This window comes from Streptococcus raffinosi (genome assembly GCF_030284685.1).
In the GTDB taxonomy this organism is placed as follows: domain Bacteria; phylum Bacillota; class Bacilli; order Lactobacillales; family Streptococcaceae; genus Streptococcus; species Streptococcus raffinosi.
Window position 1 is genome coordinate 1 of the sequence record NZ_JASUZV010000004.1, and the last position, 170,542, is coordinate 170,542.

The following is a 170,542-nucleotide window of genomic DNA, read 5'->3' on the forward strand; positions in this document are numbered from 1 at the left end:
TCATAAATTCCTTTTATACTCTATCAGAAATAATGTTGAGTCAGAAACCGTATTATACTTGACAAATGGTAGAAAAAGAAGCCTGAAAAAATTTTGGCTTCTCTTTTGTGATAACATTCATTGCTTAAACTCGCCCTCGGGCTAGATTAATCATATCATAGGTCAAGGTATTGCTGGTCTCTTTGAGAGAATAATCCTCCAAAGTATTGACCTCCTTACGAAGCTGTTTGGCGTAGCGGCTAGAGATTAACTCATCTTGTTCATATTCGTTGATTACTTTACGTTCCAAATAGTAGCCTCGCAACATCTCGTCGATATTGTCAGGACTAAGGTGGGTGATAACCCGCTCAACAAAGGCTCCTGACTGGATAATCTCAGCCTCTTGTAAACGGCCACGCTTTAGATAAGACAAGAGGTCGGAGTGATAGACACCTTCCAGATTACTCAGGGCTTCCAATACTTGCTCAGTATTTGTCAAATAAAGCTCCGCCATGTGATCACGATTTTCCTCTGTTAAACGAGGAGCTCGTAACGTCTCCTCCTTGCCAAGATGAAATTTAAAGGTAAAGGCAAGGTGCAGGAGCCTACGTAGGCCTCGCACAAAGACAACGAAGGCATAGGAAAGGCTGGAGACGAAGCCACGGTTAATACGACGCTCCAAGCCCTTGATATAACGCTGATAGAGGTTGTATTCGAGTTCTGAAAGTTGCCCCTTCTTGTAGGCATACTCTAACCCTTCACTCTCAATTTCCATAATCATGACACGGATATTGGCCAGCTCTTCTTTGACATCATTGGACTCTTGTTCCAAGATGAGGTTTTCCAGACGTTGATTATAATTGTCAATAGTGGCGTAAACAGCACCCTGATGCTTAGACTGCTTCAGGTCCTTCCCAAGCTCTCCAACGACATCATTCAAAATAGCAATCTGCATATAGTGGTTGGTTGTATGGGCTGACTCCGTTGCCAATTTTGGTAGGACTAAAATGCCTGTTAAAAAACTTAAGAGGGTGACACCCGCTACTGTAAAGAGTAGAAGGCTATGTTCTAATGTCGTCATATCGGCGAGAGGAAGCAAGAGAATCGTCGCAATGGACACTGTTCCCTTAACCCCAGAGAAGGTCAGAAGAGTAGCACTCTTCCAAATTCTTTTTAGGGGTCTTTTGTTTTTCCAGGCTCTTTGGGCAAATACCGCACTAATCATGACAAATCGAATGGCAAACATAGTCGCTGTCAAAAGCACGATTGCTAGCAGCAACCAGAGATTATCGTAGGTGCTACTTTGCAGAACGGGCATGGCCAAGGTTGGTAATTCCGTCCCCAAAAGGAAGAAGACCATACCATTTAGCATAAAGGTAATGGTTCCCCAAATGGTATGCGAAATACTATCCAATTTGGCATCAAAAACCGTAATTTTTTTGAAACGGCTGGCTAGAGAAATACCAGCCACTACTACGGCAATAATGCCCGAGACATGAATCTCCTCCGCAACAAAGTAAGAGGCAATAGGGAGCACAAGTTCTAGTAGGAGTGCCCCAGTGACATCTGCTGCATCCATATTGTCCAGGATAGTCAAGAAAAGCCGATTAAGGAGGGCGGTGATTAAGCCGACCAGAAAGCCCCCCATAACGGAAAGGAACAAATTCCAACTAGCATCAAGGAGCGAAAAGGCTCCCGTTGTTAAGGCAGTCACCGCTACTTGAAAAGCGACCAGACCTGAAGCATCGTTCAAAAGCCCTTCACCCTGCAAAATATAACCAATCCACTTTGGAAAACTGAAGCGTTTGGCAATAGCTGAATAGGCCACAAAATCAGTCGGTCCAAGGGCCGCCCCGATAGCTAGACAGGCAGATAGAGGCACTGATACAGGCAGGATGGACTTAGCCAGATAACCGATTCCCAATGTCGATACGAAGATGACTGGAAAAATCAGAAATAGAATCAATTTCCAGTTACGTAGTATGCTGGTAATATCACTCTCTTCCCCCTCTCGGAAAAGCAAGGGAGCGATGATAAAAGCTAGAAAGAGTTCTGTTTCAAGCTCAAAAACACGACCTTTGAAAAGTAAACCAATGCCCACTCCAAAAATAATTTGAATCAAGGGCAGAGAAAGTCGTGGAAAGATACGGTTGATAACGTTCGATAAGATCAAGCTAAAAAGAAGAACCAGTAAAGCCGATGATAGATGCATAGCTCCTCCTAATCTTCTTTATGGCAACAGTTTGAAAATAATTCTTTTTGCTTACTGATTTTTTTATCAATAGACGTCACATCTTCCTTGGCCAAAAGTTTATGGCAACGTTCGACCTCAAGACTAGCCAGCTTTTTCTTAATTTTTGCCGTTTTACGGTTTTCGACTTTTTTCAAGGTGTCCTCAGCACCTTGCTTATCGATATATTTGGCCTGCATCTCCGCCAATTTTTCTTTAATGTCTGTAATCATTGTAATTTCTCCAGCATCACCAAAAATGGTGGGGTGTTAATTTGATTGAGGGGTTGGTAAAGCATGGCTGTGAAAACACGTTGGTCCAAACCAATGACATACTCAAGAACAGCATCTTTCTCCATATCACCACCATCATGACCGTAGTAAATCATAATCGCCAAGCGACCACCAACCTCTAAGCGGTCAAGAATTTTCTCGATAGCCTCAAGAGTCGTGTGGGGCTTGGTGATGACAGTCTTGTCTGCAGATGGCAGATAGCCCAGATTGAAAATAGCAGCTCGAATAGGTTCCGTGACATATCGGTCCAGATTTTCATGCCCATCTAAAATGAGTTCTGCATTGTCAATTTTCAAATCTGACAAGCGTTGACTGGTCTTTTCAAGCGCCTGCTCCTGCACGTCAAAGGCATAGACCTTCTTGGCAAGACCAGCTAAAAAGGCTGTGTCATTGCCATTTCCCATAGTCGCATCGACAGCGATACTCCCATCATCCAGCACTTGAGCTAGAAAGTCATGGGACATCTGAATCGGACGTTTCATCATGCTTCTTTCTCCTTTTCCTTAGCTACTTTACAGCCTTGCCATGAGCCACGACGTTCCATCTCCTTGTCAATGGCATTAAGAACTTCCCACTTGTTGAGACTCCACATAGGACCAATCAGCATGTCTCGGGGCGCATCACCAGTGATGCGGTGAATGACGATGTCCTTAGGGATGATTTCCAACTGGTCACAAATGATGGACACATATTCTTCCTGACTCAACAATTTTAGACGCCCCTCGTGGTAGTCTCTTTGCATACGGGTATTGGTCATCAGGTGGAGGAGGTGGAGTTTAATCCCCTGAATGTCATTATCCGTCACACAACGGCGAACATTTTCCACCATCATCTCGTGGGTTTCTCCTGGCAGCCCATTAATCAAATGCGATACAATCTCAGCCTTGGGCGCACGCTCACGCACACGCTTAACCGTCTCTACATAGAGATCATAGCTGTGTGCTCGATTAATGAGCTCTGACGTTTCTTCATAAGTGGTCTGCAGTCCAAGTTCAACGGTCACATGCATACATTCTGTGAGTTCTGCCAGATAATCAATCACATCGTCTGGCAAACAGTCTGGGCGGGTACCGATATTGATTCCAACAACACCAGGCTCATTGATGGCCTGTTCGTAGCGTTCCTTGATAACCTCAAGCGGCGCATGGGTATTGGTAAAGTTTTGAAAATAAACCAGATATTTCTGAACTTCTGGCCACTTGCGGTGCATGAAGTCAATTTCATGGTAAAACTGCTCACGAATCGGTGCCTCAGGAGCTACAATAGCGTCCCCAGACCCCGATACCGTACAAAAGGTACAGCCACCGTGGGCCACTGTGCCATCACGGTTGGGACAATCAAAACCCGCATCTATAGGTAGTTTGAAAATCTTTTCGCCAAAAAGCTCACGATAGTAATCATTAACTGTTCTATAACGTTTTTTCATAAGGACTATTATAACACTTTGACCTAAAAAAGAGGGTAAGACAGAGACAAAAATCAAGGATTTCTGCCTGCCCTACTCTCTCTTCTTATTTGGTCTTTTTCAAATAATCAATGGCTTCTTGAGCTGTTTTTACAGGAACGATTTTCATCTTGGTTCCCAGTTTCTCGGCAGCTTCCTTAGCCTCTTGATAGTTGGTTTTGGCATCCGGATCAGCCTTTTTCATTTCCTTGGTTACTGGGTTGTTTGGCACGAAGAAAATGTCCGCACCACTATCAGCCGCTGATTTCACCTTGAGGTAGGCCCCACCAATATCACCGACAGAACCATCCTTTTCAATGGTTCCCGTTCCAGCAATCTTACGACCATCCTTGAGGTTTTGACCCGAAACTTGGTCGTAAATAGCCAAGGTAAACATAAGACCCGCACTTGGTCCACCGACACCATCAAGTTTAAACTTCACATTCTCAGAACTCTTGACCTCAGTATGGTCCGTCAAGCCGATACCAATACCATTCTTACCATTGGCGATCTTGATAATCTTACCTGTGGCCGACTTTGATTTGTCATCTGTCGTATAAGTGACCTTAACCTTTGAACCCAACTTAAGTCCCTGAACGTATTTAATCAAATCAGCCGAATTATTAAAGGTCTTGTCATTGACAGCCGTCACCGTATCCGCAATATTAAGAACGCCCTTGAAGCTGGAATCATCATTGACCTGAAGCACATAGACACCCATATAGTCCAAGCTCGCCTTTTTACCAGCCAGCGTCAAGCCTTGATAAATGGCTTGGTTTTGGGAAGTCTCCATGTAAAATTGGTTGATACGCATGTAATCTTCATCAGAGTAATTACCCGTTGCCTCTTCAGCCGTTTGAAGCTTAGCGAAATCATTGAGCTGAGCATAGAGCATGAGGGCCAAGGTCGCCTTGGTTTGGGCCACCGCCACAAAATTGTAGGAACCTTTTGAATCATCGGCTTTCTTATCCACAGTCAAGACTTCCTTGGTATCAAAAGCACCACCCGGAAGCTCTACATAGTAATTATTGAGCGGGAAAAAGAGGGCAAAAAGGAGGAAAAGTACTGTAAAAATACCTAAGAGCCACCACTTAATCCGCCACATTTTCCCTAATAGCGATTTAGATTTTGTCTTGTTTGCCACGCTTGGCCTCCACTTCCTTAACAACTGCTTGAGGAACATAAGAACTAATGTCCCCCTCAAAATAAATCAACTCACGCACACGACTTGAGGAGACTGGTGTCACCTCATGACTAGCAATCAAATAAACCGTTTCAAGCTCAGGCGCCAGCCCCTTATTGAAATAGTCCATATTGGCCTCATAGTCAAAATCTGTCGCATTACGAAGGCCTCGAACCAAATAGGTCACGCCAAGGTCTCTGGCAACATCTACAGCTAGACTATCGTGAGCCGTTATGACCTTGACATTGGGAAAATCTGCCACAACCTCATCCAAGATACGCTTGCGAGTCGCAACATCCCAGAAGCCCTGCTTGTTTTTATTATAAAAAAGGCCAATATAAAGCTCGTCAAAGAGCTTGCTGGCTCTGGCAATGATATCCATATGCCCATTGGTAATCGGATCAAAAGACCCCGTAAACATAGCAATCTTGGTCATCGCAATTCCTTTCTACACCCTCTACAGGTACCTAGCGCACGTAAACGGTCACCTTACTGATACCATAGGTTTTCTGCTTCCAAATCCCAAAGTTTGAAATTTCTTCAGGCAGGTCCACAGCCTTATCTGTCTCGCAAACCAACATAACTTCTTCAGCCAAGAGCCCTTGCTCCTCTAACTGAGTAATATTGGCCACAATCTGCTCTTTGGCATAAGGCGGATCTAAAAGTACCAAGTCAAACTGACCTGTCAATTGCGTCAATGCACGCGCCGCATCCATCTTCAAAAGCTGAAACTGTTTCTCACTCTTGGTCATCTTAATATTTTGCTGAATAATAGCTTGTGCCCGACGGTCTTTTTCCACGAGGACAGCAGACGACATGCCACGACTAATAGCCTCAATGGCCAGACTACCACTCCCAGAAAAAAGATCCAAAACACGCCCTCCATCAAAGAAAGGACCAATCATATTGAAAATGGCACCCTTGACCTTGTCCGTTGTTGGACGAGTCGTTTTGCCTTCTAACGTTTTAAGCGGACGCCCGCCAAAATCACCTGCTACAACACGCAAGTTGGTCACCTCATTTTTACTGATTTTTAGTAAGACTTTTCTATTATACCAAAAAAAAACACATAGATGTTGCTCCAAAGGATGCTAGACAAACTAAAGACAAGCTCACAAACACAAAAAACTCGAGAACCTCCCGAGTTTTCATTTATTTTACTTATCACCAAGTGCAGTCACATAGTTGTAGGCTTCGATACCAGCTGTGGCACCATCCCCTACGGCTGTTGTTATTTGGCGAAGGTCTTTCTGACGGACATCCCCAATGGCAAAGATACCAGGAATACTTGTCGCCATCTTATCATCTGTAATAACCCAACCAGCTTGGTCAGTGATACCCAGACCTGTCACGTAATCTGAAACCGGATCAAGTCCGACATAAACAAAGACACCACCGAATTCGTGGTTAGTCACCTCACCCGTTTTGACATTCTTGATATCAACACTGCGAACCTTGATGTCATCACCCTTGATTTCTTCAACGACGGAATCCCAGATAAACTTGACCTTTTCATTGGCGAAGGCACGGTCTTGAAGAACCTTTTGGGCACGCAATTCATCACGACGGTGAACAATGGTCACGCTATTGGCAAAGCGTGTCAAATAAATTCCTTCTTCAACGGCAGAGTCACCACCACCAACGACCAAGAGGTCTTGATTACGGAAGAAGGCCCCATCACATACCGCACAGTAAGAAACACCACGGCTGTTGTACTCTTCTTCACCAGCAACACCAATGTGGCGGTGTTTAGCACCCGTCGCAATGATAACTGTCTTGGTTTGGTACTCCTCGTCACCAGTTTTGACAACTTTATAGTCACCCTTGTCCTCGATAGCAGACACAATACCGTAAAGATTTTCAACGCCCAATTTTTCCAAAGGTTCGAACATCTTCATAGACAATTCTGGACCAGAGATATTTTCAAAGCCAGGGTAATTTTCAATCTCAGACGTGTTATTCATCTGTCCGCCGGGAGCACCTTGCTCCAAAGTTGCCACTTTAAGGTTGGCACGGGCTGCATATAGCGCTGCTGTCATCCCTGCAGGACCAGCTCCAATAATAATCGTATCGTACATGAGTCACTCCTTTTACGCATTTCTTGTAGAGATATCTTACACCTAATAGGCCATCAAAGCTAGTATTATGCATTCAGCACGATGAGGATTGCCATAAAAGCAAAAGCCAAGACAGGAATCGAAACCATCGACATCATAATAGCATCATAGAGGGCACCTTGTCGCTCCTTAACCGTCTTGTCAGCACGACGTAGGGCACGCCATCCAAGCCAAAAGGCACCAATCACCAAGCACATAAAGAAAGCAATCACAAGGCCCAAAAGGTAAAATTTAAAAATATTTAATAACATAAATCATCCTAAAGTGAGAAATAGAAAAGGCTGAGACAACATTCTCCAACCTCTGAATCCGATTAGTAATAACTGCCGAAGGCAGTATCTGATTGGACTTTCGGGGCCGTCTTCAAAAATTCCAAAAGCTCCTAATCATCCTTACAGGATCCGACTACGGACTAAAAATGGAGTCCTGCCGCATCACCTTTTTCTATTGTAACAAAAATCCCATCTTAAAGATATTGTTTTGAATAAGAAGCGAAAAATTCTTTCGTTCTTTCTTCTTTTGGATGGTTGAAAAGTTCTTCAGGTGTTCCTTGTTCAAGGATATGCCCTTTTTCAAGGAAGAGCACCTTGTCAGCCACTTGATAAACAAAGTTCATGTCGTGACTAACCAAAATCATGGTCTGACCTGACTTAGCTGCATCAGCGATTGATTTTTCAACCTCACCAACCAACTCAGGGTCAAGGGCAGATGTCGGTTCGTCAAGCAAGAGCACATCAGGCTTCATGGCAAGGGCACGGGCCAAGGCCACACGTTGCTTTTGACCACCTGACAAGTGACGTGGGTAGTGATTTTCACGATTAGACAGCCCAACCTTAGCGAGCTCTTCTTTCGCAATCTTGGTAGCTTCTTCGTCAGAAAGCTTTTTAACAATCTTAAGCCCTTCCTTAACATTATCCAAGGCTGTGCGACGTTCAAAGAGGTTAAACTGTTGGAATACCATGGCCAACTTACGACGAAGGGTAAGGATTTGCTCCTTGGTAATTGTTTCGAAATCCACCTTAAAGTCATCAATAGCAATGGTGCCAGAATCAGGTTGTTCCAAATAGTTTAAGCTACGAAGGATGGTTGACTTACCTGCACCAGAAGCACCAACAAGCGCTACCACTTCGCCTTTTTCGATATCGAAGTTAATCCCATCAAGAACCTTTTGCCCTGAAAATTCCTTGGTCAAATTTTTGATGCTAATCATTAGCGGTCACCTCCAATTCCAGAAATGTCAGTTACTTCAGGTGCCTTAATGGCCATATGATTTTCAACCGAACGACCAATATTTTCAATCAAGATTGAGATGCCCCAGTAAACGAGAGCTACTGAGATATAACGTTCAAAGTAACGATAGTCAGCACCACCCAAGATTTGAGCCTGCGCATACATTTCGACGATACCTGCACTAAAGGCAAGTGATGTTCCCTTAGTCAAACCAATCAAACTGTTAATCAGACTTGGTGTCGCAATAACCGCCGCATTTGGAATAATGACACGACGGTAGACCTGTGCTGATGTCATCCCAAGAGAGCGGGCAGCTTCGATTTCTCCAGCATCCACAGCTTGAATCGCTGCACGAATGGTTTCACTCATGTAAGCCGCTTCGTTAAAGGCAAAGGCCGTAATAGCGAAGATAGCTGGCGGAATCTCATTAATGTTCCAGTCCAAACCAAACTCACCATTCAAGTAACGAAGGAAGAGTGGAATACCATAGTAAGTCAACATGAGTTGGACAAGAATTGGTGTCCCACGCAAGAAGCTCACAAAAACAGCTTGAATCGGATAAAGGATACGTACTCGGTTAATCTTAACAACCGCAAAAACAAGGGCCAAAATTAAACCGAAGAAGGCACCTGCAATGGTCAAGCCTAATGTTACAGGCAAGCGTTCCACAATCTGAGGAACTGCATCAAAGACAGCCTTCCATGAGAAAAGCTTACCAGCTGGCATCCAAGATGAGATGGCTTTGAAGACAATTGTAACCAATTGCAAAATATAACCCCAAAGGATTTCCACTAACCAAGATACGGGAATAGCCAAAGCAACAACTACTGCCAAACCAATTAAGCCAATGACAACTTGGAGGTACCAAGGTGACCGATTAAATGCTTCAATACTCTTTTTCACAATGTTACCCTTTCTATCTAAAAAAGTAGGTTAGCCAAGCGCTAACCATTTTTGTTTCTTATATAAATTCTATAGTATTCATTTTAGCACGACTCAGAAAGTCTGTGAAATAGTCTTTTCTTATCATAGTGATAAATAAATTGTATCACTGATCATTCTACTTTATTAACGTCAAAAAGCTGAGACAAGAGTCTCAACTTTTAACCGTCTTATTTCAAATCACTGACGTAATCGCCACCAAAATATTCCTTGCTGAGTTTAGCAAGGGTTCCATCCTTCTTAAGCTCTTTGATACGCTTATTGACAAAAGTCTTGAGTTCCTTACCTTGCTTATCTTTTGAGAAAAGAAGATATTCGAGACCATCAGTCTTCATACCGATATCATCTTTAATCTTGTTTACAGCCAACTTATAGCCTTGATCTTTAACAATGTACTCAGACGAAATGGCATCGTAAAGGATAAAATCAATTTTTCCTTCTTGAATGTGTTGGATACGTGTTGAAAGACCAGTTGAGCTAGAAGCGTAGTTGATTGTAATTGGTTTTTTGTCTGCATTGGCATGGTTCCAATTTTCAAGCAACTGAGCATAGTTAGAGCCAGGAAGCACCTCTGTCGTCTTACCAGACAAATCATCTAAGCTGGTATACTTGGTCCCCTCAGCACTGGTAATAGCATAGTTAGAACGTGAAATCGGATCTGAGAAACCATATTTCTGCTCACGCTCTTCATTGTAGTTGAAATCATTAGCCGCAATCTGATAACGTCCAGAATCCACCCCTGTCAAGATGGAATCAAAAGGTGTCGTTACAAACTTGACCTCATACTTATCGGAATCTTTGAAAATAGCCTTGACCAAATCAATATCATACCCCTTGAAGTCATCACCTTTTTTGAAAGTGAAAGGCGCCGTATCAGAATCCGTCGCAACAGTAATCGTCTGCTTTTCACCAGATGCCTTACTGTCACTCTTGTTTCCACAAGCAGCCAAAGTCAAAACTGACAAGCCAAGAATCCCTAAACCTGCAAGCCATTTTTTCATATCTATAACCCTCGATACTTTCTTCAATAGTTTTTGATAGTAGTGTACCACCTTCACCCCTAGTCGTCTAATACTAAAAAACTAAGAGGTGATAGATAAAGATTATAGGAGGAAGGGGATAAATAACAAGATAGAAAAAAGCTGCCACTCATGTGACAACTCTTTTCCCAAAACAACTTCCTACAACAGACTTTACGTAAAATACAAACCAAGTGAAAAAGTATTCTTCATAAACTACTTGTGTCTACTTTGATTGTCAGCTTCAAATATATACTAAAAAGTAATAGTAAATATGTGTGTCCTTTTTCTCAATTTTCTTTATTAATCTTACATAAATTGTACTGCTGCTGTGTTATCTGATGCTGAGAATCGTTCTGCTGAAGTCACTAAATGTGTTGAGATTTCTGTTATCTGACTCTTAAGACTCTGTAACATGGCACGTATGTCGGCTTCTGCACCTGAGTCCCAGACATGCTCAAACTGAATAGGAGCTATCAATGCTTCGATCTCACCTGATGACAAGTGGGGACCAGCCTGCAAACAACGTTGCTTAGCTTCTTCACACTGACGTCTAACTTCTTCCTTGGCCTCCTCTAGTTCAGCTAAGAGTTTCGCTTCAAAACCTGCAAACTGAGCCATTGCTTGACTAGCTAGGGCTACCAACATCTCTGTTTTTAAGAAGATTTGTTGACCACCCCCAGCAGCTCCGAGAAGGGTTGCCAAACCTCCGACCTTAGTCCCAAGAGCGTGGAGTTCCCAGCTATCTAGCAAGGATGAGGTTTGCTTACTTTTTCCACCCTTTTCATTAGCGTAGGGACCATACTCTTTTTCATAATTCTTAACATATGAATCATAATAGGCCTTCTCTTTATCTTTCCTTATTCTCTCACCATCTACCTCAGGATGTTCCTTAATAAAATCATCTGTTTCTTTTTTAGCTTTTAACCTAGCAGCTTTCTTAACCTGATCTTTAGTCATTCCTGAGCAAAGCTGACCATGCTTAACATAATAATCAATGTCAAGATTGTTTCCCTTGATATGAGCATGATCAGTGCCATGATTAGAACCATCAACTTCTCGAACATCACCATAGGGAATCCAACCACCGTCTTTCGCAAACATTGTTACTGCATTACCTTCGTCACTATATATATGGGCATGCTTATCTAAGTATTTCTTATCCTCTTCTGATATATAGCCATTAGTATATGCCATACCACCTCCCCAATCAGAAAAGTTAGTAACTCTATCAACATTATGATTTGCAGCAACTTTTGCGACAGCAGGACCAGCCTGACTATGGCCAGACATATTTGTGATTTCGCCACCACCATGAGCGTTCAAGTTAGCTTCTGTCTGTTGATAAAGTGCCTCAACATCCCTCCCCTGTATGGAATAACCTGTACCGCTTTGAATTATGGCTCTAAATGTAGAGTCTAGCTCATTTCCAAGTCCATTTCCCTTTTCATCATTTGGGGGTTGCGTCCCTGCAACAACAATTGCGGTTTGAGAGTAATCAGGTTCTCCTTTCACGATTGGAGCAACAGATATACCTTGAGTTACACTGTCCGGACCAGTTGATGCTACAACCTCATATTGTTGTCCACCAGCTGTAAAAGTATCGCCCTGCTCTAACTTTGAGGATGCTTCCTTTGTTTTCCCTTGCAAATCCTGAATTTGTTCATCAGTTAACGCCATTCGTTATAACTTCCCTTCTTAATTTCTAAATTATATTTAACTGAAGCTTCTGGGCTTCCTTTATCAGACTTTTTAACATCCTTAAGCTGACCTGATTGTACCAAGTATTCAATTAGGTCATCCAAAATTTGATAACTCTCTAACTTTGCTTTATCTGGTAAATGTTTGTAATTTGATACATCAATGACCTCGTCATTGTCATAATTATCTAATTCAATAATCTCACTTTCATCAGCACCACTAAAATCCAAAGATAATCCTTGTCCTATCCCGAAAGATTCATTCATTTTCCTTTTCATAACTACACGATTACCAGATTTATCATAAATAACTGGAACAATATTCAGCGTATGCATACTATAGCCGTCTCCACCATCTTCATAAATAGGTGAGAACTCAATCTTACTCACACCCTCGTAGTGTTCTTTGATATAGGTAGCCAGTTGCTCTTCCAAAAGTCTAAAACCATGTTTATACAAAGCGTGCTCTTTAGCTATTTGTTTTTGTTGTTCTTGTTTGTGCCCCATATAAATGCTTCCTCCTAAAATAGCGATAACTAGTGTGATAAACAACACCACTACTATATTTCGTTTTGAATTCTTCTTCACAGGCTCAGCCCTCTCTTTCTTGTAAATCCGAGAATTTCATCAATCTCTCTGCTTTCCTATCATTAAGAGAGTCAATATCTAATTAATAATGACAAATCATGTTTTTTAACATCAATCATACTATCCATTCAACAACAGATTTCTAACCGTAATAGTCACAACCACTTATATACACAAACAAGCCTAAACGGTTTGTTTAGACTTATTTCCGGTCTTTTCAAGAGCTTTTCTATATACTTTCGCTTCTTCGTAGCGAAGTTCTTCCAGAGTATTCTGTTTCTCTGTTATAATTTCTTCAAACGCTTCTACTACTTCTGCTAATTGCGCATAGGCGCTAGCTAGATTCTGCTCTGGTGCATCCTTTGCAGCATGTGCTATTAAATCTGAGAGATAATCGGCGTGTTGATTAATAGCTCCCCTAGCAGCGTTCAGTTCACTTTCAAAGTTCTCAAATTGCATTTGAGCTTGGTAATGCTCTTGCTCTATCCGTTCTTGTTCCTTTCGAGTCATTAGGCTACCTCACGAGATTTGGAAGACTTGGCATTTGTATTGAAGCCAATTTGTTTTTTGAAGAATCGGCTGCTTTACCTGCAAAGATTGGTGTGATACTTGCTACCATAGTCTGAGAGGCAAACTGTTTAACCTCATCCATGCTTGAATGCATCTTACTTTGGATTTGCTGTCCAGAGGCCTTCACCTTGGACTGTGTCGAATTAACGATGGAACGGATTGCGATACGTTCCATTTCTTTTTGCATTTCTAACTTGAGTTTTTCTAAAGCTGCTAACTCAAGTGCCAATTTTTGTAGAGACATATACCCTCCTTTATTAATCTTACATAAATTGTACTGCTGCTGTGTTATCTGAAGCTGAGAATCGTTCTGATGAAGTCACTAAATGTGTTGAAATCTCTGTCATCTGACTCTTAAGACTCTGTAACATGGCACGTATGTCGGCTTCTGCACCTGAGTCCCAGACATGCTCAAACTGAATAGGAGCCATCAATGCTTCAATCTCACCTGATGACAGGTGGGGTCCAGCCTGCAAACAACGTTGCTTAGCTTCTTCACACTGACGTCTAACTTCTTCCTTGGCCTCTTCTAGTTCAGCTAAGAGTTTCACTTCAAACCCAGCAAATTGAGCCATTGCTTGACTAGCTAAGGCTACCAACATCTCTGTTTTTAAAAAGATTTGTTGACCACCCCCAGCAGCTCCGAGAAGGGTTGCCAAACCTCCGACCTTAGTCCCAAGAGCATGGAGTTCCCAGCTATCTAGCAAGGATGAGGTTTGTTTACTTTTTCCACCTTTTTTATCAGCATAAGGACCTTAGTCTTTTTCGTAATTCTTTATTTTCTTTTCATAAAATTGCTTTTCTAAAAATTCTCTATTAGCAGATAGACCTTTATTATCTGGTTGACTACGAATAAAATCATCTGCATCTTTTTTCGCTCCTATACTAGCAACCTTTTTGACCTGTTCTTCAGTCATTCCTGAGCAAAGGATACCATTTTTGACATAATAATCAATATCAAGGCTATTTCCCTTTATATGAGCATAACTAGTCTTATGATCGGATCCTTCAACTTCTCGAACATCACCATAGGGAATATCTCCCAAATCACGAGAAAATATTGATACTGAATTTCCTTGATCACTGTAAATATGGGCATGCTTATCTAGATATTTCTTATCTTCTTCTGAAATATATCCACTGGAGTAAGCATTTCCTGCTCCATAGTCAGAAAAATTCGTAACTCTATCAACATTATGATTTGCAGCAACTTTTGCGACAGCAGGACCAGCCTGACTGTGACCAGACATATTGGTGATTTCACCTCCACCATGAGCTTCTAAATTAGCCTCTGTCTTTTCATAAAGCGCCTCAACATCACTACCCTGTCTAGAATAACCAGTCACACCTTGTCTAATAGCTCTTCCAAATGAATTCCACTGATTCCCTTGTCCATTTCCATTTTCATCCAATGGAGTTTGTGTTCCTGCAACAACAATTGCAGTTTGAGAGTAGTCAGCATTCCCATTCTCATCAATAGGGGCGACCGCTATACCTTGTGTTACATTGTCAACTGAAGCAACAACCTCGTATTTATTACGGTTATTAGCACCGGTTATTATATCTCCTTCTTTCTTAGCTGCACTTATCTTAGTAACCCCTTGTATATCCTGCATCTGCTCATCAGTTAATGCCATTTTCTACAATGTTCCTTTCTTTATTTCTAAATTATAGCTAATTTTTGCCTTAGGACTTCCATTATCCGACTTTTTGACACCTTTAAGTTGATTATCTTCTACTAAAGCAAGAATATTTTCGTCTATTGCAGAATTACTCTCTAACTTTGCCTTCTCAGGAAGATGTTCTTCACTTGATAAATCGAGTTCCTTTTGCGTGTCCAAATCTTTTAAAATGATAATCTCGCTATCATCTACACGATCAAAGTCTAAATAAAGCTCACCACCAAGCCCATATGAACCATAAGTAATTCTTCCAATTTGTGTGCCTAACATTGCTTTATGTCCATGATTATCAGAGATAATAGGTACAACTCTTACTGTAAGCATACTATAGCCATCTCCACCATCTTTATAAATAGGTGAAAATTCAATCTTACTCACACCCTCATAGTGTTCTTTGATATAGGTAGCCAGTTGCTCTTCCAAAAGTCTGAAGCCATGTTTGTACAGTGCGTGCTCTTTAGCTAGCTCTTGTTTTTTTTTCAAATTTATTTCCCATATAGATTGTTCCTCCAATAGCTGCGATAATTAAGGCTATAATCAACACCACTGTTACTTTTCGTTTTGAATTCTTCTTCACAGGCTCAGCCCTCACTTTCTTGTAAATCCGAGAGTTTCATCAGTCTCTCTGCTTTTCTATCATGTAGATAGGCAACATCAGGTTCTGGATAAGGCTCTTTCGAGTTAAAGACCTTCGGCAAGATAGCCTGATCCATCATGCGCATACCAAATAGGAAGTATTGGACATTATTGCGCATTGCCTTGGCAACATCTGAGATGCCATTTATCAAGTAACTTGACATACCTCCAAAGAAGAAGTAAATTCCCACTTTAGGTGCCTTGTCAAGCATAAAGTTGAGTTGCTCCCCATTTAACTTGGTCTGGGGCGCAAATTTCTCCATATTTGGAATGATGACAAACCATGTCTTTTCATCTTCTGTCACACTATCCATTCGACGATAGATTTCTGTAATTATTTCCACATAGACAGTTTCCATCTCTGCATCCTGACCATAGTAGTCAGTACAGTATGGTTTGTAATCTATGTAGGCTTCTTCTGTATCAAGCACCATGAGTCTACTTGGGTTAACTAGGTTAACCGAGCGAATCAGGTGTTTGGTCATATTTTGTAGGTTCGCTACTCTGTCCGATGTGTATAGCAAGTGCTTGAACCGACTCAACTCTAGACTGAAAGCTTCTACATCAGCATAGGTGATACCAAGAGTCAAGCGACCTGCTTTCGTAGCATCCTGAACTGTGTCCATGTCCCTAAAGGCATCAAAACTGATCTGTTCAGGCATGATTGGGATGGCTCTTGGTTTAGGACCATCCCAACTATCTTCCATGGCAGTAATCTCCTCCTGAAGTTCATGAAGACGTTGTATGTCGTCCATGCCCTTGTTAGAGAGAAAGACTTGAACCACTTCGATATCATCTCCATAACGCATGACACCTCGCCCTTGAATCTCTTCCATAGCATAGGCTGGTCGTGCCCCTATAAGGTTTCGCACATCACCGTCATCAGTTAACTTGAGCACCATCCGACTCCTAAAGTTAGAGAGGATAGCTCCACGAATAGCGATTGAACGGTTTCCTGTAGCAACGATTGAAATTCCAAAGCTAAAGCCATCTCGACTAAGAGTTAGGAAGAAATTGTCCATATCAGTCCTGAGGTTAGCATTTTGGATTTCCTTATGTCCTTCGTAATTATCAATGATTATGACGATTTGAGGAAGGGATTTCCCAGTCATCTCCTCATACATAGCCTTACTATTGACATCATGCTGAGCAAAGAGCTTCTTACGTTTAGCCATCTCTGCTTTAATTAGGACCATAAACTTGCCAAGCTTCTCCTCTTGGTCTGCTGTTAGGAAATCAGCTACATGTGGTAATTTACGCAGCGGAAAGAGAGCATTGGTCCCAAAATCAAAGAGATAGACATGAAGAGCCTCAGGTGTGTTTTTACGTGCTAAGTCCATCGTTAGAGTTTGAAGTAAGTTAGATTTACCCATACCAGGACCACCAAAGACTGCTAAGTTCCCATCCCTAAGAATATCGTAAGTTCCAACAACCTGTCTTTGTTGACTTGGAATGTCAAGAAGCCCCACTGAAGCAATCAACTGACTAGGATGATTCCAATATTCTTTAAAGCCTATTTCATCATAGTCTTGTGCAAACATGACCTCACTCAACGGTGGCAACCATGGTTGTGGTAAGGCAGGGATGCCTTCTTCTACCACTAGGTCGTGGATATAGCCTACAATGGCATCTAGCTCTGTTGGTACCTGTTTGATGTCTTCAGTCTCTTCAAGTCCTGATAGATCATCATTTAGGATTTCATACTGTCCTAAGTCATTGATAGCATAGATAGTATGGTCCTCGATACCTTGTTTGTCCTTTTCAGGTTGATACTCAGCTCCTGACCACGCACTCTGGAAGAGCTCGTAAACCTCGTTGTTTCCGACCTGCAGATAAGCACGTCCTGACTGGGTGATATCCGCCGCATCTGGTGTACGAAGCATCTCCTGTGAGTCCGCTCGGTCTGCCACCTTAAGGGCTAGCTTGAAGCGAGAGTTAGACCAGATCTGGTCATTAACCACACCAGATGGTTTTTGTGTCGCTAGAATCAAGTGAATCCCAAGTGAACGTCCGATACGTGCTGTAGATACTAACTCCGCCATAAAGTCCGGCTGGTTCTGCTTGAGTTCAGCAAACTCATCCGAAATCAGGAAGAGGTGAGGCATTGGCTCAGGTACTTCGCCTAGTTTGTATTTTTTCTGATACTGGTTGATATGGTTGACATCATACTCTGAAAAAGAGTCGTTGACGACGCTTAAGCTCTGCCTTGATAGATGTCAAAGCACGCATAGACTGAGCACCATCCAAGTTGGTGATGGTCCCTAAGAGGTGAGGCAAGTCCCTAAAGAGGTTTGCCATCCCCCCATCCTTGTAGTCGATGAGGAGAAAGGCCACATCATGCGGATGGAAGTTGATTGCTAGACTTAAGATATAAGACTGGATAATCTCAGATTTCCCTGATCCAGTAGTACCAGCTACCAAGCCATGAGGTCCGTGGGCCTTTTCATGGAGGTTAAGCTGAACGATGTCATCCTGACCACGTAGCCCCAAAGGTACTGCTAGTGACTTATACGGGGCATGAGAAGCCCAGCGACTGACTACATTCAAAAAATAAGTATAGTTAACTTGAAAGCATAAACTCTCTTGAAAATATCTTCATGCTTAGTATTAGTTAAATTCATTATCAATATTGTCCCTATACATCTTTGTCATCGAGAGATGAGAGTTTGCTGTCACAACCTATTCTTTCCAAAATCCTCAACAAAACATTTATCGAAATATTCTGAATACAGACTACAATATCCATTATACCATGGAAAATAAGCTTTCATGATATTATGAGAGGGACAAAATTATTAGGATTTGGCTATTAGAAAACCCCAGCCAGGGGCTGGGGCAGTGATGGATAAAATCATTACTTAGTTGAAAAATAGTCATCACTAGGATTAACTTTCCCATCGGATATATATGACTTATCATTTTGTATTTTCGTACTGATTTTATAATCAGTGTTTTTAAATTCATTTGCTATTTTATTCAGGAATTCACTATACTTACTAACTGTATCCCCTAAATCTTTAGCTGTTGAGTTTATTGTTTGGGTACATGATAGCAACTTATCCCCTGAGTCATCCTTTACAGCTTCTCGAGCATGAGCATCACTAATTTCAATACCTACTAATACTGTCGTTCCATTCAATTGCTCAGGTTTAATTTTTATTCCCATATAATCCTCCTCTACTCCGTAGGTTGCGATGCTTTCCATGTTTGGTAGTCTGCGAAACTCTTTATTTGTGTTTTTTCACCTGTCGTTTTATCTGTGACGTAAAGATCCATTACATCCTGACCCTTTGGTGCAAACCAGTGAATGAGGGTGTTAAACCACTGCTCAGAATCAACTGAATCACATCTCGTGTAGGCATCGCCTCCATTTTCTAGGATTTTTGCAACTTCAGGATATTCTTTTTTTATGTTTAATTTAGATAAATCTGGATTCTTTTTGTCCCTATTGATACCTAAATAAAATGAATGATATTTTTCATTTTCCAAAACTCCATATTTCTTGAACAGGATATTGTCTAGATCTACACTATAGGATGCATCCTCTAAGGAAGAATCTTTTTTCAGTGAATTACCATCCAGTATTGTTTCAGGTGCAGTTGTGATTTTCTTTTGTTTAAGATCTAAAAGGTACATAGTGTAGTCAACTTTAAAAAATAAATAATCTTTACCTTCTATTACCACAGTAGCAATCTGAGACATTCGGCCTTTTAATTTGTATTGTTTTACGGTATCTAAAAGGTCTATCTTCGACTTTTTAAAATCTTTACTATTTAAATCATATAAATATAGATTATAAGAAGCATAATTCTGAATGTTGTTGGCATCATTAGTATCAAAACTATTACTCACTAAATAGTTATTTGTTACCCCTATTACACCAAAGCTCTCAGATGAGTTTTTATAATTTACTAAAACATATTCTTTATTAGCTCCACTTAATTGAAGAGAGAATTCTGGTTCTGGATAGCTATGGGTATATTCCTCACTTGTCGCACCACTCTTACTTCTCAGAAAGAAGAAAAGACCAGCCGTGATTGCTATCATTACTATAGATATGATGATGTTTCTTTTCTTCATGCTTTACTCCTGTTTCTGAGCATTAACCAATGTGTCAAAACTATGGCTGTTATATTTAGCATAATTATCAATTTGAAAGGTATCCCTAATATCTTTATCTAATCCGGAAGTCATATCATCCATAGCTTCTGTAATATTAGATGCTTCAATATCTGTATAATTTTGATCACCATTACCAGTGAGATAGTCCTTCATCTCTTTGCCAGTTACCTTTCCACCTCCATTAAGAGAATATGATTTATCAAAATAGTCAGTATTAATTTCCCTATCAAACTTACTGATAGACTTAACCCCCTTAGCAGTATCTTGGGAAACATCTTTCCATCCTTCTTCAGTTAATTCTTGTGAAGCGACACCTCCATTATTGCGGTAAATATAGGCTCTAAGTCCATTTTCATTCATATCATATTTTGCGAGGGTTGCACTAAGATCGTAATTGGAAGTATATATTGCTCCCTGAGAACCACTACCTTGATCTATCTGAGTTGAGTAACCACCTCCATTAAACATCAAAGCTTCCGCCGTACGTTCGTTATCATTCTGTTGACTAGATACACTTTGCAATGATTCAATTGCTTTTATAAATGATGTCCCTTGAGTCACTCCCTTACCTAGATTAGAATAGCTATCTCCAAATGCAAGAGCCGCACTTTTATCAAACAGCGTTGCTGTAGTCGAAGGCTTATCCTCACCTGACTCACTTGCTTTTGAAAGGGCATTTGCAAAATTAACTACTGCAGAGTATTCAGGTGCAGCAAATGTTGTAACCGTAGATGCTAGTCCAACTGTGAAATCTTTTAGAGCCGTTTCCCTCTTTTTATCTAATTCATCAGCTTTTACTTCAATTTTTGTTTTCTGGACATCATCCTCTGTAAGATGTAAACTTGCAATAACTTTTCGTGTAGTAGTGGTATTTATGGAAGACTCAGAATCAACTTTGTTTGTCCATTCAAAATGTCTTTGCCCCGACCCATCTATACTAAAAGTTAAATCTTGCATTCCTGATTTTATAGTCTCTTCAATATTTGACTTACCTCTTTTTGTAACACCTAATTCTTCTTTATATGCTGAACTAAATAATGATGTCAATGCTCCCGCATTCTCAATTTTATTATTTATTTCATTTAGTTTCCCACTGGTCATTAAATTATTCCAGGCCTGCGAATACGCTTCATACTCCTCAGAAGATGCTCCTTTACTAGGGAATTTGGGTAATAATTCGGTAGCCTTTGCGGACATAACCGCTGCATAACGGTCACCCGATATCGTCATTTTTTCTAAATATACAGATGCTGCCTTGGAATCTTGATTTTCTAAACTTTTAAAGAAATTTAAAATATTGTTTGTATCGAATTCTGAAGGTGATTCTGATTGAACTGCGTTTGCATAAAATCTACCGTAAGCTAAATCCATCATTCCTTGACTAACATGAGTCCCATCTACTTCTCCAAGATTCGTAAAGAATTTTCCCTTATCATCACCCTCATTGAGAAGAACATCAAGCATCTCATCATCACCACTGTCCTGAATGTTGTCAATTAAATCCATATTACCTTCTGTAAGCTTCCCACTAGTGACCCAGCTGAATAGAGTGCTCACATCCATTTGCGAAAGATATAGTGCATTATTAAGGTATATTTTCACTTGATTCAAACCAGCCTGTACAGTATCTAGCTCACTAGAAAATGTTTGTTTTCCACTCATCAATGTATCATGTTTACTCTGATAAACTGATGCTCTATGCGTTAAATTTTCTAATGCCACAGATACAATGGATTTTGTATCAGCACTATAATCGACCGAATTAGGACTTTTTGCCAAAGCAGCAGATGCTTCTTTAAATGCAGCATCTAATTTTTCACCTTTGCTTGAAATACTGTTATAACGCTGTGTACTTAGCCATGTTTTAATATTATCAATATCACCTGAATCCGTATAAACTTTATCTGAAAAACCTGCACCTGTTAGAACGCTACTGTAATTCGAGATAGCTGAGGCAAAGTCACTTAGTAGCCCAGGATAAACCGCAAAAACCTGGGTTGAAAGGTTGTTTATCTTATCTACAAATGCTTCAATAGCTACCCCTTCATTTCCTCCTGTTCTAACTTGAAATGACTGATGAACATTATTTGTTTCATCAATATATTTTTGTGAAGCAGTTTGGCTACTTGTCGCTAAATTATTTAAAAGACCAATCTGAGTCACCGTAACTTGATTCTCTCCGGCCATATATCTCCTCCTTTATTTACCAGACAAGAACTTAGCAGCGGCATCTAATGCATCTTTTATAGCATCTGATTGTCTCGATACTGCTAACTCTGTTTCTTTCACTTGCTTTAGAATTGTTAAACTTGTTATATTGCTTTTCAACTCGCTTAACACATCATCCTTTTTACTTTTTAAAGCCTTACTACTTTCCTTTATAAGCTTTTGATCCTCATCGTACATGTCAATATATTTGTCACCATCTACATGATCACTATCAGCTTCATTATAAGTATGCTTTACCTTAGTTTTACATCCTGATACTTTTTTTTCTGCACTTTTCAAAGATTTGAGCTTCTCTTCAATTTCTTTTATATCTTTTTCTAAATTCTCGGTTCTTTGTGATTTTCCCATAATAATCCTTTCTTATTCCATAATAACTTGAATCTTCGATACTTGACCATTTACCACAAAATAATGTTCTTGTGAAGCTAAAGCTTGTTCTTTAATTGGGCGATTAATTGGGCTAATCACTACTTGATCTTGAATACGCATACCAAGAATAACTTGTTTGAATAGTTTTGCACTACGAGATGGTACATCCTGTTGGCGTGTCAAGGTTTGTGGACGTGCTAGAACAATGTTAGCGAATCCTACTTGATACCCCTTATCAAAGAGCTTCATCACAAGTTCATGTTGTAAAATATTAATCTGTGACATTATTTCTTCATATCGATACCAAATAATGATATGAGTCAACTCACGATGCCTATCTTTTTGGCGACTATCAATTTGTCTACTTAAAGCTTCCAACATTTCTTTGTATGCATCTGCATTATCATAGATTTGAGCACCTTCTAAATTAACAGAGATCATACTATTTTCTGGCATTATAACTGTCAAATGAACATTCAGCTGTTCAGCCTGATGTCTGATAAAGGAAATAAATTGATCACTCATACTATCTGTATCATAAAGATATAGCAAATGACTAAGGGCTGGTTCCCAATGACGACTTGTGACTGTTTCTTTGTCCAGACCTACTGGTATGCAGCCTTCTTTAATAGACATTTGAACACTTGGATAATTGCTTTCAAAATCATCAAGAGACAGACGTTCCGGCAACATTGGAATCCTTGAAGGAACATCTCCTCGCCAATAGGCCGACATGGCGTCTGCCTCTTTACGTAAACACTCAATACTATCAACAGCATTGAGCTCACGATTAGGTAAGGCAAACTGAATAATAGTCGGCTCTTCTAATTTAATCAATCCTCTTCCTTTGATATCATCTAGTTCTGCAAAAGGTGTTCTACCAACGATTGATATAACTTCTGAAACCTCATTCTGTCTTAGAGTCAATTGTGTCTTAAAGTTAGAGTAAAGTGTTGCTCTTATATTATTTTGTCGTGTTGATGTCATAATAATATGAATACCGACATTTAATCCTTCACGAGAGGTTTTCACTAACAAATTATGCAATTCTTCCTCGAAGAATTCACCCTTAATCGCCTCATAAACATCTAAAATCAGTACAATACTAGGTACTAACTCTCCAGTTACCGATTGATATTGAGCCATATTCCCAACACCATGCTTAGCCAGTAAAGCTTTCCGTTCTTCAAGTTCCGTGTTAAACAATCTTACAAATTTTTGTAATTTCTCAGTCTGATCTAGTGTAATGCGATCAGCAACATGAGGTAAACGACTTAATGGTGCCAAACCATTGGTTCCAAAATCCAAAAGGTAGAAATTTAACCTTGCTGGAGAGTGGTGGCGTGCCAAGTCCATAACAGCAGATTGAAGGAAAGTAGTCTTCCCAGTTCCTACACTCCCATAAAGGAGAATATGTCCATCGTTCGTCAGATTAATTTCTACGGTCTCTTGTGCTTGTTGTTCTGGAAAATCACCAATACCCAAGTGAAGAATCATATCTTGACGATCTATAGTATTCCAAGCAGCTTCATACATGACAGGAGCGATATCCTCTAGATAAATTTTTTCCTCTAAAGGTGGCAACCATGGTTGTGGTAAGGCAGGGATGCCTTCTTCTACCACTAGGTCGTGGATATAGCCTACAATGGCATCTAGCTCTGTTGGTACCTGTTTGATGTCTTCAGTCTCTTCAAGTCCTGATAGATCATCATTTAGGATTTCATACTGTCCTAAGTCATTGATAGCATAGATAGTATGGTCCTCGATACCTTGTTTGTCCTTTTCAGGTTGATACTCAGCTCCTGACCACGCACTCTGGAAGAGCTCGTAAACCTCGTTGTTTCCGACCTGCAGATAAGCACGTCCTGACTGGGTGATATCCGCCGCATCTGGTGTACGAAGCATCTCCTGTGAGTCCGCTCGGTCTGCCACCTTAAGGGCTAGCTTGAAGCGAGAGTTAGACCAGATCTGGTCATTAACCACACCAGATGGTTTTTGTGTCGCTAGAATCAAGTGAATCCCAAGTGAACGTCCGATACGTGCTGTAGATACTAACTCCGCCATAAAGTCCGGCTGGTTCTGCTTGAGTTCAGCAAACTCATCCGAAATCAGGAAGAGGTGAGGCATTGGCTCAGGTACTTCGCCTAGTTTGTATTTTTTCTGATACTGGTTGATATGGTTGACATCATACTCTGAAAAAGAGTCGTTGACGACGCTTAAGCTCTGCCTTGATAGATGTCAAAGCACGCATAGACTGAGCACCATCCAAGTTGGTGATGGTCCCTAAGAGGTGAGGCAAGTCCCTAAAGAGGTTTGCCATCCCCCCATCCTTGTAGTCGATGAGGAGAAAGGCCACATCATGCGGATGGAAGTTGATTGCTAGACTTAAGATATAAGACTGGATAATCTCAGATTTCCCTGATCCAGTAGTACCAGCTACCAAGCCATGAGGTCCATGGGCCTTTTCATGGAGGTTGAGTTGAACGATGTCATCCTGACCACGTAGCCCCAAAGGTACTGCTAGGGACTTATACGGTGCATGAGAAGCCCAGCGACTGACTACATTCAAATCATGAACTTCAGCTACTCCGTACATCTCCATAAAGGTCACCGATTCAGGAATAGAGGACTTAAGGTTTTGAAGGTGATTAAGAGGGGCCAATTGTCGAGACAATTCCTCTTTGTCATAGCCTTCAGGGAAGTGGTCCAAGCTAAAGTCAATCTCACGAAGAACTCCTTCTTCCATGACCAACTGACCGGTTTGCCTATCCTTGAGGGTCACAACTGTATGGATATTCTCAGACAGTGAAGACATGACATCTTCTACAAAGACCAAACTACAACCAAGTTCCGTTGGATTCTCGTTGAAGAACTCCATGATGACATGATCCATGATTAGGGTCTTATCCGTAACTAATACCACATAGTGGGGACTAAAGAGTAATTCCTTACGTCCAGGCTCCATAGCCTCAGTCTGACGCTGTTTTAAGATTTGATTGAGACTGTTTAGCACTTGATCACGACTACGCTGATTGTAAACAAAACCACGAACATTCATGCCCTGTAGAGTTGCATGCGGCAACCAACGCATCCAGTGCCAAAGTCCGCGTTCCTCCTCAGGCATGATAGTCACAAACTGGACTTCATGGTAGGAGTGAAAGAGGGCAATCTGTTGCACCATGAGTTGGAGTTGCTCCAAGACCAAGTCTCGGTCTCCCACATACCCAACAGGTCCATGCATGAGGTTAGCCACGATAGGCATATCATCCAAATGTCGGTGACTATCATAAAGTGTGTACCCCTCCACCTCTAGAGGATCCTTAACCCCACTACGTTCTGCTTGTGAGTAGGTCAAGTGATAGCTTGTTGGTACCTTCCCTAGACCTAAACGGTAAAAGAGAAAGTCAAACTGCTGTGGCGTCTTCTCATAGATACGGTGAGAGTAGGTCTTAGCTAGGTTTGCCACTTCCTTAGGACCTGGGAAATGATACAACTGCCCATAGCGTTGCTTAGTCGCAAGTTCCGTCAACTGGATAGACTTGTCTGACAAGTAGGCATGATAAGAGTCAATCCGATTGGCCAGATTTTCCTTGTATTCTCTTTTAGACTTGAAGTAGTTCTGAATAGAAAAAATGGTAGTCATGAGGCTGGAAACCACTGACATGATGATATAGAGTCCACGTGGTTGAAAAATACAGATTACAAGTGTAACACCAACCATAACGATAGGAGGGATAATCATCTTGAGAATCTCATTACGTGGCTTTTGTGGTTCAGCACTTGGAGCATTAACCTGAACTTTTTCTTCACTTGAACGATAAATCAAACGAGGAGAACGATGGTAGTCTGGATAATCTGGATAAAACTGATATTTAGATTTTTCAAGAGTCTTGAGTGTCGTGGCACTTAGCTGTGGCAAGTTGGCCCAGACTTCCTCTGGAAAAAATTTGAGCGAGCTCTCACCAAAAGCAACCTCGGCCCCATAAGGAAGAGAAACCTTACCTTTAGTCAAGTGGTTATTCACAAAGACAGGACCTGTCAAAATATCTAACTGCCAATCCTCTCCTACACGTTCAAAGAGTAACTCTATAGCTGAATTTTCTAATCTAAAGTCACTTCCCGGACGTGGTCCCAAGACTAACCGCTGACGTCCTTTGGTAGGATAGTATGCGTAAGTCCCATCCGTGATATAAAAGCGTAAACCACCAAGTTCAACTCCCGAAGCCAAAACACCAGGTCTGTCTTCATATTGATAGAAAATCTTATCATCTGTTGCTTTGATATAGATATCGCCAGAGAGACATGGATAATCTTTAACTGTTAGGAGACTATCCGAATTCTTTGTGAAACTTAAACGGCTACGGGAAACACCATCATAAACATAAACCTGCATCATGAGTCACCGCCTGACTTTTCTGTCTGACTGCTTGAGCTCGAAGCAGGGGTAGATGTAGACGATGTTGAAGACTCATCCTCTTTGTCTTTTTCCAAATACCCTTTACGTTCTTCTTTCAAGGTTTTGTAAGTTCCTTGAAGCTCAGAAAGTTTACTATCACGATCCTTACCAGAAAGCTTGTCATTGGCCTTGACTTCTTCGATAGCCTGAACAACTGCATATAGTTTAAGATCAACATCATCAAGACGTTTAGCTGTGTCAAGTGCATCCTCAGCCTTTCCACGCCCAATCTGAATCCAATAATCAAGGTAGAGTTCATCTGATTTGAGCGTCACATTATTCATGATTTGATTGCGTTGGTCCTTAGACAATGACTGTCCCTTCACATAGCTATAAGCTAGTTCATACTTTTGCGTATATGGTAGCTTGCTTAACGGTACCGACTCAAGTTTGTTTATCACGGCAGTATAGTCTACTTTTAGGAAGGACTTATCTGCATCTAACATCTTGTCTTTAAAGGGATTACGCATAAAGACAAGGTAGATAAGAGGCACTAGGAGAATCACAGCTGCTGCACTCAACCAAATCGTTGCATAACGGAAAGTCTTAAAGAGGCGTTGAGATACTAAAGTGAGCGTTTCTTCTTCTTTCTTAAATTGTTCCTCATAAGCTTTTACAAGATAGTCTTCTATACTTTCGATGGTCGTAAACTCTGAAAGTTCTTTTAGAAATGGTGTCAGCTTTCTAACTTCTAAACCACCATCATAAAGAGTCTCAAAATCTGTCTCTTCGTCCATCAAAGTAACCACTAAACACTTATATTGTCGAAGGAAGTCTGCTTCATCCATCGTAAGCGGGACCATACTTCCTAAAAGGCTACGATAGGCAAGCTTAGGTTCTAAGTTTGATGTAATGAAGAGATTGTTAGGGTTTAGGACCAATCCGAAATCATATTTCAAAAGCTCCTGAAAACCTAAAGCATTTATGGCAAATCGTAATTTTTCCGACAAACGCCTCTCACGTATCTCTTTAAAATCAACCTCTACTCTCGGTAGAGCGTAGGTTAGGGTGATGGTATCATCAGCCATCTCTATCTTCTGAGACAAGAGATAGGGTGATGCCAAATCTAACAGAGACAATTCTGACAATGAAGCCCCAGAAACATCAGATTTCTGCAAGATTAACTGCCAATTTTGCTCCCCCTTTTCTATTGAGAATGCCTTCCCTTGACACTCAAATGATACTGCTGTCATATTGTTAATACTCCTCAAGTAAAATCCTATCACCTGAAGTTATAGGATAGTCATTTAGGGAATCTCCTGCAAAGAGTAAAAGTCCCTTATTTAATACGCATAATTGGTAGCGTGTTGATTTAAGATTAAAAATGCTAATCAATTCCTGACTTAATTGTTGAACAGTCACCTTTTTAGGGATTCGAATATCAACAGATTTATCAGAAAGTACCAAACTAACATTAAAATGTGTATTCATAAGCTATTCCTTATTCATCCGATAGGTCGCATAGCACGCCCCTCCAAAAACCAACAAACACACCCCTGAATACATCAAGGTTGTGTTTAAAGACTCTAGTTTGTCTGTAGGTGTATGTGGTAGGATATACTCTTTTGCGACAACTTTGTTAGTAAATAAATTTTTAGATTTATTTTTTGATTTAGATTCCATATCAGATACAAATAAACTCTCTTGAAGACTAGTCAGACGTCCGTTAATCGTTCCTTTACGTTCATCTATTTTTTTAGAGTCATCTTCATTAAAAAGATCTGCGACCAAAGGGTTCTGCCCCATTTGATCAGTATTTGTATCTTGCTCCACACGACTAGTATCAATCTGCAAACGGTTATCTTTAATCTCATCAGCAGCTACTAATCTTACCTGCAGACACAAAACTAAGAAAAGTATTCCAAACCACCTTTTCATGATTAGTCCTCAGTTTCTAGCTTACCTTTCTCCCAAGGAAGCACAACGAGTATATTTGCAATAATGAAAGTTATAACAGCGATAAAGACGATAAAGATGACACTTAAGGCCGCTCCTGTATTGTCTAGGTAAGCAGAAAGAAGATTTTCCAGATAGCTCAATATATTCCAATCTTTAACGGTCTTAAGCCATCCTACAAAGCTAGCTGTACCTCCAATAGCACTTGAGAAGTAAACGTAGCTAACAATGGTATAAAGACTCAATCCCATACCGATAGCCTTCATATGCTTGAGCAAGAAGTATTGACCTTGTGTTAGCAAGAAAGCAAACAAGACCACCAAACTTACCCATGAAGGTTGCAAGTCACTAGCTACATGAAGTGCTCGACTCGATGCAATTCCCATAACTAAACCAGAAACAAGAGATAGGGCAGATAAATTAGCTACATTGAAGAGATCTGCATTTTCAAAGAAACGTTTCTTGTACTTATCACGTAATCGTCGTACCAAATCCTGTGTCGCAAAGAGATAGGCCGCAAAGAGAGAAACTGTTTCAAGAAGCAAAATCCAAGTGAAGGGACGATAACTATTAATTGCTGCTCGTACTGATGACGTTTTAGTTGTTAACGGATTTGAAAGGAATTCCAACAAAGTTTCATTTGGAACACCATTCTCATAAGCATTATCTAAAACAGTCACAAACGAACCAACAAAATCATTACTTTGCTTCAATTCAGTAGTAAACTCTGTCATCAAAGCCTGCGCTCCACTAGAAAGTTGCTCACTTTGCTCTTTCGCTCCATCAGCAGCTGACTTAAAGTTACTCAAGATGCTATTAACAGACTCTGCCGCTGCAACATTGGAACTAGATGTTGCCTTGGCCATCTCACTTGTTGCCATTAAAGATGACAAGTCAGAAGAAAGACTTCCCCAATCACCAGCCCCAGAACTGCTACTATCTCCACTTCCTGACGCTGAGTTTGCATCTGGAGTAGTTGTACTAGATCCACCTCCAGTATTTCCACCAGCGTTTGCTGAAGAAAGTTGTGTCTGTAGTTCTGTGACTTTAGTTAAAGTATCTGAGATGCTCGTCTCTAATTCACTGTTTGTCTTAGCAACATCACTATAGTTTGACATCAACTCATCCTTAGAATTTTTAAGGTTTGTCAACTCTTGGTTATAGCTAGCATTTTTATCATATTGCGTTGTTGCATTTGTAACAGCATCTGTCATAATTGAAACCAATAGACTATATGCACTTTGGTTCAAGAACTTATCTGATACACTGCTACTGCCTGCACCATCAGGGAAATACTGAGAAAGAAGACTACCTGCATTATTATAAGCGTCTACTACTGCCTGTGCAGCTGCACTATAATTAGCTACAGCCTTTTGATAGTCTTCCAAACTAAATTTTGAATCAGACGTCGCACCGTTTGATAAAGAAACACTGATATTTCCTTTAGTGCTCGTATTAGTGTTTGTATTAGTAGTTGTATTGGTCATCGGCATTACTGTTGGACTTACAGTTGCTGTTGACGACGGAGTAGATGGACTTGTCTCTGTATCTCCTGCTGATGGAGTGCCTGGTGTTTCAGGTACAGTCGAGTTATTTGGTGTACTTGGTGAACTTTGTGAAGCGCTCGCTGAAGAGCTTGATTCGCTTGACGTTGTCGTAATATTAAAGTGAAAAACATTTGTCTTAGAGGTATCAATCTCAATTCCTGTTGATGGAGAAACTGGTGCTTGTGCTACACCATCAGTCTCAACATACCATGAGTCTATTGAAACACCTGAATACGATAGTTTTGCTGTTTGTTTTCCGCCAGAGCTTGACGCTGTTAGAGTCTTAGTATCAAATCCAGCTAAAGTATTAGCTGCATCCGTAAGACTTCCTGAAAGATTACCCGATGTTCCAATATCAGAACCAAAACCATAAGCTGAAGCAGAGGAATATCCACTGATTCTATCAGCATAATTAGTTCCAGGTAGCGCAGAAAGATTCAAAGAAGCGTAGCTATCTGCTGGAAGTTTAGAAACCGCCGAACGAACCATCCCATCAAGTGAAGCAGTGTAATCCGCAATTGGATAACTTAAACCTGCACCTGAACCAGATAGCATATCTTTAACAGTTATAGAGGAAAGATTGTTAATATCTTTACCATAATAATCTCTTAGAGTCTCATTAACGATATCTGAAATAGATTTCTTATTGCCTTCAGGTGTTGTAAAGGACGATAACTGTTTTTCTAAATCAGCTAACTGAGTATCAAAATTCTTTGATAGAGTCTCGTAATTTGAACTAGATTTATTCGTCGAATTTGATGTATCTCCATTTGTACTTGGCGGAGTCACATTAACCTGGCTATTTAAAGTTTCTTGCTGCTGTTTCAGTGTCCCAATCATAGTTGCAACTTGATCTGCTAAATTTGAAGAGGACATCATTTGACTCATCATATCTGCACGATTGGTCTCCCCACTACTGTATGACGTCATTAACTGTTGAAGATTTGCCTGTGTCGCCGCAGGATTCACATTAGATGACGATACATTTTGAGAGTTACTTTGGAGAAGTTCAATCAAACTTTGATTAGCCTGCAAAGCACCATCAGCTGTCATAACTAGCGATGGAAAACTGTTAGGTAGATTCGTAGCTGAACCATAGATTGAATTCTTATAGGTTGATACATTTTTAGTTTGTGTCTTTTCAACCTTTTGAGCATTTTGTTGTGCTGTATATAGATTTCCAAGAATTGAGGCCATATACATATTTACAAGTTGACCATTCAAGTCTGAAACTGCCTTCATTCCTGTTTCAGTAGCTTCTTTCTCAATTTGAGCATTTCCATCTGAGTTGACCTTGTAAGTAATGGTCGCTTGATCTAGGTCGATATTCTCCGTGTCTAGAATCTTGGATGAAAAATTACTTGGAATATAGATAATTAACTGGTATTTCCCTGAACTTAGCCCAGACTCGGCAGTCCCACGACTAACTACAGACCAATTGTGCTTCTCATCACGTTCAATATTCTTGACGTAGTCTGAACCCAAATTATAATTTTTACCATCCATACTAACTGCCTGGTCTTCATTTACCAAAGCAATATCTAATCGACTCTGTTTTTGATTAGTTTTTAATTGAGATGTTTGACTGGACTTTTCAACGACAGCATTTAGTCCAACCGCTCCTCCAAGTAAAGCAAGAACAGCAACACTGCTAAAGACTAGTCTAGCTGATTTATTTCCCTTAAAATCTGATTTTTTTCTCATGTTATCCTTTTATACTAGGCTATAATTATATTTAATTCATTTTTTATTAACATAGTAAAAAGGCGGGACGAATTATCATTCACCCCAGCCTTCCTATTACGTTACGTGGCAACCCTATAATTAACGTCCTGCCAATTGGTTATCAGTATCTTCCAAGCTTTGGGCAACATTATCCAATTGCTCCTTAATAGCAGCAAGAAGTTCAGAGAATTGCGTGATTTTTGGTGACAATTCGTTGAATTGCTCTTCAAAGCTATCAAATGAATTACCATCCCAGTTTTCTGAGATAATAGCTTGTTCTGCTGTCAATGTTGACAAAACATCTGCGACAGTTTGTGAACCAGTTGAGTACTTGGTTGCTGATGCACGAAGTTCCTCTGGTTGAAGTTTAATTTGTACCATAATAAAATCTCCTCATTTTAGTTATGTTGACAGTATAACAGAACTTTTTTGATTGGCAAGCCCTTACAAATACCCTAAAAGCGAACAAACAAAAGTGTCTAACTTTATCATAATATCAATTATCTTTATTATTAGAATGCTAAAAAGTGCATCAAGTAGCTACTTTTTGTGGATAACCCACCTATACCAATTATGAAAAATCAAATCCTTTTATTGACAAAATAAATTTTTGAGACACCAGTAAATTAGTTTGAAATTTAATTTTTCTTTTCTTTGTTAGTATAACTAACAAGTAGAAATAGGACTAATCTCCTATATTTGACAACACTAAAGATCAAAAAAAGCCCAATTTATAATCTAAATGGACTCTTTCATATTTTTGTAAAATAAGGAGAGAAGCTTATTTTTCTTTACTAGGTTGATAATCTGATAAATTTTTATGAATACGTTCTGCATAGACAGCATTATCGGCAGACTCGTCAGCATCCATTAAACTGCTAACCAACTCAACATATGAATCCGTTGAAATAATCCAATTTCCATCAGTATCCTTGGTTAATTTGAAGCTCTTTTCCAAATTATCTGCACCTGTTAAAGGAGTATAAGACATTTCTTTTGTCATACCTGAAAATTGCTCCAAACTACCACTAAAATTCTCGCCAAAGAGAAAGTAAGTAACAAGTGCCTTATCTCTCTCTTTGTCTTTATCACCTTTACCAGCACTATTCCATTCCGCAAGTTTACTAATATCATTATTATATAATCTAGTTAATAACTCTCGGACAGTTCTAGCCGCATCATAACTATTGATTGATCGTGACATAAAGGTAACCGTCGCCTCATTTCCCTTAACTTTGACGTCCTTCAGTTTATAGTCCTGAATTTTGGCAATCATATTGCGGCGAACCTTAACAAACTTAGAGAGTACTTGGGTTGGTGTTTTGGCATCATAGCCCTCAATATACTTAAAGGTATAGTCAGCTTCAGGAGTATAGCCTTCCTTTTCAATCATGTCTGCAACCTGCTTCTCGAAGACATTCGATTCAGTCCAACTTTCGTAATTCTCTCCGTAGAGTTTTGAGAAACCATTACTTGATTTTCCAAGCATGGTATCAATCAAGACTGTCGCATCAGCCTTGGCACGCTCTGTTGGTGTTGGTGCGGCCTTTTTCTTTTCCGCTGGCTTATTTGACGCACAGGCTACGAGAATCAGACAAGCTGCTAGGACGAGTCCTAAGTATGTAAACAGTTTTTTCATTAAGATTATTCCCTCATTTCTATTGGTTACTATTTAAGATAGCATAGGTCTGATGATTCTTCAAGGTCACTTTTCAGAGTATGAAGCAAAACTCTACCTATTATATTGTTTTCAAATCATGTCTCCAAATCGTCCAAATCTAACTGCCTGCCCTCTTGGTCTTCCAAACCTGTCAGGGTAACACCTAAGAGGCGAACACCACTGCTATTTTCCTCCAGTTGATCGAAAATGGTGTGAGCAATCCTTTCAATGGTATCAAAGTCCTGGGTTGATTTGTCCAAGGTCATACGCTTGGTTAAGGTCGAAAAATCCGAATAGCGAACCTTGATGACAATGATACGTCCGACTTTCTTAGCCTTCTGGGCACTCTCAGCTACCCTTCTGGCATTTTTAGTCAACTCAGCCTTGATGTCATCTTCATTATAAAGAAGCTTGCCGTAGGTTCGCTCACTTCCGATAGATTTACGGACACGATTGGGCCTAACAGGACTATTGGAAATTCCCCTAGCCTTTCGAAAGAGATCAAATCCAAAACGTCCAAAACGATCAATCAGAGCCATCTCAGGAACCTTCAGAAGATCGGCACCGGTGTAGATATCCATGTCATGAAGACGTTCAACTGACTTTTTACCTACCCCATGAAACTTTTCAATAGGGAGCTTTTCCAAAAATTCCTGAGCCTCCTCTGGAAGCACCACCGTCAAACCAGCAGGCTTTTGAAAATCAGAGGCTAGTTTGGCGATAAATTTATTATAGGAGACGCCTGCTGAACAAGTCAGGTGAAGTTCCTGCCAGATATCATACTGGATGAGCTTAGCCACCTTAACGGCCGACTTGATGCCAAGTTTATTGGTCGTCACATCGAGATAGGCTTCGTCAATAGACATAGGTTCAACCAAGTCAGTATAGCGCTTAAAAATCTCACGTATCTGCATCCCTACCTCACGGTAATGGCTATAATTGCCTGAGATAAAGACAGCATTTGGACAACGTTCGTAGGCTTCCTTAGAAGACATAGCTGAGTGGACACCGTATTTTCTAGCCTCATAATTACAAGTAGACACCACCCCACGTCCCCCTGTTTTTCTAGGGTCATGCCCAATAATAACCGGCTTATCCTTAAGGCTGGGATCATCCCTCATCTCGACCTGAGCAAAAAAGGCGTCCATGTCAATATGAATAATCTTTCGGCTCGTGTCGTTAATCAGAGGAAATTCTAACATGGCTTACCGCCTCCTTTCTCAGATGTGTCTCCTTGTAAAGCTCTTCACAGAAAACTTTGGGTCTGCAAAGCATTCTCTTCTTATAATACCAAAATCTATCACAAAACAGAAATTTATAATACAGATTACGTATTTTCAAAACTGTATTATAAAAGAATGTCTCTAAAATCACAGTTTTAAAGTTGTGTAAGCGGTTACTGTGTGATAGAATACTTTTAGAGAATGTAACAGATGATTTGTTACTAGAATTATAGGAGAACCAAATATGGCAACGGTTAAAACTAACACAGATGTTTTTGAAAAAGCATGGGAAGGCTTTAAAGGAACTGACTGGAAAGAAAAAGCTAGTGTTTCACGTTTCGTTCAAGCAAACTACAAACCTTATGATGGTGATGAAAGCTTCCTTGCAGGACCAACTGAACGCTCTCTAAAAATTAAAAAAATCGTAGATGAAACTAAAGCAGGATATGAAGCTGAAGGACGCTTCCCAATGGATACTCGTCCAACTTCAATCGCTGACATCCCTGCAGGATACATTTCAAAAGAAGATGAACTTATCTATGGTATCCAAAATGATGAGCTCTTCAAATTGAACTTTATGCCTAAAGGTGGTATCCGTATGGCGGAAACTGCTTTGAAAGAACACGGTTATGAACCAGATCCAGCTGTACACGAAATTTTCACTAAATACGTAACTACAGTTAATGACGGTATCTTCCGTGCTTACACTTCAAACATCCGTCGTGCACGTCACGCTCACACAGTTACTGGTCTTCCAGATGCTTACTCACGTGGACGTATCATCGGGGTTTACGCTCGTCTTGCCCTTTATGGTGCTGACTACTTGATGCAAGAAAAAGTTAACGACTGGAATGCTATCAAAGAAATCGATGAAGAAACTATCCGTCTTCGTGAAGAAGTTAACCTTCAATATCAAGCACTTCAACAAGTCGTTGCTCTTGGTGACCTTTACGGAGTAGACGTTCGTCGTCCAGCCTTCGATACTAAAGAAGCTATCCAATGGACAAACATCGCCTTCATGGCAGTATGTCGTGTCATCAATGGTGCCGCTACTTCACTTGGACGTGTGCCAATCGTTCTTGACGTATACGCAGAACGTGACCTTGCTCGTGGTACTTACACTGAATCAGAAATCCAAGAATTCATTGACGATTTCGTTATGAAATTGCGTACAGTTAAATTCGCTCGTACTAAAGCTTACGACGAATTGTACTCAGGTGACCCAACCTTCATCACAACTTCAATGGCTGGTATGGGTGCTGATGGGCGCCACCGTGTTACTAAGATGGACTTCCGTTTCTTGAACACTTTGGACAACATCGGTAACTCTCCAGAACCAAACTTGACTGTTCTTTGGACTGATAAATTGCCATACGCTTTCCGTCGTTATTGTATGTCAATGTCTCACAAACACTCTTCTATCCAATACGAAGGTGTGACTACTATGGCTAAAGACGGATACGGTGAAATGAGCTGTATCTCATGTTGTGTATCACCACTTGACCCAGAAAACGAAGAACAACGCCACAACATCCAATACTTCGGTGCTCGTGTTAACGTTCTTAAAGCCCTTCTTACTGGTTTGAACGGTGGTTATGACGATGTTCACAAAGACTACAAAGTATTTGATATCGAACCAATCCGTGACGAAGTTCTTGACTTTGATACTGTTAAAGCTAACTTCGAAAAATCTCTTGACTGGTTGACTGACACTTACGTAGATGCCCTTAACATCATCCACTACATGACTGATAAGTACAACTACGAAGCTGTTCAAATGGCCTTCTTGCCAACTAAACAACGTGCTAACATGGGATTCGGTATCTGTGGTTTCGCAAATACCGTTGATACATTGGCAGCTATCAAGTACGCTACTGTTAAACCAATCCGTGACGAAGATGGCTACATCTACGACTACGAAACAATCGGTGACTATCCACGTTGGGGTGAAGATGACCCTCGTTCTAACGAATTGGCAGAATGGTTGATCGAAGCTTACACCACTCGTCTCCGTAGCCACAAACTCTACAAAGATGCAGAAGCTACAGTTTCACTTCTTACAATCACTTCAAACGTTGCCTACTCTAAACAAACTGGTAACTCTCCAGTTCACAAAGGGGTATACCTCAACGAAGATGGTTCAGTGAACTTGTCTAAATTGGAATTCTTCTCACCAGGTGCTAACCCATCTAACAAAGCTAAAGGTGGATGGTTGCAAAACTTGAACTCACTTGCTAGCCTTGACTTCGGTTATGCTGCTGACGGTATCTCATTGACAACTCAAGTATCACCTCGTGCTCTTGGTAAAACTCGTGACGAACAAGTTGACAACTTGGTAACAATCCTTGATGGTTACTTCGAAAACGGTGGACAACACGTTAACTTGAACGTTATGGACTTGTCAGACGTTTACGAAAAGATTATGAACGGTGAAGATGTTATCGTTCGTATCTCTGGTTACTGTGTAAACACCAAATACCTCACTCCAGAACAAAAAACTGAATTGACTCAACGTGTCTTCCACGAAGTTCTTTCAATGGACGACGCTTTGGGATAATCTAAATAATAAAGAACTCGCACTAGCGAGTTCTTTTATTTTTATAAAAATCACGTCATTTTATCTTTTATCATATTATTATAACTAATTTATAATATATATTGACATTTTATTAGATAAGCTATAGAATATAAGCATTTCCGTTTGGAATTCCCAAACACTTCTTTCTCAGAAGAGCTATCATTACATCAGCCTGAATCACTGTCATAATAAAGAGACCTTACTAATGACAAGTATAGCTCTTTGTGATGGGACTAGGGACGACAAGGAGGAAAGATGATTAAGAAATGTTCAACCTTAACTGGAGTACTATCACTCATGGCTAGTGCCGTTCTACTCGTAGCCTGCCAATCCAAGACTGACACTGAAACCTCTAAATCCAAAGATGTTCCATGGGGGTATACTGGTGCAACTGGTCCTGAACATTGGGGTGACCTCTCCAAAGATTATGAACTCAGCAAAAATGGTAAAGAACAATCTCCAATCAATATCACAGGAGCTGAAGATGTCGATCTTCCAGAACTAAACCTTCATAATCAAGAATCAAAAGGCCAAGTCGAAAACAATGGTCATACGATTGAAGTCAGCTTTAAAAATCCTAAGAATAGCCTAACGATTGGTGATGATGTCTATAAATTGCAACAGTTTCATTTTCATGCACCCAGTGAGAATGAAATTGACGGCAAAACCTATCCTCTTGAAGGACACTTCGTCTACAAGACCGATACTGGTAAAATCACTGTTGTCTCTGTTCTCTATAATTATGGGGATGAAAACCAAGCCTTGAAACAAATCTGGGATAAGATGCCTCAGGCTGCTAATACTGAAACTGAGTTGTCTCAGCCTATCTCACTAGATGATTTCTATCCTGAAGACAAAGGCTACTACAACTTTGAAGGCTCCTTAACAACTCCACCATGTACTGAAGGTGTTAATTGGATTGTCTTCAAAAAACAAGAAACCGTCAGCAAGGAACAAGTGGAAAAATTCACCCAAACCCTTGGATTTGAAAATAATCGTCCTATCCAAGAAACAAACGGTCGAAAAATAAAAGAATAAAGTCTTACAGAAAGCTTGATGTCCCCTCTTCTCATCAAGCTTTTTTCCATTGACGATTAGCTATAAGCTTTGTTACAATGACCCTATGATCATTAAACATACAAGAGATACACTTTCAGAAACTTACCTAGATGCCGTAGCCATTCGAAACACTGTTTTTGTTAAGGGACAAGGAGTCCCACGTTCCATCGAAATTGATGCCAATGAAGCCTACTGCATTCACTTCGTCCTCTATGATGATAAGGGTCAGGCTGCTGCAACCGTGCGCTTGCTGCCCAACAAGGATTTGACTCAGGTCACCCTCCAACGCATGGCTGTGCTTGATGCCTACCAAGGTCAAGGGCTAGGGAGCATCCTCCTAAAAGAGGCTGAAGATTTTGCCCAAGAACAGGGCTTTAAATCTATTTCTCTCCATGCTCAACTCGGGGCACTTAAGTTCTACCTTAATAATGGCTATCAAGAAGTCGGTCAAATCTTTGAAGAAGCTGGAATCCAACATATTACTGTTGAAAAATCCTTAATAAGTAAAAAAGCTTAAGCAGTATAGCAACTGCTTAAGCTTCTTCTTTTGTCGCAAATATCGGATAACCATGCTCGACAGCAAGCACTGTCACATTTTCTCTTTTCTTTAAAGCCTCTACGATCTTTTTCCAGTATTTCTGCCCTGTAAAAAGAAGGACAAACACTCCCATGTAGACCAAAAAGCCAAGAAATTGTTTATATTCAGAAGATGACCGTTTTGATTCTAGTTCTAGGAGCTCGAACACTCCTCTCAATAGAACTGTAAAGGTGATCATTATAAGACTAAGTCCACTAAAGTATCCTAAACATATCAGCAAATACCCTATTTGAAGCTTCTTGGAACGCTTCTTATACAGTAACCTATAGTCTTGACCGTACTTTTCAAATACAGGAAAGGAAATATCAAGCCCTCTTCTCATACGAATGACTTTCAAATCAGGTTGGGCACGATAACCAAGGTAATGAATCAGTCTGTATAGTAGCTCTCTTATCAAAATATAGGAAGAATCGGTTACAGCGGACACTATACTTAAAAATAGAAAAGAAGATAAAGAGAAGGAATCTTTATCAAACACTAATAAGCCTTCTATCACTACAAAAAACATACCACAGACAAAGAGATTACTCCCATTAAGTATGCAAAAGAGCATACTCAGAAACCAAGAGACAAGCTTTCTTTCCTTGGAGTGCCTACTTGACCGCTTCACTGATTAATTCTTCCTTTATTATCTCAATCAAGACATCTCTATCCTTAATCCATTGAGCTCTCTCATCCTTGTAGTAGGTACGATTACTTAGGAAAATCGCCGCACGTTGAGCTGGGATGTTAATCAGAACAAAGGTCCCTGTATAACCAGTATGAAGAATCCAATCTCCTTGAAGGTCCCAAGCGACACTACGTTCCTTCTTGGATTGGCTGATATTTTTCGTCAGATTCTTAGCAAAATCATCCTTCAAATAATGATTAACAAAAATTTCTAAGTCTTTAAGGGTTGAAAAGAGACCTGCTGACCCTGTGTGCTCTTTAAGAACACGAGCTTTGGGATCGTGAACAGTTCCGCTTGGAATGCCCTTAACCGTCGGAACAGCAATCCCAACTGGCCCAAACTGTGTCTCAGACATACCAAAAGGTTGAAAAACTTCGGAGTCAAAGAGCTTATCCAGACTTAGTCCAGACAACTTTTCGAGCATCAGTCCCAAGAGAATAAAGTTAATATCGGTATACAAGAAAGGTTTATCATCCCTAACCTTGATGGCGTTTATAGCAGCAATCAACCCCTCCTGGTCTAATTCATCACGATTAGGAATGAAAGGATCAATCCCACTACTATGAGACAAGAGTTGACGTAATGTTAACGTCTTATTTTCTACTGCGGGGTAGTAGGTTGACAGCTTCTCATCCAAGTCTAATTTATTGGTCTGCAGATAGAAAAGACAGAGGGTTCCAACCCCAACCACCTTGGATACACTGGCTAGGTCATAGGTGAGACCTGGAACTACTGGAACATAGCCATCTTGAGTCCCCTGGTAGTACTCCTGCCAAGCCTTTCCATCATAAAGGGCAAGGCTGGCACCCGGAAAGATGTCAGCCTTGATGTAGTCTGTAATTGTTGCTAATGTTTGTTGAAAATCAGTCATTATTTTGTTAGCCAAACCTCAATATTACTCATATCAGTCAACGCAAGTAGGTGTCCTTTGCTATCCAAGTAACTTGAGAACTGTTCCTCTTCAAGTTTATCATGCAAGGCAACCAAGTCATAGTCTTCTGCCACCTTAAACTCGAGAATTTCCAAATCCCAAGTTTGATCAGGAGTTACTTGAAGGTCAGGGCCTTCTGCCTTTTCAAAGTGGATAGATAAAGGTAGTTCTTCACCAAAAAGATTGTCATAGAAGAAGGCTGCTTTAACCGTATCCACAACATTCAGAGTCAAGGACTGAACGGTAAAGTCTGAAACACCTTTAAAGTCTTCATTTTCTTCAACATCTGCATACTCGATTGTCTTGAGCGTTGACAAGTCATCCTCAGCGTGCATCAAAATAAGACCATTTTCCGGTGAAACTGTTTCAAAGGCATAACCATTTTCCCCTTGGAAAATAGCCTTGGCTTGGTGATCGTCACGCGCCAAAAGGTACTCAATCTCAAGTGGATCTGAAACCTTAATAACCACTTTATTAATTTTCTTGGGGCCTTCAACTGCACGGCAACGGTAAGCTGGAGACTCTTCAATCACAAAGAGTGATTGGTGGTCTGCCCAATCTGTGAAGACGGCAAGAGCATTTTCTTCTGTTAATAGTTTAAATCCTAGTGTATTTTGGTAAAACTCAATATTTTCTTGTCTGTTATTCACACGAAAGATTGGTGTGTGAAACTTAAAATTCCCTGATTGCGTCATGACAACCTCCATTCTTTTCTATTTTATCCAAAAAGAGGCTGTGTGACAAGGATTTTCCAAAGAAAAAATAGGATTGTAATTTTTTCACTTTCTTTCGCATAAATTGTGAAAAACATTATAGTTTATTCACTTTTTGAGTAGCTATTTCCTCATTTTAGGGTATAATTGAGAGTATGAAAATTCTCGTTAATCACATAGTATTTAGGCGGACCTATCAAGGTTTGTTTTTATTGCTGATGATCGTTATCCCTAACTTTTCTTTAAGTCTGATGGCCTCTTATAATAGCCAGATTGGATTGACTTTTACGAGCCTTGAAAGCTGGGGAAACATCGCTATCAATCTCATTATTTTTTATATAACCTATCTCTGGGCAAAGAGAGAAGGATTGATGACTCGCTTTAGACTAGACCTCAAGGATGCTAAAGCAATTATCTGGGGCTTTCTCACTATCTTCTTGACGGGAATCATTGGCAGTAATCTTATGCTACTAACCCATACTACCTATCACGGAGAACTTCTAAGAACCCTTACGACAACGCCAATCCTTCCAGTAGCCATTGGTATGATTACGACAGCCTTCCTCCAAGAAATCCTCTTTCGCAAGTGGGTTTTCACCTGGTTGGCTCCCTATTCGAAAATGGCTGTGCTAGTGAGCACCGGGCTCTTTTGTCTCTTTCATATGCCAACTAATCTTGCCTATCTGACTCTTTATATTGGAATGGGATTAGCCCTCTCTATGGTCTACCAAAAAAGAGAGAACTTATCTGCAAGCATCACGCTTCATGTTTTATGGAATCTTTACACCTTAGGTGCTACCATTCTAGTAATGACTAATCCGATGTGACTGAGAATATTTTCTCAGTTTTTTATTACTTTCAACATTTTAAGTATAAAAAAATCTGAAGCTAAACTTCAGATTTTTTGTATTGATTAAAGGTAGAGTGATTTGAACAACCAGATAGCTAGAATCGCCGCAACAGTTGGAGCTACAACTGGAACCCAAGCATACCACCATTTTGAATCACCTTTGTGTTCACCAAGAACTGATGTTGGCAAGAGGTGGTGAAGAAGACGTGGCATCAAGTCACGGGCTGGGTTAAGAGCTGGACCTGTTGCACCACCAAATGAAATAACCAAGGCTGCAACCAAGAAACCAACACCGATGTGGGCAACTGAGAGTGCTCCGTTAGCCATTTGACCTGCGATAGCTTCTTTATCATAGCCAAGTTGTGTGGCTTGTGCAATCAACTTATGACCAAAGTAGTTGTTTGTCAAGGCAAGCGCACCGAAGAACAAGATAAATGAACCAGCGAACTCGTTGGCAAAACCATTAAGCCAAGCACGTTTGTGATTTTCCTCTGAGTCTGAGTTATCATCAGCAGCAGAGATTGTAGAGAAAGTACCGAGGATGTTGTTAGGATTTTCAGTTTTAAGATAATAAGGTTGGTGTACCCAAACCACGATAGCTTGTCCTAAGAAAGCACCGAGAAGTTGAGCAATCAAGTAACCTGGAACAGCTACCCAAGAGAAGATACCTGCAACCGCAAGACCAATTGTGAAGGCTGGGTTGATGTGGTTACCAGAAACATCGCCAAACATAAGTGCTGGCATCATTACCGCAAAACCATAACCAAAACCAATAACAAGCCATCCAGACTTATTACCCTTAGTCCCTTTAAGCTCAACATTGGCAACCGAACCATTACCAAGTGCAACCATCAAAGCTGTCCCAATAAACTCAGTGATGTACTTTATAATCCAATCATGACTGAGCGCTTCTTTTAGAAAATCATTCATTTGTCTCTTTATTTCCTTTCACATTTTACAATAATTTAGACATCTATCATTTTATCAAGTATAATGTCTGATGTAAAGATATTTCTGAAATGTTTACGTATTCTTTTTTTGAGGTTTTAAAGTATGAAATTTAATCAGTTTAGTTACATCCCAGTAAGTCCTGAAATGGCTTGTCAGGAACTCCGTTCTTTGGGCTTTGAAGTCTCTCTAAATGCCAGTGCCAAGGATAATTTTGAAGCCTTTGTTCGTAAATCCTTCCTTTTCTTTGAAGACACCGACTTAGCTTTGAAAAATTGGATTGCTGATGGGGAGACTGACCTCCTAACCTTCTTCCAGTCAGACCGTCCTTTGACTGCTGATGTCTTTGGTTTGGTAGCTCTTCAACTGCTAGGATTTGTCCCTAACGTGGACTTTACCGACAGTGTTGCTTCCCTTGAGAAAATGGCCTTCCCAATCACTTTTGATGGTAGCCTTAACAACCTCCACCAGTTGTTGGCAACACGCACAAAGTCCGGCAATACCCTAATTGATCAGTTAGTAGCTCAGAATTTAATCCCTGTAAGTAATGACTATGTCTTTTTTAATGGTAAGAGCTTGGCAACATTTGACACTAATCAGCTTCACCGTGAAGTGGTTTATGTCGAAACACCTGTAGATACCGACAAAGATGGGCTGTTAGACTTGGTCAAGGTGACTATCTTACGTCCTAATGTGGACTTCCCAGTTCCAGCCATGATGACCGCAAGCCCTTATCAACAAGGGACCAATGAACCTGCTTCAGATAAGCTCACCCACAAGTTGGAGGGAGACTTGCTCGTCAAATCGACAGGTGTGATTAATCTTAGCCAACCTGAAATCAAGGTCCCAGAGGCAGACCTTACGCCTATCAACCCTGTCACAAAGGTTCAGGAACGTTTTGCTCACACTGATACCTATACACTTAACGATTACATGTTAGCTCGTGGTGTGGCTTCTGTCTATGTATCTGGTGTCGGTACCTTCAACTCAGAAGGCTTCATGACCTCTGGAGACTATCAACAAGTTTTGGCCTATAAAGCTGTCATTGACTGGCTCAATGGTCGTGCACGCGCCTTTACTAGCCGCAACAGACAGCATACAATCACTGCTGATTGGGCTTCTGGTAAAGTGACTACTACTGGACTATCATACTTGGGTACCATGTCCAACGCCCTTGCTACAACTAGCGTTGACGGTTTGGAGATGGTTATTGCTGAAGCGGGTATTTCCTCTTGGTACGACTATTATCGTGAAAATGGCCTTCTCGTCAGCCCTGGAGGCTACCCTGGTGAGGATCTCGATACCTTGACTGAATTCACCTATTCTCGTGCCCTATTAGCTGGAGAATACCTACGCCACCAAAAAGATTATGAGACCTACCTTAAGGAGCTAAGCACGGCTATTGACCGTAAGCATGGGGATTATAGCCAATTCTGGCATGACCGCAACTATGTCCAATTCGCAGACCGTGTCAAAGCTACTGTAGTCTTTACACACGGTAGCCAGGATTGGAACGTCAAACCGATTAACGTCTATCAAATGTTCAATGCTCTTCCAGACTCTCTTGAAAAACACCTCTTCTTCCACAATGGTGCCCACGTTTACATGAATGCTTGGCAGTCTATTGACTTCCGAGAAAGCATGAACGCCTTGATTTGTCAAAAACTCCTTGGCTTAGATAATGGCTATACACTGCCTACTGTTATCTGGCAAAACAACCAGTTTGAACAGACCTGGGAAGTTCTCAATACCTTTGGTCAAGACAATGGTAAACACATTCAGCTTGGTGAGACTGAAGCTAGTATCGCTAACCATTATGAAGAGGAAACCTTTGCCAAATACGGTAAAGCTTACCAAAGCTTCAAGGATGACCTCTTTGCAGACAAAGCCAACGCTATTACCTTGGACTTTGAACTGGACCAAGACATCCAAATCAATGGTCGTGTCCACCTAGAACTCAAGGTCAAATCTAGCACAAACCGTGGTCTTATTTCGGCTCAGGTTCTGGAAATGGGTGACAAGAAGTATTTAGCACCTATTCCCGCACTCAAACGCATGAGTTTAGACAACGGCCGCCTCTTCAAGGAAGAATCCTTACGTGAACTGCCATTCAAGCAGGACAAATACCGTGTCATTACCAAGGGACACCTTAACCTGCAAAATCGTAAAGACCTCCTCACCATTGAGGATGTCACTCCAAATGAATGGATGACTATCGGTTTGGATTTGCAACCAACCATCTACAAACTCAACAAGGGCGACAAACTCCGACTTGTTCTCTATACCACAGACTTTGAGCACACTATTCGTGACAATAGTGACTACGAATTAACTGTGGACCTAAGCCAAAGTCAGATGACATTGCCTTATTAGTCTTTATCGCAAAAATCCCATAGGATGAGAACTCCCATGGGATTTTTCATTGTGTAGAAATAAACAAGATTTAGACTTCAATTTTTACGATTGATTTTAATATTATTTAAACAAATGATGTAGCCAAGACAGTGGAATAATACAAATTCTCAATGGACAACTCAACCTTAAAACCAAGAAATCCTCCCTAATGACATCAATAGCCATAACGAATCGCTAGCAATTTTCGCAACTCTGCCATTCGCTCCTCGATACAGGGAGACAAGGTTAGCTGGTCTTTTCTGACCACTTCGGATATTTCCAGTGACATCCTGCTTAAGATATAGGGAGTGGCTGAACGAGAGTCTGCAAGTTCCGTTCGGTAGGAGTTCAGGACCTGCTTCAAATCAGCATAATCTGGCTTATCTCCAATAGTTTCAATTACTTCATCGATGATAGCTACTGCTTGTTCTCGTCTCTCTTTGCCTCCTGCAAACCATTTAAGTCCTTTCATTAAGAAAACCTCCTTATTTCTTTCAACTAATTTTTCAATCACATCTTAGTATAGCACCCTGATAGTCATTTAAAAGCCAGCGTCCCAAAAAGTGGCTATACGTCCCGAGTAGTAAAAAAAAGACTGAATATCATTTTTGATTCAGTCCATGTCTTATTGAAAAAGCTTTAACTAATTCTTTCTATACTGCCTATAGACTCCAAATAAAAAGAAAAAGAATCCTATTGATGCTAACAAAAGTTGATAGATATTTCCTGATGACAATAGTACTTTGCTATATAAATATATCATCGCAATAGTCGAAAAAATGATTAGGTATTTCTTCATTTGTATCACCTATCTCAAATGAAGATTATTCAGCTGTACCATAACAAAATGCTGTGCTACCGCCTGCAAATCCAGCTCCTGCACCGTCGTTATGAGTTAATTTTGTAAACATTGCTTATACTCCTTATTTTGTCAATTACTTACTTCTCTATATTATGGTTGATATACTTGATGCCCCATAAAAATAGTACGAAACCCAATAATGAAAAAAAACCTACAAATATAGCGATAACTTTTTGATAATAGAAATCTGTTGTCAAAAAACGAAGGCAACTAAGTGTCAGTAACAAGAAACAAGCTAGGGAAGCTTTTAATTGATTTAACACAGTTGGTTCTTCTCTTCTTGTCATTATTTTTCGAATGAGCAATATATCAACCACAACCACTAAGAGGGCTGCTACGATGTAGACCAATTGGAATACGGATGATAAGTTATGAAGTAATTGACTAAAAAAAAGTACCAGTAAGGATATGCTAACTACTTGGGCAATGACAAATAGCACTATATCCCTTTTTGAAACTCTATGTGTCATTGTTGTTCTCCTTCAACACTAGCAAGTGTTTCGAGGTCAAGGGTGTTAAAGTTTTCAATTGTTTGAGTTGCCATGGCAACTACCTCCTAAAATTTTTATCGTGTGATCTCTCAATTACATCTTTAGTATAGCATTCAAGTGTCTCTATCAGAGCTAGCGTCCCAAAAAGTGGCTATATGTCCCGAACGGTAAAAAAATATAAAAGACCACTTTAAGATGATAAAGTGATCTTAATAGTCATTATCGAATAAGAACCTTGATTTCAACTTCCTACATAAATGGTATTGATAGATAATGAATCACATTTATTTCTAATCTTTTTAATAATAGTTGGATGGAATATGTAAATTATGGTATAATATTACATATTTATGAGTATAAAAACAACAGCATACAAAAATTTGGAGGGAACTACAATTGGATATATATATCTTAGAGGACAATCTCATTCAACAAGGAAGACTGGAGATGGTATTGTCTCAAGAGTTAAAAAAATACAACAAAGACTTATCTATTGTCCACACGTTTGATAAGCCTAAGCAACTTATAGAAGCGTTTGAGTCAACAACTTCTAACCAGCTCTTTTTTCTTGATATCGAAATTAAAGGAGAAAAATTAAAAGGGCTTGATATTGCTAAAATCATTAGGGAAAAAAATCCCTATGCTACTATTATCTTTGTCACTACTCACTCAGAGTTCATGCCACTAGTTTTTGATTACCAAGTATCTGCCCTAGACTATATCGACAAAAGTCTCTCTGAAATAGAATTTAGGAAAAAGATAACCAGAGCTTTAGCTATAACTATGAAACCACTTGGAATAGAGAATGACGAGATTTTTGATTTTCAAACACAACATACAGCTATTCGCATCCCTTTAAACCAAGTTATTTATATTGAAACTTCTCCTCAAAAGCATTATGTAATACTTCATGGTACAAACAACCAAATAACCTTTCGTGCAAATCTAAAGGATCTTGAAAAAGCTAGTCCTTCACTCGTATCTTGCCATCGTTCGTATCTCATTAATCCTAAAAACATTATAAGAATCAACAAATTAAAACGTGAAGTCGAAATGACTGATGGTAGTATCTGTCCTTTTTCACGTACCAAAGCTAAAATGCTGATAGATACTTTTAAAAGAAGGAACCTTCAATGATTATTTTTTTATTTTTGCTTACTGTTGTCTCTGAATGTTTCAATATTTGCCTGTTTCTTTACTTAATAAACAAAAGAGTTTCAATTGGGCATTTTCTTATTATCTTATTTTGTCGCATAGCATATACCAAAATATGTAACAGTCTATCCTGGAAATTCTTATTCTACTTTAACGAAGAAATATTCTATCTTTTATTATCTTTTTTTATATCACGAAAGCCCTACTTACAATCAAAGCTTAAAATATTCAATGCTCTTCTCCCCACAACTCTTAATAATATCAGTTTTAGAGTAATCATTTTCTTTATATTTCCTTTGTTTGGAATCAGTGTTGAAACAATAAAAGTTAATTATCTTATAGCTGTCTCATCTTCTTTCCTAACTATTTTACTATCCTTTCTTTTAATAAAATTATTCAAGGAAAGCTTTGGAGTTATACAAAAAGGACGATTAGCCCCTCTCATATCAAAGAGTATTATTATTGCTGATATCATTATGATTGCTTATACATTTACCCAGCAATATCTCGTCTACCTCGAAAACACTACTCATACATCCACTCTGATAATCAGGAAGTTAATTGTGGTTATTTATCTAGTCTTGTTCTTTATCATGCTTATCTTCTTAGATAGAAATATCCGAGCAACAATACAAAGTCAGTTGGACTTTCAAAAAGATATTCAACTATCGCATCTTACGAATTATAACAAACAGATTGAAAACCTCTATCAGTCGGTTCGAAGTTTTCGTCATGATTATGCCAATATTTTAACAACACTCAAACTTGGTATCGATCAAAATGATATGGCTATTGTAAAAGAAGTCTACGACTCAGTTCTAAAAGATTCCGATAAGCATTTAAAATCGAAAACATTTGATTTAACTCGCTTAATAAACATAGAAGATAACACTATCAAAAGCCTACTTGCAGCTAAGTTCCTAGAGGCAGAAGAAAATAACATTGATATCTCCTTAGATATTCCTGAAACTATCAAACTCGAGGGTATGGAGATGGTCGATTTTATTACTGTAATATCTATCTTTCTAGACAATGCGATGGAAGCATCGATTCAGTCTGACATACCAAAAATGCATATTGGCTACTTCAATCATGGTAATAAGCAAATCTTTATTGTCCAAAACTCAACCCAGGAAGAATTTATTCCTATCTCATCACTTTTTGAGAGAGGTGTCTCCAGTAAAGGGGATCATCGCGGTATAGGTTTGGCCAACGTTAGGAATATATTAGACAACTATCAAAATATTTCTTTAAAAACTGAAAGTATGACTTTTGCATTTACACAGGAACTTAATATATCGAAAAAAGCTTGACTAGTTTCAAGCTTTTTCTGTTGCTCCATCTTACTATTTATGAAAGTATCTTCTAGATTACCTACAGAATAATCAAGCAAAATCATTTATTGTTTAAAATAGTTTTTGACTTGCAAGTAAGCTAGAAAATCACAGAGAATTAACAAAAGCATTAATAGGGCTAACACTATGCGGTCTGTGGTATCACTGAATGTTAGTAATGTGTAAAACTCTACACAAAGCACTAGAAATGAGATGACCAGAAAGACAATGAAGGACTGCCGTATTGTTAACGGATTCACTGAATCTGGACGCTTCTTAAGAATATGGTAGAGCAGCCCATTTACAAAAATGACTACTAAAGCTAGTACTCCGACTGCTAAACAAATCCCTAGCGAAGTCTTGCTCTTAGAGAGAGAAATACTGATACTTATAAGGAAAACTGCCAATATAGCAGTGACGACCCTAAAAAATCGCAATACTCTCGAACTAATATTCTTTAACTTCATGATAAAACACTTAAGCTATGAATAACCTCAGTCAGCCTTGTAAACCGAATAAGCTATTACATTAAACTCTATTCCTTTCTGTATTTTTTTATACTGCTGTAAGATCTCAAAAAAGACCTTAGCGATTACATTCTACTGGAGATGTAATACAGTAGCGTCATTAGTACTGATACTTTAAATAGGCGAATATACATATCTTTGTTCTTTCTATTACAAAGATAAGCAATCAAATATAATACAATTTCCGCTATCATTAGCAAGAATAATTTTACTTCGGGAACATCAACAATAAGCATTTGCAAGCACCTCACGTTCAAAGGGGCCAAAGGTTACTTTTGAAACTGTCCCCATTTTTTAAAAAGTAAGCTATAAAGAAGCACTGTTAGCCCCAACAAGTTAATGGTATGGTGAACTGCATCCAAGCTTCTAAATAGATTAGCGAGGCCCATTCCTATGAGAATGGTAGCCAGTAAATACGGTTTTGAGTTTTTGAACATACTTTTCTCCTTAAAGTGTTTTTAGCGTTCTGTGCACAAGCTATGAGTTTATTATAGGCTGGAATCCGAAAAAAAGTAGTGACATAAATGTCACTACTCGCATGACCTTATGTACTTGATAATCGTATTTTAGTCATGATTACAAATACCTCTTCTCTTATATCGAAATTTTCAACCATTTTTCACATGCTATTCACAGACCAGCAATTGACAAGGTATCTTAATTAAGATTTCTTTTTAGCGGAATTGTTGGCTTTGTGTTTTTCAAGAAATGACATAATAGGCTTATCTAAAAAACTCATCAAGGCCATGCAAACCATCCCTAAAATATAACTCTTCAAATCAAACATAATCCATCACCACCTTCAACGGTTACAAATGACTCAAGGTTGAGTGTCTCAAAAGTGTCAATTGTTTGTGTAGTCATTCTAATAACCTCTAAAATATTATTTTTTAGCTTTTTTATCTCAAGCTATGAATTTTATTATAGATTTGAAGCCGATAAAAAAGTAGTGACATGAATGTCACTACTTGTCTGACCTTATGTCCTCGATAATTGTACACATAAGAAAGAGAAAAAGACATAACCCAATAAGATTTAGGCATTGAAGTCCAAAACTCAGTTTTTCTCCCAAATTATGTGCAGCGACAAGGATGAAGCCCATAGACATTATTAGAGACACTAGACGTTTTTTGGTCATGAGTATGGATACCTTTTACCTTTTGAAATATTTTTTAACTTGAAAATAAGTAAGAATATCAAATAAAATCAATAAAAGCATTAAAATAAATAATACAATGCAATCCGTAAAGTCCGTTAGTGTTAGTAGTTTGAAAAACTCGACACACAAGACAAACAATGAAACACTAAGGAAAATACCAAATGATTGTTTTAGCGTCAAATAGCTTTTTGTTACTGATTGTTTTTTTGATAACCGGTAAAAAATAATGTTGATCACTCCTACAAATATAGTAAGCAAGCCTAATCCAAACAGAACCCATACCGGAGTCTCTTTCTCATAAAGGTAAAAACCTAAATTAATGAGAAGAACAACTATTGCAGCACTACCTAGTCTTAATAACTGTAATGCTACTGCATTATTTTGTAGTTTCATGATTAGTAAATTTTTAATTAATGTGGGAAAGCATAACCAAGACCAGCTCCGACAACCCCACACCCTACAATAGCATAAGGTGCAAGCGTAAAGAGTGGAGCACCTGATGCGGCACAGAAATAAATTCCCTCAGCTGCACCACTAGCACCACTAGATAAACGGTCCCAATTGACTTTTCCACCTTCAATGTTCGCAAGCGCCTCAAGATCGAGTGTTTCAAAATTGTTAATTGTTTGTGTTGTCATTCTAACAACCTCCTAAAATATTTTTTAGCTTTTTATTTCAAGCTATGGTTTTATTATAGGATGGTAGCCGATAAAAAAGTAGTGACATAAATGTCACTACTCGATTTTGATTTTTAAGAAATAGTTTCGAATATAGAAGCTATGGTCTAGATTAGCTTACGCCCCCTTCCATTGCGCCTGCTTGTAGACTGTACATCTTGTGATAGGTGCCACCGAGGGCTAGGAGCTCTTCGTGGCTACCGTGTTCAATGATGCGGCCCTTGTCTAAGACATAGATGCAGTTGGCATCTTGAATCGTTGATAGGCGGTGGGCAATGGCAATAGTTGTACGGCCTTGGCGCATTTTTGCGAGAGAATTTTGGACAATAGCCTCTGTCTCCGAATCAATATTGGCTGTCGCTTCATCCAAAATCAAGATTTTAGGCTGGCTAGCAACGGTCCTAGCAAAGGCTAGAAGCTGACGTTGACCGGTTGAAAAACTTGAACCTCGTTCAGAAACTGGAGCATCATAGCCTTCTGGAAGTTTGTCAATAAAGTGGTTGGCATCCACAAACTCAGCAGCGGCTTTGATCTCTTGATCAGTTAAATCTTGATACATGGCAATATTGGATTTGATTGTACCATGATAGAGAAAGGGTTCCTGAAGGACAAGACCAATGTTCTTACGCAGCTCTGCTTGACTATAATCACGAATATCCACACCGTCAAGAAGAACTCGTCCTGATTGGAACTCATAAAAACGCATGAAGACGTTGATAATAGAGGATTTTCCGGAACCTGTAGAACCGACAAAGGCGATGGTCTCACCTTTATTGACAGAGAAGGAAATATTATCCAAAATCTGGTGCTTGCCATCATAGGAGAAAGTGACATTCTCAAAGCGAATATTCCCCTCAGTAACCTTGGCAGCTGTGTCTCTCTGTTCAGGCTCATAGGTACGCTCGTCAATCAAGGCAAAGACCCGACCTGCTGAGACCATAGAGGTTTGTAAGGTTGAAAAATTCTGCGTCACTTCAATCAAGGGATCGAAGAGGCGGTTAATGTACTGGATAAAAGCATACATAGTACCTGCTGTGACGCCCAGATAGATACCTCGGTAGCCAAAATAGGCCATGAGAACAGCATAACCCAGGAGCTTCAGTAAACTCATGGCTGGGCGTAGAAAGAGAGAATCCAGTGACATGGAGCGGCTGGCATAAATCAGGTGTTCCTCATTAATGGCATCAAACTCTTTTTTGAGACGTTTCTCCTGGTTAAAGGCCTGAATGATGCGAATCCCTTCGATACTCTCTGACAATTTGGCATTTATATCTGAAAGCAAGGCTCTGGTCTTTTCAATGATGACCACTGATTTTTTGCGGTAGAGGTTAACCAAAAGAACAATCAGAGGAAGAAAGAGCACAATAAGCCCGGTCAGACGAATGTCCAAGATCATCATGGTATAAAGGGTGGTCACAAAGATAAAGATAGCCGAAATAAAGCTAGACAGAATCCCTGAGAACATCTCGCTAATAGTCTCTGTATCATTGGTCAAGCGGGAAACGATAGAGCCTGCTGGAGTTTTGTCAAAGTAAGACATCCCCAGTTTTTCCATATTGGCAAAGGCATCTCGGCGAATATCCCTGACAATACTGTAGGACACACGCGCAAAAAAGAGATTTCCCAAATACTGGACTAGGGTCTGCAAGAGATAAAGCCCATAGTAACCAATCAGAATCAAGCTTGCCGCCTGATTCATATCATGAAGATAGTGGTCGATAAAATAAGAGGCCACTAGGGGAATGATACTCTTGATAACCGTTGTGGACAAAAGGAAGGCCAAAGCTAGAAAGGTCAAGAACTTGTAAGGATTGAGATAGGTCAGAAGACGCTTAAATACAGACCATTGGTTTTGCTTAGGCATCAGCTTCTCCTCCTTCCATTTCTAACTGTTGAGACTCATAGGTCTTGGCATACCAACCACCTTGAGCGAGTAAGTCCTCATGACGGCCACGTTCAATGATACGACCATCTTGCATGACTAGGATGAGGTCAGCGTGCACCACCGCACTGAGACGGTGGGCAGTAATGATAGTTGTCTTGTCCTTGCGAGTATGCTTGAGATTATCAATAATGGCATATTCTGTTTTGGCATCAACCGCTGACAGGGAATCGTCCAAAATCAAAATATCTGGATTCAAAATCATGGCCCGGCTCATGGCCAGACGTTGTTTTTGACCACCTGATAGGCTAACACCCTTTTCACCAATGATTGTTTCAAGGCCCTCAGGCATATCTTTGATATCATCGTAAACTTGAGCTAACTTAGTCGCTTCTTCCACCTTATCAATGGAGAGATCAGGATTACCAAAGCGGACATTGTCTAAAATAGAACTGGCAAAGAGAAACTGGTCTTGAGGAACATAACCCATCAAGCTACGCAAGTCCGATAGGCGATAGTATCGGATGTCATGACCATTCAAATAGATGGCTCCTTGATTGACATCGTGCTCTCGCAAGAGCAACTTGACAAGGGCCGTCTTTCCTGAGCCAGTCTGTCCAACCAAACCAAGGGTTTGCCCCTTGTCCAAGGTGAAATGAATATCTCGCAAAGTATCCTCATCCTCAAAAGCAAAGCGGTCAATCGCATATTCTAAACGGCCATTTTCAATGTTTGGAAGAGGATTCGCAGGATCTTGAACATCTGATTCCTGCTCCAGAAGATTTTCAATACGTTGGTAGGATACATTTCCCCTCTGTGTGATATTAAAGAGAAAGCCAATGGCCATCAAAGGCCAAACCAACATGTCCAAATAGGTAATAAAGGTTACCAAATTTCCGACCGTTATCTGACCGGCCTGAATCATAAAGGCCCCGACAAGGAGGGTCAAAACATAAGATGAGCCAACAAAGAGTAAGACCAAAGGATCAAAAAGGCTGTCATACTTCATGGTATGCATATTCTTTTCAAAAGTCATCTTATTGGTCTCTTGGAAGGATTGGAGCTCAGCCTCCTGATAGCCAAAAGACTTGGTTACCTTGATACCTGACACCGATTCTTGGACCTTATTATTAAGTTCTGAAAAGGCTGCCTGGGATTCTCCAAAAGCTTTATGGGTCTTACGTCCCAAACGACTGGTCGCAAAAGCCATGAAAGGTAGGGGTAAGACTGCCACCAGGGTCATCTGCCAGGAAATACTGAAGAACATGGTGATTAAAGTTACCAAAGCTGTGATAGACGCATCCACGGCTGACATGACTCCCCCACCAGCCAAGCGGGTTAAAGAGTTGATATCATTAGTGGCATGGGCCATGAGATCACCAGTTCGGTATTTTTGGTAAAAAGAAGGCGACATCTTGGTAAAATGCTCAAAAAGGCGTGAACGCATAATCTGTCCCAAGCGATAAGACGTTGCCAAGATATACATCCGCCAAACATAGCGCAAATAGTACATTCCTAAAGCTGCCAAAAGCAAATAAACGAGATTCAAAAGCAAAATCTGATTGGTCAATTTTCCCGATGTGATAGCATCAATGACCCGCCCCATAACCATAGGAGGAATCAGATTGAGAACCGAAACCAAACTCAGTGCCAATATCCCGACAATATACCGGCGTTTTTCTAACTTGAAAAACCACCAAAGTTTTGCAATGATTGATTCTTTAAAAAACAAGTTTCCCCCCTATCCTTACAAATGGGTGATGATAAGTCTAACGAAAGCTTACTTCCAATAACGGTAAATCGTCCCATCTTCTAGCTCAAAATAGCCAATATAAGTCAGTTGCCCAAAGTCAGTAGATTCTGGCAATTGATAGGCAAAGGAATCAAAATTATAGACCTTATGCCCACCATCCATAGAGTATCTTTCCTTGTCATGAATGACTGACGCATCCTTCTTAGGGCTCCAAATGCGTCTGATGTCATCAGACGTCTTATATTCTCTGACGAAATTGTACAATTCAAAGTTGGTTGCCTCACTGAGATAGCGACCATCGGTGTTATAATTAGCAACCTGACGCTCTCTCTTTATCTCAGGAAAATTCCAAACCTGCCCTCTTTCTCGCATAATATCGGCATCACGGCCACTTTGATAAGTATCTGCCTTAACCATTGGCACTGTTGCTCCTAGTGTCAATACGGTGACTAGTGTCATCATTAAGTGTTTCATTGTTTCTCCAAAAGTGTTTATTCATTTTTCCCTCTTTTGAATGTGTTATCTTTGTATGATAGAAAATAAGCGAAACCTGAGACGCGTAAGCTCCCAGGTTTTTTACTCTTTAAAATGCGTTTGAATCAGTTTTACAAGGAGGTGGTAGACACCTAGTGCCACCAAACCACCTAAAGTATTAGTCCATAAATCATCTAGCTCAAAGACACGATTAGCATCAATGAGAAGGTCAAGAATCACCTGCCCGATTTCAATCGTCAAAGACATGGCAAGTGTCACTACAAGGACCTTTTTCCAAGACCTAAATCTTGGACACAAGGCTAAAAGTCCTAAAATCAGCGGACTCAGCAAGAAAATATTGGTCACATTTTGCCCAAGGACAAAGACAATTTCCTTAAGACTATCCAGCTGGTTAAAATTAGTCAGACTGTTGAACGGCGTCAAAAGCACCACTACCCTACCAAAATGTTGAATACCGGGGGTTTCAACACCTTCAACTAGCCCATACTGGGGTGTCCAACAAAGGAGTACTAAACAAAGGAGATAAGCATAAACCAAAACTCGGCTTACCTTTCTTCCTTTTGGTGTAAGTTCTCCATCCTTATCTACCCAAGTCTTAAGCTGAAACATCTTATTTACCTTCTGCTTTACCAGAAGCTTCTGCCACAGCCTTTTGACGGTCACGTTTCATAGTGTTTGAGCGCAATTGTCCACAAGCAGCATCGATATCTGTACCATGTTCTTGACGAACCACGCAGTTAACCCCATTTTTCTTGAGGACATCGTAGAAGGCTGCCACACGTTCCTTGGTTGAACGACTATATTGGTCGTGCTCAGATACTGGGTTATATGGAATCAAGTTGATGTATGACAACTTACGGATTTTCTTAGTCAAATCAGCCAACTCTTGAGCATTTTCAGGGTGGTCATTGACCTCATTAAGCATGATGTACTCAAAAGTAACACGACGGTTGGTTGTCTGGATGTAATACTCAATAGCTTCAAAGAGTTTTTCAAGTGGGAATGAGCGGTTAATACGCATGATGCTTGAACGAAGGTCATTGTTAGGCGCGTGAAGTGATACCGCAAGATTCACTTGAACTCCTTCGTTGGCAAATTCCTTGATTTTTGGTGCCAAACCAGATGTTGACACGGTAATGTGGCGAGCTCCAATAGCAAGTCCATTATCATTGTTAATAGTACGCAAGAAGCGAAGCACATTGTCATAGTTATCAAATGGCTCACCGATACCCATAACAACCACGTGGCTGACACGTTCATCATCGCCACGGTCATCAAAGTATTTTTGTACCAACATGATTTGGGCAACAATCTCACCAGCAGTCAAGTCACGTTGTTTCTTAATCAAACCACTGGCACAGAAAGTACAACCAATGTTACAGCCAACCTGAGTTGTCACACAGACAGACAAACCATAGTGTTGACGCATCAAAACGGTCTCAATCAACATCCCATCTGGCAACTCAAAAAGATATTTAACGGTACCATCTTTAGATTCTTGGACGATACGTTGTTTCAATGGGTTTACACAGAAATTCTCGTTCAATTTAGCAATGAAGTCCTTAGAAATGTTGGTCATTTCTTCAAAAGACTGCACACGCTTCTTGTAGAGCCAATCCCAGATTTGAGCGGCACGGAATTTCTTTTCACCGTGTTCCATAGCCCAGTCAATCAACTCCTCACGAGTAAAACCATAGATAGATGGTTTGTAACCTTCCATATCTTCCAACTTCTGGCGTTTACGACGTTCTGGCTTTGCTTGTCTTGTTACTTCTGACATCCTTTAATTTCCTTTTTTTCTGATTGTAAAATGATGACCATCTGACTTGGTCTTGCTTGGTTTCTTTGATACGTTATTGGGGATTTTAGACTTTGAGGCCTGCTTCTGACTTTTCTTGAAGTCCGACTTGCGCTCACGGCCGCCATTCTCTGGTCTTGATTTAAACTTAGGACGTCGCTTGATTTTCTCAAAGCTTGGCCCCTCTTGATCCCTGTCTCTTCGTTTGGGCTTGTCCGACTTTTGCTTGCCAGAAGCCTTTTGACTCTTATTCTTTTGAGAAGCATTACGATCTTTCTCTCTGGCTTCTTGAGAAGAGTTGCGACGACTATTCGAACGACGACGCTTGCGTCGGGGCTCATTTTCCTCCTCAAAGACAATTAGCTGTGGTTCTTCATTTTTCAAAATAAAATAGGCACAACCAAAGGCACAGTACTCACGCAAATACTCTGACAAACGGCTAATACGCTCCGTCTTTCGAGTATTTGGGCGTTCGTCCTCGTAAAATCCCTTAAGACGAAGCTGATCATTCGACCAATCTCCAACAATATAATCATACTTGAGCATAATTTCAGAAAAACGTTGCCCAAAACGGGTAGCGTCTAAGGCATCCTTATGATTTTCAAGAACCGTAAACTGACAGGCATCTGATTTCAGAAGGTCGGCCACATACACAAAGTCTGGCCCTGGATATTTATTATAATTAAACATTTCTGGCAAGATTTCTTTACGCATGTGCCATCCTTTCTGCTGACTCTTATTTTCTATCTTGATGCTGTGATAATACTCTTATCCCAATTGGCACCATTTTTTCTCAAATATTTGGCCACAAGCTCCCTTAACAGGTCTGGAAAAAGAAGAGTCGCATCCTTTTCCTTGATGGTAGGGAAATAAGCAGCATAGTAGTACTGATCCACAAGGACCAAACTAAACTTCTCATGAGAATCTACAACCCTACCATTATACAATAAATTACCGTTTTTGTAAGCAAAATTCCCTGTGATTACCTGACCAAATGTTTTTCCACGAAAGCCCATGCCTTTAATGGTTTGATTTCTGAGGAGTTCTGCCTTGGTGAAAACTTCTTGACAAATTTCTTTGAGCTCTTGGCCAGTCACTACCAGACGAGCCATCCGCATTTGATGGGGCAGGGCTTCTTGTAGGTCTGCCATGGTCACTTGAGGACCTAGTGTTTTCATGATGAGTCCGGTATTTAAAACCGTTAACTGACTATCCGTCTCTTGACAAACAGCTTCTAGCACCACCTGACAAGTCTCATCAAAACTCAATTTTCGACCTAAATCAGCCACCTTTTCCTGAGCTAATCGACGATAGCCTTCCTCTCGCATGGCCTGAATAAAGACTCGGTCTTCCTTGTCCAAATCTAAAAGATAGGTTTTGGTAGGAATAGCTACAATCTGACACTCCCTTAATTGCCCGTCTTCCACAGTCAAGTCAATGCAGCCGATATAATAACCATACCTATCTGCAGCCGCCAAATAAGTCTCATTAATCAATTTACCCTCTTCAAACAGGTGGTGGGTATGGCTCCCGATAATAAGATTCACCTGAGGGTAAGTCTCTGCAATTTGCTCATCATAGCGGATTCCTAAATGACTAAGTAGTACGACTAGGTCTGAATCCTGAACCTCAGGACGAGCCAAATCCTCCTCTAACTGCGTAAGCGGATTCAAAACCTTCCAACCATTTGGAGCATAGGTGACATAATATGGAAACGTATAAGCTAGAAAAGCAATCTTTGTTCCCGCTTTAGTTTGATAAATCAAATAAGGCTTAGCCCAGTCAGGCTGTCTGCCCTTGTCCTTGAGATTCCCTATGATAGGCTGAAAATTAGCCTGCTCATAAAGACAGTCTAGCTCAGCCTTAGCCAGTCCAATCCCTTCATTATTTCCAATAGTCGCATAATCTATTCCCAACTCATTCATCAGGGCGACATTAAAACGCCCAGCTGTCGCATCGGATAAGGGGTGGGACTTATCCACATTGTCCCCAAGATCTACCTTAATCAGCTCTCTATCCGTCTGACTCAAATCATCCACAGCTCGCTTGAGTTGTGGATACTGTTCGAAATGAGAATGTAAATCGTTAATATGGAGAATTCGAATCGTGTCTTTCATGACTTCTATTTTAGCACTTTTACCATAAAAAAACTTGACATTCAATCTGCCAAGCCTTTAACTATTTTTCAAACAGGAAGGTATTCCTAGTTAACTTTCTTTTTTAAATATTCTTCTGCGAGATGATAGACGTCATCTGCCAGGGATATACTGACATAGATGCACACAATTGAGAAAACACCTCCTCTAAAGTGTTGCCAGGCAAGGAATATAAGCCCATAAATCAGGAGCGCAAGTACTATTTGGCCAAAAAATTGACTCAGTAATCGCCTAATAACGACAAGTAAGCCCATAAGTAATCCCACCTTTAATACCATAACCAATACCCTTTAAGGCTGCACCTTGCCAAGTACCTGTTTGAATACCACCTTTAACGGCTCCTCCAACAGCCCCGACACCTACGGCAGCTGTAGCTCCCCAAAAACTACATGCTCCACCCACAATGGTAGAAAGATCTTCGGAATTAAGTGAGTTAAAATTGTTAATGATTTTTGTTGTCATTTAAACAACCTCCTTTAAAATATTTTGTTTTAGCCTTTTCTTAAAAGCTATGATTTTATTATAGGTGGGAAGCCAACAAAAAAATAGTGACATCAATGTCACTGCTTTTTTGTTGGAGGTGGATTCAGCTTTGGAATTACAAATTATTTTATTTTTACTGAGGTAAAGTAAGGGTTTCAGTACACACCAATAGACGTCAAAATATTAATTTTAAGCGATTTTTGATTTTTTGAAACTCATTATATCGCACTACAAATCAATAAAAACTCTACCTTTTTTAGATAAATATATCATTTGGATATTGAAGTTAAGCCTTGCTATCATTTCGATGGCAGGACTTTTTAATATTTGGTACACTAACTTCTTATCTATATTTTCGTGGAGTTGAAGTTGACATCTACAAAGTTTAATGTTAGAATACATTCAAAAATATATTTGAATGAGGTATTTTATGATTCAAAATGTTGTTACTTCAATAATCCTGTATTCTGGGACAGCCGTAGACTTACTTATTATCCTAATGTTATTTTTTGCCAAAAGAAAAAGCAGAAAAGACATCATTAACATCTATTTAGGACAATTTCTAGGCTCTGTTAGTCTAATATTGCTAAGTTTACTTTTTGCATTTGTCTTAAATTATATTCCTAGTAAAGAGATTTTAGGTTTACTCGGTTTGATTCCAATTTTCCTAGGACTCAAAGTTTTGCTTTTAGGAGATTCTGATGGAGAAGCTATTGCAAAAGATGGTTTGCGCAAAGACAATAAAAACCTGATTTTTCTAGTCGCTATGATTACTTTTGCAAGTTGTGGTGCTGACAATATTGGTGTTTTTGTCCCATATTTTATTACCTTAAATTTAGCGAATTTGATAGTGACTTTACTTACCTTTCTAGTCATGATTTATCTCTTGGTTTTTTCTGCCCAAAAATTAGCACAAGTCCCTTCTGTTGGAGAAACTTTGGAAAAATATAGCAGATGGTTTATTGCCGTTGTCTATTTAGGATTGGGGATGTATATCCTGATTGAAAATAACATTTTTGACATGCTATGGACTGTGTTAGGCTAGGAGAAAAAATTATGAAAAAAGATAGTATCTGTCAAGTAGATGTTATAAATCAACAAAATGTTACAACCGCAACGAACTACCTTGAAAAGGAAAAAGTCCAAAAATCACTTCGCATTTTATCAAAATTTACCGATAATAAACAGATAAATATCATCTTTTATCTCCTTGCTGTTGAAGAACTCTGTGTCTGCGATATAGCCTGTTTACTAAATCTCAGTATGGCATCTGCCTCCCATCATCTTCGTAAACTAGCCAATCAAAACATCTTGGACACTAGAAGAGAGGGGAAAATTATATATTATTTTATAAAAGATGAGGAAATCAGAGATTTTTTTAATCAACTAGGATAACAACTATTTTTACTACTTTTCCATGATTATAGGAGGCTTATCTATGAAATTTTTTGATGAAAATTACTCACAAGAAATACTTGCTCGTATCAAATGTTTAAGAAAAAGTATAATTTAAAGCAAAGTGACTTAGGTAATGCAGGTCAAGTTAGCCAAGTTGAAAAGGGAAAGCGACAAGTTATCGCTTCAATATTGCTTTATTTGAATACTCAAACCGACTTAGACTATAAAGAAATTATTTTTGGAGATATTGCCAAGTTTGTTGAAAATATGTTTTACCACTGCTTCAGCTCTATTTTATTTAGAGATTTGGAAACTGTAGATAAAAGAATGAATTCTTTGTTGGATGATGACTTAATTTCAATACAATCTAAATGTCTTAGACTTTCCAAGACATTCGCAAATTTCAATATTCAAAGAAAAATGTTTTGGCTTCTGATGAAACTGAAATGGATACTTTTCACAAAAAAGACGACATTGACATTACTGTTGGTGAAAAAAGTTATAACCTCGCTAGAAGTTTTAGAACCAGTACCATCAATGAATTGACTGTCATTGATTTTTAAGAAATGTTTGATATTTTTTGGTTGATGTTAGGGGATAATTTAATTAAATCATTTGAAGTTAATGTCTGTGGTATACTAATTGAATCAGACGGAAATGGCATACCCTCAACATTTAGGCAAGAAAACATTGATCCCCTCATCAATAAATGGTGGTATGATAATGTTTCGACAGAAATTATCCCTAATCTAATAAAAAAACTCAAAGAAAATCCACTATTCAATATCAGATTTAATTTAGCTTAAATTATCAAAATTAACTTTCTTTTGTATCATTTTGTTGGTTTTTTTGTAGTAAATAGTAGAAAACTTTTTATCCTTCACATTTTCAGTCCATAAGCTATCCTTAATTATATTGCGAGCATATACGGAGACTTTCTCAAAAGTTAGATAATAATCAAAAAAGCTGAAACCTTATAGTTTCAACCTCTTGAATTTTTTTCAATATAAATTTACTGTTACCTAAAAGCCAAACTTAGAAACTTTGCTTCTTAGCTTTACGTTCAGCACGTCCCTTAGCACGGTTGGCCGCACGGCGTTCACGTTTGCGTTTCTCGTCAACCTTCCACTGAATTTTCTTCTTATAGCCAGGCTTGATTTTTTTCTTTTTCTTCTTAACCAGACCAATCATTTCTGTATCAAGTTTTTGATAGGCTTTTTCACGGTTGGCACGACGGTCACGGTCATAGGTATCTTGAAACTCACCGTCCTTATAAACCTTAGGCTCAAAGGTGATACCCATCTTTTCAAGCTCACGAATATCGGAATCGTCACTTGGTTGATAGAGGGTGATGGCTGTTCCTGACAAACCATTACGTCCTGTACGTCCCACACGGTGAACAAAGAAGGACAAATCTTGAGGAATGGCATCATTGATAACATGGCTAACACCTTCAATATCAATCCCACGCGCTGCAAGGTCAGTTGCTACAATATACTCAAAATCAAGCTTCTTAACTTGATTCATGATGCGCTTACGTTCACGTGGTGGGATACCGCCATGAATTTTCGCAACCTTAAGACCATTTGACACTAGGTAGCTGTGCAAATCGTCAGCACGTTCCTTGGTATTAACGAAAATCATTGCCAGATATGGCTGCATGCCCTTAAGCATCTCAAGAATCTGTTCATTCTTATTACGCCCCTTAGTAGATACCAACCAGTTATCAATGGTATCTGCAATAACCGTTGAAGTTTTGATTTGTTCCATGACTGGATTGGTCAAGTATTTCTTCAAGAACGGTTGCAATTTTTGAGGAATCGTCGCAGAAAAGACCAAAATTTGAACTTCCTTAGGTAGGCTTGCCGCAATCTTATCTACAGTATCCAAGAATCCCATGTCCATAGTCATGTCAGCTTCGTCAACAACAAAGGTATGGGCCTTATGAATTGCCAAGTCACCAGACTTAATGAGGTCATAGATACGCCCAGGTGTCCCAATAACGATATGAGGTTGGGCTACCTTAAGTTTCTCAATCTGACGTTGCTTGTCCGTACCACCCACGTAATTAACAACACGAATTTCTGTCGCAGAGTGTTTGGCAATCTGTTTTGTCGCCTGGTAAATTTGTGTTGCCAATTCACGTGACGGCGCAGTAATCACTACTTGCACATCCCCACTCTCTGGGCTGAGCTTTTCAAAAATTGGCAAGAGGAAGGTATGTGTCTTCCCTGAACCCGTCTTTGATTCACCAACCAAATCACGACCTGAACGGACTACAGGAATCAATTTCTGTTGAACAGGTGTTGGCTCCTTAAACTTAATCTCGTCAAGAGCCTCCTGAATAAATGTTTTAAAATTAAAATCTTTAAATGACATGTTTACTTCTTCTTTTCTATCTAGTCTATCCCTATCATTATAACAGAAAAAGAGCATTTCTGCTCTTTTCATTTATTTCATAACGTTTCCAAGAACTATCCAAAGGGTAATGGCACTTGCAAGTGCTCCAACTGTCCAAAGGAAAACATCAACCTTCCACTCTGACCATTTGTCACCCTTACCTGAAAGACCACCCAACTCGAGGTGATGGTGGAATGGTGTCATACGGAAAATACGACGACCTTCACCATACTTACGCTTAGTGTATTTGAAATAGCTGACCTGTAGCATGACAGAAGCTGTCTCAAAGACATAAACCACACCAATCAAGAGTAGAGTCCACTCTACACGTAGGGCAATAGAGATAACCGCAAGCATAGCTCCAAGTGACAAGGAACCGACATCTCCCATAAAGACCTTGGCTGGCTTGTGGTTAAAGACGAAGAAGCCAAGAAGTGCCCCAATCATAGTGATAATGATAGTCAAGATAGCGAACTCACCCTTGACAAAAGCGATAATCCCATAGGCAATCAAGCTGATAACCACAGAGATAGAAGCTAAACCATCAATACCGTCTGTCAAGTTCACAGCATTTGAGAAACCGACAATCCAGAATAAAACAAATAGAACATAAAAGACACCGAGATGAATGGTTAATCCACCAATAGCTAGGCTATCTGTCCCACTAGGGAGTACGTGGATAAAGTAGAAAAGCAAACCCGCAATAATCTGCAAGGCCATCTTTTGCCAAGGTTTAAGTCCCTCATTGATTTGACGGAAAATCTTAAGGAAATCATCAAGGAAGCCGATAATTCCATAAATCAAAATTACAAAGAGAATCCCTACTGTAGCACCATAGGCTTGGTGGCCCTCGCTAAAGACGTGGAAGTTAAAAATCAAGCTAACCAAGATGGCAACCACTAGGAAGACTGTCCCTCCCATAGTTGGTGTTCCAGCCTTAGCCAAATGCTGCTTCACATCTTCATGCATTTGTTGGCCACCGATTTTCTTGATTTTGTAGTAAGTAATAAAGTGAGGCATGGCGAGCACCGTCAACACAAAGGCGGCCACACCTGCTATCAGACTCATAGTCATCTTAGTCTCCTAAAGTAATGGTAATCTTCTTGGTTTTAGACAGGGCTTTTCCTGCCGCAACACTTTGTTTGGTAACAGTCCCTGACTTGCCACCCTTATAAGTAACTTTAATGCCTTTCCATTTGGCAAAGGTTTCAACGTTCTTCTTGGTCCAACCATACATGTCTGGAAGTTCTGTGAAATCATTGGTCATGATAAGAATCTGTTCATTAGCCTTGATATTGGCTTTGGAATCTACAGAAACCTTCTCAATCTTATCACCAACACCCAGAACAATCGGATGAATCAAGTTTTGACGAAGGGTGTTAGCTGTCTCGCCCGTACTCTTACCGATAATATCGCCGGTTTGATAGCTCGTTTCCTCGGTCTTTTCACTACCTTCAGACACAGAAGTATCTAGGGTGTCTCCCATAGACATGGCTTCTTCTAGGACAGGGTTAACCACCGTCGCATAAAAATTATTATCCCAGGTCTTAGGTTCCTGAACCGTTACATACATGACATATTGTGGATCATCAGAAGGAACCATAGCTACAACTGAGTTGAGCGTTTCGTTGGTCCCATCTTTGTAAGTCCCAGTCTTTTCATCGGCAATTTGAGCCGTTCCTGACTTAACCGCAACATCATAGTTACCAACCTTAATGATTGGCGAACCTTCGGACTTGTTGTACATGGTACCAAACTCTGGGTCTGTACCAACAGAAATCATATAATTACGGGTCTCAGAAGCAGTCTGCTTGGAAACTGGCTTACCAATAACTTCTTTCTTAGCCGTACGAACAGTGCCTTGGTTGACATCCGCAACTTGTTTGATAAATTGAGGTTCCAACATAACACCATTGTTAGAGATGGCTGAAAAAGCACGAAGCATCTGAACCTGAGTCACTGAAATCCCTTGTCCAAAGGATGATTGAGCAATATTCACAGAGTTTCTTGAGACAACCCCTGAGGACTCACCTACCATCCCAAAACGAGTTGGAAGTCCAAATTTGTAAAGAGATAAGTAGTTAGACCAAACCTTGTCTCCCATCTCTTGTTCTAGCATGGTCGTAGCAACGTTACTTGAATAAGAGAAGCCTTGAGCAAATGTCATGGTACGACCTGTTGAGATACCCTCATTGATTGACCAGTCATTAGTTTCAACGTCGTCAACCTTAATACCATTAGCATTACTGTAGGTCGCATTCGGGTTGAAACTTCCATTGTCAATAGCAGCTGACAAGAGCATGACCTTAAAGGCTGATCCAGGCTCATACTGAGCTTCGTAAAGACGGTTAACCCAGTCATAGTTTTTCTTAGCCTGTCCCTCAAGAGTATCAGAATTATAGGTCGGACGTTGTGTCGTTGCAAGAATCTCACCTGTCTTAGCATTAACAACTGTCGCTGAAGCATTGACACCTTGCGTCTGCTCCATAAAGGTATCCATCTGCGTTTCTAAGAAGGTTTGGAGAGGCGCTGACAAGGTTGTATAGATGTTCTTACCATCGATAGCTTCCTTGGTAATGGTTTCCGTACCTAGAAGCGTATTACCGTTTTTATCCTTCTCATAAATGGCCTCTCCATCTGTTCCAGTCAAGAGGCTATTGAGCGAGCGCTCCAAACCAGTTTGACCAATCAAAGAATATGAGCCGTCTTTTTTATTTTCAACAGCTTCGGCACGACCAAGAAACTCTGACGCGAAGGTTCCATTAGGATACATTCGTGACGTTGTTGCTTCAAAGGCCATCCCCTTAATTCCCGCATCTTTAAAGGCTTTTTCTAGTTCTTCTTTAACAGAGTAGGTAATTCCCTTCCCCTTTAGTCCAAAGGAAACCTGGTAGGCACCCTTAGTACGCAATTGGGCCAAGGAATCACTCTTTTCAATTCCTAGCTTGTCCTTTAAAATATCAGCAACCTTATCAAACTGGCTTTCTTGAACGTAGAGTTTCTCCTGCGTTGCTGACACATAGCTGGTTGATACAATAGCGTAAATGGCGTAACTGGTTGAATCTTCAGCCAAAACATTTCCATTTCGGTCGTAAATCGTCCCACGTTTGGCAGCCACTGTGGTTTTAGTGTTATATGACTTAGCAGCCTGTGTGGACAAATCAACACCAAACTTACTGTCTGCCCCGATAATCACCACAAAGTTGATAATAAAGACGAAAAAGATAAAGATGCTGAGAACCATAAGGTTCTGACCAACGTGCTGTCGATTCTGGGCTGGCTTTCGCCTATCCCTAACGACATAGTTTAGAAATAAATGTTTAAGTTTTCTTAATCTGTTCATTGGTTACCTCACACTCTTAATACTATCGTTATTAATAGACAGGCCTGCCTTATTAGCAATCTCTTTAATACGGTCAGAGTTAGTCAACTCATTAACCGCCTGCTTAGCATTGTTAAGCTCTGTTTTTTCATCACTAATCTTGCTATTAAGGTCTGTGATTTGTTGCTTGATGGCCTGATTACGTCCCTGTAAAAAGACAACCGAGATACTCATCACAACAGCTGTCAAAACAATTGCCGAATAGAAGGCCTTTTCCATACATGTCATAAAACGAATATGGTTTCTAAGGGCTCTATTAACAACCTGATGTTCCTGATTTTCCATAGTTATTTCCTGATTTTTTTAGCCACACGCAACTTAGCAGAATGCGAGCGGTTGTTTGCTTCTAATTCTTCCTGACTAGGCAGGATAGGCTTTCGATTTACTAATGCCACCTTAGGTTGGAGGTCTTCGGGAATAAAGGGTAAGCCTTTAGGCACATCTACCGTACTGGCTTCCTTAAAAAGCTGTTTGGTTAAACGATCCTCCAAAGAATGAAAGGTAATGACCGAGATACGACCATCCACAGCTAGTAGGTCCAAAGCCTCCTGAATAGACTCATCCGCAGCACCAAGCTCATCGTTGACTTCGATTCGGATGGCTTGGAAAATTTGTTTGGCTGGATGCCCCTTCTTCTTTAATTCCTTAGCAGGCTTAGCAGATTTAATAATTTCCGCCAGTTCCGTCGTCGTCTCGATAGATTTTACCTGACGTGCTTGCTCAATCTTACGTGCAATTTGTTTAGAGAACTTGTCTTCACCATACTTGAAGAAAATACGTACCAAATCGTTGTAAGGATAAGTATTAACCACCTCATAGGCCGTTAAACTAGCTTCCTCATTCATACGCATATCCAGCTTGGCATCCTGTTTGTAGGAGAAACCACGCTCACGCTCATCCAACTGTGGGCTAGACACACCCAAATCGTAGAGAATGCCATCAATTTCAGACACTCCCAGAGCTTCAAGGTTAGATCTGAGGTTACGGAAATTATCCTTAATGAAAGTCACCATTCCCTTGTCAATATAGTCTTTCAGACGCCCTTGGGCGTTATCAATAGCCTTTTGGTCTTGGTCGAAACAGTACAAATGTCCTTTTTCAGACAATTGTGACAAAAGATAAGACGAATGTCCTGCGCCACCCAAAGTCGCATCGACATAGATGCCATCAGGCTTGATATCAAGCATATCAACAGTTTCGTGTAAAAGAACGGTTACATGGTGAAATTCATTAGTCATAACTTTTATTATAGCACAAGAATAGAGAAATTGTCTCGTTCTGTAAGTTGACAGGATAGTAAAAGAGCCAGACCCGAGGCCTAACTCTTTAGTTTCTATATCATTTGATAAGATTAATCCACTCGATAAAAATAACTTTCCGCAGATGGCATCCCATTCGTCGCTAGGATACGGTCCTTACTATTATCTCCCGCATCACTTGCATCACTAACCCCCTTAGGACAAAGCTGAATTGGGGTATTCCCTACTGGACTAGAATCAACATAAGTTAAGGTATATATACCAGACACATATTGATTGGGTGAGACTTTGTCGATAGGATAAGTATAGCCCCAGAAATCCAACTGCCCATCCGAAGTAATGGTGATGGTCTTTCCATTTGAAGACTTCCATGTTCCTACAGCTGATTTGTAATTGCCATTTTTGAGTTCATCAGGCTTAAGAGATGTTGAACTTGTTTGAGTTTGTGACGCTGCGCTAGAACTACTATTAGTAGAGGCACTGCTCAGATCCTTCCAATCCCAATTCGAAAGATCAGCCTTCTCTGCACCCGAATCACTGTCATCTTTTACAAGAGATTGACCATCACTACTAAAGTGGTAGCCAGAACCTCCACCAGCCATAGCACCAGCACTACCATAGTAGCTAAAGGTGTTATCCTTGAGGTAGGCCAAAGTCATGCGCTCACCCAACATGCCCAGTTGTGAACCTTCTGTCAGACGAATGACCTGACCACTATCCTTAGAGATAGTATAAATATCCGTAATCATATGCTCTTTAAAGAGTTTCCCCGGCTTAAAAGCAAGAATCAACTCATCAACACCATTACCATCCAGATCACGGTAAGTATAGACCGTTGAGGCAGGACTTGTTTGAGAATTAGCATAGGTAACAACGAGAGAATTAAGCGAGGCATCCGTTTGGTTGTTGGCCACAGCTGTTTGGTACTTACTAATGATGCTATCATAAGCAGAGGTATCTACTTTCTTCTCTTCACTTGAGCTTTCGCTACTATCTGATTGGGACTGCTCTACTGATGAGGAAGAATTGGTAGATGATAAATGATTAGACTGATTTGAACAAGCAGCTAATAGGGCTAGGCTAGATAAGCCAGTTACTAATAACAATAATTTCTTTTTCATAATAATCTTTCTATTCGGCTACAGTAGAGTTAACATCCCCGTTATAAATCGTAGATGTTGAAGCATCATTTTGTGATTCGGTATAAGTTGTTGGTGGAGCATAATTATACTGTGGCGCTTGGTAAGTTCCTTGGGCTGAGGAAGGAGCTGGTGTCACCGTAGTCGTTGTGGCTGCCTGTGCCTGGCTAGCTGCTACAGATGCCGTGCTAGAGTTGGATGACTCGCTAGACCTTGATGCTGATGATGAGCTAGAGCTAGATGATTTAGAGGAAGCCTTAGCTTTTGATGACGACTGTTTGGTGCTGACCCTCACTCCTACCTCGGCATGATGAGTAGGACGGAAAAAGACAATAGCCAAAGCCAATAAAAGAGCTGGTAGGGTAAATGCCAAAATAAGGTAACGTTTTTCTTTTAAGTGACGAAATAGTTTCATAAGTTATTCACATTTCTTAAATTATATTTTAGTATTGATTAGTCTCAGATAAGATTATATCAGAAATATTAAAATGTGCAACATTAACATAAAACTTTTTTGGCATAAAAAAAACCAACTCTAAGAGTTGGTTGGTTGTCATTATTGCTGTGGGTTATTGAAGTTGTTAAATGGCACTTCTACTTTCGTTGGTTGGCAGAGCAAAACAATGAAGATAATACCACCGACAAATGGAATTAAAGGAATAAAAATAAATGCCCAATTGTAGCCAGCATCACGTAAACGGCGAACTGTTACAGCAATACCAGGTAAAAGCGCAGCAATACCAAAGGCAAAAAAGATAAATAGGATGATAAATGAAATAACAGCTAAAAAGCTTGATTCTGTCGCACGTGCAATGCCTCCAAAGATTGCTAGCAACACATAAAAAGCAATAACTGTTAACATATTTGCCAAATATGCAAACCAGTAATCTGAACGTGTTGAACGTCCCTCAAAATCTACGTAGCCCTTCCAAAACTTCTTATAAGCTTCGATCATAATAAAATCTCCTCATTTTTTGATACTTATAGTATAGCAATAAAAAAAGAATTTGACAAATTGACTAAAAAGCAGCCTTACTAGGCTGCTAAATACTTATCATTGTTGTGGATTATTGAACTGGTTGAAAGGAAATTCTACTTTTGTGGGTTGACAAAACAAAACCAACAGAACGATATCGCCTATAACAGGCGCATAGCGTAAGAAAATCAATGCCCAATGAAAACCAGCATCACGCAAGCGACGTACCTGAAGGGCAATAGATGGAATATAGTTAGCAAAGAAATATACCATTGCAAGCCCATACAATAATTTAAGAATAATATGATAATGATTACCTGGACTATCAAATACAATGGCAACTATAACCACGGTAAATAAAATGATAGTTACAATCGTATTCGCTAAAACTGCCAACCAATAATCTGAGCGGCTTGAACGTCCCGTAAAATCGAAATAGCCCATCCAATACTTCTTATAAGCTTTAAACATGGCAAAATCTCCTCACTCTTGATACCACCAGTATATCAGAAGACCTGTCGTCTAGCAAACTAACTTAAAAAAGCTCCTCATGGAGCTTGATGGGTTATTCTCTAATTTGTCCTTGTCCGTTAATATAGAACTTGGTTGACGTTAGGGCCTCCAGTCCCATTGGACCACGGGCATGCATTTTCTGAGTTGAAATTCCGATTTCAGCACCTAGTCCAAAGACGAAACCATCTGTGAAGCGAGTTGAGGCATTAACATAAACAGCTGCAGCGTCAACATCGTCTTGGAATTGCTCAGCACGACTAATATCTTGAGTCACGATAGCCTCTGAATGCGATGTCGTGTAAGTGTTAATCCAGCCAATAGCCTCGTCAAGGCTATCTACCACTTTAACAGACATTGTGTAGTCCAAAAACTCTGTCGCAAAGTCTTCTGGTAAGGCTGAAACAGCTTTGTCCATTACTTTCAAAGCACGCTCATCTGCACGAAATTCAACAGCATGAACTTTAGAAATAGCCTTTTCCAATTGAGGTAGGAAGTCTTCCGCAATATCAGCATGAACGACCAGCGATTCTGCAGCGTTACAAACGCTTGGTCGCTGCGTTTTGGCATTGATGACAATCTGTGTCGCCATATCCAAATTAGCATATTTATCCACATAAATATGACAGTTACCGACACCTGTTTCAATGACTGGAACCTTGGCTTTTTCTTTAACCGTTTGGATGAGACGGGCCCCACCTCTAGGGATGAGCAAGTCTACGTACTCAGTCGCCGCCATGAGTTCTTCTGCTACTTCGTGAGAGGTATCTTCAACTAACTGAACGGCATCTGCTGGAATTCCTGCAGTTTCCAAGGCCTTACGGGCTACTGTAACTAGAGCCTTATTGGAATTAATGGCATCACGTCCTCCACGGAGAATGATGGCATTATTGGTCTTGAAGGCTAAGCTAAAAGCATCAATTGAGACATTGGGACGGCTTTCAAAAATCATGGCGATAACTCCCATAGGGACACGCTTTTGAACGATTTTAAGGCCATCGAGATTCGTATAGCCACGCACCACTTGACCGATAGGATCTTGAAGGTCTGCTACCTGACGGACACCTTCCGCTATCCCTGCAATACGATCTTCCGTTAGGAGCAAGCGGTCTTGCATGATTTCGGAGATACCATTTTCCTTGGCATTGGCCATATCCTTAGCATTTTCAGTGATAATATAGGCACTTTCAGCTACTAGAGCTTTAGCTACCTGGTTTAGAAGGTCGTTTTTGGCTGCTGTTGATAATTTAGCAATCTGACGACCTGCTACTTTGGCCTGTTGACCAAGTGTATCGATATATGTCATCTTAGTCCTCCTGTTTAAAGAGTGTACCGATTTTAGCTCCTTCCAGGACACGAAGGATATCACGTGGATTTTCACCGTTCATCAAAACCATTTGGCTATGATTCTCAAAAACCATCTGGGCAGACTTAATCTTACTCATCATACCACCCGTACCAAACTTACTACCAGCACCACCAGCCGAGGCCAGAATTTCCTCTGTAATCTCTGGTACATAGCTACGAAGGGTTGCATCTTCATAGATATTAGGATTCTTATCAAAAAGTCCATCAATATCTGACAACATAATCAGAAGGTCTGCACCTACAATCTTAGCTACGATAGCTGACAAGCGGTCATTATCACCAAACTTAGTCGCATGATCCATCTCATCTACGCTGACAGCGTCATTTTCATTAACGACTGGAACCACTCCCAGTTCAAAAAGGCTGTCAAAAGCGTTAATGGCATTAGAGAGACTCTCAGGATACTCAACCACATCTCGAGTTAAAAGAAGCTGAGAAACCTTTGTCTGGTAATGTGCAAAGACCTGAGAGTAGAGGCTCATCATGGCAACCTGTCCAACACTTGAGACAGCCTGCTGCTTGCCAACTTCTACCGGTCGCTTATCAAGGTCCAGGACATTAAGACCGAAGCCCATAGCACCAGAAGATACCAAGACGACTTCAATCCCCTTATTATGCAGGCTGGAAATCACAAAAGCCAGTTGATCGATTTTTTCAAGATTAATTTTTCCTGATGGCAAAACCAGAGAGCTAGTCCCGATTTTGATAACCAGGCGTTTTACTGAGTCAAAATTTCGTTTCATATTTATGATTATACACTAAATCCAGGCATTTTAACATATTAATGTATAAGTTTGCATATAAGGAATTGTCATAAAAAGAGTCCCTCCTATTTGGAGAAACTCTTTAAACAATCTGGTCTAAGCAAAAAACATAGCTCTAATGCGTTTCCAACGCTTGCGATCTCCAAAAAGGTAAACCATTAGGGCAACTAAGGTTAGAACCACAGCTGTTATCGCATTAACGGCAAAGGCTATCCAAACCTTGCTGACAAAGAAGACAATCCCTCCTAGCAAGGCAGCAACGATGAGGGTAAAAATGAAAATTCCCACAAAAAGCCACTGTCCACCACCTCGATTAAAGAGTTGGGTGACTTCCTGCCAATTCAATTCCAACAGTTTAAGGTCCCTCTCGAAGAAATAGCCTCCTAGCAGATAGGTTGAGACAAGGAATCCAAGGATGAAACTAAGGACTAAAACGGGATGAAGGTGAGCAAGGAAAAGCAAGCCAAGTCCTCCTAACAAGAGGGAAATACCAACTTGCAAGCTATAAAATAGCCAAAACTTCTGACGAAGGTAGGCACCCGTATTGATTGGCAAACTACGAATAAAATCAAAGTTTGTCCCCTCCAAGGAAGTCGCCACCCCTAGAAAACTGGTTGGTTGTGCTGAAAAAAAGCCAAAGGCCATCCCGATTAAAAGCAGGAGTCCAAAATAATCCGGTCCTAAATCTTTCAAAAAGACTGCTCCACCACCCATCATAACCATATATAAGATTGGCACCATATAGGTATTAATAATAAGGGTGGGATTTCCCAAGGTAGATAAATGGTGACGAACCAGGACCTGTCGCTGGCTACGAGTCACAGCCTTGGCCTTTACCTTACTAGCTTTTTGACTATAGAGGGCCTCGTGGAAATAGCGAGGCATTCTGACCTTATAAAACCAATAGGCTAAGAGGAGCACCAAGGCAAGAGGAAGGTAAAGATTTAGGAGGGCCTCCATAGACAGCGGGGCAGTTACGAGATCATAGTAACCTCGCAAGTAAGGGAACAAAGGAAAATCGGCATGTCCAGCACCCTTAATATAACCATTTATAAAACTAACCAACATAATAGGCAGCATGAGTAATAGGGTTGATAGGGTCATCAGGATAGTCGAATAGAGCTTTTGACGAGAGCTACGAACAATCAAAGTCCCAATGCTGTTGGCGAGAAGGACTGACAGAACGAGATTGACAAAAAGACAAAGGACAAAGGCAATTAGCCCTACAAGTATCCCCAGTGGACCAATAAATTGCCAGTAAGCTAAGAGGAGCAGGCTAAGAAGAGGAACCATAAAAGTCATCCCAGTCATAAAACCTGATAAGGTCTTAGCTAAAAAGACTTCCGACGGTTTCAAAGGTAAGGGCAAATAGACCTTGCTATCCTTACTGTCATAAAAGGTGCTGTAGAGAGCTGTGAAAGTCTGAACTAGCCCCATAACCGTAAAGGTCAAAAGATACAAGGTTAAGACACCAGGGTTGGCCTTGTAATCAACACCGATAAAAAGGTAGCTATAGAGCACCGTAAAAAGAATTAAAATCAAGAGTTGCTGCCTGAGCATGGCATTTACAATGGAGAAATTAGCTTTTTTCTTTTTCTCCTGACGTTTCTGAAGGCTAGTGACAGCTTGAGGATTCGCATAGAGGAGATTGATTTTGAAAAGCTCCCAAACGTGGTTCCAGTTCATGACTACACCTCCTCGACCTTGCGTCCAACCATTTCTAGATAGATGGATTCTAAATCCTTGTCAGGGTACTGAGCTTTCAGTTCAGCTAAGGAGCCTTGGAAGATGAGTTTTCCTTTCTTCAAAATACCAATGCGCTCACAGAGTTGCTCAGCTACACTCAGGACGTGGGTTGAGAAAAGGACGCTATTTCCCTCCTTGGCATGATGACGCATGGCTTCTTTCAAATCATAGGATGCCTGTGGGTCCAAACCTGTCAGAGGCTCATCCAAAACCCAAATCTGTGGATTAACCAAAAGAGCACCGATAACGACAACTTTCTGACGCATACCGTGTGAGAAGGAAGAAATGAGGTTATAGCGATTTTCAGTCAAATCAAAGGTAGCCATAAGATCAGTTAAACGTTCCTCAACCTGACTAGCTTCCAAATCATAGATACGTGTCAAAAAATACCAGTAGTCATTGGCAGTCAAATTCAAAAATAAATCTGGTGAATCTGGCACATAAGCGATTTTTTTCTTAATAGCATCTCTGTGCTGACTAAGAGCCATATCATCGACGTAAACCTCTCCGTAGCTGGCCTCAATGATAGATGTCAAAATAGAAATGGTCGTGGTCTTACCAGCACCATTATGGCCAATCAGACCAAAAATTTCCCCATCACGAATCTCTAGATTAAGATCTGAGAGGGCATCCTTATCCTCATAACGCTTAGTCACATGTTCAAATCGAATCATTTTTTATCCTTCCTTGAGCACTTATTTAATCATAATGCCATTTTGTTGTTTTTTTATTAGGGTTAAAATTAGATTCATAAGCTTATTTTTCATAAATAATAACTTAAAAACCGCTAAATAAAAGATTGGATAGCGTTTTCTACTAATTTCTCATTTATTGTATCATTTCAAAGGTACAATTTCAAGAAAGTCTTTGATATTACTTCCTGTTTTTGCATTCATCCTTTGATAAGGATAGACTTATGGTATTTAGTATCAAGAGGGGGTAAAGCACTAATGCCAACTGGAATTATCATCAATTCGCTATCAATTATATTAGGAGGAATCGCTGGAGGGCTCTTCGGCGACTATCTCAGAGAAGACTTCAAGGAAAACCTTAATCTCATCTTCGGTCTAGCCTCAATGATTATGGGGATTAGTGCTATTATGAATATGGTTAACATGCCTGCCGTTATCTTTGCGGTAGTTATCGGTACTATTAATGGACTGGCCCTAAAGTTCGGAAACCTCATCAACAAGGGAGCTGGGCTTATGGAAAAAGGCTTGTCCAAAATTACGCCAAGTAAGAAAACCGGACTGGCTCACGATGAGTTTTATTCGCAACTCTTGACAGTAATCGTCCTCTTTTGTGCAAGTGGGACAGGGATTTACGGGAGCCTTGAGTCTGGGATGACAGGCGATGCTTCTATCTTAATTTCCAAGTCTATCCTAGATTTCTTCACGGCTATGATTTTCTCTTGTAGTCTGGGTTATATCGTTTCCATGATTGCCATTCCACAATTCATCATTTTTTTCCTCCTCTTTGTGAGTGCTGGTTTCATTCTCCCTTTGACGACAAAGGCCATGATTGGAGATTTTAAAGCTTGTGGTGGCTTCCTTATGATTGCGACTGGTTTTCGTATTATGAAACTGCGTCAATTTCCAACCGCCGATATGATTCCAGCCATGATACTGGTCATGCCGATTTCCTGGGCCTGGGTCAATTGGGTAGTGCCTTTGATTAGTTGATATTACGATTAAAAGGAACAAATACCGTCAGTCTAGTGCCGGCGGTTTTTGTCTGTATTTACTGTCGTTATGGAGTTCATCTATTAAAAACTAGTAACACTTATGCTGTTTATTTCTAATTTTTCTAACCTTGTTTAGATTAAGATGAGTTTGTTATAATAACCTTCGTAGGTCTAAGCGACCTACAAGATACTTTTTTCATAACCGTTTCCATCTTCTAATATTTTAATGAACTTACAATACTGATGGAAATTTATCGAGAAGACTGGTGGAGACACCGGTCTTTTTTACTTGGTTTGGGAGACAAAAACCATTCTCTCACTATGAAAGAATGGTTATGCGATAACTTATACTTCTACGACTTCCAAGTCTTTTCCACCTAGGAGAATGAGGTACTTGTCGACCTTGTCCACCTGATAGGCTTGACTGAGAGCCTGGGCATAGAGGCTCATTTGGCCTGTGTAGCGCTCTTTAATCTCACTTGGGTGAGTAAAGCGGTCCGTCTTGTAATCAAAGAGGACAATTCGATTTTCAAGAAGGAGGTAGCCATCGATGATACCACGGATGACAAAGTTTTCTTTACTAGCTGGGTCTTCTGCCAACATGGCAAACGGTGCTTCACGGCGTAGTTTATCTCTATTAGCTAGAATGAGCTTTCCAAGTTCGGTGTCAAAGAAGCCTAAAAGCTTTTCTAACTGCACACGCGCCTTGACTTGGTCATCAGCAGATACTCGCCCAAGAGCTTGAGTCAAATCTTGGAGGGTCACAGTATCAGAAAGAATCAAGCGTTGCATGAGTTCATGGGTAGCAGAACCAACCGCAGCTCCTGTAACTTTCGTTTTTTGGCCAAAGTCTGGTAGCTCAAAAGTAGTGGATGTTTCAAGAGGTTGGACTTCCTCTTTCTTGTCCATGATATCTACACCTTCTGTATCCATAACTGGTTCGTAGAAAGTCTTCAGCTGACTTGGAGTACGCACCGATGGTAGGTCAATTGCTGGTGCATAGAGTTGGTTGAGTTTTTCAACGCTTTCTAAGACCGTTAGGGCACGCTTAATGTCTTCCGTCTGGCGATTGTTAGATAAATCATCAGCATTTACTGCTGCTTGAACTTCAACCTGTCCAATAGCTTCTGGGATCAACTCCTCAGCCTCAACAAAACTAACAGCAAACTTGAGGTCCTTTCTCATAAAAGCAGTGTCCAGGGCCATAATCCAGTCCTGATAAGTAGATAGTTGGTCCCTCAGAACTACTGGTAGACGATTATTTTCAACATCAGTGCCATATTGCTGGGTTAATTTTTCCTTACTGCCCTTCCCAACAAGGTAGAGCTTTTGCTCTGCACGAGTCATTGCAACATAAAGCAGACGCATCTCTTCAGAGATACTTGCTCGACGCTCTTCCTTACGATTTTCCTGAAAGGTTAGGGTCTCCAGAACAACATTCAACTTGGGCAAATTAGTGTTTATCTGGTCTTTAAGGTCAGCTAGATACTTAATGCCAATCCCATTTTCACGGTTGATAATGTACTTACCACTCAATCCATCCTTGCTGTGACCGATGAACTTGCGATTCATCTGCAAGACAAAAACATACTTAAACTCCAGTCCCTTAGCCTTGTGAATCGTCATGAGGCTAACGGCATTTTTAGGAACCAAGTCTGTCACTTCTTCTAGATCGTTACCGCTAGAAATGATCTTGTCAATCATACCGATAAAACGAGAAAGTCCCTTAAAGCCGGTCGTTTCATAGGCATTAGCACGCAAGGCAAGGGCGTAGAGATTAGCCTGACGTTGCTCGGCTCGTGGAAGGCTACCAACATAGTCGTAATAGAAACGGTCGTTGTAAATCTTCCAAATGAGGTCATAGAGCGAATGCCATTTACTATAGTCACGCCAATCTGCCAATGTCTCTGTGAAAAGAGTCAACTTGGCATCAAGTCCTTTCGTCACGACTTCCGGATGAAGACCTGATTTCGTATGGGATGCAAGAAGCTTGTCATAGAATTGCCCCTCATCAGCCTGGACAGCGATACGAGCCAGGTCATCCTCGTTGAAATGAAACATCGGTGAACGAAGGAGGGCAACCAAGGCATAGTCGTTAAGAGGATTATTGATGGCACGAAGGGTGTCCAACATAATCATGACTTCTAGTGACTCAAGATAACTTGACTTGTACTCGTCAGGAACCAAGGGAATTCCGTGCTCCTCAAAGCTCGCCATCAAGTCCAGATAGGTGTTACGGGTTGGTGCTAGGAGGGTAATGTCCTCAAAACGGACTCCCTGCTCGTGAAGTTTAATGATTTCTTTGATAACCAAAGAAATCTCACCACTGCTGATAGGTTGATCAGGACCTTCCTCGTCAGGATTTGCACCGGTTTCATCACTATTGTAAATCAGAACCTCAGTCTCATTTTCAGGATGGGGCTCTTTTTGCTTCTCGCTACCCGCTACCAACATATGAGTCTTGTCATAAAGGATATCCCCGATTTCCTGGTCCATGAGGTGGCTGAAAACACCATTGGTCGCATCAAGAACTTCAGATTGGCTACGGAAGTTCTCTTTAAGGAGAATCAGCTTACCAGCATCTGGATTGTCAAGGAAGAGCTGAAACTTGCCATTAAAAATCTGAGGGGCTGCCTGACGGAAACGATAGATGGATTGCTTGATATCTCCCACCATGAATCGGTTGTGACCGTTAGAGAGGAGCTCCAACATGCGCTCTTGGGTATGGCTATTATCCTGATACTCATCCACCATCACTTCATGGTAACGGTCACGGTAGCTGGCTGCCACCTCAGGATTTTCCTCCAAAATACGGATGGCGAAGTGGGCAATATCCGAGAATTCAAAGGCATTTTCCTGAATCTTTGCCTGTAAATACTGGTCCGAAAAATCAAGTACAAAGGCCTGAAGCAGCTCTAACAGAGGTAGGATGTCATCATTATGCTTGGTCAAAACCTCGAGAACGGTGAGCTGGCTATCAACCTCTCGTAATTGGGCCACAAACTCATTTTTGGTCTTGTTGTAAGCCTCCTTGTAGGCCTTGAGTTCCTCGTCTTTAGGACGGGTCATATTTGTCAAGCCAGTCCCTCCTGACAGAGTCAAGAGTTGTTTGAGCAAGTCCTCCATATCGGTTTGGTCATTGGCCAAGGCTCCTTCAAGAAGGCTAATGGCATCTGACACATTATTCAGATACTTGGCCTTGGCAAATTCACGCTGAGCTAGGCCTAGATGGTCTCTTAAGAAGGCTAGAAAATCAGCAATCAAGCCATCTTTGAGACCCTCTAAAAGCTCAGCTTTAGCCTTGGTTGGATTGGCCTCTGCCTGCCCTTTCAAGAGATTTTGACGCAACCATTTTTCAGGACTTGCAGTGGCCTGAGAAAAGCTATAGACATCGTAAACTAGCTCACGAAAGGCCTTACTGGTCTTGCCACTTCCAGCAAAGTTACGGACTAATTTTTGGAAAAGCTGGGCATCCTTTCCCTGCATGTAATCGTTGAAGAGATCGGCATAAACTTCATTTTTCATCAGTGTCTGCTCGGCAGGGTCCGTCATGATGCGGAAAATAGGTGACACACCCAGGAGATAGCCAAACTGATTGACCAATTTCTGCGTGAAGGCATCCATGGTTCCAATATCAGCCGTCCCAATCTTGGCAATCTGGTCTGAAAGAAAGGCACGCTCTTCATCCGTCTCAACTTGTCCAAGCTGCTCTGTCAAACGCTTTTCCAGACGCTCTTTCAACTCACCTGCAGCCTTTACCGTAAAGGTTGAAATAAAGAGCTGATCAATACCAACACCACGTCCAATCATATCAAGGATACGTTCAACCATGACAAAGGTTTTCCCTGATCCGGCCGAAGCTGATACCAAAATATTAGTACCATTACTGTAAATAGCCTCAATCTGCTCAGGTGTTAACTTACGTTCCTTGTCAGAAGCGACTTCTTGAGCAATACGCTCCTTAATCTCTGCTGGACTTAAAAAATCTTTAGTCAACATGGTTGTCCTCCTGGTCTTTTTTGTCTGCTTCTACAGCTTTATCAGCGGCTGAAAAGAGGATGGTATTTTCAGCAACTTGCATCTGATTCTTATCCTCAGCTTTTGCCATCAACTCCAAATAGGCTTCCTTCTTACCCTTTTTTGGTAAACGTAAGAGCTTCCTAGCCTGTCCCATGTGACGGTCAGCCTCGAAATGAGTAATAGCCTTGATTTGATCCCCTTGAACAGACTTGCCATCCTCGGTATAAGGATTAACTGCAAAATTCCCACTTCGGATAATCTTCGCCGCACCTGTAAAGAGTTTAAGATTATAATCCAACAAGGTCTCTAAGTCCTCCTTGTCATAGGTGACAGTCTTTTGTAAATCATAGTTTCCACCAGCCAGATGCTCTGTTTCTGAAGCTACAAAGAGCCCCTTATAGGTCAATTCCTTATTAGCCTGAGCTGCTAGCTTATCCAGACCAAACTGGACTAGGTTAAGTTGTGGGTCCTGCATGTGAAGATACATGGCCCCAAAAAGCTGGTCAGCATCGACCTTATAGGTTTGGCGGAGGGCCTCCAGATAGGTCACCAATTGCGGACTAAGGCCATTGTAGAATTTCTGAATGTCAAAGACATTTTTACCTGATTTGTAGTCAACGACACCCAGAGCCCCATCCGTTAAACGGTCCACACGGTCAATAATCCCTGTAATCTTGATGCTATTTGCTAAAAGCAAGTCAAACTTGGCTTCTTCACGCTCAACTTTAACAGCTGCATTGTCACGCAAAACACTGGCAGTTGAACGGGCGATATCTTCCAAGATTTGACGAGACAAGCGACTCTCTTGGTCCTCTGTATAGAGAATTTCAAAGGGTTGTTCCTGATTGGTCTGAGCAATAGCCTTTTCCAATTTATCATCGAAGTTTTCTGACGAAGAATCACCCATCACACGCTCAAAGACACGGTGTAAGTAAGTCCCGTGGTGTCGAGCGTCCGGATGGATAGATTCCAACTCTTCAAGTTCCAAAACATAGCGCAAGAAATAAAGATACTGGTTGTTATAGAAGGTCGTCAGAGCCGAAGCTGACAATTTCAGTGGTTCTTCTCCCGGAAAGACCAGCTGCATGACCTGATCATCGACCTTGGTTGTCGTCACATCGTCAATTACCTTTGGAATCAAAACCTGTTCCTTATCAAGTCGCTTACGGAGATAACGCACGGCAACTGACCAGAAAGTCTGGGTTTCCTTGTCCAAATCAGTATCTAAATGACTACTGTTAAGGGCAATAACAGTCGATAGGAGGTCCTTATAGTTCCCAATCTGGTCACCCTTAGCCTCGAAACGATTACGTCCCTTTTCAACCAAAGGAAGACCAAGCTCAAGAAGTTCCTTCAAATAAACCGACATGTCATCCAGCGTCTCATTAAGAATTTGTGGCTGACTGAGCACCAATTGTTCACTAGCGGCATTGAAAAGCGACATGGCCACGAAATGCCCTCGCTGATTGTTACTCTGCGTGACAATATCCAAACTCCTGTGCTCATCCGTCGCCTCATTGATACGACTGCGTTCCTCATCAGACAGGAGACTCTTATTTTGCCCGACCTTAGGAAAATGTGACTGAGTCATGCCCAAGGCGAAGACATAGGGAGCTGAATGTGGCTGGATCAAATCGTATTTCTTCACATTGACGACATCGACTGTGGCTGGGACTGTACGGTAATCACAGGCTAACATCCCTGAACGCAAAATAGACAAAAAGTCGTCCACTGACAGCGATTCGTCTCCAAAAATAGTCTCAACCTGCTCTAAGAGTTGGGTGAAAGCCTTCCAGACCTGTTCATTCTGTTCTTTTTCAGCCTCACTGGCCTTGGCGGTCAAAGCAGCCATCTGACTTGGCACTTGCACAGTCTCTAAAAAGGCCACAAGTTTCTTAAGCAAACTAGAACCCTTTTGTTTGCGACTATTAAGCAACTTGTCCAAGGGCTCTACCAGTTGTGACCTCAAGGCATTGATACGATCCAAATCATACTTATCACGACTATTGGCCGTAAAATCAGACAAGAACTTGTGACGCCCCTTGATATCTGCAAAATTGACATAATATTCAAAAATGTCCAAGTCCTCCTGAGCAAATCCACCATAAAGACCAGATTTTACAAGGTTAAGCAAATCCTCAGCACGATAATTATAGCGCTTGATACGCTCTAGCGAATCCACAAACTGCACCAAAGGATGGCTGGACATGGTTTCTTCCTTACCAAAATAATAGGGAATGTCAAATTTTCGGAAAATCTGACCCACTTGAAGCTTGTAACTCTCCTCATCACCAAGCAAGACTAAAATATCCTTGTAACGTTTGCCATCCGCTAGTAACTGACGAATACTCTTGGCAACCTGAGCCACTTCTTCCCTTTGATTGACCACTTCCCAAACTTGCAGAGCTTCTTTGTCCTGATCAGTCAGCTGTTCATCTATGGTACTAAAATCATGACGACTCTCCAAAAGGCGACTGATATGTGCAAAAGAAGGATTGCCCTCCTTGTCCGTCGTTACATAATCTGGTGTCACCTTATAGGTCTGAGCTAAAATCCTCAAAAAATCAACTGAGGCCTGATAAACATTGCCATAGACAAAGTTAGCCTTATAGGCTTTTTGACTGGCATAGGTTCCCACTACAATCTGGTGGCACTTCTCATTCAAGAGGGCAATCAGAGCTTCCTCCTCAGCTGAAAAACGGGTAAAGCCATCAATGACCAAAACCGTGTTACTCAATGCCTTATCTAAATGTCCCGAGTTAATTTCCTCAAAGAAGGCGCTGAGCTTGGATTGATTGTCAAAATCTCCTGCCAACAAAAGGTCTTGAGCCGTACTGAAAATCTTTACCAAATCCTCCTGCTTCTCTGCTTGGTCCAAATACTGCAAATCCAGAATCGTCACATTGGCCTGTTGCAACTCTTTGTAAAGATCCACCAATTGGTTAATAAAATTACTATCCTTACGCAAACGACCATAAACCTTGAGCTCATCATCACCCATGTGCGACAGCACCTTATAAAAAATCATGGCCAGACCGGTATCATCCAACTGGGTTTTAGGATTACTCGTATTGAGAATAAAATACCTAGCCATCTGAGTAAAACGAGTCACCGTAATCTCAAAGGATGCTGATTGAGGCAGGTACTCCAAGACCTTACGCTCCTTCTCAAATGACAGGGCATTAGGAGCAATATAAAAGACTCTCTTTCCCTTTTGAGCATGGCTGGTCGCCTGCTCCGTCAGAATTTCTGTTAAATCCTGAGACATATCCGTATAAAGTAATTTCATAAGACGTCCCTTTCTTATCTATCTGCCAGTCGTTGGGGCTAAGCAAAAATTATCATTTACTTAGCACTAACAACCATTAATCCTTGCTATTATAACACAGAATCAAGCAACAATCAGAACCCTCCCTTGTCACCTTTCTCCTCCAATGTCCTAAGCTTCAGACATAAGCACAAGCACGACAGCAAAGAGCCCTCCTTTATGGTCCTATAGCCCAAAAAGAGCCAAATCCTTTGATTTGACTCGAAATCTTTATTTAAAAATCAATTCCTGTTTAAAGAGGTAATCACCACTACTTGTTACCAAGTTGGCATCCCCATATTTCTTAAGAATATCCTTGGCCGAGTGAAGGTTAAGTCCAGAGGTCTTCTTCTGATTTTCCTCCTGCATAATAGCGTCAAGGTCAACTCTTTCTTCCTGCGTTCGATTTTCCATGACGAAGTGGTAGCTTCCATCCTTATCGTGTTGGTGAAAACTAAAACTGATTTGAGCGGTTGGTACTTGCTTGCTCTCGTCAATCGCATTACTAAAGAAAATAGACACTAGCAAGGTTAAATCAACCACATTCATAGCAAATCCCTTGATTTCCTCAGGAATGTCACAGGTCACTGGAATATTATTACGTTTAGCCTCCATCATACGAGCCGAAAGAAGGCTACGCAGAGGTAGAGAATGGATATTTTCCAGCTTAGGATTCTCAACGACACGGAAACGTTCAAACTCCTTGGCACTCTCTCTTAAAACATTTTGATAAACCTGTTCAGCAAGAGCCTCTTCCTGGTCACGTACTTCTTCCGAAAATTGTTCCACAACCGTCTGATAAGACTGCCTGTATTGTAACAACTCATTATAGAGAACATCGATTTTCTGATTAGCCTTGGTCAAACTATTCAAATGCCTTTTTTCCTCCATAGCCAAGCTCTCTTCCAGATATTGCCTAGACAATTGATTGAGGTGGGCAATAAGAAAAATAAAGGCTATTGCTGACAAGAGAACCCAGAACATACGCAGCCGCAATTCCAACTCTGGAGAATAGAACGGAAACCAAACATCCAAATTCATGCAAAGATAGATGCCCAACAAATAAATCGCCATTGCCAAGGCAACACGTCGAGAAATCTGAATATTGTGGAGAGAATCATCGCTATAGACCTTCCAACGTTTCAAATCCAAGCCCAAAAAACGGTTAAAAATGAAATAGAGTGGCAGAATCATACTATAGGTCAAGAGATAAAAGAGAGCATTACTCCCCACCTCAGCTACAGGAATATTCAAGAGAAGCGGGAAAAAGAAAAGTCCCAATAAACGAAAGAGTAAATCCGATGTCACCACCGGAAACAAGGTATGAAAGGCATACTGCGTTAACGACCAGGTCTTCCCCTTGGCAAGAACTGCCAAAATCATCAGAAGAAAGACATCCACAACAGTCGTCAGATTCGTAATATTGTATTGAATAGCCACATCAAGCAGGGCCAAAGTCAAAAATACCGTCCAGGAGATACGAATATCCGTCATCCGCCTGAAAATGATACAGTTAATTGTCAGCGTCAGAATAATCTGGACAGCCAAAAAGGCATCTGTATCATAAAGATTTAAAAAATTAATTCCTAAAAACGATTCAAACATTTAATCTCTTCCCCAAAAAATTTCCAATGACTCGTTTAGTATTCAAATTGCTGTCTATAAATCAACTTGTCATCCTTAAAACTAAACTTAGACTGAGGATAACGTTCCATAATATCCTCAAGCTGTTCATTCATTGACAAGCCTTCTTCACCTTCCTTATATGCTCCCCTTGCTTCACCTTGAACAAGAGTCACCTCTACAGAGAGAACCTGCTCCTCACCTCTTTGAAAATACGACAGGCGAACTAAGCACTCTTCTTGACCATGCGCTTTTAGCAAGGCATTGTCCAAGAAAGTTGACAAAACCCCCGATAAATCCACCACATCAATATGAACTGGTGAGATAGGATCCGGAATTTCTAGGATAAACTCAAGTCCCACAGCGTGAAACTCCATATACTTACTCTCAATCACAGACCGTAGCAGTTGAGAATGGATATTGGAAATATCTGGTATAACTTTTTTGAAAGGAACTTCCTCCTCAGATAGACTCTGAGAATCCCCTTCTTGACTAGTTGCCAGAACAGTCTTAACCTTTTTAGGCACAGCTACCTTTGGAACACCATCACGGTAAAGTTCCTGATAAAGGTGAAGGATATGCCTACTAGACTCCTGCAAACTTTGGAAATGACGTTCCTGTTCTTCCTTCAACTCTAGAAAAAGTTCATCCTTAACCCATTGGTTAGCATAAGACACGACTAGGAAGAAGGCCCCTGTAGCTAATAAAACAACCAGCTTAGCATAATTGTTAACCACTTCCACAGGCCAGATAGTAGCGAAATAAGGCAAAAAATCATTTAAAAGGCCATATGACAGAAAAGCAAAGCTAACCCCGATAACAATCGGAGTAAAGTGCAAACGTAAGCGTTCCTTGTCTTCAACTTGCAAATAGTCATAACCAATAAAACGGTGAATCAAAAGATAAAGTGGGTAGGTAGCTACCACACACATGAAAGTCGTTAGAGGCTCTGGAATGTGACTGACCAAATCATCCCCTAAAAGCAGAGGGAGGATAAAAAACGAGAGTCCTCGCATGATGATGTTAGTCGTTCCCCAAGCATAGAAACTGTTAAATACTGGCTCAATCCACGGCAAATCTGGACGTTTGTAATAACTAAAACAAAACAAAATGAGAGGATTAAGCAAAAATTTGAATCCTATAGGAAGAATCGGTGTCAGAACAACTGAAATAAGGCCACCCACCAAAAGTAGCCGCCAAGAAACCTTAACTCGACCGGCCGCATTGAACATCAGGTAATTCACCAAGAAAACCAAGAGTGTATCAATAAATGTCAACCAATGAAAGTCTTTTAAGACAGCAAGCAGCCATTCGACAATAGAAGTCATTCTTTTTCCCCCCTCCCTTAACATGAATTAAGAAGCTTTCTTAGAAAGCATCAATACAACACTACTCATTATATAGCTTTTTAGAAGTTTTCACAATAATTAATTTTTAAAGAAAGTCTATTAAACGTCTAATAATCCACTTATTCATGTAAGAAGAGCTGTCTTATTAAATTAAAGTTACAAATGTAACATAAAAGGTTGAGATAATTTTATCTCAACCTGTTAATCCCTGACATATTCCTTTAGAAACTTTTCTAAGTGAGTACGGACGTCTGCGACCTTCTTAGAAGTTCCAAGACTAATTTTTGAGCCTAAGGTCTCAAAAATTCCGAGTGGCTGAAAAAATCTAATTTCAGCCACTTTACTCACAGCAGAAAGTTTCTTAAAATGCTTGCTTTGCTGGCATAAGCCATGATAATTGACGTTTTTTAATCATGTGCCATCGCCAATTGTAATTAATAGACAGTCAGTCTACGTTTTCAATCTTATCTCAAGCTTGTAGCTTTAATAGGCCTAGTCAGCCTTATAGTAAAATTGTTTGGCATCTGATTGTGTACCTCCTGATTGAGTCACTAGGATACGATCTTTAGTATTATCTGAAGCATCAGGGTAATTTCCTGATACATTCGGCAAGGTCGTACCTTTCGGGATGAAAAAGATGATTGCACCATACATTCCTGTTCTTAGACTCGCTCTCAGGTACCCATTTTCAAGACTAGAATTAGCATTTTGAACTTCATAATCTGTTGGTGACGTTACTTGATTCTTCGAAAACGTCAAGGTGTTACCATTCCCATTCTTCCAAGTACCCTCAAGGCTTTGGAAGTTATTGTCCTTAATAGCAGTAACATCCATGCCAGTTTGCTCAGTCTTAGCGTCTGTTTTTGATTCTGTCTTAGCTTCTGAGGAGCTTGACGAAGTTGATGTTGATGATGTTGTTGAACTTTGTGAAGAACTTGATGACTCTGAGCTTTCAGACTTTCCAGCACTAGAATAATGCTTGAGCAACTCTTGGTAGGCTTCTTGCATATCATCTGGAGCTACCTTATAAGTCTGAACAGCCTTCTTATCGTAATTGCCAATCCAGTAATTAGTCACATAATAAACGGTACCATTAGAACCTAGAACAATTTGGTAAGAGTCCTTGTCTTGATCAACCAAATCCTTATAGAGCTTGTTGTAGCCGTTATAATTGCCACCCGTCTTGTCATCAGCTGAAAAGTCCTTGAAGAGGGCTTTTTGTTCCGCATCATTGTCCTCATACATGGCATGTTTTTTATCCTTCAAGGTATAGAGACGGAAGGATGACGTTGGGCTATAGTCTGCAGTCTTACCACTATTTTCATTAATTCCAAGGGCAAAGGAATCAACCCTATTTTTATAGTCCTTGAAATCATAGTTTGAAGCTTCTTTACCATTGACGATACCACTAGGAACACCTGAGATATTTTCATAACCATCCGCATTGATAAGGTTGGCTAAAATAGTGATGTTTTGGCTACTGCCTTCTTCCTTAGGTGCCTTAAACGAAAGGAAGGTCGGGCTACCATCGTTGACCTTGGTGATGCTATCAAAACTGCTTTGAACCAAGACGGCATCTTTAGCATAGTCAGACTGATAAAGCCATTTCCCAAAAGCTTCCGTGATGGACTTAATATCCTCAGTCGAATAGTCCGCAACATAAGTGGTTTCCTTATCACCATTGACATCAGTTTTGGTCTTGATATCTGCATCTGGCTTGTTGGCATCGTTTGAAGACGTACTTGAGCTGGCATCACTACCTGAAGAGGAACTGCTTGATTCCAAAATATCCTTAATGATACTCTTAACCTCACTACTTGAAGAAGTTGATGAAGCCTCGCTAGACTGAATAACTTCAGAGCCTCCTTCAACCTGAGTATAGGTATCTGAATCGGTCATTTCAACCTTGGCATCACCCCCAGGCACCATACTTGGTGTAATACGGATAGTGCCGTCTGAGTTTCCGTCATTTCCGGCCAACTTAAAGCTCAAAGAACGGTCTTCGCCAGCTTGGGCATTAGCCTGGTAGGTATCCCCAGTCTCCGTATTTTTGACTTCGTATTTGTCACCCTTGACCTTGCGAACTTCAAAACGGACCTTATTTCCTGTCTTCTTGTCAACCACGGTTGTGGCATAAACCCTAGAAGAAGACGTAAAAGCCGTACTCTGGGTGTATTTTCCAAGTACCATGAAGACCAAAAAGACAAGTAAGGCCAAACCGATAAACTTTTTATGTTTAAATTGTTTCATGAGGTCCTCCTAGATAAACAGATAGCCGACAACATAGCCAAAAAGAGCGATACAAATCAAAAGCAAAATTTCTAAAACTAAAAACCAACTAAACTTGAGATCCCCCAAACCAAGCTTAGACAAAACTTGTCTGAATTTGGACTGTTTCTGTCTGCTCAAACCACTAGAGAGGGCAAAGCCAGACTTAGCAGCTTCTGCCACTTCCTTATCACTTGGCTTGCGACCATGCTGCACTTGGAAATCAATCAGCCATTCATCATATTGTTGCATTTATTTCTCCTTCTTCTGAAGTGTGACGAAAAAGAGTAGGGCATAAACCAGACAATGAAGCACCAAGGCCCACCATTGACCCCGGAAATCACCTGTAGACCCTTGAAAGGCCTCTAGCTGACTCTTGGATACAGGGACACCGTACTTAGCCAAGCTAGATGGCAGGTCTGACAAATCACTAGAAATCCCAAACAGCTTATGGCCATAACCCAGATAAATAAATTTTTGCACCCAATCAATGGCTTTGGGCAATGATAGGATAGTCCCTGACAATGAAAATTGCATGATACCCACAACAACTGCTAGGATAACAGAGGTAATTTCAGATTTTCCAACTAAGGCTGAGATGAAGAGGGCAATAAAGTGCGAGGCCAAGAAAACCAGAAGCACTGTAATGCCAACTTCCCAACGATAGGAAGAAAAGATATGACCAGCATCTGGAAACTCCTTGTCAAAGTACTTACTAAAGATAGAGTAAGAAAGGATAAAGACAATGGTTTCCAAAACAGCAAAGAAAGCGTGAATCCCCATGCTGGCTATGGCAAAGGCCGAACGACTCAGGCCTGAGAAAAAGTCACGGTTGAGAACCGATCGCTCCTTGGAAATATAAATACTGTTTTGAACCACAATCAAAAGACTGGTTGAAAAAAGTAAGAGAAAGAGCGTCATTCGAGTTGTTTCGAAATCTTTCAAGAATCCCTTATCTTGAATGTAGAGGATTAGGCCTTCAAAAGCGACGATGCCTAGAAGAACCTTAACAAAATCCATGTAGTGGTGTTTAAATTTATACCAACTTAATCGTAATGCTGCGTTCATAAGTCTCCCTAAATTTTGTAAATGCGTGTTGAAGCATTGAGCTCTTGATAGACATCTGCGATATTCATGTCCATGTATTTACGAATCATGTAAGGATCGCTGGTCTTATATTCCAAAAGCAACTCTTCATAAGTCCCTGCAAAAGTCGGACGTCCCTTAGACAAGAAAATAATTTTGTCAAAAATAGCCAAATTTTCCGTATTGTGGGTAATAACCACAATAGACTTATGGGCCGACTTAGCCAAGATTTTCAAGGTCCGTAAGAGATTACGGTCACTAAGGGCATCCAAGCCGGAAGACGGCTCATCCAGAATAAAGTAAGGACTAGGGCTAAGAAGCTCGATACCAATGGATACACGGCGTTTTTGCCCACCAGAAAGCTCGGAAATTTTCTTGTTGGCAAATTCCGTTAAGCCCAAATCTTCCATGATGCCAGCGATGCGTTGCCTTTTAGTCGATTTACTGCTTCCTTTAAGATGGTGGGCCGCATAAAAATCAAAAGTCTCGGACACCTTAAGATACTCCCGAAGCAGATTCTGTTGGGGCACATAAGACCAGGAACGTGAGCCTGCTGTCACAGGTTTTCCATTTTCCAAGATACGAAATTGTTGGCAAGTCGGTTTGAGCTGACCAAGGAGAATCTCCGTTAAGGTTGTCTTCCCAGAACCAGAAGCCCCAAGGATGCCGACAACTTGACCAGTCTCCATCGTAACATCCAAATCTGTAAAGAGCTGGTTATCATTTCCCTTATATTTAAAACAAATATGTTCAAATGTTAATTGATTGGTTTCCATTAAAATCTCCTAAGACATAAGTAACATCAGGGCCACAATAAGGACGGCTCCGATGATAAGAACGATAACATTGATGTTGAAGAAGAGAATCAAGCTTAATAGAATCACAAAAGATAGGGCCGCAAATAGGTAATTGTTTAAAGATGACTCTTTAGCCTGAGTCACCCTAACAGGTGCAAAAGGGATTTCCTTTTTAGCAGACACCTCTACCCTCTTAGGAATCGGCTTTTGCTCAACTTCTAAAACCTTTCTTCTAGCTTGTTTGAGTTTTCGATCGTATTGAAATTTTTCATAATCTGAGAAAAAGAGCTGGCGAATCGTGTAAAGTTCGTTGCGCAGACGTTCTCCTTCTTGGTCCAGGGTTCCATTGGTCCAAAGCTCCTCTAGTTCCTCACGTAGAAAGGATAGGGCCACGAAACAGTCTTGAGCCGACATTTCGGGAGAAATACGATTGCTGACCGCTCTCAAATAGGACAATTCTTGTCCCGTCTCTGTATCAATTGCTTTGTAATAGTCTATCATGAGATGAATTTAGCAAAAATAGCTTGAAGTTCTGACAAGTCTTCCTTAACCACTTCTTGGGTTTGACTGACTTGTGCGTTGACTGAGAAGCGTGCCACAACAGTCTTGCTTCTCGGATCAGACACTGTCACTGTAACAATTTGTTCTGAGTCAAAGGCATAAGTAACTTGAGCCAAGAGCTCACCTTTCTGACGTGGCTGTGCAACCTGGCCTTTCACTTCTCCTAAAATCTTAACGGCAAAAGGATTTTCATAATTACCTTCTGTGATACGTAGTTTGAACTTATTCTGTCCATCTACAACCGCAAAGAGGTCCTTAGTAACGGCCAAAGGCAAGACCGAGTTACGTGGAACCACAACACTATTGTAGTAGTCACCCACAAAGCTATAGTTCCTGTTAGGGTTTTTCTTGAAGAGCAGACCGATTCCCTGAGAGGTCACATCCTTGACAACAACCCTATCTGTCTCAGTTGTCTTACCGTCCTGATGCTCGGAGAAACTAACCTCATTGTTGACAATAAGATCGGCTAGAATAGATGCTCCCTGTGCCACGATAGTATCTGGATTCAGGTCAAACTTAGGTTCCAAACCACTCATTAAGCGGATCATTTGACGAATCATTGGCATCCGTGTTGACCCACCCACAAGGAGAATATGGTCAATCTCTTCCCACTTCAAACCGGACGCTTGAAGGGTAGACTGTACCTTAATTTCAGTATCTTTGAGGAGGTCCAAGGTAAGTTCATTGAAAATCGCCTGGGTAATCAAGACACCATAACCTTGACCATTGACATAGTGCTCATAGAGAGCTTGGTCATTAACAGATAGGCTAGTCTTAATTTGCTCAGCCTTATACTGAAGTTGGATTTTTTCCTTCTCAGAAAGGTTGGTCATATTGACCCCTTGTTTTTCCAACTCCTGCATGATGTAGCCAACAAGACGTTTGTCAAAGTCAATCCCACCAAGACGTGAATTCCCGTCAGTTGCCAAAATATCATAAGCATGATCAGCCACGCGCATGATGGTAACGTCAAAAGTTCCCCCACCAAGGTCGAAGACCAAGACATTTCCTTGAGCATTTTTAGTGTGGGCATAGGCAATAGCCGCAGCCGTAGGCTCATTGATAATACGCAAGACATTAAATCCTGCAATACGACCAGCATTCTTAGTGGCCGCACGTTGATCAGACGTAAAGTAAGCAGGCACAGTGATGACAGCATCCTTGATGCCGTCTGCTTGACCTATTTCTTGACCAACCACATAAGCACGTTTACGGAATTCATTCAAAACCAAGGCTGAAAGAATAATAGAATTAACACGTGTGTGATCCGGTGTGTCACTGGCAATCGGACGACCAATATCACGTTTGAAGTCAAATTTAAAGTTTTCTGTACTTCCGATTTCTGTTCCACGCTCGATAGCTTCCTTACCAAAGGACACATGGTTTTTACCACCGATATTTGAGAAGTAGACCGCTGAACGCAAGACCTGATCGTCATTCGTTCCCATCGGAATAATCTCTGGTACATCTTCACGAACAACAGCCATGACCGAGTTGGTTGTTCCCAAATCAATACCAATTGCTTTTTTTCTCATAACAATTTCCCTTCTAGTCTCATCTTGAGTTTATCTGACTGTCAGTCTTAGCAGGTATTCGCCTAGATTTTTTAATGTCATTTTCGTCACATAAAACGCCAATAGAGTATAGTCATTCCAGTCTAGTTTTTCACTATACTATATTATCACAAATAAAGAGACTATAAAATAGGAAAAGGGGAGTGAGACCGAACAACTTTTCAAAAATTGTTCCTTGTCCCACTCCCTTGAGAGTCAATTAATCTGATAGACTGGATGAAATTAGAAATATAGGAGATATCATCTCACTAATTGTCTTGCTTTATAGTTCGGAATGGTTTTACTAGTCGCAACTTCTCTCCTAACTTAATCAATCACATTCTCACCAACATAAATAATTTCTAAATTACCCAAGGAAACATCCCCTTTGATGTAGAAGTCCTTGCTAGTCAAATTGCTTGGATTTTCTTGGTGTTGAACAGATGAGAGCGAGTTGTCCACATTAACATGAACTCGCCAATCACTAGGCACATAGAGACTAAGACTTCCCAGCGAAACGTCCACATCAAACTGGGCAGACGGTCCTTCAATACGGCAGTTATCAAAATAGACCGATGCTTCTCCCAGACTTACATCCGCACTTCCATGAGTAAAGTGTTGGTCATTGAGATATTTGGTCACCGTTGAAAAAGTCACATCAATATCATTACCATCATTTTGAGCGTCTGAGCCGGCGGCATAAGAACCAAAACGGTTTTTCGCTTTACCTGAAGGTTTGAAGAGAATATTCAAGCCAATAACTGCAAGGATAGAAGAAAGGATAACGACAGAATTGGATACTGGAAGAAAATGAAACTGTCCATTGAGTGAAAAGAGGGCCAAAACACCATAGATGAAGCCCCAACCAAAGTGGCGCTTCAAAAAACTAGAAAGGGAAAGAACGGCCAACAAGACCACCCAGGCCAGCATCCAAATGCTAATTTCCCATTTTACAAAATAGCCCTGCAAAACTACCAAGACTGCTAGAAGGATTAAGAAAACCCCAATTAATTTTTTTCTCATCATGTTACCTCATTTCGTTTAATCGTTCTTTTAAGACCGGATAGTAGCGTCTTGATACATGAACCTGCTTATGGGTCTGATAGAAATTAACCGTGCTGGTCCCTGAAAAAGACTTCTCTAAAGAATAAATCTGCTTTACGTTGACAATGGTTGATTTGGAAATCCGACAAAAGGTAATCGGAAGCAGTTCTTCTAGCTCATAGAGCTTCTGCTTGACCTCATAGGCCTCGTCCCTGGTATGCCCATAAATCTTCTCCCCATCTGTTTCAAAAAAGAGAATCGTTTCCAAATCTAGAAAGTACTCACTACGATCCTGGTAAAAAGCTAAAGGGGTCAACTTTTGCTTTAAAATGGACTCCTGGAGCTGCGCTATTTCTTCTGTTAATTGAGGAGCTCGAATCAAGATTTCAGGCTCATCTATGGATGGATCCAATACGATGCTAACTTTCATAATACTCCTTTCCTGTACTTTTAATGGTTTCATTATAGCAGCTGCTTTAAACAAAACAAGGCTTTTCAGGTAAGTGGCTCAGTTTTAGCCCTAAGAGGTTAGTTAAGGCAAGCAAAAAGAACTTGGCAATAGCCAAGTTCTCCACTTGTTAGATTGAGGTTTGAACCCCTTAATCATTTTCTAGTTCACGGTTGACTAGTCAACCGCAAAAGAAGCTGCTATTTCACGGTATCTTCACGGCTCACATGTTGTGATTCGCCAGCCTTACCGTTGATACGATAATCACTGTAGTCAGAACTACTACTGCTAGAATCACTATCATCATCGCCGACGTATTCCACATTACAAGTCCAAGAGATTTTATCTTTAATATCTCCTGATGACTTAAATTTCGAATCATAGCCGTAATAGAAGTCATAGACTGCCGTGAAAGTTACTTTAAAGGTCTTTTCACCAGTCTGAACAACATCGGTCACATCAACGTCTGAGAAGGTAATACTATCAGCGGAACGGTTTTTGGCTCCCGTAGTATTTTTATCAATATCAGCGATAACATCCTTATACATGGTATCATCAGTACCATTAAGGAAAATGTCGGAAACACCATCTGGAGTCGTGTTATGGTTTGAGGCATAACTGCCAAATTTACCGTAGGCTGCTGTCAAAAGACGGTCTGCCGTATCACGGTCAAGAACTCCGTCAGCATCAAGAGTAACTGTTTGACCTTCAGAGATTTTCTTAATAGACAGTGTCTCAGTCTTGATAGAGCTACCATCGTCAAAATTCTTCTTAACGTAAACAGCTGAAGAGCCGGCTACTGCTACCTTGTTGACATCCAATTTTCCTGAGCTGAGGGTTCCAACCTTGGTACCACCAACATAAAGGTCCCCATCTTTAAGATTAGATTTAACAGTAAAGCTGAGATACTTCACTGAAAGGTTAACTTCGGTCCTAGATGTGACATTTTCTTCAGATGACACCGTGATATCCTGATCATTGACCTTACCAGAAGCCACAAAATTGTAAGTTCCTGGATAGAGGTGTTTCAGCTCAGCGGTGTAGTTATTTCCATCTGTAGTACCATAAGAAACACCATTGATTGTCAGATTCAAATCAGCTGTATTAACCGTCAAATCAACTGTTCCAGGATCAACCACGACTCTCCACTTTGGAAAGATAAGAAACTGGCGTCCAACCTTTTGCATACGTTCACCAGACATGAGTTGGCTCTTGCTATAGGTTGTTGTGTTTTTGGTGTCTGTATACTTAACTTCAGATGTTTTAATTTCTTTTTTAGTATCAGACCACACCTGGTATTCCAAACTATCCTTGAAGCTCTTCTTAGCAGCTGTTTCATAACGCTCTGCTACTTGACCTCGTGAGTAATAATAAGATCCAAAGCTGTAGCCAGTAAGGGCCAAGACTGCAACAACAATACCAGCAATCATCAAGATTTTTTTACTCTTAGCCATGGCTGGCTTAGCTGGTTTGGCTGCCTTGCCATCTGAGATGAATTTATGGATGGTTGACACATCATATCCCGAAGACTTACCTAGAAGAAATTCCTCTGGAAGAGGCTGACGACCAACATAGGTCTTAAAAGCCTTCATCCAAATGGCTTGTGCTTCTTTAGAAGCAGACTCTGACTTTTCTTCAGATTGATTCTGACCTACTTGAGATACTGGTGTAAACTCTTCCGTTTCTGAAGGAGACGCTTCCTCTTGGTCGTCAAGTGAGACATCATCAAACACTTCCTCAGCAACGTCGAACTCATCAACTTCTTCTGTTGGCTCGGGAGCGGCAACTTCTTGATTTAGACCCATAGCCGCAATGCCTTTAATAGCCTTTAAATCAAAGTCTGCTTTTTGGCCTTCTTCAATTTCCAAAACATGAGGCGGACGACCAACTGCCTTTTCAAATAAATTAATCCACTTTTCTTTTGTTGCCATAAGGACTACTCCTATAAACTTGCTTTTTCAAAAAATGCTAAAGGTTTACTTAGAATAGAAGACCTACCGTAAATGAAGACATGATAGTAAATACGATTGCAAACAAGATAGACAAAATGACACCATTCAAAAGTGCTGCCAAGATCATTTGATAGAACTTATCAGCCTTCCACGCAGTTGTTACAGGAACAATTGTAAAGAGGTTAGCAAGTGCAAACAAGAAGTAAACAACATAGAACAAGAAGCCTGGGAAGACAACAAGTCCAATAGCTCCCAACAATATAGTTACAAGCAATACTGGCAAGGCTAATGATGTCAAACGACCAAAACGGTCAAAGCTATTTAAGAAAGTTGTTGCAGGGTCACGGAAGATGGCCTTACGTGTCACAAATCCTGCCAAGATGAAGGCGAAGATAAAGAGGAAGGCCGCTAAAATACTTGCAAAGAAAGCCGCAAAACCAATACTAGAGGCATGACTTGAAACGGATGATGAGTAATCATTTGATCCGAAAGATCCAAAGACACTACTGAAGGCACTCGCTGTTGACTCTAAAGTGTTGACCACTTTACGTGCCATTGCGCTCAAAATTGCAAAGAATGCAAGTCCAGTCAAGAGTGACAAGAAGATGTAGTTAAGCCAACCATTGTGCTTACCATAATCTGTCATATCTGCTGGACGACGCCATGCATTTAGCAACCATGTCCAATAGTTTTTGAAAGTTGTTCCAAATGCTGATGGTTGGGCTGGAACAACTACTGCTTGACCATTAATGAATTGAACATTTTGACCTGGTTGAAGAGGTTGACCGTTAGCAAAGGCTGCTTGTTGACCAGCTTGCGCATTCGCAAAACCTGCTTGAGGTTGAAATGCTTGATTCGGTACAGCTTGTCCTGGGGTTGCTTGAGCACTTGCAAAACCTGGTTGAGCTGGAGCTCCTTGAACTGGAGCTTCCTGAGTGCCAGCAAATGCTGGTTGTGGTTGCGCTTCTTGAGCTGGAGTCTCTTGAGCAGCTGCAAAGCCTGGTTGAGCTGGAACTCCTTGAACTGGAGCTTCTTGTACATTGGCAAATGCTGGTTGCGCTGGAGCTCCCTGAGCTGGGGCATCGTCTTGGAATTCTCCAGCCGCAAGTGCTGCCGCAATTTCTTCTTCAGTCGCTGAACGACCATTGATGGCTTCAAAAAAATCTAACCAATCTGCTTTAGTCATAATAATCTCCTTAGAAATACATAGAATGATTCTATTTTATCACAAATAGCAACATTATTAAATGCCATTTTCATTAGAAAAAGGTTCGGAACAAGTTGTCCAAACCTTTATTAAATACGATATAAAATTCTTTATGTAACCTTATTAGCACAGGCAAAAATATCTGTAGACCTCTACTAAGACTCAATCATTTTACTTGTTTCTTTGGAGAGATTTTTGAATCTGACGATCCAACTCCAGTTTGATATGTGGTTCTGGCGCAAAGCGTTCCTCCCAGTCATCTGGTTTCAGAATCTTGTGGGTCACTGGATCAAAATGAGCCTTACCATCTGGGAAAATTTTACCCATATTAGCCTCATGAACCGTATCAAAGAAAGGCTTAGGATCCACACCCATAAGGACAAAGGAGCCATAAGTCAAGTAAAGCAAATCTGTCAAAGCATCAACCTGACCAACCATCGTTGACTCTGAATGTTCTTTAGAGCTAACCTTGAGAGCTGCCTTATCAAGAGCAGCATGCAGGTCCAAAACAGCCTGTCCAAAGGCACGCTTGTCCCCACCTGATGAAGCATAAAGGAATTCGACGATTTCTTCCAACTTGAAGTCCGAACGATGACTAGCTTCCTCAATACTGTAGACACGAGGCATATCATTGGTAGAGCCATCCATCAAGTGATGGAAATCCTTAACCTTGTTAAAGTTGTCATCATCACTGGTAAATGAATTCTCTGTTTCAAAGTGAATCAGGCCATAGTGTGATAGGGCTTTGGCAATCCCATTCTGGTTGTTGGTGTCCGTGACATGGGTCGCCTGATCCTTCAGTTCATCTTCACCATTTCCCATGGCAACACCGATACCGACACCAGACAACATTTCCAGGTCATTTTCCGAATCTCCAAAGGCCATAACCTCGCTGAGATCGAAACCAAATGCCTCACCTAAATGAGCAATCCCTTTGAGCTTAGATTGCCCAGCAGAAATAATATCCGCAGAATAAGGACTTGAGCGAGTAATCTTAACGTGTGGGAATTTCTCCTCAATAGCTTGAGTCTCACCCACTGTCGCTACCATAACTACTTGGTAGACCGGTTCACGCATAATGGTTTTGAGAGCTTCCATGCTCTGTGGTTTAAAACGACGAATGAGAGACTTAAAACTACGTTCCACCATCTTAGCCCAAGATTTGGGCACGATACGACTCACTATTTGACCAAACTTGCTAGTCCCCATACTGATGATGTTAGAACCGACAAGACCCGTACTCGTACCTAGAGAAATTTCTCTACGTTGCTTGGTCGCATAACGAATCAAGTTGTAAATCGTTGATTTAGGGAGTTGATTTTGATAGAGAATCTTATCATGAGTAAGGATATACTGACCATTATACGTCACCGCAAAATCCAGACCTAGATTATCCATGAAAGGCTGAACAAATCCTGGCCCACGGCCTGTCGCCAAACCAACCAAAATGCCATCTTCCTTCATCTGACTGATAGCCTTTTTGGTTGAAGTTGACACACGTTTTCGGTCATTTAAAAAAGTCCCATCAATATCAAAAAAGACTGCTTTAATCGCCACTTGGCTCCCCCTCCGTCTAACATTTATGCTAAAATAAATTATAACATAAATATGATAGTGAGTAGTATCCAAATGACAAAAAAAATTCTCGTCCTTCATACTGGAGGAACCATTTCCATGTCCGCAGATGACGATGGCAAGGTCAGTCAAAACGCTGATAATCCCATGAACCATGTTGGACTTGATTTGGACAACCTAGAACTGACCGTTCTGGATTTTCTTAACATTCCTAGTCCACATATCACCCCCTACCACATGCTTGATATTTACAAAAAAATCAAGGAAACAGCTGGACAATATGATGGTGTGGTCATTACCCACGGTACAGACACCCTTGAAGAGACAGCCTATTTTCTAGATACTATGGCTGTTCCTGAGATTCCAGTCGTCCTAACAGGTGCCATGCGTTCATCAAACGAACTGGGAAGTGATGGCGTTTACAACTATCTCTCAGCCCTTCGTGTCGCAAGCAATGACAAGGCTGCCGATAAAGGCGTCCTAGTCGTTATGAACGATGAAATCCATGCAGCCAAGTATGTGACCAAGACCCATACCACAAACGTAGCAACCTTTCACACGCCCACTCATGGCCCTCTAGGAATCATCATGAAACACGACATTCTTTGGTTCAAGACGGCTGAACCTCGTGTTCGCTTTGACTTGCAACAAATTTCAGGAACTGTGCCAATCATTAAGGCCTACGCTGGTATGGGAATTGGCGATGGCATCATCAGCCTCCTAGATCCTGAAAAAATTGACGGGGTAGTCATTGAGGCACTAGGCGCCGGAAACCTCCCACCACTAGCTGCTAGAGAAATTACGTCACTTATGAACAAGGGAGTGCCAGTTGTACTCGTTTCCCGTTGCTTTAACGGTATCGCTGAACCAGTCTATACCTACGAAGGTGGTGGCGTTAAACTCCAAGAAGCAGGCGTTATGTTTGTCAAAGAACTCAATGCACCAAAGGCTCGCCTCAAACTCCTCATTGCACTTAGTGCAGGACTAGAAGGCCAAGAATTGAAAGATTATATTGAGGGATAAGACATGAAACTTAGCATTGAAGCAACCGATAAATTGGAAAATAAAGATTTCCACTATGAACTAACCGTTTCACAGACACATGTCGCCATGGTCTGTGGTACTGTGCTAGCCAGTCTAGCCCTGATTGCTTGGATGAAGAAAAAATAAAAAAGCTTGAAGCATGGTCACTAGAAAGATGACTGAACTGCTTCAGGCTTTTAGTTTTCTTCGTCTGGTCTATATTCAAGAATATCCCCTGGTTGACAATTTAATTCCTTACAAATGGCATCCAGAGTCGTAAAACGGATTGCCTTGGCCTTACCTGTCTTAAGAACCGAGAGATTGGCTGGGGTAATACCAATCCGTTCTGCAAGCTCACCCGAGCGCATCTTCTTCTTAGCAAGTTCAACGTCTAAATTGACAATAATCATAAGCCCCTCCTAAATGGTATACTCATTTTCCTCAGCAATGGCATTAGCCTTAGTCAAAATCATAGCGACAGCATAGAGGACAAAGCTAACTAGCAAATAACTGATGTTAAAGAAACTATAACTCTGGTTGCCAGTTCCAAATGTAAAGATACCATTATTGATAAAAGCCCCAAGAACTAGCAAATGCGCTGACCAACGAACCAACTTAGCATTTTTAGCGATGAAAATATCAGAACGATAAAGGTTAATCAGAAAGGCACGTAGGCACAACAAGAAACCTATGTTGACTACCATACGAAGGAAATCAATGGTTGCTGCAAAAAGCGTCAGACTAGGACCCTTGCTTTTCACGGTAACTCCCGACCCAAGAAGCATACGCAAACCTTGTTGTAAGAGTCCTTCGTGACCAGTCAGAATAAAGGCATCATTAAGAATGGTAATAACAAGACTTAAAAAGCCCGCAAAAAGGAGGACATTAACGAACAGGAGAACACTACGAAGTCGTTTTTGTTCTTGCGTCTCCTGACGATTTTTAGCACTTTTAGCCGATTTCCAACCATAATAACTAGAGCCAGCCAAGGCTAGGACGATTAAAACATAGAATAAGATAGTTGTCATGTGTTACCTCGATTGTAAAGACAGTTTGATTTTTTAGGAGCATAGACTATAAAAAGCCAAGGTGCCTCTAGGAGCCCTTGACCTTATACTAAATCAGTAGCTAACTATTAACAGTATCAATTATATCGAATATCAATATAAAATACTAGTTTATAGATAAGATTTTACTAGTTTTCAACTAAGATACATTCACTTATTTGACAGCTGTTTGTCCCTTACGAAGACGGATAGCATCACAAGCTAGAGAAGCCAAGAAGAGCCAAACTGATGTGCTGAAGTCCATTACTAGGTGATCTGTCGTTCCCAACTGCAAGAAGATATTCAAGGCTGATGGCACAAAGGTTAGAAGGGCAGCCTTTTTCAAGAAAAGAGAGAAATCTTCTGTCCAAAGTGCCTTCCAGGTAAAGGCCTTAAGTTCTTTACGAAGGAGCCAAATCAAGGCAAGATAGAAAGCAAATTGTAGCTCTGCGACCAGCCAGTAACCCCAACCAGAAAGGTATTGAACCTCTGCACCTGGGAAAAGGCTAGCCACGTCCACAAAAGGAAGAATAAGTAAAGCAAGCATTGCAAGACCGTAGATTGCCATAAGAAGACCAAGAAGAGCGTTGATGATTAATTTGAGTGTTTTCATGATAAGTATTTCCTTTCTTAAATAGTTTTTAGGATATAATTTCTCTTTTTCGCGAATAAGATTGTCTTTATCGAAAACTTATTATCGTTTATCGATAATTATATGTTACACTCTTTATTTCTCCTTGTCAACACATTTTTATCGTTTTTCGATACTTTTTGTCTAAAAATCAAAAAATAAAAACCAGTCAAGAAAATCCTAACTAGTTGCACTTCTTATTTTAGTCACCTAGACTGGTCGTTCATACGTCTAAGCTTTTTCGTTTTTTAGGAAAAGGGATTCTACGTTTATGAAAAAAGGAAAAAAGGGATTTTGGGAAACTGAGGAATGAAAGTCGTAGAATAGTGGAAAATATTGCCTCTTCCTAGCTCAATACTAGTCTTGATAAACCTTAAAGTCTTGAGGATGCTTTTGGAAATTTGGATTGTAGGTTACTTTAATTTTTACTGTCATTATGATGTCCTCCATTTTTGGAATGATTTGGCTTAGCCAAAACCTTTTATTTTCAAAACCTATCTCGTTTTGATGGTTTTATTATAGGTTCCCTAACTTAAAGAAAGCTTTTAATAAGCTTGAAAGAAACTTAAAACTCTCAGTTGTCCACTGAGAGTTGATATGTCTATAACATCGATAAGATAATACCCAGTGCCAAAGCCACCCAGACAGCATAACGAATTGTCGCATGATAGCGATAACCTTCGATAACCTTTGGCATTTTTGTAAAAAGATAGGCAATGTAGGCAACTATGGAAAGAAAATAACCTTTAAAATTCAAAGTGGAACCTAGAAGACTAAATTCTTCAAAGACTGGCACTAGCACCAGGACAGCCGTAAGCATGCACCAAACCGGTAGAAGCGTTTTTTCCCTTTGATGACAAAGATGAATAATCAGTTGAGCTATGAAACCAGCTACATACATAATGAATAGTACTGAACACAGTAGAGAGATCAAAAGTGAATAAAAATATAAGGTATGAAAGTCCATCTTTCCTTGTATCATCTCTACCAATCCAGTAATAAACCAAATCAAGATGAAGGCGAACAAATAAAATAAGAGACCTAACATTATAAGAAACAAGGGATGCAAGATAGCAAAAAAATCTAGTTTTAACCGTCTTTTGTTCATTAGTTTTCTCCTCAGTCAAACTCTCCTTGGCTTCTCAAATAAGCTCCTAGCACCTGCCATTCAGGATTCTCTCGCCAGTTAGGGTCAGAGACAATTTGACTAGCCACCCGTCTGGCTTCCTCTAAGATATTGTAGTCTTCCACAATATCGGCCACTTGAAATTCAGGAATACCTGACTGACGTGTCCCAAAGATTTCCCCTGAGCCACGCATTTTAAGATCCTCCTCAGCTAGAACAAAGCCATCCGTGCTCTCACACATGGCCTGCATGCGTTTTTTACCAGTATCATTTTTAGGATTAGCCACCAAAATACAGTAGGACTGCTTATCGCCACGACCTACACGTCCTCGAAGCTGGTGAAGCTGGCTAAGTCCAAAACGATCCGCATCCATAATAACCATGACCGTCGCATTTGGCACATTGACTCCTACTTCGATTACCGTAGTAGATACCAAAATCTGATATTTCTTATCTTTAAACGCCTGCATAATTTGGTCTTTTTCATCATTCTTCATACGACCATGCATCAGAGCTACCGTAGCTGAATCTCCAAAGAACTCTGTGAGTTCCTGATGAAGGGCAACAGCATTTTTCAAATCAAGAGCCTCAGACTCTTCAATCAAGGGAGAAATAAAATAGACCTGAGCATCTTTTTCCAACTCGCCCTTGATCCAAGTCAATACGGTGTCCAGCTGCTCATGTTTAACCCAACGGGTAATAATGGGCTTACGTCCAGCTGGCATCTGATCAATGATAGACACATCCATTTCCCCAAAAGCGGTGATAGCCAAGGTCCTAGGGATAGGGGTCGCTGTCATCATGAGAACGTCAGGATTGTCTCCCTTCTCACGGAAAATACGACGTTGATTAACCCCAAAACGGTGTTGCTCATCGGTTATAACCAACCCAAGTTTATGATAAGTCACAGCATCCTGAATCAAGGAGTGAGTCCCTACAATCATCTGAGCCTCTCCAGATTCAATTTTGGAAAGCGCTACTTTCTTATCCGCTGCCTTCATCCCAGAAGTTAGGAGCACTACCTCTAGCTCGGGAAAAAGCCCCTGTAAACTCTGATAATGCTGCTCTGCTAAGATTTCCGTCGGTACCATAAGGGCAGACTGAAATCCTGCCGTGTAAGCCCCATACATGGCCAGGCTAGCGATAACTGTTTTCCCTGAACCCACATCTCCTTGTAAGAGACGGTTCATGTGAGCTCCAGATTGCATATCAGTTAGGATTTCTGCTAGACTGCGCTCCTGAGCCTGCGTCAAAGGGAAAGGCAAGGAAGCAATCTTGGCTTTGATTTTGCTTTCATCGTAAGCGATTGCTAGACCATTAGTCTCCGATTTATTTTCAGCCTTTAGCACCTGTAAGTTCATTTGAAAATAAAAGAGTTCCTCAAACTTTGTTCGGCGTAGGGCCTGCTTATATTCAGCCAAATCTTTTGGAAAATGCATGGCACGCACAGCCTCTTGACGTCCCATGAGACGATACTTGTCCATCAGCACCTGGGGGAGACTTTCCTTCAACAACTCAATAGCCCCACTTTCGAAAGCCGCCTTTATGGCCTTTATCAGCTGATCTTGACTGACACCTTGAGCCACATGGTAAACTGGCTGCATATCGTCCTCAACTTGAGCCAAGACTTTCATACCAGTCACAGCCGACTTCTTCTGGTCCCACTTGCCAAAGATAGCCACTTCTGCCCCCATCTCAATCTTGTCCACAAGATAAGGCTGATTAAAGAAACTAATGGCAATCACAGCCTCACCCTGCTTGATTTTAAAGCTCAGACGATTACGTTTAAAGCCATAATACTGCACATTGGCAGGCGTCACCACTGTTCCCGTAATAACAGCCTTCTCGCCATCCATCAGTTCAAAAATAGATTTACTCTTAAAATCCTCATATCGGAAAGGAAAATAAAGCAAGAGGTCCCCAACCGTGTGCAAATCTAATTTGGTAAATTTTTCAGCGGACTTAGGCCCAAAGCCTTTCAAATCCGCAATTGGTGAATCTAATTGAATCATATCCTCTATCATTTCTATCGTGTTCTGTCCCTCGTAAAAGAGGAAGTCTTACCAGCTATTATATCACATGAGATGAGTCTTCACGAAAAGCAAAAAATCCAGCCGAAAGCTGGATTTCTCTCTTTTACTCATAACTGCGAGGGACACGATCACTAAGTAAACAAAGAACTTCGTAGTTGATAGTACCACGTTTTTCAGCCACCTCTGTCGCAGTGATGCTTGCTCTCCCATTTTCACCAATAAGCGTAACAGGAGTACCTAGGGGATAGACTTTAGGCAAGCGAATGGTAATTTGGTCCATAGACACGCGCCCAACAATCGGGCAAAATTGACCATCCACAATAACGTGAAAGCCTTGTAAATCTCTAGTCCAACCATCCGCATATCCGATTGGAATCGTACCAATAACCTCGTCAGTCGTCGTTGTATAAGTGGCACCATAACCGACATCTTGACCTGCTGGTAGGGTTTTAACATGAACAAGAGCTGTTTCCAAACTTAGGGCAGGACGAATCTTATAAGGAAGATTCAAAGCACTACCACTAGGATTGAGACCATAAATGACAACACCCAAACGTACCGCATTAAAGACGGTTTCGGCATGCCAGATACTTGTCGCTGAGTTGCTTGCGTGTACCAGACGAGGACGGTCAGCCAAATTTTCCACCAAATTTGTGAAGAAGGCCAATTGGCGCTTGAATTTACTATCGTCCGCCTCATCAGCAGTTGCAAAATGGGTAAAAATACCTTCGACATCGGCACCAAGTGTCTTCAGACCAGCAATTAAGCTATCTGCATCTTCTTGGCTACGCACCCCAATACGACCCATACCTGAATCAACCTTAATATGGCAGGTCAAGCCTGTCAAATCAAGCCCTTGTTTCTGAGCCAGCGCCAACCAATCAAGTGAGGCCACTGTCAGAGTAATATTTTCTTGAATAGCCAAGGGAACACCATCCGGCAAAACCACTCCCAAAATGAGTATTGGCTGCTCTAAGCCAGCTTGACGGAGTTCAAGCGCTTCGTCCAGATTGGACACACAAAAACCGTCTACCTGTTCAGACACCTGCTTAGCCACTGCGACTGCTCCATGACCATAAGCATTTGCCTTAACAACTGCAAAAGTCTTTACCTTTTTAGGAATATGACTAACCACTTGTTCAATATTTTCTGAAATTGCTGATAGATCAACCTTTGCCAAGGTTGGTCGATGTAAACTTGAAATCATAAGCTATCCTCTTCCAACACCTATCTCTTAATTTTCTTCTAAAATGACACTTGCCTGAACAAAATCACCACTATGGGAAATCGAGATGAAGACTTTTCCCTCAAAAAGTGACTGGGTTACCACAGGAGCTCCTTTGTCATTGTTCAAAATTTCAATATCCTTGAAACCAACCGCTCCTATTCCAGTACCCCAAGCTTTTGAAAAAGCTTCTTTACCGGCCCAACGTCCTGCTAAATAGGACATCTGACGATTCCCAGAAAGAGACTCAAAGCGCTCCCATTCTTTTGGCGTCAAGACCTTCTTTGCAAAACGTGGATTGCGATCATAAGCCCTTTTCACAGCTGAAATTTCCTGCAAGTCTATACCATGTCCAATAATCATAGCTGCTTACTATAGTCGGTCATGAATTTCACGAATAAGACTGTCTGTCTTAGCCCAACCAAGACACGGATCTGTGATTGATTTTCCGTAAATTTCAGGCGTATCTTGACGACCATCCTCAAGATAAGACTCAATCATGAAGCCACGCACAGTATCTGCAATACGCTCATCCCACTCACGGTTAAGAAGGACTTCACGCACAATTCGAACCTGCTCAATAAAGTTTTTACCAGAGTTATCATGGTTGGTATCAACAAGAATAAATGGATTTTCCAAACCAAAGGTACTGTATTTATCCAAAGCCTTAACCAAATCCTCATAGTGGTAATTGACAAGATTTTGACCATTTTCATTGTTAGCCCCACGCAAAATAGCATGCGCCAATGGGTTCCCATCTGTCTTGACTTCAGCTCCATTAAAAATGAAGTGCTGTTGGTTTTGCGCAGCATATATACCATTAAACATGACATTCAAATTTCCTGACGTTGGGTTCTTCAAGCCAATTGGCACATCAATACCTGAAGCTACAAAGCGGTGTTCTTGGTCTTCAACCGAACGTGCGCCAATAGCATGGTAGCTAAGCAAATCCTCAAAAAAGTCAAGGTTTGATGGGTAAAGCATCTCGTCTGCAATAGGCAAACCTGTTTCAATAATAATACGTGATTGCAGGTGACGAACAGCCTTAACTCCCGCAAGAAGGTCTACGTCACCTTCTGCATCTGGTTGGTGAATAAGACCTTTATAACCATCTCCATTAGTACGTGGTTTAGCTGTATAAACACGCATAACGATGAAAATCTTGTCTTTCACTTCTTCCTGAAGCTGAGCCAGACGATGGGCATAATCAAGAACAGCCTCTTCATTATCAGATGAACATGGCCCGATAACCAAGAGGAGACGTTTGTCCTCCCCCTTGATAATTTTTGCCAAAGCCTCATCATTATCTTGCTTGGCTGCTAAGGCATCTCCTGTAAGGGCATGCAATTTTCTAACTTCCGCCGCATCAATAAGCGGACTATTTTGGTGAATTCCCATTTAATTCCCTCTCTTTGCGAAAAGAGAGCGAACCGTTTGGTCACCCAAACGTCTCACTCCCCACATATGGTTTCTGTTATCTTATTTTTTTGACAAAGTGTCGTGAATTTCACGAACCAATTCTTCTGTCTTAGCCCAACCAAGACATGGGTCTGTAATTGATTTACCATAAACATCTGGTGCATCTTGACGACCATCTTCAAGGTAAGATTCAATCATGAAGCCACGTGCAACTTTGTTGATTTTTTCATTCCAATCACGGTTAATCAAGGTTTGACGAACGATACGGATTTGTTCCAAGTAACGTTTACCTGAATTATCATGGTTGGTGTCAATAACGATGAACGGATTTTCAAGACCCATTTTTTCATAATGTTCAATTGTATCAAGAACATCATCATAGTAGAAGTTAGGCACGTTTTTACCATATTCGTTCGTTGAACCACGAAGGATAACGTGTGCCAATGGGTTACCTGAAGTTTGCACTTCTTCACCGTTAAAGAGGAAGTCTTGTTTATTTTGTGCAGCATAAATACCGTTAAACATCACGTTAAGGTTACCTGATGTTGGATTCTTCATACCAGTTGGAACATCAATACCTGAAGCCACAAAACGGTGTTGTTGGTCTTCTACAGAACGTGCACCAACGGCAATGTAGGATACAAGATCATCTACCAATGTAAGGTTTTCTGGATAAAGCATTTCATCGGCAGTCGTAATACCAGTTTCAGTGATAACACGGTAGTGAAGGTTACGTACCGCTTTAATTCCGTTAATAAGGTTTGGTTTTCCTTCAGCATCAGGTTGGTGCACAAGCCCTTTATAACCATCACCATTTGTACGAGGTTTAGCTGTATAAACACGCATCACCATAAAGACCTTGTCTTTAACTTCTTCTTGAAGTTTAGCCAAACGGTGAGCATAATCAAGAACAGCTTCTTCATTATCAGATGAACATGGACCGATAACCACTAGCGTACGATCATCTTCACCCTTAATGATTGCTTCAAGTTCTTTATCACGTGCTTGTTTCTTGGCAAGAGCTTCACCTGTCAATGTAGTTGATTCTTTAACTGCATCAAAATCAATTTTTTTACTTACTGCTTTAAAAACCATAATAATTACCTACTTCTTTTTTCCTAAAATTGCTTACGACCGTGACAATTTTTAAATTTCTTACCTGAGCCACATGGACAGAAATCATTACGACCAACTTTACTAAAGTCAATATCCTGACCATTCGCATCTGTCTGTTGTGCTTGGATATTACCTGTTGCTGTTGTTGAAACACGTTCATTCACATTTTCACGAGATTGTTCGTGGATTTGTGCTTTCATCATGGTACGTGTCACATCATATTCAATCGCTCCAACCATGTCTTGGAACATCTTGAACCCTTCAGATTGATACTCAACAATTGGATTGTTTTGCGCATAACCACGCAAACCAACAGCGTTACGTAATTGGTCAAGGGCATCAATGTGATCTGTCCACTTATTATCAACAACCATCAAAATCAAAACTTTTTGAAATTCACGGATAGCTTCCTCTGAACGTAATTTCTTGATTTGGCGATCATAAACATCATCTGCTAATTCATTCAAGTAAACTTTAATAGCTTCATAATTAACACTACGTTTAGTGACCTCACCCACTTCTTTCAAGTCTTTAAGTGAGATGGCATTTTCAGGAACCAAAGCCTGACGGGCAAACGTCAAGATTGCCCTAAGAGCTTCATCTTGATCATTGCGACTGTGACCTTCAACCGTACGATTAATTGTACGCTTAATCATAGCCTTAATTTCAGGTTCAAGATCACGCTCTGCTGTGATAACATCATAACGCTCAGCGTAAATGATTTCACGTTGTTCACGCATAACGTCATCGTATTGAAGGACTTGTTTACGTGTATCGTAGTTATTCCCTTCAACACGTTTTTGAGCTGATTCCACTTGACGAGTCAACATACGTGATTTGATGACAATATCTTCATCATCAGCATTAAAGCGTTCCAAGACATGTTTGACACGATCAGAACCAAAACGACGCATCAATTCATCTTCAAGTGAGAGGTAGAATTGAGATTCACCTGGGTCCCCTTGACGTCCCGCACGACCACGCAACTGGTTATCAATACGGCGGCTTTCGTGACGCTCTGTACCAATGACACAAAGTCCACCAAGATCCAGAACACCTTCACCAAGTTTGATATCGGTACCACGACCGGCCATGTTGGTCGCAATCGTAACCGCACCACGTTGACCTGCATTCATGATGATATGGGCTTCTTTTTCGTGGTTCTTGGCATTAAGCACTTCGTGAGGAATACCTGCTTCAACCAGCATCTTAGAAATCAAGTCAGATGTTTCAACGGCAACGGTACCAACAAGAACTGGTTGACCCTTTTCATAACGACGTTTGACATCTTGCACTACCGCACGGAATTTGGCATCCAAGGTTGGGTAAAGAAGGTCATCATGGTCAATACGTTGAATTGGACGGTTGGTTGGAATCGGAATGATTCGCATGTTATAGATTTCACGGAACTCATCTTCCTCAGTCTTACCTGTACCAGTCATACCTGACAATTTCTTGTACATACGGAACATATTTTGGTAAGTGATTGAGGCAGATGTCTTGGTTTCCTCTTGAACTGGTACGCCTTCTTTAGCTTCAATAGCTTGGTGAAGTCCATCAGAGAAACGACGACCTTCCATAGTACGACCAGTAAATTGGTCAACGATAAGGATTTCTTGCTCCGGACTTACCACATAGTCAATATCATGCAACATGATATAGTTGGCACGAAGGGCATTATCAATATAGTGAGTCAAGGCTACATGGTCAATATCGTACAAGTTATCCAAGTTGAAGAATTCTTCGGCCTTATCAATACCAGAGTCATTCAAACCAATGGTTTTGGTTGGAACATCAATGGCATAATCATCTTCAGTCAATGTCTTAACAAAAGCATCTGAACGATGATACAACTGGTTAGTCTCTGAACTTACAGGACCTGATACAATCAATGGTGTACGAGCTTCATCAATAAGAACCGAGTCAACCTCATCGACCAAGGCATAGTTCAAAGGACGTTGTACCATGTTTTCCTTACGAACAACCATGTTATCACGGAGGTAGTCGAAACCGACCTCTGAGTTGGTTGAGTAAGTGATATCACAGTTATAGGCTTCACGCTTTTCAGCTGGTGATTTGGCAGAAAGGTTAATCCCTACTGACAAGCCAAGCCAACTATAAAGCTCACCCATTTCAGTTGCGTCACGCTCTGAAAGGTATTCGTTAACGGTAATAACGTGTACACCTTCACCTGAAATAGCGTTAAGGTAAACAGGCATTGTCGCCGTCAAGGTTTTCCCTTCCCCTGTACGCATCTCTGGTACGTCACCATGGTGAAGAACAATACCACCCATGATTTGCACACGGTATGGGAAAAGTCCAAGGACACGTTTTGCCCCTTCACGAACAACCGCAAATGCCTCTGGCAAGAGTTGGTCTAGGCTTTCTCCGTTTTGATATCGTTTTTTAAATTCATCTGTTTTTGCCTTAAGTTCTTCATCTGAAAGGGCTACCATTGCATCTGCATAGCCCTCAACTTTCTTGGCAGTTTTTTCTAGTTTCTTAATTTCGCCTTTATCATTTTCAATGATTTTGCGTAATATATTTGCCATCTTATTTCCTTTCGACAGTCTTTATCTCCATATTTTACCACAAAAACACCCTTTAAACAAGAAATCACACAAGGATTGACAAAAGAAAAAAGCCCTAGTTTAAAGCCTTTCACAACGGATTGACAAATAAACTAAAACTTTTTTATTAGATTCACTGAAAATAACGACAATATCACTTTAGGATTTTCCCTCAGATAGTTCTTACTCCTCTAGGATTTTCTGAAAATCCTGCAAGAGCTTATCAAAGGCTTGGTCAAAGAAAGCTCGATCAGAGCTGCTATAAGCCTTCATAAGCATTGGACTAGCTTCAAAATCCACATAAAATTGATAGTCCAAAGCCCCATTTTCCCAGTGAAATTTAAGGCTGGGAGAGGCCGTCTTTTCACCACACATGCCTGGAACCGCTCGTTGCAAGCCATAAATGTGGTCGCCATAATCTTTCAAACGGTAATAAGCCCCTTCAAAATAATAGGTCTCTCCAACTTTGATGCCTTTAAAAAGGTCTGCTAAAACTTGTTCTCTACTCATATTTAAGCCTCTTTAGATTGATTGACAGCACCCTCCATTTGACCATCAATTCTCCAACCTGCAACATCATTATTAACCGATATAATCACTTAAAATATCATATACCACGGCCGTCTTCAGACGACCCTGCCTAGATTTTCTAAACCTGGGCAAGTGTCAAACCACCGACCTTATAAATCTTCCTGAATAGCGCAAAACGCCTTAAGAGTATCTCTTAAAGCGATTTGACAATTCTTACTTGTTTGCTTGTTTATCCGCCACATCTTTGGCAAGGGCAAAGTTACCAAGTGTCGCAGAGCCATTACCTGAAACAGCAGGGGTAACAATATACTCAGTCACATCTGGTACTGGGAGGTAACCATTCAAAAGAACTGTGAATTTTTCACGAACACGACGAAGCATATGCTCTTGACCCATTACTCCACCACCAAAGACGATAACTTCAGGACGATAGAGAACAGTTGCTTGAACAGCAGCTTGAGCAATATAGTAAGCTTGAATATCCCACACTTCAGAATTTTGCTCAATCAACTCTCCACGAATACCTGTGCGAGCTTCAAGCGATGGCCCAGCAGCCAACCCTTCCAAGCAACCACGGTGGAAAGGACAAGTTCCGTTAAACTCATTAGCAACATCATTAGGGTGAAGAGGAACATAAACGTGACCTGCTTCAGTGTGGCCAACACCACCAATGAATTCACCATTTTGAATAGCACCTGCACCGATACCAGTTCCGATAGTGTAATAAACAAGACTCTTAACACCTTTACGAACAAGTGTCTCACCATAGGCAGATGAGTTAACATCCGTCGTAAAATAGAAAGGAATATTAAACTCTTTTGCAATCAAACCAAGAAGGTCAACGTTTGACCAGTGTGGTTTTGGCGTTGAGGTAACATAACCGTATGTTTCTGAGTTAGGATCAACATCAATGGGACCGAATGAACCAATGGCAATTCCAGCTAATTGGTCTTCATAACGTTTGAAGAAGGCAACGGTACGATCGATTGTTTCGTATGGTGTAGTGGTTGGGAATTGGGTCTTTTCAACGACTTGGAAATTTTCATCACCAACAGCACAAACAAATTTTGTACCACCAGCTTCCAAGCTTCCGTAAAGTTTAGCCATATGCAAGCTATCTCCTTTTGTGATCTATAAATTACTATCTTAATTATAAAGAAAAGTGGCGTAAAAGACAATCTATATTCCGTTCGATTCACCAGTCTTAGACACCCGAACTTATCTCTTTTCTTTATCTGACATTTAACTAAAAAAGCCGAAATAGCTTCGACTTTTCTAGATTATTATTTAACTGCGATGAAGTCAGCACCTTCAGCAACTGATCCAGTTGCTACTGACGAAACATCTTCGAAGTCTGCAGTATTTGTAACGATTACCATAGTTGTATCGTCAAGTCCTGCACCTGTGATAACTGAGCTATCGAAGGTAGCCAAGACATCACCTTTTTTAACACGTTGATTGGCTTTAACTTTAGCATCAAACCCTTTACCATCAAGTGAGACAGTGTCAATACCGACGTGGATAAGCACTTCAGCACCTTTATCAGATTTAAGACCATAAGCGTGACCTGTTGGGAAGGCGATTTGCACTTCACCATCAAATGGTGCAACCACTTGGTTACCTGAAGGTTTGATAGCCGCACCTTTACCCATAGCTCCTGATGAGAAGACTGGGTCATTAACATTTTCCAAAGCTACAACTTGACCTTTAAGTGGAGCAGCGATTGTTTCAGCTTGCAATTCAACTGGAGCTGAACCTGCTGAAGCGATATCTTCAGCAACAACTTCTTCAAGAGCTTCAACTTCTTCTTCCTTGTATCCAAAGAGCCATGTAAGAGTGAAACCAAGAGCAAGGGTAACAAGTACCATGATCACATACTTAAGTACTTGCCCGTTAAGGTAAAGAAGAGTACCAGGAACGATTGTTACACCAAACCCTGTACCAGCAAGGTTAAGGATTGATGCCAACCAACCACCGGCAGCACCAGCGATAAGACCCATGATAAATGGTTTACCGAAACGAAGGTTAACCCCGAAGATAGCTGGTTCAGTGATACCAAGTACCGCTGAAAGAGTTGCAGGGAAAGCAAGAGCTTTCAACTTAGAGTCTTTAGTTTTAACACCAACTGCAAGTGTTGCACCAGCTTGGGCAGTCATGGCAGCTGTGATAATAGCGTTAAGTGGGTCTTTACCTGTATTAGAAATAAGGTTAGCTTCAAGTAAGTTGAAGACGTGGTGAACCCCTGTAACGACGATAACTTGGTGAATACCACCGAGAACAAGACCTGCAAGACCAAATGGCAAGTTAAGAATCCACTCTGTACCAGCAAGTACGTAACTCTCAACTGTGTGGAAGACAGGACCAATGATAAAGAGGGCCAAGGCTGACATTACAGCAAAGACAACAAGTGGACGCAAGAGGAGGTCAAGAACATCTGGAACCCATTTACGAACCCATTGTTCAAACTTAGCACCAATCAAACCTACGAAGAAGGCTGGAAGGACTGAGTTTTGGTAACCAACTACTGGAATAAAGTCAAAGAAGTAAATTGGTTTTGCAGCACCTGATGCAACATCCCAAGCATTTGGAAGAGCGTTGTTAACCATCATCAAACCAAGAACCAAACCAAGAAGTGGTGAGCCACCAAATACGTTAAAGGCTGACCAACAGATCAAGGCTGGGAAAAAGGCGAAAGCTGTATCTGTCAATACAACTGTGTAAGTGTAGAAATCAGTAGCAGCGAAGGCTTTAGAAGTCGTACCAAACAATCCAAGAACTGTATCGTTATTGATGGCTCCACGGATACCCATGAAAAGACCAGTCGCTACAATAGCTGGAAGCAATGGAACGAAAACGTCACCGAATGAACGGATAGCACGTTGGAACCAGTTCCCTTGTTTAGCAGCTTCTGCTTTTTGTTCGTCTTTAGATGCTGTTGGAAGTCCTTGAGCAACGACTTCGTCGTAAATCTTGTTAACAGTACCTGTACCAAAGATCATTTGGTATTGACCTGAGTTAAAGAAAGCACCTTGAACTTTTTCGATGTTCTCAGCTTTTTCTTTGTTGATTTTGTTTTCATCTTTAACCATCACACGTAGACGAGTTGCACAGTGAGCAACACTGTTAACATTTTCACGTCCACCGAGGGCTTCGATGACTTCTTTTGCAATTTGTTTGTTATCCATTTGCAAAAATCTCCTTAATGAAATTTGTTTTTTGAAAGCGTTTCGCTGTTCTTTACGATATTTATTTTATCATGTTTTTGTTATATGTCAACCGTTTAACATATTTTTTTATTTTTTTGTGGTAAATCATTGATTTTTCTATGTAAAACGTTTACTATATTACTAACAAATAGATTAGGAGATCACTTTATATGAATCTACCAACAGAAGTTCGTTACCGTCCATATGAAGATTGGACAAATGAAGAGAAAAAACATATTAAAGAAAATGTTGCCAAATCACCTTGGCGTACCAGTTATCATATTGAACCAAAAACAGGGCTTCTTAATGACCCAAATGGTTTTTCTTACTTTAATGGTAAGTTCCAACTTTTCTACCAAAGCTGGCCGTTTGGAGCTGCTCACGGTTTGAAACAATGGGTTCATACTGAATCTGAAGACTTGGTGCACTTCACAGAAACTGGTGTTAAACTCCTACCAGATCACGAAAATGACAGCCACGGTGCCTACTCTGGTTCTGCTTATCAAATCGGTGATAAACTCTTTATCTTCTATACTGGGAACGTTCGTGATGCAAATTGGGTTCGTGACCCACGCCAAATCGGTGCCTGGATGGATAAAGACGGCAACATCGAAAAATTCGATAAAGTTCTTATCAAACAACCCGCTGATGCTACTGAACACTTCCGTGACCCACAGATTTTTGATTACAAGGGTCAATTCTACGCTATCGTAGGAGCCCAAAACCACGATAAACAAGGTTTCATCAAACTTTACAAGGCAGTTGATAATAATGTTGAAAACTGGGTTGAAGTTGGTGACCTCGACTTTGGTGGCACTGGCTCAGAATACATGATTGAGTGTCCTAACCTCGTCTTTGTAGATAGCAAACCTGTTCTTCTCTATAGCCCTCAAGGGCTTGATAAAGTTGAACTTAACTACGGTAATATCTACCCTAACACTTATAAGATTTTCCAAGATTTCGATCCTGAGAAACCTGCCCTTGTTGATGGTACGCCAATTATCAACTTAGACTACGGGTTCGAAGCCTATGCTACTCAAGGATTTAATACTCCAGATGGTCGTGCCCTTATTGTTAGTTGGATTGGTCTTCCAGACGTGGACTACCCAACTGACAAATACGACTACCAAGGTGCTATGAGCTTGGTTAAAGAGTTGTCTATTAAAGATGGCAAACTTTACCAATACCCAGTAGAAGCTATTACAAGCTTACGTGCTAACCAAGAAGATTTCGCTGAAAAAACAGCTACAACTAATACTTACGAGCTTGAACTTAACTTCCAAGCTAATAGTCAAACCGAGCTTGTTCTTTTCGCAGACCAAGAAGGAAATGGCTTGTCACTTACCGTTGATACTGAAAACGGAAAAGTTATTCTTGACCGTTCTAAAGCTGGTGAACAGTATGCTACAGACTTTGGAACAAGTCGTGAATGTAGTCTTGAGGCCGGTCAAGCTGCTACAGCTAACATCTTTGTAGATAATTCAATCATTGAAATCTTCTTTAACAAAGGTGAAAAGGTCTTCACTAGCCGTGTCTTCCCAAGTGCAGAACAAACTGGTATCAAAGTGGCATCAGGAAAGGTTTCTGGTCACTACTTCGATTTAAAATACTAAGGTGATTTATGGTCGCAAAGCTTACTGACGTTGCCGAACTTGCTGGTGTAAGCCCAACCACAGTTTCCCGCGTCATAAACAAAAAGGGCTACCTCTCACAAAAGACCATTGACAAGGTTCACGCTGCTATGCATGAGCTAAACTATAAACCTAACAACCTGGCTCGAGGTCTCCAAGGAAAATCGGCCAAACTCGTTGGCTTGATTTTTCCAAATATTTCCAACATTTTTTACGCTGAGCTTATCGAACGCCTTGAGGACGAGCTCTTTAAACAAGGTTACAAAACAATCATCTGTAACAGTGAGCATGATCCTAACAAGGAAAAGGACTATTTGGAGATGCTTGCCGCCAACCAATGTGATGGCATCATCTCGTCCAGTCACAATCTTGGTATCGAAGATTATGAGAAGGTTGAAGCTCCTATTGTCGCCTTCGACCGTAATCTGGCTCCAAAGATCCCCATTATCTCATCCGATAACTTTGAAGGGGGAAAATTAGCTGCAAGAGCTCTGCTAAAGGCTGGCTGTCAGCGTATTGTCATGATTACAGGCTATGATAATTCTGACTCTCCAACGGGACTTCGACAGCTTGGTTTTAATTATGAATTGGACAAACATGGTATTATCTGTCCTGTTCCAAATGATTTGTCGCTCATGCGTCGCGAGATGGAAATCAAATCGATTATTTCTCGTGAACATCCAGATGGCATCTTTGTTTCTGATGATTTAACAGCTATCTTAGTTATGAAGGTGGCGAAGCATCTAGGACTTTCTATTCCAGATGATTTAAAAATCATTGGTTATGACGGTACTGCCTTTATCCGTCACTTCCACTCAGAACTAGCCACTATCCAGCAACCCTTGGAAGAAATCGCCAAGTTGTGTGTGGAAATTCTCCTAAAGAAAATTAAAGGCGAACCCGTTAATCGTGATTATGTACTACCAGTAAACCTCATTTCTGGTGGTAGTATATAAAGAAAAAATCGCAAGAAATCTCCACTTGCGATTTTTTTCTTGTCTAATTTGTAGAAAAAAGAAGTTGAAACAGTGCTTCAACTTCCTTGTCTTAGGCTTCATCTGTCACAAACTGACTAAGCACACCGTTAATGAACTTAGCAGATGTTTCATCAGAATATTTTTTGGCAATTTCAATAATTTCATTAATAGCCACACGTCCTGGTGTTTCCTCAAAAGACGTGATTTCATAAAGTCCCAAACGAAGAAGGGTACGGTCAGTCACAATCAGCCGTGAGAGACTCCAACCTTCTTTCAATTTTGATTCAATCTGACTGTCAAGTTGAGCCAAATCTCCTCGAACACCAGTAACCAAGTTAAGAAGAAAAGCTGGTACATCAACTTCAGTTTCTTCCCCAATTGGTTTGTCAAAGGTATAAGCAAAATGCGCTTGTTCTAGGACTTCACCACCAAATTCCAGAGCAAAGAGCGTTTGAAAAGCACGCTCACGAAGGTCACGACGTGAATCTTTAAAGATATTAGTCATTCAAAAAATCCTCGTTAAACAATTCAGCCAAGTCTGGTTTTTGTGATTTCTCAGTGACAATAGACTCAACGTGGACGTTAACATCTGAAATTGCCACTTCGGCCATATCATAGATAGCGGCTTTGACTGCTTTTTGAATCTCAATCGAAACCGCAGGAACATTAACGCCATACTGAAGAGAAACGTAGATATCAGCGTTTACTGTACCATCTTCCTCCGTTTGGAGGTAAACACCACGGCCCAAGCTTGTTTTGCTAAGGCTGTCAGTGACATTTTTGTTTTGAAGGGCGTAAACACCTTCCACTTTAGTTGCAGCGATACCTGTAATCACTTCAAGCACACGAGGGGCAATAACGATTTCACCGATATTTTCTGTAGTCATCCCATGTTTCCTTTCCGTTAGTTTGGAAAATAAAGCCTTCAAACCATTGATTTGAAAGACTTAGTTAGGCTTAGGCACGTGATACGTAAGTACCTTCAGCTGTGTTGATAACCAATTTTTGACCAGCTTCGATAAAGTCTGGAACGTTAACCACAAGACCAGTTTCAAGTGTTGCAGGTTTACCTGAACCTGTAACTGTTGCACCTTTGATTGATGGTTGTGTTTCAGTAACAGTCAATTCAACAGTTGTTGGTACTTGAACACCGATAACTTCTGTTCCGTAGAATTGAATTTTGACGTCTGAGTTTTCAAGGACGTATTTCAATTCTTCTTGAACGTTAGCTACTGGAATTTCATATTGGTCATATGTTTCAGTATTCATGAAGTACGCAGTATCATCCATTTGGTACAAGTATTGTGCTGGTACTGTTTCGATGATTGCTTGTTCAAATTTTTCTTCTGGACGGTAGCTAGTGTCAAATGTTGACCCAGAACGCACATCACGCAATTTCATACGCATGATAGTATTACCTTTACCAGGCTTGTGGTGGCTAGCTTCAAGAACTTTAATCAATTTGCCATCATTAGTTACGAAAGTCATACCCGCACGGAGTTTACTTGCTTCAATCATTATTAAATACCTCTTTGTAAAAATTATTATCAGTTTATTCTACCATAAATGAGAGTAGGGCTCAAATGTTTTATAGAATCAGGCCCTAGCCCTAAGCTCTTTACAAAGAAAAGAACTAGTCATCCATTCCCAAACGAACCTCTGGAACATCATGTTGGACATAAGAAACACCCTTTTGCTGCATCAGTTCCATAGCAAAGCCATGAGGACGATAGTTGGCCTTATAAGTAATCTTAACGATACCAGCCTGCAAGAGAGCTTTAGTACAGTTTATACAAGGAAAATGCGTCACATAAATCTCTGTATTTTTAGTTGAAATACCTTCTTTAGCGCACTGAATGAGGGCATTCATCTCTGCGTGAACCGTTCTGATACAGTGGCCATCTTCCATATAGTGACCTACTTCGTTACAGTTATCAGTCTCAGAAACCCCACCGTTATAACCAGTAGCAATAATACGATTGTCCTTGACCAAAACAGCCCCAACATAAGCACGATCACAGGTAGAACGTTTAGAAATTAGCTCAGCATTAGCCATAAAATAGTCTTGCCAAGAAAGACGGTTTGGCATAAATCTTTCCTCCAAATCTTAGAGCACAATCAATTCCTTAGGTGCAAGTGTAATCAACTCACAACCATTCTCAGTGATAATAATGTCGTCTTCAATACGAACACCATATTTATCAGCCAAATAGACACCTGGTTCATCCGTCAAGACCATACCAGCCTCAATGGTCTCATCAGAATTCCCAAAGTAAGGAATTTCGTGAATGTCAAGACCAATACCGTGTCCGATACCATGTGTAAAGTGGGCACCATAGCCCGCTTCAACAATAACGTCACGCGCAACCTTATCATAGTCACGACGTGTCATACCAGCCTTAGCAGCATCAATCAAAGCCTGATTAGAACGTAAAACAATATCGTAAATCTCACGCTCCTCATCAGTCGTGTCCCCAATATGGATAGTACGAGTCATGTCACTAACATAGTGCTTGTAGTAACAACCAAAGTCCATCGTCAAGGTCTCACCTGACTGGATAACCTTTTCTGAAGCTACACCGTGAGGCATGGCTGAACGGTAGCCTGAGGCAATGATAGACTCAAAGGAAGTTCCAGAAGCCCCATACTCACGCATACGGAAATCAAGGAAGTTGGCCACTTGGAGTTCTGTCGTTTGACCCGACTTAATAAAATCAAGAACATCTGTGAAAGCACGGTCTGAAATAGAACAAGCCTTACGTATAGTCGCCAATTCTTTATCATCCTTAATCATACGTAACTCTTCCATAAAGTTATTTTGTGGTGACAAAGTGTAACCTTCAAAAATAGCTTGGAGCCCTTGATAATAAGCGAATGACACCTGATTATCAAAACCGATTGTTTCAAGTTTGTCAGCTTCAATCAGTTTAACAATATCTTTAAGAGGGTCTTTACTTTCGATAATATCAAAACCATGCACAGATTGTTTAGCTATAAGCGTATAACGTGAATCTGTTAAAAAGAGACGACGATTTTTCGTAATGAAAACAGTCGCATTTGTCCCCCAGAAATTCGTCAAATAGTAAATATTATTTTGTCCTGTCACAAGCAAGGCATCAAGCCCTGATTGAGCAAGTTTCGCATCAAATCGTTCAAGTCTATGTTGCATCTGAATGACTCCTTAGGTATTTTAGATTAATTATACCAAATTTTCAGATTCTAAAGGATGAAATCGACAGTTTAGCCTGTTTTTTTGATTGTATAAAGAAAAAGCCAGATAAAACTCTGACTTTATAAGCATTACACATAGGCTCGCTTTTTGTAAATTGCTGGCGTCAAAAGGAGCAAAAACAGGGTCCAAGAAAACAAAACAAAGGCTTCACGAAGATTAAAGAACTGTTGACCGCTAGTAAAGACTGCTCTCATAAAACTAAACGGCACGTAAGTCATCAGCTTAGTCATGGTAGCCCCTAAACTAGCCAAATAGAGTGTAAAGAAGGTCATTCCTGTTACCCCAAAATAGACTGTTACAAAAGCTGTTAAGGTATTCTTTAAAAGTAAGATAACCAAAGTTGAAACCATATAAACAAAAGCTCCATAAGCTAGGAAATCAACATAGATTTTTCTGATATAGTCCCATAAAGGAAAATAGACATGTTGCACAGAGTACTTGTAAAAAATCAACTCTAAAACCAAGATAGTAGCTGCAACTATGGATAAGATAAGGAAGCTCAGAAGCTTTCTGAGAATCACCTCTAGACCAGATAAGTCACTCACCCGAATCATATTAATCGTTCGATTCTGAAATTCTCTTCCCAAACTGGATACAGCTAAGTAAGCAAAGACGATATCCACTATAAAAGAATAACTAGCTATAATCGCAGATGGACCAAGATAAGACCCCTTATAGCCATCACATAAGATAACAATCGCACCAATCAACCCTGGCAATACAAGACAAATAAAGGCACTCTTTGTCACACATTCTTGCTTTAAAAATACCGTTCTCAATTTAGTTGCCATTAAAAAGTACCTCACTCAATCCTGCTTTTTCATATGTGAAAGGAATTCCCTCCTGTCCCAAAACCTGTTTAATCTTTTCTATTCCTTTAACCAGAATGTCATGCCTTTGACGTTCAAAAGCAAGGTCATTTAGTTTTAGTAAGGTCATCAAAGACTTCATGCTCAAATCCTCAGTGTAAATTTTATATTTGGCATTTGCATCATCGTCCAAACAAGTCAATTTGTGATTCTTCAACAAATAGTTTTTTGTACAAACCTGTTCTAGATTGGATAGGATGTGGCTAGAAATGATAAAAGTTAGACCATGATTTTTAGCTAGCCTTTCAATCAAGATTAGAAGACTATTGATACCATTAGGGTCCAGACCGTTAGTAGGTTCATCAAGAAGGATAAATTCGTCTGATGCAATTAAAGCGATAAACAAACCTACACGTTGCTTCATACCCAAGGACAACTTGGAAGCCTTGCGTTTGAGATAGGTTGCCACCTCTAAATCTTCTTTATAGCAATCAATCAATGAATAATCTTTATGATAAAGTCTGCAATAAAACTTAAGGTTAGCTTCAACCGTCATGTTGGGATATAAAGCCGGAGTTTCTATTAAGGCACCCACAGTTTTAGTTTTTAAGTCAATAGTTCCATTAGTCCTCTCTAAGATACCCGAAATTAATTTCATTAAGGTCGTCTTTCCTGCACCATTATTGCCAATCAGCCCAGCAATATCCCCCTTTTCCAAGGTTAACGAGATATCATCCAAGACAGGTTGCTTCCCAAAACTATAGTTTAACCCTATCACCTCTAGTACTGTCATGTATTTACCTTTCTTTGTGATAAATTGCTAGTCCAAACTTTAAGGAAAATAAGATATAAATTAGAATATTTTCCCTAGAAAATTTTTAAGAAGAGTTGTCAGGCTCCAAAACACCTGTTTAAGTTGAGACACCACGCTAGTAACTGATGGCTCAGAAATACTGTTTAAAGACTTATCAGCTTCTTTAATTAGGCTTTCAGGTGATGGTTCGGGCAATGGATTCTCCGATTTTGCTGCCTCTTCCCTTACCTCTGACAACTCAGTTTTATCATTTTCGCCAGCAAAAACGGCCTGATAAATAGCTTGAGCATCTGGTGCACTACCCAAGTAACCAGAAACCAATTGACCATTTTTTAGGTGAATCACACTCGGAGTACCCGGAATTCCCAACTTATCAAACAAAACCTTACGAGAATCACGATCCAAATGATCTGAATCCGTGTTGTAATAAAGGAGTTGACCATTGATTAAAGCATTAAAATCCTTTAAAACGGGAGAGTTTTGGCGGCAATAATAACAGCTTGGCCGACCAATATACAGAATATGATCACCACCATCTTCAGTTAGCATATTGGTGACGTCGCTGTAAGAGATTTGTGTCACATTTTCAAGATTCTTTTCATAAGTTTCAACCGAAATCTCTTCGGAGCTAACTTTCTCCTCAATCACTTCTGTCTGTACTGAGTGAGAGAGTAAATTTTCCTTGCTTTCACTACTAGAATCAACCTTCTCAGACACTTGATCGGAAGCTTTCTCAGAAGAAACCTCTACATTACTCGCTTCACCATTCTCAACAGAACCACTGGCTAGTTCGGTAGTCGCCTCCTTAGCATTTAGCTCATCTGCTGATCCACTAATTACCGCTAGTTGACAAGCTCCCAAAACGAAGCTTGACATCAAAACAAATTGTATTTTTTTCATCTATTCTCCTTTTTAAGACTGTGTTAAACCTTTCTATCTACCCAAAAACAATAACAAGGGAACCATTACACTGATAACCATATCCGTCTCCTTTCGTTATTTAAAAATCAAGGCCTTTACAACCTTGCTTAAGCTATGAATTCATTATATAAGCCAATCCAAAGAAAAAATAGTGACATAAATGTCACCATCCCACTAGAATAATGCAAGACACAAAAAAACCGAGCCAATGAGCTCAGTCTAAGCTTATAGAGGTAACTAGCGAAAATCATCTTTCTTTGTCCTTACTAGCTAGTCTAAGTGCAAACAAAGAGACAGCCAATGAAAGAGTTGCCCAGACAAGGCTATGGTCGATAAAAGCGATGCCTTCTGTAAAACTTAAAGTAGCGTTCATCATTACAATAAATAGCCATACAATCACAATAACAAGGGTCAACCCATTAATAAGATTTGCTTTTTGTTTATCCATATTTTTCTTCTCCATATCTGGTCCTTTCAAAGCTGGTCATTCTAACCCCTGATAACTCTAAAAACAGCTGTTCTTGAGCAATTTTTTAGATAAGATTTGAGGCCGAAAGATACGGCTACTCTCTTAATTTTCTAACCTTTAGTAGTTAGCTTTACAGGGCTTACCTCTATTATAGAACCTCCTGTTTCAAAAAAATAGTGACATAAATGTCACCATAATCAGACATGAAAAGGACCAGTCGCTATAAGACTTGTCCTAAAATGTGTTTACTTTTACGGTGTCTCATAATAAGAAACAAAATCATCTCAAAAAGGAGGAAACTAACATAAATACCTATAACATAAAGTAAGGTTTCCCATTTATCTGTAGTTGATTGAAAATGGCCATGGTGATCCACTGTGCGAATACTGATTAAAAGACAAAGATCCAAAAATAGAGCTAGAAGAATACCGTTAAACCCTATGAAAAAACGCTTTTTTACCATAGTCTGACTCCTGTATGTTTTTTTCTTAACAAGAGAATAGCAAACTCAACTTAAACCAGCCTAAAGCAAAAAAGACTCAGAGAGCCTTCTTCTTTTATTTCAATTTTTCTTTCAAATACTGTCCTGTGTAGCTTTCTGGAACAGCTGCTACTTCTTCGGGGGTACCTGTAGCTACGATGGTACCGCCACCAACACCACCTTCAGGACCCAAATCAATGATATGGTCTGCAGTCTTGATAACATCCAGATTGTGCTCAATCACGAGAACTGTGTTACCATCGTCCGCAAAACGCTCAAGCACCTTCAAGAGACGTGCGATGTCATCGGTATGGAGACCAGTCGTAGGTTCATCTAAAATGTAGAAAGACTTACCAGTAGAGCGCTTATGCAACTCACTAGCCAGCTTCATACGTTGGGCTTCACCACCTGATAGGGTTGTTGCGGGTTGTCCCAAGGTCACATAGCCAAGTCCCACGTCCTTGATAGTCTGCACCTTACGAGCAATCTTAGGAATAGCCGCAAAGAAATCAACCGCATCATCAACCGTCATATCCAGAATTTCAGCAATATTTTTTCCCTTATAACGAACCTCTAAGGTCTCAGAATTATAGCGTGTGCCATGGCAAACCTCACAAGGGACATAAACATCAGGCAAGAAGTGCATCTCAATCTTGATAATACCGTCACCAGAGCAGGCTTCACAACGGCCACCCTTGACATTGAAAGAGAAACGCCCCTTCTTGTAACCACGAATCTTGGCTTCATTGGTTTGAGCAAAAAGGTCACGGATATCGTCAAAAACACCTGTATAAGTGGCTGGATTAGAACGAGGTGTACGGCCAATTGGACTTTGGTCAATGTCAATCAAACGTTCGATATGCTCGATGCCAGTCACCGATTTGTGTTTTCCAGGTTTCTCACTATTTCGATTCAGCTCTTGGGCAATCTTTTTCTTGAGAATACCATTAACCAAAGTCGATTTTCCTGAACCAGAGACACCTGTCACTGCGATTAATTTTCCAAGTGGGAATTTGACCGACACATTTTTAAGGTTATTTTCACTAGCACCTTTAACCTCGATAAAACGACCATTCCCTACACGGCGTTCCATCGGTACAGGAATTGATTTAGCACCTGACAGGTACTGACCAGTAATTGATTTTTTGTTTTTAGCCACTTCCTCTGGGGTTCCCGAGGCCATGATTTGCCCACCGAAGGCACCAGCACCAGGTCCCACGTCAATGAGCCAGTCAGCTTCACGCATGGTATCTTCATCGTGCTCTACCACAATCAAGGTATTGCCCAAGTCACGCATTTTCTTAAGACTTGAAATCAAGCGGTCATTATCACGCTGATGAAGCCCGATAGAAGGCTCATCCAAAACATATAGGACTCCAGAAAGGTTAGAACCAATCTGTGTCGCCAAACGGATACGTTGGCTCTCACCACCTGAGAGGGTACCAGCCATACGAGAAAGGGTCAAGTAATTAAGGCCGACATTATTTAGGAAGGTCAAACGATCCTTGATTTCCTTGATAATTGGACGGGCAATCATTCCTTCATTTTCACCCAATTCCAAGCTATCGATTTCCTCAATATGATCTGAAATAGACAAATCAGAGATTTGACCAATATTTAGGCCATTCTCACCACCAACACGAACCGAGAGAGCCGCTTCGTTGAGACGATAGCCATGACAAGTTGGACATGACAACTCATTCATATAACCACGCATAACATTGCGAGTGAAATCACTATTGGTCTCGTGGTAACGGCGATTGATATTGGTCACAACCCCTTCAAAAGGAATGTCAATATCACGCACCCCACCAAAATCATTAACATAATGGAAATGGAATTCACGATCTCCAGACCCATAAAGAATCAAATCCTGCTCTTCTTTTTTCAGGTTTTCAAATGGCGTATCCATATCCACACCAAACTGCTCCATGGCTTGCTCAAGCATGGCTGGATAGTAGTTGGATGAAATCGGATTCCAAGGCGCCAGTGCACCTTCACGCAAGGTCTTACTAGCATCAGGAATAACCAAATCCATATCAACTTCTAGTTTATTGCCCAAACCATCACAGGTCGGACAAGAGCCAAATGGCGCATTAAATGAAAAGAGACGAGGCTCCAACTCAGGAACTGTGAAGCCACAAACCGGACAAGAATAATGTTCTGAGTAGAGCAATTCATTATCATCCATAGTGTCCACAATCAAGTAGCCATCCGCTAATCGCAACGCTGCTTCTACTGAATCAAAGAGACGACTACGGATACCATCTTTATTGACCAAACGGTCTACAACCACCTCAATGTTGTGCATCTTAGACTTAGATAATTCAGGGACTTCCGTCACATCGTATATCTCACCGTCTACACGAACACGAACATACCCATCCTTTTGCACGCGCTCAAAAATAGACTTGTGTTGCCCCTTTCGGCGACGAACAATCGGCGCCAAAATCTGCATACGTGTCCGTTCAGGAAGGGCTAAAACCTCATCTACAATCTGTTCCACAGAGGATGACTGAATAGCTCCGTGTCCATTAGGACAATAGGGAACACCCACACGAGCATAAAGAAGACGAAGATAATCATTAATCTCCGTTGCTGTCCCTACAGTTGATCGAGGGTTCTTACTCGTTGTCTTCTGGTCAATGGAGATGGCAGGGCTAAGCCCATCAATCGAATCCACATCAGGTTTCTCCATATTTCCCAAAAACTGACGGGCATAAGCTGAAAGACTCTCCACATAACGGCGCTGACCCTCTGCATAAATGGTATCAAAAGCCAAGGAAGACTTACCAGACCCCGACAACCCCGTCACGACGACGAGCTTGTCACGAGGAATCTCCACATCAATATTTTTTAAATTGTGAGCTCTTGCTCCATGAATCACTAACTTATCTTGCATATTTTTCAAGAGGCCTCAGCCCTAAAGCCACTGCCACTCCTTTCTACAGACGGATGGAAACGCCATTCCGACTTTCTCTCATATTATAACAAAATTTCAATTTATCCAGCCCAAAAATGTTTCAAATGTAGTATAATGGTTGAGTATGTAAAATAGGCAAAGAACATCGTCTCTAGGCCTCAATTGACATCACTAAAAAGCTAAGTGCTGCTGATTTATCTGACTTTTTCTGGTCCAAGAACGGACAAGACATTTTGAGATAAACATGCCAACACTTAACGAATGACAAAGGAGGGGTTCCCATTGAAACAAATGTTCTTATCCACTGGAAAAGAATTCAAAGAAATTGAGACATTCGAGCCGGGTGCTTGGATTCATTTGGTAAACCCTTCTCAGGAAGAGGCCATGAAGGTCGCTGAACGTTTTGACATTGATATCCAAGACCTCCGCGCCCCTCTAGACGTGGAAGAAACATCACGTATTGATGTCGAAGACGACTATACCTTGATTCTGGTCGACGTTCCAACCCAAGAAGAGCGTAATAACAAAAGCTACTACGTCACCATTCCCTTGGGTATCATCGTTACGGATGAAGTTGTTGTTACCACCTGTCTCGAGGACATCAGTCTCATGGATAATTTCCTCAATCACCGTGTGCGCAACTTCTACACCTTCATGAAGACACGCTTCGTCTTTCAGATTCTTTACCGCAATGCCCAACTTTACCTAACTGCCCTACGTTCTATCGACCGTCAGAGCGATAAATTGGAAGCTCAATTGGAAAATGCGACAAAGAACGAGCATCTGATTGACATGATGGAATTGGAAAAATCCATTGTCTATCTAAAAGCCTCACTTAAGATGAATGAACGAATTGTCAAAAAGCTAACAGGTAACGCCTCTAGCTTGAAAAAATACATCGAAGACGAAGACCTCTTGGAAGACACCTTGGTCGAAACCCAACAGGCCATTGAGATGGCAGGCATCTATGAAAATGTCTTGAACGCCATGGCTGAAACGTCTGCCTCTATCATCGGTAATAACCAGAACACTATCATGAAAACACTGGCTCTTATGACTATGGCTCTGGACATCCCAACCGTTATCTTCTCCGCTTACGGTATGAACTTTAAAAACAATTCTATGCCCCTAAACGATTTAGATAACGCCTTTTGGGTCATTTTCTTCATGGCAGCCTTCGGGTCATCCTGCGTTGTTATCTACTTTATCAGAAAAAAATGGTTCTAACATAGAACCTCTTCTTTTCCCTAAACTGCTAAACTAAAAAATTAATACTATTTATCGAAAGGTCATCTCATGGACATCCAAAAACTCACCAAGAAAAACCAAGAATTCATCCACATCGCAACCAATCAGCTTATCAAAGACGGTAAGTCAGACCAAGAAATCAAAGACATCCTTGGCAATGTCATTCCTGAACTCCTTGAAAATCAGAAAAAAGGAATCACAGGACGCAGTCTCCTTGGTGCTCCAACGGTCTGGGCAGCTAGTTTCTCTCCTGAAAAACATCCACAACCTAACTCAGACAAGACCAGCAAAGAAGTCCCAGAAACAGACAAAACACCTTGGAAGATGTGGCTTGATACCTCACTTTTCCTTCTCGCCATTGTTGCCATCATGAATGCAGTCTTTGGTTTTTCTGGTACGCAAACAAGCTACGGCCTCACAACTCTTCTATCCGTATCATTCATTGGTGGTCTTGCTATGTATACCCCTTACCACTATATTTACCGCCACAGTAACAAACCAAAAGAAGAACGTCCAAAATGGTGGTTCAGCATGACCATCATCACACTTTCTTTCATCGCATGGTTTGCTCTCTTCAGCCTTACGGCACTTCTTCCTAGCTATCTCAATCCAGGACTGTCACCAATTGTCGTTCTCATCATTGGTATTGTCGCGGGTGTTGCTAAATATTTCTTCAAACGTCGCTACAACGTACAAAGCACTTACGCACCTGCATCTTAAGCAGTATTTAAGCACCCTGAGGGGTGTCTTTTTGTACCAGAAATCTTGACACAGTTGGCTCTTCTATACTAAAATATTAAAGCTAACAGACAAAAGAAAGAACCCCAATAAATGCGTATCAAATCCCCCCTACTTATCATCGCTTGTTGCCTATTACTGATAGCTTGCAGCCACAAGCATAAGACTACTCTAAAAAACTATCAAGCTTACTATAGCTTCAATAACGTAACTACTTCATCTCAGGAAAAGCAACTAGCCAAAGACTTAAGAAGCAAAGGTATTCCCACAAAAAACTGGGATACTCTAGAACCTTATATCAGCCACTACAACCAGGAAAACACAGGCATTCAACCAGTTGTCAAAAAATGGACGCAAAGTAAAATTGGCAAGGATAAGAATCAGTTTGTCACCTCCCTAGATGAGAAAATAGTTGAAGATAATAAGTCTCACTTCACCGATGACTTAAACTACCGACAAACATCCTTTCTTCTCCTCCATAGCCTCCTGACTAGCTCAAGCGATCTTACTAAACGAGATCTCCCCCTGCAAAATGAGTACCTGAATTTAAAATCTCACCACAAGGAGTTAACTGCCAAAGACCAAGCCCTCTATAGTCTCCTATTTGGGGATAATCCTAACTACCAATCTACAGATGAACTCCTCAAAGCCTGGAAAAAAGCTGGACTCAAGTTTCCAGAAAAAGTTAAACTCCTATCAGTCTTTCAAAATAGCTCCGATGATGTTAGCAATATCTATACTGCTATAGCTTATGAGAAAGACGGCAGCGTTTATGTCTTTGAAAAACAAGATCCCACACTTCCTTATCGCTGGAGTCGCTTCAACACCTGGGCAGACATCAAAACACACTGGTTGTCTAACCGTTTCAAGGTCTTCAAAGATAACCTTGATATCCTCGTTAACGACCAGAAATTCGATGATTTCTTAAAAGACTCTGTCCTCATACCCAAAAACAACCAACTAGCTTTTCAAGAGTAATTGAAAAGACCAGTTGGTTTTTCTTTATTTCCATACGACTAAGAAGGCTTAAAAATTGAATAAAATGAAACTTTTCGAGCCATAACATCTCGAAATCATGAGGTGATTACCTAAATTCAGCCATAAAAAAATGCTCTCAAGCGAGAGCATTGTGTTTAGTCTTCATTTACGAAAGGCATAAGTGCCATAACACGAGCGCGTTTAATCGCTGTTGTTACTTTACGTTGGTTTTTAGCTGAAGTTCCTGTTACACGACGTGGAAGAATTTTACCACGTTCTGAAACGAAACGGCTAAGAAGCTCAGTATCTTTGTAATCAACATATTCGATTTTGTTAGCTGCGATGTAATCAACTTTTTTACGGCGTTTGAATCCGCCACGACGTTGTTGAGCCATGTTTATTTCTCCTTTATATATTTAATTCGTTTTGTCCATCCTTAGAATGGAAGATCGTCATCTGAAATATCCATTGGATTTGAGTTTCCAAATGGACTTTCATCACGACCGAAGTTTGGTGTAGATTGTGCAGGTTGTGATCCACCAAATGAACCACCAGTTGAAGCTCCACCACCGAATGAGTTTGAATTATCAAATCCTCCAGCATTGTATGAGCCACCACTGTGACCTTCACGTGTCGCACGGCTTTCCAACATTTGGAAATTGTCAGCGACTACTTCTGTTACGTAAACACGTTGACCTTGTTGATTTTCATAGTTACGAGTCTGAATACGACCTGTAATGCCAATCAATGCGCCTTTCTTAGCCCAGTTAGCCAAATTTTCAGCTTGCTGGCGCCAGATAACACAGTTAATAAAGTCTGTTTCACGTTCACCATTAGCACCCTTGAAGTTACGGTTAACTGCAAGGCTAAAAGTTGCTACTGCAACATTACTTGGTGTATAACGAAGCTCCGCATCACGGGTCATGCGACCAACGAGTACGACATTATTAATCATAATCTACCTTCATCTACCTTCTTAAGCGTCAAGTTTAACGATCATGTGACGAAGAATGTCACCGTTGATTTTTGAAAGACGGTCAAACTCATTAAGAGCAAAATCGTTATCAGATTCAACGTTAACAACGTGGTAAAGTCCTTCACGGAAATCTTGAATTTCGTATGCAAGACGACGTTTTTCCCAATCTTTTGATTCAACAACAGTTGCACCGTTGTCTGTCAAGATAGAATCGAAACGTGCTACCAAAGCGTTTTTAGCTTCTTCTTCAATGTTTGGACGAATGATATAAAGAATTTCGTATTTAGCCATTGATATTTTCCTCCTCTTTTGGTCTAATGACTCATGGTCTTTCGCCACGAGTAAGTGAGGTGCACTCACAAGATATAATTCTACCAAAGATTAAAGGATAATGCAAGGAAAAAAAGTAAGTAGTATGTGTCCTGTTTTGGGAGAAACTAAAATCACCAAGAGAGTAGGAACACAGCCCCCCTACCTTTCTATCGTATGGCACCTCAAATAACGTTAAAAACTTCCAACAAGCGTCATAAAAAACTGAAACGAGAGCTAACAAAAAGCTCATCCTTACACGCTAGAATGAGCTTTTTAAGAATCTTCTATTGTCATCAGACTATTCCTTTTAGAATTTTTGTAAAAATATTTTTTCATAAGGAGGTGTCACTGTGTGTCACCATTTTTCAATCTAGCAATCATAGATTACCTCCATTAACTTAAAAAAGAATTGTAACTAAGTCACGATTTTCTATTACATTGGTATCACTCCTTAAGCTATTTTGTGTAATAACTTGAAGAGTCTCCATTTTTATAACGTCCTAGATTCATCATCATAGCAATCACCTCTGATTCTTATCATCTGGGACCCATCTTCCTATTGGCCACTCAATGAGACTTATTTATCGCCGTTCTTATAACGACTCACATCAAACATCAACATAAGCGTCACCTCGGTACTTTGTAACAAGATTTAAGTATTAAATGCTTCCGATAAATTATTCTACTCGCATGGATATCACTTCTTAAGCCATCTTGAACAATAACTTAAGTATCTCCATTTTTATATCTACTAACATTTCTCATGAGCTTTACCTCACTTTTTGACGTTATTTTCTTGAATTTAACTTACGATTTCTGGTGGTATCACTCCCTTGTAGCTATTTTATGCGACTCTCTTAATCTCCGTTCTTGTAACGCCCTACTGTCATACTGCTACACTCCTTAGAGACCAATTGTAAAGTTTTTGTTTTGCCTACTGTTTTATTAGAGAGCTCAGTCTCCATTTTTATATCTTGAAATATTGATTGTCACCATGGCTACTACCTCCTTGATGCATCCTTATCTTCTTTACAATTTTATTATAATGTAAACGCTTACTTTTGTCAATGTTTTTACTCGAAAACGCAAAATTTTTTAAAAAAAGATTTCTTTGCTACAATAGAGACATGTTAGATTTAAAAGAATACGGCATCATCATGTGGGATGCTGAGAAAATCGCTTCCTTCCGTCGCACTCTCCTCGACTGGTACGATCGTGAAAAACGTGATTTACCTTGGCGTAGAACCAAAAATCCTTATTATATCTGGGTTAGTGAAATCATGCTTCAACAGACCCAGGTACAGACTGTCATTCCTTATTACGAGCGCTTCTTAGACTGGTTTCCATCCGTTAGAGATCTGGCTGAAGCTCCAGAAGAAAAACTCCTCAAGGCCTGGGAAGGATTAGGTTACTATTCACGTGTCCGAAACATGCAAAAGGCTGCGCAACAAATCATGGATGACTTTGATGGTCAGTTTCCAGATACATATGAAAACATTGCCAAACTCAAGGGCATCGGACCCTATACTGCCGGTGCTATTTCTAGCATCGCTTTTGACCTGCCCGAGCCTGCTGTGGATGGCAATGTTATGCGAGTCATGGCTCGTCTCTTTGAAGTCAACTACGATATCGGAGACCCCAAAAATCGTAAGATTTTCCAAGCAATCATGGAGATTCTAATTGACCCTAACCGACCCGGCGACTTTAATCAGGCCCTTATGGACCTCGGAACCGATATCGAATCAGCTAAAAATCCAAGACCAGATGAAAGTCCCATCCGCTTTTTCTGCGCAGCCTATCTCAATGGAACCTATGACAAATACCCCATCAAATTACCTAAGAAAAAGCCCACGCCAATGCAAATTCAGGCTTTTGTTATCAGAAATATGAAGGGTGAATTTCTGCTCGAAAAAAATATCGAAGGGCGCCTACTGGGTGGTTTCTGGACTTTCCCTATCATGGAGACGGACTTTATTGGCCAACAACTCAGTCTTTTTGAAAACGATAATTATGTCCTCGAAACCGTTTCACAAAAAGCTATTTTCGAGAAAAATTATGCCCTCAAACCAGACTGGACAGATAATGGTTTTACACCTGTAAAACATACCTTCAGCCACCAAAAATGGACCATCGAGATGGTGGAAGGTAGCGTTAAAGACGACAAACTCCCTACCGACAAAGAGCTATGCTGGGTAGCAGCTGAGGACTTCGACCAGTTCCCAATGGCCACTCCACAAAAGAAAATGATTAAAACTTATGAAGACAGCAAAAAAGGATAGCATTGAGTGCTACCCTTTTTCTTATGCGTCAAGTTTAGCGTGCTTACGACCACGCAAGGCAAGGTATACTTTTGAAAGAACTACTCCCGAAAAAATATCAAACAAGTCCAAATAAGTCACATTTTTTGACATCAAAATTGCAATCATCATACGACGCTCCTTTTGATTAAGAACTCCTGTCGCTGTTCTCTTTTATGCTTTTATTATAGGTAAGACGGCTAATAAAAAATAGTGACATAACTGTCACTACGAGGAACAAAAAAGCCGAAACGATTAAATTTCAGCTTGTGAATTTTTAGTCTACTTTGTAGAAGAAGTAACTGTCGTCAGTGGTGCCATAAAGTGACTGCCCTACCCAAAGACGCTCCTTGGTCTTATCAGATTGGTCATCAGCTTTCTCATTTGGTGATGATGTTACAGAACCAGTCAAAGACACTCCTTTTGGTAAGAATGCTATTGCTCCTCCGCCAACTCCAACACCAGATTTCGGACCTGTACTCGATTTAAGGTAGCCATCAGTAATTTTACCATATTCAATTGCTACCTTCTCAGTATCACTCACTAACCCATTCTTATCAAAGGTCATTGTATAGCCTTTGCCATTCTTCCAAGTTCCAGCGATACTTGAGAAATCACCATTCTGAATAGCATTGATGTCCATACCAGTCTCTTTGTTAGACTTACTGTCGCTACTACTATCTTTTGTCTCGTCGCTACTTGAGTCGTCAAAGTCATACCAATCTTCGGAAGATAAATCCAAAGTCTGTTCGTTACCTAAGCCAACCTTACTGGCACCATCAGTTGTCTCAGACATACTGAAATCAACCGATTGAAGTTGGTTAAAGACGCCATCCTTGATTTCATAGGTCTCAGCCTTTGCTTCAGGCTTCATTCTATGAAATAACTGAGAATAAATAATCCCATTTTTATAAAAATGCAATGTGTTCAAGTAACCGCTCTGAGCAAAAGTTCCAGCACTTATGGCAAATACAGGCTTGTCATCGTTATCAAGATAATATAGCGCATGAACACTATCAGGAGTACCAATCAAAAGCTCGGCTGAGCCATCATCGTTGATGTCTACATAGCTATATTGGACTTTTTCACCCACTCTATTGGCTTCAAAAATCGTATTAGTTGAATAAGCTTCCTCAGTTGAGAGGTTGCTTGGAACAGCTGATGTATCGCCGTTCAGAGCAATCGGGCGATAGAGATCCAAGACTGAAGCATAGAGATCATCGTAGCTCACTTCCTCGGTTTCGGACGAATCGCCACTTACTTGTTCAGACTTAGCAGTACTGTCTTTCGAGCCTGAACCACCCGTATTTGTTGCGTTACAAGCTGTCAGCAAGAACAAACTTGATAAGAGCGCAAATCCTGTTAATTTCTTTTTCATAACTATCCTTTCATAAGAAACGACCTAATAAAAACATTAAACCATTTAAATTTCTCTGACATTATATTAACAATTGCATAGTTAAAAAGTCAAGTATTTTTTGAAAAATTAATCTAAGTCTATACATCGATAATTGCTTATATAATAAAATCTAGTGTTATTGATACTATTATTCAGTGATTTTATCCTCAGTTAAATTAGAAATATGATTAAAATATCTAGATATTAGATGGACGTTTCCTTAAAATTACAAGTATCTCTATCAAAAAAAGCCGGACCTCAATCCAACTTTCATCTGTCTAATTCTACTTAGTCATAAAGTAGGTGATAATCACCAACACTGCTACGATAGCTAGGACAACGGCCAGAAATCCTAGCATGTAGCGCAAGAGAAAATAGGTAAATGGAAAATTTTCTTTCATATTTTACTTTGCCTCATACCATGTGCGGCCGTCATTCTCATCTGCAATGAGTGGGACAGCGAGTTCGACTGCAGCTTCCATGGTTTCTTTAACCAAGGCTTTCATGGCTACAAGTTCATCGTTTGGCACCTCAAGAACGATTTCATCGTGCACCTGTAGGAGCATCTTAGTTTTATAGCCACCTTCTACCAAAGCCTTATCCAAGTTAATCATAGCAATCTTGAGGATATCGGCGGCACTTCCTTGGATAGGCGAGTTGATAGCTGTACGCTCTGCGAAGTTACGGACATTAAAGTTACGAGAATTGATATCTGGTAACTCACGACGGCGGTGGAAGAGGGTTTCTACATAACCCTTATCCTTGGCCTCACGGACCACATTTTCCATATAGGCCTTAATACCTGGATAGCGCTCAAAGTAGGTGTTGATATACTCCTTAGCCTTTTTACGGCTAATACCAAGGTTATTAGAAAGTCCGAAGTCAGAAATGCCATAAACGATACCAAAGTTAACAGCCTTGGCGTTACGACGGTCGTTAGGTGTGACATCCTCTGGCTTTTCAATGCCAAAAACACGCATGGCTGTAGAGGTATGGATATCTGCTCCCTCTTTAAATGCAGCAATCAAATGCTCATCTCCCGAAATGTGGGCAAGCACGCGCAACTCAATCTGTGAATAATCCGAGCTGAGAAGCACTGCATCCTCAGTCGATGGGACAAAAGCCTTACGGATGAGACGCCCTTGCTCCAAGCGAACGGGGATATTCTGCAAGTTAGGGTCCACTGATGAGAGGCGACCTGTCTGTGTTAAATCTTGCACGTAACGGGTATGGATCTTACCATCCTCAAGGATATAATCCTGAAGCCCCAAGACATAGGTAGACTGAAGCTTGGTGATTTGGCGGTACTCCAAAATCTTAGCTACGATTGGAGCAATTGGTGCCAAACGTTCAAGGACATCCACAGCTGTTGAGTAACCGGTCTTGGTTTTCTTGGTGTACTCTAAAGGCAGTTCCATCTTTTCAAAGAGGATAACACCCAACTGTTTAGGCGAGTTGATATTGAACTCCTCGCCCGCCATTTCGTAGATTTCTTGGGTCAATTTGTCAATGACCACTTGGTTTTCCACTGCCATCTCATTAAGGGTTTGTCCCTTGACCTTAATACCGGCAATTTCCATCTTAGCTAGCACATTTGCCAGTGGTAATTCCATGTCAAAAAGAAGCTCTGATTGACTGTGTTCAGCTAGTTTTTCTAGCATGACAGGTTTAGCTACCTGAAGGACCTTGACTTTTTTAGCTAGGTGGCTGAGCAAGACTTCTTTTTCAGGAACCGCACGCTTAGCACCCTTGCCATAGACCACTTCATTTGTTTCTAACGGTAGGTCCGTATAGAGACGGGCAATGGTTGACAATTCATTGTCTTCAACGGTTGAGAGGAGATACTTGGCCAGACGGGCATCAAAATTAGCCGTGGGCAAGTCAATACCTAGATGGCTCAAGAGCACCTTACTACGCTTGAAATCGTAGATATTAACAGCTTTAGAAAGAGCTGCTTGGAAGGCTTCTGATTTGAGTAGGTCAGTATCTGTAGACGCATAAATCTGCTTGTCATTTCCCCAAGCAAAACCGATGATAGGCTCAATGTGATAATTGTCACCGAGGATTTCAAAATAGAAGAAATCGTCAGAGCTGAAGTGATCTTCTGTCACTTGGCTTGGCTCAGTATAGGCCACATCAAAATCTTGTGGCACAGCCTCGCCACCAAGGGCATTTTTAAACTGAACAAAGCCCATCTCGTCATAAAAGGCTGCCAATTTTTCAAGGTCAGGTCCCGTAAAGGCCGTATCATCTAGGCCAATTTCAATAGGAGACTGGGTATCAATAGTCGCTAGGGTCTTGGAAAGGAAGGCTTGATCTTTATCATTGATGAGATTTTCCTTCATCTTGGACTTCTTCATCTCATTGATGTGGTCATAGATACCTTCAAGGGAACCGTGTTCCAAGAGGAGCTTGAGACCTGTCTTTTCACCAATCTTAGTAACTCCTGGAATATTATCGGACTTATCCCCCATGAGGGCCTTGAGATCGATGAATTGCGTTGGGGTAATGCCCATTTTCTCCATGAGATAGTCAGGGGTGAAGGCCTCAAACTCTGCCACACCCTTTTTAGAAATCTCAACCACGGTATTGACATCAGTCAACTGAATCAAGTCCTTATCCCCAGAGACAATCGTAACTTGGTAATTCTCACTCGCATTTTCAGCCATCTTAGCCAAGGTACCGATAATGTCGTCTGCCTCGTACTGCGCCAGATCATAATAGGCGATGCCACGTGCAGCCAACATCTCACGGATATAAGGGAACTGCTCACGGAATTCCTCTGGAGTCTTGGCACGACCAGCCTTATAGTCCGCAAACATCTCTGTACGGAAAGTTGTTTTACCAGCATCAAAGGCTACCAAGACATGGGTCGGCTGGATTCGCTCAAGTAGGTTGTCCAACATGAGGTGGAAACCGTAGATGGCATTGGTATGAAGGCCGTTATTGTTACGAAAACGGTCAATTTGATTATAAAGTGCAAAAAAAGCACGAAAGGCAACGGATGAACCGTCAATTAATAGTAATTTTTTCTGATTAGTCATAGGTTTATTATAGCATAGATGGGAGAGATGGATGGTATGAGAGTATTTAAAAAGCACCTAAAATTAGTGCTCTTTAAATGTTATGTGATTGATAAATTTCTGCTTAAAATTTAGATTGTAAATGTAAACAAAAATCCGTTCGGCAATTTCTTAAAGTAACCGATACTTTGATTGATTACACTAATAATAGTTAATATAGTAAGACCATGACTGACGATTAGAACTACCTCATTATCCTTGTCATTTTTCTTTAAATCATCTAAAAAAGAGGTAATATTTTGTTGAATTATTTTCCAGCTATTAACAGATTGTCCTTTTTATCCATCCTATGCTTTATAAAGCAAATCCGATATAGTACATGATTTCAACTCTTTAACCATGGCACTTTCAGCATTTGCCAAAATTTCTTGAAAATTATTGAGATATAATTCTACATCGCTACTATTTTCAAATTGAGATAAATCAAAGCTATCATAAAAATTGAAAAGTGGCTTTTTACTTCCCTCAATAGATTGGAAAATATCAAATAAAGTTATGGTTTCAACATCTTTTTGAATAGATAAACCACCTGCTATTCCTGTTTTTGACGAAATAATACCTTCTTTTTTCAATAATGACACCAATCTCTTAACACTAGGAATAGGAATTTCCAATTTCTCTGAAATGACCTGAATTGATAAATATTTCAATTTATCTTCTTTTTGTTTGATACTTAGATATAGTACGATTTCTACCGCTTGAGAAAAGGCCGCTGAATATGACATAGTATACCTCCATTAACCTTATTGATATATTTAAATTATATCAATAAAATATCGATAAATACACTAAATCAGTTCACAGAAATACCAACAGATTCGACAATTCCTGAAAATTCTCCCCCTAACGGATGACTTTCTCGTCCCTGAAATAGATTAATCAATCTCGCTAAGATAGTTTTTTGCGGTTTATATCTTTCATAATCATTGATATTCAAAGAAGAACATCTAATTCTCACTAAAATTTCATTACTTTTTATTTTAGGTACAGGGGTGGAACAATATTCAAGACAGTATTTTTTTGTAGAAGTCTTTAAATAGTGGACTGATTTCATTTATTTCCTTTTTTCTTAAACAAAAAACCTAGTAAGACACAAGCAAAAACTAAGATTGTAGACAGCTTATAAATTGACGTAAATACTGTTACTTTATCATAAATATGTCCCAACTCCTGTAAATGCCCATTAAAGAGAGACAAGAAAATAGCGAAAGCCAATACCAGTCCTACTTGACGAAAAACAAAGAGAACAGACTGAGATGCGTTCAATAAATTTCCTTCAAAATCACTAGCTCCCAGCACTTGAGACGGCCCAAGTAATAGCCCATATCCCGCTCCTAAGAACAAGCAAGCCAAATAAAGATGCAACGTACTCGTAGCCGTAATTGTTCCAAAAAGAAGGTAAGAAATACCCATCAGTACAAAACCGAGAATGACAGTGAAACGTGGCCCAATCTTAGATAGAGTCATGGATGCGAGAGGTGAACAAATCGTCAGTGCAATAGATACAATCATAAGTAGCAACGACGAAGCTACCGTCGTATGTTCAAGAACTTGTGAATAATAAGTAGGGAGAACAATAAAGAGCCCTACCTGAAACACTGTTGAACAGACCATTACTAAAGAAGCTGCATTGAAATTGCGAAAACCAAATAATTCCATTGGAATCATAGGTGAGTCAATCTTTCTTTCATACAGAATGAAGAAAATAAGGGCAAGGACTGCAAATACAAATAAACTGATAATTGGTATACTCAACCAGCCCCAAGTTCGGCCTTGAATAAGGGCGAGTGTCAGTGAAAAAAGACCAACCATCGAAATGAACGAACCTATAAGATCATTTTTTTGCTTATTAACCGGTTCATTTTTCAAATCCAGTGCTGTCAGACAAATGGCAATAATGACAATAACAAATGGAATATTAATATAAAATGCCCAGCGCCAATTTAGATACTGCGTCAAGGCACCACCCAAACTAGGTCCTAATGCCCCTGCTAAACCTTGTGTCAATGCAACAGTTGCAACAATAGGAGCTCGCTCCTCCACAGAATCAGCAGTACTATAGGCAATAGCCATCCCCAAAGGTAAGATGATAGCCGCACCTATTGATTGCATAATGCGTCCTACAATTAGTAACTGAATAGAACCTGTGATTCCTGAAACCACTGACCCTATTAAAAAAGCAACACTTGCAATAACAAAAGACCTATGAACCCCATAACGACTAGCAAAGCGGCCTAGAGGAATTGCTAAAGCTGCAAACAGTAAGCTATAAATATTTAGAGCCCAGTTCATGCCAACCATTGTTGTATGAATCGAAGCCTGAATATTTGGCATGGCAACATTCATCACTGTTGTATCAATAAGTGTCAAAAAGACTCCTAGACACATTGCAAACACAATCATTTTTTTCCTATTAAACATCGTTTCTCCTCTTTGTATAAATCATTTGATAAAAGCCAGTCAAGCAAACTACATCGCCCTGAAAGACAACAAATACACAAATTCCTCTTCCTCGTCTTTTATTACCAACTACCGGTAAGACTTGAATTTGCACAGGTTCATTTCTTTTTACAATATTCTTAAACTTCTTGAATTCTTCGATAATATAGTAATCAGAATTTTCACCTAAGAAATTATTTACACAAACCATGCAAGATTGTCTACAAAGCTCTGTTAAGAAAATTGCTTCTACATGTTCTTTATTTAAACGATCAAGATGAATTTCTTCTGTGGAAACAGAATCACCCTCAAAAAAAGATAAACGTGTTTTGTTCGGAACTTTTATCATGTCAATCATTACGTTATTTTGTTTTTCCTTATGAACCTCTTCTTTAGACACCTTGACCTTTGGAAAAACGGATAAATCATCAATTCGGACAGACTCCAAGCATTCCATGAATCTAGTTTGATTCTCAACAATATTTTTAGTCGTCAAGAAATCATTTAATCTCTTTCCATTTGTCAGGTAATCTTGACCTGATACATAGTAAAAAAACAACTCAGAGAAATCATCCTGCTGCTTGCTCATTTCAAAAGAAAAAGCAGACTCAATCATTTGTTTCATTTCCAACTCCTTTCGGATTATTAGTATATATCTTTTATACTAATGTGTCAAATAAAATTTTATGTTTTGTAAAGTTATTATATGTCATTAGAATATCAACATCATTCCACCACCACTCCCCCATATCCAAATATGCTATAATAGAAGCTATGAACACAAAGATTTTAGACCAATTAGAATTTAACAAGGTCAAGGACCAGTTCACAGAATACCTGCAGACTGAACAGGCTCAGGCAGAGTTACGTGACTTGGTGCCTATGACCAATCCAGAAAGAATTCAAAATCAATTTACAGAAATTCAAGAAATGGCTGAGATTTTCGTAGAGCATCATGGATTTGCCATTGGTAGCTTGCGAGATATTTCTGAGCCCTTGCGTCGCTTAGAGCTAGATGCTGACCTCAACATCCAGGAGCTCATTGCCATCAAGAAGGTGTTGCAAGCTTCAGCTGACCTAGGTCGCTTTTACGCTGACCTTGAAAATGTTGAGCTCGTCGCCCTTAAACGTCTTTTCGAAAAGATTGAAGCCTTCCCAAGTCTCCAAGGTAGCCTTCAAAGTATCAATGATGGTGGTTTTATTGAGCATTTTGCTAGCCCTGAGTTGCAAAATATCCGTCGTCAACTCAAAGCTTGTGATGATGCCATTCGCCAGACCTTGCAAGACATTCTCAAGAAATCTGGCCACATGTTGGCTGAGAGTTTGATTGCTAGTCGTAACGGTCGTTCGGTGCTTCCTGTCAAAAATACCTACCGTAACCGTATTGCTGGAGTTGTGCATGACATCTCAAGCTCTGGAAACACAGTATATATCGAGCCACGCGCCGTTATCCAGCTTAACGAAGAAATCACACAATTACGTGCAGACGAACGCCATGAGATGGCCCGCATCCTGCATGAACTGTCTGATCAACTGCGCCCACAAGCTGCTGCAATTGCCAACAACGCTTGGATTTTGGGGCACATGGACTTCATTCGAGGAAAATATCTCTATCTCCATGATAAAAAAGCGGTTATTCCAAAGATTAGTGACAATCAAACACTACAACTACTTAACGTTCGTCACCCTCTCTTGGTCAATCCTGTAGCCAACGATTTGCACTTTGATGAGGACCTCACGGCCATTGTCATCACAGGTCCCAATACTGGTGGTAAAACGGTCATGCTTAAAACACTAGGACTAGCACAACTAATGGCTCAATCTGGTCTGCCAATTTTGGCTGACAAGGGCAGCCGTGTCGCTATTTTCCAAGAGATTTTTGCAGACATCGGAGACGAACAGTCTATCGAACAGAGCTTGTCAACTTTCTCTAGTCACATGACCCACATTGTCGAGATTTTGAACGCTGCCGACAGCAATAGCTTGATCTTGGTCGATGAGCTTGGGGCTGGTACCGACCCTCAGGAAGGGGCTAGCCTAGCCATGGCAATCCTAGAGCACCTCCGTTTAAGTCAGATTAAGACCATGGCTACCACCCACTATCCTGAACTTAAGGCCTATGGGATTGAGACGCAACATGTGGAAAATGCCAGCATGGAGTTTGACACAGCGACTTTAAGCCCAACCTATCGTTTTATGCAAGGGGTTCCTGGTCGTTCTAATGCCTTTGAAATTGCTCGACGCCTCGGTTTAAATGAAATCATTATCAAGGAGGCAGAAAACCTCACGGATACTGATAGTGATGTCAACCGTATCATCGAGCAACTTGAAGCCCAAACTGTGGAAACACAAAAACGTCTGGAACACATCAAGGACGTTGAGCAAGAGAACCTTAAATTCAACCGTGCGGTTAAGAAACTCTATAATGAATTCTCCCATGAGTACGACAAGGAACTCGAAAAAGCTCAAAAAGAAATTCAGGATATGGTTGATACCGCTTTGGCTGAGAGCGATAGTATTCTCAAAAATCTCCACGATAAGAGTCAACTCAAACCTCATGAAGTTATTGACGCCAAGGGAAAACTCAAGAAACTTGCCCCACAGGTAGACCTCTCTAAGAATAAAGTCCTTCGTAAGGCCAAGAAAGAAAAGGCTGCGCGTGCTCCTCGTGTCGGTGATGATATCATCGTGACCGCCTATGGTCAACGTGGTACACTTACCGGTCAGGCCAAAAATGGTAACTGGGAAGCTCAAGTAGGTCTCATCAAGATGACACTCAAAGCGGATGAATTCACTCTGGTTCGTACCCAAGCTGAAGCCCAACAACCTAAGAAGAAACAGATTAACGTGGTTAAAAAAGCCAAGAAGGCATCTGGTGGTCCTCGTGCCCGTCTAGACCTTCGTGGGAAACGTTACGAAGAAGCTATGCAAGAGCTTGATGCCTTTATTGACCAAGCCCTACTTAATAACATGAGTCAGGTGGACATCATCCACGGTATTGGTACAGGTGTTATCCGTGATGCTGTTACCAAATATCTCCGCCGTCATCGCCATGTTAAAAGTTTTGAATATGCCCCACAAAGTGCCGGTGGTTCCGGATGTACCATTGCAACCTTAGGGTAAAAATAGATAAGAAAGACTGAGACACTATGTCCAGTCTTTTTCATACGCTCCAAATCCAGTAACAAAAAAACCTCCCTTAATCAAGGAAGACTTCTATTTTCTATATCACACTTGTCCACAAGTGCTGGATAATTTGGCTCACTGGAAAATAGTAATTAATCAAAAAACGTAATACCCAACTTGATGACAGGAGTGTTTGGATGTTGTTCATAGGCACAGTTGCAAGAATGTTACCTAACATGGTCACGGGAACAAGGCTCACCAATGAAGCCAAAACACCACCTACTACTTGGTAACGTCTCTGGTCAAGTCGCTCAATTCTCACAAAATGGAAGAAAATCCCAAGAAAACGCAAACCATAATAAGCCACACAGTAAATGGCGAAATAAGCGACACCAGCATAGTAGACACGGTCAAGTGAAAAAATATTCTGGTCTGTAAAGAAAGCTATGCTAGCATCCCTAGTCGGATTGGTATAAGGCACCCAAAGATTAATAGCCTCGCCTAGCGGTTGATAAAAATAAGCAGCCACACCCATAGCGATAATGACTGAAACCACATAATAGGCTTGCATAAAGAGACCACGACGGTAGCCAATGTAAAAATTCCAAGCTACAATGGCTAAGACAAGAAGCCCAATCATGCGTCGTCCCCATTACGCTTAGCCGTTGCTTTGCCTTTTAGTTGCTCAAGTTGCTTAGCTCTCAACGTTTCCAACTCTTTTTCCATATCTTCAACTTGGATTTCACGTTCTAATTGCGTTGACAATGAATTAATAGCCATTAAAATAGCGATGGTTTCATTGTCAGCCTTTTTCATCTGCTCCTTGATAATATTATATTTTTCATGAGCAACACGCTCTACTTCTTCCATGAATAGATTATCCTTGTCAGTCGTTAGCGTCAGTTTTTTCTCTCCAAAATGAAATTTGTAACGGTTTTTACTTGCCATTTGCTTATTAACTGCCTAATTAATGGTGGTTATAGATTGTCCACCGCAGCTTCTCCTTACTAATTAGTGTAGTAGATTTCCTTCTTACCGAACAAGATTTATACACTTGCCTTGGGGCCTATTTGATACTCAAATGCCAGACACTCTTTTGCAATTTAGAAAAAAAGACAAAAATCGGCATTCTCTTTTTAATCATTATATCCTAAATTTTAACTTTCGTAAATTTTAGACTTTGCGCTTCCCCAGAAAAATCATTTTTCAAGATTTAGTCCCTGTAAAATATCTGCCAATTCTCCTTTTTTGTGCTAAAATAGATTCCATGGGCACAATCGTATTAAAAATGACAGCAAAGCAGATTTCAACACTTCAGAAAGACCTGGCAAGCTATGCGACTGCGACTAACAATCCCTATGCTAGTTTTTCAGCCAAGGTCGATGGTATAAGTGTTATTGCCTATACTTCAGGTAAGGTAACCTTCCAGGGTGCTAAACCAGAGGTTCTAGCTAGCCGTTTTGGCTACCAAGCCGAGCCTAAGCAGTCACCCCATGGGCAAAATCTAGCCCTAATTGGATCAGACGAAGTGGGAAATGGCTCCTATTTTGGTGGACTAGCGGTCGTAGCTAGTCTAGTGACACCAGCCGACCATGCTTTATTGAAGTCCTTGGGGGTCGATGATTCTAAAAATCTCAATGATAACAAGATTCGTCAGCTTGCCCCTCTTCTGGAGGAGAAAATTCCTCACAAGGCACTCCTACTTTCACCCCAGAAGTACAATGAAGTGGTAGGAGACGGCAAGGCACACAATGCTGTATCAGTCAAAGTAGCCCTCCACAATCAAGCTATTTTCCTACTGTTACAAGCAGGAGCGAAACCAGATAAGATTGTCATCGATGCTTTTACCAGTGAGAAAAATTATCAAAAATACCTTAAGAAGGAGCGCAATCGCTTTGACAATCCCATCACCTTAGAAGAGAAAGCTGAAGGCAAATACCTAGCTGTAGCGGTAAGTTCTATCATCGCTCGCAATCTCTTCCTGGAAAATCTGGATAAACTCAGCCAAGAAGTGGGCTATACCCTGCCTTCGGGAGCAGGAACCAAGTCCGATCAGGTCGCTGCCAAGCTCCTACAAGCTTATGGAGATCAGGCTCTCCAAGCAACTGCTAAATATCATTTCGCCAATACTAAAAAAGCCTACCAACGCTTAAAATAATCCTGAAAGGCCTTAACTATGCAAAACAAATGGACCCAATTATTCCTCAAATTCCTTCGTGAATGGGGAGTTTTCATCCTCTTTATCACCTTCTTCCTCTTGACCCGTCTTTTCCTCTGGCTCCCTGTCCAAGTCGACGGTCACTCAATGGATCCAACCCTAGCAGATAGACAGCGTGTTATCGTTTTGAAGCACACGTCTATTGAGCGTTTTGACATTGTCGTTGCCAAGGAAGTTGAAGAAGGTAAGACCAAACAAATTGTAAAACGTGTCATTGGGATGCCAGGTGATACCATTACCTATCAAAATGATAAACTTACCGTCAATGGCAAGGAAGTTAAAGAGAAATATCTCAAGGAATTTCAGGCTGCCTTTGCTAAGGACAAATTACAAAAAGAATATGACTACCGCGATTACTTCCAACAGTTAGCCAAGGATGCCAAGGCCTTCACAGTCAATGCTGAGGGCAATACGACCTTCACGGTTACTGTTCCAGAAGGCAAATATTTCCTACTTGGAGACAACCGTATCGTTTCTAAAGATAGCCGTGCAGTTGGTTACTTTGATGAAAGTGCTCTTGTAGGAGAAGTCAAATTCCGCTTCTGGCCACTTAATAAAATCGGTGGCGTTGAGGACAACTAATCACACTAAATAAGATAAGGTTGGGGAAACCCAGCCTTATTATGTATCTAGGAAAACACACATGCAAGAATATTATTTTTCAGGAACTATTCAACGTGTCATTTTTGAAAATGCCAGTAATTTCTTTCGTATCCTACTCTTAGAGATTGACGAAACTGACAGTGACTTTGAAGACTTTGAAATCATTGTCACAGGAACCATGGGAGATGTCATGGAGGGGGAAGATTATACCTTCTGGGGTCAGCTAACCAACCACCCAAAATATGGCGAACAGCTACAAATGACTCGCTACGAACGTTCAAAACCTTCTGCCAGTGGCCTTATCAAGTATTTCTCTAGCGACAATTTTAAGGGAATTGGTAAGAAAACAGCTGAGCGCATTGTCGATCTTTATGGAGAAGATCCTATTGACAAAATTCTCGAGGACCCGAACAAGTTAGAACAGATTCCTAACCTTTCAAAGGTTAACCGAGAAGACTTCGTTGCAAAGTTAAAAATCAACTATGGAACCGAGCAAATCTTGTCCAAGCTTTCCAGCTATGGACTGACACCAAAGGCTGCTTCACAAATTTTCAATCAATACAAGGAAGAATCGCTCAGCCTTATCGAAGAACATCCCTATCTCTTAGTAGAGGAAGTTCAGGGTATTGGCTTTAAAATGGCCGATCAGTTGGCTGAACGTCTGGGAATTGCTAGCGATGCCCCTGAACGTCTACGAGCCGCCCTAATACATTGCCTGCTAGAGGCCTGTATGGAAGAGGGGGATACCTACATCGAAGCCAAAGCTTTGCTTGAAAGGACGATTACCCTTTTGGAAGGTGCCCGCCAGATTGAGCTTGACCCTGCCTTGGTTGCTCACCAATTAACCAACCTCATCCAAGAAGACAAGGTTCAAAATATAGAGACTAAAATCTTTGATAATACCCTATATTTTGCGGAACAGGGCATTTATACCCACCTGAGTCGTATCATGAAAGACCAGCCTGACATCAGTGCTGAAGACAAAATCCTTGCAAGCCTTGAAGAAGTGGAAGAGGACCTTGGTATTACTTATGACAAGGTTCAGAAAGATGCCATTATTAAAGCGCTACAAAGCAAGGTCTTCATCCTGACGGGTGGTCCTGGAACAGGAAAAACAACTGTCATCAACGGAATTATTAAAACCTATGCTGACCTTCATGGTTTAGATCTCAAAAAAACTGATTTACCCATTATTTTAGCAGCACCAACGGGACGGGCTGCGCGTCGGATGAAGGAACTAACCAATCTTCCTAGCGCCACTATCCATAGACATTTAGGCCTCAATAGCGAGGATGATTTCAAGACCTTAGAGGACTACCTTGATTGCGATTTGATTATTATCGACGAGTTCTCTATGGTTGATACTTGGTTGGCCAATCAACTCTTTGAGAGCATTGCGGATTCTACTCAGGTTATCATTGTGGGTGACCAAGACCAGCTACCTTCCGTAGGTCCTGGTCAGGTCTTGGCTAATCTCTTACAAATTAATGAGATTCCTAAGGTTTCGCTGACCAAAATTTTCAGGCAATCCGAAGATTCCACCATCGTTACCTTGGCTAGTCAAATGCGTCAAGGCCAACTACCTGCTGATTTCACAGAGAAAAAGGCAGATCGCTCTTACTTTGAAGCCAATGCCAATCATATTCCACAGATGGTTCCTAAAATTGTCTCAGCCGCTATAAAGAGCGGGATTGCTGCTCAGGATGTGCAGATTCTAGCCCCCATGTACCGAGGCCAGGCTGGTATCAACAATCTCAATACCATTATGCAGGACCTACTCAACCCCCAAGAAAAGGCCAATCAATTTGCCTTTAATGACATATTCTTCCGTAAGAATGACAAGATTCTCCATCTGGTTAATGATACAGAACTCAATGTCTTCAATGGTGATATCGGTATCATTACCGACCTGATTCCCGGTAAATACACTGAAAGCAAGCAGGACGAAATTTACATGTCCTTTGATGGTAATGAGGTTATCTATCCTCGCAACGAATGGCATAAAATTACCCTGGCCTATGCCATGTCAATCCATAAATCCCAAGGAAGTGAGTTCCCTGTCGTTATCCTTCCCATCACACGCCAAAGTGGACGTATGCTACAGCGTAACCTCATCTACACCGCTATCACACGCGCCAAGAGTAAGCTAGTCATATTAGGGGAAATTGCAGCCTTCGATTATGCCGTTCACAACGAAGGCGCCAAACGCAATACCTACCTCATCCAACGATTTGAACAAACTTATACACAAGCTGTGGATAAGTCTGTCGAAAAGATTGTTAAAAACGAGGCAAAAGACGCCTCCAATCAAACAAAAACGAAAAAGGCTGACCCTTCAGAAACCTTTGAAAATAAAGGATTCTCAGAAGATGTCAATACAGATACAACTCTTATCAACACTTATTCACAAGCTGTGGATAAGTCTGTTAACAAACCTGTGCAAATAGTAGAAAACTATCGTTTAACTGAAGACAATTGGGCCACTATTGACCCAATGATTGGGCTCAGCGAAGATGATATTGCAGCCTTTTTTAACAGCAACTAAAGAAAAAGACTTGGAAAGCGACTCACTGAGAGCAACTCCAAGTCTTTTCATTTACTAAAATACTAATCGTATCAGGGCCATAGACACAATACCGACGATCACAGCATAGAGGAGATTCTTACTCTTAAATGCTACAATTACCGTTGGCACCGTAGCCAGTATTTCCATCCACTTAAACTGCGGCAAGTGACCGATTTTCTCAGTCATGAGGCTTGAGAGAATCAGGGCAAAGAGAATAGAAACTGGCAGATAGTGCAAAAATCGAACAACAATATCTGGTAAGCCCTTGTATTTAACCAAGACAAAGGGAAGAACACGAGGAACCCAGCTGACCACAAACCCAAGTAGAATAGCAATGAGAATAAACTTATTGACGGCCATCACACATCACCCCCACACTACATCCAATCAAAGTTGCCACTAGGACTGCCAAAGATTCTGACAAGATGATACTAAAGCTCAGATAAGCCACCGCAATAGATAGTAGAATCAAGAGCAGCTTACGCACGCCTTCCCCTAACAAGGTATCAATCTGGCTACTTAACAAGCCGATAAACATAGCAATTAAGGCAAAATCCAAGCCAAAAAGCTCAGGATTAGGAATCATTGAACCAATCAAGCAACCAATTACTGATGATACAATCCAAACCAGATAACTGAAAATATTGTTACCATGCATCCAGTTAGCGGAAATATCTTTATGATGCACATATTCTCCCAACAAGACTCCGTAACTTTCATCCGTAATCAGACTACCAATTCCCAGCTGATTCCAGAGACTTGTTTTTCTAAAAATCGTCGTTGCATGTAAACTCATCAACATGTTACGCAAATTAACCAAGAAAACAGTCAAGGTTAACTCACCAAGGCTAGCTCCTGCAACTATTAATGCACACATAGCAAACTGAGCCGAACCACCGTAAACCAAGGCACACATAAGACCAACTTCAAGAGCTGATAGTCCCGAAGCCGCTGCTACCACACCAAAGGCAAGGCCAATAGCCACATAACCTAGAGCTGTGGGTACTGCGGCTTTCACACCCAAACGAAAGTCAGACAAACACAATCCTTTCTAAAGGAACCTCTTACCAGACTAGTAAGAGGTTCTTCTTATTCTTCAAATCCTGCAAAAGCTAGACTTGGCTTAGCATTCAAGTCCAAATCAGAAAAATGTTTCTTGTCACATTCAATAGCTGCTGCTAAGGCAATCATGCCAGCATTATCACCACAGAGACGTAAAGGTGGGATGACTACATCTACATCTGTGATTTCTTCAGCCAAACGTTCACGTAAGCCCTGATTAGCTGCCACGCCACCAGCCACAACAAGTGTCTTGACAGAATAACGCTCCAAGGCTTTCTTGGTCTTAGCTAGGAGAATATCCAAAACAGCTGCTTGGAAGGAAGCACAAAGGTCTTCTTTGACTAGAAGGTCTCCCTTTTGCTCTGCATTGTGATGTAAATTGATAAAGGCTGACTTCAAACCTGAAAATGAAAATTCCAAGTTTTCTTCTTTAATCATAGCACGTGGAAAATCATAAACATCTTTCCCTTTATGAGCCAATTCATCAATTTCACGTCCGGCTGGATAGGTCAAGCCCATCACACGCCCGACCTTGTCATAGGCCTCACCAACTGCATCATCACGTGTCTCACCAACAATCTTGTAATTTCCCGGTTCTGACACATAAACCAACTCTGTATGTCCCCCAGACACCAAAAGTGCTAGAAGGGGATATTCTAACTCTTGAACCTCACGCGCCGCCATCAGATGCCCAGCCATATGATTAACTGGAATCAAAGGCAAACCATGAGCCCAAGCAAAGGCCTTAGCCGCTGCCATGCCAACTAAGAGTGCCCCGACCAAACCTGGACCATAGGTTACCGCTACAGCATCTAGTTGTTCAGCACTAATGCCCGCCTCTGAAAGGGCATCCTTAATACAAAGCGTCACCACTTCTACATGATGACGACTAGCCACCTCAGGGACAACACCACCAAAACGTTTATGGCTTTCCACCTGACTGGCAATAATATTACTTAAAAGTTCCTTTTCATTTTTCAAAACGGCAACTGAAGTCTCATCACATGAGCTCTCCACTGCCAAAATATATCTATCTGCCATTAGACTTCCTCTCGCCTCATGATAACCGCATCCTCTTGAGGCTCATGATAATAATTTTTTCGAATTCCTAGATTTTCAAAACCAAATTTTCTATAAAGTGCCTGAGCGACTTGATTTGAAGTCCTCACTTCAAGAAAGATTGGCTCACTACGATCTTCCAAATGCTTCATCAACTGACTAGCATAACCACGCCCTTGATAAGCTTTTAAAACGGCGATATTGGTCACCTCAAGCTCGTCTACTAAATTTTGAAGAGCTAAAAAACCAACAACCTCTTCCTGATTATATACATAGAAATATTCCGTAGTATCTAAAGCCAGGTCTGCTGCCACTTGTTCTATCGTCCAAGGAGACTTGTCATAAACATCCGACAAAATCTGATAAATCAGTTGAGCTTGCTCTTGGCTACTCAATCTAGACGCGCTTGATGTAGTTGTCACAATTAGTCTCCTCATGCGTCTTGAGCCAATTCTCCTCTGCCTCAACCCGCTTCAAGTAATGTGGAACAAAAGCATCCACATCAACAGAAGGCAAATACAAACCTAAACGACCAATTAACTGAGCTGATGGAAGGCTTGACAAAACAGTTGCATTTGGAAGATTTTCCTTAATCTGATCCACAAAATTAGTCACTTCACCGACAAATGTTACCTTCTCATAAGCTTTAGCCTGCTCTAAAACATCTGCAAAAGCAGCATGATGGTCAGAAACGATGGCTTGACCATTTTCATAAAAGCCAACGTAGACATTGTTACGACGGGCATCCATAATAGGAATCACAATGCCATCAGCCGTAAGGTCCGTCAGGGCCTGTAGACTTGAAACTCCCACCAAATCAATACCAAGAGCATAGGCCAAAGTCTTGGCAGTTGCGACAGCCACACGAAGCCCTGTATAGGATCCAGGACCCTGGGCAACTACTATACGTTCTAAATCAGCTGGCTGCCATCCTGCCTGAGCAACCAAAAAATCAATAGTCGGCATCAAACTAATGCTGTGGTTCTTTTTTACCGTCACAGTTGACTCTGCCACTAGGTTCTCATCTTCCAACAAAGCTACTGACAAAGCCGTACTAGAAGTATCAAATGCTAATATTTTCATCTTTTTTCCTTGCTTCCTTTTATGCTTCTCTATTATAACACAAGTCTCTACTTCCCATAAACGAACATTTTCCAACTTTTTCCGCCATTTTCTTTATCTAGCCCCTATCTTATGGTACAATAATAGTAATTGCAAACGAATCAAGGCTACTAGCTATTACTCATAAAAGTGAATATCATAACGTCAAGTGAATCCCTGAATGATTGACTTGACCGGTTTTTTTATAGAATGGCAGAGCCTTTTGTAAAGAAAGGAAAACCATGATTTATAAAGTTTTTTACCAAGAAACTAAAGAGCGTAACCCACGCCGTGAACAGACAAAATCACTCTACTTAGATATTGATGCAGAAAATGAGCTTGCAGGCCGTATCCAAGCTCGTCAAATTATTGAAAATAACACCGCCTACAACATCGAATACATCGAGCTTCTTTCAGAAAAAGCTCTTGAATACGAAAAGGAAACAGGCGTTTTTGAAGTAACGGAGTTCTAAGACCATGACATCAAAAATCAATCTAAAACCTGAAGAGGTTGGGGTTTATGCGATTGGTGGTTTGGGAGAAATCGGTAAGAACACCTACGGTATTGAATACCAAGATGAGATTATCATCGTCGATGCAGGTATTAAATTCCCTGAGGATGATCTTCTCGGTATTGACTATGTCATCCCAGACTATTCTTACATCGTTGAAAACGTTGACCGTGTCAAGGCTCTTGTCATTACTCACGGTCACGAAGACCATATCGGTGGTATCCCCTTCCTTCTTAAGCAGGCAAATATCCCAATCTACGCAGGGCCGCTTGCCCTCGCCCTCATCAAAGGAAAATTGGAAGAACACGGACTACTTCGTGACGCACAACTCTATGAAATTAATGCTAATACAGAGCTTACTTTCAAAAATCTTAGCGTAACTTTCTTCCGTACGACTCACTCTATTCCAGAGCCACTCGGAATTGTCATCCATACACCTCAAGGTAAAGTCGTTTGTACCGGTGACTTTAAGTTCGACTTCACTCCAGTTGGTGAACCAGCAGACCTTCATCGCATGGCTGCTCTTGGTGAAGAAGGTGTCCTTTGCCTCCTCTCCGACTCAACCAATGCCGAAGTACCAACTTTCACTAATTCTGAGAAGGTGGTTGGCCAATCCATCATGAAAATCATTGAAGGCATTCATGGACGTATTATCTTCGCTTCATTTGCCTCTAACATTTTCCGTCTTCAACAAGCTGCTGAGGCCGCTGTAAAAACCGGTCGTAAGATTGTTGTCTTTGGACGCTCTATGGAAAAAGCCATTGTTAATGGTGTAGAGCTAGGTTATATCAAGGTTCCAAAAGGAACTATCATCGATCCTAGTGAGATGAAGAATTATCATGCTAGTGAGATTCTTATCATGTGTACCGGTTCTCAAGGAGAACCTATGGCAGCCCTAGCACGTATCGCTAATGGTATGCACCGACAAGTGACACTACAACCTGGTGATACTGTCATCTTCTCATCTAGCCCTATTCCAGGAAATACAACCAGCGTTAACCGTTTGATTAATACTATCCAAGAAGCTGGTGTAGATGTCATCCATGGTAAGATTAACAACATCCATACCTCTGGACACGGTGGTCAACAAGAGCAAAAACTGATGCTTCGTTTGATCAAACCAAAATTCTTTATGCCTGTTCACGGTGAATACCGTATGCAGAAAGTCCACGCAGGACTTGCAATTGACTGTGATATTCCTAAAGATAACATCTTTATCATGGAAAACGGTGATGTTCTTGCCCTAACTAAAGACTCCGCTCGTCGTGCAGGTCACTTCAATGCCCAAGACATCTATGTAGATGGTAATGGTGTCGGTGATATTGGAGCTGCAGTCCTACGTGACCGCCGAGATCTTTCAGAAGATGGGGTTGTCCTTGCCGTAGCAACTGTTGATTTCAAATCTAAAATGATTTTGGCTGGTCCAGACATCCTTAGCCGTGGTTTCATCTACATGCGTGAATCAGGCGATCTCATTCGTGAAAGCCAACGTATTCTATTTAATGCTATTCGTATCGCCCTTAAAAATAAGGACGCTAGCATACAATCCGTTAACGGAGCTATCGTCAATGCGTTACGACCATTCCTATACGAAAAAACAGAGCGTGAGCCTATCATCATCCCAATGATTCTCACTCCTGATAAATAAAAAAATATGGTAGCTTTGTCGCTACCATATTTTTTCGGCTCTAATTTCACCCAGTGTATAACTCTTCTCAAGTAAAAAAGCGCCGCAATGAGCGCTTCTTCTTATGCACCTGGATAAATGTAAGATACTGAACCTGGTGTTGTTGAATTTTGTGGGTCAAACCAACCACGATAGTTATCAATGTGTTGCTGGTTGTTATAGTTAGATTCCAAGATTTGAATTTGTCCATCTTGACCGACTTGTGTGACATATCCAACGTGTCCATAGCCACCATCAGTCCAACATACAATTGACCCAGCAGCAGGTGTCGAACCTACAGCATAACCTTGGCTAGCAGCGCTTCCTGCCCAATCACCACCATTACCCCACCAGTTACTTGCCCATGGAGCAACTTCTTTAACACCCCATGTACATTGACCAACTGGATAACGATTCCAGGTAGCATCTGAATCAGAAGCTGTAACCTCTGAAGAAGTTTCAGTTGCCTCTGTATCCGCTACAGTAGCAGTTGCCCCAGAAACGTCCAGAGTTTCACCAGGAACAATAGTTGACCAGATAGTCATACCGTTCTCAGCTGCTAATTGATAAGGGTCTACCCCATACTGACTGGCAATTCCAAAGAACGAATCTCCATTTTGAATTGTATAAGCATCAGCCTTGGCTGTTTGTGCGACTGTAAGACCTAGTAATAATGCACTTGAAGCTGCTGCCAGAGCTGCTTTTTTTGTAGTTTTCATAATTCCCCCTGAATAAGATTAATATGGAATAAGTGTAACACTCTCATATTTTAATGCGATTAAGGAAGAGTAAAGAAATATAACAAAAATAAACAAGTCTGTTAAAAGTACGTAATTTGTCCAAGAACTTAATTAATCAAAAAGAAAACCAGGAAAACCTAGTTTTCAAAGAAATATTATTAGTAAATATCCAAATAATTATCAATTTCCCATTGTGAAACGAAGGTTGCGTAACTTGCCCATTCCATACGTTTCGCGTCAAGGAAGTTTGTATAGATATGATTACCCAAAGCTTGACGAACCACTTCATCTGTTTCCAAGGCTTTAAGAGCGTTACGAAGTGTTGATGGCAAATCAATGATACCAGCTTCTTTACGTTCTTCAGGAGACATTGAATAAATGTTTGTTTCAACTGGCTCTGGTGCTTCAATCTTGTTAATAATACCATCAAGACCTGCTTCCAAAAGAACAGCAAGTGCCAAGTATGGGTTTGCCATTGGGTCTACTGAGCGCAATTCCAAACGTGTACCCATACCACGAGAAGCAGGAACGCGGATTAATGGTGAACGGTTGCTACCTGCCCATGCAATATATACAGGAGCTTCGTAACCTGGAACCAAACGTTTATAAGAGTTAACCGTTGGATTAATAATGGCAGTATAGTTATAGGCGTGTTTCATCAATCCACCAAGGAAGTAATAGGCATCTTGAGATAATTGCATACCACGTGGATCTTCTGGATCGAAGAAAGCATTTCCTTCATCAGTGAAGAGAGACATATTACAGTGCATACCACTACCAGCAATACCGTATTTAGGTTTCGCCATAAATGTAGCATAGAGACCATGTTTACGAGCAATTGTCTTAACAACTAGCTTAAACATTTGAATATTATCACACGCTTTCAAAACATCAGCATATTTGAAATCAATTTCATGTTGACCAACTGCTACTTCATGGTGAGAAGCTTCAACTTCAAAGCCCATTTCTGTCAAAACGTTAACAATTTCACGGCGTGTATTATCTGCAAGGTCAGTTGGAGCAAGGTCGAAATAACCACCTTTATCGTTTACTTCAAGTGTAGGATTGCCTAGTTCATCCAATTTGAAAAGGAAGAATTCTGGTTCTGGTCCAAGATTAAATGATTTGTAACCCACTTCTTCCATATGACGCAATGCCTTTTTCAAGTTACCACGTGGATCACCTGCAAATGGTTCTCCTGCAGAAGTATAAATATCACAAATAAGACCTGCCACTGCACCATTTTCATCACCCCAAGGGAAAACTGTCCAAGTATCAAGATCTGGGTAAAGATACATATCAGATTCATTGATACGAACGAATCCCTCAATTGATGAACCATCAAACATTGCTTTATTTGAAAGTACCTTATCCAACTGTTCATCTGTCGCAGGAATTTCAACATTCTTCATAACTCCAAGGATATCAGAGAACATTAAACGCAAGAAAGTAACATTCTTTTCTTTGACTTCGCGACGAATATCAGCTGCTGTGATTGCCATAATAGGGGTCTCCTTTATAAAAAACCAAAAAATAAAAGTTCAAGGCGTAATTAGATACGCAAGTTACCAAATTGTTGTGACGGGGTCGTAAAACGGCCTTGCTGGAGGAGTTCATCATGCAAAATACGTCGAACATCTGCATCCGTTAAGGTCACTTGTTTCTGTTGTGCACGAACTTCACGTTCTTCGTATTCACGTTTAATCGCTGCAATATTATAACCGTCATCTAAAAAATCTTTGATTTCCAACAAACGATCCATATCATTCAGTGAGTACATACGACGATTTCCTGCTGTACGCTCAGGTTGAATCAACCCTTGATCTTCATAGTAACGAATTTGACGAGCAGTTAAATCTGTCAACTTCATAACTGTTCCAATCGGAAAAACAGCCAAGGAACGTCTCAGTTCTTTTTCTCTTGCCATGATCATCCTCCTTTCCTAACAATTATATTCTGAATATTTCTACATGTCAACTGTTTATGTTACTTTTTCTAACATAATAAGTAATTTCCGAACATTTCATCATTTTTTTACTTAAATTATGGAGTTTTGTCATTGAAAACAGAAAAATAGAGCCCCTGAGAACTCTATTATTCTTATTTTAGGTATTTAGTCAGCCAATTATAATCATAGTTCACGAGGATTGCAATAAAAACACCACAAAATGTCTCAAAAACCCGAGCAATAACATAAACAAAAGTATCATTAGGTGGGATAGATAAGGTAATAATTAGCAGTGCCGCAACTCCTCCAATAACACCTGAGGAATTATTGAAAGACACATTAATCACAATAGTTAACATGGTTAAAATTGGAACCAATATCAATGTCACCCAAACCGAATGATCAAACAACATATTCACAAAATAAAATAAAAGAGACAGCAGACCTCCAACCGTGTTTGCAAAAATACGTGACTTCCCAAATTGAATACTTCTATCAAAGTTTTCACGAAGGCTGAAGACAGCAGTTAAACAACCAATCTGAAGCCCTTCCCACCCTAAAGCAGAAAACAAGCCTAAAACAAGAAAGACAGCAATCCCCGTCTTCAGTGTACGCATACCAAATTTAAATTTTTTCGGTTCAAATTTCAATCCCATTCAACTATTTTAACATGATTATGAAACTTTTGGCTATTCTAAATGATTTTGATTACATATTCTTCACTAAATATTTTTAAAATGACAACGTAAAAAGAGTTGGTTACCCAACTCTTTTCATTCTAATTAGATTATTTATCAGTAAGGGCAGCCAATCCTGGAAGTTCTTTACCTTCAAGGAGTTCCATAGATGCACCACCACCAGTAGAGATCCATGAGAATTTATCTGCACGTCCAAGGTTAATGGCAGCTGCTGCTGAGTCACCACCACCGATGATTGATTTAACACCTGGTTGTTTCACAATAGCGTCCATCACACCGATTGTACCAGCTTGGAAGTCAGGGTTTTCAAATACACCCATAGGACCGTTCCATACAACTGTTTTCGCACCAGTCAAGGCTTTATCGAATTCAGCAATTGATTTAGGACCGATATCAAGACCAAGGAATCCTGGATCTACTGCTTCACCTTCAGTGTCTTTCACTTCAGTGTAGTCAGCAAATGCATTAGCTTCTTTTGAGTCAACTGGCAAGATCAATTTACCATTTGATTTTTCAAGAAGAGCTTTAGCAACATCAAGTTTGTCTTCTTCTACAAGTGAGTTACCAATTTCGATACCTTGTGCTTTATAGAATGTGTAAGTCATACCACCACCGATAAGGACTTTATCAGCTTTAGCAAGAAGGTTTTCGATAACACCAATCTTGTCAGATACTTTAGATCCACCAAGGATTGCTACGAATGGACGTTCTGGAGTTTCAACTGCTTCTTTGATGTAAGCAATTTCGTTTTCAAGAAGGAAACCAGCAACAGCTTTATCAACGTTTGCTGAAATACCAACGTTAGATGCGTGAGCACGGTGAGCAGTACCAAATGCATCGTTTACGAAGATACCATCTCCAAGTGATGCCCAGTATTTACCAAGTTCAGGATCGTTTTTAGATTCTTTCTTGCCATCAACATCTTCGAAACGAGTGTTTTCAACCAAGAGAACTTGTCCATCTTCAAGAGCGTTAACAGCTGCTTCCAATTCAGCACCACGTGTAACACCTGGGATAAATTTAACGTCTTGACCCAATTTAGCAGCCAAGTCAGCAGCTACAGGAGCAAGTGATTTACCTTCTTTGTCAGCTTCTTCTTTTACACGTCCAAGGTGAGAGAAGAGGATTGCACGTCCACCTTGTTCAAGGATATACTTGATTGTTGGAAGAGCAGCAGTGATACGGTTATCATTAGTGATCACACCGTCTTTTACAGGAACGTTGAAGTCAACACGAACGAGAACTTTTTTCCCTTTCAAGTCAACATCTTTAACAGTCAATTTAGCCATTTGATCAGACTCCTTAATTTTTTAATACGTTTTCATTATATCACAAAATGCCTAAAAGAGATAGCAAAATCAGAAGGATTTCTAGCTTATTGCTAGTATGGTGGATTTATCATTTAATCAAAATTGAAAGGCAGAATAGCAATGAAAAAACAACTAAATAAAATTCGGAAAGAAGCTAATCACGATTTTAATATAATCCTCAAACTTACACTTAATCCTCTTTTCTTCTTTCTTACTTTTAAACAAACACTATTTTACTACATTAACCAAACCTCAGTCTCACTATGGACACGCTTAATCCTATTAGCCAGTTCGCAATTTGCCATTGCAGTTTTTGAAACGCCTTTTAACTTGCTTCAAAAGAGCCATTATTTTCTGTACAAAAAAAGAAGAGCCTAAGCTCTTCTTAATATACAATTGAATTATTTAGCAATTTTTGCGAAGTATTCAAGAGTACGTACAAGTTGTGAAGTGTATGACATTTCATTGTCGTACCATGACACAGTTTTAACCAATTGATGTCCATCAACAGTTTGAACTTTAGTTTGAGTTGCGTCAAACAATGAACCGAATGACATACCAACAACGTCAGAAGATACGATTGGATCTTCAGTGTAACCGTAAGATTCGTTAGCAGCTGCTTTCATTGCTGCGTTAACTTCATCAACAGTTACTTCTTTGTTAAGGACTGAAACCAATTCAGTTACAGAACCTGTTGGAACTGGAACACGTTGAGCAGCACCGTCAAGTTTACCGTTCAATTCAGGGATAACCAAACCAATAGCTTTAGCAGCACCAGTTGAGTTAGGAACGATGTTAGCGGCACCAGCACGAGCACGACGCAAATCACCTTTACGGTGTGGTCCATCAAGGATCATTTGGTCTCCAGTGTAAGCGTGGATAGTAGTCATCAAACCTTGTTTAATACCAAAGTTATCTTGCAATGCTTTAGCCATTGGTGCCAAACAGTTAGTTGTACATGAAGCACCTGAAATAACTGTTTCAGTACCATCAAGTGTATCGTGGTTAGTGTTGAATACGATTGTTTTAACATCGCTTCCACCAGGAGCAGTGATAACAACTTTCTTAGCACCACCGTTAGCGTGCAAGTGTTTTTCAGCAGCTGCTTTAGTTGCAAAGAAACCAGTTGCTTCAAGAACGATTTCTACACCGTCACTAGCCCAGTCAATTTGTTCTGGATCACGTTCAGCAGAAACTTTAACGAATTTACCGTTAACTTCAAATCCACCTTCTTTTACTTCAACAGTTCCGTTGAAACGACCTTGAGTTGTGTCATATTTCAACAAATGTGCAAGCATTGTAGGATCTGTAAGGTCATTGATGCGAGTAACTTCAACACCTTCTACGTTTTGGATACGGCGGAAAGCAAGACGACCAATACGACCGAAACCGTTAATACCAACTTTAACTACCATTAGTGATTTCCTCCTTATGAAAATCAAATAAATATAATTTTGAGAGCAAGCTCTCCCTATTGTGAAAAGATTAACTTGAGCGCTTTCAATCTAACCTTTCAACAGTCATATTATATAATTTTTTTCAAAAAATTGCAAATAGAAAAGGCACTTACTTTCATAAGTACCTTAACTTTTATATGTGCTAATTAAGCTTCACCAGAGTTTTTCTTGATGATTTCTTCTTGAACTGATTTAGGAACATCTTCATAGTGGTCAAATACCATCATGAATGTACCACGTCCTTGAGTTGCAGAACGAAGTGTTGTTGCATAACCGAACATTTCAGCAAGTGGAACATATGCACGAACGATTTGGCTATTACCGTGTGCTTCCATACCATCAACACGTCCACGACGAGCTGTAACGTGACCCATAACATCACCAAGGTTTTCTTCAGGAACTGTGATTGTTACAAGCATCATTGGTTCAAGGATAGTTGGTTGTGCAGTCTTAGCAGCTTCTTTAAGTGCAAGAGACGCAGCAATCTTGAAGGCAGTTTCAGATGAATCGACATCGTGGTATGAACCATCGTAAAGCTTAGCTTTGATGTCAACCATTGGGTATCCAGCAAGGACACCGTTAGCCATAGATTCTTCCAATCCTTTTTCTACTGCAGGGATGAATTCACGTGGAACCACACCACCGACAATAGCATTTTCGAATTCGAAACCTTTACCTTCTTCGTTTGGAGTAAATTCAATCCAAACGTCACCAAATTGACCTTTACCACCTGATTGGCGTTTGAAGAATCCACGTGCTTGTGTAGCTGCACGGAATGTTTCACGGTATGATACCTGTGGAGCACCAACATTGGCTTCAACTTTGTGTTCACGTTTCAAACGGTCAACAAGGACGTCAAGGTGAAGTTCACCCATACCAGAGATAACTGTTTCACCTGTTTCAGGGTTTGTTTCAACACGGAATGTTGGATCTTCTTCAGCAAGTTTTTGAAGACCGATACCCATCTTATCTTGGTCAGCTTTAGTCTTAGGTTCAACCATCAATTGGATAACTGGTTCTGGAACTTCGATTGATTCAAGAATGATTTTTGCTTTTTCATCAGTCAATGAGTCACCAGTTGTTGTATCTTTCAAACCGATAGCTGCGGCGATATCACCAGCATAAACTTGTTCGATTTCGTGACGGCTGTTAGCGTGCATTTGAAGGATACGTCCGATACGTTCACGTTTACCCTTAGAAGTGTTCATTACATATGAACCAGATTGAAGGATACCTGAGTAAACACGGATGAATGTCAAACGACCTACGAATGGGTCAGTCATAATCTTGAAGGCAAGAGCTGCAAATGGCTCATCATCAGATGCTGGACGAGTTTCTTCTTCGTCAGTATCTGGGTTAACACCTTTGATTGCTGGAATATCAAGTGGGCTTGGAAGGTAATCAATAACTGCATCAAGCATCAATTGAACACCTTTGTTCTTGAAGGCAGAACCACAAAGAACTGGGAAGAATTCAACGTTGATTGTTGCACGACGGATAGCTGCTTTCAATTCTTCATTTGTGATTTCTTCACCTTCAAGGTATTTCATCATCAAATCTTCGTCAGTTTCAGCTACAGCTTCAATCAATTTTTCACGGTATTCGTTAGCTTGATCAACGTATTCAGCTGGGATATCTTCTTCAAGAATATCTGTACCAAGGTCGTTAGTATAGATTTCAGCCTTCATCTTAATCAAGTCAATGATACCACGGAAATCATCTTCAGCACCGATTGGCAATTGAATTGGGTGAGCGTTCGCTTGAAGACGATCGTGAAGTGTGCTTACTGAGTAAAGGAAGTCAGCACCGATTTTATCCATCTTGTTGGCAAATACGATACGTGGAACACCATACTCAGTTGCTTGACGCCAAACTGTTTCAGTTTGAGGTTCTACACCTGATTGTGAGTCAAGAACGGTTACGGCACCATCCAATACACGGAGTGAACGTTGTACTTCGATAGTGAAGTCCACGTGTCCTGGTGTATCGATGATATTAACACGGTGACCATCCCATTGCGCTGTTGTAGCGGCAGAAGTGATTGTGATACCACGTTCTTGTTCTTGCTCCATCCAGTCCATTTGTGATGCACCTTCGTGAGTTTCACCGATTTTGTGAATTTTACCAGTGTAGTAAAGGATACGCTCTGTTGTAGTTGTTTTACCGGCATCGACGTGGGCCATGATACCGATATTACGAGTTTTTGCAAGTGAAAATTCGCGTGCCATTAGGTTTATTCTCCTATAAAAATTTTAGTTTACTTATTTATTATAACATTATTGTCAAAAAACGGATAGGCAGGACCTACCCGTTCTCATTGGTTTTTGATTTGTTGCTTTCAACTCGCAGATGAGTTGAAATGAACTCGAGAGCTGACCGAGCTCAATCGAACCCAGGCTAAAAGCTTGGAAAATAGATAAGCTTTCCTAGAATCTTTGATTCTGCGTCAAGCTTCCTAATTTTCATTCGCTTTTTTAACGCCCTCAGTATCTTATTCTTACCAGCGGAAGTGAGCAAAGGCACGGTTAGCTTCAGCCATTTTGTGAGTATCTTCACGTTTCTTAACTGATGCACCAGTGTTGTTTGCAGCATCCATGATTTCTTTTGCAAGACGATCTTTCATAGTGTGTTCACCACGCGCACGTGATGCGTTAACCAACCAACGAAGACCAAGTGTTGTACGACGTTCTGGACGAACTTCAACTGGGACTTGGTAGTTTGAACCACCGACACGACGTGCACGTACTTCAAGTACAGGCATGATGTTGTCCATAGCTGTTTCAAATACTTCAAGAGCATCGTTTCCAGTTGCTTCTTTGATTTGTTCGAAAGCATCGTATACGATTGTTGCAGCAGTACCACGTTTACCGTCAAGCATTACACGGTTGATAAGACGTGTAACGATTTTTGAATTGTACAATGGATCTGCCAATACTTCGCGTTTAGGCGCTCTATTTTTACGACTCATTTTATCTTATCTCCCTTCTTATCCTTTAGGACGTTTAGCACCGTATTTAGAACGGCTTTGTTTACGATCAGCTACACCTGCAGTATCAAGTGCACCACGGACGATGTGGTAACGTACCCCTGGAAGGTCTTTTACACGTCCACCACGGATAAGAACAACGCTGTGTTCTTGGAGGTTGTGTCCAATACCTGGGATGTAAGCAGTAACTTCGATAAGGTTGCTCAAACGTACACGAGCGAATTTACGAAGGGCTGAGTTAGGTTTTTTAGGTGTCATTGTTCCAACACGTGTTGCAACACCACGTTTTTGTGGTGAAGAGACATTAGTTTGAACTTTTTTGTGGCTATTGTAACCAACGTTCAAAGCTGGTGATTTAGATTTAACAACTTTTGATTGACGTGGTTTACGAACCAATTGGTTAATTGTAGGCATCTACATTCTCCTGTGTTTTTTTATTTTTGGTTGATATGGCACTTGGTGACAGCCCATATCTGGGTGTACTTTTGCAACTTATGTCAGCACGTCTCTGTACACTTTTGAGAGACCAAAAGTAAAAAGTACCGTCTAGTATAATACCATTTTTTGAGGAACCTTGTCAAGAATTTCTTACCAAAAAGAAAATTCCTAAGCATTAGATTAGGAATTACCTTTTAAGTTTTTTATTTATCGAAAATATTACCTACTTCAACTTCTACTTTTTGCGATTTTACATCGATATCAGATACAGTAAGCAATGATTTGTATTCATGAATATCTCGGTCGCCTTTGGCATTCTCTGCAAATACAGCTACACCCACTAATTCACTATCAAATTCTGAAAGTAAGCTAATCATACCGGTAATGGTGCCGCCACCCTTAAGAAAATCATCAACAATAAGCACACGACTATTGGGTTTCAAGCTACGTTTTGATAGAAACATTTTTTCAATACGGTCACTTGATCCGCTAACATAGTTCACTGAGACGGTAGAACCTTCTGTGATTTTCAAATCACGACGTACAATAACAAAGGGAATGTTTAGGACATCTGCTACTGCATTTGCCAAAGGAACACCTTTTGTTGCAACAGTCATAACAGCATCAATCTTTTGACCCTTAAATGCGCTAGCAATAATACGTCCAACATTCTTCAAAATAGAAGGCGTACTCAATAAGTCAGACAAATAGAGATACCCACCCGGTAGGATACGATCACTCTCAGAAAGTCTCTCACAGAGACCTTCGACTAAACTTCTTGCATCTTCATCGGAAATGGTTGGTGTAAACATAACACCACCAGAGGCCCCTGTTACTGTTTCAATTTCACCTATCTGACTCTCTTCAAAAGCTTTCTTAATGATTGCAATATCTTCTGAGATTGAAGATTTTGCAGCTTCATAACGCTCTGCAAAGGTATTAAGGCTTGTCAACTGATAGGGATTATTAATCAGGTAGTTTGAAATCACTACCATGCGCTCACTTCGTTTTAATTTCATAAATTACCTATAATTTCTGTACTTTTTTACTATTATACCATAACACATTAAAAAACGAACATTTTTGTCTTAATGCTCGTTTACTTTCGATTTTAATCAAATTTTGGTTTATAGAAGGAACGATTGTCCATAGCAAAGAGACGATTAGTCATTTCTCCAGGTCCAACTAGGTTAAGAGCTGTCATCATCATCATCATACTAGCATCAAGATTATCAATCATATGGATAACCTCCGCTTCCATGATACGAGGACGAACTGGGCTTCCGTATTCTAATTGTCCGTGGTGGCTTAAAATGACATGACGTAAAACAACAACATCCTCACGTGTATCATCAATGTTAAGTTCCATGAGAACCTTGGTAATTTCTTCATCAATCAAGGCGATATGCCCAATCAAGTTACCTCGAACAGTATACTCTGTATTTTCCGGACCAGTCAATTCAATAACTTTAGCCAAATCATGGAGCATGATTCCCGCAAAGAGCAGACTCTTATTTAGTTCCGGATAAACATCCCCAATACTGTCTGCTAAACGAACCATTGTAGCTGTATGATAAGCCAACCCACTTTCAAAAGCATGGTGATTTGTTTTAGCAGCAGGAAAACTAAAAAACTCCTTGTTATACTTTCGATAAAGAGCACGGACCACACGTTGCCACGTAGCTTCCTCTATTTTGAAAATCATCTGTTCAAGATACTCACGCACTTCAGACGGATTTACCGGTGGTTTTTCCTTAAAATCAGCTGGATCATTTGGTTCTCCAAATGCAGGCAAACGTAAAGTAATTTGATTTACCTGAGGAGTATTATTATAAACCTCTCGACGTCCTTCCATATGAACTACCTTACCAGCTGTAAATTCTTCAACATTATAAGGCTGAGCATCCCAAAGATTTCCCGAAATTTCACCAGAATCATCTTGGAAGGTAAAGGCAATATAGTCTTTACCAGCCCTTGTCTTACGTACTTCTGCACGCTTAATCAGATAAAAGCCTTCAAAATACTCGTCTTTTTTCATTTGATTAATTTTCATGCTTGTCCTCATTTTCTAATTGTGGTAGATCTAACAAACTTTGTGTCGCACTATCTTGGTAGGTTTCAATGGTATCAAGAGCTCTAACAATAGCTCTGCTTCTTGTATTGAGCAGACTATCAACAGTTTTACTGGCTGTATTTAATTGTTTTTGAGCCTTGGCAAGCATATCTCCAAACTTACCGAACTCCAGTTTGACGTTGCCTAAAATCTTACTGATATCATCCGCATTTTTTTGAATGTTCAAGGTCCTGAATCCTACTGACAATGAATTCAATAGTGCAGACAATGTTGATGGCCCGGCAATAACAATATTCTCCTCACGACGAAGAGCGTCAAAGAATGAGGGTTGACGTACGACCTCAGCATAAAGCCCTTCCGTCGGCAAAAATAATATACCAAAATTTGTGGTTTCAGGTGGATTAAGATACTTCTTGTTAATATCCTTAGCAAATCGCTTAATGCTAGCCAAAAGTGATTTACGATGACTCTCGATTTGCTCTTTATTTCCGGACTCATAAGCATCTTCCAAGCGATAGTAGTCTTCAAGAGGAAACTTAGAGTCAATAGGCAGATAGATATACTCGTCCTTGTGGTTTCCTGGCATCTTAACCGCATATTCAACTCGCTCAGTTGAACCCGACACTGTCGGAAACTCTCTCTCATATTGGTTAGCAGTCAATATATCTTCAATAATTTGTCCTAATTGAAGTTCTCCCATAATACCACGTGTTTTTGTATTTGAAAGGACCTTATTGAGACTTCCAACATCCCTAGCAACATTTTTCATTTCCCCCAGACCTTGGTTAACAGACTCCAGCTGTCTTGACACCGTCTCAAAGGAAGCTTGTAATCGTGTCTGTAATGTTTGCTCAAGTTTCTCTTCAACTGTCTGACGCATTTGTTCCAAACGTTTCTCATTGGAATCCTGCATATCTTTAACAGATTGCGTCAAACTCTGATTTATTTGCTCTAGGCGCTGGTCAGAACGATCTCGATTATCAGAGAGGTTTTGATGTAAGACCTCGCGAATATCTGTCAATTGTTGATAGAGTTCCTTCTGCAATTGATTCCATTGCCTTGTCGTCTCAAGTTGGTTTGCCTTAGCAAAGCTATCTAACTGAAAAGACAGTTGATCTGAAAGATTATCTGCATTTCCCTCCAGACTCTTATTAATCTGACCCTTTAACTCCGCATTTTTCAAGAAAAGAACAACAAGAATTCCTAAACTTAACAAGGTCAAAAGTGTAAGCAGGTAAATCATACTAACTCCTATCTTTAGTCTGAATGACAATCACGTATCCATTTGGAACTACAACATGAATGGGGCCATCAAGGAATTCATTACTAGAATAGTTCTTCTTTTGAAAATAATTCCTATCAGTTAATTCGTACTTTGCGCCCAAAATCGTCAATTCCCCAGTTCCTTCTTGTAAGAAAGAAACGTAAGTCATCCCTGGTTCAGGAAAAATATCATGTTTTCCTTCTGGACAATAAGTAACCTTATTTTGCTTATCTCTCAAACAGATACGACTCATAAAGGGAGCTAGTTCAGGATCACTAGCCAGAAATACATTTGACAACATATGGTCCAATCTGCCACCAAATGCACCAAAAATAGTTACTTCAGCTTCAGGGAAAGCTTGAAAAATCAATTTTAAAGCTAACTCAGTGTCCGTGTCATCCTTCTCAGCGGGAGCCTTCTTACAAGATTTAGCTATCGATTGAATGACGTTTAATTCTGACTCGGAGACAGAATCAAAATCCCCTACAGCCAAGTCAAGAGGTAACCCCCACTCCAATAAGTACAAACAAGCACGGTCCACTCCAACAAAATAATCAAAATCGGTAGTGAACCAATCTAGCTCACCACCGACAAACAAAGCTACTTTAGGCATCGATAGCATCACGAAGTGTTTGAACTTGAGCAGTTAAATCAGGATTCTTAAAGAGATAAGAACCTGCTACAAATACGTTAGCTCCTGCCTTGGCACATGCAGCAATCGTCTTATTATCTACACCACCATCAACCTCAATATCAAATGAATAGCCACCTTTTTGGCGAAGTTCGACAACACGTTCCACTTTAGACATCATTTCTGGAATGAAAGCTTGACCGCCAAAGCCTGGATTTACAGTCATGATGAGCACTTGATCCACTAAATCAAGCACAGGAATAAGTGCCTCAACTGGGGTTCCTGGATTAATCACAGCACCTGCTTTCATACCAGCAGCCTTTATCTTCTGAAGAGCACCATGAATATGTTTAGTCGCTTCAACATGAATCGTCATGATATCTGCACCAGCTTGTGCATAGGCATCCACATAACGCTCAGGATCAACAACCATAAGGTGACAATCAAAAACTAACTTGCTGTGTTTACGCATACTAGCAACCACATCTGCTCCCCAACTAATATTAGGAACAAACTGACCGTCCATAATATCAATGTGAACATATTCTGCACCCGATGCATCAACACGAGCCAATTCTGAAGCAAAATTAGCGTAATCAGCAGCTAGGATAGAAGGAGCAATTTTATATGACATGAGAGACCTACTTTCTTTTGATAGTTTTTTTATATGTTTCGCGACGGTTTTCAATTTCACTCAAAAATTGAAGGTAATTATCATAACGCACTTGCCAGATTCGTCCATTCTCCACCTCATCTTTAACAGCGCAAGAAGGCTCGTGCGTATGGGTACAAGATCGAAACTTACAACCATGACTGGCTTGACGAATTTCTGGAAAAGATTCACTCAAATCTTCTGCATTATCCACTTCATAATCTAAGGAAGAAAATCCAGGTGTATCTGCAATTTTCCCACCATGCACATCATAAAGACTCACAGCTCTCGTTGTGTGGCGTCCACGCCCCAGACTGTCGGAAATTTCACCCGTTTCTAGCTTCAACTCAGGAGCAATACGGTTCAATAGAGTTGATTTACCCACACCTGTCTGCCCCATAAATACGGTAACTTTATGGGCCAAGAGAGGTAAGAGTTCTTCCAAAGTGAAAACGAAATCAAAACCAATTTTTTGGTACTTTTTTTGAATCTCCTTCATTTCCGAATCATCTTCAATCAAATCCATTTTAGAAATATAGATTACAGGTTTTATATGTTTGTGTTCTAATAAGACCAAAAAACGGTCCAAAAGATTACTATTAAAATCTGGTTCCTTAGCAGACATAATAACCACAGCCTGATCAATATTGACAATAGGTGGACGCACTAAACTATTAATGCGTTGCCCAATTTTAAGAATATAGCCTTCTGAATTTTCCTCCGCTGAAAATTCAACAAAATCTCCAACGTAAGGCGTCTGCCCTTTTTTTCTAAAATTTCCTCGTGCACGCGTCTGGTATACAACACCATCATGCTCTACATAATAGAAACCTGCCAGCGCTTTGATAATTCTTCCTTGCAAGTGAACTCCTCATTCGTTTAATAGCCTTATTATACCACAAAACTGCAAGCATATCTGACCCAAAACAAGTGGCTCTATAATTTCTGTAGTGGGTAAAACCACCATAGAGATTATAGAGCTTTTTGAATGCAGACAAAAAGTCCCATA

157 protein-coding genes and 4 pseudogenes are annotated in these 170,542 nt (G+C 40.6%); 25 read left to right on the plus strand and 136 right to left on the minus strand.

Annotated elements, in window-relative coordinates:
* Positions 1-124: 124 nt before the first annotated feature.
* From QRD39_RS03475 to dinB, 32 genes and pseudogenes are all read right to left on the minus strand, one after another.
* Positions 125-2,191, minus strand: coding sequence for a cation:proton antiporter (locus QRD39_RS03475; protein WP_008535438.1), 2,067 nt, complete (start codon positions 2,189-2,191; stop codon positions 125-127).
* An 8-nt stretch (positions 2,192-2,199) separates the two neighbouring features.
* A complete protein-coding gene (locus QRD39_RS03480; RefSeq protein WP_008535440.1) occupies positions 2,200-2,442 on the minus strand; it encodes a hypothetical protein in 243 nt (80 codons plus the stop codon).
* Entirely contained in the window at positions 2,439-2,987 is a 549-nt protein-coding gene (gene mnmM / locus QRD39_RS03485; protein ID WP_008535441.1) for a tRNA 5-(aminomethyl)-2-thiouridylate-methyltransferase MnmM, read from the minus strand. Before mnmM ends, QRD39_RS03480 begins: the two co-directional genes overlap by 4 nt.
* Positions 2,984-3,928: a tRNA modification radical SAM protein MnmL/YtqA gene (gene mnmL, locus QRD39_RS03490; RefSeq protein ID WP_008535442.1), complete on the minus strand. Its 945-nt coding sequence runs from the start codon at positions 3,926-3,928 to the stop codon at positions 2,984-2,986. The genes mnmM and mnmL overlap by 4 nt, the downstream gene beginning before the upstream one ends.
* Before the next feature lie 85 nt (positions 3,929-4,013).
* The gene (locus tag QRD39_RS03495) at positions 4,014-5,051 is read right to left on the minus strand and encodes a SepM family pheromone-processing serine protease (RefSeq protein WP_164376175.1); all 1,038 of its coding nucleotides are present in this window, start codon (positions 5,049-5,051) and stop codon (positions 4,014-4,016) included.
* A 16-nt stretch (positions 5,052-5,067) separates the two neighbouring features.
* On the minus strand, positions 5,068-5,565 hold the full coding sequence (coaD, locus tag QRD39_RS03500; RefSeq protein ID WP_100284770.1) for a pantetheine-phosphate adenylyltransferase: 498 nt from the start codon (positions 5,563-5,565) through the stop codon (positions 5,068-5,070).
* Positions 5,566-5,596: 31 nt separating this feature from the next.
* Positions 5,597-6,160 carry a 16S rRNA (guanine(966)-N(2))-methyltransferase RsmD gene (gene rsmD, locus QRD39_RS03505; protein ID WP_434556762.1) on the minus strand — a complete coding sequence of 188 codons (564 nt, stop codon included), beginning with the start codon at positions 6,158-6,160 and terminating at the stop codon, positions 5,597-5,599.
* A 126-nt stretch (positions 6,161-6,286) separates the two neighbouring features.
* Complete coding sequence (trxB, locus tag QRD39_RS03510) at positions 6,287-7,207, minus strand: thioredoxin-disulfide reductase (RefSeq protein WP_285955685.1); 921 nt, start codon at positions 7,205-7,207, stop codon at positions 6,287-6,289.
* Positions 7,208-7,272: 65 nt separating this feature from the next.
* Complete coding sequence (locus QRD39_RS03515) at positions 7,273-7,497, minus strand: DUF4059 family protein (RefSeq protein ID WP_002888207.1); 225 nt, start codon at positions 7,495-7,497, stop codon at positions 7,273-7,275.
* 215 nt (positions 7,498-7,712) lie between these two features.
* A complete protein-coding gene (locus QRD39_RS03520; protein ID WP_008535446.1) occupies positions 7,713-8,456 on the minus strand; it encodes an amino acid ABC transporter ATP-binding protein in 744 nt (247 codons plus the stop codon).
* Positions 8,456-9,202: an amino acid ABC transporter permease gene (locus tag QRD39_RS03525; RefSeq protein WP_285955775.1), complete on the minus strand. Its 747-nt coding sequence runs from the start codon at positions 9,200-9,202 to the stop codon at positions 8,456-8,458. Before QRD39_RS03525 ends, QRD39_RS03520 begins: the two co-directional genes overlap by 1 nt.
* 386 nt (positions 9,203-9,588) lie before the next feature.
* Positions 9,589-10,419 (minus strand): transporter substrate-binding domain-containing protein, encoded by an 831-nt coding sequence (locus QRD39_RS03530; protein ID WP_285955686.1) that lies wholly within the window; start codon positions 10,417-10,419, stop codon positions 9,589-9,591.
* Between the two features lie 327 nt (positions 10,420-10,746).
* Entirely contained in the window at positions 10,747-12,117 is a 1,371-nt protein-coding gene (locus QRD39_RS03535) for a hypothetical protein (RefSeq protein ID WP_008535449.1), read from the minus strand.
* The gene (locus tag QRD39_RS03540) at positions 12,108-12,644 is read right to left on the minus strand and encodes a hypothetical protein (RefSeq protein WP_285955776.1); all 537 of its coding nucleotides are present in this window, start codon (positions 12,642-12,644) and stop codon (positions 12,108-12,110) included. The genes QRD39_RS03535 and QRD39_RS03540 overlap by 10 nt, the downstream gene beginning before the upstream one ends.
* A 264-nt stretch (positions 12,645-12,908) precedes the next feature.
* The gene (locus QRD39_RS03545) at positions 12,909-13,235 is read right to left on the minus strand and encodes a hypothetical protein (RefSeq protein WP_285955687.1); all 327 of its coding nucleotides are present in this window, start codon (positions 13,233-13,235) and stop codon (positions 12,909-12,911) included.
* A gap of 4 nt (positions 13,236-13,239) precedes the next feature.
* Positions 13,240-13,539, minus strand: coding sequence for a hypothetical protein (locus QRD39_RS03550; RefSeq protein WP_008535454.1), 300 nt, complete (start codon positions 13,537-13,539; stop codon positions 13,240-13,242).
* Positions 13,540-13,558: 19 nt separating this feature from the next.
* A complete protein-coding gene (locus QRD39_RS03555; RefSeq protein WP_285955688.1) occupies positions 13,559-14,002 on the minus strand; it encodes a hypothetical protein in 444 nt (147 codons plus the stop codon).
* A gap of 48 nt (positions 14,003-14,050) precedes the next feature.
* Complete coding sequence (locus tag QRD39_RS03560) at positions 14,051-14,932, minus strand: hypothetical protein (protein ID WP_285955689.1); 882 nt, start codon at positions 14,930-14,932, stop codon at positions 14,051-14,053.
* 3 nt (positions 14,933-14,935) lie between these two features.
* On the minus strand, positions 14,936-15,460 hold the full coding sequence (locus tag QRD39_RS03565; protein ID WP_285955690.1) for a hypothetical protein: 525 nt from the start codon (positions 15,458-15,460) through the stop codon (positions 14,936-14,938).
* Positions 15,461-15,558: 98 nt separating this feature from the next.
* A pseudogene (gene essC, locus QRD39_RS03570) lies at positions 15,559-18,160 on the minus strand (type VII secretion protein EssC); the annotation flags it as partial.
* Between the two features lie 307 nt (positions 18,161-18,467).
* Positions 18,468-18,779 (minus strand): hypothetical protein, encoded by a 312-nt coding sequence (locus QRD39_RS03575; protein ID WP_285955691.1) that lies wholly within the window; start codon positions 18,777-18,779, stop codon positions 18,468-18,470.
* 11 nt (positions 18,780-18,790) lie between these two features.
* On the minus strand, positions 18,791-19,693 hold the full coding sequence (locus tag QRD39_RS03580; protein WP_285955692.1) for a hypothetical protein: 903 nt from the start codon (positions 19,691-19,693) through the stop codon (positions 18,791-18,793).
* A 3-nt stretch (positions 19,694-19,696) separates the two neighbouring features.
* On the minus strand, positions 19,697-21,922 hold the full coding sequence (locus QRD39_RS03585; RefSeq protein WP_285955693.1) for a hypothetical protein: 2,226 nt from the start codon (positions 21,920-21,922) through the stop codon (positions 19,697-19,699).
* 12 nt (positions 21,923-21,934) lie between these two features.
* Complete coding sequence (locus QRD39_RS03590) at positions 21,935-22,312, minus strand: hypothetical protein (protein WP_285955694.1); 378 nt, start codon at positions 22,310-22,312, stop codon at positions 21,935-21,937.
* A gap of 12 nt (positions 22,313-22,324) precedes the next feature.
* Positions 22,325-26,729, minus strand: a pseudogene (gene essC, locus QRD39_RS10165) (type VII secretion protein EssC).
* Positions 26,726-27,982: a type VII secretion protein EssB gene (essB, locus tag QRD39_RS03600; protein ID WP_285955695.1), complete on the minus strand. Its 1,257-nt coding sequence runs from the start codon at positions 27,980-27,982 to the stop codon at positions 26,726-26,728. Before essB ends, essC (QRD39_RS10165) begins: the two are co-directional and overlap by 4 nt.
* A gap of 4 nt (positions 27,983-27,986) precedes the next feature.
* Complete coding sequence (locus QRD39_RS03605) at positions 27,987-28,220, minus strand: EsaB/YukD family protein (protein ID WP_285955696.1); 234 nt, start codon at positions 28,218-28,220, stop codon at positions 27,987-27,989.
* Positions 28,221-28,223: 3 nt separating this feature from the next.
* On the minus strand, positions 28,224-28,667 hold the full coding sequence (gene essA, locus QRD39_RS03610; protein ID WP_285955697.1) for a type VII secretion protein EssA: 444 nt from the start codon (positions 28,665-28,667) through the stop codon (positions 28,224-28,226).
* 2 nt (positions 28,668-28,669) lie between these two features.
* Positions 28,670-31,936 (minus strand): type VII secretion protein EsaA, encoded by a 3,267-nt coding sequence (gene esaA / locus QRD39_RS03615; RefSeq protein ID WP_285955698.1) that lies wholly within the window; start codon positions 31,934-31,936, stop codon positions 28,670-28,672.
* A gap of 120 nt (positions 31,937-32,056) precedes the next feature.
* On the minus strand, positions 32,057-32,338 hold the full coding sequence (locus QRD39_RS03620) for a WXG100 family type VII secretion target (protein WP_285955699.1): 282 nt from the start codon (positions 32,336-32,338) through the stop codon (positions 32,057-32,059).
* 400 nt (positions 32,339-32,738) lie between these two features.
* Positions 32,739-33,596 carry a peptidase gene (locus QRD39_RS03625; protein ID WP_285955700.1) on the minus strand — a complete coding sequence of 286 codons (858 nt, stop codon included), beginning with the start codon at positions 33,594-33,596 and terminating at the stop codon, positions 32,739-32,741.
* A gap of 116 nt (positions 33,597-33,712) precedes the next feature.
* Positions 33,713-34,819 carry a DNA polymerase IV gene (gene dinB / locus QRD39_RS03630; protein ID WP_285955701.1) on the minus strand — a complete coding sequence of 369 codons (1,107 nt, stop codon included), beginning with the start codon at positions 34,817-34,819 and terminating at the stop codon, positions 33,713-33,715.
* 265 nt (positions 34,820-35,084) lie between these two features.
* Here dinB and pflB point away from each other — a divergent pair, with 265 nt between their 5' ends.
* The 3 genes from pflB (at position 35,085) to QRD39_RS03645 (ending at position 38,994) form a co-directional block, all read left to right on the plus strand.
* Positions 35,085-37,397, plus strand: a complete 2,313-nt coding sequence (gene pflB / locus QRD39_RS03635) for a formate C-acetyltransferase (protein ID WP_285955702.1) — start codon at positions 35,085-35,087, stop codon at positions 37,395-37,397.
* Between the two features lie 276 nt (positions 37,398-37,673).
* Positions 37,674-38,456 carry a carbonic anhydrase gene (locus QRD39_RS03640; RefSeq protein ID WP_285955703.1) on the plus strand — a complete coding sequence of 261 codons (783 nt, stop codon included), beginning with the start codon at positions 37,674-37,676 and terminating at the stop codon, positions 38,454-38,456.
* An 85-nt stretch (positions 38,457-38,541) separates the two neighbouring features.
* The gene (locus QRD39_RS03645; protein WP_285955704.1) at positions 38,542-38,994 is read left to right on the plus strand and encodes a GNAT family N-acetyltransferase; all 453 of its coding nucleotides are present in this window, start codon (positions 38,542-38,544) and stop codon (positions 38,992-38,994) included.
* A 16-nt stretch (positions 38,995-39,010) separates the two neighbouring features.
* Here the strand turns inward: QRD39_RS03645 and QRD39_RS03650 are convergent, their stop codons facing one another.
* Genes QRD39_RS03650 through QRD39_RS03660 form a run of 3 tightly spaced genes read right to left on the minus strand, consistent with a single transcriptional unit; the run spans position 39,011 to position 41,371 of the window.
* Positions 39,011-39,685: a hypothetical protein gene (locus QRD39_RS03650; RefSeq protein WP_434556760.1), complete on the minus strand. Its 675-nt coding sequence runs from the start codon at positions 39,683-39,685 to the stop codon at positions 39,011-39,013.
* Positions 39,669-40,616, minus strand: coding sequence for a serine hydrolase domain-containing protein (locus QRD39_RS03655; RefSeq protein WP_285955777.1), 948 nt, complete (start codon positions 40,614-40,616; stop codon positions 39,669-39,671). Before QRD39_RS03655 ends, QRD39_RS03650 begins: the two co-directional genes overlap by 17 nt.
* A complete protein-coding gene (locus tag QRD39_RS03660) occupies positions 40,616-41,371 on the minus strand; it encodes a CppA family protein (RefSeq protein ID WP_021146410.1) in 756 nt (251 codons plus the stop codon). Before QRD39_RS03660 ends, QRD39_RS03655 begins: the two co-directional genes overlap by 1 nt.
* 389 nt (positions 41,372-41,760) lie before the next feature.
* Here QRD39_RS03660 and QRD39_RS03665 point away from each other — a divergent pair, with 389 nt between their 5' ends.
* Positions 41,761-42,216 (plus strand): CPBP family intramembrane glutamic endopeptidase, encoded by a 456-nt coding sequence (locus QRD39_RS03665; RefSeq protein WP_285955706.1) that lies wholly within the window; start codon positions 41,761-41,763, stop codon positions 42,214-42,216.
* A gap of 86 nt (positions 42,217-42,302) precedes the next feature.
* Here the strand turns inward: QRD39_RS03665 and gla are convergent, their stop codons facing one another.
* On the minus strand, positions 42,303-43,169 hold the full coding sequence (gla, locus tag QRD39_RS03670; protein ID WP_285955707.1) for an aquaglyceroporin Gla: 867 nt from the start codon (positions 43,167-43,169) through the stop codon (positions 42,303-42,305).
* Between the two features lie 123 nt (positions 43,170-43,292).
* On the opposite strand from gla, the gene QRD39_RS03675 reads away from it, so the two are divergent.
* Positions 43,293-45,560 (plus strand): Xaa-Pro dipeptidyl-peptidase, encoded by a 2,268-nt coding sequence (locus QRD39_RS03675; protein WP_285955708.1) that lies wholly within the window; start codon positions 43,293-43,295, stop codon positions 45,558-45,560.
* 196 nt (positions 45,561-45,756) lie between these two features.
* On the opposite strand, the gene QRD39_RS03680 is transcribed toward QRD39_RS03675, so the two are convergent.
* The 3 genes and pseudogenes from QRD39_RS03680 to QRD39_RS03690 form a co-directional block, all read right to left on the minus strand.
* Positions 45,757-46,053 (minus strand): bacteriocin immunity protein, encoded by a 297-nt coding sequence (locus tag QRD39_RS03680; protein WP_285955709.1) that lies wholly within the window; start codon positions 46,051-46,053, stop codon positions 45,757-45,759.
* Positions 46,054-46,520: 467 nt separating this feature from the next.
* On the minus strand, positions 46,521-46,913 hold the full coding sequence (locus QRD39_RS03685) for a hypothetical protein (protein WP_003094909.1): 393 nt from the start codon (positions 46,911-46,913) through the stop codon (positions 46,521-46,523).
* An 8-nt stretch (positions 46,914-46,921) separates the two neighbouring features.
* Positions 46,922-46,987, minus strand: a pseudogene (locus tag QRD39_RS03690) (ComC/BlpC family leader-containing pheromone/bacteriocin); the annotation flags it as partial.
* A 394-nt stretch (positions 46,988-47,381) separates the two neighbouring features.
* Here QRD39_RS03690 and QRD39_RS03695 point away from each other — a divergent pair.
* The gene (locus tag QRD39_RS03695) at positions 47,382-48,071 is read left to right on the plus strand and encodes a LytR/AlgR family response regulator transcription factor (RefSeq protein ID WP_285955710.1); all 690 of its coding nucleotides are present in this window, start codon (positions 47,382-47,384) and stop codon (positions 48,069-48,071) included.
* Positions 48,072-48,652: 581 nt separating this feature from the next.
* Positions 48,653-49,402 carry a sensor histidine kinase gene (locus tag QRD39_RS03700; RefSeq protein ID WP_013991120.1) on the plus strand — a complete coding sequence of 250 codons (750 nt, stop codon included), beginning with the start codon at positions 48,653-48,655 and terminating at the stop codon, positions 49,400-49,402.
* 86 nt (positions 49,403-49,488) lie between these two features.
* On the opposite strand, the gene QRD39_RS10135 is transcribed toward QRD39_RS03700, so the two are convergent.
* From QRD39_RS10135 to QRD39_RS03760, 13 genes are all read right to left on the minus strand, one after another.
* A complete protein-coding gene (locus QRD39_RS10135; protein ID WP_353056653.1) occupies positions 49,489-49,890 on the minus strand; it encodes a hypothetical protein in 402 nt (133 codons plus the stop codon).
* A 329-nt stretch (positions 49,891-50,219) separates the two neighbouring features.
* Entirely contained in the window at positions 50,220-50,387 is a 168-nt protein-coding gene (locus QRD39_RS03705; protein WP_008535496.1) for a hypothetical protein, read from the minus strand.
* A gap of 716 nt (positions 50,388-51,103) precedes the next feature.
* On the minus strand, positions 51,104-51,502 hold the full coding sequence (locus QRD39_RS03710; RefSeq protein ID WP_285955711.1) for a hypothetical protein: 399 nt from the start codon (positions 51,500-51,502) through the stop codon (positions 51,104-51,106).
* A gap of 17 nt (positions 51,503-51,519) precedes the next feature.
* The gene (locus tag QRD39_RS03715) at positions 51,520-51,747 is read right to left on the minus strand and encodes a Blp family class II bacteriocin (RefSeq protein ID WP_285955712.1); all 228 of its coding nucleotides are present in this window, start codon (positions 51,745-51,747) and stop codon (positions 51,520-51,522) included.
* Between the two features lie 151 nt (positions 51,748-51,898).
* Positions 51,899-53,650, minus strand: coding sequence for an ABC transporter ATP-binding protein (locus QRD39_RS03720; protein WP_285955713.1), 1,752 nt, complete (start codon positions 53,648-53,650; stop codon positions 51,899-51,901).
* Positions 53,643-55,400, minus strand: a complete 1,758-nt coding sequence (locus QRD39_RS03725; protein WP_285955714.1) for an ABC transporter ATP-binding protein — start codon at positions 55,398-55,400, stop codon at positions 53,643-53,645. The genes QRD39_RS03720 and QRD39_RS03725 overlap by 8 nt, the downstream gene beginning before the upstream one ends.
* A 48-nt stretch (positions 55,401-55,448) precedes the next feature.
* A complete protein-coding gene (locus QRD39_RS03730; protein WP_285955715.1) occupies positions 55,449-55,895 on the minus strand; it encodes a hypothetical protein in 447 nt (148 codons plus the stop codon).
* A gap of 102 nt (positions 55,896-55,997) precedes the next feature.
* On the minus strand, positions 55,998-56,525 hold the full coding sequence (locus QRD39_RS03735; protein WP_285955716.1) for a VanZ family protein: 528 nt from the start codon (positions 56,523-56,525) through the stop codon (positions 55,998-56,000).
* 1 nt (position 56,526) lies between these two features.
* A complete protein-coding gene (gene rlmN / locus QRD39_RS03740; protein ID WP_285955717.1) occupies positions 56,527-57,696 on the minus strand; it encodes a dual-specificity RNA methyltransferase RlmN in 1,170 nt (389 codons plus the stop codon).
* A gap of 3 nt (positions 57,697-57,699) precedes the next feature.
* On the minus strand, positions 57,700-58,428 hold the full coding sequence (locus QRD39_RS03745; RefSeq protein WP_285955718.1) for a YutD family protein: 729 nt from the start codon (positions 58,426-58,428) through the stop codon (positions 57,700-57,702).
* Between the two features lie 29 nt (positions 58,429-58,457).
* Positions 58,458-59,831: a bifunctional metallophosphatase/5'-nucleotidase gene (locus tag QRD39_RS03750; protein WP_285955719.1), complete on the minus strand. Its 1,374-nt coding sequence runs from the start codon at positions 59,829-59,831 to the stop codon at positions 58,458-58,460.
* Between the two features lie 270 nt (positions 59,832-60,101).
* Positions 60,102-60,332 carry a hypothetical protein gene (locus QRD39_RS03755; RefSeq protein ID WP_285955720.1) on the minus strand — a complete coding sequence of 77 codons (231 nt, stop codon included), beginning with the start codon at positions 60,330-60,332 and terminating at the stop codon, positions 60,102-60,104.
* A 249-nt stretch (positions 60,333-60,581) separates the two neighbouring features.
* Positions 60,582-60,755 (minus strand): FanG protein, encoded by a 174-nt coding sequence (locus QRD39_RS03760; protein WP_285955721.1) that lies wholly within the window; start codon positions 60,753-60,755, stop codon positions 60,582-60,584.
* A 28-nt stretch (positions 60,756-60,783) separates the two neighbouring features.
* Here QRD39_RS03760 and QRD39_RS03765 point away from each other — a divergent pair, with 28 nt between their 5' ends.
* The 3 genes and pseudogenes from QRD39_RS03765 to QRD39_RS03775 all read left to right on the plus strand — a co-directional run.
* Complete coding sequence (locus QRD39_RS03765; protein WP_353056654.1) at positions 60,784-61,398, plus strand: CadD family cadmium resistance transporter; 615 nt, start codon at positions 60,784-60,786, stop codon at positions 61,396-61,398.
* 11 nt (positions 61,399-61,409) lie between these two features.
* Positions 61,410-61,748, plus strand: a complete 339-nt coding sequence (gene cadX, locus QRD39_RS03770) for a Cd(II)/Zn(II)-sensing metalloregulatory transcriptional regulator CadX (protein ID WP_000711078.1) — start codon at positions 61,410-61,412, stop codon at positions 61,746-61,748.
* Positions 61,749-61,791: 43 nt separating this feature from the next.
* Positions 61,792-62,545, plus strand: a pseudogene (locus QRD39_RS03775) (helix-turn-helix domain-containing protein); the annotation flags it as partial.
* 241 nt (positions 62,546-62,786) lie between these two features.
* Here QRD39_RS03775 and QRD39_RS03780 read toward each other — a convergent pair.
* From QRD39_RS03780 to QRD39_RS03840, 13 genes are all read right to left on the minus strand, one after another.
* The gene (locus QRD39_RS03780) at positions 62,787-64,130 is read right to left on the minus strand and encodes a DEAD/DEAH box helicase (protein ID WP_008535518.1); all 1,344 of its coding nucleotides are present in this window, start codon (positions 64,128-64,130) and stop codon (positions 62,787-62,789) included.
* A 72-nt stretch (positions 64,131-64,202) separates the two neighbouring features.
* Entirely contained in the window at positions 64,203-65,225 is a 1,023-nt protein-coding gene (gene mraY / locus QRD39_RS03785; protein ID WP_080610847.1) for a phospho-N-acetylmuramoyl-pentapeptide-transferase, read from the minus strand.
* A gap of 1 nt (position 65,226) precedes the next feature.
* Complete coding sequence (gene pbp2x / locus QRD39_RS03790) at positions 65,227-67,494, minus strand: penicillin-binding protein PBP2X (RefSeq protein WP_285955723.1); 2,268 nt, start codon at positions 67,492-67,494, stop codon at positions 65,227-65,229.
* 3 nt (positions 67,495-67,497) lie between these two features.
* Positions 67,498-67,818 carry a cell division protein FtsL gene (gene ftsL / locus QRD39_RS03795; protein WP_285955724.1) on the minus strand — a complete coding sequence of 107 codons (321 nt, stop codon included), beginning with the start codon at positions 67,816-67,818 and terminating at the stop codon, positions 67,498-67,500.
* Positions 67,819-67,820: 2 nt separating this feature from the next.
* Positions 67,821-68,771, minus strand: a complete 951-nt coding sequence (rsmH, locus tag QRD39_RS03800; RefSeq protein ID WP_285955725.1) for a 16S rRNA (cytosine(1402)-N(4))-methyltransferase RsmH — start codon at positions 68,769-68,771, stop codon at positions 67,821-67,823.
* A 113-nt stretch (positions 68,772-68,884) separates the two neighbouring features.
* Positions 68,885-69,913, minus strand: a complete 1,029-nt coding sequence (locus QRD39_RS03805; RefSeq protein WP_285955726.1) for a DUF6287 domain-containing protein — start codon at positions 69,911-69,913, stop codon at positions 68,885-68,887.
* Between the two features lie 10 nt (positions 69,914-69,923).
* Positions 69,924-70,346, minus strand: coding sequence for a hypothetical protein (locus tag QRD39_RS03810; RefSeq protein WP_285955727.1), 423 nt, complete (start codon positions 70,344-70,346; stop codon positions 69,924-69,926).
* 141 nt (positions 70,347-70,487) lie between these two features.
* Positions 70,488-70,886 (minus strand): DUF805 domain-containing protein, encoded by a 399-nt coding sequence (locus QRD39_RS03815; protein WP_060933667.1) that lies wholly within the window; start codon positions 70,884-70,886, stop codon positions 70,488-70,490.
* A gap of 99 nt (positions 70,887-70,985) precedes the next feature.
* Positions 70,986-71,378, minus strand: coding sequence for a DUF805 domain-containing protein (locus tag QRD39_RS03820; RefSeq protein WP_285955728.1), 393 nt, complete (start codon positions 71,376-71,378; stop codon positions 70,986-70,988).
* A gap of 94 nt (positions 71,379-71,472) precedes the next feature.
* A complete protein-coding gene (locus tag QRD39_RS03825) occupies positions 71,473-72,723 on the minus strand; it encodes a glutamate-5-semialdehyde dehydrogenase (RefSeq protein WP_008535529.1) in 1,251 nt (416 codons plus the stop codon).
* A gap of 1 nt (position 72,724) precedes the next feature.
* Complete coding sequence (gene proB / locus QRD39_RS03830) at positions 72,725-73,528, minus strand: glutamate 5-kinase (RefSeq protein WP_008535530.1); 804 nt, start codon at positions 73,526-73,528, stop codon at positions 72,725-72,727.
* 117 nt (positions 73,529-73,645) lie between these two features.
* Positions 73,646-75,235 (minus strand): ABC transporter permease, encoded by a 1,590-nt coding sequence (locus QRD39_RS03835; protein WP_285955729.1) that lies wholly within the window; start codon positions 75,233-75,235, stop codon positions 73,646-73,648.
* Positions 75,236-75,237: 2 nt separating this feature from the next.
* Positions 75,238-75,969: an ABC transporter ATP-binding protein gene (locus tag QRD39_RS03840; protein WP_285955730.1), complete on the minus strand. Its 732-nt coding sequence runs from the start codon at positions 75,967-75,969 to the stop codon at positions 75,238-75,240.
* Positions 75,970-76,245: 276 nt separating this feature from the next.
* Between QRD39_RS03840 and QRD39_RS03845 the strand changes: the two genes are divergently transcribed.
* A complete protein-coding gene (locus tag QRD39_RS03845) occupies positions 76,246-76,977 on the plus strand; it encodes a DUF554 domain-containing protein (protein ID WP_285955731.1) in 732 nt (243 codons plus the stop codon).
* 347 nt (positions 76,978-77,324) lie between these two features.
* On the opposite strand, the gene addA is transcribed toward QRD39_RS03845, so the two are convergent.
* The 15 genes from addA to QRD39_RS03920 form a co-directional block, all read right to left on the minus strand.
* Entirely contained in the window at positions 77,325-80,978 is a 3,654-nt protein-coding gene (gene addA, locus QRD39_RS03850; protein ID WP_285955732.1) for a helicase-exonuclease AddAB subunit AddA, read from the minus strand.
* Positions 80,968-84,288, minus strand: a complete 3,321-nt coding sequence (gene rexB / locus QRD39_RS03855) for an ATP-dependent nuclease subunit B (protein WP_285955733.1) — start codon at positions 84,286-84,288, stop codon at positions 80,968-80,970. Before rexB ends, addA begins: the two co-directional genes overlap by 11 nt.
* 249 nt (positions 84,289-84,537) lie before the next feature.
* A complete protein-coding gene (locus QRD39_RS03860) occupies positions 84,538-85,911 on the minus strand; it encodes a GHKL domain-containing protein (RefSeq protein WP_285955734.1) in 1,374 nt (457 codons plus the stop codon).
* 35 nt (positions 85,912-85,946) lie between these two features.
* Complete coding sequence (locus QRD39_RS03865) at positions 85,947-87,257, minus strand: ATP-binding protein (RefSeq protein WP_285955735.1); 1,311 nt, start codon at positions 87,255-87,257, stop codon at positions 85,947-85,949.
* Between the two features lie 513 nt (positions 87,258-87,770).
* Positions 87,771-89,528 (minus strand): DUF6287 domain-containing protein, encoded by a 1,758-nt coding sequence (locus tag QRD39_RS03870; RefSeq protein WP_285955736.1) that lies wholly within the window; start codon positions 89,526-89,528, stop codon positions 87,771-87,773.
* A gap of 9 nt (positions 89,529-89,537) precedes the next feature.
* Complete coding sequence (locus tag QRD39_RS03875) at positions 89,538-89,798, minus strand: hypothetical protein (protein WP_008535541.1); 261 nt, start codon at positions 89,796-89,798, stop codon at positions 89,538-89,540.
* The gene (locus QRD39_RS03880; protein ID WP_285955737.1) at positions 89,799-90,614 is read right to left on the minus strand and encodes an ABC transporter permease; all 816 of its coding nucleotides are present in this window, start codon (positions 90,612-90,614) and stop codon (positions 89,799-89,801) included. It abuts the gene before it with no gap.
* A gap of 8 nt (positions 90,615-90,622) precedes the next feature.
* Positions 90,623-91,408, minus strand: a complete 786-nt coding sequence (locus tag QRD39_RS03885; RefSeq protein ID WP_008535543.1) for an ATP-binding cassette domain-containing protein — start codon at positions 91,406-91,408, stop codon at positions 90,623-90,625.
* Between the two features lie 9 nt (positions 91,409-91,417).
* Positions 91,418-91,930: a hypothetical protein gene (locus QRD39_RS03890; protein WP_021152553.1), complete on the minus strand. Its 513-nt coding sequence runs from the start codon at positions 91,928-91,930 to the stop codon at positions 91,418-91,420.
* Positions 91,927-93,525, minus strand: coding sequence for an Hsp70 family protein (locus QRD39_RS03895; RefSeq protein ID WP_285955738.1), 1,599 nt, complete (start codon positions 93,523-93,525; stop codon positions 91,927-91,929). The genes QRD39_RS03890 and QRD39_RS03895 overlap by 4 nt, the downstream gene beginning before the upstream one ends.
* 345 nt (positions 93,526-93,870) lie before the next feature.
* Positions 93,871-94,566 (minus strand): LiaF transmembrane domain-containing protein, encoded by a 696-nt coding sequence (locus tag QRD39_RS03900; protein WP_285955778.1) that lies wholly within the window; start codon positions 94,564-94,566, stop codon positions 93,871-93,873.
* Positions 94,567-94,570: 4 nt separating this feature from the next.
* Complete coding sequence (locus QRD39_RS03905; protein WP_285955739.1) at positions 94,571-95,017, minus strand: LytTR family DNA-binding domain-containing protein; 447 nt, start codon at positions 95,015-95,017, stop codon at positions 94,571-94,573.
* A 218-nt stretch (positions 95,018-95,235) separates the two neighbouring features.
* On the minus strand, positions 95,236-96,966 hold the full coding sequence (locus QRD39_RS03910) for a zinc ribbon domain-containing protein (RefSeq protein WP_021152556.1): 1,731 nt from the start codon (positions 96,964-96,966) through the stop codon (positions 95,236-95,238).
* A gap of 49 nt (positions 96,967-97,015) precedes the next feature.
* Positions 97,016-98,173: a DUF6574 domain-containing protein gene (locus tag QRD39_RS03915; protein WP_285955740.1), complete on the minus strand. Its 1,158-nt coding sequence runs from the start codon at positions 98,171-98,173 to the stop codon at positions 97,016-97,018.
* Positions 98,174-98,365: 192 nt separating this feature from the next.
* Positions 98,366-99,751 (minus strand): Cof-type HAD-IIB family hydrolase, encoded by a 1,386-nt coding sequence (locus QRD39_RS03920; RefSeq protein WP_285955741.1) that lies wholly within the window; start codon positions 99,749-99,751, stop codon positions 98,366-98,368.
* Positions 99,752-99,823: 72 nt separating this feature from the next.
* Between QRD39_RS03920 and QRD39_RS03925 the strand changes: the two genes are divergently transcribed.
* Positions 99,824-100,792, plus strand: a complete 969-nt coding sequence (locus QRD39_RS03925; protein WP_285955742.1) for an asparaginase — start codon at positions 99,824-99,826, stop codon at positions 100,790-100,792.
* Positions 100,793-100,795: 3 nt separating this feature from the next.
* On the plus strand, positions 100,796-100,939 hold the full coding sequence (locus QRD39_RS03930; RefSeq protein WP_192805709.1) for a hypothetical protein: 144 nt from the start codon (positions 100,796-100,798) through the stop codon (positions 100,937-100,939).
* A 50-nt stretch (positions 100,940-100,989) separates the two neighbouring features.
* On the opposite strand, the gene QRD39_RS03935 is transcribed toward QRD39_RS03930, so the two are convergent.
* From QRD39_RS03935 to QRD39_RS03995, 13 genes are all read right to left on the minus strand, one after another.
* The gene (locus QRD39_RS03935) at positions 100,990-101,202 is read right to left on the minus strand and encodes a helix-turn-helix domain-containing protein (RefSeq protein ID WP_002889236.1); all 213 of its coding nucleotides are present in this window, start codon (positions 101,200-101,202) and stop codon (positions 100,990-100,992) included.
* Positions 101,203-101,211: 9 nt separating this feature from the next.
* Entirely contained in the window at positions 101,212-101,820 is a 609-nt protein-coding gene (locus tag QRD39_RS03940; protein ID WP_285955743.1) for a DUF2975 domain-containing protein, read from the minus strand.
* 193 nt (positions 101,821-102,013) lie between these two features.
* Entirely contained in the window at positions 102,014-102,451 is a 438-nt protein-coding gene (locus QRD39_RS03945) for a hypothetical protein (protein WP_285955744.1), read from the minus strand.
* Positions 102,452-103,070: 619 nt separating this feature from the next.
* Positions 103,071-103,289, minus strand: coding sequence for a hypothetical protein (locus QRD39_RS03950; protein ID WP_285955745.1), 219 nt, complete (start codon positions 103,287-103,289; stop codon positions 103,071-103,073).
* A 299-nt stretch (positions 103,290-103,588) separates the two neighbouring features.
* On the minus strand, positions 103,589-105,607 hold the full coding sequence (gene recG / locus QRD39_RS03955; protein WP_285955746.1) for an ATP-dependent DNA helicase RecG: 2,019 nt from the start codon (positions 105,605-105,607) through the stop codon (positions 103,589-103,591).
* A gap of 124 nt (positions 105,608-105,731) precedes the next feature.
* A complete protein-coding gene (alr, locus tag QRD39_RS03960; RefSeq protein ID WP_002889242.1) occupies positions 105,732-106,835 on the minus strand; it encodes an alanine racemase in 1,104 nt (367 codons plus the stop codon).
* 27 nt (positions 106,836-106,862) lie between these two features.
* Positions 106,863-107,216 carry a holo-ACP synthase gene (acpS, locus tag QRD39_RS03965; RefSeq protein WP_285955747.1) on the minus strand — a complete coding sequence of 118 codons (354 nt, stop codon included), beginning with the start codon at positions 107,214-107,216 and terminating at the stop codon, positions 106,863-106,865.
* A 9-nt stretch (positions 107,217-107,225) separates the two neighbouring features.
* Positions 107,226-108,251 carry a 3-deoxy-7-phosphoheptulonate synthase gene (locus QRD39_RS03970; RefSeq protein WP_285955748.1) on the minus strand — a complete coding sequence of 342 codons (1,026 nt, stop codon included), beginning with the start codon at positions 108,249-108,251 and terminating at the stop codon, positions 107,226-107,228.
* 81 nt (positions 108,252-108,332) lie between these two features.
* Positions 108,333-109,367 carry a 3-deoxy-7-phosphoheptulonate synthase gene (locus tag QRD39_RS03975; protein WP_002889248.1) on the minus strand — a complete coding sequence of 345 codons (1,035 nt, stop codon included), beginning with the start codon at positions 109,365-109,367 and terminating at the stop codon, positions 108,333-108,335.
* A 23-nt stretch (positions 109,368-109,390) separates the two neighbouring features.
* Positions 109,391-111,940 (minus strand): preprotein translocase subunit SecA, encoded by a 2,550-nt coding sequence (gene secA / locus QRD39_RS03980; RefSeq protein WP_285955749.1) that lies wholly within the window; start codon positions 111,938-111,940, stop codon positions 109,391-109,393.
* 201 nt (positions 111,941-112,141) lie between these two features.
* Complete coding sequence (locus QRD39_RS03985; protein ID WP_285955750.1) at positions 112,142-112,468, minus strand: hypothetical protein; 327 nt, start codon at positions 112,466-112,468, stop codon at positions 112,142-112,144.
* A 234-nt stretch (positions 112,469-112,702) separates the two neighbouring features.
* Positions 112,703-113,596, minus strand: a complete 894-nt coding sequence (gene scrK, locus QRD39_RS03990; RefSeq protein ID WP_285955751.1) for a fructokinase ScrK — start codon at positions 113,594-113,596, stop codon at positions 112,703-112,705.
* A gap of 176 nt (positions 113,597-113,772) precedes the next feature.
* A complete protein-coding gene (locus QRD39_RS03995; RefSeq protein ID WP_037613419.1) occupies positions 113,773-115,674 on the minus strand; it encodes a sucrose-specific PTS transporter subunit IIBC in 1,902 nt (633 codons plus the stop codon).
* A 191-nt stretch (positions 115,675-115,865) separates the two neighbouring features.
* On the opposite strand from QRD39_RS03995, the gene QRD39_RS04000 reads away from it, so the two are divergent.
* Together QRD39_RS04000 and QRD39_RS04005 are read left to right on the plus strand one after the other, a co-directional pair.
* Positions 115,866-117,308 carry a sucrose-6-phosphate hydrolase gene (locus tag QRD39_RS04000; protein WP_285955752.1) on the plus strand — a complete coding sequence of 481 codons (1,443 nt, stop codon included), beginning with the start codon at positions 115,866-115,868 and terminating at the stop codon, positions 117,306-117,308.
* Positions 117,309-117,316: 8 nt separating this feature from the next.
* Entirely contained in the window at positions 117,317-118,282 is a 966-nt protein-coding gene (locus QRD39_RS04005; RefSeq protein WP_285955753.1) for a LacI family DNA-binding transcriptional regulator, read from the plus strand.
* Positions 118,283-118,373: 91 nt separating this feature from the next.
* Here the strand turns inward: QRD39_RS04005 and nusB are convergent, their stop codons facing one another.
* From nusB to uvrA, 11 genes are all read right to left on the minus strand, one after another.
* Positions 118,374-118,808, minus strand: coding sequence for a transcription antitermination factor NusB (gene nusB / locus QRD39_RS04010; protein ID WP_285955754.1), 435 nt, complete (start codon positions 118,806-118,808; stop codon positions 118,374-118,376).
* Positions 118,801-119,190, minus strand: a complete 390-nt coding sequence (locus QRD39_RS04015) for an Asp23/Gls24 family envelope stress response protein (protein WP_285955755.1) — start codon at positions 119,188-119,190, stop codon at positions 118,801-118,803. Before QRD39_RS04015 ends, nusB begins: the two co-directional genes overlap by 8 nt.
* Before the next feature lie 70 nt (positions 119,191-119,260).
* Positions 119,261-119,821: an elongation factor P gene (gene efp / locus QRD39_RS04020; protein ID WP_002889261.1), complete on the minus strand. Its 561-nt coding sequence runs from the start codon at positions 119,819-119,821 to the stop codon at positions 119,261-119,263.
* 115 nt (positions 119,822-119,936) lie between these two features.
* Positions 119,937-120,392: a deoxycytidylate deaminase gene (locus QRD39_RS04025; RefSeq protein ID WP_008535587.1), complete on the minus strand. Its 456-nt coding sequence runs from the start codon at positions 120,390-120,392 to the stop codon at positions 119,937-119,939.
* An 18-nt stretch (positions 120,393-120,410) separates the two neighbouring features.
* Positions 120,411-121,472 (minus strand): M24 family metallopeptidase, encoded by a 1,062-nt coding sequence (locus tag QRD39_RS04030; protein WP_285955756.1) that lies wholly within the window; start codon positions 121,470-121,472, stop codon positions 120,411-120,413.
* 131 nt (positions 121,473-121,603) lie between these two features.
* Positions 121,604-122,326 (minus strand): hypothetical protein, encoded by a 723-nt coding sequence (locus tag QRD39_RS04035; protein WP_285955757.1) that lies wholly within the window; start codon positions 122,324-122,326, stop codon positions 121,604-121,606.
* Entirely contained in the window at positions 122,316-123,137 is an 822-nt protein-coding gene (locus QRD39_RS04040; protein ID WP_285955758.1) for an ABC transporter ATP-binding protein, read from the minus strand. The genes QRD39_RS04035 and QRD39_RS04040 overlap by 11 nt, the downstream gene beginning before the upstream one ends.
* 60 nt (positions 123,138-123,197) lie before the next feature.
* Positions 123,198-124,058 carry a DUF6568 family protein gene (locus QRD39_RS04045; RefSeq protein ID WP_285955759.1) on the minus strand — a complete coding sequence of 287 codons (861 nt, stop codon included), beginning with the start codon at positions 124,056-124,058 and terminating at the stop codon, positions 123,198-123,200.
* A 268-nt stretch (positions 124,059-124,326) separates the two neighbouring features.
* Complete coding sequence (locus QRD39_RS04050; RefSeq protein WP_021146487.1) at positions 124,327-124,527, minus strand: hypothetical protein; 201 nt, start codon at positions 124,525-124,527, stop codon at positions 124,327-124,329.
* A 241-nt stretch (positions 124,528-124,768) separates the two neighbouring features.
* Positions 124,769-125,011 carry a DUF3923 family protein gene (locus tag QRD39_RS04055; RefSeq protein ID WP_143568038.1) on the minus strand — a complete coding sequence of 81 codons (243 nt, stop codon included), beginning with the start codon at positions 125,009-125,011 and terminating at the stop codon, positions 124,769-124,771.
* A 94-nt stretch (positions 125,012-125,105) separates the two neighbouring features.
* Positions 125,106-127,931: an excinuclease ABC subunit UvrA gene (gene uvrA, locus QRD39_RS04060; RefSeq protein ID WP_285955779.1), complete on the minus strand. Its 2,826-nt coding sequence runs from the start codon at positions 127,929-127,931 to the stop codon at positions 125,106-125,108.
* Positions 127,932-128,234: 303 nt separating this feature from the next.
* On the opposite strand from uvrA, the gene QRD39_RS04065 reads away from it, so the two are divergent.
* The 3 genes from QRD39_RS04065 (at position 128,235) to QRD39_RS04075 (ending at position 130,916) form a co-directional block, all read left to right on the plus strand.
* Positions 128,235-129,179, plus strand: a complete 945-nt coding sequence (locus QRD39_RS04065) for a magnesium transporter CorA family protein (RefSeq protein WP_021146491.1) — start codon at positions 128,235-128,237, stop codon at positions 129,177-129,179.
* 69 nt (positions 129,180-129,248) lie between these two features.
* Positions 129,249-129,920, plus strand: a complete 672-nt coding sequence (locus QRD39_RS04070; RefSeq protein ID WP_002889271.1) for a DUF1129 domain-containing protein — start codon at positions 129,249-129,251, stop codon at positions 129,918-129,920.
* Positions 129,921-130,031: 111 nt separating this feature from the next.
* Positions 130,032-130,916 carry a DUF4300 family protein gene (locus QRD39_RS04075; RefSeq protein WP_285955760.1) on the plus strand — a complete coding sequence of 295 codons (885 nt, stop codon included), beginning with the start codon at positions 130,032-130,034 and terminating at the stop codon, positions 130,914-130,916.
* Between the two features lie 155 nt (positions 130,917-131,071).
* Here the strand turns inward: QRD39_RS04075 and rpsR are convergent, their stop codons facing one another.
* From rpsR to rpsF, 3 genes are read right to left on the minus strand one after another with little or no spacing between them, the layout of a single operon-like run.
* Entirely contained in the window at positions 131,072-131,311 is a 240-nt protein-coding gene (gene rpsR, locus QRD39_RS04080) for a 30S ribosomal protein S18 (RefSeq protein ID WP_000068664.1), read from the minus strand.
* A gap of 41 nt (positions 131,312-131,352) precedes the next feature.
* Positions 131,353-131,871 (minus strand): single-stranded DNA-binding protein, encoded by a 519-nt coding sequence (locus tag QRD39_RS04085; RefSeq protein WP_285955761.1) that lies wholly within the window; start codon positions 131,869-131,871, stop codon positions 131,353-131,355.
* Positions 131,872-131,892: 21 nt separating this feature from the next.
* Positions 131,893-132,183 (minus strand): 30S ribosomal protein S6, encoded by a 291-nt coding sequence (gene rpsF / locus QRD39_RS04090; protein ID WP_002884188.1) that lies wholly within the window; start codon positions 132,181-132,183, stop codon positions 131,893-131,895.
* Positions 132,184-133,331: 1,148 nt separating this feature from the next.
* Between rpsF and mutY the strand changes: the two genes are divergently transcribed.
* Complete coding sequence (mutY, locus tag QRD39_RS04095) at positions 133,332-134,483, plus strand: A/G-specific adenine glycosylase (RefSeq protein ID WP_285955762.1); 1,152 nt, start codon at positions 133,332-133,334, stop codon at positions 134,481-134,483.
* A 21-nt stretch (positions 134,484-134,504) separates the two neighbouring features.
* Here the strand turns inward: mutY and QRD39_RS04100 are convergent, their stop codons facing one another.
* The 7 genes from QRD39_RS04100 to QRD39_RS04130 all read right to left on the minus strand — a co-directional run bounded on the left by QRD39_RS04100 (position 134,505) and on the right by QRD39_RS04130 (position 142,047).
* Positions 134,505-134,633 carry a hypothetical protein gene (locus QRD39_RS04100; protein WP_021152579.1) on the minus strand — a complete coding sequence of 43 codons (129 nt, stop codon included), beginning with the start codon at positions 134,631-134,633 and terminating at the stop codon, positions 134,505-134,507.
* A 145-nt stretch (positions 134,634-134,778) separates the two neighbouring features.
* Positions 134,779-135,879 (minus strand): DUF6287 domain-containing protein, encoded by a 1,101-nt coding sequence (locus QRD39_RS04105; protein WP_021152580.1) that lies wholly within the window; start codon positions 135,877-135,879, stop codon positions 134,779-134,781.
* A 425-nt stretch (positions 135,880-136,304) separates the two neighbouring features.
* Positions 136,305-138,944 (minus strand): DNA polymerase I, encoded by a 2,640-nt coding sequence (gene polA, locus QRD39_RS04110; RefSeq protein WP_285955763.1) that lies wholly within the window; start codon positions 138,942-138,944, stop codon positions 136,305-136,307.
* Positions 138,945-139,270: 326 nt separating this feature from the next.
* Positions 139,271-139,708: an RrF2 family transcriptional regulator gene (locus QRD39_RS04115; protein WP_285955764.1), complete on the minus strand. Its 438-nt coding sequence runs from the start codon at positions 139,706-139,708 to the stop codon at positions 139,271-139,273.
* A gap of 68 nt (positions 139,709-139,776) precedes the next feature.
* Positions 139,777-140,037, minus strand: a complete 261-nt coding sequence (locus QRD39_RS04120) for an MDR/zinc-dependent alcohol dehydrogenase-like family protein (RefSeq protein ID WP_285955765.1) — start codon at positions 140,035-140,037, stop codon at positions 139,777-139,779.
* The gene (locus tag QRD39_RS04125; RefSeq protein ID WP_285955766.1) at positions 140,034-141,404 is read right to left on the minus strand and encodes an MFS transporter; all 1,371 of its coding nucleotides are present in this window, start codon (positions 141,402-141,404) and stop codon (positions 140,034-140,036) included. Before QRD39_RS04125 ends, QRD39_RS04120 begins: the two co-directional genes overlap by 4 nt.
* Entirely contained in the window at positions 141,397-142,047 is a 651-nt protein-coding gene (locus QRD39_RS04130; protein ID WP_285955767.1) for a hotdog family protein, read from the minus strand. The genes QRD39_RS04125 and QRD39_RS04130 overlap by 8 nt, the downstream gene beginning before the upstream one ends.
* A 149-nt stretch (positions 142,048-142,196) precedes the next feature.
* Between QRD39_RS04130 and QRD39_RS04135 the strand changes: the two genes are divergently transcribed.
* A complete protein-coding gene (locus QRD39_RS04135; RefSeq protein ID WP_285955768.1) occupies positions 142,197-144,545 on the plus strand; it encodes an endonuclease MutS2 in 2,349 nt (782 codons plus the stop codon).
* Between the two features lie 100 nt (positions 144,546-144,645).
* On the opposite strand, the gene QRD39_RS04140 is transcribed toward QRD39_RS04135, so the two are convergent.
* Together QRD39_RS04140 and QRD39_RS04145 are read right to left on the minus strand one after the other, a co-directional pair.
* Complete coding sequence (locus QRD39_RS04140) at positions 144,646-145,188, minus strand: CvpA family protein (protein WP_008535618.1); 543 nt, start codon at positions 145,186-145,188, stop codon at positions 144,646-144,648.
* Positions 145,185-145,496: a cell division protein ZapA gene (locus QRD39_RS04145; protein WP_285955769.1), complete on the minus strand. Its 312-nt coding sequence runs from the start codon at positions 145,494-145,496 to the stop codon at positions 145,185-145,187. Before QRD39_RS04145 ends, QRD39_RS04140 begins: the two co-directional genes overlap by 4 nt.
* Before the next feature lie 319 nt (positions 145,497-145,815).
* Here QRD39_RS04145 and rnhC point away from each other — a divergent pair, with 319 nt between their 5' ends.
* From rnhC to recD2, 3 genes are all read left to right on the plus strand, one after another.
* A complete protein-coding gene (gene rnhC / locus QRD39_RS04150) occupies positions 145,816-146,706 on the plus strand; it encodes a ribonuclease HIII (RefSeq protein ID WP_285955770.1) in 891 nt (296 codons plus the stop codon).
* Positions 146,707-146,724: 18 nt separating this feature from the next.
* Complete coding sequence (lepB, locus tag QRD39_RS04155) at positions 146,725-147,348, plus strand: signal peptidase I (protein WP_143566901.1); 624 nt, start codon at positions 146,725-146,727, stop codon at positions 147,346-147,348.
* Positions 147,349-147,409: 61 nt separating this feature from the next.
* Positions 147,410-149,914: an SF1B family DNA helicase RecD2 gene (recD2, locus tag QRD39_RS04160; RefSeq protein WP_285955771.1), complete on the plus strand. Its 2,505-nt coding sequence runs from the start codon at positions 147,410-147,412 to the stop codon at positions 149,912-149,914.
* Between the two features lie 54 nt (positions 149,915-149,968).
* Here the strand turns inward: recD2 and QRD39_RS04165 are convergent, their stop codons facing one another.
* From QRD39_RS04165 to tsaB, 5 genes are read right to left on the minus strand one after another with little or no spacing between them, the layout of a single operon-like run.
* Positions 149,969-150,295: an AzlD domain-containing protein gene (locus QRD39_RS04165; RefSeq protein WP_143566899.1), complete on the minus strand. Its 327-nt coding sequence runs from the start codon at positions 150,293-150,295 to the stop codon at positions 149,969-149,971.
* Entirely contained in the window at positions 150,282-150,974 is a 693-nt protein-coding gene (locus QRD39_RS04170) for an AzlC family ABC transporter permease (RefSeq protein ID WP_285955772.1), read from the minus strand. Before QRD39_RS04170 ends, QRD39_RS04165 begins: the two co-directional genes overlap by 14 nt.
* 50 nt (positions 150,975-151,024) lie before the next feature.
* Positions 151,025-152,038 carry a tRNA (adenosine(37)-N6)-threonylcarbamoyltransferase complex transferase subunit TsaD gene (tsaD, locus tag QRD39_RS04175; protein ID WP_143566897.1) on the minus strand — a complete coding sequence of 338 codons (1,014 nt, stop codon included), beginning with the start codon at positions 152,036-152,038 and terminating at the stop codon, positions 151,025-151,027.
* Complete coding sequence (rimI, locus tag QRD39_RS04180) at positions 152,038-152,493, minus strand: ribosomal protein S18-alanine N-acetyltransferase (protein ID WP_434556761.1); 456 nt, start codon at positions 152,491-152,493, stop codon at positions 152,038-152,040. Before rimI ends, tsaD begins: the two co-directional genes overlap by 1 nt.
* On the minus strand, positions 152,453-153,139 hold the full coding sequence (gene tsaB / locus QRD39_RS04185) for a tRNA (adenosine(37)-N6)-threonylcarbamoyltransferase complex dimerization subunit type 1 TsaB (RefSeq protein ID WP_285955773.1): 687 nt from the start codon (positions 153,137-153,139) through the stop codon (positions 152,453-152,455). Before tsaB ends, rimI begins: the two co-directional genes overlap by 41 nt.
* Before the next feature lie 260 nt (positions 153,140-153,399).
* Here tsaB and QRD39_RS04190 point away from each other — a divergent pair, with 260 nt between their 5' ends.
* Positions 153,400-153,630 (plus strand): DNA-dependent RNA polymerase subunit epsilon, encoded by a 231-nt coding sequence (locus QRD39_RS04190; RefSeq protein ID WP_002889311.1) that lies wholly within the window; start codon positions 153,400-153,402, stop codon positions 153,628-153,630.
* A 4-nt stretch (positions 153,631-153,634) separates the two neighbouring features.
* Positions 153,635-155,317: a ribonuclease J1 gene (gene rnjA / locus QRD39_RS04195; RefSeq protein ID WP_002889315.1), complete on the plus strand. Its 1,683-nt coding sequence runs from the start codon at positions 153,635-153,637 to the stop codon at positions 155,315-155,317.
* Between the two features lie 101 nt (positions 155,318-155,418).
* Here the strand turns inward: rnjA and QRD39_RS04200 are convergent, their stop codons facing one another.
* From QRD39_RS04200 to rsgA, 15 genes are all read right to left on the minus strand, one after another.
* A complete protein-coding gene (locus tag QRD39_RS04200; protein ID WP_021146507.1) occupies positions 155,419-156,054 on the minus strand; it encodes a CHAP domain-containing protein in 636 nt (211 codons plus the stop codon).
* A gap of 179 nt (positions 156,055-156,233) precedes the next feature.
* Positions 156,234-157,577: a type I glutamate--ammonia ligase gene (gene glnA / locus QRD39_RS04205; protein WP_002889319.1), complete on the minus strand. Its 1,344-nt coding sequence runs from the start codon at positions 157,575-157,577 to the stop codon at positions 156,234-156,236.
* Positions 157,578-157,627: 50 nt separating this feature from the next.
* A complete protein-coding gene (locus QRD39_RS04210; protein ID WP_002889321.1) occupies positions 157,628-158,002 on the minus strand; it encodes a MerR family transcriptional regulator in 375 nt (124 codons plus the stop codon).
* Positions 158,003-158,175: 173 nt separating this feature from the next.
* Positions 158,176-158,679, minus strand: a complete 504-nt coding sequence (locus tag QRD39_RS04215) for an FUSC family protein (protein ID WP_143566891.1) — start codon at positions 158,677-158,679, stop codon at positions 158,176-158,178.
* A 131-nt stretch (positions 158,680-158,810) separates the two neighbouring features.
* Positions 158,811-160,010, minus strand: coding sequence for a phosphoglycerate kinase (locus tag QRD39_RS04220; RefSeq protein ID WP_002884739.1), 1,200 nt, complete (start codon positions 160,008-160,010; stop codon positions 158,811-158,813).
* A gap of 422 nt (positions 160,011-160,432) precedes the next feature.
* Entirely contained in the window at positions 160,433-161,446 is a 1,014-nt protein-coding gene (gene gap, locus QRD39_RS04225; protein WP_008535634.1) for a type I glyceraldehyde-3-phosphate dehydrogenase, read from the minus strand.
* A gap of 188 nt (positions 161,447-161,634) precedes the next feature.
* Complete coding sequence (gene fusA, locus QRD39_RS04230) at positions 161,635-163,716, minus strand: elongation factor G (RefSeq protein ID WP_002889328.1); 2,082 nt, start codon at positions 163,714-163,716, stop codon at positions 161,635-161,637.
* 269 nt (positions 163,717-163,985) lie between these two features.
* Positions 163,986-164,456: a 30S ribosomal protein S7 gene (gene rpsG, locus QRD39_RS04235; protein WP_002884746.1), complete on the minus strand. Its 471-nt coding sequence runs from the start codon at positions 164,454-164,456 to the stop codon at positions 163,986-163,988.
* A gap of 18 nt (positions 164,457-164,474) precedes the next feature.
* Positions 164,475-164,888, minus strand: a complete 414-nt coding sequence (gene rpsL / locus QRD39_RS04240; RefSeq protein WP_002884809.1) for a 30S ribosomal protein S12 — start codon at positions 164,886-164,888, stop codon at positions 164,475-164,477.
* 227 nt (positions 164,889-165,115) lie between these two features.
* Positions 165,116-165,931, minus strand: coding sequence for a pur operon repressor (gene purR, locus QRD39_RS04245; protein ID WP_008535638.1), 816 nt, complete (start codon positions 165,929-165,931; stop codon positions 165,116-165,118).
* Between the two features lie 92 nt (positions 165,932-166,023).
* Entirely contained in the window at positions 166,024-166,965 is a 942-nt protein-coding gene (locus QRD39_RS04250) for a 3'-5' exoribonuclease YhaM family protein (protein ID WP_021146512.1), read from the minus strand.
* On the minus strand, positions 166,955-168,229 hold the full coding sequence (locus QRD39_RS04255; protein WP_285955774.1) for a DNA recombination protein RmuC: 1,275 nt from the start codon (positions 168,227-168,229) through the stop codon (positions 166,955-166,957). Before QRD39_RS04255 ends, QRD39_RS04250 begins: the two co-directional genes overlap by 11 nt.
* A gap of 1 nt (position 168,230) precedes the next feature.
* Complete coding sequence (locus QRD39_RS04260; RefSeq protein ID WP_021146515.1) at positions 168,231-168,863, minus strand: thiamine diphosphokinase; 633 nt, start codon at positions 168,861-168,863, stop codon at positions 168,231-168,233.
* Positions 168,856-169,515: a ribulose-phosphate 3-epimerase gene (gene rpe / locus QRD39_RS04265; protein WP_002889333.1), complete on the minus strand. Its 660-nt coding sequence runs from the start codon at positions 169,513-169,515 to the stop codon at positions 168,856-168,858. The genes QRD39_RS04260 and rpe overlap by 8 nt, the downstream gene beginning before the upstream one ends.
* Before the next feature lie 7 nt (positions 169,516-169,522).
* On the minus strand, positions 169,523-170,395 hold the full coding sequence (rsgA, locus tag QRD39_RS04270) for a ribosome small subunit-dependent GTPase A (RefSeq protein ID WP_021152599.1): 873 nt from the start codon (positions 170,393-170,395) through the stop codon (positions 169,523-169,525).
* Positions 170,396-170,542 lie beyond the last annotated feature (147 nt).

Bases quoted from the DNA above. Each gene is read 5' to 3' on its own strand.
- QRD39_RS03925 (WP_285955742.1), top strand. From the start codon at position 99,824: ATGACAAAAAAAATTCTCGTCCTTCATACTGGAGGAACCATTTCCATG.
- rexB (WP_285955733.1), bottom strand. From the start codon at position 84,288: ATGAAATTACTTTATACGGATATGTCTCAGGATTTAACAGAAATTCTG.
- QRD39_RS03780 (WP_008535518.1), bottom strand. From the start codon at position 64,130: ATGTCATTTAAAGATTTTAATTTTAAAACATTTATTCAGGAGGCTCTT.
- QRD39_RS03625 (WP_285955700.1), bottom strand. From the start codon at position 33,596: ATGAAAAAACTGTTTACATACTTAGGACTCGTCCTAGCAGCTTGTCTG.
- QRD39_RS04210 (WP_002889321.1), bottom strand. From the start codon at position 158,002: ATGGCAAGAGAAAAAGAACTGAGACGTTCCTTGGCTGTTTTTCCGATT.
- trxB (WP_285955685.1), bottom strand. From the start codon at position 7,207: ATGTACGATACGATTATTATTGGAGCTGGTCCTGCAGGGATGACAGCA.
- QRD39_RS03985 (WP_285955750.1), bottom strand. From the start codon at position 112,468: ATGAGTAGAGAACAAGTTTTAGCAGACCTTTTTAAAGGCATCAAAGTT.
- QRD39_RS03585 (WP_285955693.1), bottom strand. From the start codon at position 21,922: ATGGCCGGAGAGAATCAAGTTACGGTGACTCAGATTGGTCTTTTAAAT.
- QRD39_RS04130 (WP_285955767.1), bottom strand. From the start codon at position 142,047: ATGAAACAAATGATTGAGTCTGCTTTTTCTTTTGAAATGAGCAAGCAG.
- nusB (WP_285955754.1), bottom strand. From the start codon at position 118,808: ATGACTAATATCTTTAAAGATTCACGTCGTGACCTTCGTGAGCGTGCT.
- essB (WP_285955695.1), bottom strand. From the start codon at position 27,982: ATGACAGCAGTATCATTTGAGTGTCAAGGGAAGGCATTCTCAATAGAA.
- QRD39_RS03665 (WP_285955706.1), top strand. From the start codon at position 41,761: ATGACTCGCTTTAGACTAGACCTCAAGGATGCTAAAGCAATTATCTGG.
- QRD39_RS04075 (WP_285955760.1), top strand. From the start codon at position 130,032: ATGCGTATCAAATCCCCCCTACTTATCATCGCTTGTTGCCTATTACTG.
- QRD39_RS03895 (WP_285955738.1), bottom strand. From the start codon at position 93,525: ATGAGAAAAAAAGCAATTGGTATTGATTTGGGAACAACCAACTCGGTC.
- QRD39_RS03915 (WP_285955740.1), bottom strand. From the start codon at position 98,173: ATGACTAAAGCAGATTGGTTAGATTTTTTTGAAGCCATCAATGGTCGT.
- QRD39_RS04045 (WP_285955759.1), bottom strand. From the start codon at position 124,058: ATGAAAAAAATACAATTTGTTTTGATGTCAAGCTTCGTTTTGGGAGCT.
- QRD39_RS03885 (WP_008535543.1), bottom strand. From the start codon at position 91,408: ATGGAAACCAATCAATTAACATTTGAACATATTTGTTTTAAATATAAG.
- QRD39_RS03825 (WP_008535529.1), bottom strand. From the start codon at position 72,723: ATGACATATATCGATACACTTGGTCAACAGGCCAAAGTAGCAGGTCGT.
- pflB (WP_285955702.1), top strand. From the start codon at position 35,085: ATGGCAACGGTTAAAACTAACACAGATGTTTTTGAAAAAGCATGGGAA.
- QRD39_RS03575 (WP_285955691.1), bottom strand. From the start codon at position 18,779: ATGGGAATAAAAATTAAACCTGAGCAATTGAATGGAACGACAGTATTA.
- mnmM (WP_008535441.1), bottom strand. From the start codon at position 2,987: ATGATGAAACGTCCGATTCAGATGTCCCATGACTTTCTAGCTCAAGTG.
- rpsF (WP_002884188.1), bottom strand. From the start codon at position 132,183: ATGGCTAAATACGAAATTCTTTATATCATTCGTCCAAACATTGAAGAA.
- QRD39_RS03940 (WP_285955743.1), bottom strand. From the start codon at position 101,820: ATGACAACTATCTTATTCTATGTTTTAATCGTCCTAGCCTTGGCTGGC.
- QRD39_RS03580 (WP_285955692.1), bottom strand. From the start codon at position 19,693: ATGAAGAAAAGAAACATCATCATATCTATAGTAATGATAGCAATCACG.
- esaA (WP_285955698.1), bottom strand. From the start codon at position 31,936: ATGAGAAAAAAATCAGATTTTAAGGGAAATAAATCAGCTAGACTAGTC.
- QRD39_RS04255 (WP_285955774.1), bottom strand. From the start codon at position 168,229: ATGATTTACCTGCTTACACTTTTGACCTTGTTAAGTTTAGGAATTCTT.
- QRD39_RS03535 (WP_008535449.1), bottom strand. From the start codon at position 12,117: ATGGCGTTAACTGATGAACAAATTCAGGATTTGCAAGGGAAAACAAAG.
- QRD39_RS03935 (WP_002889236.1), bottom strand. From the start codon at position 101,202: ATGATTATTGTCAATTTAGACGTTGAACTTGCTAAGAAGAAGATGCGC.
- QRD39_RS03805 (WP_285955726.1), bottom strand. From the start codon at position 69,913: ATGAAAAAGAAATTATTGTTATTAGTAACTGGCTTATCTAGCCTAGCC.
- QRD39_RS04035 (WP_285955757.1), bottom strand. From the start codon at position 122,326: ATGGCAACTAAATTGAGAACGGTATTTTTAAAGCAAGAATGTGTGACA.
- QRD39_RS04145 (WP_285955769.1), bottom strand. From the start codon at position 145,496: ATGGCAAGTAAAAACCGTTACAAATTTCATTTTGGAGAGAAAAAACTG.
- QRD39_RS03685 (WP_003094909.1), bottom strand. From the start codon at position 46,913: ATGACACATAGAGTTTCAAAAAGGGATATAGTGCTATTTGTCATTGCC.
- coaD (WP_100284770.1), bottom strand. From the start codon at position 5,565: ATGACCAAGATTGCTATGTTTACGGGGTCTTTTGATCCGATTACCAAT.
- QRD39_RS03845 (WP_285955731.1), top strand. From the start codon at position 76,246: ATGCCAACTGGAATTATCATCAATTCGCTATCAATTATATTAGGAGGA.
- QRD39_RS03710 (WP_285955711.1), bottom strand. From the start codon at position 51,502: ATGAAACTACAAAATAATGCAGTAGCATTACAGTTATTAAGACTAGGT.
- ftsL (WP_285955724.1), bottom strand. From the start codon at position 67,818: ATGGAAAATCAGGAACATCAGGTTGTTAATAGAGCCCTTAGAAACCAT.
- QRD39_RS03995 (WP_037613419.1), bottom strand. From the start codon at position 115,674: ATGGATAACAAACAAATTGCAAAAGAAGTCATCGAAGCCCTCGGTGGA.
- rnjA (WP_002889315.1), top strand. From the start codon at position 153,635: ATGACATCAAAAATCAATCTAAAACCTGAAGAGGTTGGGGTTTATGCG.
- QRD39_RS03515 (WP_002888207.1), bottom strand. From the start codon at position 7,497: ATGTTATTAAATATTTTTAAATTTTACCTTTTGGGCCTTGTGATTGCT.
- QRD39_RS04250 (WP_021146512.1), bottom strand. From the start codon at position 166,965: ATGAAAATTAATCAAATGAAAAAAGACGAGTATTTTGAAGGCTTTTAT.
- rpsG (WP_002884746.1), bottom strand. From the start codon at position 164,456: ATGAGTCGTAAAAATAGAGCGCCTAAACGCGAAGTATTGGCAGATCCA.
- QRD39_RS04085 (WP_285955761.1), bottom strand. From the start codon at position 131,871: ATGATTAATAATGTCGTACTCGTTGGTCGCATGACCCGTGATGCGGAG.
- QRD39_RS03910 (WP_021152556.1), bottom strand. From the start codon at position 96,966: ATGGCAACAAAAGAAAAGTGGATTAATTTATTTGAAAAGGCAGTTGGT.
- rpsR (WP_000068664.1), bottom strand. From the start codon at position 131,311: ATGGCTCAACAACGTCGTGGCGGATTCAAACGCCGTAAAAAAGTTGAT.
- rpe (WP_002889333.1), bottom strand. From the start codon at position 169,515: ATGTCATATAAAATTGCTCCTTCTATCCTAGCTGCTGATTACGCTAAT.
- QRD39_RS03865 (WP_285955735.1), bottom strand. From the start codon at position 87,257: ATGACTTCTATTGTCGAATGGCTGCTTGCTGTCTTAAAAGACTTTCAT.
- QRD39_RS03950 (WP_285955745.1), bottom strand. From the start codon at position 103,289: ATGCTTACGGCTGTCCTGGTGCTAGTGCCAGTCTTTGAAGAATTTAGT.
- QRD39_RS03810 (WP_285955727.1), bottom strand. From the start codon at position 70,346: ATGAAACTATTTCGTCACTTAAAAGAAAAACGTTACCTTATTTTGGCA.
- QRD39_RS04005 (WP_285955753.1), top strand. From the start codon at position 117,317: ATGGTCGCAAAGCTTACTGACGTTGCCGAACTTGCTGGTGTAAGCCCA.
- QRD39_RS03660 (WP_021146410.1), bottom strand. From the start codon at position 41,371: ATGACGCAATCAGGGAATTTTAAGTTTCACACACCAATCTTTCGTGTG.
- QRD39_RS04025 (WP_008535587.1), bottom strand. From the start codon at position 120,392: ATGCCAAACCGTCTTTCTTGGCAAGACTATTTTATGGCTAATGCTGAG.
- QRD39_RS03860 (WP_285955734.1), bottom strand. From the start codon at position 85,911: ATGTTTGAATCGTTTTTAGGAATTAATTTTTTAAATCTTTATGATACA.
- QRD39_RS04260 (WP_021146515.1), bottom strand. From the start codon at position 168,863: ATGCCTAAAGTAGCTTTGTTTGTCGGTGGTGAGCTAGATTGGTTCACT.
- mutY (WP_285955762.1), top strand. From the start codon at position 133,332: ATGTTAGATTTAAAAGAATACGGCATCATCATGTGGGATGCTGAGAAA.
- QRD39_RS03815 (WP_060933667.1), bottom strand. From the start codon at position 70,886: ATGATCGAAGCTTATAAGAAGTTTTGGAAGGGCTACGTAGATTTTGAG.
- addA (WP_285955732.1), bottom strand. From the start codon at position 80,978: ATGTTGACTAAAGATTTTTTAAGTCCAGCAGAGATTAAGGAGCGTATT.
- QRD39_RS04050 (WP_021146487.1), bottom strand. From the start codon at position 124,527: ATGGATAAACAAAAAGCAAATCTTATTAATGGGTTGACCCTTGTTATT.
- recD2 (WP_285955771.1), top strand. From the start codon at position 147,410: ATGCAAGAATATTATTTTTCAGGAACTATTCAACGTGTCATTTTTGAA.
- QRD39_RS03945 (WP_285955744.1), bottom strand. From the start codon at position 102,451: ATGAAAACACTCAAATTAATCATCAACGCTCTTCTTGGTCTTCTTATG.
- tsaB (WP_285955773.1), bottom strand. From the start codon at position 153,139: ATGAAAATATTAGCATTTGATACTTCTAGTACGGCTTTGTCAGTAGCT.
- QRD39_RS03970 (WP_285955748.1), bottom strand. From the start codon at position 108,251: ATGGGAATTCACCAAAATAGTCCGCTTATTGATGCGGCGGAAGTTAGA.
- mraY (WP_080610847.1), bottom strand. From the start codon at position 65,225: ATGACTATGAGTCTGATAGCAGGTGTGGCCGCCTTTGTGTTGACGGTG.
- pbp2x (WP_285955723.1), bottom strand. From the start codon at position 67,494: ATGAACAGATTAAGAAAACTTAAACATTTATTTCTAAACTATGTCGTT.
- QRD39_RS03520 (WP_008535446.1), bottom strand. From the start codon at position 8,456: ATGATTAGCATCAAAAATTTGACCAAGGAATTTTCAGGGCAAAAGGTT.
- QRD39_RS04135 (WP_285955768.1), top strand. From the start codon at position 142,197: ATGAACACAAAGATTTTAGACCAATTAGAATTTAACAAGGTCAAGGAC.
- QRD39_RS03620 (WP_285955699.1), bottom strand. From the start codon at position 32,338: ATGGTACAAATTAAACTTCAACCAGAGGAACTTCGTGCATCAGCAACC.
- QRD39_RS03750 (WP_285955719.1), bottom strand. From the start codon at position 59,831: ATGAAAGACACGATTCGAATTCTCCATATTAACGATTTACATTCTCAT.
- QRD39_RS03705 (WP_008535496.1), bottom strand. From the start codon at position 50,387: ATGTTCAAAAACTCAAAACCGTATTTACTGGCTACCATTCTCATAGGA.
- QRD39_RS03840 (WP_285955730.1), bottom strand. From the start codon at position 75,969: ATGATTCGATTTGAACATGTGACTAAGCGTTATGAGGATAAGGATGCC.
- QRD39_RS03640 (WP_285955703.1), top strand. From the start codon at position 37,674: ATGATTAAGAAATGTTCAACCTTAACTGGAGTACTATCACTCATGGCT.
- QRD39_RS03755 (WP_285955720.1), bottom strand. From the start codon at position 60,332: ATGACAACAAAAATCATTAACAATTTTAACTCACTTAATTCCGAAGAT.
- QRD39_RS04040 (WP_285955758.1), bottom strand. From the start codon at position 123,137: ATGACAGTACTAGAGGTGATAGGGTTAAACTATAGTTTTGGGAAGCAA.
- QRD39_RS03880 (WP_285955737.1), bottom strand. From the start codon at position 90,614: ATGAACGCAGCATTACGATTAAGTTGGTATAAATTTAAACACCACTAC.
- QRD39_RS03975 (WP_002889248.1), bottom strand. From the start codon at position 109,367: ATGGTTTTTAAAGCAGTAAGTAAAAAAATTGATTTTGATGCAGTTAAA.
- rpsL (WP_002884809.1), bottom strand. From the start codon at position 164,888: ATGCCTACAATTAACCAATTGGTTCGTAAACCACGTCAATCAAAAGTT.
- QRD39_RS04140 (WP_008535618.1), bottom strand. From the start codon at position 145,188: ATGATTGGGCTTCTTGTCTTAGCCATTGTAGCTTGGAATTTTTACATT.
- QRD39_RS04220 (WP_002884739.1), bottom strand. From the start codon at position 160,010: ATGGCTAAATTGACTGTTAAAGATGTTGACTTGAAAGGGAAAAAAGTT.
- recG (WP_285955746.1), bottom strand. From the start codon at position 105,607: ATGATTCAATTAGATTCACCAATTGCGGATTTGAAAGGCTTTGGGCCT.
- mnmL (WP_008535442.1), bottom strand. From the start codon at position 3,928: ATGAAAAAACGTTATAGAACAGTTAATGATTACTATCGTGAGCTTTTT.
- acpS (WP_285955747.1), bottom strand. From the start codon at position 107,216: ATGATTATTGGACATGGTATAGACTTGCAGGAAATTTCAGCTGTGAAA.
- QRD39_RS03760 (WP_285955721.1), bottom strand. From the start codon at position 60,755: ATGTATTCTAACATTAAACTTTGTAGATGTCAACTTCAACTCCACGAA.
- rimI (WP_434556761.1), bottom strand. From the start codon at position 152,493: ATGAGGAGACTAATTGTGACAACTACATCAAGCGCGTCTAGATTGAGT.
- QRD39_RS03730 (WP_285955715.1), bottom strand. From the start codon at position 55,895: ATGAAACACTTAATGATGACACTAGTCACCGTATTGACACTAGGAGCA.
- rnhC (WP_285955770.1), top strand. From the start codon at position 145,816: ATGGGCACAATCGTATTAAAAATGACAGCAAAGCAGATTTCAACACTT.
- scrK (WP_285955751.1), bottom strand. From the start codon at position 113,596: ATGGCTAAACTTTACGGAAGCTTGGAAGCTGGTGGTACAAAATTTGTT.
- QRD39_RS03900 (WP_285955778.1), bottom strand. From the start codon at position 94,566: ATGAGAAAAAAATTAATTGGGGTTTTCTTAATCCTTCTAGCAGTCTTG.
- QRD39_RS04115 (WP_285955764.1), bottom strand. From the start codon at position 139,708: ATGTCATATTCAGCGGCCTTTTCTCAAGCGGTAGAAATCGTACTATAT.
- cadX (WP_000711078.1), top strand. From the start codon at position 61,410: ATGAAAAAAGATAGTATCTGTCAAGTAGATGTTATAAATCAACAAAAT.
- QRD39_RS03875 (WP_008535541.1), bottom strand. From the start codon at position 89,798: ATGCAACAATATGATGAATGGCTGATTGATTTCCAAGTGCAGCATGGT.
- secA (WP_285955749.1), bottom strand. From the start codon at position 111,940: ATGGCAAATATATTACGCAAAATCATTGAAAATGATAAAGGCGAAATT.
- QRD39_RS03530 (WP_285955686.1), bottom strand. From the start codon at position 10,419: ATGAAAAAATGGCTTGCAGGTTTAGGGATTCTTGGCTTGTCAGTTTTG.
- rsmH (WP_285955725.1), bottom strand. From the start codon at position 68,771: ATGACTAATGAATTTCACCATGTAACCGTTCTTTTACACGAAACTGTT.
- dinB (WP_285955701.1), bottom strand. From the start codon at position 34,819: ATGTTAGAATTTCCTCTGATTAACGACACGAGCCGAAAGATTATTCAT.
- tsaD (WP_143566897.1), bottom strand. From the start codon at position 152,038: ATGGCAGATAGATATATTTTGGCAGTGGAGAGCTCATGTGATGAGACT.
- efp (WP_002889261.1), bottom strand. From the start codon at position 119,821: ATGATTGAAGCAAGTAAACTCCGTGCGGGTATGACTTTCGTAACTAAT.
- QRD39_RS04200 (WP_021146507.1), bottom strand. From the start codon at position 156,054: ATGAAAACTACAAAAAAAGCAGCTCTGGCAGCAGCTTCAAGTGCATTA.
- QRD39_RS04100 (WP_021152579.1), bottom strand. From the start codon at position 134,633: ATGATGATTGCAATTTTGATGTCAAAAAATGTGACTTATTTGGACTTG.
- QRD39_RS03695 (WP_285955710.1), top strand. From the start codon at position 47,382: ATGGTATTGTCTCAAGAGTTAAAAAAATACAACAAAGACTTATCTATT.
- QRD39_RS04120 (WP_285955765.1), bottom strand. From the start codon at position 140,037: ATGAAATCAGTCCACTATTTAAAGACTTCTACAAAAAAATACTGTCTT.
- QRD39_RS03675 (WP_285955708.1), top strand. From the start codon at position 43,293: ATGAAATTTAATCAGTTTAGTTACATCCCAGTAAGTCCTGAAATGGCT.
- proB (WP_008535530.1), bottom strand. From the start codon at position 73,528: ATGAAACGAAATTTTGACTCAGTAAAACGCCTGGTTATCAAAATCGGG.
- gla (WP_285955707.1), bottom strand. From the start codon at position 43,169: ATGAATGATTTTCTAAAAGAAGCGCTCAGTCATGATTGGATTATAAAG.
- purR (WP_008535638.1), bottom strand. From the start codon at position 165,931: ATGAAATTAAAACGAAGTGAGCGCATGGTAGTGATTTCAAACTACCTG.
- QRD39_RS04215 (WP_143566891.1), bottom strand. From the start codon at position 158,679: ATGGGATTGAAATTTGAACCGAAAAAATTTAAATTTGGTATGCGTACA.
- QRD39_RS04030 (WP_285955756.1), bottom strand. From the start codon at position 121,472: ATGCAACATAGACTTGAACGATTTGATGCGAAACTTGCTCAATCAGGG.
- QRD39_RS04070 (WP_002889271.1), top strand. From the start codon at position 129,249: ATGGACATCCAAAAACTCACCAAGAAAAACCAAGAATTCATCCACATC.
- QRD39_RS10135 (WP_353056653.1), bottom strand. From the start codon at position 49,890: ATGAAGTTAAAGAATATTAGTTCGAGAGTATTGCGATTTTTTAGGGTC.
- fusA (WP_002889328.1), bottom strand. From the start codon at position 163,716: ATGGCACGCGAATTTTCACTTGCAAAAACTCGTAATATCGGTATCATG.
- QRD39_RS03720 (WP_285955713.1), bottom strand. From the start codon at position 53,650: ATGCCTAAGCAAAACCAATGGTCTGTATTTAAGCGTCTTCTGACCTAT.
- QRD39_RS03765 (WP_353056654.1), top strand. From the start codon at position 60,784: ATGATTCAAAATGTTGTTACTTCAATAATCCTGTATTCTGGGACAGCC.
- essA (WP_285955697.1), bottom strand. From the start codon at position 28,667: ATGAAAAGGTGGTTTGGAATACTTTTCTTAGTTTTGTGTCTGCAGGTA.
- QRD39_RS03930 (WP_192805709.1), top strand. From the start codon at position 100,796: ATGAAACTTAGCATTGAAGCAACCGATAAATTGGAAAATAAAGATTTC.
- QRD39_RS03605 (WP_285955696.1), bottom strand. From the start codon at position 28,220: ATGAATACACATTTTAATGTTAGTTTGGTACTTTCTGATAAATCTGTT.
- QRD39_RS04055 (WP_143568038.1), bottom strand. From the start codon at position 125,011: ATGGTAAAAAAGCGTTTTTTCATAGGGTTTAACGGTATTCTTCTAGCT.
- QRD39_RS03480 (WP_008535440.1), bottom strand. From the start codon at position 2,442: ATGATTACAGACATTAAAGAAAAATTGGCGGAGATGCAGGCCAAATAT.
- gap (WP_008535634.1), bottom strand. From the start codon at position 161,446: ATGGTAGTTAAAGTTGGTATTAACGGTTTCGGTCGTATTGGTCGTCTT.
- QRD39_RS03645 (WP_285955704.1), top strand. From the start codon at position 38,542: ATGATCATTAAACATACAAGAGATACACTTTCAGAAACTTACCTAGAT.
- polA (WP_285955763.1), bottom strand. From the start codon at position 138,944: ATGACTAATCAGAAAAAATTACTATTAATTGACGGTTCATCCGTTGCC.
- rlmN (WP_285955717.1), bottom strand. From the start codon at position 57,696: ATGTCAGAAGTAACAAGACAAGCAAAGCCAGAACGTCGTAAACGCCAG.
- QRD39_RS04190 (WP_002889311.1), top strand. From the start codon at position 153,400: ATGATTTATAAAGTTTTTTACCAAGAAACTAAAGAGCGTAACCCACGC.
- QRD39_RS03745 (WP_285955718.1), bottom strand. From the start codon at position 58,428: ATGCGTAAAGAAATCTTGCCAGAAATGTTTAATTATAATAAATATCCA.
- QRD39_RS03545 (WP_285955687.1), bottom strand. From the start codon at position 13,235: ATGACTCGAAAGGAACAAGAACGGATAGAGCAAGAGCATTACCAAGCT.
- QRD39_RS03540 (WP_285955776.1), bottom strand. From the start codon at position 12,644: ATGGGGCACAAACAAGAACAACAAAAACAAATAGCTAAAGAGCACGCT.
- QRD39_RS03890 (WP_021152553.1), bottom strand. From the start codon at position 91,930: ATGATAGACTATTACAAAGCAATTGATACAGAGACGGGACAAGAATTG.
- QRD39_RS04125 (WP_285955766.1), bottom strand. From the start codon at position 141,404: ATGTTTAATAGGAAAAAAATGATTGTGTTTGCAATGTGTCTAGGAGTC.
- QRD39_RS04165 (WP_143566899.1), bottom strand. From the start codon at position 150,295: ATGGCCGTCAATAAGTTTATTCTCATTGCTATTCTACTTGGGTTTGTG.
- QRD39_RS04000 (WP_285955752.1), top strand. From the start codon at position 115,866: ATGAATCTACCAACAGAAGTTCGTTACCGTCCATATGAAGATTGGACA.
- QRD39_RS03560 (WP_285955689.1), bottom strand. From the start codon at position 14,932: ATGGCATTAACTGATGAGCAGATGCAGGATATACAAGGGGTTACTAAG.
- QRD39_RS03905 (WP_285955739.1), bottom strand. From the start codon at position 95,017: ATGAAAGTTAGCATCGTATTGGATCCATCCATAGATGAGCCTGAAATC.
- glnA (WP_002889319.1), bottom strand. From the start codon at position 157,577: ATGGCAATCACAGCAGCTGATATTCGTCGCGAAGTCAAAGAAAAGAAT.
- QRD39_RS03495 (WP_164376175.1), bottom strand. From the start codon at position 5,051: ATGTGGCGGATTAAGTGGTGGCTCTTAGGTATTTTTACAGTACTTTTC.
- QRD39_RS03475 (WP_008535438.1), bottom strand. From the start codon at position 2,191: ATGCATCTATCATCGGCTTTACTGGTTCTTCTTTTTAGCTTGATCTTA.
- lepB (WP_143566901.1), top strand. From the start codon at position 146,725: ATGCAAAACAAATGGACCCAATTATTCCTCAAATTCCTTCGTGAATGG.
- QRD39_RS03835 (WP_285955729.1), bottom strand. From the start codon at position 75,235: ATGAACTGGAACCACGTTTGGGAGCTTTTCAAAATCAATCTCCTCTAT.
- QRD39_RS03735 (WP_285955716.1), bottom strand. From the start codon at position 56,525: ATGTTTCAGCTTAAGACTTGGGTAGATAAGGATGGAGAACTTACACCA.
- QRD39_RS03715 (WP_285955712.1), bottom strand. From the start codon at position 51,747: ATGACAACACAAACAATTAACAATTTTGAAACACTCGATCTTGAGGCG.
- uvrA (WP_285955779.1), bottom strand. From the start codon at position 127,931: ATGCAAGATAAGTTAGTGATTCATGGAGCAAGAGCTCACAATTTAAAA.
- QRD39_RS03590 (WP_285955694.1), bottom strand. From the start codon at position 22,312: ATGGGAAAATCACAAAGAACCGAGAATTTAGAAAAAGATATAAAAGAA.
- QRD39_RS03870 (WP_285955736.1), bottom strand. From the start codon at position 89,528: ATGAAACAATTTAAACATAAAAAGTTTATCGGTTTGGCCTTACTTGTC.
- QRD39_RS03680 (WP_285955709.1), bottom strand. From the start codon at position 46,053: ATGAAAGGACTTAAATGGTTTGCAGGAGGCAAAGAGAGACGAGAACAA.
- QRD39_RS04105 (WP_021152580.1), bottom strand. From the start codon at position 135,879: ATGAAAAAGAAATTAACAGGATTTGCGCTCTTATCAAGTTTGTTCTTG.
- QRD39_RS03550 (WP_008535454.1), bottom strand. From the start codon at position 13,539: ATGTCTCTACAAAAATTGGCACTTGAGTTAGCAGCTTTAGAAAAACTC.
- QRD39_RS03820 (WP_285955728.1), bottom strand. From the start codon at position 71,378: ATGTTTAAAGCTTATAAGAAGTATTGGATGGGCTATTTCGATTTTACG.
- QRD39_RS04015 (WP_285955755.1), bottom strand. From the start codon at position 119,190: ATGACTACAGAAAATATCGGTGAAATCGTTATTGCCCCTCGTGTGCTT.
- alr (WP_002889242.1), bottom strand. From the start codon at position 106,835: ATGATTTCAAGTTTACATCGACCAACCTTGGCAAAGGTTGATCTATCA.
- QRD39_RS03655 (WP_285955777.1), bottom strand. From the start codon at position 40,616: ATGACTGATTTTCAACAAACATTAGCAACAATTACAGACTACATCAAG.
- QRD39_RS03525 (WP_285955775.1), bottom strand. From the start codon at position 9,202: ATGCCAGCTGGTAAGCTTTTCTCATGGAAGGCTGTCTTTGATGCAGTT.